The sequence below is a fragment of the Pseudomonas sp. I2 genome (assembly GCF_040984075.1).
GTDB lineage: Bacteria > Pseudomonadota > Gammaproteobacteria > Pseudomonadales > Pseudomonadaceae > Aquipseudomonas > Aquipseudomonas guariconensis_B.
This window is the reverse complement of record NZ_JBCGFQ010000001.1, coordinates 1-227545: the sequence shown is the minus strand read 5'-3', so window position 1 is coordinate 227545 and position 227545 is coordinate 1. Positions and strand designations below refer to the sequence as shown.

The 227545-nt window shown below is 64.6% G+C and carries 200 protein-coding genes, 2 tRNA genes and 6 pseudogenes (1 of these 208 cut by a window edge); 99 read left to right on the top strand and 109 right to left on the bottom strand.

The features are described from left to right. Nucleotides 1–783, top strand: the 3' portion of a protein-coding gene (locus tag WCE05_RS01040; RefSeq protein ID WP_225788477.1) for a FecR domain-containing protein. It extends 99 nt beyond the left edge of the window; the window shows 783 of its 882 coding nt (coding positions 100–882); its start codon lies beyond the left edge, outside the window; its stop codon occupies nt 781–783. 117 nt (nt 784–900) lie between these two features. After that, nucleotides 901–3336, top strand: a complete 2436-nt coding sequence (locus WCE05_RS01035; protein WP_253091172.1) for a TonB-dependent receptor — start codon at nt 901–903, stop codon at nt 3334–3336. A 105-nt stretch (nt 3337–3441) separates the two neighbouring features. On the opposite strand, the gene WCE05_RS01030 is transcribed toward WCE05_RS01035, so the two are convergent. Beyond that, on the bottom strand, nt 3442–4341 hold the full coding sequence (locus tag WCE05_RS01030) for a LysR family transcriptional regulator (RefSeq protein WP_253081354.1): 900 nt from the start codon (nt 4339–4341) through the stop codon (nt 3442–3444). A 101-nt stretch (nt 4342–4442) separates the two neighbouring features. Here WCE05_RS01030 and WCE05_RS01025 point away from each other — a divergent pair, with 101 nt between their 5' ends. From WCE05_RS01025 to WCE05_RS01000, 6 genes are all read left to right on the top strand, one after another. Continuing rightward, nucleotides 4443–5525: an extracellular solute-binding protein gene (locus tag WCE05_RS01025; RefSeq protein ID WP_368815316.1), complete on the top strand. Its 1083-nt coding sequence runs from the start codon at nt 4443–4445 to the stop codon at nt 5523–5525. 27 nt (nt 5526–5552) lie between these two features. Then, nucleotides 5553–6518, top strand: coding sequence for an agmatinase (gene speB / locus WCE05_RS01020; protein WP_253081356.1), 966 nt, complete (start codon nt 5553–5555; stop codon nt 6516–6518). A gap of 223 nt (nt 6519–6741) precedes the next feature. Further along, the gene (locus tag WCE05_RS01015) at nt 6742–7062 is read left to right on the top strand and encodes a hypothetical protein (RefSeq protein WP_225788472.1); all 321 of its coding nucleotides are present in this window, start codon (nt 6742–6744) and stop codon (nt 7060–7062) included. A 23-nt stretch (nt 7063–7085) separates the two neighbouring features. After that, nucleotides 7086–8234, top strand: coding sequence for a PQQ-dependent sugar dehydrogenase (locus tag WCE05_RS01010; protein WP_225788471.1), 1149 nt, complete (start codon nt 7086–7088; stop codon nt 8232–8234). A gap of 115 nt (nt 8235–8349) precedes the next feature. After that, nucleotides 8350–9456, top strand: a complete 1107-nt coding sequence (zapE, locus tag WCE05_RS01005) for a cell division protein ZapE (RefSeq protein WP_253081358.1) — start codon at nt 8350–8352, stop codon at nt 9454–9456. 11 nt (nt 9457–9467) lie between these two features. Then, entirely contained in the window at nt 9468–10046 is a 579-nt protein-coding gene (locus WCE05_RS01000; RefSeq protein ID WP_225788469.1) for a DinB family protein, read from the top strand. Nucleotides 10047–10128: 82 nt separating this feature from the next. On the opposite strand, the pseudogene WCE05_RS00995 reads toward WCE05_RS01000, so the two are convergent. From WCE05_RS00995 to yegQ, 4 genes and pseudogenes are all read right to left on the bottom strand, one after another. After that, nucleotides 10129–10911, bottom strand: a pseudogene (locus tag WCE05_RS00995) (alpha/beta fold hydrolase); the annotation flags it as partial. 291 nt (nt 10912–11202) lie between these two features. Continuing rightward, nucleotides 11203–11640, bottom strand: coding sequence for a YqaA family protein (locus tag WCE05_RS00990; RefSeq protein ID WP_225788467.1), 438 nt, complete (start codon nt 11638–11640; stop codon nt 11203–11205). Beyond that, nucleotides 11640–12068 (bottom strand): DUF411 domain-containing protein, encoded by a 429-nt coding sequence (locus WCE05_RS00985; RefSeq protein ID WP_225788466.1) that lies wholly within the window; start codon nt 12066–12068, stop codon nt 11640–11642. Before WCE05_RS00985 ends, WCE05_RS00990 begins: the two co-directional genes overlap by 1 nt. 103 nt (nt 12069–12171) lie before the next feature. Then, nucleotides 12172–13506 carry a tRNA 5-hydroxyuridine modification protein YegQ gene (gene yegQ / locus WCE05_RS00980; protein ID WP_368815315.1) on the bottom strand — a complete coding sequence of 445 codons (1335 nt, stop codon included), beginning with the start codon at nt 13504–13506 and terminating at the stop codon, nt 12172–12174. Between the two features lie 133 nt (nt 13507–13639). Here yegQ and WCE05_RS00975 point away from each other — a divergent pair, with 133 nt between their 5' ends. Further along, on the top strand, nt 13640–14704 hold the full coding sequence (locus WCE05_RS00975; protein ID WP_225788464.1) for an AI-2E family transporter: 1065 nt from the start codon (nt 13640–13642) through the stop codon (nt 14702–14704). A gap of 27 nt (nt 14705–14731) precedes the next feature. Here the strand turns inward: WCE05_RS00975 and WCE05_RS00970 are convergent, their stop codons facing one another. Beyond that, the gene (locus tag WCE05_RS00970; RefSeq protein ID WP_225788463.1) at nt 14732–16804 is read right to left on the bottom strand and encodes a TonB-dependent receptor; all 2073 of its coding nucleotides are present in this window, start codon (nt 16802–16804) and stop codon (nt 14732–14734) included. Between the two features lie 237 nt (nt 16805–17041). Between WCE05_RS00970 and WCE05_RS00965 the strand changes: the two genes are divergently transcribed. The 3 genes from WCE05_RS00965 to WCE05_RS00955 are packed head-to-tail and all read left to right on the top strand — an operon-like array spanning nt 17042 to nt 18067. Then, nucleotides 17042–17290: a helix-turn-helix domain-containing protein gene (locus tag WCE05_RS00965; protein ID WP_225788462.1), complete on the top strand. Its 249-nt coding sequence runs from the start codon at nt 17042–17044 to the stop codon at nt 17288–17290. Between the two features lie 38 nt (nt 17291–17328). Then, complete coding sequence (locus WCE05_RS00960) at nt 17329–17688, top strand: head completion/stabilization protein (protein ID WP_368815324.1); 360 nt, start codon at nt 17329–17331, stop codon at nt 17686–17688. Beyond that, complete coding sequence (locus WCE05_RS00955) at nt 17681–18067, top strand: hypothetical protein (RefSeq protein ID WP_225788461.1); 387 nt, start codon at nt 17681–17683, stop codon at nt 18065–18067. Before WCE05_RS00960 ends, WCE05_RS00955 begins: the two co-directional genes overlap by 8 nt. Nucleotides 18068–18069: 2 nt before the next feature. Here WCE05_RS00955 and WCE05_RS00950 read toward each other — a convergent pair whose 3' ends face one another. Continuing rightward, entirely contained in the window at nt 18070–18471 is a 402-nt protein-coding gene (locus tag WCE05_RS00950; RefSeq protein WP_225788460.1) for a helix-turn-helix domain-containing protein, read from the bottom strand. Nucleotides 18472–18731: 260 nt separating this feature from the next. On the opposite strand from WCE05_RS00950, the gene WCE05_RS00945 reads away from it, so the two are divergent. Beyond that, on the top strand, nt 18732–19022 hold the full coding sequence (locus WCE05_RS00945) for an ogr/Delta-like zinc finger family protein (protein WP_368815314.1): 291 nt from the start codon (nt 18732–18734) through the stop codon (nt 19020–19022). A 68-nt stretch (nt 19023–19090) separates the two neighbouring features. Here the strand turns inward: WCE05_RS00945 and nuoN are convergent, their stop codons facing one another. From nuoN to WCE05_RS00880, 13 genes are all read right to left on the bottom strand, one after another. After that, nucleotides 19091–20560, bottom strand: a complete 1470-nt coding sequence (gene nuoN / locus WCE05_RS00940) for an NADH-quinone oxidoreductase subunit NuoN (RefSeq protein WP_225788458.1) — start codon at nt 20558–20560, stop codon at nt 19091–19093. 7 nt (nt 20561–20567) lie between these two features. Continuing rightward, nucleotides 20568–22100, bottom strand: a complete 1533-nt coding sequence (gene nuoM, locus WCE05_RS00935) for an NADH-quinone oxidoreductase subunit M (RefSeq protein ID WP_225788457.1) — start codon at nt 22098–22100, stop codon at nt 20568–20570. 40 nt (nt 22101–22140) lie between these two features. After that, on the bottom strand, nt 22141–23994 hold the full coding sequence (gene nuoL, locus WCE05_RS00930) for an NADH-quinone oxidoreductase subunit L (RefSeq protein ID WP_368815313.1): 1854 nt from the start codon (nt 23992–23994) through the stop codon (nt 22141–22143). Next, on the bottom strand, nt 23991–24299 hold the full coding sequence (nuoK, locus tag WCE05_RS00925; protein ID WP_225788455.1) for an NADH-quinone oxidoreductase subunit NuoK: 309 nt from the start codon (nt 24297–24299) through the stop codon (nt 23991–23993). Before nuoK ends, nuoL begins: the two co-directional genes overlap by 4 nt. A 3-nt stretch (nt 24300–24302) precedes the next feature. Then, the gene (nuoJ, locus tag WCE05_RS00920) at nt 24303–24803 is read right to left on the bottom strand and encodes an NADH-quinone oxidoreductase subunit J (RefSeq protein WP_070571836.1); all 501 of its coding nucleotides are present in this window, start codon (nt 24801–24803) and stop codon (nt 24303–24305) included. 10 nt (nt 24804–24813) lie between these two features. Continuing rightward, on the bottom strand, nt 24814–25362 hold the full coding sequence (nuoI, locus tag WCE05_RS00915) for an NADH-quinone oxidoreductase subunit NuoI (protein ID WP_225788454.1): 549 nt from the start codon (nt 25360–25362) through the stop codon (nt 24814–24816). An 11-nt stretch (nt 25363–25373) separates the two neighbouring features. Continuing rightward, nucleotides 25374–26381: an NADH-quinone oxidoreductase subunit NuoH gene (gene nuoH / locus WCE05_RS00910; RefSeq protein ID WP_225788453.1), complete on the bottom strand. Its 1008-nt coding sequence runs from the start codon at nt 26379–26381 to the stop codon at nt 25374–25376. Continuing rightward, entirely contained in the window at nt 26378–29092 is a 2715-nt protein-coding gene (gene nuoG / locus WCE05_RS00905; protein ID WP_225788452.1) for an NADH-quinone oxidoreductase subunit NuoG, read from the bottom strand. The genes nuoH and nuoG overlap by 4 nt, the downstream gene beginning before the upstream one ends. 133 nt (nt 29093–29225) lie before the next feature. After that, the gene (gene nuoF / locus WCE05_RS00900; protein WP_253081362.1) at nt 29226–30590 is read right to left on the bottom strand and encodes an NADH-quinone oxidoreductase subunit NuoF; all 1365 of its coding nucleotides are present in this window, start codon (nt 30588–30590) and stop codon (nt 29226–29228) included. After that, nucleotides 30587–31084 (bottom strand): NADH-quinone oxidoreductase subunit NuoE, encoded by a 498-nt coding sequence (gene nuoE / locus WCE05_RS00895; RefSeq protein ID WP_225788450.1) that lies wholly within the window; start codon nt 31082–31084, stop codon nt 30587–30589. Before nuoE ends, nuoF begins: the two co-directional genes overlap by 4 nt. A 2-nt stretch (nt 31085–31086) precedes the next feature. Beyond that, nucleotides 31087–32868: an NADH-quinone oxidoreductase subunit C/D gene (nuoC, locus tag WCE05_RS00890; protein WP_225788449.1), complete on the bottom strand. Its 1782-nt coding sequence runs from the start codon at nt 32866–32868 to the stop codon at nt 31087–31089. Between the two features lie 79 nt (nt 32869–32947). After that, a complete protein-coding gene (locus WCE05_RS00885) occupies nt 32948–33625 on the bottom strand; it encodes an NADH-quinone oxidoreductase subunit B family protein (RefSeq protein ID WP_225788448.1) in 678 nt (225 codons plus the stop codon). 9 nt (nt 33626–33634) lie between these two features. After that, nucleotides 33635–34048: an NADH-quinone oxidoreductase subunit A gene (locus WCE05_RS00880; RefSeq protein WP_003251427.1), complete on the bottom strand. Its 414-nt coding sequence runs from the start codon at nt 34046–34048 to the stop codon at nt 33635–33637. A 628-nt stretch (nt 34049–34676) separates the two neighbouring features. Between WCE05_RS00880 and WCE05_RS00875 the strand changes: the two genes are divergently transcribed. Next, on the top strand, nt 34677–35024 hold the full coding sequence (locus WCE05_RS00875) for an SDR family oxidoreductase (RefSeq protein ID WP_225788447.1): 348 nt from the start codon (nt 34677–34679) through the stop codon (nt 35022–35024). 207 nt (nt 35025–35231) lie between these two features. On the opposite strand, the gene aceA is transcribed toward WCE05_RS00875, so the two are convergent. Both aceA and WCE05_RS00865 read right to left on the bottom strand, forming a co-directional pair. Further along, nucleotides 35232–36557, bottom strand: coding sequence for an isocitrate lyase (aceA, locus tag WCE05_RS00870; RefSeq protein WP_225788446.1), 1326 nt, complete (start codon nt 36555–36557; stop codon nt 35232–35234). A 489-nt stretch (nt 36558–37046) separates the two neighbouring features. Then, on the bottom strand, nt 37047–37811 hold the full coding sequence (locus WCE05_RS00865; protein WP_368815312.1) for a secretin N-terminal domain-containing protein: 765 nt from the start codon (nt 37809–37811) through the stop codon (nt 37047–37049). Nucleotides 37812–37951: 140 nt separating this feature from the next. Between WCE05_RS00865 and WCE05_RS00860 the strand changes: the two genes are divergently transcribed. Together WCE05_RS00860 and WCE05_RS00855 are read left to right on the top strand one after the other, a co-directional pair. Then, the gene (locus WCE05_RS00860; RefSeq protein WP_368815311.1) at nt 37952–39673 is read left to right on the top strand and encodes a S8/S53 family peptidase; all 1722 of its coding nucleotides are present in this window, start codon (nt 37952–37954) and stop codon (nt 39671–39673) included. 130 nt (nt 39674–39803) lie between these two features. Beyond that, nucleotides 39804–41246 (top strand): SulP family inorganic anion transporter, encoded by a 1443-nt coding sequence (locus tag WCE05_RS00855; RefSeq protein ID WP_225788443.1) that lies wholly within the window; start codon nt 39804–39806, stop codon nt 41244–41246. 49 nt (nt 41247–41295) lie between these two features. On the opposite strand, the gene fusA is transcribed toward WCE05_RS00855, so the two are convergent. Both fusA and WCE05_RS00845 read right to left on the bottom strand, forming a co-directional pair. After that, entirely contained in the window at nt 41296–43407 is a 2112-nt protein-coding gene (gene fusA / locus WCE05_RS00850; RefSeq protein ID WP_368815309.1) for an elongation factor G, read from the bottom strand. An 84-nt stretch (nt 43408–43491) separates the two neighbouring features. Beyond that, nucleotides 43492–43920, bottom strand: coding sequence for a hypothetical protein (locus WCE05_RS00845; RefSeq protein WP_225788441.1), 429 nt, complete (start codon nt 43918–43920; stop codon nt 43492–43494). A 281-nt stretch (nt 43921–44201) separates the two neighbouring features. Between WCE05_RS00845 and WCE05_RS00840 the strand changes: the two genes are divergently transcribed. Beyond that, the gene (locus WCE05_RS00840; protein WP_225788440.1) at nt 44202–44498 is read left to right on the top strand and encodes a hypothetical protein; all 297 of its coding nucleotides are present in this window, start codon (nt 44202–44204) and stop codon (nt 44496–44498) included. Between the two features lie 5 nt (nt 44499–44503). On the opposite strand, the gene WCE05_RS00835 is transcribed toward WCE05_RS00840, so the two are convergent. After that, the gene (locus tag WCE05_RS00835) at nt 44504–45754 is read right to left on the bottom strand and encodes an aspartate aminotransferase family protein (RefSeq protein ID WP_368815308.1); all 1251 of its coding nucleotides are present in this window, start codon (nt 45752–45754) and stop codon (nt 44504–44506) included. Between the two features lie 128 nt (nt 45755–45882). Continuing rightward, nucleotides 45883–46779: a transcriptional regulator GcvA gene (gcvA, locus tag WCE05_RS00830; RefSeq protein WP_225788438.1), complete on the bottom strand. Its 897-nt coding sequence runs from the start codon at nt 46777–46779 to the stop codon at nt 45883–45885. A 320-nt stretch (nt 46780–47099) separates the two neighbouring features. Here gcvA and WCE05_RS00825 point away from each other — a divergent pair, with 320 nt between their 5' ends. The 4 genes from WCE05_RS00825 (at nt 47100) to WCE05_RS00810 (ending at nt 50089) form a co-directional block, all read left to right on the top strand. Beyond that, on the top strand, nt 47100–48485 hold the full coding sequence (locus WCE05_RS00825; RefSeq protein ID WP_225788437.1) for an amino acid permease: 1386 nt from the start codon (nt 47100–47102) through the stop codon (nt 48483–48485). A 113-nt stretch (nt 48486–48598) separates the two neighbouring features. Then, the gene (locus WCE05_RS00820) at nt 48599–49096 is read left to right on the top strand and encodes a PaaI family thioesterase (protein ID WP_225788436.1); all 498 of its coding nucleotides are present in this window, start codon (nt 48599–48601) and stop codon (nt 49094–49096) included. Nucleotides 49097–49222: 126 nt separating this feature from the next. Continuing rightward, a complete protein-coding gene (locus WCE05_RS00815) occupies nt 49223–49609 on the top strand; it encodes a DUF488 domain-containing protein (RefSeq protein WP_225788435.1) in 387 nt (128 codons plus the stop codon). A gap of 48 nt (nt 49610–49657) precedes the next feature. Then, the gene (locus WCE05_RS00810; protein ID WP_368815307.1) at nt 49658–50089 is read left to right on the top strand and encodes a GNAT family N-acetyltransferase; all 432 of its coding nucleotides are present in this window, start codon (nt 49658–49660) and stop codon (nt 50087–50089) included. A 114-nt stretch (nt 50090–50203) separates the two neighbouring features. Here the strand turns inward: WCE05_RS00810 and WCE05_RS00805 are convergent, their stop codons facing one another. From WCE05_RS00805 to WCE05_RS00755, 11 genes are all read right to left on the bottom strand, one after another. Continuing rightward, nucleotides 50204–51658: a right-handed parallel beta-helix repeat-containing protein gene (locus tag WCE05_RS00805; RefSeq protein ID WP_253080458.1), complete on the bottom strand. Its 1455-nt coding sequence runs from the start codon at nt 51656–51658 to the stop codon at nt 50204–50206. A 14-nt stretch (nt 51659–51672) separates the two neighbouring features. Further along, nucleotides 51673–52785, bottom strand: coding sequence for a polysaccharide lyase (locus tag WCE05_RS00800; RefSeq protein WP_253091161.1), 1113 nt, complete (start codon nt 52783–52785; stop codon nt 51673–51675). Beyond that, entirely contained in the window at nt 52776–54200 is a 1425-nt protein-coding gene (locus WCE05_RS00795) for an alginate biosynthesis protein AlgX (RefSeq protein ID WP_368815306.1), read from the bottom strand. The genes WCE05_RS00800 and WCE05_RS00795 overlap by 10 nt, the downstream gene beginning before the upstream one ends. Nucleotides 54201–54226: 26 nt before the next feature. Continuing rightward, nucleotides 54227–54865 carry an alginate O-acetyltransferase AlgF gene (locus tag WCE05_RS00790; RefSeq protein WP_225788430.1) on the bottom strand — a complete coding sequence of 213 codons (639 nt, stop codon included), beginning with the start codon at nt 54863–54865 and terminating at the stop codon, nt 54227–54229. 18 nt (nt 54866–54883) lie between these two features. Next, complete coding sequence (locus WCE05_RS00785; RefSeq protein WP_253091159.1) at nt 54884–55978, bottom strand: alginate O-acetyltransferase; 1095 nt, start codon at nt 55976–55978, stop codon at nt 54884–54886. A 9-nt stretch (nt 55979–55987) separates the two neighbouring features. Beyond that, nucleotides 55988–57415, bottom strand: a complete 1428-nt coding sequence (locus WCE05_RS00780) for an MBOAT family protein (RefSeq protein ID WP_253080461.1) — start codon at nt 57413–57415, stop codon at nt 55988–55990. 15 nt (nt 57416–57430) lie between these two features. After that, on the bottom strand, nt 57431–58885 hold the full coding sequence (locus tag WCE05_RS00775) for an alginate export family protein (RefSeq protein ID WP_368815305.1): 1455 nt from the start codon (nt 58883–58885) through the stop codon (nt 57431–57433). Continuing rightward, nucleotides 58882–60333 (bottom strand): tetratricopeptide repeat protein, encoded by a 1452-nt coding sequence (locus WCE05_RS00770; RefSeq protein WP_368815304.1) that lies wholly within the window; start codon nt 60331–60333, stop codon nt 58882–58884. The genes WCE05_RS00775 and WCE05_RS00770 overlap by 4 nt, the downstream gene beginning before the upstream one ends. 22 nt (nt 60334–60355) lie before the next feature. Continuing rightward, nucleotides 60356–61519, bottom strand: a complete 1164-nt coding sequence (locus WCE05_RS00765) for a PilZ domain-containing protein (protein ID WP_225788425.1) — start codon at nt 61517–61519, stop codon at nt 60356–60358. Between the two features lie 16 nt (nt 61520–61535). Further along, nucleotides 61536–63068, bottom strand: a complete 1533-nt coding sequence (locus tag WCE05_RS00760; protein WP_225788424.1) for a glycosyltransferase — start codon at nt 63066–63068, stop codon at nt 61536–61538. A 93-nt stretch (nt 63069–63161) separates the two neighbouring features. Then, the gene (locus WCE05_RS00755; RefSeq protein ID WP_225788423.1) at nt 63162–64469 is read right to left on the bottom strand and encodes a nucleotide sugar dehydrogenase; all 1308 of its coding nucleotides are present in this window, start codon (nt 64467–64469) and stop codon (nt 63162–63164) included. A gap of 607 nt (nt 64470–65076) precedes the next feature. Here WCE05_RS00755 and WCE05_RS00750 point away from each other — a divergent pair. From WCE05_RS00750 to WCE05_RS00730, 5 genes are all read left to right on the top strand, one after another. Then, nucleotides 65077–65460 carry a helix-turn-helix domain-containing protein gene (locus WCE05_RS00750; protein ID WP_225788422.1) on the top strand — a complete coding sequence of 128 codons (384 nt, stop codon included), beginning with the start codon at nt 65077–65079 and terminating at the stop codon, nt 65458–65460. 136 nt (nt 65461–65596) lie between these two features. After that, nucleotides 65597–66235 carry a UvrY/SirA/GacA family response regulator transcription factor gene (uvrY, locus tag WCE05_RS00745; RefSeq protein ID WP_054892718.1) on the top strand — a complete coding sequence of 213 codons (639 nt, stop codon included), beginning with the start codon at nt 65597–65599 and terminating at the stop codon, nt 66233–66235. A gap of 6 nt (nt 66236–66241) precedes the next feature. Beyond that, on the top strand, nt 66242–68065 hold the full coding sequence (gene uvrC / locus WCE05_RS00740; protein ID WP_368815303.1) for an excinuclease ABC subunit UvrC: 1824 nt from the start codon (nt 66242–66244) through the stop codon (nt 68063–68065). 33 nt (nt 68066–68098) lie between these two features. Then, entirely contained in the window at nt 68099–68659 is a 561-nt protein-coding gene (gene pgsA / locus WCE05_RS00735) for a CDP-diacylglycerol--glycerol-3-phosphate 3-phosphatidyltransferase (RefSeq protein ID WP_225788420.1), read from the top strand. 64 nt (nt 68660–68723) lie between these two features. Next, nucleotides 68724–68799, top strand: a tRNA-Gly gene (locus WCE05_RS00730). A 207-nt stretch (nt 68800–69006) separates the two neighbouring features. Here the strand turns inward: WCE05_RS00730 and WCE05_RS00725 are convergent. Beyond that, entirely contained in the window at nt 69007–69681 is a 675-nt protein-coding gene (locus WCE05_RS00725) for an NADPH-dependent F420 reductase (protein WP_253080464.1), read from the bottom strand. Nucleotides 69682–69872: 191 nt separating this feature from the next. On the opposite strand from WCE05_RS00725, the gene nhaA reads away from it, so the two are divergent. After that, nucleotides 69873–71231: a Na+/H+ antiporter NhaA gene (gene nhaA, locus WCE05_RS00720; protein WP_225788414.1), complete on the top strand. Its 1359-nt coding sequence runs from the start codon at nt 69873–69875 to the stop codon at nt 71229–71231. A 116-nt stretch (nt 71232–71347) separates the two neighbouring features. Further along, nucleotides 71348–72127: pseudogene (bla, locus tag WCE05_RS00715) on the top strand (class A beta-lactamase); the annotation flags it as partial. Nucleotides 72128–72264: 137 nt separating this feature from the next. On the opposite strand, the gene WCE05_RS00710 reads toward bla, so the two are convergent. Further along, nucleotides 72265–73551: an OprD family porin gene (locus WCE05_RS00710; RefSeq protein ID WP_368815302.1), complete on the bottom strand. Its 1287-nt coding sequence runs from the start codon at nt 73549–73551 to the stop codon at nt 72265–72267. A gap of 144 nt (nt 73552–73695) precedes the next feature. Further along, nucleotides 73696–75297 (bottom strand): BCCT family transporter, encoded by a 1602-nt coding sequence (locus WCE05_RS00705; protein ID WP_253091155.1) that lies wholly within the window; start codon nt 75295–75297, stop codon nt 73696–73698. A 224-nt stretch (nt 75298–75521) separates the two neighbouring features. Between WCE05_RS00705 and WCE05_RS00700 the strand changes: the two genes are divergently transcribed. Beyond that, the gene (locus WCE05_RS00700) at nt 75522–76460 is read left to right on the top strand and encodes a LysR substrate-binding domain-containing protein (RefSeq protein WP_225788411.1); all 939 of its coding nucleotides are present in this window, start codon (nt 75522–75524) and stop codon (nt 76458–76460) included. Here the strand turns inward: WCE05_RS00700 and WCE05_RS00695 are convergent. Then, complete coding sequence (locus WCE05_RS00695) at nt 76457–77176, bottom strand: TorF family putative porin (protein ID WP_368815301.1); 720 nt, start codon at nt 77174–77176, stop codon at nt 76457–76459. The two genes, WCE05_RS00700 and WCE05_RS00695, sit on opposite strands and share 4 nt — an antisense overlap. 257 nt (nt 77177–77433) lie before the next feature. Between WCE05_RS00695 and WCE05_RS00690 the strand changes: the two genes are divergently transcribed. After that, nucleotides 77434–79182 (top strand): BCCT family transporter, encoded by a 1749-nt coding sequence (locus tag WCE05_RS00690; protein ID WP_225788409.1) that lies wholly within the window; start codon nt 77434–77436, stop codon nt 79180–79182. Between the two features lie 114 nt (nt 79183–79296). On the opposite strand, the gene WCE05_RS00685 is transcribed toward WCE05_RS00690, so the two are convergent. Then, complete coding sequence (locus WCE05_RS00685) at nt 79297–79740, bottom strand: hypothetical protein (RefSeq protein WP_368815299.1); 444 nt, start codon at nt 79738–79740, stop codon at nt 79297–79299. 462 nt (nt 79741–80202) lie between these two features. Between WCE05_RS00685 and WCE05_RS00680 the strand changes: the two genes are divergently transcribed. Next, nucleotides 80203–80952, top strand: coding sequence for a FadR/GntR family transcriptional regulator (locus WCE05_RS00680; protein WP_225788484.1), 750 nt, complete (start codon nt 80203–80205; stop codon nt 80950–80952). A gap of 66 nt (nt 80953–81018) precedes the next feature. Here WCE05_RS00680 and WCE05_RS00675 read toward each other — a convergent pair whose 3' ends face one another. The 5 genes and pseudogenes from WCE05_RS00675 to WCE05_RS00655 all read right to left on the bottom strand — a co-directional run. After that, nucleotides 81019–82602, bottom strand: a complete 1584-nt coding sequence (locus WCE05_RS00675; RefSeq protein ID WP_253167934.1) for an aldehyde dehydrogenase (NADP(+)) — start codon at nt 82600–82602, stop codon at nt 81019–81021. 45 nt (nt 82603–82647) lie between these two features. Continuing rightward, nucleotides 82648–84201 carry a galactarate dehydratase gene (garD, locus tag WCE05_RS00670; RefSeq protein ID WP_368815298.1) on the bottom strand — a complete coding sequence of 518 codons (1554 nt, stop codon included), beginning with the start codon at nt 84199–84201 and terminating at the stop codon, nt 82648–82650. A gap of 39 nt (nt 84202–84240) precedes the next feature. Then, nucleotides 84241–85608 carry an MFS transporter gene (locus WCE05_RS00665; protein ID WP_368815297.1) on the bottom strand — a complete coding sequence of 456 codons (1368 nt, stop codon included), beginning with the start codon at nt 85606–85608 and terminating at the stop codon, nt 84241–84243. Nucleotides 85609–85709: 101 nt separating this feature from the next. After that, nucleotides 85710–86621, bottom strand: coding sequence for a 5-dehydro-4-deoxyglucarate dehydratase (kdgD, locus tag WCE05_RS00660; RefSeq protein WP_225788403.1), 912 nt, complete (start codon nt 86619–86621; stop codon nt 85710–85712). Between the two features lie 261 nt (nt 86622–86882). Continuing rightward, a pseudogene (locus WCE05_RS00655) lies at nt 86883–87005 on the bottom strand (LysE family translocator); the annotation flags it as partial. A gap of 216 nt (nt 87006–87221) precedes the next feature. On the opposite strand from WCE05_RS00655, the gene WCE05_RS00650 reads away from it, so the two are divergent. Continuing rightward, nucleotides 87222–88463, top strand: coding sequence for a DUF1835 domain-containing protein (locus tag WCE05_RS00650; protein WP_368815296.1), 1242 nt, complete (start codon nt 87222–87224; stop codon nt 88461–88463). Between the two features lie 105 nt (nt 88464–88568). On the opposite strand, the pseudogene WCE05_RS00645 reads toward WCE05_RS00650, so the two are convergent. The 6 genes and pseudogenes from WCE05_RS00645 to WCE05_RS00620 form a co-directional block, all read right to left on the bottom strand. Continuing rightward, nucleotides 88569–88721 (bottom strand): annotated as a pseudogene (locus WCE05_RS00645) (arsenical resistance protein ArsH); the annotation flags it as partial. A 91-nt stretch (nt 88722–88812) separates the two neighbouring features. Continuing rightward, nucleotides 88813–89283 (bottom strand): arsenate reductase ArsC, encoded by a 471-nt coding sequence (locus tag WCE05_RS00640; protein WP_368815295.1) that lies wholly within the window; start codon nt 89281–89283, stop codon nt 88813–88815. A 28-nt stretch (nt 89284–89311) separates the two neighbouring features. Continuing rightward, entirely contained in the window at nt 89312–90595 is a 1284-nt protein-coding gene (locus WCE05_RS00635) for an arsenic transporter (RefSeq protein WP_368815294.1), read from the bottom strand. Nucleotides 90596–90617: 22 nt separating this feature from the next. After that, complete coding sequence (locus WCE05_RS00630) at nt 90618–90965, bottom strand: metalloregulator ArsR/SmtB family transcription factor (RefSeq protein WP_225788399.1); 348 nt, start codon at nt 90963–90965, stop codon at nt 90618–90620. A gap of 342 nt (nt 90966–91307) precedes the next feature. Beyond that, nucleotides 91308–91955: a hydrolase gene (locus WCE05_RS00625; protein WP_225788398.1), complete on the bottom strand. Its 648-nt coding sequence runs from the start codon at nt 91953–91955 to the stop codon at nt 91308–91310. A gap of 175 nt (nt 91956–92130) precedes the next feature. Beyond that, the gene (locus WCE05_RS00620; protein WP_368815293.1) at nt 92131–93060 is read right to left on the bottom strand and encodes a LysR family transcriptional regulator; all 930 of its coding nucleotides are present in this window, start codon (nt 93058–93060) and stop codon (nt 92131–92133) included. Nucleotides 93061–93356: 296 nt separating this feature from the next. Between WCE05_RS00620 and WCE05_RS00615 the strand changes: the two genes are divergently transcribed. Both WCE05_RS00615 and WCE05_RS00610 read left to right on the top strand, forming a co-directional pair. Then, entirely contained in the window at nt 93357–93998 is a 642-nt protein-coding gene (locus WCE05_RS00615; RefSeq protein WP_225788396.1) for an HD domain-containing protein, read from the top strand. 43 nt (nt 93999–94041) lie between these two features. After that, on the top strand, nt 94042–95514 hold the full coding sequence (locus WCE05_RS00610) for a catalase (RefSeq protein WP_368815292.1): 1473 nt from the start codon (nt 94042–94044) through the stop codon (nt 95512–95514). A gap of 47 nt (nt 95515–95561) precedes the next feature. Here WCE05_RS00610 and WCE05_RS00605 read toward each other — a convergent pair whose 3' ends face one another. Next, nucleotides 95562–96554 (bottom strand): GlxA family transcriptional regulator, encoded by a 993-nt coding sequence (locus WCE05_RS00605; RefSeq protein WP_368815291.1) that lies wholly within the window; start codon nt 96552–96554, stop codon nt 95562–95564. 172 nt (nt 96555–96726) lie between these two features. Continuing rightward, on the bottom strand, nt 96727–97257 hold the full coding sequence (locus WCE05_RS00600; protein ID WP_225788393.1) for a DUF4863 family protein: 531 nt from the start codon (nt 97255–97257) through the stop codon (nt 96727–96729). Nucleotides 97258–97433: 176 nt separating this feature from the next. Between WCE05_RS00600 and WCE05_RS00595 the strand changes: the two genes are divergently transcribed. Continuing rightward, nucleotides 97434–98417, top strand: coding sequence for a LysR substrate-binding domain-containing protein (locus WCE05_RS00595; protein ID WP_368815290.1), 984 nt, complete (start codon nt 97434–97436; stop codon nt 98415–98417). Between the two features lie 158 nt (nt 98418–98575). Here WCE05_RS00595 and WCE05_RS00590 read toward each other — a convergent pair whose 3' ends face one another. The 4 genes from WCE05_RS00590 to WCE05_RS00575 all read right to left on the bottom strand — a co-directional run bounded on the left by WCE05_RS00590 (nt 98576) and on the right by WCE05_RS00575 (nt 101923). Next, a complete protein-coding gene (locus WCE05_RS00590) occupies nt 98576–99217 on the bottom strand; it encodes a cupin domain-containing protein (RefSeq protein WP_225788391.1) in 642 nt (213 codons plus the stop codon). A 375-nt stretch (nt 99218–99592) separates the two neighbouring features. Continuing rightward, a complete protein-coding gene (locus tag WCE05_RS00585) occupies nt 99593–100129 on the bottom strand; it encodes an AAA family ATPase (protein WP_368815289.1) in 537 nt (178 codons plus the stop codon). A 234-nt stretch (nt 100130–100363) separates the two neighbouring features. Beyond that, nucleotides 100364–100918: an AAA family ATPase gene (locus WCE05_RS00580; RefSeq protein WP_368815288.1), complete on the bottom strand. Its 555-nt coding sequence runs from the start codon at nt 100916–100918 to the stop codon at nt 100364–100366. Nucleotides 100919–100957: 39 nt separating this feature from the next. After that, a complete protein-coding gene (locus WCE05_RS00575; protein ID WP_368815287.1) occupies nt 100958–101923 on the bottom strand; it encodes a ribonuclease Z in 966 nt (321 codons plus the stop codon). 193 nt (nt 101924–102116) lie between these two features. Here WCE05_RS00575 and WCE05_RS00570 point away from each other — a divergent pair, with 193 nt between their 5' ends. The 4 genes from WCE05_RS00570 (at nt 102117) to WCE05_RS00555 (ending at nt 106954) form a co-directional block, all read left to right on the top strand. Next, complete coding sequence (locus tag WCE05_RS00570; protein WP_368815286.1) at nt 102117–102626, top strand: sigma-70 family RNA polymerase sigma factor; 510 nt, start codon at nt 102117–102119, stop codon at nt 102624–102626. Continuing rightward, a complete protein-coding gene (locus WCE05_RS00565; protein ID WP_368815285.1) occupies nt 102626–103573 on the top strand; it encodes a FecR domain-containing protein in 948 nt (315 codons plus the stop codon). Before WCE05_RS00570 ends, WCE05_RS00565 begins: the two co-directional genes overlap by 1 nt. 68 nt (nt 103574–103641) lie before the next feature. After that, the gene (locus WCE05_RS00560; RefSeq protein WP_368815284.1) at nt 103642–106071 is read left to right on the top strand and encodes a TonB-dependent siderophore receptor; all 2430 of its coding nucleotides are present in this window, start codon (nt 103642–103644) and stop codon (nt 106069–106071) included. 211 nt (nt 106072–106282) lie between these two features. Beyond that, a complete protein-coding gene (locus WCE05_RS00555) occupies nt 106283–106954 on the top strand; it encodes a TetR/AcrR family transcriptional regulator (RefSeq protein ID WP_368815283.1) in 672 nt (223 codons plus the stop codon). 9 nt (nt 106955–106963) lie between these two features. Here the strand turns inward: WCE05_RS00555 and WCE05_RS00550 are convergent, their stop codons facing one another. After that, complete coding sequence (locus WCE05_RS00550; protein WP_368815282.1) at nt 106964–107971, bottom strand: GlxA family transcriptional regulator; 1008 nt, start codon at nt 107969–107971, stop codon at nt 106964–106966. Between the two features lie 195 nt (nt 107972–108166). Here WCE05_RS00550 and WCE05_RS00545 point away from each other — a divergent pair, with 195 nt between their 5' ends. Then, nucleotides 108167–108592: a GTP pyrophosphokinase gene (locus WCE05_RS00545; RefSeq protein WP_225788382.1), complete on the top strand. Its 426-nt coding sequence runs from the start codon at nt 108167–108169 to the stop codon at nt 108590–108592. A gap of 3 nt (nt 108593–108595) precedes the next feature. Here the strand turns inward: WCE05_RS00545 and WCE05_RS00540 are convergent, their stop codons facing one another. The 3 genes from WCE05_RS00540 to WCE05_RS00530 all read right to left on the bottom strand — a co-directional run bounded on the left by WCE05_RS00540 (nt 108596) and on the right by WCE05_RS00530 (nt 110877). Then, a complete protein-coding gene (locus tag WCE05_RS00540) occupies nt 108596–109288 on the bottom strand; it encodes an endonuclease (protein WP_225788381.1) in 693 nt (230 codons plus the stop codon). A gap of 6 nt (nt 109289–109294) precedes the next feature. Beyond that, complete coding sequence (locus tag WCE05_RS00535) at nt 109295–109537, bottom strand: DUF1654 domain-containing protein (protein ID WP_225788380.1); 243 nt, start codon at nt 109535–109537, stop codon at nt 109295–109297. 251 nt (nt 109538–109788) lie between these two features. Beyond that, nucleotides 109789–110877: an asparaginase gene (locus WCE05_RS00530; RefSeq protein ID WP_225788379.1), complete on the bottom strand. Its 1089-nt coding sequence runs from the start codon at nt 110875–110877 to the stop codon at nt 109789–109791. A 387-nt stretch (nt 110878–111264) separates the two neighbouring features. Here WCE05_RS00530 and WCE05_RS00525 point away from each other — a divergent pair, with 387 nt between their 5' ends. From WCE05_RS00525 to WCE05_RS00500, 6 genes are all read left to right on the top strand, one after another. Further along, a complete protein-coding gene (locus WCE05_RS00525; protein ID WP_225788378.1) occupies nt 111265–112218 on the top strand; it encodes a sugar ABC transporter substrate-binding protein in 954 nt (317 codons plus the stop codon). A 21-nt stretch (nt 112219–112239) separates the two neighbouring features. Further along, complete coding sequence (locus WCE05_RS00520; protein ID WP_368815281.1) at nt 112240–113793, top strand: sugar ABC transporter ATP-binding protein; 1554 nt, start codon at nt 112240–112242, stop codon at nt 113791–113793. Beyond that, nucleotides 113790–114785 carry an ABC transporter permease gene (locus WCE05_RS00515; protein WP_225788376.1) on the top strand — a complete coding sequence of 332 codons (996 nt, stop codon included), beginning with the start codon at nt 113790–113792 and terminating at the stop codon, nt 114783–114785. The genes WCE05_RS00520 and WCE05_RS00515 overlap by 4 nt, the downstream gene beginning before the upstream one ends. 4 nt (nt 114786–114789) lie before the next feature. Further along, nucleotides 114790–115812, top strand: coding sequence for a LacI family DNA-binding transcriptional regulator (locus WCE05_RS00510; RefSeq protein ID WP_225788375.1), 1023 nt, complete (start codon nt 114790–114792; stop codon nt 115810–115812). A 9-nt stretch (nt 115813–115821) separates the two neighbouring features. After that, the gene (gene rbsK / locus WCE05_RS00505) at nt 115822–116742 is read left to right on the top strand and encodes a ribokinase (RefSeq protein WP_225788374.1); all 921 of its coding nucleotides are present in this window, start codon (nt 115822–115824) and stop codon (nt 116740–116742) included. Nucleotides 116743–116806: 64 nt separating this feature from the next. After that, nucleotides 116807–117787, top strand: a complete 981-nt coding sequence (locus WCE05_RS00500; protein ID WP_225788373.1) for a nucleoside hydrolase — start codon at nt 116807–116809, stop codon at nt 117785–117787. Here WCE05_RS00500 and WCE05_RS00495 read toward each other — a convergent pair. Next, nucleotides 117759–117971, bottom strand: coding sequence for a hypothetical protein (locus WCE05_RS00495; protein WP_225788372.1), 213 nt, complete (start codon nt 117969–117971; stop codon nt 117759–117761). The two genes, WCE05_RS00500 and WCE05_RS00495, sit on opposite strands and share 29 nt — an antisense overlap. 273 nt (nt 117972–118244) lie before the next feature. Here WCE05_RS00495 and WCE05_RS00490 point away from each other — a divergent pair, with 273 nt between their 5' ends. Then, complete coding sequence (locus tag WCE05_RS00490) at nt 118245–118568, top strand: I78 family peptidase inhibitor (protein WP_225788371.1); 324 nt, start codon at nt 118245–118247, stop codon at nt 118566–118568. Nucleotides 118569–118656: 88 nt separating this feature from the next. Here the strand turns inward: WCE05_RS00490 and WCE05_RS00485 are convergent, their stop codons facing one another. Together WCE05_RS00485 and WCE05_RS00480 are read right to left on the bottom strand one after the other, a co-directional pair. Beyond that, a complete protein-coding gene (locus tag WCE05_RS00485) occupies nt 118657–118869 on the bottom strand; it encodes a cold-shock protein (protein ID WP_225788483.1) in 213 nt (70 codons plus the stop codon). 160 nt (nt 118870–119029) lie between these two features. After that, nucleotides 119030–119332, bottom strand: coding sequence for a hypothetical protein (locus tag WCE05_RS00480; protein WP_368815279.1), 303 nt, complete (start codon nt 119330–119332; stop codon nt 119030–119032). 330 nt (nt 119333–119662) lie between these two features. On the opposite strand from WCE05_RS00480, the gene thrS reads away from it, so the two are divergent. The 9 genes from thrS (at nt 119663) to WCE05_RS00435 (ending at nt 127136) form a co-directional block, all read left to right on the top strand. Beyond that, nucleotides 119663–121585, top strand: a complete 1923-nt coding sequence (gene thrS, locus WCE05_RS00475) for a threonine--tRNA ligase (RefSeq protein WP_368815277.1) — start codon at nt 119663–119665, stop codon at nt 121583–121585. Further along, complete coding sequence (gene infC / locus WCE05_RS00470) at nt 121585–122136, top strand: translation initiation factor IF-3 (RefSeq protein ID WP_225788368.1); 552 nt, start codon at nt 121585–121587, stop codon at nt 122134–122136. Before thrS ends, infC begins: the two co-directional genes overlap by 1 nt. A gap of 60 nt (nt 122137–122196) precedes the next feature. Further along, nucleotides 122197–122391, top strand: coding sequence for a 50S ribosomal protein L35 (gene rpmI / locus WCE05_RS00465; protein ID WP_003250667.1), 195 nt, complete (start codon nt 122197–122199; stop codon nt 122389–122391). 28 nt (nt 122392–122419) lie between these two features. Continuing rightward, entirely contained in the window at nt 122420–122776 is a 357-nt protein-coding gene (gene rplT, locus WCE05_RS00460; RefSeq protein ID WP_003250671.1) for a 50S ribosomal protein L20, read from the top strand. Between the two features lie 109 nt (nt 122777–122885). Beyond that, the gene (gene pheS, locus WCE05_RS00455) at nt 122886–123902 is read left to right on the top strand and encodes a phenylalanine--tRNA ligase subunit alpha (protein ID WP_225788367.1); all 1017 of its coding nucleotides are present in this window, start codon (nt 122886–122888) and stop codon (nt 123900–123902) included. Between the two features lie 33 nt (nt 123903–123935). After that, nucleotides 123936–126317 (top strand): phenylalanine--tRNA ligase subunit beta, encoded by a 2382-nt coding sequence (gene pheT, locus WCE05_RS00450; RefSeq protein ID WP_368815276.1) that lies wholly within the window; start codon nt 123936–123938, stop codon nt 126315–126317. A 3-nt stretch (nt 126318–126320) separates the two neighbouring features. Then, entirely contained in the window at nt 126321–126623 is a 303-nt protein-coding gene (gene ihfA / locus WCE05_RS00445; RefSeq protein ID WP_003250679.1) for an integration host factor subunit alpha, read from the top strand. Beyond that, nucleotides 126604–126960 carry a MerR family transcriptional regulator gene (locus tag WCE05_RS00440; protein WP_043213594.1) on the top strand — a complete coding sequence of 119 codons (357 nt, stop codon included), beginning with the start codon at nt 126604–126606 and terminating at the stop codon, nt 126958–126960. Before ihfA ends, WCE05_RS00440 begins: the two co-directional genes overlap by 20 nt. Before the next feature lie 99 nt (nt 126961–127059). Further along, nucleotides 127060–127136 (top strand) — tRNA-Pro (locus WCE05_RS00435). A 191-nt stretch (nt 127137–127327) separates the two neighbouring features. Here the strand turns inward: WCE05_RS00435 and WCE05_RS00430 are convergent. Next, nucleotides 127328–127711, bottom strand: coding sequence for a GNAT family N-acetyltransferase (locus WCE05_RS00430; protein WP_368815275.1), 384 nt, complete (start codon nt 127709–127711; stop codon nt 127328–127330). Between the two features lie 112 nt (nt 127712–127823). Continuing rightward, entirely contained in the window at nt 127824–128111 is a 288-nt protein-coding gene (locus WCE05_RS00425) for a DUF1778 domain-containing protein (RefSeq protein WP_368815274.1), read from the bottom strand. 745 nt (nt 128112–128856) lie between these two features. On the opposite strand from WCE05_RS00425, the gene WCE05_RS00420 reads away from it, so the two are divergent. Together WCE05_RS00420 and WCE05_RS00415 are read left to right on the top strand one after the other, a co-directional pair. After that, nucleotides 128857–130653, top strand: a complete 1797-nt coding sequence (locus tag WCE05_RS00420; RefSeq protein WP_368815273.1) for a reverse transcriptase domain-containing protein — start codon at nt 128857–128859, stop codon at nt 130651–130653. 494 nt (nt 130654–131147) lie between these two features. After that, nucleotides 131148–131768 carry a tyrosine-type recombinase/integrase gene (locus WCE05_RS00415; protein WP_368815272.1) on the top strand — a complete coding sequence of 207 codons (621 nt, stop codon included), beginning with the start codon at nt 131148–131150 and terminating at the stop codon, nt 131766–131768. A gap of 215 nt (nt 131769–131983) precedes the next feature. Here WCE05_RS00415 and WCE05_RS00410 read toward each other — a convergent pair whose 3' ends face one another. The 3 genes from WCE05_RS00410 to WCE05_RS00400 all read right to left on the bottom strand — a co-directional run bounded on the left by WCE05_RS00410 (nt 131984) and on the right by WCE05_RS00400 (nt 134853). Then, complete coding sequence (locus WCE05_RS00410; protein ID WP_368815271.1) at nt 131984–132907, bottom strand: MBL fold metallo-hydrolase; 924 nt, start codon at nt 132905–132907, stop codon at nt 131984–131986. A gap of 84 nt (nt 132908–132991) precedes the next feature. Continuing rightward, nucleotides 132992–134194 carry an NAD(P)/FAD-dependent oxidoreductase gene (locus WCE05_RS00405; protein WP_368815269.1) on the bottom strand — a complete coding sequence of 401 codons (1203 nt, stop codon included), beginning with the start codon at nt 134192–134194 and terminating at the stop codon, nt 132992–132994. Between the two features lie 284 nt (nt 134195–134478). Further along, complete coding sequence (locus WCE05_RS00400; protein WP_368815268.1) at nt 134479–134853, bottom strand: response regulator transcription factor; 375 nt, start codon at nt 134851–134853, stop codon at nt 134479–134481. A gap of 341 nt (nt 134854–135194) precedes the next feature. On the opposite strand from WCE05_RS00400, the gene WCE05_RS00395 reads away from it, so the two are divergent. Beyond that, on the top strand, nt 135195–136130 hold the full coding sequence (locus WCE05_RS00395) for a LysR family transcriptional regulator (protein WP_368815266.1): 936 nt from the start codon (nt 135195–135197) through the stop codon (nt 136128–136130). Between the two features lie 15 nt (nt 136131–136145). On the opposite strand, the gene WCE05_RS00390 is transcribed toward WCE05_RS00395, so the two are convergent. Beyond that, nucleotides 136146–137117, bottom strand: a complete 972-nt coding sequence (locus WCE05_RS00390; RefSeq protein WP_116802133.1) for a GlxA family transcriptional regulator — start codon at nt 137115–137117, stop codon at nt 136146–136148. 322 nt (nt 137118–137439) lie between these two features. Between WCE05_RS00390 and WCE05_RS00385 the strand changes: the two genes are divergently transcribed. From WCE05_RS00385 to WCE05_RS00370, 4 genes are all read left to right on the top strand, one after another. Next, nucleotides 137440–138102, top strand: a complete 663-nt coding sequence (locus tag WCE05_RS00385) for a response regulator transcription factor (protein ID WP_368815265.1) — start codon at nt 137440–137442, stop codon at nt 138100–138102. 68 nt (nt 138103–138170) lie between these two features. After that, the gene (locus WCE05_RS00380) at nt 138171–143666 is read left to right on the top strand and encodes an AAA family ATPase (protein WP_368815263.1); all 5496 of its coding nucleotides are present in this window, start codon (nt 138171–138173) and stop codon (nt 143664–143666) included. A 68-nt stretch (nt 143667–143734) separates the two neighbouring features. After that, nucleotides 143735–144157 carry a MerR family transcriptional regulator gene (locus WCE05_RS00375; protein ID WP_368815262.1) on the top strand — a complete coding sequence of 141 codons (423 nt, stop codon included), beginning with the start codon at nt 143735–143737 and terminating at the stop codon, nt 144155–144157. Continuing rightward, the gene (locus WCE05_RS00370) at nt 144157–144906 is read left to right on the top strand and encodes an SDR family NAD(P)-dependent oxidoreductase (protein WP_368815260.1); all 750 of its coding nucleotides are present in this window, start codon (nt 144157–144159) and stop codon (nt 144904–144906) included. Before WCE05_RS00375 ends, WCE05_RS00370 begins: the two co-directional genes overlap by 1 nt. A 51-nt stretch (nt 144907–144957) precedes the next feature. Here WCE05_RS00370 and WCE05_RS00365 read toward each other — a convergent pair whose 3' ends face one another. After that, nucleotides 144958–145935 carry an alpha/beta fold hydrolase gene (locus tag WCE05_RS00365; protein WP_368815259.1) on the bottom strand — a complete coding sequence of 326 codons (978 nt, stop codon included), beginning with the start codon at nt 145933–145935 and terminating at the stop codon, nt 144958–144960. Between the two features lie 443 nt (nt 145936–146378). Here WCE05_RS00365 and WCE05_RS00360 point away from each other — a divergent pair, with 443 nt between their 5' ends. The 3 genes from WCE05_RS00360 to WCE05_RS00350 all read left to right on the top strand — a co-directional run bounded on the left by WCE05_RS00360 (nt 146379) and on the right by WCE05_RS00350 (nt 150519). Next, nucleotides 146379–147767 (top strand): DUF4041 domain-containing protein, encoded by a 1389-nt coding sequence (locus WCE05_RS00360; protein WP_368815258.1) that lies wholly within the window; start codon nt 146379–146381, stop codon nt 147765–147767. A gap of 98 nt (nt 147768–147865) precedes the next feature. Next, on the top strand, nt 147866–149590 hold the full coding sequence (locus WCE05_RS00355; protein WP_368815257.1) for an ATP-dependent endonuclease: 1725 nt from the start codon (nt 147866–147868) through the stop codon (nt 149588–149590). 77 nt (nt 149591–149667) lie between these two features. Further along, nucleotides 149668–150519, top strand: coding sequence for a hypothetical protein (locus tag WCE05_RS00350; RefSeq protein ID WP_368815256.1), 852 nt, complete (start codon nt 149668–149670; stop codon nt 150517–150519). Nucleotides 150520–150851: 332 nt separating this feature from the next. On the opposite strand, the gene WCE05_RS00345 is transcribed toward WCE05_RS00350, so the two are convergent. Continuing rightward, nucleotides 150852–152222 (bottom strand): transposase, encoded by a 1371-nt coding sequence (locus tag WCE05_RS00345; protein WP_368815255.1) that lies wholly within the window; start codon nt 152220–152222, stop codon nt 150852–150854. A 230-nt stretch (nt 152223–152452) separates the two neighbouring features. On the opposite strand from WCE05_RS00345, the gene WCE05_RS00340 reads away from it, so the two are divergent. The 3 genes from WCE05_RS00340 (at nt 152453) to WCE05_RS00330 (ending at nt 154276) form a co-directional block, all read left to right on the top strand. Next, nucleotides 152453–152686, top strand: coding sequence for a type II toxin-antitoxin system ParD family antitoxin (locus WCE05_RS00340; protein ID WP_116802127.1), 234 nt, complete (start codon nt 152453–152455; stop codon nt 152684–152686). Nucleotides 152687–152802: 116 nt separating this feature from the next. Beyond that, nucleotides 152803–153048, top strand: coding sequence for a type II toxin-antitoxin system Phd/YefM family antitoxin (locus tag WCE05_RS00335; protein WP_368815323.1), 246 nt, complete (start codon nt 152803–152805; stop codon nt 153046–153048). Nucleotides 153049–153178: 130 nt separating this feature from the next. Beyond that, entirely contained in the window at nt 153179–154276 is a 1098-nt protein-coding gene (locus WCE05_RS00330; RefSeq protein ID WP_368815254.1) for an IS630 family transposase, read from the top strand. A gap of 418 nt (nt 154277–154694) precedes the next feature. Here WCE05_RS00330 and WCE05_RS00325 read toward each other — a convergent pair whose 3' ends face one another. Beyond that, nucleotides 154695–155288: a hypothetical protein gene (locus WCE05_RS00325; protein ID WP_368815253.1), complete on the bottom strand. Its 594-nt coding sequence runs from the start codon at nt 155286–155288 to the stop codon at nt 154695–154697. A gap of 337 nt (nt 155289–155625) precedes the next feature. On the opposite strand from WCE05_RS00325, the gene WCE05_RS00320 reads away from it, so the two are divergent. Next, complete coding sequence (locus tag WCE05_RS00320; RefSeq protein ID WP_368815252.1) at nt 155626–156369, top strand: hypothetical protein; 744 nt, start codon at nt 155626–155628, stop codon at nt 156367–156369. Nucleotides 156370–156726: 357 nt separating this feature from the next. After that, a pseudogene (locus WCE05_RS00315) lies at nt 156727–156843 on the top strand (AraC family transcriptional regulator); the annotation flags it as partial. Nucleotides 156844–157051: 208 nt separating this feature from the next. Here WCE05_RS00315 and WCE05_RS00310 read toward each other — a convergent pair. The 6 genes and pseudogenes from WCE05_RS00310 to metH all read right to left on the bottom strand — a co-directional run. Further along, nucleotides 157052–157488: pseudogene (locus tag WCE05_RS00310) on the bottom strand (tyrosine-protein phosphatase); the annotation flags it as partial. Nucleotides 157489–157630: 142 nt separating this feature from the next. Further along, complete coding sequence (dkgB, locus tag WCE05_RS00305) at nt 157631–158434, bottom strand: 2,5-didehydrogluconate reductase DkgB (protein ID WP_368815250.1); 804 nt, start codon at nt 158432–158434, stop codon at nt 157631–157633. 194 nt (nt 158435–158628) lie between these two features. Beyond that, the gene (locus WCE05_RS00300) at nt 158629–159123 is read right to left on the bottom strand and encodes a DUF934 domain-containing protein (RefSeq protein ID WP_225789728.1); all 495 of its coding nucleotides are present in this window, start codon (nt 159121–159123) and stop codon (nt 158629–158631) included. Further along, nucleotides 159107–160759 (bottom strand): nitrite/sulfite reductase, encoded by a 1653-nt coding sequence (locus tag WCE05_RS00295; protein ID WP_225789727.1) that lies wholly within the window; start codon nt 160757–160759, stop codon nt 159107–159109. The genes WCE05_RS00300 and WCE05_RS00295 overlap by 17 nt, the downstream gene beginning before the upstream one ends. A gap of 622 nt (nt 160760–161381) precedes the next feature. After that, nucleotides 161382–161600, bottom strand: coding sequence for a DUF2970 domain-containing protein (locus tag WCE05_RS00290; RefSeq protein WP_225789726.1), 219 nt, complete (start codon nt 161598–161600; stop codon nt 161382–161384). 127 nt (nt 161601–161727) lie between these two features. Then, on the bottom strand, nt 161728–165435 hold the full coding sequence (metH, locus tag WCE05_RS00285) for a methionine synthase (RefSeq protein ID WP_368815249.1): 3708 nt from the start codon (nt 165433–165435) through the stop codon (nt 161728–161730). A 161-nt stretch (nt 165436–165596) separates the two neighbouring features. On the opposite strand from metH, the gene WCE05_RS00280 reads away from it, so the two are divergent. The 5 genes from WCE05_RS00280 (at nt 165597) to WCE05_RS00260 (ending at nt 171145) form a co-directional block, all read left to right on the top strand. After that, the gene (locus WCE05_RS00280; protein WP_368815248.1) at nt 165597–167897 is read left to right on the top strand and encodes a fatty acid cis/trans isomerase; all 2301 of its coding nucleotides are present in this window, start codon (nt 165597–165599) and stop codon (nt 167895–167897) included. 207 nt (nt 167898–168104) lie between these two features. Beyond that, nucleotides 168105–169139, top strand: coding sequence for an acyltransferase family protein (locus WCE05_RS00275; protein WP_368815247.1), 1035 nt, complete (start codon nt 168105–168107; stop codon nt 169137–169139). 58 nt (nt 169140–169197) lie between these two features. Beyond that, nucleotides 169198–169782 carry a Fe-S biogenesis protein NfuA gene (nfuA, locus tag WCE05_RS00270; protein WP_253080340.1) on the top strand — a complete coding sequence of 195 codons (585 nt, stop codon included), beginning with the start codon at nt 169198–169200 and terminating at the stop codon, nt 169780–169782. A gap of 271 nt (nt 169783–170053) precedes the next feature. After that, entirely contained in the window at nt 170054–170659 is a 606-nt protein-coding gene (locus WCE05_RS00265; RefSeq protein WP_225789721.1) for an SCO family protein, read from the top strand. Nucleotides 170660–170665: 6 nt separating this feature from the next. After that, nucleotides 170666–171145, top strand: coding sequence for a copper chaperone PCu(A)C (locus tag WCE05_RS00260; protein ID WP_368815322.1), 480 nt, complete (start codon nt 170666–170668; stop codon nt 171143–171145). A 151-nt stretch (nt 171146–171296) separates the two neighbouring features. Here WCE05_RS00260 and WCE05_RS00255 read toward each other — a convergent pair whose 3' ends face one another. From WCE05_RS00255 to WCE05_RS00220, 8 genes are all read right to left on the bottom strand, one after another. After that, nucleotides 171297–171524 carry a hypothetical protein gene (locus WCE05_RS00255; RefSeq protein WP_225789719.1) on the bottom strand — a complete coding sequence of 76 codons (228 nt, stop codon included), beginning with the start codon at nt 171522–171524 and terminating at the stop codon, nt 171297–171299. Between the two features lie 97 nt (nt 171525–171621). Next, entirely contained in the window at nt 171622–172455 is an 834-nt protein-coding gene (locus tag WCE05_RS00250; protein ID WP_368815246.1) for an AraC family ligand binding domain-containing protein, read from the bottom strand. After that, complete coding sequence (locus WCE05_RS00245) at nt 172452–172766, bottom strand: AzlD domain-containing protein (RefSeq protein ID WP_225789717.1); 315 nt, start codon at nt 172764–172766, stop codon at nt 172452–172454. Before WCE05_RS00245 ends, WCE05_RS00250 begins: the two co-directional genes overlap by 4 nt. Continuing rightward, a complete protein-coding gene (locus tag WCE05_RS00240; RefSeq protein WP_225789716.1) occupies nt 172763–173464 on the bottom strand; it encodes an AzlC family ABC transporter permease in 702 nt (233 codons plus the stop codon). Before WCE05_RS00240 ends, WCE05_RS00245 begins: the two co-directional genes overlap by 4 nt. Before the next feature lie 179 nt (nt 173465–173643). Then, the gene (locus WCE05_RS00235; RefSeq protein ID WP_368815320.1) at nt 173644–174306 is read right to left on the bottom strand and encodes a sel1 repeat family protein; all 663 of its coding nucleotides are present in this window, start codon (nt 174304–174306) and stop codon (nt 173644–173646) included. A 146-nt stretch (nt 174307–174452) separates the two neighbouring features. Beyond that, entirely contained in the window at nt 174453–175577 is a 1125-nt protein-coding gene (locus WCE05_RS00230; protein ID WP_225789715.1) for a hypothetical protein, read from the bottom strand. 40 nt (nt 175578–175617) lie between these two features. Next, nucleotides 175618–176244 carry a LysE family translocator gene (locus WCE05_RS00225; protein WP_225789714.1) on the bottom strand — a complete coding sequence of 209 codons (627 nt, stop codon included), beginning with the start codon at nt 176242–176244 and terminating at the stop codon, nt 175618–175620. Between the two features lie 2 nt (nt 176245–176246). Beyond that, a complete protein-coding gene (locus WCE05_RS00220; RefSeq protein WP_225789713.1) occupies nt 176247–177023 on the bottom strand; it encodes a YqcI/YcgG family protein in 777 nt (258 codons plus the stop codon). A 157-nt stretch (nt 177024–177180) separates the two neighbouring features. On the opposite strand from WCE05_RS00220, the gene WCE05_RS00215 reads away from it, so the two are divergent. From WCE05_RS00215 to WCE05_RS00180, 8 genes are all read left to right on the top strand, one after another. Beyond that, nucleotides 177181–178101 carry a LysR substrate-binding domain-containing protein gene (locus WCE05_RS00215; RefSeq protein ID WP_225789712.1) on the top strand — a complete coding sequence of 307 codons (921 nt, stop codon included), beginning with the start codon at nt 177181–177183 and terminating at the stop codon, nt 178099–178101. Between the two features lie 89 nt (nt 178102–178190). After that, nucleotides 178191–180551 carry a DNA polymerase II gene (locus WCE05_RS00210; protein ID WP_368815243.1) on the top strand — a complete coding sequence of 787 codons (2361 nt, stop codon included), beginning with the start codon at nt 178191–178193 and terminating at the stop codon, nt 180549–180551. An 85-nt stretch (nt 180552–180636) separates the two neighbouring features. Then, nucleotides 180637–183342, top strand: a complete 2706-nt coding sequence (locus tag WCE05_RS00205) for a DUF6543 domain-containing protein (RefSeq protein ID WP_368815241.1) — start codon at nt 180637–180639, stop codon at nt 183340–183342. A 212-nt stretch (nt 183343–183554) separates the two neighbouring features. Further along, nucleotides 183555–185153, top strand: a complete 1599-nt coding sequence (locus WCE05_RS00200; RefSeq protein ID WP_368815319.1) for an NEL-type E3 ubiquitin ligase domain-containing protein — start codon at nt 183555–183557, stop codon at nt 185151–185153. 224 nt (nt 185154–185377) lie between these two features. After that, entirely contained in the window at nt 185378–185926 is a 549-nt protein-coding gene (locus tag WCE05_RS00195; protein ID WP_225789709.1) for a DUF4174 domain-containing protein, read from the top strand. A gap of 209 nt (nt 185927–186135) precedes the next feature. Beyond that, complete coding sequence (locus WCE05_RS00190) at nt 186136–186630, top strand: EF-hand domain-containing protein (RefSeq protein ID WP_368815240.1); 495 nt, start codon at nt 186136–186138, stop codon at nt 186628–186630. A 75-nt stretch (nt 186631–186705) separates the two neighbouring features. Continuing rightward, nucleotides 186706–187539 (top strand): DUF692 domain-containing protein, encoded by an 834-nt coding sequence (locus WCE05_RS00185; protein WP_225789707.1) that lies wholly within the window; start codon nt 186706–186708, stop codon nt 187537–187539. Continuing rightward, nucleotides 187532–188236: a DUF2063 domain-containing protein gene (locus WCE05_RS00180; RefSeq protein ID WP_225789706.1), complete on the top strand. Its 705-nt coding sequence runs from the start codon at nt 187532–187534 to the stop codon at nt 188234–188236. The genes WCE05_RS00185 and WCE05_RS00180 overlap by 8 nt, the downstream gene beginning before the upstream one ends. 28 nt (nt 188237–188264) lie before the next feature. On the opposite strand, the gene WCE05_RS00175 is transcribed toward WCE05_RS00180, so the two are convergent. Then, the gene (locus WCE05_RS00175; RefSeq protein ID WP_368815239.1) at nt 188265–189185 is read right to left on the bottom strand and encodes a DMT family transporter; all 921 of its coding nucleotides are present in this window, start codon (nt 189183–189185) and stop codon (nt 188265–188267) included. Nucleotides 189186–189288: 103 nt separating this feature from the next. Here WCE05_RS00175 and WCE05_RS00170 point away from each other — a divergent pair, with 103 nt between their 5' ends. Then, nucleotides 189289–190173 (top strand): LysR substrate-binding domain-containing protein, encoded by an 885-nt coding sequence (locus tag WCE05_RS00170; RefSeq protein WP_225789704.1) that lies wholly within the window; start codon nt 189289–189291, stop codon nt 190171–190173. Between the two features lie 56 nt (nt 190174–190229). Here WCE05_RS00170 and WCE05_RS00165 read toward each other — a convergent pair whose 3' ends face one another. Together WCE05_RS00165 and WCE05_RS00160 are read right to left on the bottom strand one after the other, a co-directional pair. Beyond that, a complete protein-coding gene (locus WCE05_RS00165) occupies nt 190230–191855 on the bottom strand; it encodes a methyl-accepting chemotaxis protein (RefSeq protein WP_253080331.1) in 1626 nt (541 codons plus the stop codon). A gap of 259 nt (nt 191856–192114) precedes the next feature. Then, nucleotides 192115–193317, bottom strand: a complete 1203-nt coding sequence (locus tag WCE05_RS00160) for an NAD(P)/FAD-dependent oxidoreductase (protein ID WP_368815237.1) — start codon at nt 193315–193317, stop codon at nt 192115–192117. Between the two features lie 281 nt (nt 193318–193598). Here WCE05_RS00160 and WCE05_RS00155 point away from each other — a divergent pair, with 281 nt between their 5' ends. Beyond that, complete coding sequence (locus tag WCE05_RS00155) at nt 193599–194141, top strand: Rrf2 family transcriptional regulator (protein WP_225789701.1); 543 nt, start codon at nt 193599–193601, stop codon at nt 194139–194141. A 63-nt stretch (nt 194142–194204) separates the two neighbouring features. Here WCE05_RS00155 and WCE05_RS00150 read toward each other — a convergent pair whose 3' ends face one another. Beyond that, on the bottom strand, nt 194205–195122 hold the full coding sequence (locus WCE05_RS00150) for an AraC family transcriptional regulator (RefSeq protein WP_225789700.1): 918 nt from the start codon (nt 195120–195122) through the stop codon (nt 194205–194207). A 103-nt stretch (nt 195123–195225) separates the two neighbouring features. Between WCE05_RS00150 and WCE05_RS00145 the strand changes: the two genes are divergently transcribed. The 9 genes from WCE05_RS00145 (at nt 195226) to katG (ending at nt 206167) form a co-directional block, all read left to right on the top strand. Next, nucleotides 195226–195786: a carboxymuconolactone decarboxylase family protein gene (locus tag WCE05_RS00145; protein ID WP_225789699.1), complete on the top strand. Its 561-nt coding sequence runs from the start codon at nt 195226–195228 to the stop codon at nt 195784–195786. 47 nt (nt 195787–195833) lie between these two features. Then, nucleotides 195834–196898 (top strand): acyl-CoA dehydrogenase, encoded by a 1065-nt coding sequence (locus tag WCE05_RS00140; RefSeq protein ID WP_368815236.1) that lies wholly within the window; start codon nt 195834–195836, stop codon nt 196896–196898. Further along, complete coding sequence (locus tag WCE05_RS00135) at nt 196895–197722, top strand: ABC transporter ATP-binding protein (protein ID WP_225789697.1); 828 nt, start codon at nt 196895–196897, stop codon at nt 197720–197722. The genes WCE05_RS00140 and WCE05_RS00135 overlap by 4 nt, the downstream gene beginning before the upstream one ends. Continuing rightward, nucleotides 197709–198914 (top strand): ABC transporter substrate-binding protein, encoded by a 1206-nt coding sequence (locus tag WCE05_RS00130; protein WP_368815235.1) that lies wholly within the window; start codon nt 197709–197711, stop codon nt 198912–198914. Before WCE05_RS00135 ends, WCE05_RS00130 begins: the two co-directional genes overlap by 14 nt. Then, on the top strand, nt 198914–199669 hold the full coding sequence (locus WCE05_RS00125) for an ABC transporter permease (RefSeq protein WP_253080329.1): 756 nt from the start codon (nt 198914–198916) through the stop codon (nt 199667–199669). The genes WCE05_RS00130 and WCE05_RS00125 overlap by 1 nt, the downstream gene beginning before the upstream one ends. Nucleotides 199670–199761: 92 nt before the next feature. Next, complete coding sequence (locus WCE05_RS00120; RefSeq protein ID WP_368815234.1) at nt 199762–200262, top strand: GNAT family N-acetyltransferase; 501 nt, start codon at nt 199762–199764, stop codon at nt 200260–200262. Between the two features lie 163 nt (nt 200263–200425). Beyond that, nucleotides 200426–202519: an EAL domain-containing protein gene (locus tag WCE05_RS00115; RefSeq protein ID WP_368815233.1), complete on the top strand. Its 2094-nt coding sequence runs from the start codon at nt 200426–200428 to the stop codon at nt 202517–202519. Between the two features lie 220 nt (nt 202520–202739). Next, complete coding sequence (locus WCE05_RS00110; RefSeq protein WP_225789692.1) at nt 202740–203615, top strand: DMT family transporter; 876 nt, start codon at nt 202740–202742, stop codon at nt 203613–203615. Nucleotides 203616–203923: 308 nt separating this feature from the next. Beyond that, on the top strand, nt 203924–206167 hold the full coding sequence (katG, locus tag WCE05_RS00105; RefSeq protein ID WP_368815232.1) for a catalase/peroxidase HPI: 2244 nt from the start codon (nt 203924–203926) through the stop codon (nt 206165–206167). A 57-nt stretch (nt 206168–206224) separates the two neighbouring features. Here katG and WCE05_RS00100 read toward each other — a convergent pair whose 3' ends face one another. Beyond that, complete coding sequence (locus WCE05_RS00100; protein WP_253080328.1) at nt 206225–207400, bottom strand: cupin-like domain-containing protein; 1176 nt, start codon at nt 207398–207400, stop codon at nt 206225–206227. A 192-nt stretch (nt 207401–207592) separates the two neighbouring features. Here WCE05_RS00100 and WCE05_RS00095 point away from each other — a divergent pair, with 192 nt between their 5' ends. Both WCE05_RS00095 and WCE05_RS00090 read left to right on the top strand, forming a co-directional pair. Continuing rightward, complete coding sequence (locus WCE05_RS00095) at nt 207593–208804, top strand: M24 family metallopeptidase (protein WP_368815231.1); 1212 nt, start codon at nt 207593–207595, stop codon at nt 208802–208804. Nucleotides 208805–209063: 259 nt separating this feature from the next. After that, the gene (locus WCE05_RS00090) at nt 209064–210383 is read left to right on the top strand and encodes an MFS transporter (protein ID WP_225789688.1); all 1320 of its coding nucleotides are present in this window, start codon (nt 209064–209066) and stop codon (nt 210381–210383) included. Between the two features lie 32 nt (nt 210384–210415). On the opposite strand, the gene WCE05_RS00085 is transcribed toward WCE05_RS00090, so the two are convergent. From WCE05_RS00085 to WCE05_RS00065, 5 genes are all read right to left on the bottom strand, one after another. Next, entirely contained in the window at nt 210416–211393 is a 978-nt protein-coding gene (locus tag WCE05_RS00085; protein ID WP_368815230.1) for a GlxA family transcriptional regulator, read from the bottom strand. A gap of 163 nt (nt 211394–211556) precedes the next feature. Beyond that, complete coding sequence (locus WCE05_RS00080; protein WP_225789686.1) at nt 211557–212054, bottom strand: DoxX family protein; 498 nt, start codon at nt 212052–212054, stop codon at nt 211557–211559. Nucleotides 212055–212070: 16 nt separating this feature from the next. Further along, nucleotides 212071–212694, bottom strand: coding sequence for a ferric reductase-like transmembrane domain-containing protein (locus tag WCE05_RS00075; protein ID WP_368815228.1), 624 nt, complete (start codon nt 212692–212694; stop codon nt 212071–212073). A 211-nt stretch (nt 212695–212905) separates the two neighbouring features. Beyond that, on the bottom strand, nt 212906–214192 hold the full coding sequence (locus WCE05_RS00070; protein ID WP_225789684.1) for a HAMP domain-containing sensor histidine kinase: 1287 nt from the start codon (nt 214190–214192) through the stop codon (nt 212906–212908). Beyond that, complete coding sequence (locus WCE05_RS00065; protein ID WP_225789683.1) at nt 214189–214929, bottom strand: response regulator; 741 nt, start codon at nt 214927–214929, stop codon at nt 214189–214191. Before WCE05_RS00065 ends, WCE05_RS00070 begins: the two co-directional genes overlap by 4 nt. Nucleotides 214930–215148: 219 nt before the next feature. Here WCE05_RS00065 and WCE05_RS00060 point away from each other — a divergent pair, with 219 nt between their 5' ends. Both WCE05_RS00060 and WCE05_RS00055 read left to right on the top strand, forming a co-directional pair. Further along, nucleotides 215149–215424 (top strand): DUF2790 domain-containing protein, encoded by a 276-nt coding sequence (locus tag WCE05_RS00060; RefSeq protein ID WP_368815227.1) that lies wholly within the window; start codon nt 215149–215151, stop codon nt 215422–215424. Next, the gene (locus WCE05_RS00055) at nt 215414–215980 is read left to right on the top strand and encodes a thioredoxin family protein (RefSeq protein WP_368815226.1); all 567 of its coding nucleotides are present in this window, start codon (nt 215414–215416) and stop codon (nt 215978–215980) included. Before WCE05_RS00060 ends, WCE05_RS00055 begins: the two co-directional genes overlap by 11 nt. Before the next feature lie 62 nt (nt 215981–216042). Here WCE05_RS00055 and WCE05_RS00050 read toward each other — a convergent pair whose 3' ends face one another. From WCE05_RS00050 to WCE05_RS00005, 10 genes are all read right to left on the bottom strand, one after another. Beyond that, nucleotides 216043–216891 (bottom strand): shikimate dehydrogenase, encoded by an 849-nt coding sequence (locus WCE05_RS00050; protein ID WP_253080326.1) that lies wholly within the window; start codon nt 216889–216891, stop codon nt 216043–216045. Next, nucleotides 216888–217337, bottom strand: coding sequence for a type II 3-dehydroquinate dehydratase (gene aroQ, locus WCE05_RS00045; protein WP_225789679.1), 450 nt, complete (start codon nt 217335–217337; stop codon nt 216888–216890). The genes WCE05_RS00050 and aroQ overlap by 4 nt, the downstream gene beginning before the upstream one ends. A 160-nt stretch (nt 217338–217497) precedes the next feature. Beyond that, nucleotides 217498–218844, bottom strand: a complete 1347-nt coding sequence (locus WCE05_RS00040; protein ID WP_253080325.1) for an MFS transporter — start codon at nt 218842–218844, stop codon at nt 217498–217500. A 210-nt stretch (nt 218845–219054) separates the two neighbouring features. Then, on the bottom strand, nt 219055–221205 hold the full coding sequence (locus WCE05_RS00035; RefSeq protein ID WP_368815223.1) for a TonB-dependent receptor: 2151 nt from the start codon (nt 221203–221205) through the stop codon (nt 219055–219057). A 66-nt stretch (nt 221206–221271) separates the two neighbouring features. Beyond that, the gene (locus WCE05_RS00030) at nt 221272–221679 is read right to left on the bottom strand and encodes a DUF2946 family protein (RefSeq protein ID WP_225789676.1); all 408 of its coding nucleotides are present in this window, start codon (nt 221677–221679) and stop codon (nt 221272–221274) included. Between the two features lie 200 nt (nt 221680–221879). Continuing rightward, nucleotides 221880–222653 carry a ParA family protein gene (locus tag WCE05_RS00025; protein ID WP_225789665.1) on the bottom strand — a complete coding sequence of 258 codons (774 nt, stop codon included), beginning with the start codon at nt 222651–222653 and terminating at the stop codon, nt 221880–221882. 109 nt (nt 222654–222762) lie between these two features. Beyond that, the gene (locus WCE05_RS00020; RefSeq protein WP_368815222.1) at nt 222763–224346 is read right to left on the bottom strand and encodes a diguanylate cyclase; all 1584 of its coding nucleotides are present in this window, start codon (nt 224344–224346) and stop codon (nt 222763–222765) included. A 92-nt stretch (nt 224347–224438) separates the two neighbouring features. After that, nucleotides 224439–224915, bottom strand: a complete 477-nt coding sequence (locus WCE05_RS00015; protein WP_368815221.1) for a hypothetical protein — start codon at nt 224913–224915, stop codon at nt 224439–224441. 93 nt (nt 224916–225008) lie between these two features. Further along, a complete protein-coding gene (locus WCE05_RS00010; RefSeq protein ID WP_368815318.1) occupies nt 225009–226352 on the bottom strand; it encodes an OprD family porin in 1344 nt (447 codons plus the stop codon). Nucleotides 226353–226391: 39 nt separating this feature from the next. Next, on the bottom strand, nt 226392–227545 hold a 1154-nt coding region (locus WCE05_RS00005), incomplete at its 5' end, for a DUF1624 domain-containing protein (protein WP_368815220.1).

Below are 227545 nucleotides of genomic sequence, written 5' to 3'. Positions count from 1 at the left end.
GCCGCCGACCGCTCGCGCTACCAGCGCTGGTGCCGACTGAGCCCGGCCCATGCCGAAGCGGCCAGGGAGGCCGAGGCGCTGTGGCTGGATATCGGCCACACGGTGAGTGCGCAGGTTTTCGAAGCCGCCCCGGCACCACGCAAGCGCCGCTGGCTTGCCGGTATCGCCGCTTCGGTGGTGCTGGCCTTGGCCGGCTACACCGGGTGGCAGCAGGCGCCGGTGTGGCTGGCCGACTACCATACCGGCATTGGCCAGCGGCAGAGCATCACCCTGGCCGATGGTTCGCGAGTGACCCTCAACAGCGCCAGCGCGCTGTCCGTGGCGTTCAACGAGCGTGAACGCCGGGTGCTGCTGGAAGCGGGCGAGGCGTTGTTCGAAACGGCGCCTGACCCTCGCCCGTTCGTGGTCGAGACGGCAGGTGCGCCCGTACAGGGTGGCGAAGCGGTGTTCAGCGTGCGGCGCGAGGCCAGCGGCAGCCGCGTGGTGCTCGCTCAGGGCGAGGCTACGGTAGGCGGCAGGACGCTGCCGGTGTCGCCGGATGCCCAGGCCCAGACCGCCTGGCAGCGTGGCAAGCTGATCTTCAATGGCAAGCCCTTGGGGCAGGTGCTTGCCGAACTGGAGCGCTACCAGCACGGGCGGATCCTGCTGCCCGACACCCAACTGGCAGCGCTCGAGGTCAGCGGCGTGTTCGACCTGGACGACCCGCAGGCCTTGCTGCGCACCCTGGAGCAGCGCTATGCGCTGAAGGTCACCTACCTGCCGTGGTTGGCAGTGGTTCACTGAGCGAAAAAAAGTTTGAGTTTTTTTGCCTTTCGGACTGCAAGTTCGTGAGCGCTGGAACGTCGTAGTGGGACTGATCAGCAACCCATTCTCATTTACGACTTGTCTGGAAGCTCATTCGTGAAGGCTACGCTCAAGCTCCTGCACCGCCGCGGCGGCCGCTTCAACCCTGTCCTGTTGTCCTGCAGCGCACTGGCCATCCTGGCTGGGCCCATGCAGGCGTTGGCCGCGACGGCGCCCGCCGATGCCCAGGTGCAGGCTCGCCAGGTCCAGTTGAACCTGCCAGCGCAATCCCTGGACCAGGCGCTCACCCGCTTCGCCGACCAGGCGGGCCTGCACCTGCTGTACACCACCAGCGACGTGGCCGGCCTGCGCAGCCCGGCGCTGCGGGGTAGCTACAGCATCGAGCAGGCGTTGCAGCAGTTGCTCGCCGGCAGTGGCATGAGCTGGCAGTTCAGCGACGCCCGTACGGTAACCCTGCGCAAGGCCGAGGCCGCTCCGCAGAGCGTCAGCCTCAAGCCCATCGAAGTCAGCGTGGCCTCGCGCACCAGCACGGCGATCAGCGAGATCCCCGGTACCGTCTGGGTGGTCGACCAGCAGCAGCTGCGCGAGCAGATCGACAGCGGCGTAAGCCTCAAGGAGGCCATCGGCAAGCTGGTGCCGGGCCTAGACCTGGCACCGGAAGGGCGCACCAACTATGGCCAGAACATGCGCGGACGCAACGTGCTGGTGATGATCGACGGGGTCAGCCAGAACAGCTCCCGTGGCCTGTCGCGCCAGTTCGACAGCATTTCGCCGTTCAACGTCGAGCGCGTCGAGGTGCTCTCCGGCGCCAGCGCCATTTATGGCGGCGGCGCCACCGGCGGCATCATCAACATCGTCACCAAGAAGGGCGAACCGGGTCCGCTGCGTTTCGAGACCCAGCTCGGTGCCAGCAGCGGTTTCAACAACAGTGACGACCTGGCCACCCGCGTCGCACAGTCCATCAGTGGTGGCAACGACCGAGTCAACGCCCGCCTGGGGATTTCCGGGGAGCAGAACGAGGCCTTCTACGATGGCGGCGGCGACCAGATCTTCATCGACAACACCCAGACCGACCTGCAGTACAACCGCACCATCGACGTGCTCGGCACCCTGGGCCTGACCTTCACCGAGGAACAGAGCCTGGACCTGTTGGCCCAGTACTACGATTCCGGCAACCACGGCAGCACGGGCATCTATTTCCCGCACCTGAACCACAACGCGCCGTCGGACCTGGAGGATGCCGAACTGCGCAGCGGCTATTCCTCGGACCTCGAGCCGCGCACCCGGCGCCTGCTGCTCAACGCCAACTACCACCACACCGATGTGCTGGGCCAGGACTTCTACCTGCAGGCCTCGTATCGCAAGGAAGACGACAACTTCTACCCGTTCCCTTACTACAACCCCGGCACGCCGGCAGGATCGCGTGGCGTGTACTTCGCCGCCTCGCAGCAGAACTTCGAGGTCAGCAGCCTGAAGGCATTGTTCGCCAAGCAGTGGGACACGCTCAAGCTGACCTATGGCGTCGACCTGGACCGCGAGCGCTTCAACGCCGAGCAGACCACGTTCGATGCGCAAACGTCGTCCGAGAGCGGTGGCCTCGACCTGGACAAGGCCAGCAAGGCGCCGCGCTATCCCAGCTACCGGGTGGACGGCGTCTCGCTCTACGCCCAGCTGGACTGGCATGCCACCGACAACCTGACCCTTTCCGGCGGTGCGCGCCGCCAACAGATGGATGTGGATGTCAGCGACTTCAAGAACGTGCCTGGTGGCAGCAACGACTACCAGGTCAACCTGTACAACCTCGGTGCCATCTATGACTTCAAGAACGGCCACCAGGTGTGGGCCAACTATGGCGAGGGCTTTGACCTGCCTGACCCAGCCAAGTACTACGGCAAGCCGGGCTTGAGCGTGGCCGACAACCCGCTGGCGGGCATCAAGAGCCGCCAGGTCGAGCTGGGTTGGCGCTATGGGGACCTGGACTGGGATGCCCAGGCGGCGCTGTACTACATCTGGTCGGACAAGGTCATCAACTTCGATGCCCAGACCCTGGCCATCGATGTGGATGACAAGAAGAGCCGCGACTTCGGTTTCGAAGGCGCCTTGACCCGCCACTTCCAGAGCGGCTGGGAGGCCGGTGGCACGCTGCACCTGGTGCGGTCGGAGGAAGAGGATGCCGATGGCGACTGGATCAAGCGCGATGCCCGCTATGCGTCGCTGTCCAAGTCCACCGCCTTCGTCGGCTGGAAGGGCGAGGGGCGTAGCGCGCGCCTGCAGGCCAACCATGCCTTCACCCTCGAGGACGATGCCGACCACGAGATCGACGGCTACACGACCTTCGACCTGCTGGCCAGCCAGGACACTGGCTTCGGCACGTTCAGCGCGGGCATCCAGAACCTGCTGGACAAGCAGTACAGCACCGTCTGGGGGCAGCGTGCGACCCTGTTCTATTCGCCGACCTATGGGCCGGCCTACCTCTATGACTACCAGGGGCGCGGGCGCACCTACACCCTGACCTGGAGCCTGGCCTACTGAGTGCAGGTACTTAGGGCCAGCTCGCTCCTACAGGTTCGGCGCTGACCTCAAGTGCAGCGCGGTCTCTGTGGGGCTTGCCGGCGATGGGCTGCAAAGCCGCCCCAACTACGCTGCACAGGCGAACGCTGCCAGCAAATCCTCGGCAAACGCCTGTTGCGCTTCACCCGGCACCCGGCCACGGTGACGGGCGAGGGTAAAAGGCACGACGAAATCCAGGGACGGATCCAGCACCCGCAACGCCCCCTGCGCCTCCCAAGGCCCGGCGCAGTGGCAGGGCAGGTAGCCGATGTGCCGGCCAGACAGGATGAAGGTCAGCACGCTGTCGATTTGCTCGGCCTGCGCCGAACTGCGCTGGCTCATGAAGGGTTCGCCACCCTTGAGAAGGCGGTAGGAGTGGCGCACCTGGTCGGCCTCGAGCAGGGCCTGGCGGTCCACCTGCCCCTGGGTGAACAGCGGATGCTGCCTGCCGCAGTACAGGCGCTGGGTTTCCTCGAACAGCGGCTGGTAGTCGAAGGCCGCCTGGTTGCCGGAAAAGTAGCTGATGGCGTAATCCAGGCGCTGCTCCAGCAGCAGGCGCTCAAGCTCCGCCGGCGGCGCGCTGATCAGCTCCAACTGCACCGACTCCTCGCGCTGACGAAAACGCCCGATGGCCTCGGCCAGGCGCAGGGTGATGACCTTGTCCTGGTTCTCCGCCATGCCGATACGCAGCGTGCCCAGCAGCCGCCCGGCCACGCCATTGGCCTGCTGGCGGAACTGCTCGATCTGTACCAGCAGCCCACGGGTCGCCTCGAGCAAACGCTCGCCCTTCTCGGTCAGGCGAAAGCCACTCTTGCCACGGCTGCACAAGCGATAGCCCAGGCGCGTCTCCAGGCGCGCCATCTGCTGGCTGATGCTCGGCTGGCTCAAGCCCAGCACACCTTGGGCGGCACTGAAGCCACCGGCCTCGACTACAGTGACGAACAGCCGCAGCAGGTGCAGGTCCGGGTCTTGCAATTGTCCGAGCATCACATTGCTCCTGATGAATGTCAGCTTTGCAAACTTGCGATTCTTGCAATGTAGCGCGACTGGCATGCTGTCGGCATCCACCCATTGCCGAGGTGTCCACCATGCGCCGTTCGTTATGCCTGTTGTCCCTGGTTCTGGCCCTGCCGCTGCAGGCCGAAGAGAAGGTCGTCAACCTGTACAGCTGGGCTGACTACGTGGCCCCGCAGACCCTCCAGCGCTTCGAGCAGGAGAGTGGCTACAAGGTGCGCTACGACACCTTCGACACCACCGAGGTGCTGGAAACCAAGCTGCTGACCGGCGGCAGCGGCTATGACGTGGTGGTACCGTCGTCCACCGTGCTGGCCCGGGCGCTCCAGGCCAACGCCTTGCAGCCGCTGCAGGCACAGGCCATGCCGGGCTACGCCAACCTCGACCCGGACCTGCTGGCCAAGCTGGCCGAGGTCGACCCCGGCAACCTCTATGCGCTGCCCTACACCTGGGGCACCCTCGGCCTGGGGGTGAATGTCGAGGCCGTGCGCCAGCGCCTGGGCGACGAGGTGCCGCTGGACAGCCTCGACCTGCTGTTCAAGCCCGAAAACGCCAGCCGGCTCAAGGACTGTGGCATCGCCATGCCCGATTCGCCCCAGGAGGTGATCGGCCTGGCCCTCCATTACTTGGGCAAGGACCCCTATAGCCAGGAAAAGGCGGACCTCGACGCGGCCCAGGCGCTGCTTCGCCAGTTGCAACCCTCGGTCAGCTACGTGGCCAACGGCCGGCAGATCAATGACCTGGCCAACGGCAGCGTATGCCTGGCGCTCACCTACAATGGCGATGCCGCCATGGCGGCCGACCAGGCGCGTCGTGCCGGCAAGGGGTTCGAGCTGATCTACCGGATCCCCCGGGAGGGCACCCTGGTCTGGCAGGACAACCTGGCCATTCCCAAGGATGCCCCGCACCCGGAGGCTGCCCGCGCGCTCATCGCCTTCATGCTGCGCCCCGAATCGGTGGCCGAGCTGACCAACACGCTGTTCTTCGCCAACGCCAACCAGGCCGCCACGCCCCTGGTGGACGATGCCGTACGCAACGACCCGGATATCTATCCGCCCAGCGAGGTACGCCAGCGCCTGTATGGCGATCGCAGCATGGCGCTGTCCGACCTGCGCCAGCGCAATCGCCTGTGGACGGCGTTTCGCAGCCGCCAGTGAACAATGACGACAACCAGGAGCCCAACCGTGGAACACGCCCAGAACAACGACCAGGCCATGACCCGTGACAGCCTCTACGGCACCGTCGCGGAAAGCACCTACGCCGGTATCACCAGTTTTTCCCGGCGCCGCTATAGCCGCGACCTGCGCGGGGTCGATGTGGTGGTGAGCGGTGTCCCCTTCGACACCGCCACCAGCAACCGCCCCGGGGCGCGTTTCGGGCCGCGGGCGATCCGTGCCGCCTCGGTACAGCAGGCCTGGGAGCGGCACTGGCCCTGGGCGTTCGACCCGTTCGACCACCTGGCGGTGATCGACTATGGCGACTGCGCCTTCGACAGTGGCAGGCCCGAGTCGGTACCCGACAGCATCGAGGCGCATGCCTCGCGTATCCTGGAGGCCGGTTGCGCCATGCTCACCTTCGGTGGCGACCACTTCATCAGCTACCCGCTGCTCAAGGCCCATGCCAGGCGCCACGGGCCGCTGGCACTGATCCACTTCGATGCGCACAGTGACACCTGGCCGGACGAGGAGGACAAGCGCATCGACCACGGCACCATGTTCTGGCACGCCGCCCGCGAGGGGCTGGTGGACCCGGCCAGTTCGGTGCAGATCGGCCTGCGTACCACCAACGACGACAGCCAGGGTTTCGCCATCCTCGACGCTCGCCAGGTCCATCGTCAGGGTACCGAGGCGGTGGTCGCGGCGATTCGCCAGCGGGTTGGCGAGCGGCCGGTGTACCTGACCTTCGATATCGACTGCCTGGACCCAGCCTATGCGCCAGGCACCGGCACGCCGGTCTGCGGTGGCCTGAGCACCGTGCAGGCGCTGGAGATCCTGGGGGGCCTGCGGGGCATCAACCTGGTGGGCATGGACCTGGTGGAAGTGGCGCCGGCCTACGACCACGCCGACATCACCGCCCTGGCCGGGGCGACGCTGGCCATGGAGATGCTGTGCCTGTATGCGGCTCGGCACAAGGTAGATAGCGACGAGTGAGCCCCCAGGGCCTAATCGCAGGCAAGCCCGTTCCCACAGCCTCAAGTTCGGCGCTATTTCTGTGGGGGCGGCCTTGTGTCGCGAATGGAGCGTGAAGCGACCTCTCGGGCCCATACTGAAACATCACGAATCATCTCTATCCGCATTCGCACTTTTGCCGCGAACCTGTAGCGCCTTAGGCTATCCAACGCTTGAGCGCGCTTTTTCGTACAGGGGGTGAAGCATGAATCCCACATTACCGTGCCTGGCCATCGGCCTGTTGCTGAGCCTGCCGCTGCCGGCTGCGCCACTCCCGCAACCGCTGTTCCTCGCCGCTGACAGGAACAACCCGTACAACAGCCCGATCCAGCGCGCCAACCCCAACAGCCGCCAGGGCAGCGTACCGGCTACGCCACCGGTGCGTGGGCCATCGACCCAGCCCAACCCCCGCCCGCCGACCCTGGACAACCGCGGCATCGGCAATGGCGAGAACCTGCGCCGCGAACAGCAGACCCCCAACCTGGAACCCACCCGGCCACCGCGCGACAGCCAACGCGCGCCGTAAGCCCCACCGGAAGGAGCCCCCGCATGACGCCACGCACCTGGTTGACCACCCTGGCCGTCGCCGCCCTGATGCCCCTGCTGGCCCAGGCCGCTGCCGAACAGCAGTTTCCCAGCGAGGAGGGGCAGTTGACCGTCAGCACCGTCGCCGACGGCCTGCGCAACCCCTGGGCACTGGCCTTTCTCCCCGATGGCCAGCACATGCTGGTCACCGAACGCCAGGGCAACCTGCGGGTCGTCAGCCGCGAGGGCAAGGTCGGCCCGCCCCTCGCGGGTGTGCCCAAGGTCTGGGCCGTAGGGCAGGGTGGCTTGCTCGACGTGGTGCTGTCGCCGGAATTCGCCCAGGACCGCACCGTCTACCTGTCCTACGCCGAGGAAGGCGCCGATGGCAAGGCTGGCACCGCAGTTGGCCGCGGCCAGTTGTCCCAGGACCTGGCGCGTCTGGAGAACTTCACGGTGATCTTCCGCCAGCAGCCCAAGCTGTCCGACGGCAATCATTTCGGTTCGCGCCTGGTGTTCGACCGCGACGGCTACCTGTTCATCGCCCTGGGCGAAAACAACCAGCGCCCGACCGCCCAGGACCTGGACAAGCTGCAGGGCAAGGTCGTACGCATCCTGCCCGACGGCGAAGTACCCAAGGACAATCCCTTCGCCGGCCAGGCCAACGTACGCTCCGAGATCTGGTCGTACGGCCACCGCAACCAGCAGGGCGCAGCGCTCAACCCCTGGACGGGCGAGCTCTGGACCCATGAGCATGGCCCGCGGGGCGGCGACGAGATCAACATTCCGCACGCGGGCAAGAACTATGGCTGGCCGATCGCCACCCACGGCATCAACTATTCGCTGCTGCCGATCCCCGAGGCCAAGGGCAAGCACGTGGAGGGCATGACGGACCCGCACCATGTCTGGGAGAAGTCGCCGGGCATCAGTGGCATGGCGTTCTACGACCGCCCGACCTTCAGGGCCTGGGACCACAACCTGTTCATTGGCGCGCTGGTGAGCCAGGAACTGATCCGGTTGCAGCTCGATGGCGACAAGATCGTTCATGAAGAACGCTTGCTGGGCGAGCTCAAGGCGCGTATCCGCGACGTGCGGGTGGGGCCGGATGGTTACTTGTACGTGCTGACCGATGCCACGGATGGGGCGCTGCTCAAGGTAGGGTTGAGGGAGGGCTGATTCGTCATTGCTGGGCCCCCGGCGATCATCCTGGCCAACGCAATGGCCGGGGCACCTGTCAGCCAGAACCCGGCGGGATGTCGTACCATGGCGCTTTTGCCCAGGGTGCAACGGCATGCCACTCGACCCCCGAACCCTCTACCAGCAGGCTCTCGATGCGCAGGGTTTCGTCCCCGATGCCGCCCAGGCCTTGGCAGTGGACGCGCTCCAGGCCTGCTTCGAGGCGTTGACCCGGGGTGAATCCACCCAGGGAGTCTACCTCTGGGGCCCGGTCGGGCGTGGCAAGACCTGGCTCATGGACCAGTTTCACCGCTGCCTGCAAGTCGCGGCGCGGCGCCAGCACTTCCACCATTTCATGGCCTGGGTCCACCAGCGGCTGTTCCAGCTCAACGGCACCGCCGACCCGTTGCAGGCGCTGGCCCGGGAACTGGCCGGGCAGATCCGCGTGCTGTGCTTCGACGAGCTGTTCGTCAGCGATATCGGCGATGCGATCATCCTGGGGCGTCTGTTCCAGGTGCTGTTCGACCAGGGCGTGGTGATCGTCGCCACCTCCAACCAACCCCCACACCAGCTGTACCGCGACGGCTTCAACCGCGAGCGCTTTCTCCCGGCGATCGCCGCCATCGAGCGGCACATGCGCGTGCTGGCCGTGGCCGGCGAGCAGGACCACCGTTTGCACCCCGGTGCGCTCCGCCAGCGCTACTGGGTCGCCGAACCCGGCCAGCCCGGTGCCCTGCAGGCGGTGTTCCAGCAACTCAGTCCGACCGATGCGGGGACCGACCAGCCCTTGCAGGTCGGCTCCCGGCAAGTCCGTGTGGTGCGACGCAGCGCGCAGGCGATCTGGTGCCGCTTCGCCGACTTGTGCGAACAACCTCTGGCGGCCATGGAGTTCATGGCCTTGTGCGACCGCTTCGCGGCGATCCTGGTGGACGGTATCCCGGCCCTGGGCGGCACGCAGCGGGCCGGGCGCATCGCCCGGGGCACCGAGGATGGTGCCCGGCGAGTCGAGGCGGGCGACCGCGAGCTGCCGACGCTGGCGCCCAAGGATGACAGCGTGCGGCGCTTCATCGCCCTGGTCGACGAATGCTACGACCGTCGGGTCGCCCTGTACCTGGAGGCCGAAGTCCCGCTCGAAGCGCTCTACACTCAAGGGTATCTGGCGTTCCCGTACCAACGGACCCTGAGCCGACTACGGGAGATGCAACTGCAACGCTTCGCCTGAAGGAGCCGACCATGGAGCCGCTGTCGCATCATCTGCTGACCCAGGCCTACAACAACGGCTGGGCCAACCACCGCCTGTACAAGGCTTGCCTGCAACTGACCCAGGACGAGTTCGTCGCCCCGCGTTGCAGCTTCTTTCCCTCGATCAAGGCCACCCTCAACCACCTGCTGACGGTAGACTGGTTCTACCTGCACGCGCTGGAGTGCGAGCAGCGCGGCGAGGCGCCGGACCCGGATGGTGAGCGCTTCTTCGAGCCCGAGCAGCCGTTCGCCACCTGCGCCGACCTGTATGCCGAGCAGGCCCAGGCCGACCATCGGCTGATCGCCTATTGCCAGCAATTGCGCGATGACCAGTTGCACCGCTACGTGAGCATCGTGCGCCCGGACCGTCTGCAGCGTGAGCCGCGCCTGCGTGTGCTGGCGCACGTGTTCGAGCACCAGATCCACCACCGTGGGCAGGTGCATGCGATGCTCAGCGACACGTCGGTCCGCCCGCCGCAGCTGGATGAGTTCTTCCTGGAAGAGGAAGCCGACCTGCGGGCGGATGATTTCGCCGAACTGGGCTGGAGCGAGGCGCTGGTCTGGAAGTGATGGCGAGGGGCCAATGCCCCTCAGTCATGCGACATTGGGGCTGCGTTGCAGCCCATCGCCTGTATGTTCCCGCACCACACGCCTACCGCTGCAACCAGCCGATCAGCGCCTGGTGGAAACGCTCGGGTTCCTCGATCTGCGGTGCATGCCCCAGGCCTTCGAAGGTCACCAGCTGGCCTTGGGGAATCAGCCCGGCGACCCGCGGCCCCAGTTCCTTGTACCTGCCCAGGCGCGCCTTGACCTCGGGCGGGGCGATGTCGCTGCCGATGGCCGTGGTGTCCTGGTCGCCGATCAGCAGCAGGGTCGGCATCTGCAGGTCCTTGAACTCGTGGTACACCGGCTGGGTGAAGATCATGTCGTAGATCAGTGCCGAGTTCCACGCCACGGCTTCATGCCCCGGGCCCTTGTTCAGGCCCACCAGCATCTGCACCCAGCGCTCGTACTCTGGCTTCCAGCGCCCGGCGTAGTAGGTGTTGCGCTCGTAGTTGCGGACACCTTCGGCATTGAGCTGCAACTCGCGTTCGTACCACTGATCGACAGTGCGGTAGGGCACGCCCAGGGCCTTCCAGTCCTCCAGGCCGATGGGGTTGACCAGGGCCAGGCGCTCGACCTGTTGCGGGTACATCAGGGCGTAGCGGGTGGCGAGCATGCCGCCGGTGGAATGCCCGAGGACGATGGCCTGCTTCACCCCCAGGTGTTCGAGCAGTGCATGGGTATTGTGCGCGCCAACTGCTGGAAGCTGTACTGGTAGTGCGCAGGCTTGCTGGCGCTGCAGAAGCCCACCTGGTCCGCGGCGATGACCCGGTAGCCGGCCTGGCTCAGGGCATCGATGGTGGTTTCCCAGGTGGCGGCGCAGAAGTTCTTGCCGTGCATCAGCACCACGCTGCGGCCATTGGCCTTGCCCTTGGCCGGCACGTCCATGTAGCCCATCTGCAGGGGCTGGCCCTGGGACCTGAAGTCGAAATGCTCGAGCGGGTGAGGGTAGGCGAAGCCTTCGAGCTGCTTACCATAGGTGGGCGATTCGGCGGCGATGGCCGTGCTGCCAACGAGGCAGGCCAAGGCCAGGGCGGTTGCGCGCAGCATGGGGGCACTCCGTGTAGGGCCATGTAGGAATAGGCGACTGTAGCAGTCTTGACCATCAGAAACAGCCAAGGTGTCACTGGCCTTGCAGCCAGCCCAGGGTGACCATGGCCAGTACCAGGTAACGCCCACCCTTGGCCAGGGTGACCAGCAGCACGAAGCGCCAGAAGGGTTCGCGCATGATCCCGGCGATCAGGGTCAGCGGATCGCCGATCACCGGCATCCAGCTCAACAGCAGCGACCACTGGCCCCAGCGCTGGTAACGCTGCTGCGCACGCTCCAGCTGAGTGGCGCTGAAGGGGAACCAACGACGGTCACGCAGGTGCTCGATGGCCCTGCCCAGCATCCAGTTGACGATCGAGCCCAGCACGTTGCCCAAGGTGGCGACCAGCAGCAGGGTGGCCAGGGCCTCGGGCTGGCGCAGCAACAGCCCCACCAGCACCGCCTCGGATTGCAGTGGCAGCAGGGTGGCGGCGCCGAAGGCGCTGAGAAACAGCGCCCAGAGGCTGAGCATCAATAGGTGGCCACCACTTCGTCCTTGCCGTCGTGGGTCAGGCCGATGACCTGGTAGGGATCCTTGTGGTCACCCATCTCCATGCCCGGCGAGCCCATGGGCATGCCCGGCACGGCGAGGCCCTTGAGGTCGTCGCGGCGGGCCAGCAAGCGCACCTGTTCGGCCGGCACGTGGCCCTCGATGAACTTGCCGTCGATCACGCCGGTGTGGCAGGAGGCCAGGCGTGGCGCGACGCCCAGGCGCTGCTTGACCGCGCTCATGTTCGGCTCGACATGGTCGTTGACGGTGAAGCCGTTGTCGCGCAGGTGGCTGATCCACAGCTTGCAGCAACCGCAGTTGGGGTCGCGGTAGACGTCGATGGTCTCGGCGGCCTGGGCCAGGCCGGTAAAGGCCAGCAGGCCGAGGGTGACCAGGTGTTTGCGCAGCATGATGGTGAAACTCCTTTGGAAAAGCGGGCGCTCAGGCGGATCAGGCCACTGTATCCTCGCTGTCAGCGCCTGTCAGCCAGGTGACGTGGACATGACAAGTCTGTCAGGCAGCCGTGTCGTCGCCTTCCAGGTCGCGTATCAGCAGGCCGTAGTCCAGCGGCACCTGCTCGGGGATCGGCAGGTAGACCACATGACCATCGCCAGGTGCCACCTGGATCGCCTGCTGCTGGCGACCGTGCAGGCGATGCAGGTCGAAGTGGTAGTTGCCCCGCGGGGTCATCAGCTCCAGGTGGTCGCCCACGGCGAAGCGGTTCTTCACCTGGACTTCCGCCAGGCCTTCCACCCGCCGGCCGGTCAGTTCGCCGACGAACTGCTGGCGCTCGGACACCGAGTTGCCGCGCTGGTAGTTCTGGTACTCGTCGTGCACGTGGCGCCGCAGGAAGCCTTCGGTGTAGCCGCGCTGGGCCAGGGACTCGAGGTTGTCCATCAGGCTACGGTCGAACGGGCGCCCCGCCACGGCGTCGTCGATCGCCTGGCGGTAGGCCTGCACGGCACGGGCGCAATAGAAGTGCGACTTGGTCCGGCCTTCGATCTTCAACGAGTGCACGCCCATGTGGGTCAGGCGCTCCACATGCTGGATGGCGCGCAGGTCCTTGGCGTTCATGATGTAGGTGCCGTGCTCGTCCTCGAAGGCAGGCATCGCCTCGCCAGGACGGTTGCCCTCCTGGAGCAGGAACACCTGGTCGGTCGGGGCACCGATACCCAGGGTCGGTTCGACCTCGCGGACGATGTCCCCGGTGATGTCCTGCGTGGCCTCGGTGGCCTGGTATTTCCAGCGGCAGGCATTGGTGCAGGTGCCCTGGTTGGCGTCGCGGCGGTTCAGGTAGCCAGACAGCAGACAGCGCCCGGAATAGGCCATGCACAGGGCGCCATGGACGAACACTTCCAGTTCCATGTCCGGAACCTGCTGGCGGATCTCTTCGATTTCCTCCAGCGACAGCTCGCGCGACAGGATCACCCGGCCCAGGCCCAGGCGCTTCCAGAACTCGACACTGGCCCAGTTCACCGTGTTGGCCTGCACCGACAGGTGGATGGGCATCTGCGGGAAGTGCTCGCGCACCAGCATGATCAGCCCGGGGTCGGACATGATCAGCGCGTCCGGCTCCATCTCGACCACCGGTGTCAAGTCCTTGAGGAAGGTCTTGAGCTTGGCGTTGTGCGGGGCGATGTTCACCACCACGTAGAAGCGCTTGCCCAGGGTATGGGCCTCCTGGATGCCCAGGGCCAGGTTGGCGTGGTCGAACTCATTGTTGCGCACCCGCAGGCTGTAGCGCGGCTGGCCGGCGTAGACCGCGTCGGCCCCATAGGCGAAGGCGTAGCGCAGGGTCTTGAGGGTGCCGGCGGGAGCCAGCAGTTCGGGCTTGGCGAGTGAGGTCATGTGCGCACCGGGGCAAAAGGCGCGGATGCTAAGGCCAGCGCCGCGTTGCGGCATTGACCTGGATCAAGCGGCCGGCGATGGCACTTTTGCCGATGCCCTGCGCACTAATGTCCAGGACAGTCGAGGAACCTCCATGAACCCTACCGCTTTGCAGAACAAGGCCCTGGCCGTGCTCCTGACGCTGGTGAGCGTCGCTTTCGCGTGGATCCTGCTGCCGTACTACGGGGCGATCTTCTGGGCGGTGATCCTCGGCATCCTGTTCGCGCCGTTGCAACGTAGCCTGCTGGTGCGTGTCGGCCGGCGACGCAACCTGGCCGCCGCCATCAGCCTGCTGATCTGCCTGCTGATCGCCATCCTGCCGGTGATCGTCATCAGCACCTTGCTGGTGCAGGAAGGCGCCGCGCTCTACCAACGCATCGAAAGCGGGCAACTGGACATCGCCGGCTACCTCGAACGGGGCAAGGACATGCTCCCGGCCTTCGCCCAGAACGGCCTGGACCACATGGGCCTGGGCAACCTGGACGGCCTGCGCGACAAGATCAGCAAGTGGGCGACCCAGGGCAGCCAGTTCCTCGCCAGCCAGGCCTTCAGCTTCGGCCAGGGGACCTTCGACTTCCTGGTGAGCTTCGGCATCATGCTCTACCTGCTGTTCTTCTTCCTGCGCGAAGGCGCGGACCTGGCGCGCAGGGTCCGTCTGGCCGTCCCCCTGCCGGAGCAGCAGAAGCGCCGCCTGCAACTGAAATTCAACCGGGTGGTGCGCGCCACGGTGAAGGGCAACCTGCTGGTGGCCATCACCCAGGGCGCCTTGGGCGGCTTCATCTTCTGGGTGCTGGGCATCCCCAGCGCGCTGGTCTGGGCCGTGCTGATGGCGTTCCTGTCATTGCTGCCGGCGGTGGGGGCGGGGATCGTCTGGGCGCCGGTGGCGCTGTACTTCCTGCTCACCGGAGCGATCTGGCAGGGCGTGGTGCTGACCGCCTTCGGCGTGCTGGTGATCGGCCTGGTGGACAATCTGCTGCGGCCGATCCTGGTGGGCAAGGACACCCGGATGCCCGACTACCTGATCCTGGTCTCCACCCTCGGCGGCCTGGCGGTGTTCGGGCTCAACGGCTTCGTCATCGGTCCGCTGATCGCCGCGTTGTTCATCTCCAGCTGGGCGATCTTCGCCGATACGAAGCCGCAGGTGCAGTTGCCTTCTTGAGCGCTGCGAAGCGACCCCAGGATCGGCCTAGCGGAAGCTGTACGAGACCCCTGCATACACCCCGAACCCTTCCCCCGGCGTCGAGCGAGCAATGTCCCGTCCGCCATCGTCGTACCCCGGCGTCACCGTCGCTGCATACCGCTTGTTGGTCAGGTTGCGCAGGTCCAGCCAGGTCTGCCAGTCCTGCTTCGGCGAGTTCCAGCCCAGGCGCGCACCGAGCAGGGCATAGGCGTCGGCAGGGTAGCTGTTGGCATAGTCGACCTGGACCTTCGAGGCCATCTGGGTATTGAGCCCGGCGTAGAAACCACTCGGCCAGTCGTAGCGCAGCTCGGCCTGGTAGTAGTGCATGGGAATGCCGGGCAGGCGGTTGTCGCCGAACGTGTCGTCGTCGCGGTAGTGGAAATCGCTGAAGGTGTAGGCCTGGCGCAAGGCCAGCCTTCCCGTGCCGGGGCGTTCCCAGAGCGTGCTGTCCAGGCTGGCCTCGACACCCTGGTGCACGGTGGCGCTGGCGTTGAACTCGGCCGCTGGGGTGCCGGGCACGATCTCCACCGCCAGCAGTTCATGGCGCACTTGCGAGTAGTACCAGGCCAGCTCCCAGCGGCCGAAGGCGGCATCGCCCCGGCCGCCCAGCTCCAGCGTGGTGGCGGTCTGGTTCTGCATTTCGATGGGCTGGATCTGCCCACCGCTCACGGCGGGCGCACTCCAGATCAGCGACCACGGATGTGGCGGCTCCACCGAACGGCTCAGGTTGCCATAGACCTGCACGTTCGGGGTGACGTCGTAGCGTAGCCCCAGGCGCGGTGCGTAGTCCCAGTCATGCTGGCTGACCTTGCCGCCTGCGGTAGGGTAGGTGACATCGCTTTCACGGCGGGTATAGATCATCGCCAGGCCTGTGGTCAGCCACAGGTTGGGAACCAGCTCCAGGTCATTGCCCACGTGCAGCACCGTGTCCGAGCCTTGGTAGCTGAAGTCGCGGGTGCGCTCACCGATGACGTCACGATTGCGCGCGAACTGCGAGGCACCGCTGTTGGGCAGGTGCTTGGTGGTGCGCCAACCGACGGTGGTCTTGCTCTCGTGGCCCCACAAGGTGTCGCGGCGCAAATAGTTCAGTGTCCCACTGACATCGGTATAGGCGACCTTCAGCCGCATCGGGCCTTCGCGCAGGTCCATCGGGTAGTCGTGATAGACCAGCCCGGTTTCCAGGCGAGCATCGTCGTCCAGGTAGAAGGTGGTCTTGTTGCCCACCCAGGTGCTGCCCGGTTGCGGGCGGCTGTCGTCGCGGGCCAGGTAGGCTGGGTTGGCATCGCGGGGGTGATGTTTGATCTGCTGCTTGGTCAGGCGCCCGGCCAGTTCGTTCTCGGTTTCCCGGTAGCGCAGGTAGAAGCGCGTCTCGAGGTTCGGATTGAACCGGTAGCCGACGTTGGCGGCGATGCCTTTGGCGCTGCCGCTGCTGTGCTCTTGGTAGCCGTCGTATTCCGCGTCGGTCAGGGCCACGTAGTAGTCGAGGTCGCCCAGCACCTGGCCGGAGCTGATGTGCCGGTGCTGGTAGCCCCGGCTGCCGACTTCATAGCGCAGTTGCAGCGGCGCGGCATCGTAGCCGGTATGGGTCACGTAGTTGATCGCGCCACCCAGGGCCAGGGCGCCCTGGTCGAAACCATTGGCGCCGCGCAGCACTTCGGCACGGCTGAGCCACAGCGGCTCGAACAGCTCGTAGGGCGTGCCACCAGGACCGGTCAGGGGCAGGCCGTCGAACATCGTGTAGACCCCGGAGCCGTGGGCGCCGGGAGCGCGATTGATGCCCGAGCCGCGGATCGACAGCTTGATGCCGTCGTTGCCTGCCGACTGGGCGAACACCCCGGGCTGGTAGGCCAGCACGTCCTGGTTGCTGGCGACGCGGCCCTGGCCTACCTGCTGCATGTCGACCAGATTGCTCGCCCCCGGCACCTCGTGCAGGCGTTGCGCCGCGGCCTCCAGCTCGCCCTGTCGCTGGTCTTCGATCAGTACCTGGCCGAGTTCCACCGGCGCCGCAGCCATTGTCGGTGTGGCGGCGCTGCTGACCAACAGGCCGAAAGCACAAGTGACAGGTGAAACGGGGCGCATCGTACGACTCCAGGTAGAAGGGGCGGCAGGCAATGGAGGTCAGACGCGCGAAAGGCCGCTCAGAGCACGTCCGGCAGCCGGGTGAAGATCCGGGGGCCGCAGGTATGACGTTTTTGTAGCGCGCCGCTTTACAAGGTGCGCTGCTGGAGCGGGGCCGCAGCGGCTTCGTAAGGTGCATGCACATCAACTGTGAACGGCCCTGCGGGCCCGTTTCGACTGTGCAAAGAGAGCGTTCCCATGCATTCCACAATCCCCTGCAAACCTGACCCCGATCACGAGCCACCCGTCCCGCTTACCCGCCGGGAAAGCCAGGTACTGCTCTGGTGTGCCTATGGCAAGACATCCTGGGAAATCGGCCAGATCCTCGGCTGCAAGGAGTCGACCGTGAACTTCCATATCGGCAACGTGCTGCGCAAGTTCGCGGTGAATACGCGCATCGCCGCGGTGATCAAGGCGATCCGCTACGGCATGTTGCAGGACCAGTGATGGGGGCCATCCTGATGAACTGTGTTTCACACTCCCCGATGCACGATGAGCCGACGCTGCCCGGGCGGCGCTACCTGGCGTGCCACGACCCTTTCTGGCCACGTATCGAGTTGCAGGCGCTGCGCCAACGGCTGCAACTGCCAGGGCATGTCAGCGATACGCAACTGGAGCTCGCCGCGTGGGAGGGGGTCGATATCGCTGCCCGGGAGTTCGCCACCTGGCGGCGCTGCTTGCGCGAGCGCGGCTACCGGCGCCTTGCCGACGTCTCGGGGCATGCCCATGGCCGGGCACTGTCGATCTGCTACCTGCGCCTGGTGGAAGCCGCTACCCGACGTGCACTGGTCCGCCATGCCAGGCCGGCGATCAACAGCAGGCAGTGTGAGGTGCCGTATGCATGAGGTCGTGGAGGCTGCCGCGTTGGCTTGGCGGCAGAGCCAGGTCAGTGGCGAGGCACTGGGGTTCGACAGCCAGGCCGTGTTCGGCGCACTGCTTGGCGCCTGGCTGGTCAGCAGCTCACGGCGCAGGCTCAAGGCCTGGGTCGTGATCGGCTCGCGCAGGCCATTGAAGGTATGGCAGCGGATGGTGACGCTGCTCTTGTCTGCGGGCGTGGGCTATCTCTTCACGCCGCTGATGCTGTCGCTGGTGCCTTTTTTATCCAGCGGCGTCGCGGCCTTCGTCGCGGCGGTGGTGGTGATCCCGATCAGCATCAAGGTCATGTTCTGGCTGGATGCGGCCGATCTCAAGGACATCGTCCAGCGCTGGCGACGGGGAGGGTAGCCCTATCGTCCGGCCAGGCGGTTGCTCAGCTCGTCCACACGTTGCTCCAATTGGTAGAGGCGCAACTTGTCCTCGACGTTGGCGCGGATGGCCTGCAGGTCGCCGGGCGACAGGCCCTGCAACTGCCTCATCAGGTCCGGCTCCCAGCCTGGCGCTGTGGTGGCATCCGAGGGGGCGGCTGGCGTGCGGGCCTGGGCACCTTCGCCCAGCAACAGCCAGTCGAGGGAAAGCCCGTGTGCCAGCGCCAGGTCTATGCATAACGCATAGGGAATGCGCTCGCGTACTTTCCAACTGCTCAATGTCTGCGGGCTCACGTCGAGGGCCTTGGCAAGCTCTGCGTCGGTGCTGGACCCCGTCATGAGCTTCAAGCGGCCCAGGATTGCAGGAAGGCATTTATTACTCATTATGAATATCCGTAGCGAGCCCTGATAAGATGCGTAGGAAATGAATACTCGATTTGAATATATTGGCAGGATCCCACTCAGCTTCGAATGGTACGCAATATGATAGCGACGAAAAATCCCACATTTGCATGGGCGCATGCCTACGAGAATTGCAGAATTGGCCTACAAGAGTCGGCCTGGGTAATGGACGTACGGGAGCGGGACTGCTCGACATCACCAGGCAGCCTCATGGCGTCCCGGATGTCCGGCAGGAGGTCGATGTGAGTAGCTACAAGCTGGTCTGCCCTCATTGCAACAGCCGAATGCACATTCGAACCAGCGAAGGGCGGCACGTCTTTCTCAGGGTCGCCTACCTGCAATGCATCAACGAAGCCTGTGGCTGGTCGGTACGTGCCCAGTTCGAGATGACCCATGAGCTATCCCCCAGCGGCATGCCGAACCCCGATGTGCACCTGCCCAGCGCCTATGGCGAACTGCGACGTGCCGCCCGTAATCCAGGCAGGGCAGGCAAGCCGAGCCGTGAGAGTGCCGAGACACCTGGCACGGTATGACATGCCTTTGTGGCCAGCCCATAAAAAAACACCCCGCATGAGCGGGGTGTCTTGTTTCTGCCAGGCGATCAGCCGACCAGTTGCAAGCCGGCTTGTTGCACCAGTTCCAGCAGTGGCTGCGGATACACGCCGAGGACGAAGGCGAGGATGGCGATGGCCAGCAGCATGACGCCGCCGGTGCGCTGTTCCCACTTCAGCGGGGCGTCGTGGCGACGCAGGTTCGGCTCGACCAGGTACAGGGTGACCATGACGCGCAGGTAGTAGTACACGCCGATGGCGCTACCGATCACCAGGGCGCCGACCAGCCACCACAGGTGCGACTCGACGCCGGTAGCGATGATGTAGAACTTGCCGATGAAGCCCGCGGTCAGCGGGATACCGGCCAGCGACAGCATCATCACGGTGAGCACCGCGGTCAGGTACGGACGGCGCCAGAACAGGCCACGGTACTCGTACAGGGCGTCGGCGTCACGGCCGCCGTAAGGCGAGGACATCAGGGTGATCACGCCGAAGGCGCCCAGGCTGGTGATCACGTAGGTGACCAGGTACACGCCGATGGCTTCGGTGGCCAGGCCCTTGCTCGCCACCAGGGCGATCACCAGGTAGCCGAAGTGGGCGATGGACGAGTAACCGAGCAGACGCTTGAGGTTGCTCTGGGTCAGCGCCAGCAGGTTGCCGATCAGGATCGAGGCGACCGCGATCACTGCCAGGACGGTGCTCAGCACGCCGCTGCTGGCAGCAGGGGAGAGCATGAACAGGCGTACCACCACGGCGAACACCGCGACCTTGCTGGCCGTGGCCAGGAACGCGGCGACCGGTGCCGGGGCGCCTTCGTAGACGTCCGGGGTCCACAGGTGGAAGGGCACCAGCGACAGCTTGAATGCCAGGCCGACCAGCATCATGCCCAGGCCCAGTTGGGCCAGCAGGCTCGGCATGCCGGTGCTGGCCAGGGCCTTGCCGATGCCGTCGAAGGTCAGGCTGCCGGCGTCGGCGTACAGCAGGGCCATGCCGAACAGCAGGAAGGCCGAACCCGCCGCCGAGAGCACCATGTACTTGATGCCGGCTTCCAGCGAGCGCTTGTTGAAGAAGGCATACGCCACCAGGCCGTAGACTGGGACTGACAGCAGCTCGAGGCCGATGAACAGGCCAGCCAGGTGGTTGGCGCTGACCAGCACCAGGCCACCCAGGGCAGACATCAGCAGCAGCAGGTACAGCTCTTCGCGGTTGCCTGGGTAGCCCTTTGAGCCCTCGCCCAGGTAGGCGTGGGCGAGGGTGACGCAGGCCAGCGTGGCCACCAGGACCAGCGCCATGTACAGGCAGGCGAACTTGTCGAAGGTGACCAGCGAGGTGACCGCCAGCGGCGCGACCTTCAACGCCGGGAGGATCGACAGCAGGGCCAGGTTCAGGCCCACGGTGGACAGCAGGAAGGTCTGCGAGTGGTTACGGCGCCAGGCGATGGCCAGCATCACCACCACCGTGGTGATGGTGGTGATCAGTATCGGCGCCAATGCGATGAAGTGTTGAGTGGTGAATTCCATAGCGCTCTTACCGGGCCGAAGCGAGTTGAGTGAAAGCGGAACCGAGCCACTGCTGCACACCGCTCATGGTGGCGGCAGAGGTATCCAGGAACGGCTGCGGGTACACGCCCAGCAGGACCAGCAGCACCGCCAGGCCCAGGACCATGACCAGTTCGCGGCCATCCATGCCGGCCAGCACGGCGTCGGTCTTGGCCGGGCCGAAGTAGGCTCGGTGGATCATGATCAGCGAGTACACGGAGCCGAAGACCAAGCCAGTGGTGGCGATCACGGCAATCCATGGCACGCTGGCGAAGCTGCCGATCAGGATCAGGAATTCGCCGACGAAGTTACCGGTGCCCGGCAGGCCCAGCGAGGCGGCGGCGAAGAACAGGCTGATCGCCGGCAGGTAGGCGATGCGGTGCCACAGGCCACCCATCTGGCGCATGTCGCGGGTGTGCAGGCGTTCGTACAGCTGGCCGGCGAGGATGAACAGCGCGGCGGCCGACAGGCCGTGGGCCAGCATCTGGATCACCGCGCCCTGCAGGGCCTGCTGGCTGCCGGAGTAGATGCCGATCAGCACGAAGCCCATGTGCGAGACGCTGGAGAAGGCGACCAGGCGCTTGATGTCGGTTTGCGCGAAGGCCAGGAAGGCACCGTAGAAGATACCGATCAGGCCCAGGGCCATGGCCACCGGCGCGAACTCGGCCGAGGCATTCGGGAACAGCGGCAGGGCGAAGCGCAGCAGGCCATAGGCCGCGGTCTTCAGCAGGATGCCCGCCAGGTCCACGGAGCCTGCGGTCGGCGCCTGGGCGTGGGCGTCAGGCAGCCAGGAGTGGAACGGCACCACCGGCAGCTTCACCGCGAAGGCGATGAAGAAGCCCAGCATCAGCAGGAACTCGGTGCCGGCCGGCATCTGCGCCTTGAGCAGGTCGCTGTAGTTGAAGGTGATGACGCCGGTGGCGTTGTAGTTGACCAGCACCAGGCCGAGGATCGCCACCAGCATGATCAGGCCGCTGGCCTGGGTGAAGATGAAGAACTTGGTCGCGGCGTAGATCCGGGTCTTCTTGCCGTCCGCGGAGCTGTGACCCCAGAGCGCGATGAGGAAGTACATCGGCACCAGCATCATTTCCCAGAAGAAGAAGAACAGGAACAGGTCCAGGGCCAGGAACACACCGACCACGCCACCGAGGATCCACATCAGGTTGAGGTGGAAGAAGCCGACATGGCGCTGGATCTCTTTCCAGGAGCACAGCACCGACAGTACGCCGAGCAGGCCGGTCAGCAGGATCATCAGCAGCGACAGGCCATCGAGGGCCAGGTGGATGCTGATGCCGAAGCGCTGGATCCACTGCAGCTTGTATTCCAGGGTCCAGGCCGGTTCCGCGCCCGGAGCCGGGGCCAGGGTGTAGTCGCCGTTGCCCCACAGCCACAGGCCGATACCGAGCAACAGGGACATGGTCAGCAGCGCGATCCAGCGAGGCAGGGTGGTGCCGAAGCGCTCACCCAGCCAGCACAGGAGGCCGCCGATGAAGGGGATCAGGATCAGCCAAGGCAGAATCATGACGGGTTCGTTTCCTTTCGCAAAGTCGCAAGGTTCATAGTCATACCGCAGCCATCAGCACGGCACCGAGCACGAGCACGGCACCCACGGCGATCGAGGCGGTGTACCAGCGCAGCTGGCCGGTCTCGGTCTTGCTCATGGCGATGTGACCGCCGCGTGCCATCCGAGGAATCAGGCCGATGCTGCGGTCAACCGGATCCTTGCGCAGGATGTGGCTGATCAGCAGGTAGGGTTTGACGAACAGCTTGTCGTAGATCCAGTCGAAGCCCCAGGCAGCGAACCACCAGGCCGACAGGACACGACCGATGCCGCTGCTGGCGATGGCGGTGACCAGGCGACGCTTGCCCAGGAACAGCACCGCCGCCAGCAGGATACCGGCGATGGCGATGGCGCCCGAGGCGATCTCCAGGCTGTGCTTGGCTTCGCCGCCGGCATGGCCGACGCTCTCAGGCAGCACGCCGGCCAGCGGCGGATGGATCCAGGCACCGATGAAGGTCGACAGCACGATCAGCACGCCCAGCGGCAGCCAGTGGGCGATGCCGTGGCCAGCGTGGGCTTCGGTCTTGGCTTCGCCGTGGAAGGCGATGAAGATCAGCCGGAAGGTGTACAGCGAGGTCATGAACGCACCGACCAAGCCGGCGTACAACAGGCCGGTGTGGCCGCTGGCGAAGGCTTCCCAGAGGATCTCGTCCTTGGAGTAGAAGCCGACGGTCAGGATCGGCAGGGCCGCCAGGGCGGCGCCACCGACCACGAAGCTGGCGTAGGCCAGCGGCAGTTTCTTCCACAGGCCGCCCATCTTGAAGATGTTCTGCTCGTGGTGGCAGGCATTGATCACCGCACCGGAGGCAAGGAACAGCAGGGCCTTGAAGAATGCGTGGGTCATCAGGTGGAAGATCGCCGCGTCCCAGGCACCCACGCCGAGCGCCAGGAACATGTAGCCGATCTGGCTCATGGTCGAGTAGGCGAGGATACGCTTGATGTCGGTTTGTACCAGGGCGGCGAAGCCGGCCAGGACCAGGGTCACGCCACCGACGATGCCGACCAGGTGCAGGATGTCCGGCGCCAGGGCGAACAGGCCGTGGGTACGGGCGATCAGGTAGACGCCCGCGGTCACCATGGTCGCGGCGTGGATCAGCGCCGAGACCGGGGTCGGGCCGGCCATCGCGTCGGCGAGCCAGGTCTGCAGCGGCAGCTGGGCCGACTTGCCGACCGCACCGCCGAGCAGCATCAGGGTCGCCAGGACCATCCAGGTGTCGCCAGCCTGGAACTTCTGCGGTGCCAGCACCAGCAGCTCCTGGACGTTCAGCGTACCCAGCTGGACGAACAGGATGAACAGGCCGATGGCCATGAACACGTCGCCGACACGGGTGACGATGAAGGCCTTCAGGGCTGCGTTGCCGTTGTTGCGGTTGCTGTAGTAGAAACCGATCAACAGGTACGAGCACAGGCCCACGCCTTCCCAACCGAAGTAGATGAACAGCAGGTTGTCGCCCAGCACCAGGAACAGCATGCTGGCGATGAACAGGTTGGTGTAGGCGAAGAACCGCGAATAGCCGGCTTCACCGCGCATGTACCAAGAGGCGAACAGGTGGATCAGGAAGCCGACGCCGGTGACCACGCCGAGCATGGTGACCGACAGGCCGTCCAGGTACAGGGTGAAGTTCGGCGCGAAGCCGTCCACCGACATCCACTGCCACAGCAGCTGGCTGTACGCGCCACCTTCAGGCGGTGCGACGTTGAACTGCCAGATCACGTAGGCGGCCACCGCGGCCGAGAGGCCGACGGAGCCGACGCCGATCAGCGCGGACAGGTTCTCCGAGAACCGACCGCGGGAGAACGACAGCAGCAGGAAGCCGATCAGGGGAAAGACGAAAGTCAGGAAGAGAAGGTTCATCCGCGCATCTCACTGGCAGCATCGATGTCGAGAGTGTGGAAGCGGCGATACAGCTGCAGCAGGATCGCCAGGCCAATGCTGGCCTCGGCCGCCGCCAGGCTGATCACCAGGATGAACATCACCTGTCCATCCGGTTGCACCCAGCGGCTGCCGGCGACGATGAACGCCAGGGCAGAGGCGTTCATCATGACTTCCAGGCTCATGAGTACGAAGAGAATGTTGCGCCGGACCATCAGGCCGACCAGACCGAGGCAGAACAGGATGCCGGCGACTGCCAGACCGTGCTCGAGAGGGATAGCAGGCATGATTTACTCCTTCGCCTCGTTGCGGCCCAGGTGGAAGGCCGTGACGGCTGCGGCGAGCAGCAGCATCGAGGCCAGTTCGACCACCAGCAGGTAAGGACCGAACAGGCTGATGCCGACGGTCTTGGCGTCCACGGTGGTACCGCTGATGGCCGCGCCGCTCGGCTCGGCGAACAGCACGTAGAGCAGCTCCAGCAGCAGCAGGGCGGCCAGGAATACCGGCCCGGCCCAGATGCCTGGCTTGAGCCAGCCGCGTTCCTGGGCGACCGAGGCCGGCCCGAGGTTGAGCATCATCACCACGAAGACGAACAGCACCATGATGGCGCCAGCGTAGGCGATCACTTCCAGGGCGCCGGCGAACGGTGCACCCAGGGAGAAGAAGATCATCGCCACGGAGATCAGGGAAATGATCAGGTAGAGCAGGGCGTGCACGGGGTTGGTGCCGGTCACCACCCGAAGGGTGGAGACCACGGCGATCCCGGATGCGAAGTAGAAAGCGAATTCCATCTTTCTGTCCTTATGGGAGCAAGCTCTTCACGTTGATCGGCTCGGCTTCGTTCTGCGCGGCGCCTTTCGGCTTGCCGGCGATGGCCATGCCCGCAACACGGTAGAAGTTGTAGTCAGGGTTCTTGCCGGGGCCGGAGATCAGGAGGTCTTCCTTCTCGTACACCAGGTCCTGACGCTTGAACTCGGCCATTTCGAAATCCGGGGTCAGCTGGATCGCGGTGGTCGGGCACGCTTCCTCGCACAGGCCGCAGAAGATGCAGCGCGAGAAGTTGATGCGGAAGAACTCCGGATACCAGCGGCCGTCCTCGGTCTCGGCCTTCTGCAGCGAGATGCAGCCGACCGGGCAGGCCACCGCGCAGAGGTTGCACGCCACGCAGCGCTCCTCGCCGTCGGGGTCGCGGGTCAGGACGATGCGGCCACGGTAGCGCGGCGGCAGGTACACAGGTTCTTCGGGGTACTGCAGGGTGTCGCGCTTGCGGAACCCGTGGGAAAATATCATCGCCAGGCTGCGCAGCTGGGTGCCGGTGCCCTTAACGATATCGCCGATATATTTGAACATGGGTCAAATCCTCACTGGGCCGCGACGGCTGGCGTGTTGTAGAGCACGATCGCAGCGGTCACCAGCAAATTGATCAGGGTCAGCGGCAGGCAGAACTTCCAGCTGAAGTCCATCACCTGGTCATAGCGTGGGCGCGGGATCGAGGCGCGCAGCAGGATGAACAGCATGATGAAGAACGCGGTCTTGAGCGCGAACCACAGGAACGGTACCTGTGGCAGCAGGCCGAACGGGCCGTGCCAGCCGCCGAAGAACAGGGTCACCAGCAGCGCCGAGATCAGGATGATGCCGATGTACTCGCCGACGAAGAACATGCCCCACTTCATGCCGGCATACTCGATGTGGTAGCCGTCGGCCAGTTCCTGTTCCGCTTCCGGCTGGTCGAACGGGTGACGGTGGGTCACGGCGACGCCAGCGATGAAGAAGGTGCAGAAGCCGAAGAACTGCGGAATGATGAACCACAGGTTCTGCGCCTGGTAGTCGACGATGTCGCGCATGTTGAACGAACCGGCCTGAACCACCACGCCCATCAGCGCCAGGCCCAGGAACACTTCGTACGATACGGTCTGCGCCGAGGCCCGCAGGCTGCCGAGCAGGGCGTACTTGTTGTTCGACGACCAGCCGGCGAACAGCACCGCGTAGACCGAAAGGCCGGCCATGGCGAAGAAGAACAGCAAGCCGATGTTCAGGTCGGCAACGCCCCAGGTGGGGGTGATCGGGATGATCACGAAGGCGATCAGCAGGGCGCTCATGGCCACCACGGGCGCCAGGGTGAAGATCATGCGATCGACGAAGGGCGGGTTCCAGTCTTCCTTGAAGAACATCTTCAGCATGTCGGCGGCGATCTGGAACATGCCGAACGGGCCGACGCGGTTCGGACCGTAGCGGTCCTGCCACCAGCCCAGCAGGCGGCGCTCGACGAAGCTGAGCAGCGCGCCGCAGACCACCACCGCCAGCAGGACCACGATGGCCCTGACGACGGAGAGGATCACTTCGATCACTTCGGGGGTGAACCAGCTCATTGTGCTGCCTCCTGCAGGCCTTCGACGGTTGCGCCGAAGATCGCTGGCGGAATACCGGCCAGGCCTTTCGGCAGGGCGACCAGGCCTGCGCCCAGCTGTTCATTGACACGCAGCGGCAGGCGCAGCGACTGGCCCGCCACGTTCAGGCTGAGCAGGGCGCCGTCGTTGACGCCCAGGCGGTCGGCCTCGGACTTGGCCAGGGCCACGTAGGCGGCCGGAATGCGCTCCTGCACCGGGGCGGCACGCGACGAGTTCTCCTCGCTGCCGAACAGGTGGTAGAAGGGCACGGCCTGCCAGGTGCCACGGGCCGGGTTGAAGGCGCCCGGGATGGCGGTGAACCAGTTCAGGCGATCGCCTTGAGACTCGATCAGGCGGATACCTGGGTCGCCCGCGCGCAGGTGACCACCGACCTCGTCCTGGAACTTGTTCCAGGCCTGCGGCGAGTTCCAGCCCGGCGACCAGGCGAACGGCACCTGCTGGCGCGGCTCGGCGCTGCCCGAGTAGCCTTCCATGGAGAAGGCGAAGGCGCTGTCCTTGTCTTGCGGGGTGCGTGGCTCATGCACGCTGATGTTGGCGCGCATCGCGGTACGGCCGGAGTAGCGCAACGGCTCGCGCGCCAGCTTCAGGCCCTTGATGCGGAACGCGGCGCTCGGCGCGGCATTGACGATGCCGGCCAGTTGCGGTGCGGCTTCGGCGCAGGCGCTGGTGACGTGGTCCAGCTGGGTCCAGTCGACCGGCTTGTTCAGCAGGGTGGCACGCAGGGCGTGCATCCAGCGCCAGCCTTCGTGGATCAGGATGCTGCTGTCCAGGTACTGCGGGTCGAATACCTGGAAGAAGCGCTGGGCACGGCCTTCCTGGCTGACCAGGGTGCCGTCGCCTTCGGCGAAGGAGGCAGCTGGCAGCACCAGGTGGGCGCGAGCGGTGGTGGCAGTCTTGGAGTGGTCGGCGACGATCACCACCTTGGCCGCGGCCAGGGCCGCATCGACCTTGGCGGCCGGCACCCGGGCGTACAGGTCGTTCTCCAGTACCACGATGGCGTCGGCCTTGCCGCTGATCACCGCGTCCAGCGCGGCGTCCACGGACTCGCCGCCCATCATGGCCATGCCCAGGCTGTTGGCTTCGGGCACCACCAGGCTCAGCGAACCGTTCTTCTCGCGCAGCTTCAGGGCCTTGGCGATGTTGGCGGCGGCCTCGATCAGCGCCGGGTCGGCCAGCGACGTACCGGCCACGACCAGCGGACGCTGGGCGGCGACCAGGGCATCGGCGATACGCTGGGCCAGGGCCTTGGCTTCGCTGTCCAGGCCCTCGACGGCCGGAGCGCTCGGGTCGATGGCGTGGGCCACGGCGAAGCCCAGGCGGGCGAGGTCGGCCGGGGCTGCGTGGACGCATTCCTCGGCGACGTCGTCGAGCTTGGTCTCGGCCAGGCTGGCGATGAACAGCGGGTACAGGGCGTGCTGGCCGATGTTCTTCACCGCGGCGTCGAGCCACGGCTGGACCTTCATGGCGTCGGCCATGGCCTCGGCCTTGCCCTTGGTGGCCTGGCGCACGGCCAGGGCGACACGGGCGGCGGTCTGGGTCAGGTCCTCGCCGAGGACGAACACGGCATCGTGGTCCTCGATCTCGCGCAGGGTCGGCACGGGCAGCGGGCTGTCGTTCAGCACGTTCAGGGCCAGGCGCACGCGGGCCAGCTCACCGGCCTCCATGCCCGAGTAGAAGTACTCGGCACCGACCAGCTCGCGCAGGCCGTAGTTGCTCTCCAGGCTCGCGCGCGGCGAGCCGATGCCGACGATGGTGCGGCCGCGCAGCAGGTCGGCAGCCTTGTCCAGGGCGGCGTCCAGGCCCAGCTTGGTACCGTCGGCGAGCATCGGCTGGCGCGGACGGTCCTTGCGGTTGACGTAGCCATAGCCGAAGCGGCCACGGTCGCACAGGAAGTACTGGTTGACCGAGCCGTTGAAGCGGTTCTCGATACGGCGCAGTTCGCCGTAGCGCTCGCCGGGGCTGATGTTGCAGCCGCTGGAGCAGCCGTGGCAGATGCTCGGGGCGAACTGCATGTCCCACTTGCGGTTGTAGCGCTCGGAGTGGGTCTTGTCGGTGAACACACCGGTCGGGCAGACCTCGGTCAGGTTGCCGGAGAACTCGCTCTCCAGCACGCCGTCCTCGACGCGACCGAAGTACACGTTGTCGTGGGCGCCGTAGACACCCAGGTCGGTGCCGCCGGCATAGTCCTTGTAGTAGCGCACGCAGCGGTAGCAGGCAATGCAGCGGTTCATCTCATGGGCGATGAACGGGCCGAGGTCCTGGTTCTGGTGAGTACGCTTGGTGAAACGGTAGCGGCGCTCGTTGTGGCCGGTCATTACCGTCATGTCCTGCAGGTGGCAGTGACCGCCTTCCTCGCACACCGGGCAGTCGTGCGGGTGGTTGGTCATCAGCCATTCGACGACGCTGGCGCGAAACGCCTTGGACTCTTCATCGTCGATGGAGATCCAGGTGCCGTCGGAGGCAGGGGTCATGCAGGACATGACGATACGACCACGGGTGTCGTTCTCGTCGGTGTACTGCTTGACCGCGCACTGCCGGCAGGCACCGACGCTACCGAGCGCCGGGTGCCAGCAGAAATAGGGGATGTCGAGGCCGAGTGACAGACAGGCCTGTAACAGGTTGTCCGCACCGTTGACTTCGAGCGCTTTGCCGTCTACGTGGATAGTGGCCATGGTTCAAAGTTCTTCGTTGGCCCGCGTGAGCAGGCGTGGCTAATGGAAATCGGTGTGCCTGCGGCTCGCGCGGTGAGGGCCGGGCGAGCCTGCGAGGCCGGCGGGTGGCACGGACCACCCGCGCTTCATCTTGTTATGCGCCGACCACGATCGGCTTGGCCAGGTTCGGGCGCAGGGCCTCGCTGCCCGTGTGGGCGGCGACGCCGGCCTCGAACTCCGACCGGAAATACTTGATGGCACTGCCCAGCGGCTCGACGGCGCCCGGGGCGTGGGCGCAGAAGGTGCGGCCGGGGCCGAGGAAGTTGACCAGGCCCAGCAGGGTCTCGATGTCTTCCGGTTTGCCTTGGCCCTTCTCCAGGGCGCGGAGCATCTTCACGCTCCAGGGCAGGCCGTCGCGGCACGGGGTGCACCAGCCGCAGGACTCGCGGGCGAAGAACTCCTCCATGTTGCGCAGCAGCGACACCATGTTGATGCTGTCGTCCACCGCCATGGCCAGGCCTGTGCCCATGCGCGTACCGACCTTGGCGATGCCGCCGGCGTACATTTGCGCATCCAGGTGTTCGGGCAGCAGGAAGCCGGTACCGGCGCCGCCTGGCTGCCAGCACTTGAGCTTGTAGCCGTCGCGCATGCCACCGGCATAGTCCTCGAACAGCTCGCGGGCGGTGACGCCGAACGGCAGCTCCCACAGGCCCGGGTTCTTCACCTTGCCGGAGAAGCCCATCAGCTTGGTGCCGTGGTCCTCGCTGCCTTCGCGGGCCAGCGACTTGTACCAGTCGACGCCGTTGCCAACGATGGCTGGCACGTTGCACAGGGTCTCGACGTTGTTGACGCAGGTCGGCTTGCCCCACACGCCGACGGCGGCAGGGAAGGGCGGCTTGGAGCGCGGGTTGGCGCGGCGGCCTTCCAGGGAGTTGATCAGTGCGGTCTCTTCACCGCAGATGTAGCGCCCGGCACCGGTGTGCACGAACAGCTCGAAGTCGAAGCCCGAACCGAGGATGTTCTTGCCCAAGAGGCCCGCGGCCTTGGCTTCGTCGATGGCGCGGTTGAGGTGCTTCGCCGCGGTGGTGTACTCGCCGCGCAGGAAGATGTAGCCGCGGTAGGCCTTCAGGGCGCGGGCGCTGATCAGCATGCCTTCGACCAGCAGATGGGGCTGTTGCTCCATCAGCATGCGGTCCTTCCAGGTGTTGGGCTCCATCTCGTCCGCGTTGCACAGCAGGTAGCGGATGTTCAAGGACTCGTCCTTGGGCATCAGGCCCCACTTCACGCCGGTGGGGAAGCCCGCGCCGCCACGGCCCTTGAGGCCGGAATCCTTGACGGTCTGGACGATGTCGTCCTGGGACATTTCGGCCAACGCCTTGCGGGCGGCGGCATAGCCGTTCTTGGCCTGGTACTCGTCGAGCCACACCGGCTCGCCGTCGTCGCGCAGGCGCCAGGTCAGCGGATGGGTTTCGGCCGAACGCGCGATGCGGTTGGCCGGGCCGAAGGAAGTGATGGTCATGCGTAGCCCTCCAGCAGCTTGGCAACGCCGGCAGGTTGCACGTCGCCAAAGGTGTCGTCGTCGATCATCAGGGCCGGGGCCTTGTCGCAGTTGCCCAGGCAGCAGACCGGCAGCAGGGTGAAGCGGCCGTCCGGGGTGGTCTGGCCGAGGCCGATGCCCAGTTCGCTCTGGATCTGGCTGACCACCGACTCATGGCCGCCGATGTAGCAGACCATGCTGTCGCAGACGCGGATGATGTGACGGCCGACCGGCTGGCGGAAGATCTGGCTGTAGAAGGTGGCCACGCCCTCGACGTCGCTGGCGGGGATGCCGAGGACTTCGCCGATGGCGTAGATGGCGCCGTCCGGCACCCAGCCGCGTTCCTTCTGGACGATCTTCAGGGCTTCGATGGACGCCGCGCGCGGGTCCTCGTAGTGGTGCATCTCGTGCTCGATGGCCGAGCGCTCGGTTTCGCTCAGGACGAAACGGTCGGTTTGGATAAGCGTGCTGTTCATGCTTAGCGGTCCACGTCAGCCATAACGAAGTCGATACTGCCCAGGTACGCGATGAGGTCGGCGACCATGCTGCCGCGGATCACCGAAGGGATCTGCTGCAGGTGCGCGTAGCTCGGGGTGCGGATCCGGGTGCGGTAGCTCATGGTGCCGCCATCGCTCGTCAGGTAGTAACTGTTGATGCCCTTGGTCGCCTCGATCATCTGGAACGACTCGTTGGCCGGCATGACCGGGCCCCACGAGACTTGCAGGAAGTGCGTGATCAGGGTCTCGATGTGCTGCAGGGTGCGCTCTTTCGGTGGCGGCGTGGTCAGCGGGTGATCCGCCTTGTACGGGCCTTCCGGCATGTTGCGCAGGCACTGGTCGATGATGCGGATGCTCTGGCGCATCTCCTCGACGCGGACCATGCAGCGATCGTAGGCATCGCCGTTGTGGGCCAGCGGGACTTCGAACTCGAAATTCTCGTAGCCGGAGTAGGGGCGCGCCTTGCGCAGGTCGAAGTCGCAACCGGTGGACCGCAGGCCGGCGCCGGTGGTGCCCCACTCCAGGGCTTCCTTGGTGTTGTAGGCGGCAACGCCGATGGTCCGGCCGCGCAGGATGCTGTTCTGCAGGGCGGCCTTTTCGTATTCGTCCAGGCGCTTGGGCAGCCAGTCGACGAAGTCCTTGACCAGCTTGTCCCAGCCGCGTGGCAGGTCGTGGGCGACACCGCCGATGCGGTACCAGGCCGGGTGCAGGCGGAAACCGGTGATCGCCTCGATCACGGTGTAGGCGCGCTGGCGGTCGGTGAAGGTGAAGAACACCGGGGTCATGGCGCCGACGTCCTGGATGTAGGTACCCAGGAACAGCAGGTGGCTGGTGATCCGGAAGAACTCGGCCAGCATCACGCGGATGGTGTCGACCTTCTCCGGCACCTTGATGCCGGCCAGCTTCTCGACGGCCAGTACGTACGGCAGGTTGTTCATCACCCCGCCGAGGTAGTCGATACGGTCGGTGTAGGGGATGAAGCTGTGCCAGGACTGGCGTTCGGCCATCTTCTCGGCGCCACGGTGGTGGTAGCCGATGTCCGGGACGCAGTCGACGATCTCTTCGCCGTCCAGCTGCAGGACGATACGGAAGGCACCGTGGGCGGATGGGTGGTTGGGGCCGAGGTTGAGGAACATGTAGTCCTCGTGGGTACCGTGGCGTTTCATGCCCCAGGCTTCGGGGTTGAAGCGTGCCGATTCCTCTTCGAGCTGCTGCTTGGCCAGGTTCAGGCTGTACGGGTCGAACTCGGTGGCGCGCGCCGGGAAGTCCTTGCGCAGCGGGTGGCCTTCCCAGGTCGGCGGCATGAGGATGCGCGACAGGTGCGGGTGGCCGGCGAAGTCGATGCCGAACATGTCCCAGACTTCGCGCTCGTACCAGTTGGCGTTGGGCCAGATGCTGGTGACCGACGGCAGGTTCAGGTCGCCCTCGCTGAGCGAAACCTTGATCATCACGTCGCTGTTACGCTCGACCGACAGCAGGTGGTAGAACACGCTGAAGTCGGCGGCCGGCAGGCCACGGCGCTGGGTGCGCAGGCGTTCGTCGACGCCATGCAGGTCGTACAGCATGCTGTACGGCTTGGCGACGTTGCGCAGGAAGCTGAGGACGTCTTTGAGCTGGGCGCGGTTCACCCACAGGACCGGCATGCCGGTGCGGGTTTCCTGGGCGACGAATGCCTCGGCGCCAAAACGATTGTGCAGTTCGACGACCACATCCTGGTCGTCAGCCTTGTAAGGCGGAATATAAATAGCGGTGTCCGCTGTCATGGTCTCGGTCGCTTTGAGTCAACGTAGAGAATGAAGCCAGGCCGCCGGCTCCTTCGGGAGCGGGCGGCATGTCGCTGGATCAGACTTCGTCGGGGCTGCGCAGGTTGGTGACCTGGATGCGCTGTTCACGACGCAGGTCTTTCTGGGCGGGCATCTCGGCACGATAAATGCCTTGATCGCCGACGACCCAGGAAAGCGGGCGTCGCTCCTGGCCGATCGACTCCTGCAGCAGCATCAGGCCTTGCAGGAAAGCTTCGGGGCGAGGCGGGCAGCCAGGCACGTAGACATCCACGGGGAGGAACTTATCGACCCCCTGAACGACCGAGTAAATGTCGTACATGCCACCGGAGTTGGCACACGAGCCCATGGAAATCACCCACTTCGGCTCGAGCATCTGCTCGTACAGGCGCTGGATGATCGGCGCCATCTTGATGAAGCAGGTACCGGCGATGACCATGAAGTCGGCCTGGCGCGGCGAGGCCCGGATGACTTCGGCGCCGAAGCGGGCGATGTCGTGGGGCGCCGTGAAGGCCGTGGTCATTTCCACGTAGCAGCAGGACAGGCCGAAGTTGTACGGCCAGAGGGAGTTCTTGCGACCCCAGTTGACCGCGCCACGCAGCACATCTTCGAGCTTGCCCATGAAGATGTTCTTGTGGACCTGGTCCTCTAGCAGCTGATCGGTGACGGTTTCCCGATCACCGACAGGATACTGCTCGTTGGGCGCATCCGGATCGATTCTGGTGAGATTGTATTGCATGCCAAAGCCTCATTGTTTCAGCTTCGCTTGCCGCTTGCGGCGACCCTCGGGCGCCCAATCGAGCGCCCCGACCCGCCAAAGGTAGACAAGACCTGCCAACAGAATTGCTATGAAAACGAGTGCTTCGACGAATCCGGTCCAGCCGCTTTCGCGCACCGACACGGACCATGCAAAGAGAAAGAGGGCTTCGATATCGAAGATCACGAACAGCATCGCGACCAGATAGAATTTGGCGGACAGGCGCAGGCGGGCGCTGCCGACGGGCAGCATGCCCGATTCGAAGGGTTCGTTCTTGGCGCGACCCCAAGCCTTGCTGCCGAGCAGGCTGGAGAGGCCGAGCATGAAGGCGCACAGGCCGACGACACCCAGGAGGAAGATGGCAAAGCCCCAGTTGTGGGCGATGAGTCCTGCCGAATCGGACATGTTGGAAATCCTTATACAGAGACCCAGCTCTGCAGTCTGAAATAAGTAGAGCGGCGACTCGGTGTCGCGGATGCAGTGACCAAATGTCGCAGCTGAATCAATCGCGCTGATTTTATGGGTAAACCCACAGCAAGTAAAATTTCTGTGGCAAATTTATTCGTAGGATTAAGAACAAAAATCTTTCGTAAATGGCTGAAAGCCTTGAGTTTCGGGCATTGCGCATGCTTTTGTTAATTATGTTTCTTGCGTGGCGTAATGACTGGGCATCATCGTAATGATAATTAATTTCATTTAACTTGGCGTTCGACATTCTAAGAGGGCCGAATCTTGCAAAGTTCACTGCGCGTCCTCGCTGCATTGCAAATGCGAAAGGCTCTCGTTCTAGCAGTTGCGCGCGTCACCTGCACCGCTCTGGATCAATGCTTTATCGATTGAGCTCCCGTTGGCCAGCAGAGAGCATATATAGAAGAGGTAGTGGCCAGGGCCAGAACGGCCTGTCGGTTTGGGAGGCAGCCCAAGTGACAGTGCTGCTTCAAGCATAGACATAGATGTCGATCCGTGCGCTGCACTTGTAGCAGGTGTTCTCCAATGCGGGTCAGGCAAGGCCGCTCAACTGCTGTTCGGGGCTGTGCAGCAGCCCCACGATGTCGCCTCGCTAGCGGGGTTGAATGCCAGTGTGACAGGTGGTTCTGTATACACCGCCAGCAAGCACGCGTTAGTTGGTATGACTAGAGCGGTCGCGAAGGAGTATGCCCCTTATGGCGTGCGGGCCAATGCTGTCTGTCCGGGCTTTGTGTCAACACCATTGGCAGAACAGGTGTTGGGGAACAAGTTTGATGCGGTACGCGCCTCGCAGCCTATGGCGAGAGTTTGTGAGGCCCATGAAGTCGCTGAGCTTGTGTACTGGCTTAGCTCCGAAGCAGCTTCTTTCGTGACTGGCGTGGCGGTGCCAATAGACGGTGGATTCCGGGCTTAGAGTTTCCTCGGCGTTTTCATGGAGCGTCTGCATTTAAGACCTACGTCATCGCTGTTGGGTGGCCTCAAGTAGGTCTGACCCTGGTTTTTGCACTGGCCTGTCCCGGCCTCTTCGCGGGTAAGCTACCCGCGAAAGGGCCGGTGCAGACAAAATGAAAGGCCCAAGGCTTTCACAAGCCCCGGGCCTTTGTTCAACAGCAACCCACTATCAGTGGAACTGCTCTTCCTCGGTCGAGCCGGTCAGTGCCGTCACCGACGAAGCACCACCCTGGATCACGGTGGTCATGTCGTCGAAGTAGCCGGTGCCGACTTCCTGTTGGTGCGCCACGAAGGTGTAACCCTTGCTGGCGTCGGCGAATTCCTGCTCCTGCAGCTTCACGTAGGCGGTCATGTCGTTGCGGGCGTAGTCGTGCGCCAGGTTGAACATGCCGTGCCACATGTTGTGGATGCCCGCCAGGGTGATGAACTGGTGCTTGTAGCCCATGGCCGACAGCTCGCGCTGGAACTTGGCGATGGTGGCGTCGTCCAGGTTCTTCTTCCAGTTGAAGGACGGCGAGCAGTTGTACGACAGGATCTGGTCCGGGTACTCCTTCTTGATCGCCTCGGCGAAGCGGCGAGCTTCCTCCAGATCCGGCTTGGCGGTTTCGCACCAGATCAGGTCGGCGTACGGGGCGTAGGCCAGGCCGCGGGAAATGGCCTGGTCGAGGCCGGCGCGTACCTTGTAGAAGCCTTCACGGGTGCGCTCGCCAACCACGAACGGCTGGTCGTACGGGTCGCAGTCGCTGGTCAGCAGGTCGGCGGCGTTGGCGTCGGTGCGGGCCAGGATGATGGTCGGCACGCCGGCGACGTCTGCAGCCAGGCGAGCGGCGACCAGTTTCTGCACGGCTTCCTGGGTCGGCACCAGGACCTTGCCGCCCATGTGACCGCATTTTTTCACCGAGGCCAGCTGGTCTTCGAAGTGCACGCCGGCGGCGCCTGCTTCGATCATGTTCTTCATCAGCTCGTAGGCGTTCAGCACGCCGCCGAAACCGGCCTCGGCGTCAGCCACGATCGGTGCGAAGTAGTCGACGTAGCCATCGTCGCCCGGGTTCTTGCCGGCTTTCCACTGGATCTGGTCGGCGCGTCGGAAGGCGTTGTTGATACGCTTGACCACGGTGGGGACCGAGTCGACCGGATACAGCGACTGGTCAGGGTACATGGACTCGGCCGAGTTGTTGTCGGCGGCCACCTGCCAACCGGACAGGTAGATGGCCTGGATGCCGGCCTTCACCTGCTGGACTGCCTGGCCGCCGGTCAGGGCGCCCATGCAGTTGACGAAATCTTTCTCGGGGCGGAAGGACGGGTGGGCACCTTCGGTGACCAGCTTCCACAGTTTTTCTGCACCCAGGCGGGCCAGGGTGTGCTCCGGCTGCAGGGAACCACGCAGACGCACGACATCGGCGGCGGTGTAGGTACGGGTCACGCCTTTCCAGCGCGGGTTCTCGGCCCAGTCTTTCTCAAGGGCTGCAATTTGCTGTTCGCGTGTCAGTGCCATGGAAATAAAACCTCGTCGCATCAGTCTTGGTGAAGTAAGTGCTTGTGCTCGGCGCGGATCGGAGGCTTGGCGGCCTTGCTCGGCGGAAGGGCGACTGCGAACGGGGAGGCTCGAAGGGGAAGGGGTGTGCAGGCCGGGCGAGGTGTGGCGACAGGTCGGCTCGTGGTTGCCTCGCTGTATGGCGACAGGACTGCCGGGTACTGCGGTGATGCGCTTCCGTCCCTCGGGACAACTTCTTCGTTGCAGTCGCAATCCCGTCGAACCGCCTTGTGGGCCGTATGGACACGAGACGCCCCCAGGGGTGGGAGGAGCGCATCTCGAAGGCCCTTGCCAGGGCCTCTGATTAGCGGGAGCGAGGCCATCATGCCCTTGGGAAAAAGTGCCTGTCAAATGTTTTGTAGTGGTTTTTTTCTATTACTACATCCTTGGTCTAATACGACTCTCTGGTCAGTTTCAAGGCCTTGGGTCGAGGCCTTGAATTGCCTGGGATCACTCCAGAAGGTCGACTTTGACGCGCAGTGCCATGTTTTCACCGCGCTGCGTGCTGTAGCTGAGGCTCGAGGCGTTACGTTCGGCCTGGCTCTGCTGGTTGTACCCCGCCAGGGGGATCCACTCGCCGAGCTTGCCGGTGACCGTCGTGTCGGTGCTCTGGACTTTTACTACATCCTGACGTTCGCTGCTGATCCTGTCGTTATTGCTGCTTATTTGCAGACGAACCGTATCTCCGCTCAGGTTCGGGGTGACGTAGAAACCCTGGGTGACATTCCGGTATTCGGTATCGCTCTGGATGCGTCCGTAACCATCGGTATGGGTGCTGGTGATGGGGATGCTCTGGCCCACCTGGATCAACGCGGGCACACCCTCGCTGGCCTGGATCTGCTGTAGGCCGCCGTCGCGATTGGCGGTGCCGTAGCGGATGATCCGCGCGTTGCCGCGGTTGTCCTGGAAATTGCTGTCGTTGTTGTCGACGCTGATCAACAGGCGCTTGGGGGCGGTGTCGAGTTGTTGCAGCAGGGCGCGCAGGTCGTCGATGCGCTCGGGGCTGGCATTGACGATCAGCTTGTTCTCGAAGGCGCTGACGCTGCCGTCCTTGCCCAGGAAGGACTGGACGGTGGGCAACAGTTCGGCGCTGGTGCGGTGCTGCAGCGCCAGCACCTCGGTGGCGGCCTGGGCGGCGAGGCTGGCGGCCAGCAGCAGGGAAGCGATGAGGGGGCGTAGCGGCATGTCCATGATCTCCGCAGGTGGAATGATCATGATGGCAAATTTGTCGAGGGTGTGCCGGGTGTGGATCACAGGGCAGGGTGGTTTTGTTTGATTTTGGTTACCTGCGAGGCGCTATGAACCTTTGCGCTCACCTGGCAGTCGCAGCAAAAGAAGACCACGGGACCGCCTGCATGAAGTGCGCTTTCGCCTTGCTGCCCTGCCTGTTCATGGCCGCCGCCCTGGCGGCGCAGGACACGTTGCGCATCAAGCACCTGCAACGCTGTGACGATTTGCTGGGCACAGGCCCGCAACTGTGGTGCCTGCGCACCCAAGGCCTGGGGTCGGGCACGCCGGCGGTCTGGTTCGGCGATACGCAACTGCCTGGTGCGAGCATCGAGCGCCAGGGTGACATGCTGAAACTGAAACTCGACGCCTCCCGGCAGCGCAGTGCTCCGCTCTGGATCGAATCCGCCGGCCAGAAAAGCAACCCCGTCTGGCTCACTCGCCAGCGCAGCCATGTGGTCGCTGCCGGCCCGCACGAAGTGGCGAAGAACATGGACGGCCTGACCACCTACCTCGACCTGGTCAGCCTGCTGATCGAGGAAAAGCACGATGGCGAGCGGCAGGCCCGGCGTATCGCCGACAAGTACGGTGCCCAGGTGGTGGGTGCCATTCCCCCGCTGAACGTCTACCAGCTGCGTTTGCCGGTGCGCGACCTGGTGCAGCGCGATGCCATGATCCTGCGCATGGGCAGCGAAACCAGTGTCGATGCCGTGATCATCGAGGAGTCCGCCCCTGAGCGGGGCGAGGAGGGTGGCGGGCGCAGCGCCGGGGCGCTCAGCCAGGCGGACGAGTGGGCAGCCAACCGATTCATGGATGCACTCTATTACTACCAGCGGCGAGTTCCCGCGGCGTCGCTGCCGGTCAAGCCCGTACGCATTGGCGTGATCGAGCGCGAGGTGGATTTCGACGCGCCGGCCTTCGCCGGCTACCGCGGCCCCTGCGCGCCAGGGCGGACCTGCCTCTACGCGCGCGATGGCGAGCGCGCCGAAAGCCATGGCAGCCATGTCGCCGGCATCCTCGCCGCCCAGGGCGAAGGCGTGCAGGGTGGCTTCCTGCCCGGCCTCGGCAAGCCTAGCCCAGGGTTCGAGGTAATCGTCGAGCGCAACGCGGACGCAGGCGTCACGGCCAACATCGCCGCCTCGGTCAACCTGGTGGAGGATGGTGCCCGGGTGCTGAACTGGAGTTGGGGCATCCACCGGGTCGGCACGAAGGATGTCGCGGGCGACGAGGTGGATTCGCTGGTGCGCTCAGGGCTGGCCATGAGTGGCTACGAGGAGCTGCTGGAAGAGTTCTTTCTCTGGCTGCGCGCCCGCCACCCGGACGTGGTGGTGGTCAACTCGGCGGGCAACGGCGCCTCGTGGTCCGGTACCGACGAGTACCGCCTGCCGTCGTCGTTCATCACCGAGCAGTTGCTGGTGGTCGGCGGTCACCAGCGCAGCGACCAGGACGTCCCGGTCGAGGATCCCGCCCATGTGCGCAAGCGCCGCAGCTCCAATATCGACATGCGCGTGGATGTCAGCGCCGCTGCCTGCCTGCGTGCGGCGCAGGCGCGCAAGGCCCATTGCGGCACCTCCTACGCCACGCCGCTGGTGACGGCCACGGTGGCGGCGATGCTGTCGATCAACCCGGACCTGACGCCGGAGCAACTACGCATGTTGCTGCGACGCAGTGCCCTGACCCTGGGAACGGATCAGGATTTCGAAGCCATGGACGCCGAAGACCTGACCGCGCCGATCTTGCCTTCGGAGCGCAACGGCCGGCTCAACCACCCCGACCTGGGTCGTTCGGCGCGGCTGGACATGCAGCGCGCCCTGGATCTGGCGGTGCAGAGCCGCGAACGGGTGCGTTGAGTGGCGTTGCGGTGGCCGCTGTCGGACAAATTCCGTAACATCCCGACCCGCGATTTTCTCGCTTGGGCAGCGGGCCCGACTCCTGGACTGGAATGGGCCGCGTTTGCGTTCGCCATACCACAGGATACCCATGAAACCCGCCAGACTCCGTGCCGACGTGCTCGCCGGCCTCACCACCTCCTTCGCCCTGGTGCCCGAGTGCATCGCCTTTGCCCTGGTGGCGCACCTGAACCCGCTCATGGGCCTGTACGGTGCCTTCATCATCTGCACCCTGACCGCCCTGTTCGGCGGCCGCCCCGGCATGATCTCCGGCGCTGCTGGCTCCATGGCGGTGGTGATCGTCGCCCTGGTAGTGCAGCACGGCGCCCAGTACCTGCTGGCCACGGTGCTGTTGGGCGGGGGGCTGATGATCCTGTTCGGTGCGCTGCGCCTGGGCAAGTTGGTGCGTCTGGTGCCGTACCCGGTGATGCTCGGCTTCGTCAACGGCCTGGCCATCGTCATCGCCCTGGCCCAGTTGGAGCACTTCAAGCAGGGCGAGCAATGGCTCAGTGGCACGCCTTTGTACCTGATGATCGGCCTGGTGGCCTTGACCATGCTGGTGGTCTACGTCCTGCCGAAGCTGACTCGCGCCGTCCCGCCGGCGCTGATCGCCATCCTCGGCGTGGGCCTGCTGGTCTATCTGCTCGGCCTGCCGACCCGCACCCTCGGCGACATGGCGCATATCGCCGGTGGCCTGCCGCAGTTGGCATTGCCGGACGTGCCGTGGAACCTGGAGACCCTCAGGATCATCGCTCCCTACGCCCTGCTGATGGCCATGGTTGGTCTGCTGGAAACCCTGCTGACCCTCAACCTCACCGACGAGGTCACCGAGAGCCGTGGCTACCCCGACCGCGAGTGCGTGGCGTTGGGTGCGGCGAACATGGTCTCGGGCCTGTGCGGCGGCATGGGCGGCTGCGCGATGATCGGGCAGACCATGATCAACCTGAGTTCCAATGGCCGTGGCCGGCTGTCGGGCGTGGTGGCCGGGGTGATGATCCTGCTGTTCGTGTTGTTCCTGTCGCCGCTGATCGAGCGTATTCCGCTGGCGGCGCTGGTGGGCGTGATGTTCGTGGTGGCCCAGCAGACCTTCGCCTGGGCCTCGCTGCGGGTGCTGCACAAGGTGCCGGCGAGCGACGTGCTGGCGATCGTCGCGGTGACCGTGGTCACGGTGTTCACCGACCTGGCCACCGCCGTGCTGTTCGGTATCGTCATCGCCGCGGTCAACTTCGCCTGGCAACATGCCCGCGAGCTGTATGCCGAAAGCCACGAGGACGGTGAGGGCGGCAAGGTCTACCAGGTGCACGGCACGCTGTTCTTCGCCTCGACCACGCCGTTTCTCAACCAGTTCGATCCGGCGGGGGACCCGGCCAGCGTGACCCTGGATTGCAAGCACCTGAGTGTCGTCGACTACTCGGCGATCGCTGCACTGAAGACCCTGCGCGAGCGCTATGCCAAGGCGGGCAAGCACCTGCGGGTAGTGCACCTGTCGGAGCGCTGCCGGACGTTGCTCAGGCGGGCAGGGGAGCAGCACTGACGTTTCAGGGGCTGCAAAGCAGCCCCAAGGGCGCAACTGCCCTACAGGCTCACTCTCCGCGGCTCTTCTTGACGATCGCCTCGGCGATGCTCGCCGGCGCCTCGGCATATTTGGTGAACTCCATCGAGTAGCTGGCCCGCCCCTGGGTCATCGAGCGCATGTCGGTGGAGTAGCCGAACATCTCGCCCAACGGCACCTCGGCGCGGATCACCTTGCCGGCAGGGCTGTCTTCCGAGCCCTGGATCATGCCGCGCCGGCGGCTCAGGTCGCCCATGATGTCGCCCAGGTACTCTTCGGGGGTGACCACCTCGACCTTCATCACCGGCTCCAGCAGCACCGCACCGCCTTTCTGCGCCAGCTGCTTGGTGGCCATGGACGCCGCGATCTTGTAGGCCATCTCGTTGGAGTCGACGTCGTGGTAGGAGCCGTCGTACACCGCCGCCTTCAGGCCGATCAGCGGGTAGCCGGCCAGCACGCCGTTCTGCATCTGTTCCTCGATGCCCTTCTGGATCGCCGGGATGTACTCGCGCGGTACCACGCCGCCGACGATCTCGTTGACGAACTCCAGGCCCTCCTTGCCTTCCTCGCCAGGGGCGAAACGGATCCAGCAATGGCCATACTGGCCACGCCCGCCGGACTGGCGGACGAAGCGGCCCTCGATCTCGCAGGTGTTGCGGATCTTCTCGCGGTAGGCCACCTGGGGCTTGCCGATATTGGCCTCGACATTGAACTCGCGGCGCATGCGGTCGACGATGATGTCCAGGTGCAGCTCGCCCATGCCGGAAATGATCGTCTGGCCGGTCTCCTCGTCGGTCTTGACGCGGAACGACGGGTCTTCCTGGGCGAGCTTGCCCAGGGCGATGCCCATCTTCTCCTGGTCGGCCTTGGTCTTGGGCTCCACCGCCACGGAAATCACCGGGTCGGGGAAGTCCATGCGTTCGAGGATGATCGGCTTGTTCATGTCGCACAGGGTATCGCCGGTGGTGACATCCTTCATGCCGATCAGGGCCGCGATGTCGCCGGCGCAGACGTTCTTGATCTCGGCGCGCTGGTTGGCGTGCATCTGCACCATGCGCCCGACCCGTTCCTTCTTGCCCTTGACCGAGTTGAGCACCGCATCGCCGGAGCTGAGCACGCCGGAGTAGACCCGGGCGAAGGTCAGGGTGCCGACGAAGGGGTCGGTGGCGATCTTGAAGGCCAGCGCCGAGAACGGCTCGTTGTCGTCGGCATGACGCTCCAGGTGCTTGTTCTCGTCGTCCGGGTCGACCCCTTTGATCGCCGGGATCTCGGTGGGGGCGGGCAGGTAGTCGATCACCGCGTCGAGCATCAGCGGCACGCCCTTGTTCTTGAACGACGAACCGAGGATGGTCGGTACGATCTCGTTGGCCAGGGTGCGCTGGCGCAGGCCGGCCTTGATCTCCTCGATGCTCAGCTCCTCGCCTTCGAGGAACTTCATCGTCAGCTCGTCGTTGGCCTCGGCAGCGGCCTCGACCATGTGCGCGCGCCACTCCTCGGCCAGGGCGCGCAGCTCGTCAGGGATCTCTTCCTCGCGGTAGCTGGTGCCCTGGTCGGCGTCGTTCCAGTAGATGGCCTTCATCTTCACCAGGTCGATCTGCCCGGCGAAGTGCTCCTCGCTGCCGATGGCCAGCTGGATCGGCACCGGATGGTGGCCCAGGCGCTGGTCGATCTGGCGGACCACGCGCAGGAAGTCGGCGCCCTGGCGGTCCATCTTGTTGATGTAGGCCAGGCGCGGCACGTGGTACTTGTTGGCCTGGCGCCAGACCGTCTCGGATTGCGGCTCGACCCCGTCGGCGCCGCTGAACACCACCACCGCGCCGTCGAGCACGCGTAGCGAGCGCTCCACCTCGATGGTGAAATCGACGTGGCCGGGGGTGTCGATGATATTGAAGCGGTACCTGTCGGCGAACTGCTTGGCCGAGCCCTGCCAGAACGCCGTGGTGGCCGCCGAGGTGATGGTGATGCCGCGCTCCTGCTCCTGGGCCATCCAGTCCATGGTGGCGGCGCCATCATGCACCTCGCCCATCTTGTGGTTGACCCCGGTGTAGAACAGGATGCGTTCGGTGGTGGTGGTCTTGCCGGCATCGACGTGGGCGACGATGCCGATGTTGCGGTACAGCTCGATGGGGGTTGTGCGGGCCATGGTCAGTCACCTGCGGGTGAGCGGATTCTCCCAAGGTAGCAGACCGGGAGAATCCTGCCGTTCCGCCGGGCGGGCGCGCTTGACTCAGTCGGCCAGGGCCTGCAGTTGCCAGTGGCCGTCGGCCTCGCGGGCCAGGCCGCTGGCCGGCAGCAGGGCCAGCAGGCGTTCATGCAGGGCCGCCTCGGTGAAGGACTTGACGGTGGCCAGGTCCAGTTCGCCGGCCAGGGGCAACTCGCGCTTGGTGTACGACAGCCAGGCCTTCTTCAGGGCCAGCAGTACGTCGCTGGCGGCGGTGTTGGCGAAGCGGCGGTGCAGCGGGCGGCCGTCCAGTTCGAAGGTATGGCGGTGGCTGTAGCCGCTTTCGTCGCCCCCAGTCTCGCCACAGCGGTGACAGCGGCAGGGGCCGTCGCCGAAGGCGTTGCGCAGGTAGGCGTTGAAGTCCACGACGGGCTTGAGGGACAGGCGTTTGTCGACCTCGAACAGGTCGGCGATCAGGGGTTCTTCGGCGCTCACTCGGGATCCTCGTGTGGTGTGGCGTGCATCGGCAGGCACCCTAACAGATCGGGGCGCGGGAGACCATGTGACGGGCAGGCGCGATGATCGTCGGTAGTACCGGCTTCTTCGCGGGCAAGCCCGCTCCCACAAGGTGCGGTGGCCACCACGAATGATGCGGCTTGCAGGGCCGTGTGGGAGCGGGCTTGCCCGCGAAGAAGCCGGTAGAGACAACGGCTGGCCGCTGCCGTACCCTACGCATCCCGGTGCCCAGGCGCCCCCTTTTCGATGAGGCAACCCGATTGAGCAAGTACCCCTATATCGCCACCGTGACCGTCAGCAGCGAAACCCGCGGAGGCGAGGCCGAGGCGGTCGAGAACCCGGCCGTGCGCGTGGGCCTGGAAGCGGTGAGCGAAACGCTCAAGAAGGTGCACTTCGTCGGCACCCTGGCGGCGCCCGACAATGCCACTCACATCTGTGTGACCCTGGAGAACGGCCTGACCTACTACGGCCCGATCGTCAACGGCCACGCCGAACTCGAAGGCGGCTGGATCGCCTTCGAGTCCGACATGCTCACCCCGCAGGAATTGGGTCTCTAACGGCTTCAGCCCAACTCCGCCAGGCACTGCCCGAGGATATCCAGGCCTTCCTCGAGCACCTCGGGCTCGATGGTCAGCGGCGCCAGCAGGCGGATGATGTGCCGCGCCTTGCCGCTGGGCATCAGCAGCAGGCCCTTGCCGCGTGCCGCTTCCAGTACCTTGGCCAGCAGTGCCGGCGCCGGGCTGCCATCGGCATTGACCAGCTCGATGCCGCGCATGGCCCCGGTGCCGGTCAGGCGACCCAGCGCGGCAATCGATCCGCACGCCTTCCAGCGTGCGTAGTGCGCGACGATCGCCTGCTCCTGGCGTTCGCCCCAGGTGGCGATGTTCGCGTCGCTCATCTGCGCCAGGCTGGCCAGCGCCGCCGCGCAGGCGATCGGGTTGCCCGAATAGGTACCGCCCAGGCCGCCCTTGGGCAGTGCGTCCATCAGGTGCTTGCGACCGACCACCGCGCCCAGCGGCATGCCGCCGGCGATGCTCTTGGCCAGCAACAGCAGGTCTGGCTCGATCCCCAGGCGGGGGAAGGCGAAGCGCTGGCCGGTGCGGCCGAAGCCGGATTGGATCTCGTCGATGATGACCAGGATCCCATGCGCGTCGCAGAAGCGCCGCAGTGCCTGGGCGAAGGCCGGGTCCAGGGCGAGGAAGCCGCCTTCGCCCTGCACCGGTTCGAAGATGAAGGCGGCCACGTCCTCGACCGCCAGCTCGACGCTGAACAGCCGCTCCATGGCCTTGAGGGCCTGCTCGCAGGTCACCCCGGTGTCGGCGCTGGGGTAGGGCAGGTGGTAGACCGGGCCGGGCAAATCGCCGACCCGCTGCTTGTACGGCGCGACCTTGCCGTTGAGGTTCAGGGTGGCCAGGGTGCGGCCATGGAAGCCGCCGTCGAAGGCGACGATGGCGCGCTTGCCGGTGGCGCCACGGGCCACCTTCAGTGCGTTCTCTGCCGCCTCCGCGCCGCTGTTGGTGAGCATGCCCGCCAGTGGGTAGCCGACCGGCACGAACTGGCGCAGACGTTCCATCAGTTCCAGGTACGGGCCATGGGGGGCGGCGTTGAAGGCGTAGTGGGTCAGGCGCGCGGCCTGGGCCTGGATCGCCTCGACCACGGCGGGGTTGCAATGGCCCAGGTTGAGTACGCCGATGCCGCCGACGAAGTCGATGTAGCGCTTGCCGTCGGTATCCCAGACTTCGGCATTGCGGCCATGGGAAAGTGTAATGGGATGAACGATGGCGATAGACTGACTGATACTTTCCGGGTTCATGTGCACGCGGCTCTTTGTTCAAGTTTCTTATTATCGAAGCGTGCCGCGACAGTATTGCGCAAACGAATTATTCGATTACGGTCATTCCACTGATTCTTGATGTGGTGAGGTTCATCGCTGGCCCCAGCTCAATCCCCCTCGGCCACCCGCTCCAGGATCCACTGCACGAACGCCCGGACTTTCGGCACCTCGGCCGCATGCTCGGCATGGGCGACGAAGTGCTTGCCATTGCTCGGCACCGGATGGTCCCAGGCCACCACCAACTTGCCTTCGGCCAGCTCCTCGGCCACCAGGTAGCGGGGGATCAGGGCGATGCCGCAACCGGCGATGGCCGCGCGGATGCACAGGTAGAAGGTGTCGAAGCGGGGCCCGTGGTAGCTGTTCTGGCTGTGCAGGCCCAGGCCCAGGAACCATTCGTGCCAGGCCTCTGGCCGCGAGGCGCACTGCAACAGGCGATGCTCGGTGAGGGCTTCGGCACTGTCGAAGCGGTATTGCTGGCGCAGCTGTGGCGCGCACACCGGTACCACCTCCTCGCTGAACAGCTCGATGCAGGTCGCCCCGGGCCAGGTGCCCTGGCCGAAGAAGAAGGCGATGTCGGCCTTGGCCTGCACCAGGTCGAAAGGCTCCAGCTCGTTGCGGATATCCAGGTGGATGCGCGGATGACGCTCGCCGAACCCCTTGAGCCTGGGCACCAGCCAGCGGGCGCCGAAGGTCGGCTGGGTGGCGATGCGCAGCACCTCGGTCTCGTCGCCGTAGCTGAGGATGTAGCGGCTGGAGATGTCGATCTGGGTGAGGATCTTGTTCACCTCGGTCAGGTACAGGGCCCCAGCCGGGGTCAGGTGCAGGCGCCGCCGGATGCGCTGGAACAACGGGTGCGAAAGCATGTCCTCGAGCTGCGCCACCTGCTTGCTGACCGCGCTCTGGGTCAGGTGCAGTTCCTGCGCCGCACGGGTGAAGCTCAGGTGGCGGGCAGCGGCTTCGAAGCACTGCAGGGCGGTGGTCGAGGGCATCAGGCGTTTGGACATGAAGGGCGCTACCGAGCAAAAAAGGAAGAAGTTCATTCCGATATGGAATCATGTGTTTCGAAAAGGTCGTTTGTTGACCCCGTCCTAAAAGATTAATACTGACCTGCATCAATGATGACAACCGTTGTTCGATGCAGGAGAAAACAACATGACCGTCGAACTTTCCAGATATACCGCTCCCTTGTAGGCACGCGGCACACCCGCATCTACAGGGCAGCGTGAAGCCCCAGAACAACAAGAAACAGCAGCAAAAACCTACAAGAATCTGCTCCGACCTTTCAGCCGCCCCTTGCGGCGGCCGACCCATTCGAGGGTTCCCCATGGCTTCGCTACAACACAAGAAACAGCGTTCGCTGCAACACGGCCTGACGTCGCGCCAGGTTTCCATGATTTCCATCGCCGGCATCATCGGCGCCGGCCTGTTCATCGGCTCCTCCAACGCCATTGCCACCGCCGGCCCGGCCATCCTCATTTCCTATGCCATGACCGGCCTGCTGGTGCTGCTGGTGATGCGCATGCTCGGCGAAATGGCCATCGCCAACCCCAACAGCGGCTCGTTCTCCACCTACGCCGCCGAGGCCATCGGCCCCTGGGCGGGCTTTACCATCGGCTGGTTGTACTGGTGGTTCTGGGTGCTGATCATCCCGGTCGAGGCCATCGCCGGTGCCGACATCCTCCACGCCTACTTCCCGGCTGTGCCGTCCTGGCTGTTCGCCTTTCTGATCATGGTCGTGCTGTCGGGTACCAACCTGATCAGCGTGAAGAACTTCGGGGCCTTCGAGTATTGGTTCGCCCTGGTCAAGGTGGTCGCCATCCTGGCCTTCATCGGCATCTGCAGCATGGCCGTGTTCGGTGTCTGGCCGTTGGCCGAGAGGTCCGGGGTCAGCCAGCTGTGGGCCAACGGCGGCTTCATGCCCAACGGTTTCGGCACGGTCCTGGGCGGCGTATTGATCACCATCTTCTCGTTCTTCGGCGCCGAGATCGTCACCATCGCCGCCGACGAGACGGCCAACCCCAAGGAGAAGATCCGCCGCGCCACCAACCTGGTGGTGTACCGCATCGCCATCTTCTACTTGGCGTCGATCTTCCTGGTGGTCTCGCTGGTGGCTTGGAACGACCCCGGCCTGAAGGCGGTCGGTTCCTTCCAGCGGGTGCTGGAGGTGCTCAACGTGCCGGGGGCCAAGCTGCTGGTCGACCTGGTGGTGCTGGTGGCGGTCACCAGCTGCATGAACTCCGGGCTCTATACCGCCTCACGCATGCTTTACTCCCTGGGCGCCCGCGGTGAAGCGCCGGCCATGATCCGGCGTATCTCCGGCAACGGCGTGCCGACCATCGCCGTGGCCCTGTCGACCCTGGCGGGCTTCGCTGGCTGTTTCGTCAACTATGTGTTCCCCGGCAAGGTCTTCGGCTTCTTGCTGTCCACCACCGGTGCCATCGCCTTGCTGGTGTACCTGGTGATCGCCGTGTCGCAACTGCGCATGCGTGCCCGCGCCGATCGCGATGGCACCCAACTGGCGCTGAAGATGTGGTTGTTTCCCTGGCTCACCTGGTTGGTGATCGGCACCATCGTCATGGTCCTGGGCTACATGCTGTTCAGCGATGCGTACCGCTACGAGACCTTGATGACCGCCGGGGTGACCTTGTTCATCCTGCTGATCTCGCTGACCCGGCGCCGCACGGGGGCGGCGGCCACCCAGGCGGTCTGAGCCTGACGCGGGGCTGCTGTGCAGCCCACAGGGCTTTTCCGTTGGCGCCAGCGGGGCAGGGCGCTACCATCGGCGACGGCATTTCTTCCCATTCCAACAAGCACAGGAAGCTTATGAACGCACACGCCCTTTCCATCCAGGAGCTGGCCGCCCCCGAAGGCACCTGCTATGGCTGCGGCTGCTCCCACCCCAGCGGCCTGCACGTCAAGAGCCATTGGGACGCCGACGGTATCCACCTGGTGTGCCGTCACGCTCCCGACGGCAGCTTCGTCGGCTGGCCTGGGCTGGTCTATGGCGGCCTGCTGGCCATGCTGGTCGACTGCCATTCCAACTGGACCGCCATGGCCTACCACTACCGTGCCGAAGGCCGCGAGCCGGGCAGCCTGCCGCGCATCGATTGCGTCACCGGCACGCTCAGCCTGACCTACCTCAAGCCCACCCCCATGGGCGTCGAGTTGCTGCTCAAGGCACGGGTGGAAGGCGAAGTAGGGCGCAAGAGCCGGGTGATCTGCGAGGTGTGGGCCGGCGATGTGCTGACCGTCAGCGCCGATTCGGTGTTCGTCCGCGTCGATACCGAGAAGCTCAAGCTCAAGGCCCACGGGCAGGCTTGAATGGCCCCGTTGGCCTCGGGCCAGGGCACGCAAGCCTGGCAGCAGGGGAGCCATTCGTTACCCGGGCGTGATTTCGGCCGGTGAACGCCCTAGGCTGGTAAGGACAGGATGCTGCAGGAGAAGACGATGATTCGTTGCAAGCGTGTCTATGAGCCAGCCGAAGCGAGCGATGGCCAGCGGGTATTGGTCGACCGCCTGTGGCCACGCAACAAGCGCAAGGACGACCTGCACGGGGAGTGGCTGCGCGAGGTGGCGCCGTCCAACGAACTGCGCAAGGCGTTCCACCACGGCGAGGTGGATTTCGCCGGGTTCACCCAGCGCTACCAGCAGGAGCTGGCCGCCCATCCCGAGCATTGGTATCCGTTGCTGGACCTGGCGGGCAAGGGCGACCTGACCCTGCTGTATGCCGGCAAGGACACCGAGCACAACAATGCCCGTGTGCTGGCCGACTGGCTGGAGGACGAGCTGGACCGGCGCGGGCCGGGCAGTTCGCCGGTGTGCTATGCCCCTTAGGGCCGTTGCCGGCCTTGGCGCCGCGTGGCATGCCGAGGGAGACATGCCATGCCCCTTCGCTTGAGCCCTGCCAGCGACACCCACCTGACCTTCGCCCGCGACCTTACCCGCCGGGCCATGCTGCCTTATTACCGGGAATTCGACCTGCTGTGGATCGAGGAAGCCTTCGATGAGGCCTGGACCTGGCGCGAACAGTGGCTGGTCATGGACGGCGACGAGCTCTTGGGGTTCTGCAGCCTCAGCCAGGATCGCCAGGCGCTGTTCATCCGCGAATTGCACCTGCTGCCCACGCACCGTGGGCGCGGGGTCGGCAGTTGGGTGTTGGAGACACTGGCCGGCTGGGCAGCGCAGCGGCAGTTGCCGTTATTGCGCCTGATGGTGTTCAAAACCAACCCGGCACGGCAGTTGTACCGGCGCCGGGGCTTCATCGAGATGGGCGAGGACGAGTGCTTCGTGCGCATGCAGCGTGCGATCGACTGAGGGAATGCCGACAGGCCTGTGGAAGCGGGCAAGCCCGCTCCCGAACCCCGTCAGCCAACCGTTCTCTGCGCAGTCACGTTCTACTCAATGAGTCACGTGGTGTTCTATCGCCCCTCACGGCCAGCGCACCCGCGCGGTGCCGCCCTGACGTACCGTGGCCTCCAGGAGCCTGGCCTGCAACGGCAGCAGGTCGCCGATCAACAGGTTCTGCAGCAGCGGCTTGCCATCGAAACTGTTGCCGCCCAGCGCCACCTCGCGCACCCCTTCGACCCGCACCACCGCCTTGCCGACCTGGCCCAGGCGATTGCCGCTGAGCAGCAGCGGGCCGGGCAGGGGAGTGGCGTTGCGCAGGCTGACGGCATACTCCGGGGTATTGCCGATACGGTTGCCCACCAACGCCAGGGCGCCGACGTCGCTGGCATCCACGGCGGTGCCTTGGCTGCTGGCCAGCAGGTTGTCGTCGATCAGCAAGGGGGCTGCCGAGGTCGGCGCGAGGTTGCGCAACTGGATGCCATTGCCGCGGCTGTCGCCGATACGGTTGCTCGCCAGCAGCACCGCGCCCTGTTGTTCGCTGATCTCGATGGCGGCCTTGCCGGCGCCGAGGATCAGGTTGTCTTCCAGCAGGGCGCGGGTCTGCCCGCGCAGGCGTACGCCACTGTTGTTGTCGATGCCGCGCAACTGGTTGCCGCGAAGGCTCAGCTGGCTGTCGCGAACGTCGATGGCGTATTGCTGGGACTGTTCGAACTGGCTGGTGCTGATGGTCGCCTGGCTGTGTTGCAGCTCCACGGCGGTGGACAGCTCGCTGAACCGGCTGTCGCGGATCAGCACGGTCGCCAGGCGGCTGCCAGCAGGCTGCTGGGGGCTCAGCGCGGTGGTCAGTCCACGGGACAGGTTGGCGTTGTAGCCCAGGCGCCTGAGCGTCGAGCCGATCACCTGGGTGTGGCTGCCGGCCCAGGCTACCACGAACGGTCGCCAGGCACGGTCGGTATTGCCTGGCTTGTCGCCCGCCACGCTTTCCAGGCTCGACTGGTTCAGCCCCAGCCAGCCCTGGTTGATCAGCGCCGTGCCAGAAAAACTGTAGAGGTACAGGCTGGTTCCTTCGAGCACCAGGCCTGCGTCGGGACCGATCAGCAGCGGGTAGCTGAGCAGGTAGCCGTCCTTGTAGCGGCGCAGGATGCGCGGGTTGGCGAGGGCGTCGTTCAACTGCGCCAGGGTGATGCTGCCACCGCGCAGCATCACCACCTGCGGGTGGTGCGCCTGGTAGCCCGCGATGGCACGGAACAAGCCATTGTTGACGAACGGCTCGAAGGGCCAACTGCCGGCCTGGGACGAGAACATCGGTTGCAGGCTGACGCTGGCACGGCCAGCCGGGCGCGGCCGCTCGGCCTGGGCGAAGGTCACCGCCTGGCGCGCTTGCTGGCGCAGGGTCAGCACCTGCCGTTGGTGTTCCTCCGGCGTCAGGGCATCCACCGTCTGGTTGACCGGCAACGCCTGGCTACCGGCCTGGGCGGTGCCGGCCAGCAGCAGGGCAGCCAGGCAGGTGAGGGAAAAGCGGGCGAGGAGGGCCATGGTTACGTCCTTGATCAGGGCTGTTGTAGGTAGAGCGGCTTGAGCGGGCCACCGAGTTGGCTGTAGTTGTCCACCTCGCCGTCCTCGCTGTCGTACAGTTCGCGGGCCAGGCGATGGCCCGGGTTGCGCTGCAGGAACGGGATCAGCCAGGCCAGCTTGTAGGGGGCGACGTCGACCTGGGCGCGGCCCTCGAGTTCGGGCAAGGCCTGCGGCTCGAGGATGCTGCGTGCGGCGAAGTTGGCCAGCAGGTCGAGGGTGCGCTGGTCCTCGTCGCGCCAAGGCAGACCGTTGGCCCGCGCCGATTCCGCCAACAGCACCAGGGGCACCAGGGCGTACTGGCTGTAGTTGGCGGCAAGCTTGCCGCGTGCCACTTCCAGCGGCAGGTAGGCGTAGCTGCCATCCTGGCTGCGCACGGCCTGGGCCAAGCCACGGCGCAGGTTGCCGTCGGCCCACTGGATGAAGTCGTCGCGGCCCACCAGCATGCCGCTGGCGGCCACTGCCCAGGCGGCCCAGTAGTCGTGGTTGTTGAAGTACACGGTGCGTGAGGTACGGCGCGGGTCGTATTCGCGTATCACCAACTCGGCCAACTGGGTGATCCAGGCGGTCTGCGTGGCCGTCAGTCGCACCTTGCCGTCGCTGGCCGACTGGGTCAGCAGCAGCGCGCCGGCCATGGCCGCCAGCGCCCACTTGCGCGCGGCCATGCCGGTGCCGCTGGCGTCGGGGCTGAGCAGCGCGCCTGCCGAGGCCCAACGTTCCAGCCACTGGTCCTGGCAGGCCAGGGCCATGTTGGCGTCCTGGGGTTTTTTCGCCCGTACGAAGCGCTTGCCGGCGTAGATCAAGCCACCGACGAACTGCTTCACTTGCTTGCCGACCCGTTCGCTGTCGGCATCCGGGCGGGCACGCAGGGTCGACTTGCTGGCGTCGCGCTGGTCGTACTTGCTTTCTAGGCGCAGGCTGCCGGTATAGGGGGCGGGCGGTGCCTTGCTGCAGGCCAGGGTACGGTAGTCGGCCACCATCGCCGCCTGCGCCGTGGCTCGCGGCGGCCATAGCGACTGGGCCGCGGGTGCCGCCAATGGCGACAGGGCCAGGGCGATGACCAGGGCCAGGCTTGTGCGCTTCACAGGCATAGGCGGGTTTCCACGTCGGTGGCGGCGGTGCCGGGCTTGGTCGGCTCGAGGAACACTGAGAGCAGGTTGGCGCCAGCGAAGGCCGGGTCCTTGCTCAACTCCAGGTAGTACTGGCCACCGCTGACCACCGCTTCGCGGCGGAACCACACCTTGTCGCGGGCGCCGTTGTCGTAGTAGACGATGATGTAGAAGTCCTTGACGTTCCTGTCGCTCAGGCGGATGTCGAGAAACCCTCTTGCCCCTCCCAGCGCCTGGCGCGCACTGCCGGCATTGCTCAGCAGCTCGATGCGCTCGCCGACCTTCAGCGCCGGGCGCCGCAGCTTCGAGGCCAGCACCTCTTTCGAGGCCTTGCAGCCACCCTGGATGGCGGGCACCAACTGGCGGTACATCAACGGCGAGTCGAGCCGGTAGTTGGCCGGCAGTTCCCAGACGATCAGCTTGGGCGGTGCCTCGGGCTTGTAGTCGGCCGACAGCAGGTATTCCAGCAGCGAGCCGTCCTCGCCGACGCCCGGCAGGGCATAGTTGAGCACGTCCACGTCCAGGTACTGCTTGAGGTAGCCGTCGAAGTTGAATTGCTTGCTTTCGTCCTCGCGGGCAGCGGCGTTACTGTCGCCGACCAGGATCACCTCCGGGTCTGGCGCTTCGTCGAACAGGGCGTCGGCGCTGTCGGCCACCGGGATGGTCTGGTAGCCGCGCACGTACTGGAAACCATAGTTGTTGCCGCAGATATAGCTCAGCGCCAGGTTCAGGGTGCCGTCCTTGGGCACCATGACCCCGGGTTCGGTGCGGTAGTGCTTTTTGGTCAGCCCCGCGTAGAAGGGCTGGCGGCGGATCTCCTCGGCCATCAGGCGCGCGGTGGCTTCGGCACCGGCCGGGGTCCAATGGTGGTCGCGGCGGAAGAAGAACTCGGCCTTGGGTGGTTGCTGCACCAGTTGCATCATCGGCGCCACCACCGCGCCGCCCTGGCGCAACTGGCCCAGGTAGGTGGCGAGGTTGTGGCTGGCGCGGGGGTAGTCGAAGCCGTGCAGCCGATCGCCGTACAACTTGTCACGGTGCATCAGGCCTCGGGTCGGCTGGATGGCCATGGCCACCTGGATGCCCTGGCGATGGAAGGTGTCCATCAAGCGGGCGAATTCCGGGCGCATGGGCGCCGGGATGCCGAAGTCGTTGGTCAGGTCCACCGCTGAGCGGAACAGCCAGCGGTCCTTGCCGGGGACGATCTCGCGCATCAGCTTCATGCGCCCCTCGGCGTAGTGGCGCGGGTCGCTCAGGGCTGGGCAGACCAGGCATTGCAGGTCGCTACAGGCGGCCTTGTCGGCATTGGTACCGCTGGCCTTGGCAGGCTCGGCCGCCTGGGCGGCCAACGCGCCCAGCGCAAGGCCCGTGGCCAGGCCCAGGGAAAGAAGGGTGTTCATGTGCCGGTCATCCTTGCAGCGGGGCATCACTCGGTCGGGTCGATGCTGTTGGCCTGGCCCATGCTGCGATAGCCGGTGCCCTGGGGCAGCAGCACGTAGCTGTAGGAGCGGCCTTTCTTGAGGAACAGTTCGTCGAAGCTGGCGACCCGCTGGTCGGCGACGTAGGCGGCGAAGCCGATCTTGATTTCGTTGACCATGCGGCTGCCGGTCTGGCCGTTGCCCAGCGGCTCGACCACCACGTGCTTGCCGTCCACGGTCTTGAGCGCGGCCTTGGCCGGGGTCAGGTTGTAGAAGGCGATCTGTGCCTTCTTCGGTTCGTTGATGTACTTGTCGGCGATCAGCGACAGCTGCTTGCCGTCGTAGACCACGGTGCTGGCGGCGTTGGCCTTGAGCTGTGGCTCGATGGCCTGGGCGCCGACGGCGATCTTGTGTGGGCCGGCCGGGACGAAGCGGTAGCCGCTGAGCTGGCCCGGGGCGACCTTCTGTGGGTTGATCTTGCCGCTCAGGCTCACGTCGATGCTGTTGTCGGACAGGTTGAGCACACGCACGAACGCCGAGTCGGCCGGTGCCACGGCATCGTACAAGTCGGCATTGCCTTCGGCGGCGAGGGCCGCATGGCCGTTGGCTGCCAGGGTGATGGCGGTGAACAGGTGGGTAAGTTTCATCGGGCTCTCCTTGAATCGTCAGAAATGCTGGGGTTGGGTGCTGCGGCTGAGCGAGCCAGGGCGGTGGGCCAGCAGGGTGCGCAGGGGGAATTCCCAGACCACGGTGTCGATCTGCGGGTTGGCCAACTGATCGCTGGCCAGGAACTGGTTCATCGCCTCGAACGGCCCGCGGGCTTCCACGGCGATGCTCAGCAAGTCGCGGTTGAGGGCTTCCTTGAGAAAACCGACGAAGTTCCAGTCGTCGATCTTGCTGTAGCTGGTACCGACCAGCAGCAGGCTCTGGTCTTGCTCGGCGAACAGGTCGTCGGCGTCCTGGTCGGCCTTGAGGGTTTCGTAGAGATCGATGCGGCTCGGACCGAATTGTGGCGCGAGGCGAGCGTGGTCGAACTGCAGGTAGTTCATCAGGTCGCCCTTGACGTTCTTCTCGCCGGCCTTGTGCGAGCGATAGAGCTGGTCACCGAGCAGTTGCGGACGCTGGCGGGCCAGTTCGTAGGCCGACAGGCGTGCGCCTTGCGGGCTCCAATGGGTGTCGGACTTGAGGAACAAGCCTGGCCCTGCCAGGTTGCCGAGGAAGGCGCCGCGCAGCGGTACCACGTCCAGCTGGCGTGCCTGCAGCTCACCGACGAAGCGGTCGTACAGGCTCGTCACCCGTGGGTCGAAGGCGTGCTCGGCGTGCTCGGCATAGATGTCGAGCTTCATCGGCAGTGGCAGCAGCACCAGGTGCTTGCCATGCTCGGCCAACTGTTTCTCGACCTTGGCGATCTGCTCGAGCTGGGTCGCCACGTTGGCCTCCAGGTCATTGGGCACGCGGTATTCCTGGTTGGTGTAGAGCCAGCCGTCCTTGCCCAGTACCACGCCCTTGGTGCCTTCGCCGAACAGGTGGAACTGGGCGTCGGCCCACAGTTGCACCGACGGGTCGCGCAGGAAGAAGCGCTTGTCGTAGACCTGCTCGAACTTGCGCAGCAGCTTGCCGTCGACGAACAGGTTCCAGGCGTCGCCCTGGGTTCGGGCGAAGCTGAACACCGGTGGCAGCGAGTACACGAACATCGCCGCCAGCACCAGGGCGAAGAGAATGCCGTTGGCCTTGCTGGCCGAATTCATCACCGGATACATGGCCGTCTCCTAGAACTGGAAATACAGGAAGGGCGAGAAGGAATTGGCCGCCAGGCTGCTCAGCGCCAGCAAAAAGCCCCCCCACAGCAGCACGCTGTGCAGCACGCCGACATGGCGCATGAAATAGCCTTCCTTGTTGCCGGCGTAGAAGCGCACGTTGTTGATCCCGGCCAGGACCAGCCAGGCCAGCGCCACCAGGGCGAAGGCCATGGCCATCTTCGAGGCGCCGAGCACGTACAGCTCCAGCGAGCCGAAGCCGTTGAAGCCGAGCAGCGCCTGGTAGATGTCCAGGCTGTGGCGCAGGTCCATGGTGAAGAACAGCGGCATGCTCAGCACGATCAGCACCCCGGTGCGCAGGTTGCGGCCCAGGTGGTAGGGCGTGGTGACCTTGGTGGCGAGGTTGAACTTGCGCTCGATGACCATGCCGATACCGAAGAACAGGCCCCAGCAGATGAAGGCGAAGCTCGCCCCGTGCCACAGGCCCGACAGCAGCATGGTCCAGACCAGTGCCGGCAGGGCCCCGGCGACGCGCTTGCGCACCAGCGGCATGTACACGTAGTCGCGCAGGAAATGCGCCAGGGTCATGTGCCAGCGTGCCCAGAACTCGGTGATGCTCTGCGACACATAGGGCTGGTTGAAGTTTTCCGGGAAGCGAAAGCCCATCATCAGCGCCAGGCCCAGGGCCATGTGGCTGTAGCCGGCGAAGTCGAAGTACAGCTGCAGGGTCGACACCGCCAGGCCGAACCAGGCGTCGCTGAACTGCAGGGTGCCCTCGCTGACGAACAAGACGTTGATCGGCGCCAGGCGGTCGGCGATCAGCACCTTCATGATGAAACCGAGCATGAAGCGGCACACGCCCAGGGAGAACAGCTCCAGCGAATGGGTGCGCTCGCGCAGCTGCGGCGCCAGTTGGCTGTAGCGCAGGATCGGCCCGGCCACCAGGTGCGGGAACAGCGCGACGAAGGCGGCGAAGTCGATGAAGTTGCGCGTGGGTGTGGCGTCCTTGCGGTAGATGTCGACGATGTAGCTCAGGGCATGGAACACGTAGAAGGAGATGCCCAGGGGCAGGAAGATGTTCTCCAGGGTCCAGGTATTGATGCCCAGCGGCGCCAGCAGCATCGCCAGTACTTCGGCGCCGAAGTTGGCGTACTTGAAGTAGCCCAGGGTCGACAGGTTGCCGATCACCCCGAGCCACAGCAGGCGCAGGGCCCAGCGCTTGTCGCCGGCGTCCAGGCGCGCCTTGATGCGCAGGCCGAACCAGTAGTTCCAGTAGGTGATCGCCACGAACAGCAGCAGGAAGTCCGGGCGCCACCAGGCATAGAAGATGTAGCTGGCGGCAACGATCACCACCGAGCGCCACTGGGGCCTGGCCAGGAAATAGACGGCCAGGAACAGCGGCAGGTAGAGGAACAGGAAGACGTTGGAGGCGAAGATCATTGGCAGGGTCCGTCCTTAGTAGCTGATCACCACGCCGACGCTCAGCTGGTAGTCATCGCCGGTCTTCAGCGCGCTGCCGGCATTGAGGTAGCTGGCGCTGACCAGGGTGTTGACGTCCAGGTGCTTGCCATCGATGGCCACCGGAAACATCTTCCAGTAGTAGTTGAGGTCGACCATCTGCCCGATGTTGTCACCCTTGCCGTACAGGCCCCGGTCGAGCTGGTTCTGGCGCCTGGAGCGGGAGTCGGCGGCCATGCGGATCGGCAGTACGCCATCCTCGTCACGCAGGTTCAGTTGGGTGATACGCAGGTCCAGGGCACTGCGCGGTGTCGGCCGGGTTTCCAGGGCGATGCCGTAGTAGCTCAGGTTGCGCAGGTCGAGGCTGACGAACGAGCTGGTCAGGCGCGTGCTGTAGGAGCCCTGGCGAGTGATGCGGTCGGACTGGATCGGGTTGAGGCGAAAGCCGTCGTTCTCGTCACCGGGCTTGTCGGTCAGGCCGCCGCGCAGGGCGATGCGTGGGGTCCAGGGCAAGGCGTCGAAGCGCTTGCCGACCTCGCCGAGCACGGCCCAGCCCTTGCTGTCGTGGCCGGTGGTGGTGACGCCACTCTGGGTGGTGTTGTCCATCTTGCCGTCCAGTGCGGCCAGCTCCAGGTGGTAGTCGCTGAACACCGGCAGGGCGAGGTTGTCACCCTTGAAGAACAGGCCGTAGCGCAGGCCCTTGAAGTCGTAGCGGTCGTCGATGTCGTGGTCGCTGTGGTCGTTCTCGTGCATCAGGCGCACACCGATCTTGTTGTTCTGGCTCCAACGGTAGGCATACTCGCCCATCACGTAGAGCGTGCGCTCTTCGCTGGCGGCCAGGCTGTTCACGTCGGTGTTGTAGTTGTGGAACTTCTGGCCGACGGCGAGGAAGGCCTCGGAGAAGGTGTCCTGGTAGTTCAGGCGCAGCGATTCGAGGCTGTCGTCCCACCAGATGCCGTAGTCGTCCCAGAAACGCTGGCGGCCGATGGACAGGGAGAAGCGTGGATCGTCGCCGATCAGGTTGCGCTTGACGTACAGCTCGCGCAGCTCGGCATACCAGCCTTCAGGCTGCTCGCGTTCGTTGTCGTTGGTCGACTCGCTGGTGAGGTTGCTCGACTGGCTGGTGTCATAGTTCAGCCACAGGCGACCGTAGACCATCCACTTGGCCCAGCGTTTCTCCGGCGCGTACCAGGCGAACGAGGGCTCGTAGCGCAGGCTGTAGAACATTTCGCGGTTGCGATCGACCTGGGAGTCCTCCGGCCCGTAGCCGGTCTGCACGGTGAGCTTGTTGAAGAACTCCGAGGTGATCACCGGTTCGCTGCCGTCGGCGAGGACCACGCGCACCGGTTCGGTGCTGTCGGCCTCGGGGCCGGTGATCTCCTCGGCCGCCAGCGCCGCGGGCAGCGGGGCCAGGGCGAGCAGGGCGCCGAACAAGGGGTGATGGGCTTTCACAGGTTGGCCTCCTTCAACAGATCGTTGCGTGCGGCCAGGGCACGCTCGATGTCATCCTTGGGCAGGGTCTTTTCCAGGCGCTTGATCAGGCTGCGGGCGCCACGTTCGCCCAGGTTCAGGGCGATTTGGGCATAGGTGTAGGCCTTGACCGGGTCATGGCAGATGGCACGGCCGTAGGCGTGCAGGGTGGCCATGCGGTACCAGGCGGCGGTGGAGCCCTTGGCGGCTTCTTCGCGGAACAGGGCCAGGGCCTTGTCCTGGTCGGGCTGGTCCGCCACGCCCTTGCTGTAGTACTCGGCCAGCAGCAGGCCGGCGTCGGGATAGCCGCTCTCTTGCAGTTCGTCGATCAGCGCGCGGGCTTTGTCCGGGTCGAGGGTCAGCCAGTTGTTGACCATGTAGAACGACGCCTGCAGGGCCTTGGCCCGGGTCGGTTCGCGCTGGCGGACCTGGTCGATCAACGCCTGGGTTTGCTCGGCGTTGTGCTCGGTCGGGTTGGAGATCATGTAGTTGGCCTTGGACACCATGGCCGGCACGAAGCCACGGGCCACGGCGGCGTCGCGCCAGCGCTGGACCTGGGCGGTGGCTTGGGCCAGGGCATCGGCCTGGGCCTGCTCCAGGGCCAGTTGCCTGGGCGTTGGCGCAGGCTGCCCGGCCGCTGGCGGGTTGGCCTGGCGGGCGTAGCGGTCGGCTTCCTGCTCGGCACGTTGCACGCTGGCAATGCTGTCGAGCAGCGAGGCGATGCGGTGCACGATCTCCACCGGCAGTTGCGCGCGCTCCGCCTCCAGGGCCGTGGCGAAGGCCGGGAAGGCCCGGTCTTGGTCATCGCCCAGGAACCGGTAGTAGCGATCGACGGCACGCGCATCGACCCGCACGGCTTCGCGGTACCAGCGCTCGGCACCGGGGCGATCGCCCTGGCGCTCGGCCAGCACGGCGCGGTACAGCTGCGGGCGGCAGTTGAGCAGGCAGGACTGTTCGTACAGGCCCAGCAGCTGCGAGGCCTGCTCCACATCGACCAGCTCCGGATAGGTCAGGAACACTTCCAGGGTGGTGCTGGCGTTGCGTGGGTCGAGGCGGCTGGGGTACCGCGTCAACGCCTGTTCCATCCACGGGCGCTGCGCCTCGCGCAGGCTCGGCGTGCGGTCGATCAGGCGTGCCAGCGAAGCCAGCGCCGGGACCAGGCCGCGGCCGTCGGCGAAGGCCGCGTGGTACAGCGCGACCACCTCCTGGCGGCTGGCGCCGTCGCGCCCGGCCAGCACATCGCCCAGCAACAGCGTGCTGGCCAGGTCGCCCCGGGCCGCCAGCGCACGCAGGTCGGTGGTGACGTCGGCGCTGGGGTTCTTGTACAGCGCATAGCGGATCTGCTCCAGGCTCTGCCCGGCACAGGCCGCGCCGGCACAGGCCAGGGCGAGGCTGGCCAGCAGCAGGCGGGAGGGCGTCATCACGGTCATGGCGTCATGGTCCTCGCCCGTTTCAGCGTGCGCCGCCGAACGGCAGGCCCAGGTACAGGTCGACCGCCACCGCCTTCTGGTAGGCCGCGGCCGGCAGCGGGCTGTCCGGCTGGATGGTCAGGGCCAGGTTGCGGTTGATCTCGTCGACCCGGGCATCGACCACCTTGCCGCCGTAGTGTTCGTCGAGGCCGAACACTTGCATGTCCACCGAGCGCACACGGTCGACGTCGGCCAGTTTGTCGAACGGCACGTTGGCGCGCACGAACAGACCCTGATCCTTGGGCAGCAGGTGCATCAGCGGTGCTTGCTTGTAGCCGTAGCCGTCCAGGCGTTGGGCCGGGTAGTAGACCTGGCAGTCGCAGGGGCTGTTGATCACCGTCTCGATGGTGGCACGGCCGAGCAGGGCCTGCAGGTCGCCAGGGGCCAGGTCGGCCAGGGCCTGCATGTCCGCCGGGCTGGTGAAGCTGGTGGCCAGTTGGGTGGAGATGCTGGCCAGCGGTTGGCCGGCGTGGACCTCGGTGGCCCCGGCGGGCAGCAGGTACTTGACGTAGCCGTTGTCCGGCATGCTGATGACCTGGGCGTTGGTCGCCACTTGGGCCTGCACCGCCGGAATGCGGAAGAACAGCAAGTAGCCCTTGTACGCCACGAAGCCCAGGGCGGCCACGCCCGCGGCGGTGTACAGCAGGGTGCCGGCCATGGCCTTGAGGCGGTCGCCTGGGGTGCGCGCGGTGGCGTACTTCTGCTTGCGCTCCTTGATGTAGTTCTCGCGCTGCATCACGTTGAACAGGCCATTGATGTCGGCGATCTCGCCAGACATGTAGGCGTTGATGAGGTAGCGCAGGATGTCGCGCTTCTGTGCGTCGAGGTCGACGAACTGGGCGCCAACCTCGCTGCCGCGCTGGGAGACGATGCGGATCTTGCCGTCGATCGACAGGTCGACCTGGTTCAGGCGTAGCAGGATCGAGGCATCGTACAGGCTGCCGATCTTCAACGGTGCCTCGTGGAGCAGGCCCATGCCGCCCAGGGAGATGTCCTGCAGGGCGGCCTCGAAGGGCGCCTGGCCGCTGCCGGACAGGCGTACGCGGGCGTTCATTCGGGTGCGTACGTACTGGCGTTCGTCGATCGCCTCGTGGACGATGTTGGCCGCGGTCTTGCCGGGGGCCACGGGAGTGTTCGAGCTACTCATGTGCAGGCGCCTTTCCTTAACGTTGCGTGAGTTCGAGAAGTACGGTGATGACCCCGAAGAAGATGGCGATGGAGGAGCACAGCATCGCCTTCGAGGACCAGCGGTTGAGGGTGGCGTCGAAGTCGACGCTGCCGGTGGCCAGGGTGGTTTTCTGCCGCGTCCAGCTCTGCTGGTCCATGTGGAACATCGCGTAGACCTTCATCAGCGAACCGACGATCTGGTTGTAATAGAGAACGAAGGGGTACATCGGGCTGACCGGGTGCCCGGCGAACACGAACAGCACGGTCACCAGGCTGCGCGACAGCAGCACCCAGAACAGGTACACCAGCAGGTACTGGATACCGAACACCAGGCCTGCCACCACCGAGGCGGTCAGGCCCATCAGGCAGGTCCACATCGATACCCGCTGGTCGAGCAGCACGTACAGGGTGAACAGGCCCAGGCGCGCACGGCCGAGCAGGGCGGTGGCGCGGAAGTTCTGCCGCAGCGAGTTGCCGTACCAGCGGAACATCAACTGGCGAGTGGCGACCCAGAAGCTGTCGCTGGGCGGATGCTCGACGGTCAGGGTATGGCTGTCGGGCACATAGAAGGTGTCCCAGCCGGCACGCATCAGCGACAGCCAGCTGGACTTGTCGTCGCCGGTGAGAAACTGGAAGCGGCCCAGGCGCCAGTGCTCGAGGAAGTCGGCCTCGACGTCGCGGATGAACTCAGGGTCGGTCATCACGCTGGCGCGGAAGAACGACAGCCGTCCGGTCAGGGTCAGTACCCGCTGCGACAGGGCCATGGAGCACATGTTGATGTGCCGCTGGACGAAGCGCATCGAGTGCCACTGGCGCATCCAGCGGCTGCCCTCGACCTCGCAGAATTCGTTGGTGGTCAGGCCACCGACGTTTGGCAGCAGGGCGAACAGCTTGACCGCGCGCTCGACGCAGCCAGGCAGCATCATGGTGTCGCCGTCGACCACGCCGACCACCGCATCGTCCAGCGGCATCTGCCGGGACAGGGCGCGGAAAGCATGGGCCAGGCCGTCGCGCTTGCCGGTGCCTCGGGCCCGGACGATCACCAGCTTGATGTCGTCGCGGCCTTTGACCTCGTTGCGCATGATGTCCTTGATGAAGGTCTCGTCGCCTTTCTCGACGATCGAGGCGATCACCGTGCACGGTACTTTCAGCCGCTGCACTTCCTGGAACACCGACTGGTAGACCTTGAAGGTGGTCAGGGTCGGGATGCGGAAGCTGGTGACCACCATGAACATGTGCGAAGGCAGCGCCGCATCGCCCATGCGTTCGACCTGCCGGCGCAGGCGTGGGAACCGCCAGTGCAGGAAGTACATGCCGCGCAGGTAGTGGACGATGGCATTGCCGTAGCGCCACATCCCCAGGGTACCGATGATGAAAATGAACAGATGATGGTTCGGGTCCAGGTACTGTGGCGCGACCATCTCCGACGCCAGCGCGATCAGGCCGGCCAGGCAGGCCCAGGCGCAGAAGCTGACGCCCGCGCGCAGGTAGCCTGGTGCCTCGAAGGGCCGCTGTTGCTGTCGTTCCATGTAGCCTTTGCTCCTGTCTCGGGTGCCCGAGCCCCGCGCCGGACAGGCCGGGGCCTGTAGCGTGCGGGGCAGGGGGGGCGATGTGCGCGTCGATTACCAGCAGATACCCTGGCGCTGTGTATCGCTGACACCGGGCATGAAACCGACCAGGTCGATGACCTGCTTGCCGGTGCCGGCTTCCAGGGCACGGCTGAAGCGCTCGTCGTTGTTGCCCAGGACGATCACCTCGGCCTCGTCGATCACCCGCTCCAGGTCGCTGTGCAGCAGCGAGGAGACATGCGGGATCTTCGACTCGATGTAGTCGCGGTTGGCGCCGAAGACACGGGCGTACTCGACGTTGGCGTCATAGATACGCAGGTCGTAGCCCTTGCCGATGAGCTTCTCGGCCAGGGTGACCAGCGGGCTTTCGCGCAAGTCGTCGCTGCCGGCCTTGAAGGCCAGGCCCAGCAGGGCGACCTTGCGCTTGTCCTGGCGCTCGATCATGTCGAAGGCATGCTCCACCTGGCTGCGATTGCTGGCCATGATCGAGGCCAGCAACGGGTGCTCGACGTCCAGCTGGCTGGCACGGTAGGTGAGGGCGCGCACGTCCTTGGGCAGGCACGAGCCGCCGAAGGCGAAGCCCGGGCGCAGGTAGTAGCGCGACAGGTTGAGCTTGTGGTCCTGGCAGACCACGTCCATCACTTCGCGGCCATCGACGCCCGAGGCCTTGGCGATGTTGCCGATTTCGTTGGCGAAGCTGACCTTGGTGGCATGCCAGACGTTGCAGGTGTACTTGATCATCTCGGCGACTTCGACCGACTTGCGGATCACCGGTGCGTCGAGGCCCTGGTAGAGCGACTCGAGCAAGTCGCCCGAGTGGCTGTCCAGCTCGCCGATCACGGTCATCGCCGGGAAGTCGTAGTCCTGGATGGCCGTGCTCTCGCGCAGGAACTCCGGGTTGACCGCCACGCCGAAATCGACGCCGGCCTGCTTGCCCGAGTGTTGTTCGAGGATCGGGATCACCACGTTCTTCACCGTGCCCGGCAGCACGGTGCTGCGGACCACGACGGTGTGGCGGCTGTCCTTGTCGCGCAGCGCGGTGCCGATCTCGCGGCACACCGCTTCCATGTACACCAGGTCCAGGTCGCCGTTCTTCTTGCTCGGGGTGCCGACGCACAGCAACGACAGGTCGGTGGTCAGGATCGCGGCCTGGACGTCGGTGGTACCGCGCAGGCGGCCCTGGCGCACGCCATCGAGCAGCAACTGCTCCAGGCCGGGCTCGACGATGGGGGACTTGCCCTGGTTGATCAGGTCGATCTTCGCCTGGGAGATGTCCACACCCAGCACATGGTGCCCACGGGCCGACAGGCAACCGGCGCACACCGCGCCCACATAACCAAGTCCAAAGATACTGATGTTCATAGATCCCTCTTCCCAGGCACGGTGCAAGGCCGGCCGAGATACACAGTTCAAGAAGTTGTCGAATGGGCAGACGCGCAGAAGTAAGCCGCACTTGTACGTGGCGTTTGGGCTATTTCTTGGTGGTCTTTTTATATCCTAATGTTGTTTTTGTTAGTGCCGCAAGTGTTGCTATCTGCGTGCTCTGAAATACTCTAATTTAGTCTTGTTAAAGTTTAAAAACTGTTAAAAATCAATATGTTAAAGTTTGTTATTAGTTTGTCGTCAAAAAAATGATATCGGCGCGAATGTCGATAAAATGGCGTCAATCTGACGATTTTCAGGGTGTTTTCGGGGCTGTCCAACCCCGTGGTTTTTCATATTCATGTGTTCCCGTTAACTTTCGTGACTGCGTTTAGTTAGTTTCGAGAGACCTTGATGCACCTGTTGGGCGCGGGTTTTCACGTTTTCATGGGGCCATGCGGTATTGGGGGCGCCTTGCGCGATTGCACTGGCAATGATGGCTTGCAAACATTGGATCCAATGCTCATAGTGCCAACTGGATTTGCGGCTATTCACTCGGATGCCTCATGCATCCATAGGCATGTAAGGGAAAGGGGAAGTGATTCAGATGAAAGGATTCGGTCCGCGTTTGAGGGAAGAACGCGAGCGGTTGGGGCTGACCCAGCGGGGGTTCGGTGTGATCGGTGGTGTCGAACCCAATGCTCAGGGCAAGTACGAAAGCGGCGAGCGCACGCCACGGGTCGATTACCTCGCGGCGGTGGCCGCCAAGGGTGTGGATGCGCTCTATGTGCTCAGTGGCGTGCATACCCCCGCACCGCTGGAGAGCCTGAGCACGGAGGAAGACCGTCTGCTCGGTGCCTTTCGCCGACTGCCCCGGGACGACCAGGAAGCCGTCTGGCATCTGCTGAGCCGCCTAGCGGGAGAGGCCGACCCGGACCCGAGGGTACGCAAGCTCGACCGGCGCAGGCTGTTCAATGACGCGTTGCGCTAGTGGCCTGTACGAGCGCGTGCAGCTTGGCCTCTGCGTCCATACCGGGGACACGATTAACCGTACGGGCCACTAGGTCCGTGATGAAAAATTTTGTTAAGGTGGCGGGATCCAATCGCCCCACTGACGAGGTGTCTGCTTGATTAGGGTCCTGGTGGTCGACGATCACGATCTGGTGCGTACCGGCATTACGCGCATGCTGGCCGATATCGATGGCTTGCAGGTGGTGGGTGAGGCGGATTCCGGCGAGGCGGCGCTCAAGCTGGCTCGCGAGTTGAAGCCGGACGTGGTGCTGATGGACGTGAAGATGCCAGGGATCGGCGGCCTGGAGGCGACACGCAAGCTGTTGCGCAGCCATCCGGACACCAAGGTGGTGGCGGTTACCGTCTGCGAGGAAGACCCGTTTCCCACCCGCCTGCTGCAGGCCGGCGCTGCCGGCTACCTGACCAAGGGCGCGGGCCTCGACGAAATGGTCCAGGCCATCCGCCTGGCCTTCGCCGGGCAGCGCTATATCAGCCCGCAGATCGCCCAGCAACTGGCGCTCAAGTCGTTCCAGCCCCAGGGGTCGCCGTTCGATGCGCTGTCGGAGCGGGAGATCCAGATCGCCTTGATGATCGTCGGCTGCCAGAAGGTGCAGATCATCTCCGACAAGTTGTGTCTGTCGCCCAAGACCGTCAATACTTACCGTTATCGGATCTTCGAAAAACTCTCGGTCACCAGCGACGTCGAACTGACCTTGCTGGCCGTTCGCCACGGTATGGTCGACGCAAGTCTATAGCTCTTCATGTCGCAAAATTTTGATGCAAGCGCGTTCCTGGCGACCTGCAGTGGTCGCCCGGGCGTCTACCGGATGTTCGACGCCGAGGCGCGGCTGCTCTACGTGGGCAAGGCCAAGAACCTCAAGAAGCGCCTGGCCAGCTATTTCCGCAAGACAGGGCTGGCCCCCAAGACCGCTGCGTTGGTAGGGCGTATCGCCCAGGTCGAGACCACCATCACCGCCAACGAGACCGAGGCGCTGCTGCTGGAGCAGACCCTGATCAAGGAGTGGCGGCCGCCCTACAACATCCTGTTGCGCGACGACAAATCCTACCCCTATGTATTTCTGTCTGACGGCGCTTTCCCACGCCTGGGTATCCACCGTGGCGCCAAAAAGGCCAAGGGGCGTTACTTCGGTCCGTATCCCAGTGCCGGTGCCATCCGCGAGAGCCTGAGCCTGCTGCAGAAGGCCTTCTCGGTGCGCCAGTGCGAGGACAGCTATTACGCCAACCGTACCCGGCCATGCCTGCAATACCAGATCAAGCGCTGCAAGGGCCCTTGCGTGGGCCTGGTCGAGGCCGAGGAGTACGCCGAGGATGTGCGCCACTCGGTGATGTTCCTCGAGGGCCGCAGCCAGCAACTGGGCAACGAGCTCAATGCCGAGATGGAAAAGGCCGCTATGGCCTTGAACTTCGAGCGGGCGGCCGAGCTGCGCGACCAGATCGCCCTGCTGCGTCGGGTCCAGGACCAGCAGTACATGGAGGGCGGCTCGGGCGATGTCGATGTGGTGGCGGCCTTCGTCAACCCGGGCGGTGCCTGCGTGCACCTGATCAGCGTGCGCGGCGGCCGGGTGTTGGGCAGCAAGAACTTCTTTCCCCAGGTCGGTATCGAGGAGGAGGTGGCCGAGGTCATGGCCGCGTTCCTCTCCCAGTACTACCTGGGCAACGCCGAGCGCGAGCTGCCCGGTGAGCTGATCGTCAACGTGACGCACGAGGACTTCGCCGCCATCAGCGAGGCCGTGCAGACCCTGCGCGGTCGCGAGCTGGCCATCAGCCACCGGGTGCGCGGCACTCGCGCGCGTTGGCAGCAACTGGCCGTGACCAACGCCGAACAGGCCCTCAACGCCCGTCTGGCCAACCGCCAGCACATGGCTGCACGCTTCGAAGCCCTGGCCCAGGTGCTTGGCCTCGACGAAGTGCCGCAGCGCCTGGAGTGCTACGACATCAGCCACTCCAGCGGCGAAGCCACCGTGGCCAGTTGCGTGGTGTTCGGCCCGGAGGGCCCGCTCAAGTCCGACTACCGGCGCTTCAACATCGAGGGTGTCACCGCCGGCGACGACTACGCTGCCATGCATCAAGCCTTGATGCGCCGCTACGGGCGCATCAAGGAGGGCGAGGGCAAGCTGCCCGACGTATTGCTGGTGGACGGCGGCAAGGGGCAGTTGAACATGGCCCGCGACGTCATGCAGGCGCTCGGCTTGACCGAGCTGACCCTGCTCGGCGTGGCCAAGGGCGTGACCCGCAAGGCAGGCTTCGAGACCCTGTACCTCAATGACGTGGCCCACGAGTTCACCCTCAAGGGCGACTCCCCGGCGTTGCACCTGATCCAGCAGATCCGCGACGAAGCCCATCGTTTCGCCATCACCGGCCACCGCGCCCGCCGTGGCAAGGCCCGGCGCACCTCGAGCCTGGAAGACGTGGCCGGGGTAGGGCCCAAGCGTCGCCGCGACCTGCTGAAACATTTCGGTGGCCTGCAGGAACTCAATCGTGCCAGCATCGATGAGATCGCCAAGGCGCCGGGGATCAGTAAAAAGCTTGCCGAGTCGATTTATGCCAGCCTGCATAGCGAGTAGAATGCCTGGCTCAACCCGCAGCCAGTCGTACCGATGAATATTCCAAACCTGCTCACCGTTCTACGCGTTCTGCTCATCCCGATCTTCATCCTGCTGTTCTATGTGCCCTATCATTGGAGCTACATTGCCGCCAGCAGCGTGTTCGCCATCGCGGCCGCCACCGACTGGCTCGACGGCTACCTGGCGCGCCGCCTGCAGCAGAGCACGCCGTTCGGTGCCTTCCTCGACCCGGTGGCCGACAAGCTGATGGTCGCGGTGGCCCTGGTGCTGCTGGTGCAGGTCCATGCCAACTTCTGGCTGACCTTGCCGGCCGCGGTGATCATCGGCCGCGAGATCGTCGTCTCGGCTTTGCGCGAGTGGATGGCCGAGCTGGGGGCGAGGGCACACGTGGCGGTGTCGAGCCTCGGCAAGTGGAAGACTGCCGCACAGATGCTGGCGCTGGTGATCCTGCTGGCCAACCCGCCGGTGCTGAGCTTCTGGGTGGTGCTCGGCTACGGCTTGTTGCTGGTCGCGGCCGGCCTGACCCTGGTGTCGATGGTCCACTACCTGCTGGCTGCCTGGCCGCACCTGCGGGAAGGCTCGGAGCAGAAATAAAAGTTTTTTGAATCAAGGGGTTGACGTTATTTGGCAGATCGCTAGAATGGCAACCCATCACGACGCGGGAATAGCTCAGTTGGTAGAGCACGACCTTGCCAAGGTCGGGGTCGCGAGTTCGAGTCTCGTTTCCCGCTCCAAGATTCGATCCCTAGGTGTTCTGCCGGGATCAAAAGAAAGAGGCCTTATGGCCTCTTTTTTTCGTTTCTGCGCTAGGCATTACAGCCTGCCGGCATTGGAGCCGCTTCACGCCCCATCGCCGGCAAGCCGGCCCACAAGGGCCGGCGGTGTTCACGACACATGTGCCGTGCAGAGGGCCAGGGGCGCCGGCTTGCTGGCATGGGCTGCTAGCGATCCAGTTGGCGCTTGAGCTCAGCCTCGTTCCAAGCGCCACTGAGCGGCCCGCCCGGCAACCCTTGATCGGCTCGCGCCAGCGGCAACAGCACTGGTATGAAACCGGCATCGTGCACCAACCGGGCGCCCAGCGCCCGGGCTTGGGCGTCGTCCGCGAAGACAGGGATTGCCTTGCCCTGGCCGGATTGGTCCTTCATCGCTGCGTAACCTATGGCATTGAACGCCCGCACCAGGTGCACCCCGGGCAGGTAGTGCCGGTCCGCCAAGGCGACGCCCTGGGCCAGCGCCTTGCGCCCGGTTTCGCCGTCACGGCCGCTGAACGGGTTACTGGTGCTGAGGACCACCTTGCCGTCCAGCTTGCCCTTGAGCTGTTCGGCGAGTGCGGGCATGGCGCCGTACGGGACGCTCAACACGATCACCTCGCCCCATGCCGCGGCCTCGTCGACCGAGCCTGCCCGGGCATTGGGGCCGGCAGCCTTGGCCAGATCCCCCAACTGCTCGGGGTGGCGTGACGAAAACATCACCGAGTGCCCGGCCTTGGCCCATAGCGTGCCAAGCGTACCGCCGACGTTACCGGCGCCGATCACACCGATCCTGAGGGTGTCGGCCATCGCCTGGCCTGCACACAGGGCCAAGCCTGCGAATATCAGCAAGAAGATCCTCGACATGCGCTGCGCTCCTGGGTGGGAAACGGTCTTGTGAACACCGTAGTAGGGCCAGGGCATAAATGAAAGGCGCGCAGTCGTTCACCTCGATCCGGTTGTCCGGTAGACTGTGCCGCGGGTGCTAGCTGCATGAAGCAGTGAGGCAGGTTAAAGAGCAACGCAGGTCGGGCCGCCATGCGGGAGTTCTTGCGCCTATGCAAAAAACACAGGTACCTCGCGCCCAGCAACTGGCTGAGCGTGCTTTCGCCAACTTCGAGCGTTTTCTCCATATCGAAGCCGTCAGCGGCATCGTCCTCCTGATCGCCGCGATCGTTGCGCTGATCTGGGCGAATTCGCCCGCGGCCGACAGTTACGAGGCCCTCTGGCATACCCCGCTGACTATTGGCATCGGTTCGCTGGTGTACTCGCAGTCGCTGCATTTCTGGATCAACGATGGCCTGATGACCATATTCTTCCTGGTCGTGGGCATGGAGATCCGTCGCGAGATCCATGAAGGCGCGCTTTCCAGCTTGCGCCAGGCCACGCTGCCCATGGCGGCGGCAATCGGTGGGGTGGCCGTGCCCGCATTGATCTACCTGGCGTTCGGCCATGCGCCGGCGGAGCAGCAGGGCTGGGCCGTGCCCACCGCCACCGACATCGCCTTCGCGGTTGGCGTCCTTGCCTTGCTCGGCAAGTCGATCCCTTCGAATGTCCGCGTTTTCCTGCTGGCCCTGGCGATCATCGATGACATCATCGCCGTGCTGATCATCGCCTTCTTCTACTCGGGAGGCCTCGACTACAGTGGCTTCGGCGTTGCCGCGATTGGCCTGCTGATGGTGATCGGGCTGCAGAAGATCGGCATCGGTTCGGCGTACGCGTATGTCATTCCCGGCGCCATCACCTGGCTGGGCATCCTGATGACCGGCGCTCACCCGACGTTGGCAGGCGTAGTGCTCGGTCTCATGACACCGGTCGTCGCGATGCCCATGCGTGAGCGTCCGCTCGATGCCATCACGCGTTTCACCGATGAACTGCTCGGCCGCGCGAAGGCCCCTGAAAAGGGCGCCAGCGACCTGATGGACCCGCTGAAGCGCCTGCGGTTGGCCCAGCGCGAACTGCTGCCACCGGTCGTGCGCGTACAAGGTGCCCTGCACCCTTGGGTGGCCTACGTCATCATGCCGATCTTCGCCCTGGCCAATGCCGGTGTCGGCTTGTCAGGTGTCGACCTGTCTGCCGCAGCACCGCACTGGGTGATGATCGCCGTCGCCGCCGCGCTGGTGCTTGGCAAGCCCTTGGGGATCTTCAGCGTGAGCTGGCTGATGGTCCGGCTGGGCTGGTGCACCCTGCCTTCGGGCGTGACCTGGGGTGGCATCACCCTGATCGGCCTGTTGGGCGGCATAGGCTTTACCATGTCGATCTTCATCGCCAACCTCGCTTTCGTCGACCCAGGCTCCCTGGGCGCTGCGAAACTCGGCGTGTTGTCTGGCTCGGTAACGGCTGCCGTGCTCGGCCTGGCATGGGGTGTCTGGGGCATGCGGCGTGCTGCTGCACGCCGCAAGGTCGAAGCGAATTGATCTTCTCCAGGGAATACACTATGAAGCCGACATTCAGTCGCCGCCAACTGATCCAGGGCGCCATGGGGGGCTCGGTCATGCTGGCAACGCCCGCCTGGGCGTCCGACCCGGTTCACCAGCGCTTGCAGCACCTGGAGCAGGCGTTGGGCGGTACCCTGGGGCTTTGGGCGCTCGACACGGGAAGCGGCCGGCGGTTGTCTTATCGCAGCGAAGCGCGTGCCGCACTGTGCAGTACCTTCAAGGTCGTGCTGGCCGCTGCCATCCTCCAGCAGGACCAGGCCGAGCCCGGCCTGCTGGAGCGCCGCATCGCCTACACCGCCGAGCAGTTGGTGGTCTATTCGCCTGTCACCGAAAAGCATGTCGCAACGGGCATGAGTGTCGCTGAGCTCTGTGCAGCGGCACTGCAATACAGCGACAACACGGCGGCGAATCTCTTGCTGGGAGTGGTCGGTGGGCCGTCGAAGCTCACCGCCTATGCCCGCAGCATCGGCGACCCGGCCTTTCGCCTCGATCGATATGAACCGGCGTTGAACAGCGCGCTGCCCAATGACCCAAGGGATACCTCCACACCCTTGGCCATGGGCGTCACCCTGCAGCGCCTGTTGTTGACGGATGGCCTGCCGGCGGCGGCCCGACTGCGCCTGCAGGACTGGCTCAAGGGCAATACCACAGGCGATACCCGTATCCGCGCCGGCTTGCCTGAGGGCTGGGTGGTTGGCGACAAGACCGGTTCGGGTGACTACGGCGTTGCCAATGATGTCGGGATCATCTGGCCGCCAGGGCAGGCGCCCTGGATTCTGGCGATCTATACGCGAGGCCGGGACAAGACTTCACCTTGGCGTAGCGACGTCATTGCCGAGGCGACCCGTGTGGTCGTGGAGGCCTGGAAGGTGTGAGGGGTTGGCTGGGGTCCTGACATCACTGGTGTATGGCAAGGGTTCTTCACAAAGCTGGGCTGTGCTGTTGCTATGAGAGCATTTGGGGCTGGAAATCCTGGGGCCGCTTCGCGGCCCCTAATGATCACTGAATGCCTTCAGAAGAAATCATAGGGATACTGCACGATCAGCCGCAGCTGGTCGGACGAGCTGTCCGATGCCTGGTTGCCGATGCGATGGCTGGCATGGCGCAGGCGCAGCGACAGCCCTGCCAGCGAGCCACCCTGCACCACGTACTTGACGTCTACATCCCGCTCCCAGTGCTCCTCGCTGCTTTCACTGCCGTAATAGGCGTAGGGGCTGCCTGCCGGCATGTCGCTGGCGTCCACGCCCGTTCCCTTGATGTAGCGCATGCCGAAGCTCAGGCCCGGGACGCCGAGGCCGGCCATGTCCAGGTTGTAGAACGCTCCCCAGGAGCGTTCCTTCGGGCCATTGAAGTCCACCAGTTGCGACGAGTTGGCCAGGTAGATCGAGTCATGGTAGGTGCCCGGCCCCATGCCCAGGTAGTCGAAGGGCACGTCGCCATGGTTCTTCTGGTAGCTGAGCTTGAATGCATGGGCGCCCAGGGTGTAGGTGAGCGCCATCGACCACGCCGTGGTGTCGATTGGCCCGGCCAATGCCGAGCCGGTGTCGTCGGTCTTGTACAGGTTCAGGTCGACGCCCAGGCTCTGGCCTTCAGCCAATGGCTGGATGTAGGTCAGGCCACCATAGTACTGGCGCCAGATGTCCCGGTAGTCGGCTGCATAGAGGCTTAGGCTCAGTGCATCGCTGGCAGCGTAGCTGCCACCGGCGAAATCCACGGTATCGGTCGCCACGCCGGCATACGCGGCGTAGAAGTCATCGGAGGCGTTGGTACTGTTGAAATCCTTGGCGGCGGTCAGGTGGCCCGCCTCGAGCATCAATCCGGCCAGTTCCTGGCTGGTCAGCCACAAGCCCGTGGCCGTAGCCGGCAGCACGCGCGTATCGGCGGGGGCGAACACCGGATTGTACGGGCGCAGGTTGTTGCCGAACTTCAGCTCGGTGGCCGACACCCTGGCCTTCAACGCTCCGCCCGCCGAGCCGGAAGCATCGGCCGTGCCGTCGCCGTCGGGCACCAGCACCCCCGCTGTGCCCGAATAACGGTCGTTGCCGTACAGCTTGAAGACCTGGTAGCCGCTCAGGTTGACGCCAAAGCCGAACAGGCCCTGGGTGTAGCCCGAGGTGTAGTCCAGTTGCAAGCCCTGGCCCCATTCCCGGCGATCGGCACTGCCGCCATGGCCGTCATGGTTCCAATAGAGGTTTCGCGCCAGCAGCTTCAGGTGTCCCCTTTCGACGAAGCCCTCTTCGGCGGCCTTGGCCCCGACGGCGACCAGGCCCGACAGTGTCGCGCAGGCCAGCATACCCATACCACGTCCACTTCTTCTCATTATTGTCTCCCGCAGGATCATCTTGATGGCAGCAGCACCCGGGCACCTAGGTGCTGAGCAAGCGCTGGCGACCGCGAACATGCGCAGGCGATCGCACAGCGTGTCTGGAAACGGAGGAGGGGATCAGTCGGCAAGCCCGGCCCTGGATACCGGGCGGCCGCTCAATGGCATGGATACGTCGTCATCGCCGATGCCCACGAGCCCCTCGTTGGATAGCGCCTCGATGCGGTGGGCGGGCAGGTGCCCGTAGTCTTCGCGCATCCACTTGAGCAGCCCATGCATCTTCACCAGCAACACCAGGATGAAGGGAACGGCTGCCAGCGAGACCACGGTCTTGAGGGTGTGCAGTGGCGCGTCGATGTACAGCATGGCCAGGGGGATGGCCGCGAGCATCACGCACCAGAACAAGCGCAAGCCGGGCGAGGGATCCTCTCCCTCCTGGAGGTTGCGCATGCTGGTCGCGGCGATGGAAAACGCCACGGCGTCCAGGTGCGAGGCCAGGAACACTAGCATCAGAAAGAAGTACACCAGGGCTAGCACCTTGCCCATCGGCAGGCTGAGCAGCAGCATCGATACCACTGCCTCGCCGCCTGAGTCGTCGAGCAGTGCTGGCGAATCGATCACTCCGCCGAGGAACTGGGCGATGGCAAAGCTCTGCAGGCTGCCGAAGAACACCCAGCAACCGGCGCAGCCGCCCAGTACCATGGCGCAGATCACTTCCTTGATCGTGCGCCCTCGTGATACGCGGGTGACGAACAGCGCGACCCCCGGCGTGTAGGTGACCCAGAACAACCAGTAGAACACCGTCCAGCCCCGGGCGAATTCACCGGAGCCTACCGGGTCGGTGGCCAGGCTCATATGCACGAAGTTCTGCATCATCAGGCCGACGGCGTTGGCAACGTTGTTGAGAATGAAGCCGGTCGGGCCGAGCGCCAGGACGATGATCGCGAACACCAGGGTCAGGCCGCAGGCCGCATGGGCCAGTCGCTGCATGCCGCTGCCGATACCGATCCACGAACTGACCGAGAACACCAGCGTCACCGCGATGACCAGCGCGGCTTCCAGGCCGAAGCCCTCGTCCAGGCCGAACAACATCGATAGCCCTTTGGAAATGGTCGATGAAGACACCGTGATGGTGAGGATCAACCCACCGAAGGTCGCTAGCAGGAAGATCACATCGATCAGCCGGCCTGCCAAGCCCGCTGAGCGAATGCCGGTGATGGCCTCCACGGCGGCAGACAGGCTCAGCCCCGGGTTCTTGCGCACATGGAAGTGGTAGGCCATCGCCAGCGAGGCGATACCATAGATGGCCCAGGGCGTGATGCCCCAGTGGAAGAACGAATAGGCGATGCTGAACTCCAGCGCTTCCTTGCTGCGCGCGACGATGCCCAGCCCGGGGCTGACGTAGTAGAAGGTCCATTCCATGAACGCCCAGTACATGGTGGCCGACCCCAGCCCGGCGCAGATGAACATGAACACCCAGCTGACGTTGCCATATTGCGGCTTGCCCTCGCCGAGACGGATGTTGCCGTACTTGCTGAAGGCGATCCAGCCAATCAGTACCACGCACAGGAAGCCGATCATCTGGATCACCGCGCCAAACACCCGCGTCGTCGCTTCGAATGCCTGGTGGGAAAGCGCCATGGATTGCTGGGGGAAGAGCATCAGGCCGGCGACCGTGAGGCCGATCACCAGGATGCTGGACAGGATGAGGGGGATGTCCACGCGGTGGACGGCGGGCACGCGGCGTTTTGAATCGGCTCCAAGCATCACGACCTCTCGGTTCTTGTTATGGCGGCCAAAGGTGATAGGGGCTTGCGGCGGTGCGCTCTCCACCAGCCAGCTGACCTATTCATGGTTTTTATGGGATAGTGACGCAGCCCAGTCTCGCCATTGCTGCCCGATTGGGTAAACCCCACGACCAGAGATGATTAGGATAAGTCCAGCTTATGGATCGTCTGCCCCTGGAGTTGTTGCGCGCCTTCGAGTCGGCGGCCCGTCATCAGAGTTTCACCGCGGCGGCGGTGGAGCTGGGCACCACCCAGCCGGCGGTCAGCCAGCAGATCAAGCGCCTCGAAGCCCTGCTGGAGGTGCGCCTGTTCGACCGTGTCTACCGGGGTATCAACCTCACCGAGGGCGGTGCCGTGCTGCTGCAGCACGTCCAGGCTGGCCTGGGCGAATTCAAGGCCGGTATCGACGCGGTCAAGGCCCGCCAGCCCCAGGAGGTGGTGCAGGTAGCGACCGACTATGCGTTCGCGGCCTTGTGGCTCATGCCGCGCCTGCCGCGTCTTCGCCAGCGCCACCCGCACCTGGAGGTCAGCATCCAGACCAGCGAACGCAGCCCCCTGGGCCTACGCGGCGACATCGACCTGGCCATCGTCTTCGGCGATGGCCGTTTCAAGCACGGCGAGGCCCTGCGCCTGTTCGGCGAAGAAGTCTTCCCTGTGTGCAGCCCGATGCTGCTCAACGCGCGTACCTTGCCCCTGGCACCCAGTGCGTTGGCCGAGCTGCCGCTGCTGCACCTGCGAGCCGACTCGCACAGCCGTTGGTACGACTGGCCTCGGCTGTTCCGCGCCCTGGGCATCGGCGCCGCGCCCCCTACCGGGCTGAGCCTGGACAACTACAGCCTGCTGATCCAGGCGGCCATCGCCGGGCAGGGCGTAGCCATCGGTTGGCGGCACCTGGTGGACGACTTGATCCGCCAGAACCTGCTGTGCCGCCCGCTGAGCCAGAGCGTCGAGTCGCCGTTCGGCTATTACGCCATCCTGCCCGAGCGCAAGCGCCGGGCGCGCATGCTCGAGTCGGTCACGTCGTGGCTGATGGAAGAGCTGGGCAGCGAGTGCGATGCCTGGGCAAGTTCTAGACAGCCGGATGCCACCAACGCCTAGAAAAAGCTGCGCTGGGCCTTGAGCGTCACCATGCTTTCGCAATAGCGGTTGATGCCGGCATAGGCATCGCAACCCACGCCGCGCAGGTCCGAGTTGCTGTAGATCAGGTTGAGGTCGATGCCCAGCCACGGGCGTGACAGCTCCAGCGACCAGTCACTGAAGGCATCCACCTGGCTGCCGTCGCCAATGGTGAAGGGCGTGCCCAGGCGATGGTGGGCGACCTTGACCGTGAGGTCGACATCGAACAAGGGCAGGTGGCCGAGGTCGGCGAACAGCGTACCGGTGCGATTGTTCGGGTTGTCGCGCAGTGCGCCGCCGAAATGGCTGCCCAGCACCGAGATGCCGCCATACAGGGCATAGCTGTCGCTGCCGGCGAGGTAGGGCTGGCTGTAGTGGATCAGCCCCGCCTCGAAGCCCAGGCTGTCGTCGAAACGCCGTTTGTAACCCAGGTAGCTGTCCAGGCGCAGGGTAGAGGTGGGCGTCAGGCCCATGCTCGGGGCGTATTGGCCGAAGTACCAGCCGCTGGGGTGGCTGAGGTCGAGGCCGCCGTGGAAGGCGCCGACGGCACTGGGCGACACCAGCCCATGGGCCATGGTGCGGGAGGCGTCGGTGCCCAGCTTGAAATCGAAGTCGCCCAACTGGCGCTGGATCTGCTGGGCCTGTAGCGCTGGGCTGAACACCAAGGCTGCAGCCAGCAACAGAAGGGGCCGGGTCATGCTCGCCGTCCTGGAAAGCCTGTTTTGGAGGGGCAGAGGATAACGGTGTTGGGCAGCGGGGGAAACCGCACGATCCGTCACGACCAAGCCAGAGGCGCGCTGACTGGTTGGTCGCTCAGAGGATGAGCCGCGACGGTATCGGATAGCAGTGCTTTGTTGGCGGGCAAGATAATCGGGCCGCGCATCGCGTTCGCCTGTGGGTGCACAGGGTGTATGGCAATTACAAATCCAAGAAACCCAGAAAGGGGCTTTAAGTGATGGCAGCGCAAGACAACGATGAAACGCTGGCTCTCGGTGTGACCGATCCTTCGAAAACCCAAGAGGCAGAGCAGGATCGCGACCGTGAGGGCAAGATCGACTGGGTCGTCTTCGGTATCACCAGTATCGTCGCTGTCGCCTTCGTCATCTGGGGCTTTCTCAATCAAGCGAGCCTTGCCGCCAGCGCCTCCACGGCGCAATCCTGGGTCATCGTCAACTTTGGCTGGTTCTTCGTACTGACCTCTACCGTATTCGTGGTCTTCGTGCTTTGGCTGGCCGCCAGCCGGTACGGCAAGGTCCCGTTAGGGCGTGACGGCGAGCCCCCGGAGTTTCGCACGGTTTCCTGGGTTGCCATGATGTTCAGCGCCGGCATGGGCATCGGCCTGATGTTCTTTGGCGTCGCCGAGCCGCTTTCCCACTACGTGACACCGCCCCCCGGCACGGCGAGCGGGCAAACCAGCGAGGCGATGCAAGTGGCCATGGCGACCACGCTGTTCCACTGGACCCTCCATCCGTGGGCCATGTACGCCATCGTCGGGTTGGTGATCGCCTACGGCACCTTCCGCCGTGGCCGTTCGCAGCTCATCTCCGCAGCGTTCCGGCCATTGATCGGCAAGCACGCCAATGGCCCGGTAGGCCGTGTCATCGACATGATGGCCATCTTCGCCACCCTGTTCGGCTCGGCGGCCTCGCTCGGCCTCGGTGCCCTGCAGATCGCTGGCGGTCTCGAACACAATGGCTGGATTGAAAACCCCGGCAAGCTTTTCTACCTGTCGATCATCGTCGTGTTGACCGTCGCCTTCGTCGCCTCGGCGGTTTCAGGGATCGGCAAGGGCATACAGTGGCTCTCCAACACCAACATGGTGCTGGCCCTGGTGCTGGCGGTGTTCGTGTTCATGGTGGGCCCTACGCTGCTGATGTTGAACCTGCTGCCGACGTCGATCGGTGTATACATCAAGCTGCTACCCGAAATGATGGCCCGCACCAGTGCCAGTGGCGGTGAGCAGATGGACACCTGGCTGGCCAGCTGGACGGTGTTCTACTGGGCCTGGTGGATCTCCTGGACCCCCTTCGTCGGCATGTTCATCGCGCGCATCAGCCGCGGGCGCACCATTCGCCAGTTCGTCACCGGTGTGCTGCTGGTGCCGAGCCTGGTCAGCCTCGTCTGGTTCACCGTGTTCGGCGGGGCCGGCATCGACGCCGTGCGCGAGGGGAGCCTGTTGCTGGTCGATGGCGTCGTGAACAGCAACTACGCCCTTTACGAGCTGCTGGAAAGCTACCCGCTGGCGTCTGCAACGTCGGTACTGGTCATGCTCCTGGTGGCCATCTTCTTCGTGTCCGGCGCCGATGCCGCCTCGCTGGTCATGGGGACGCTGTCGGAGCACGGCACCACGGAGCCTTCGCGCGCCACGGTGATCTTCTGGGGCGCGCTCACCGGGACGGTCGCTGCGATCATGCTGGCGATAGGCGACCCGCGAAACCCCGGCGCGGCGCTCACGGGCCTGCAGAACCTGACCATCATCGTCGCGTTACCCTTCGTCATCGTGATGGTGCTGCTGTGCCTGGCGCTGTACCGCGACCTGCGCAAGGATCCGATGATGTTGCGCCATGTGCGCGGCACCGAGCTGATCGAGAAGGCCGTGCTGTATGGTGCGGTCAAGCATGGGGAAGAGTTCTATATCGTGGTCCGGGAGAAGAAATCCGCCGTCGAGCGCTCCCGGGGCGAAGCGAAGGTGCTCGAGACCTGACACTGCCCGAGTGTTTGCAGGGCAGCGCAGGCGCTAATTGCGCAAGCCGATGTCATGGCCATGTTCTGCGCTGTCTGCAGGTGTAGTTTGGAGCCGGCCGTGGGGCGCTTGCATTCACATGTCGATCAGGAAGGTGTTTGCCTTGATTGAGTCACCATTTTCGGCCTCAAACGTCACGGATAGGGCGTAGGTGGCTACCATCCGGTCGGTTGCCTCGATTCGAAGCTCAACACGGGCGAGGCCATCCGGGCCGACTTCGATAGGCGGATTGAGTGGCATGCGCACTACACGAGCATCCACGACTCGACCCGTTGTCCAAGGGGTGTTCAACGCTGTGGGCCTATCCCGGCATGAGTGATCATCAGCGCCGATAATGGCGATGATCATGCTTGTAGCGATGATCATGCCCATGTCGGTGCTGCATCGCTCGGTAATGATGGCGTTCCCAGTCGCGACGGCGCTCGGCTTCGCGGCGGGCCTGCTCCCTGCGCCATCTGTCCCGGCGCCAATCGCTTCGATGATCGTGCCAGCGGCCGTCATGCCAGTGTCGGTCGTCATGGGCCAGCAATGGCCCGGGCTGCTGGCCGGTCAGGCTGGCCAAGGTTGGCCACGGGTTTTCGGAAGGCTGTACCGGCGCCTGGGCGGTCGTGACTTTGGTCGCCAAAGCTGGGGGCGGGGTCTTTATCTGCGTTGCCGATGCCGAGCCCATTGCCGCGAACGCGAACAGGCCAAGGAGCACCATCCGGGGGACATGGAGTTTCATGAACGAAGACCACCTCTGATTGACAATGGGACACGCGGCCATCCGGCGGCGGGAAAGCATCGAAGTCGTGCTCGCCGACCTCTGGGCTTATCCCATAGACCGGTAAATAGGAAAAAGTTCTAAGGACAGTACGTTGGCGTAGGGAAGGCTTCCATCTCGCTCGGGATGATGATTGCGCTCGAAGCGCTACGGATGAGTGTGATCGTACAACTGCTTGCGCTATCATGACGGCTGTCTTTCAACGTGAACGCAAGGGCATGACAGAGCAGCAGGTACAGACCCGGACTCGGCGCAAACCGCGCAGTCTGGCCCAGGAACTGGTCACGGTGCTGACTGAGCGCATCCGCAGCGGTCAGCTCAAGCGCGGCGACAAGTTGCCGACCGAATCGCAGATCATGGCCGAGGAGGGCGTCAGCCGCACCGTGGTCCGTGAGGCGATCTCCAGGCTGCAGGCGTCGGGCCAGGTCGAGACGCGCCACGGCATCGGCACCTTCGTTCTGGACGCGCCGGCCAGCAGTGGCTTGCGCATCGATCCGGCGACCATCGTCACCTTGCGCGAGGTGTTGGCCGTGCTGGAGCTGCGCATTGCCCTGGAGGTCGAATCGGCAGGCCTGGCGGCCCAGCGGCGCAGCGACGAGGCGCTGGCGGCCATGCGTGAAGCGCTGGACGAGCTCAACGAAGGCGTGTCCCATGCCTCGGACGCCGTCTCGGCGGATTTCCAGTTCCACCTGCTCATCGCGCAGGCCAGCGGTAATCACTACTTCGCCGACATCATCGATCACCTGGGCACCAGCATCATTCCGCGCACGCGCCTCAACTCCGCACGCCTGGCCCATGACGACCAGGCCCACTACATGAGCAGGCTGCGCCACGAGCATGATGCGATCTACGAGGCGATCGCCCGGCGAGACAGCGAAGGGGCGAAGATGGCGATGCGGATGCACCTGTCCAATAGCCGGGAGCGGTTGCGCCAGGCGCATGAGGAAGCCGAGGCGCAGGGCGCCTGAGGCCGATGGCTTGCTGTTCACTCAAGATCCTGGGGGCGCGAAGCGGCCCCCTGGGATCTGACGAACTCAACCAATGGCGCCTGTGCTCCACTGCCCATTGACCAACCGGCGCAGCGCCAGCGGGTTGCTGTCGCGCAACGCTTCAGGCAGCAGCGCCTGCGGGTAGTTCTGGTAGCACACCGGGCGCAGGAAGCGATCGATGGCCAGGGTGCCGACCGACGTACCCCGTGCGTCGGAGGTCGCCGGATAAGGGCCGCCATGGACCATGGCATCACACACCTCGACGCCGGTCGGGTAGCCATTGACCAGGATGCGGCCGACCTTTTCCTCCAGCAGCGGCACCAGCCAGGCGAAGGCTTGCAGGTCTTCCGGCTCACCGATCAGAGTCGCTGTCAGCTGGCCGCGCAGGCCTTGCAGCGCAGCCCGCAACTGCTCGTTGTCCTGGGCTTCCACAGCGACGGTCGTGGGGCCGAACACTTCCTCTTGCAACAGCGGGTCGGCGTCTATCAACAGCTGGGCGTCGGCCTTGAACAGTTGGGCCTGGGCCTGGTTGCCGCCCTGGGCGCGCCCGGCCAGGTGACGGATACCCGCGTGGGCATGCAGGTGTCCAAGGCCTGCGGTATAGCTGTTCAACCCGCCGGCGTTGAGCATGGTCTGGCCCGCCTGCTGCTCCAGATGCTGGCCGAGATCGGCGAGCAGTTGGCTGTACTGCGGCGATCGCAGGCCGATGACCAGGCCCGGGTTGGTGCAGAACTGGCCGGCGCCGAGGCAGACCGAGCCTGCCAGTTCACGGGCGATGGCTTCGCCGCGCTTGGCCAACGCGCCCGGCAGGATGATCACCGGGTTGATGCTGGACATCTCGGCGAACACCGGGATGGGCTGTGGGCGCTCGGCCGCCATGCGGCACAGGGCGTCACCCCCTCTGAGCGAGCCGGTGAAACCCACCGCCTGGATCGCGGGATGCTTGACCAGCCATTCGCCGACACCGCCGCCGAAGACCATGTTGAACACGCCCCTGGGCATGCCAGTACGCTCGGCGGCGCGCTGGATCGCGCAGCCGACCAGGTCGGCGGTGGCCATGTGGCCGCTGTGCGCCTTGAAGACCACCGGGCAGCCAGCGGCCAGGGCGGCCGCGGTATCGCCGCCGGCGGTAGAGAAGGCCAGCGGGAAGTTGCTGGCGCCGAACACCGCGACCGGGCCTACACCGATGCGCATCTGGCGGATGTCCACCCGTGGGAGCGGTTGGCGTTCGGGCAATGGGAGGTCGATACGTGCACCGAGGAAGTCGCCGCGGCGCAAGACCTCGGCGAACAGGCGCATCTGGCCGCTGGTACGCCCTCGCTCGCCCTGGATGCGTGCCGCAGGCAGCGCGGTTTCACGGCAGACGATGTCGACGAAGGCGTCGTCCAGTTCGTCGAGCTCGGCGGCGATGGCGTCGAGGAACTCGGCGCGGCGAGCCGGGGCCAGGTGGCGGAACTCGGCGAAGGCGTTGGCGGCGGCGCGGGCGGCCTGGTCCACCTCGGCCTCGGTGGCCTGGAAGAACACGTAGGGCAGGGGCTCGCCGGTGGTGGCGTCCAGGCTCTGGAGGCGTTGCGTGCCAGTGGCGCTGCGTTGCCCGGCGATGAAGTTGTGGCCGAGGATCTCAGGCATGGAGTACTCCTGTATGAATGTGATTGAGCGGGCGCCGCAGGCCGTTCAGGTAATCGGCGCCGGATTGAACAGGGTGATGTCGTTGTGCAGCTTGTGCCGCTCGGCCCAGGTCTGCTTGCGACCGCTGGCCACATCCAGGTAGTAATGGAACAGTTCCCAACCCAGCTCCTCGATGGTCGCGCGGCCGCTGGCGATGCGCCCGGCGTCGATGTCGATCAGGTCGGGCCAGCGCTGGGCGAGTTCGGTGCGTGTGCACACCTTGACCACCGGCGCCATGGCCAGGCCGTAGGGCGTGCCGCGCCCGGTGGTGAACACGTGCAGGTTCATCCCCGCCGCCAGTTGCAGCGTGCCGCAGACGAAATCGCTGGCTGGCGTTGCGCAGAAGATCAGGCCTTTGCGCGTGACGCGCTCGCCAGGGCCGAGCACGCCCTGGATGGCGCCGCTGCCGGACTTGACGATCGAGCCAAGGGATTTCTCGACGATGTTCGACAGCCCACCCTTCTTGTTGCCCGGCGTGGTGTTGGCGCTGCGGTCTGCCGCGCCTTGCTGCAGATAGCGGTCGTACCAGTCCATTTCGCGCACCAGGGCGTCGGCCACCGCCTGGCTCTCGGCGCGCGAGGTCAGCATGTAGATGGCGTCGCGCACCTCGGTGACTTCCGAGAACAGGACCGTGGCGCCTGCGCGCACCAGCAGGTCGGCGGCAAAGCCTAGCGCCGGGTTGGCGGTGATACCGGAGAACGCATCGCTGCCGCCGCATTGCATGCCGAGGATCAGCTCACTGGCCGGGACGGTCTCGCGGCGGCGCTTGTCGAGCTTGGCCAAGCGTGTCTCGGCAAGGGCCATGATTTGCTCGACCATCTCGACGAAGCCCAGGTTGGCATCCTGTAGGCGGTACAGCCAAGGCTCGTTGAGGTCGACTGAAGGATCGTCGACGTGCATCACCTGGTCGGCCTGCAGCTTTTCGCAGCCCAGGCTGATGACCAGCGCCTCGCCGCCGAGGTTGGGGTTGCGCGCGAGGTTGCGCACGGTGCGGATGGGGATGTAGGCATCCCGGGCGTTGATCGCGACGCCACAGCCATAGCTGTGGGTGAGGGCGACGACATCGTCGACGTGGGGGTATCTGGGCAGCAACTCTTCGCGAATGCGTTTGACCGCATGGTCCAGCACGCCGGTCACGCATTGCACCGTGGTGGTGATGCCGAGGATGTTGCGCGTGCCCACAGTCCCATCGGCGTTGCGAAACCCCTCGAAGGTGTAGCCTTGCAGTGGCGGCAAGGCCTCGGGGACGGCATCGCAGCGCGGCAGGCTGGCCAGTTCCGGAGCGGCAGGCATGGCCAGTTGGCTTTCCTTGACCCAACTCCCCCGGCGCAGGTCTTCCAGGGCATGGCCGATGATCTGTCCGTAGCGCCGTACGGGTTCTCCCTTGGCGATATCCACGGTGGCGACCTTGTGGCTTTGCGGTACGTCTTCGACCAGGGTCAGGCCGTCGGCGAAGCTGGCGCCTTCCCCCAGGCCGCCGTCGTTGACCACCACCACGACGTTGTCATCGTCGTGCAGGCGGACGTAGCGGGGCGAGTCGGAGTGTTCGATCAACTGCATGATGGAGCCCTTCTTGTGGTGTTCACAGGCGTGTTTCACTCAATGGCGCGAGCCGGCCAGTTCGCTGCTGGCGGCCATGCCTGGCGTGGCGTCATCCTTTGGGACGTCACGCAGCTCGATGCGCTTGATCGGGCCCACGATCACCAGGTAGCTGAACACGGCGACCAGGGCATTGGCGCCCACGTACACCAGCGCCCATTTGAACGAACCCGTGGCGCTGATGATGTAGCCGATGACGATCGGCGTGGTGATCGAGGCGATGTTGCCGAAGGTGTTGAACATGCCGCCGGACAACCCGGCGATCTGCTTGGGCGAGGTGTCCGAGACCACCGCCCAGCCCAGGGCGCCGATGCCTTTGCCGAAGAACGCCAGCGTCATGAAACCCACCACCATCCATTCGGCCTCGACGTAGTTGCAGAAGATCATCGTGGTCGACAGCAGCAGGCCGCAGACGATTGGCAGTTTGCGCGAGAAGGTCAGCGAGTGGCCACGGCGCAGCAGCCAGTCCGAGATCACGCCGCCAAGCACACCGCCGACGAAACCGCAGATGGCCGGCAGCGAAGCGATGATGCCGGCCTTGAGGATGGTCATGCCGCGCTCTTGCACCAAGTACACCGGGAACCAGGTCAGGAAGAAATAGGTGATGGCGTTGATGCAGTACTGGCCAAGGTAGACGCCCAGTAGCATGCGGCTGGTCAGCAGCTGCTTGATGTAGCCCCACTTGGGGCCGTCGTTGGCACGTTTCTGGCCCATGTCCACCAGGCCGCCGTTCTGCTCGATGTGTGCGAGTTCGCTGCGGCTGATGCGCGGATGCTCCTTGGGGTTGTAGATGGTCTTGAGCCAGACACCGGAAAACACGATGCCCAATGCGCCCATCACCACGAACACGTGCTCCCAGCCGAAGCGGAAGACGATCCAGCCCATGATCGGGGCGAACAGCGCCGTGGCGAAGTACTGCGCCGAGTTGAACACCGCCGATGCGGTACCGCGCTCGGCGGTGGGAAACCAGGCGGCAACGATGCGGGCATTGCCAGGGAACGACGGCGCTTCGGCAAAGCCGACCAGAAAGCGCAGGGTGAACAGGGTCACCACCGCCCAGGCCACCGGCAAGCCGCCGACGAAGCCTTGCAGCAGAGTGAACAGCGACCAGGTGAAGATGCTGAAGGCGTAGACCTTCTTCGAGCCGAAGCGGTCGAGCAGCCAGCCGCCGGGGATCTGGCCGGCCACGTAGGCCCAGCCGAAGGCCGAGAAGATGTAGCCGAGCGTCACCGCATCGATGCCCAGGTCCTTTTGCAGGCTGGAGCCAGCGATGGCGATGGTGGCACGGTCGGCATAGTTGATCGTGGTCACCAGGAACAGCATGAGCAGGATCAGGTAGCGTACATGCGTCTTTTTAGTCGCTTGCATTGATGGAGCTCCCACTAGTTATTGTTGTGCGGGGATCGGGTATGGGCCGAAGCGGGATGGCTCCGCTTCGGCCATGGCAGGGCAGGTCGCCAGGGCGCCGCTTATTGCGGGCCCATCTTGTCCATCAGGGCTGCGAGCATCCCGTACTCTTCGGCGGTCAGGTCGGTCAGTGGCGTGCGCACCGGGCCCGCATCGTAACCGGCGATTTTCGCTCCGGCCTTGACGATGCTGACGGCGTAACCGGCCTTGCGATTGCGGATATCCAGGTACGGCAGGAAGAAGTCGTCGATCAGCTTGGCGACGGTGGCGTGATCATCGCGGGCGATGGCGTGGTAGAAGTCCATCGCGGTCCTGGGCACGAAGTTGAACACCGCCGACGAATACACCGGGACGCCCAAGGCTTTGTAGGCTGCAGCATACACCTCGGCGGTCGGCAGGCCACCCAGGTAGCTCAAGCGCTCGCCCAGGCGGCGACGAATCGACACCATCAGCTCGATGTCGCCCAGACCGTCCTTGTAGCCGATCAGGTTCGGGCAGCGCTCGGCCAGTTGTTCGAGCTGCGTGGCATTGAGGCGGCAGACGTTGCGGTTGTACACCACCACGCCGATTTTCACCGACTTGCATACGGCCTCGACGTGGGCTGCAACGCCGTCCTGGCTGGCCTCGGTGAGGTAGTGGGGCAACAGCAGCAGGCCCTTGGCGCCCAGGCGTTCAGCTTGCTGGGCATATTCGATGGCCTGGCGGGTGGAGCCGCCCACGCCGGCGAGTATCGGCACCGAGCCTGCGCAGGTATCCACGGCGGTCTTGATGACTTGGCTGTATTCGCTGGCCGCCAGGGAGAAGAACTCACCGGTGCCGCCAGCGGCGAACAGTGCGCTGGCGCCGTAGGGGGCCAGCCATTCCAGGCGTTTGACGTACCCGGCCGGATTGAAGTCGCCCTGGGCGTCGAAGTCGGTGACGGGGAACGACAGCAGGCCATGGGAGAGGATGGATTGCAGCTCTTGTGGGGTCATTGTTGTAGGCATCCTGTGGCGCTTGGGGTGGGGTTTTAAAGTTGAGGTAGGTTATCGTACAACTTGGCGGGTGCCTAGCCCTCACGTGAAGATTGTTTGACGTGGAGATCTAGCAGATGGCGACTACGGCGGGGTTTGATCGCAAGAGGTAGGGCGGGGAAAACAACTGTTGTCGTATCAGTTTGAGGAGTATGCAGTGACCAGCGACACCAAGCGCCTTGGCATCGCGCTGGTTCGGCCAGCGCGGTGCTTAACGTCTGGCATCGCCTGGCGCTTGCTCTCCACGGTGGCTGTTCTCAATACTCGCGCAGTGTCGAGCCTGGGCGTCAGGGTCAGCAGGGTGGCGGCAAGGGGGACGGCAAGAAGGCTGCCAGCGACGGACATGGCGGGGCCTGGGCTGGTGGGTTACGCGCACGTTAACGTGCAGGGCATTGGTTTGCCACTCGACGCATTGCTTCCCGTGGAGCTTGCCGCTAGAGTCTGGGCCAGGGCGTACGCTGCGCCTGCGGTCCGCGCGAAGGGGTTTCCCAGGCACGCTTGCTATTTTCCTTCACTCCAGCTCCCGGCTTGTCGGCGGACCGAGCCCCAAAAGGAGTTGGCATGCCTGCCATCCATGCATCCCGCCATCATGGCCTGCTCGACGTACCCGCCTTGCGCAAGCGCGCCAAGCGCCTGCTGGCGGCGCTGAACGACGGCGAGGCCGACGATGCCCGCGCACAACTGCGCACGCTCGGCCTGCCAGGCCCCGATTACCGTCTCGCCGACATCCAGTGGCTGGTGGCCCGCGAGGCCGGCTTCGCCAGCTGGCCCAGGCTCAAGGCCCATGCCGACGCCGTCGCCTTCGCCGCACGCCACCCAGGCTTTGCCAGCGACGGCGAGGCGAGCGTACAGCACTGGCGTTGCGGAAACGATATCGAGCACAGCTTGCGCATCGCGGGATTCGCCGGTGCGTTCCATATGTTCGCCGACCCCATGGTGATGGGGCCGGTGCCGGCGCTGCCCGAGGAGGAGTACTGGGCGGTACGCGCCGCTTACATACAGCAGGCGTTCGGCCTTGCCGCCGTGGATATCGAACAGCGCCAAACCCAGCAGCGTTCGGCACTGGCGCAGTTGGGCGCCGACAGCGAAGTGGTGCTCTGGTGCGAAGCGGACGCCTACGACCAACTGTTCCTGGTGCGCCTGCTGGCAAGCCTGCCCAGCCTGCCGCGCCGGCTCGAACTGATCGAAATCAACCAGGTTCCAGGTGTCGAACGCTTCATCGGGATCGGCCAACTGGCCCCGGACCTGCTCGCCTGGCTCTGGCCGCAACGCCGCGCGCTGGGCGAGGATGCCTTGGCCTTGGCGCGCCAGGCATGGGCGGCCTATACCGCAGCAGATCCGCGTACTTGGGCAGGCCTGGCCACCCGGCAGCATCCCGCCTTGCCGCTGCTGGGGCCGGCGCTGGCGCGCCAGTTGCAGGAGCTTCCGGGGGCGGCTGACGGTTTGAGCCTCACCGAGCGGCTGGTGTTGCGCATCCTGGCGGTACATGGCGAACGTCCCGCTGGCTGGGTATTCGCCCAGCTGATGCAGCACGACGAGCCGCTGCCATACCTGGGCGACCTGATGTTCCACACCTTGCTGCGGCCACTGGTCGATGCACCCCGCCCGCTGTTGCATGAAGGAGAGGGCGATAGCTGGTCGCAACGCCCCCTGCGGTTGACGGCGCTTGGCGAGCAGGTGTTGGTCGGGCAGGCCCATTGGCTCGACCAGGCACCTGCGCCGCGTTGGGTTGGCGGGGTGCGTATCGCTGGCGACCAGGCGCCTTGGGTGGTGAGTGGGGAAGGGCAGGTCTGGCGGCGCTGATGGGCCTGACTCCAACATCGATGCCGGTCAGTCAAGACTTTCAGTTGCCATTTGGGGCGCGAAGCGGCCCCAAGTGGCAGTTATATACAGATGGCCACGGCCACCTCAGATGGAGCGCTGATTGACACGTGCGCTGAGCTGTTCGGCATTTTCCTTACGCTCCGAGTAGCGATCCATCAGGAACGCTTGGCGGTCACGCAGCAGCAGGGTGAACTTCACCAGTTCTTCCAGTACATCGACCACACGATCGTAAGCAGGATACGCGGCTTGTGGTCGCTGGTACGGGTGCCGGTACGTCGAACAGCGAAAGGTCGAGGTTGGGCAGTTGCTCTGACATGGGGCCTGCTGCTCAGAGAGCGCCGATGCGGTCCAGCTCGCGTTTGAGCTCGTCGCGATCGAGCGTGCCGAAAGGCAGTTCGAAGAAGGTTTCGCATCGCTTGCGGATATGCGCCAGGGTGACGCGGAAGGCGGTATCGACCGACGCTTCGTCGCCAATGCTATCGGACGGGTCCTCCAACCCCCAGTGAGACTTCAAGGCAGGGCCGAAATACACCGGGCAGGCTTCCCCGGCGGCCTTGTCGCAGACGGTGATGACGATGTCCGGCGGATTGCCCTCGAACGCGTCATTGCCCTTGCTGCGCAGGCCTTCGGTGGAAATGCCGGCTTGTCGCAAGGTGGCGAGACTGCGCGGCAATACCTGCCCCTTGGGGAAGCTGCCGGAACTGATCGCCTCGAATCCCGACGGGGCCAGGTGGTTGAACAGCGCTTCGCAAAGGATGCTGCGGCAGCTGTTGGCTGTGCACATGAAAAGGACTCGCATGGAGGGCTCCTGCGCTGGGTGGCGAGCGTCAGAGGCCCAGGCGTAACGCCAGGGCCGAAAGGGTAATCAGCAGAACCGGCAGGGTCAGGAGGATGCCGACCTTGAAGTAGTAGCCCCACGTGATGCGCATGCCCTTGCGTTCCAGCACATGCAGCCAGAGCAGCGTGGCGAGGCTGCCGATGGGGGTGATCTTCGGGCCGAGATCGCAGCCGATGACGTTGGCGTAGATCATTGCCTCGCGTACCAGCCCATCTGCCCCGCTGGCCTGGATCGACAAGGCGCCGAGCAGCACGCTGGGCATGTTGTTCATCACCGACGACAGCAGGGCCGAGAGCAGGCCGGTGCCGATGGCGGCACCCCACACGCCATGCGCGGCCAGCCGGTCGAGCAACTGGGCGAGGAAATCCGTGAGGCCGGCATTCTTCAGGCCGTACACCACCAGGTACATGCCGAGGGAAAAGACCACCACCTGCCAGGGGGCCTCGCGCAGCACGCGACGGGTAGAGATCCTGTGGCCGCGAGCCGCAACCGCAAAGAGGGTCGCTGCACACACGGCAGCGACCGCACTGATCGGGATACCCAAGGGATCCAGGGCGAACAGGCCGATCAGCAACACCAGCAGCGTCCACCCGCCAACGACAAAGGTGGCGCGGTCATGGATTGCCGCTTTCGGCTCCCGCAGCGCGTCGAGGGCGTACTGCTTGGGAAGGTCGCGCCGGAAGAACAAGAAAAGCACCATCAAGGTGGCGGCGACGCTGGCCAGGTTCACCGGCATCATCACCGAGGCGTACTCTGCGAAGCCCAGCGCGAAGTAGTCGGCCGAGACGATGTTCACCAGGTTGGAAACTACCAGCGGCAGGCTCGCCGTGTCGGCGATGAAGCCTGCGGCCATGACGAATGCCAGCGTGGCAGCGGGCGGGAAGCGCAACGCGACCAGCATCGACATGACGATAGGCGTAAGAATCAGCGCCGCGCCATCGTTGGCGAACAGCGCTGACACAGCGGCGCCGAGCAGCATGCAGAAGGCGAATAGGCGATAGCCGCTGCCATTCGCCCAGCGCGCCACGTACAGGGCGGCCCATTCGAAAAAACCGGCCTCGTCCAGCAGCAGGCTGATGATGATGACGGCGATGAACGTGGCAGTGGCATTCCAGACGATGCTCCACACGGTCGGAATGTCGTGCAGGGAAACCGCGCCCACCCCCAGCGCGATGATTGCGCCCAGTGCAGCGCTCCAGCCCACGCCGAGGCCTTTGGGTTGCCAGATGACCAGCACCAGGGTGAACACGAAGACAGCGAGTGCAACTAGCATGGGAGGTTTGCTCGTCGAGAGGTCAGCAGCAGGCGGTAGCGCGGACGGGGCGGTCGTCCATGTTCTGCAAGCGAGAGGCGTTGTCCTGCAGCCACTGGGCATTGGCACGCAAGGTCACCTGCAGCATCTCGTGCACCCAGGCGGGTAGCTGCGGATTGAGGCGGTAATACACCCATTGGCCCTGGCGGCGATCGAGCAACAGGCCGCTGCTTCGCAGTTGTGCCAGGTGACGGCTGATCTTCGGTTGGCTGTGGTCCAGGGCACACATCAGCTCGCAGACACACAACTCGCCCAAACGGGCGATGAGCAAGGTGGCACGAGCCCGGGTCTCGTCGGACAGGCTCTTGAAGACCTCGGGAGGCGTAATCATGGGCAGGGCTCTTCATATGGAGATTCGAATATACGGATTTCCATATGTTTCGCGCAACCCCAGCCACTGCTGTCTATAGGGAATGATTCATGTGGATGTGGGCGAGCTGCCACGATCCGTTACTCGGTCGTTTCAAACGCCTCGTGGGACGCCACGACCCCAGCGGGTAGTTCAGTGCTCGGAAGTACCCAGGCGAAAAAAGCCCCGCAATCGAAACGAGCTACGGGGCAACGATGCGCCTGTCGTGGGAGCGGCCTTGCCGGGGCGCCAGACCGGTCGTCAAGGGCTTCACGGCTTCAAGCACCTTGAACGGGTCGGCTCTTCAGCAAAACGGCGATCGCCTCAATGGTCGCTCATCATCGCGTTGACGTACTGGATACCGACCCCGAAGGCTCCACCGAATCTTCTGGAGATACCGGTGGTGAGGTCGTAGGTTTCCACCCGGGCCCAGTCGCGTTGCAGTTCGAGCAGGTAGGTGAGGGCGGTGATCGGGCGCGCGCCGGCCTGGATCATGCGTTGTACCGCGCGCTCATGGGCCTCGGCGGTGCAGTCGCCGCAGGCATCGGTCACCACATAGACCTCGTAGCCTTGCTCGAGTGCCGACAACACGGGGCCATTGCAGCACACCGACGTCCACAGGCCGCAGATGACCAGGCGCCCCTTGTCCGTGGCGTTGATCCCGGCGATGAAGTGTTCGTCTTCCCAGGCATTGGACGTGGTGCGGTCGATGACGTCGGCGTTGGGGAAAGCCTCGGTGATCTCTTCGAACAGCGGGCCGGCGAAGGTGTCCTTGGAGATCGTGGAGATCACCGTCGGGACGCCGAAGCCCTTGGCCGCATGGGCCAGGATGGCGGTGTTGGCACGCAGGTTGGTGACGTCGATGGACTTGGTATTGAAAGCCATCTGCGATTGGTGGTCGATCAGCACCAGGGCGTGGTCGTGTGGGCTCAGCAGGCTGCGGGCGGGTTTGGCGCAGGCTTTGATGCTCATGGCGGTGAGTCCTCTTGTAGGTTTCGGTGTGCCCACGTGCGGCGGGCTGCATGCAGTCACGGATGACGGGCCGGCCCACGATCATCGTGCCTGGAAAGTCTACGTTCAGCCCCGGCGCCATGAGCGTGCGTTTAGGCGAAACCGATTGCGCAAAAATGCCGATGGCGTGTGCGGCCTACTGCTCGCTCGTGCCCGGGGCGCCATGGCCTTCGATGAAGGCACGCTGGCGGACGATGGCGTCGGCGCAATGCGTCATGAAGGCATAGATGCGTTCTGATTTGCGGATGTCGGGGTGGGTCAGCAGCCACAACTCGTCATACACCTCGGGCTCGACAGGGCCGATGCGCACAAGGTCTGGCACCAGGTCGCCATGCATGCAGGGCAGCAAGCCGATGCCGATGCCCGCGCGGATGGCTGCCGCTACGCCGTAGACCGAGTCGCTGCGGTAGATGATGTTTTCGCGGGGTACGTGCTCATCGATGAATTGGTATGCCTTCAGGCTGGACAGGCCTTTGCCGTAGGAAACCCAGGTGCTCTGGTGTAGCGTGTCGAGCGCGCACGTACCGTCTGCGTATTTATCCAGGCGCCCGTAGGTGGCCCAGGCGACGAGGGCCACCTTGCGTCCGAACAGGTTTTCCGGGACGGCCAAGGTTGCACGCAAGGCAATGTCGGAGTCGCCGCGGGCGAGGTTCAATGGCTGGTTGCTGACGATGACCTCGATGCGTATGCCTGGGTGGCAAGCCTGGAACTCGGCGATGATGGGGGTGAGGAAATCCACCAACAGCGCATCGCTGGTGGTGATGAGCAGGTCGCCCTTGTAGCGTTGGGCCTGCTCCGACACCCGCCGCGCCACGCCGAGAACGTCTTTCTCGACGCGGTTGGCCAGGGCGATCATGTCGGCGCCCGCGGCGGTCGCCACATAGCCATTGCGCCGACGGTCGAACAGTACCACGCCGAGGGTGCTTTCCATCGCCGAGAGCCTGCGCGAGACGGTCGAGTGATTGATGCCGAGCGCGTCGGCGGCCCCCATCTGGCTGTTGCATTCGCCGATGGCCTTGATGATGCGCAGATCATCCCATGAGAGTTTGTCCAGGGCCTCGCTCATGGTGGTGCTCCTCCGGTTCTGCCGGTACTGGTCGCTGTGATGGACAGGGTGTGCCGTCAGGGTACCCGGCTGGAGGCCGGCCCTGCCTGGGGGCGATGGGCGTTTGGCGTGAAACGATGTCTGTCTGTCCTGATCCGAGGTCGCTCGTTTCTTGTTCCGTTGCAGGCCCGGTGCTGGAATTTCTCCAGGCGCCGCGAGGGCTCCATCGTCCACCCGGGCAGTGGTGATCGCGGCAGTACAACCTTGGCATTCGCGCACCTTGCTTCACCGCGCCGCCTGACCTGGAGTGTATGTCGATGACCGAAATCGTTGCTGGTATCAGAATCCCCGATAGCGCGATCGCCCGCGCTGCCACTGAGCTCGTTCGCGATACCGAGGACGACCTGCTGTTCAACCATAGCCGCCGGGTGTTCTGCTGGGGGGCATTGACGGGCGAACGCCGCGGCCTGGACTACGACCCCGAGCTGCTGTACCTGGGCGCCATGTTCCACGACATGGGGCTGACAGCGCGCTACTCGAGCCCTGAGCTGCGCTTCGAGGTCGATGGCGCCAACGCGGCCCGGGATTTCATGAAGAGCTACGGGGTCGCGGAGCGTGACATCGAGGATGTCTGGACGGCAATCGCCTTGCACACCACGCCCGGGATCCCCGAGCACATGCGGCCCACCATCGCCCTGGTGACGGCCGGGGTGGAGATGGATGTGCTGGGCATTGCCTACCATGACTTCAGCCACGAGCAGCGTTGCCAGGTCTGCGAGCATCATCCCCGTGAGGCGAATTTCAAGGAAGGCATCATCGAACACTTCGCCGACGGTATAAAACACAAGCCGTTGACCACCTTCGGCAACGTCAAGGCCGATGTGCTGGCGCTGAAGGTCCCTGGCTACACGCGCATGAACTTCTGCTCACTCATCCTCGGTTCGGCGTGGCCGAACTGAGGCAAGTGCCCGTGACCACCACCTGACGCCAGGAGCCATCGACATGACCGACACACGTTCCCGCGACAACGGCGCGCTGCCGACCCTGACCCATGCCACAGGGGCCCCGGTAGCGGACAACCTCAATACCATGACCGCCGGCCCTCGCGGCCCGGCGTTACTGCAGGATATCTGGCTGATCGAAAAGCTGGCGCACTTCGACCGTGAAGTGATCCCGGAGCGGCGCATGCATGCCAAGGGCTGGGGCGCCCATGGCACCTTTACGGTCACCCAGGACATTACCCGCTACACCAAGGCGAAGCTGTTCGACGCGGTCGGTAAGCAGACCCCGCTGTTCGCGCGTTTTTCCACCGTGGCCGGCGAGCGTGGCGCCGCCGACGCCGAGCGCGATATTCGGGGCTTCGCGGTGAAGTTCTACACCGAGGAGGGCAATTGGGACGTGGTGGGCAACAACACGCCGGTGTTCTTCTTCCGCGACCCGATGCGTTTTCCCGACCTGAATCACGCCATCAAGCGCGACCCGCGCACCGGGCTGCGTTCGGCCGACAGCAACTGGGATTTCTGGACGCTGCTGCCCGAGGCCCTGCACCAAGTGACCATCGTCATGTCGGACCGTGGCATCCCCCGCAGCCTGCGGCACATGCACGGTTTTGGCAGCCATACCTTTTCGCTGATCAACGAGGCGAACGAGCGGGTGTGGGTCAAGTTCCATTTCCGTAGCCAGCAGGGTATCGAGAACCTGACCGACGAGCAGGCCGCGGCCTTGATCGCCACGGATCGCGAAAGCCATGGCCGTGATCTGCTCGAAGCCATCGAGCGGGGGGATTTCCCGCGCTGGACACTGTTCATCCAGGTCATGACGCAAACGCAGGCCCGGGCGCACCAGCACAATCCGTTCGACCTGACCAAGGTGTGGCCGAAGGCCGAGTACCCGTTGATCGAGGTGGGGGTGATGGAGCTCAACCGCTACCCGGACAATTATTTCGCCGAGGTGGAGCAGGTAGCATTCTCGCCAGCCAACGTGGTGCCCGGTATCGGTTTTTCACCGGATCGCATGCTGCAGGGACGGCTGTTCTCCTATGGCGATGCGCAGCGCTACCGGCTGGGGGTGAATTTCAACCACATCCCGGTCAATGCGCCACGTTGCCCCTTCCATAGCTATCACCGCGACGGCGCCATGCGCACCGACGGCAACCTGGGGCCCACGGCGAGCTACTGGCCCAACAGCAAAGGCACCTGGATTGGCGACGACCCATCGCTGAAGGAGCCACCGCTGGAGCTCGATGGTGCGGCCGACCATTGGGACCATCGCCGCGATGACGACCACTACGAGCAGCCCGGCAACCTGTTCCGCCTGATGACGCCTGCGCAGCGGCAGGTGCTGTTCGACAACACCGCGCGAGCCTTGGGGGATGCGCGCCTGGAAGTGAAACAGCGGCATGTCGCCAACTGCGCCAAGGCCGACCCCGCCTACGGTGCAGGTGTTGCCCAGGCCTTGGGCCTGTCGCCTGCCTGACAGACCGGCCGCCTGCCCATGCCGGCGTGCCGTCATGGGCAGGTGCGCTATGCCTGCGCTGTGCTGGAGGCCGGTGCCTGGCGGCGGAAGCTGGCCCGGTACTGGGCCGGGGTGATGCCAAGCCGTTCGCCGAAGGTGATGCGCATGCGGTCGACCGTGCCGAAGCCACAGTCGTAGGCGATGGTTTTCAGGGGGCGGTCGCTGGCTTCCAGCATCATGCGCGCGGCATCGATGCGCGCGCGCTGCACGAACTCGTGTGGGGTGATCCCGGTTTCCTGCACGAAATAGCGCGCCAGGTTGCGTGCGCTCATGCCAACTTCGGCGGCGAGCGATTCCAGGCTGTGCCGCTCGCCGATGTGGGTCATGACGTGCGTCTGGATGCGTGCTACCGGTGAGGCGGGGTTGGCCGGGGCGGTGAGGTACGGGCTGAACTGCGACTGGCCACCCTGACGCTGGGCTACCACCACCAGCCGCTTCGCTACGGTCAGGGCGATGTCCTGTCCATGGCATTGGCCGACCAGGGCCAGGGCCAGGTCGATGCCGGCGGTGACGCCTGCGGAGGTCACCAACCTGTCGTCGCGCACATAGATCGCGTCGGGCTCGACGCAGGCGTTCGGAAATCGCGCGGCCAGCTTGGGGACATTTTGCCAATGCGTTGTCACGCGGCGCTGGTCGATGAGGCCGGCGTACCCCAGCGCAAATACACCTGTACAAATGGAGCCGTATGTATGCGCGTGATTCGGGGCTTTGCTGGCCCATTCGATGAGTCTCGGATCCGGTGGTGCGTCGGGCAAGGCAGGGCCGCCGGCGATCAGCAGGATATCGAACGTCCCGGTTGCTTCAGCGAAGGTGAGGTCCGCCCGCAACTGCATGCTGTTCGATGCCCGCAGCGGGCTGTCGTCGGCGGCGACCAGCACTGTTTCGTACCGGTCTCCAGTTGCCAGGTAGGCGTTGGCTTCATGGAACACATCCATTGGGCCGACGACATCCAATGCCTGAACGCCATCGTGGATGGCAATCGCCACTGTTCGTACCGTCATCAGGTATTCCCTTGTACTGGCTCGGCGCCAACGCCGTGCGAGTGTTCGGTGACAGGATCGGTGAAGCGGCGGCCAGGAACCGTGCCTGGCCGCCGTCTGGATCATGATGCGCGGGCCGCGTCCCGGAAGTCAGCCAATTTTGGCAGGTGGGCGACATGCCGCAGCGATTAGTCTAAGGGGTATTCCGCACGTCATAGGCGATACGTCCTGCGGGTAGAAAGAAAAAGGCGATGAGCGCGCCGCCTTTGACCTCGGGAAAGTGCTGGCTGCCCGGTGCCGGAGCGGTCCAGCCAGCGCCTTGCCAGCCCTGCGGGCCTGCCAGCATGGCATCCTTGTCCAGCGGGATGACCATGTTCAGTTCGCCATAGGGATGGCGGTGATAGTCGCCACGGAAACTATGATCGACGTTGTTCATCTCATGGCTGCGGCTGTTCATGTAGACGGCGGTCATGCTGAAGTAGAAAGTGTCTGCGCTCGGCTCGCATAAACGGCTGCGGCGATAATGTTCACCGCTGATTTCGACATTGGCGAGCCAGCCCTCGGCCACGCCTTCGATCACGCGCTCGGCGATGTATCGATACGTTTCGCTGTCCGGGCCGTAATGTGCGTTCAACCAGTTTTCGGTTTCCGTGCCGGCTGTTTTATCTTTGACCAAGGCAAGGAAGTTGATACAGGCATTGATTAACTCATCTCTCTTTTTCAAGGGGGTGCCTCCTCGTGTTGTTGCCAGAAATTCTCCCATTGTTGTTTTTCGATAAGAAACGAATTATCTGCAGTGTGAGAATGCAGCCTGTTCATGGCGCAGTAGCGTACCTGTACTTTCGCTTCGATGAAGTTATGCATCATGGATAATCGACAGGTTGGGCGGGGAATGACCCAATGATTGCTTTCGACAAACTGGACCTGAACCTGATCCGGGTTTTCGATGCGGTCATGGAGGAGCGCAGTGTCCTGCGCGCCAGCCAGCGCCTGCATTTGAGCCCGTCTGCGGTGAGCCACGCGCTGGGGCGTTTGCGCGAAGGGTTGGGCGAGGAAATCTTCGTCCGTACCGGCCAAGGCATGACGCCTACCCACTACGCCTACCAGATCAGCGAACCACTGCGTTCGGCCTTGCGGAGCATCGGCGAGACGCTGGCCGGCGCAGCCGGCCCGTTCAACCCCGGGAGCATCGACCGATCGTTCGTGATTGCCGCCAACGACTATTTGTCGGCTACCTTGCTGCCGCAGTTGAACCGCCAGTTGCGCAGCGCTGCACCGGGTATCGACCTTGTGATTACGCCAGTGACACGCCTGGACTTGGCCGAGCAGATCGACCTGGGCCGCATCGATGTTGCGCTTGGTATGTTTCGCAGCGTGCCGGAGCGTCTGCGCAGTCGACCGATCCTCCTGCAGGAAGAAGTGCTGGTCTGTCGCGGCGACCATCCGCTGGGCAGTGCCCAGGCGACTCTTGCCGACCTCGCACGCTACCCGTTGGCCGTGGTTTCGCTAGGTGGCACGGATGCGAACAGTGACTACATTCTCGAACGGGGGTTGGCGCGCCAGACGGACATGTACGACCGTGGCGCGCTGGAGAACGCATTGGCCCAGGCAGGCCTGACGCTGCGCCGGCAAGTCGTGCTGCCGCATTTCCTGGCACTTCCCCTGTTGCTCGAAGACAGCGAGTTGCTGGCCATCATGCCGCGCCCTTTGGCCCGGACATTTGCCCGCACAATGGGCTTGATGATCAAGGAACTGCCTTATCCCGTAGCCCACCAGCAACTGGAGATGGTCTGGCATGGCAATAACGAAAACGACCCATCACAACGTTGGTTGCAAGAACAAGTTGCCTGTGCCGCGAAAGCATTGGACGTTCACGATGTGTGAAGAGGGGGCGTGCCGCGGTGATGGGGTAAGGGGGGGCGTTCTCATGTAATGTTCGGGGCATTTTTAAAGTTCACATAGGGACGTATGACTCGACGTTATGCCAAGGTCATTGATGAAGTCTCAGCGCTCTGTCGATTCACTGTATTTACCAGGTCGCCTCAGAAACCTAGATCTGGCGCGGCATCCTTGAGCCACAGGCGGGCGCCCCGGGCGCCGGCCACGGCCTCGAATGGCATGCCGGGCGGCAGGCGCATCCAACTCAGTGGCTGTAGCGTGAAGTCTTCCCCGGCTATTTCGCCGTCGAGCAGCAGCAACTCCAGCCCCCGCGGATTGGCCAGTTGCACGGGCGATCCGGGCCTGGGCTGCTGGACCCAGACCCGTTCACATGCGTTCTCGAACAGCACCTGGTCGCCATGGACGGCCAGCGACGTGACGACCTGCTCGCGATCGTCAGCATCGAACTGGCGAAGCCGCACGAAGATCATGCAGCCTTCGCTCGCCCCTGGAGAATGTAAGCTGCCGGGCGGATTGCGCACGTAGGTGCCCGCTGGGTAGCGACCATGCTCGTCCTCGAACACGCCATCGAGCACGAGAAACTCCTCACCACCCGAATGGACATGTGCGCTGAACTGGCTGCCGGGGGCGTAGCGCACCAGGCTGGTGGCCCGTGCCTGCTCGCCACCCAGGCGATACAGTGGGCGCCGCTCCACACCGGGCAGCGGGCTGGCGACCCAGGGCAGGCTCGCGCCATGCATGATCGCGCGCAGCGAGAGGTCGGCGTTCAGGCGATCGGGGATCATGGTTCGATCCTGCCGCTGTTCACCACCATGTTCTTGTCGTCGAGCATGAGCGTCTCCCGAAACTGTAGCGCTGCGTACTTGGATGCTGCGTCGGATATGCAATTACAACCGGACACTAAGGTGCATATTCAAAGTGAGCGCCGCAAAGGTAGCCCTCACTGCCCATGAAAAGCCTTCCGCATGATCCGATCAAGTCGATGCCAATTGAGCTGGTCGGAATGCATATCCATCCGCCTGAACGAGCTGTCGCGTCTCGTTGCCGGTTCCGCAACCCAATTTCAATGGCCTGGCCAACATCTATCTGGTTCGACAAGACTCATCGTGTGGGAGATGGCCCGCGTTTCTCGCTCTGTTGGTAAAAAGCAGTCCAACGGGTCATGGGCAGGTACTTTCGTTCAGCGCGGGCAGGCCATCGAGAAATGCAGACACCTGCCGAGTGTTGCGCAAGTGAACCGTAGGCACCTGGGGCCCCATGGCCAGGCGCATGGCCTCGATACCCGGGCGGTAGTCACGATCGAATTGCCATACGAATTTGAGAAAGGTCAGGAACGCCCTGTCCAGGTGCTCTCTACACCCTGCTGCAATGTCAGGCCGAGGGCGGTTCATGACGCTACGCATGATCACCCGCAGGAAACAGGTCAGCCGCGGCGTATCGAGCCAGATGACCAGGTCGGCGCGGGGCAGGCGAAGGTCGAAGGTCCGGCGGGCATAGTTGCCTTCGCAGATCCAGGCATCCGTGGCGACCGCCTCGCGGACTCGCGCGCGGAACTGCTCGGCATCGGGTTCGATCCAGCCAGGTTCCCAGAACAGTGTGTCGAGGTGTACCACCGGCAGGCCAAGGCGCTTGCCTAGGGCGCGGGCGAGAGTGGACTTGCCACTGCCGGCATTGCCCAGAATCACAATCCGTTGCATGAGGACTTCCTGTCGCGAAAAAGGCCGGCGATTTTGCAGGTTTTCTCTGGCCTGTCAACGTTGGGTGGAGCCATTGATCGTTTCTCGGAAAGGGGCGTGCGGTGAGAGGCGCGGGGTAGGTCTTTAAACTGCTCCCAATCAGTATGCCGATGTCATGACCTCGGACGAGGTGGTCGCGCAGTTGGGCCTGGGGTAAAGCGGGTTCATGGAGGGCTGCAAAGCGAGCCCGGCGGCTCAGTACGCTGCCAAGGTATCGAGCACGAAATCCGCCCGCGCCGCCACGCCGATCTTGGGCAACAGCGATACCTCGTACCCCAACGATGGATAGGCCTGCAGGAGCCGCTCGAACTCAGCCCGTGCAGCCTCCATGTCGTGCCGGCGCTCCGCGTCCTGCACATAGATTTCCGGCCAGGGCGGGGTGAGAAACACGTGCGGGTGATAACGACAGGATTGGCCTAGCGTGGCGAGCAGGGGCTCTCCTGTCAGCGCCTGGATTGCCGCCGCCGCATCGACCAGCCCACGATCGAAGAAGACCCACTGGCGGTCGTTGCGCGGAGCCTGGGCATGGTCATCCAATGCCAGGTCGATGACCCGGCGTAAAAAACCGACGGTGTCGACCCAGGGCAGTGCCTGGCCTCCCGTGCGTATTTCTTCTTGTACGATGCGCCGGCCGGGTTCTTCGACCACGGCATGGCCACGCCGCCCAAGCTCCTCGAGCAGGGTGGACTTGCCGCCGCCCGAGCAGCCGGAAATGATGACGAAGCGGTTCATGGGGATTTCCTTGTTCATGATGATCATCGATCGACAACCCACGCGTCATGCGTGTGCCTATTGAGCGTCCACCGGCACAAGGCAGCCATCGCGCCCCATGCGGTAGCGCTGCAGGTCCTGCGCCAGCACCAGGTGACCGCTGTAGTGCGCCCGAGCCTCTTGGCGAACGTCTTCGATCGAGGGGCTGCGCTGGGCATTGGGCTGGTAGCGGGCGCTGAAGTGGGTCAGCACCAGGTTCGCAACGCCCGCCGACTCGGCGAAGCGGGCCACGGCCGCGGCGGTGCTGTGGCCGAAGGTCGCCTGGGTGCGTTCGACGACCGGTTCGGTGAAGGTCGCCTCGTGCACCAGCACATCCACGCCTTGCGCCACGTCGGCCAGCAGCCCGGGGGTGTCGTTGTCGCCGCAGACGATCACCCGCCGAGGCGGGCGTGACGGGCGCAGGTAATCCTGGGCGTGCAGCAACCGCCCGGCATGTTCCACCGAGTGGCCGTGGGCAAGCTCGCCCCATAGGGGGCCGCGGGGGACACCGTCGGCCTCCAGGCGTTGTATATCCAGGCGAGGGTCGGGGTTGACCTCGGTGAACACATAACCATAGCTGGGCACCCGGTGCGATAGCTGCACGGGGGTGGCCTGGATGTTGCCACTGCACCAGCCCTCCAGGCTTTCGACCGCCTGCAGGCGCAATTCGAAGGGCAGGTAGGTCTCGCTGACGGCCAACCCCAGGCGCAGCCATTCGTGCAGCGCGGCCGGCAGTATCAGGTCGAGCGGTTCGCTACGCCCGGACATGCCGGCACTGGCCAACAGGCCCGGCAGGCCGAAGCAGTGGTCGCCATGGACATGGGTGATGAAGATCGCGCGCAGGTCGCAGACCGACAGCGGGGTTCGCAGGAGCTGGTGCTGGGTTGCCTCGCCGCAATCGACCAGGTACCAGGCGCTGCCGCTGGCCTCGATGAGGGCGGTACCGCTGACGTTCCGGGCCTTGGTGGGGATCCCGGCGCTGGTGCCTAGAAACTGCAGGTCCATGGGTGCCGGCTCCTTTGTTCGTGGCGTTCAAGGTTGCGTGTAGTGTACGACCATTGTCGGGCGGATGGATTCAGGGGGCTGCATAGCCGCTTTTTCAACCCTCGGCTTGGCCGATGTACAAAGCACTTGGAACCAAAGCGATATGTAAAATAGAATTACTATCATTTGCGACCATCGCCCAGAGCCTCCCGACATGATTGATGCAGCGCCGCCCGCGGAGCACAGCCTGCCCGCCCTGTACCGTGACCATCGAGGCTGGCTGGAAAACTGGCTGCGGCGGCGCATGGGCAATGCCTGGGATGCGGCGGACCTGAGCCAGGACACCTTCCTGCGGGTGCTCGCCAACTCCCACCAGCTCGCCGAGATCCGCGAACCCCGGGCCTACCTGCTGACCGTGGGCAAGCGCCTGCTGAGCACCTTCTACTCCAGGCGCAGCCTCGAGCAGGCCTACCTGCAGGCCCTGGCGCAGTTGCCGGAGCAAAGCGTGCCGTCGCCGGAGCAGCGCTGGGTGCTGCTGGAAACCCTGCAGGCCCTGGACGAGCTGCTCGCCGGCCTGCACGCCCCGGTGCGCAGGGCATTTCTCTGGAGCCAGCTGGAAGGGCTGGGCTACCGTGCAATCGCCGAGCGCCTCGGTGTTTCCGAGCGCACCGTCAAACGCTACATGGCGCAGGCCTACGAGCACTGCCTGTTGGCGGAACTGTGATGCCCGCCACGCCCACCAACGAGGCGCGCGAGGTCGCTCGTGCCGCAGCCCGCTGGCTGGCGCTGCTGGAGTCGGGCAAGGCTCGCGAGAGCGATCTGCTGCAGTTGGAAGCGTGGCGCAATGCAAGCGGCAGCCACGAGCGTGCCTGGCAAAAGGCACAATTGCTGCGCCAGCGCTTTTCCGAGCTGCCTGGCGCCCTGGCGATGGCCACCCTGGATCGCCCGGATGCGGGCCGGCGTCGGGTGCTCAAGCAGGCCCTCGGGGTTGCCGCGCTGGTACCGGCGGCCTGGATGCTGGGGCGGCAAATGCCTTTGGAGGCCTGGGTCGCCGACGTGCACACGGGCATCGGCGAGCAGAAGCGCCTGACCCTGGCCGATGGCAGTTCGTTGCAGTTGAACACCGACAGCGCGGTCAACATCGACCTGACTGCCCATCAGGTGACGCTGCTGCATGGCGAAATCGCCCTGGACGTCCACCGGCATGCGCACTTGACCGTACAGGTGCCATTCGGCCGCGTCATGGTTGGCGATGGCGAAGTCTGCATGCGCCTGCTCGAGCGCGATTGCCGGGTGGCCGTGGTCAAGGGCGCCGTGCAGCTGCAGCCACTGCACGGCGGCACCTTGTCTCTCCACGAGGGGCAGCAGGCGAGCCTGCACGCGACCGGCACGGGCCCTGTTGGTACGACGGATAACCTGCTGCTGGGCTGGCGTGACGGGGTACTCATGGTCGAGGACCAGCCCTTGGGGGATTTCTTGCGTGAGTTGCGCCGCTACCGCCCCGGACTGCTGCGTTGGGAGCCCGAGCTGGAAACCTTGCGGGTGACCGGCACCTTCCGGCTCGACGACACCGACCGGGTGCTTGCGCTGCTGACTGCCAGCCTGCCGCTGGAGGTGCATGCCCGTACGCGGTACTGGATTACCTTGTCTTCTCGGAAAAATCTTGCCTGAGCCTGTCCCTTTTTTTCGCGTCGCTGGTCATTGCCGGTAGGAGAAAAGAAAAAGGGGAGCATTCTTCAATGCCAGCAGTATTGCCTTGCCGTTCACGTCCGGCTGCGCCTGGTGCGCGTCCATTGCTGCACCTGGGGTTCGCGATGGGCCTGAGTGCCAACCTGTTGTTGATTTCGCCCAGCTGGGCCGAGGACCTCGGTCGCCGCAGCTACGAGGTGCCAGCGGGTACCCTGGGCACCGCCTTGACCCGTTTCGCCGGCCTCGCCGGGGTCAGCCTGTCGGTCGACCCGGCTCTGGTGAGCGGGCGGCGCAGTGCCGGGTTGTCTGGTACCTACAGTATCGATGAAGGCTTCGCACGGCTGCTCCAGGGCAGTGGCCTGCAGTTGCAGCCAGTGGGGGACGGCGCCTATACCCTGTTGCCGGTACCGCAGGGTGCCGATGCCCTGGAGATCGCCCCCACCACCGTCACCGGTACCCGTGCCTTGGGCAGCGATGCCGAGCCTTATGCCGGTGGTCAGGTCGCGCGCCGTGGTTCGCAAGGCCTGCTCGGCTCACGCGACTTCATGGAAACACCGTTCAGCATGACCACCTACACCCGCGAGGCGGTGCAGAACCAGCAGGCGCGGACCCTGGGCGACCTGATCGCCAGCGATCCCTCGGTGCGTTCGACCAACCCGGCTGGCGGGCGCTTCGAGCAATTCACCATCCGCGGGTTCAGCCTGTTCAACAGCGACGTGTCCTACAACGGTCTTTACGGCATCCTGCCGACCTATTCGATCGACATGGAAATGGCCGATCGTGTGGACATCATCAAGGGCCCGAGCCAGTTGATCAACGGTATCTCGCCACGCGGCAGCGTGGGGGGTGGGATCAACGTGGTGCCCAAGCGCGCGGGCGATACCCCGGTCACGGCATTCACCGGCAGCTACGCCTCCGACAGTCAGGTGGGTGGCGCAGTGGATATCGGCCGGCGTTTCGGTGAGGACGGGCAGTTCGGCCTGCGCTTCAATGGCGTGAAACAGTCCGGTGACACCGAGTGGGAGCAGCAGAGTGTCGACCGCGAGATGGCCGTGCTGGGGCTGGATTTTCGCGGTGAGCGTGTGCGCCTTTCGGCGGACCTGGGCCATACCGAGCGCGATACCGACGCGCCCCAGGAGCGGGTCCTGGTCGGCGCCAATGCCCAGGTTCCGCATGCTGGCGACGTGCGCCACAACTATGCCCAGGCCTGGAGCAAGGCGCGCACCAACGATACCTTCGGCGCCGTGCATGGCGAGTTCGATATCAGCGACGCGCTGATGGCCTATGGCGCGGTCGGTGCGCGCAAGAGCAACCATGACTTTCTCCGGCACAATGTGTCGATCGTCAACGATGCCGGTGACTTCAGCGTCCAGCCCCGCGACTTCACTCGCGACGAAACGGTCAGGACGGCCATGGCCGGGTTGCGCAACTGGTTCGACACCGGGCCGGTGAGCCACGAGCTCAACCTGGCCGCGACCTACTTCTACATGGACTTCGAGAACGGCGGCGCCCGTTATGCCGCAGCGCCCAGCAACCTCTACGACCCGGTACCGACACCGACGCCCGGCACGCCGACCCGCTACGATGCCAAGGTCTACACCGAGAACCGCTTCACGGGCCTGGCCTTGTCCGACACCCTCGGTTTCCTCGACGACCGCCTGCTGCTGACCCTTGGCGCCCGCTGGCAGCGGATCAAGGTCGATGACTGGACCGGTGACGTCAAGGGCGACACTGCCTACGACGAGGAGAAGGTCTCGCCGTCGGCCGGCATCCTGTTCAAAGTCAGCGATCGGCTGTCGCTCTACGCCAACTACATGGAAGGCCTGAGCCAAGGCAAGATCGCGCCGTCGACCTCGCTCAACGAAGACCAGATCTTCCCACCGTTCACCAGCCGCCAGGTGGAGGTGGGCGCCAAGTACGACCTGGGCCGGGTCGCCTTTACCGCCAGTGCCTTTCGCATCCGCCAGCCCGCCTATGAAACCAACGCCACCTCGCGGGTCTTCGGACCCAACGGCAAGCGCGACAACAGGGGCATCGAGCTCAGTGTGTTCGGCGAGCCGCTCGAGGGCTTCCGCCTGCTGGGTGGGGTGATGTACATCGACAGCGAATTGACCGATACCGTGGGTGGCGCGTTCGATGGCAACCGTGCACCGGCAACGCCTGAGTGCAACGTCAACCTCGGTGCCGAGTGGGACGTCCCGGCGTTGCCCGGGGTGACGTTGACCGCACGCGGCATCCACTCGAGTTCGCAGTACCTGGACCAGGCCAACAGCAAGCAGATCGACGGTTGGGAGCGGCTGGATATCGGTGCCCGGTATGCGTTCAAGGTCGACGACAAGCACGTCACCCTGCGTGCCAGTGTCGAGAACGTATTGGATGACCGCTACTGGGCGTCGGCCGGGGCTTCGGATGACAGCGAACCGGGCCTGACCTTGTCCACGCCCAGGACCTACCTGCTTTCGGCAACGCTGGGGTTCTGAAGGCGTCATTTGGGGCCGCTTCGCGCCCCTTTCGCGACACAAGGCCGCTCCCACAGAATGCTCCGCATGGCACATGATTCGTGTGCACCGTTGGCTTTTTGTGGAAGCCGGCTTGCCCGCCAATGGGCCACCCCGTCAGCAGCAATGCTTCCCTGTACCGCCCCGCTCACGGATAATCCCTACCCATTCCAACAACAGCCTGTGAGTGGGTATGAGTGATTCCTTAGTCGGCCTCGGCCAGCCTGAAATCGAAGGGGGGCGCAAGACGCGCAAGAACAACCCCGAGAAAACGCGCGAGGACATCCTCCAGGCCGCCATCAACGAGTTCGTCCAGCAAGGCCTGGCCGGCGCCCGGGTCGACGCCATCGCCGAGCGCACCGCCACCTCCAAGCGCATGATCTACTACTACTTCGGCAGCAAGGAGCAGCTCTACGTCGAGTGCCTGGTCAAGCTCTACGGCGATATCCGCAAGACCGAGCACAGCCTTGACCTCGAATCGTTGCCGGCCGTGCAGGCGATCCAGCGCCTGGTGGAGTTCACCTTCGACCACCACGACCTCAATGTCGACTTCGTGCGCATCGTCTGTACCGAGAACATCCACTACGGCGAATACGTCAAGCAGTCGCCGGTGATCCGCGAGATGAGCAGCCTGGTCCTCGAGGCTCTGGGCCGGATCCTGAACCGGGGCGTGGAGGAGGGCGTGTTCCGCCCGGGCATCGAGGTCATCGACCTGCACATGCTGATGAGTTCGTTCTGTTTCTACCGGGTGTCCAACCGCCACACCTTCAGCGAGATCTTCCAGATCGACCTGTCCGATGACCAGGTCAAGCAGCGCCATAAGCAGATGATCTGCGAAGCGGTGCTGCGCTACATCCGCGCCTGACGCCGCGCCTCACTCGCCCAGCCGCTGCTCGCGCGACGGCGGGTAGCCGAAGTACGCCGCGTAGCACTTGCTGAAGTGCGATACCGAGACGAAGCCGCAGGCCACTGCCACTTCCATCACCGAGAGGTCGGAATACTGCAGCAGGCGGCGGCTCTTGGTGATGCGCAGCTCCATGTAGTAGCGCCGTGGCGAGGTGCCGAGCTGGGCCTGGAACAGGCGGTCGATCTGGCGCCGCGAGCGGCCGCTGTAGGCCGCCAGTTGGTCGAGGCTCAGGGTTTCCTCGAGGTTGTTTTCCATCAGCTCGACGATGGTGCGCAGGTGCAGGCTCATGGACTTCTTCGCCCCCGGCCCGACCTGGCGGTAGCGGGCGCCGGAGAACGAGAGGATCTCCTCCACGCCCTCGGCCAGGGCATCGCCGTACAGGCGGCGGACCAGGCCGAGCATCAGCTCCATGGCGCCGTTCGGGCTGGCGGCGGTGAGGCGGTCACGGTCGAGGGTGAAGCTGGCCGGGGTGATGCGCGTCTGTGGGCTGCGCTCGGCGAGGCTGGCGCGCTGCTCGGGGTGGATGCTGCAGCCATAATCGGCCAGTACCCCGGCCCGGCCGAGGAACCAGGCGCCGCTCCACAGCCCGCCCAGGGCCATGCCATGGGCGGCGCAATCGGCCAGCAGGCGATCCAGCTCGGGGTACTTGAGCGGCGTGCGCAGGCCACCGCAGATCACCAGCAGGTCGAGCGCCTTCAGGGTACCCGTCGCCAGTTCGCTGGCGATCAGCTCCAGGCCCAGGTCGCTCAGCACCCGATCGCCAGCCAGCGACAGCGGGGTGAAGCCGAAACTGTCGGCGCGCAGCAGGTTGGCGGTCACCAGCACGTCCATGGCCACGGTGAAGCTGGCCATGGAAAAGTGCTCGAGCAAAACGAAGCCCACCCGGTAGGGCGCCTGGGCGCTGCCGTGGGTGGACTTGAGCCGCAGCATGTTGCTGGTGCTGGTCTTCTGGCTGAACTGGCGTGGTGTGGGCACTCTGGACTCCGCTTCCTGGCTGGCGCCGATGAGTGTGCTTGCAGGACGAGGGAAAGACAATGCATGCAGGGGCGCTGGTCGTATTCGAGGTCGTGTGCAGACAACGAACCCCGCATGGCCGGGGCAGGCGCGCCTGTCATCCCGTCGTCGTCCCGGCTATGCTTGCAGGGGCAGATGCTGAACGGGGAGGGCCTCATGTCTACGCTGGAACGGGCTATCGCCGTGGCCGCCAGGGCCCATGAAGGGCAATGCGACAAGGGCGGGGCGGCCTATATCCTCCACCCGTTGCGGGTGATGATGCGGGTGGCCACGCCTGAGCAACGGATCGTGGCGGTACTGCACGATGTGCTGGAAGACACGCCGCTGACCCTGTCGGACCTGGCCCGCGAAGGCTTCACCCTGAAGATTCTCGCCGCACTGCTGGCGCTGAGCAGGCGCGAGGACGAAAGCTACGAGGCATTCGTCGTGCGCCTGGGCCATGACCCGTTGGCGCGCCAGGTCAAGCTGGCGGACTTGGCCGACAACAGCGACCTGTCACGCATTCCTTGCCCGGGCCCGGCGGACCTGGCCCGGCTCAGCCGCTACCAGCAGGCCAGCGCCTACCTGCAGGCATTGGCCTGAGCCTCAGCCGCAGGCCTTGAGGTTCACCGGCCCCACGAAGTCGTTGCCGTGGCCCATCACGCACGCCACTTGCTGGTTGCGTTGCAGCTCCCAGACCTGCGGCGGGTAGGTCTTGTTCCAGGCGTCGAACAGCTGGCGGTCCTGGCGGGACAGGCGCAGGTCGTACCGCTTGCTCATGTAGAAGTAGGTGCGGGCGATCATCCCTCGAATGGAAGGGCGCGGCATGACCTTCCGTGCCTTGAAGTCGACTTGGGTCAGGCAGCGGCCGTACTGGCCTTGCTGCGTGGGCAGCCAGCCGAAGCTGTAGTTGCTGCGGTCGCCGTTGACCTCGCCGATGCTCGGCACCAGGTTGTGCAGGTCGGCCTCTGCGCGCTTGAACACATCGTCGTGGCGTGCACAGTTCTTGCGCCCGCCCTGTTGCCAGCATTGGCGCTGATGGCCGATCTGCCAGGCCGGGACGATGTGTTCCCACTCGATGCGCGAGGCGCGTTGGGCGTTCTTGCGTGGGGTATAGCCACAGGAAGCCAGGTCGACCTTGTTGCCCTTGTACTTGCAGCCGCAATAGAACTCCGTGGATTGCGGGGCATACAACCGCCACGCCACCTTCTTGGCTTCCTGGAAGGTGCGCGGGGCATCGGCATGGGCGAGGGGAATGCTCAACAGCAGGCAGGCGGTGGCAAAAAGCGTAACTCTCATGCGCGGTCAGTCTTCCTTCGGCACGGTCCAGAAGATCTGCACGCCGCCGTCGTCGCGGTGGGCGAGGGTGACGTTGTCGTTCTCGGCGATCTCCTCGAGCAGGGTCTCCCAGTCATCGGGCGACTCGTGTTCCAGGCGGAAGATCAGGGCGGCGCGGCTGCGCTGGGCGATGGGGCTGTTGATGATCTTCTGGATGCGCAGACCCAGTTGCTCATAACTGCCAGGCGTTGCGGAGGAGGTGCTGGCCACGGGGCTTTTCCTTGTTTTGCTGTATGTGCATACAGTATTTGACTGTAGGCAATTTCGCAACAGCGTGTAAGGTGAAAAGCGTATATGACCGTGCTAGAGGGATTAGTTCGGGATTGGCTATGTGACGTGAGGGGCGACCTGTCCGGCGCCCCCGGTACTTTGGAGCGGCCTCGTGTCGCGAGAGGGGCGCAAAGCGCCCCCTGGATCCTGAGCATCACAAAACGGGTGCAGGCAGCACACCCGTCCAGCGATCAATACTCCCAGAAGATCCGCTGCAGCTCCTTGCTGTCCTGGGTCTTGGTCATCGCCACCATGGCCAGGATCCGTGCCTTCTGCGGATTCAGGTCATGGGCCACGACCCAGTCGTTCTTGTCGTCAGGCTGCTCGGCATTGCGCAGCACGAAGCCGCCGGCATTCACATGCGAGGAACGAATGATCTGCACGCCGTCCTTGCGCAGCGCCTGCAGCGCCGGCACTACCCGCGACGATACCGAGCCATTGCCGGTGCCAGCGTGGATGAGCGCCTTGGCGCCATTCTGCGCCAGCGCCTTGTAGGCGGTGTCGGTCACGTTGCCATAGCCGTAGGCGATGTCCACCGCTGGCAGGCTGCTGATCTGCTTGATGTCGAATTCCGAGTTGACGGTGTGGCGCTTGGCCGGCAGGCGGAACCAGTACGACTTGCCTTCCACCACCATGCCCAACGGGCCCCATGCGCTCTTGAACGCCTCGGTCTTGATGTTGATCGCCTTGCTCACGTCGCGGCCCGACTGGATCTCATCGTTCATGGTCACCAGCACGCCCTTGCCGCGGGACTCCTTGCTGCTGGCCACGGCGACGGCGTTGTACAGGTTGAGCATGCCGTCGGCGGACATGGCGGTGCCCGGGCGCATGGAACCGACCACCACGATCGGCTTGTCGGTCTTCTCCACCAGGTTGAGGAAGTAGGCGGTCTCTTCCAGGGTGTCGGTGCCGTGGGTGATGACGATGCCGTCGACGTCCTTGCTGTCGGCCAGTTCGGCGACGCGTTTGCCCAGCTTCAGCAAGTCTTCGTTGCTGATGCTTTCGGAGGCGATCTGCATCACCTGCTCGCCGCGCACGTTGGCCAGGTCGGCCAGCTCCGGCACACCGGCGATGAGCTTGTCGACGCCGAGCTTGGCGGCCTGGTAGGTGGCGCTGTTGGCGGCGCTGGCGCCTGCGCCGGCGATGGTGCCGCCGGTGGCGAGGATCACCACGTTGGCCAGTTTCTGCTGTTGCTCGGCTTCCTTGGCGGACGCGGCTGTCGGCAGGATCAGCAGCAGGGCGAGGGCGCCGGGAGCGAAGGTCTTCAGTGCAGCTTGCATGTTTTTGTTCTCTCTCTTCCTGATGAGGTGTTGGCTGTGTCGCACAGCTGCCCAGGCAGGTTTCGTACCAGGCGCCGGCGGTAAGGTGAACAGCGAGGGGCCGTCGCTACGTTCAGGGCGCGACGAGCCCGTGCCAACGGGAAATGCGCCATGCTTTGCAGACGCAGGCAGGTGGTTCGGTGGCCTGCTGTGGCGACCCTTTGTGTTCGGTGTTCCGAACAAGCGTAGGAAAAGATGTTCGGTTTTTCGGATAAATTCCGGATAATCCGGACACGTGTCACAGGGGAGGGTGGCGCGCGGGATTTGACAAAGCCAGGTCCTGTTTTCATAGTAGGGCAACGCAAACGTTTGCATCCGATAAAAACCACAAGATTCGGAGTCAATTCAATGAACTTGCCGTTCCCGGGGCGCCTGCTGGCCCTCGCCGTCTTCTCCACGTTGTCCCTGGCCTTGCCACTCTCCGCCGCCCACGCCGAAGACAAACCCAAGGTCGCCCTGGTGATGAAGTCCCTGGCCAACGAGTTCTTCCTGACCATGGAGGATGGCGCCAAGGCCTACCAGAAAGACCACGCCAACGACTTCGACCTGGTGGCCAACGGCATCAAGGACGAATCCGACACCAGCAACCAGATCCGCATCGTCGAGCAGATGATCGTCTCCGGCGTCAATGCCCTGGTCATCGCCCCGGCTGACTCCAAGGCCCTGGTGCCGGTGGTGAAGAAGGCCATGGACGCCGGTATCACCGTGGTCAACATCGACAACCGCCTCGACCCCGAGGTGCTGCAGAGCAAGGGCATCAGCGTCCCCTTCGTCGGCCCCGACAACCGCAAGGGCGCCCGCCTGGTCGGCGACTACCTGGCCAGCAAGCTCAAGGCTGGCGACCAGGTCGGCATCATCGAAGGCGTGCCGACCACCACCAATGCCCAGCAGCGTACCGCCGGCTTCAAGGACGCCATGGAGGCCGCGCAGATGCAGGTGGTCGCGGTGCAGTCGGGCAACTGGGAGATCGACAAGGGCAACGCCGTGGCCGCCGCCATGCTCAACGAATACCCCGAACTCAAGGCGCTGCTGGCCGGCAACGACAGCATGGCCCTGGGCGCCGTGTCGGCAGTGCGCGCCGCCGGCAGGACCGGCCAGGTGCGGGTGGTCGGCTACGACAACATCCGCGCCATCAAGCCCATGCTCAAGGACGGCCGCGTGCTCGCCACCCTCGAGCAGCACGGCGCCGACCAGGCGGTGTTCGGCATCCAGGCGGCGCTGAAGATGCTCAAGGGCGAGAAGCCCGATGTGGATGCCGACAACGTCATCCAGACCCCGGTCGAGCTGGTCACCCAGCCTTGAGGCATGGCAGGAGGGATGCGCATGTCTGCCTCGGCCAATGAAGTCGTGCTCGGCGTGGACGGCCTGGGCAAGACCTACGCCCAGCCGGTGCTGGGCGATGTCACGCTGCAACTGCGCGCGGGCGAGGTGCTGGCCCTGACCGGCGAGAATGGCGCCGGCAAGAGCACGTTGTCGAAGCTCATCGGCGGCCTCGAGCCGCCCAGCGCCGGGCAGATGACCTACCTGGGCCAGCCCTACGCACCCGGCAGCCGCCGCGCGGCCGAACGCCTCGGCGTGCGTATGGTCATGCAGGAGCTCAACCTGCTGGCGACCCTGACCGTTGCCGAGAACCTGTTTCTCCACAAGCTGCCCAGCCGTGCCGGCTGGATCAGCCGCAAGCGCTTGCGCCAGCAGGCCAGTGCGGCCATGGCCCAGGTCGGGCTGGACGCCATCGACCCGGAGACCCCGGTCGGCGCGTTGGGTATCGGCCACCAACAGATGGTGGAGATCGCCCGCAACCTGATCGGCGACTGCCGCGTGCTGATCCTCGACGAACCCACGGCCATGCTCACCGCCCGCGAGGTGGAGCTGCTGTTCACCCAGATCGAGCGCCTGCGCCAGCGCGGGGTGGCCATCGTCTACATCTCCCATCGCCTGGAGGAACTGCAGCAGGTGGCCCAGCGCGTCGCGGTGCTGCGCGACGGCAAGCTGGTGTGCCTCGAGCCGATCCAGCGCTACAGCAGCGCCGAGCTGGTCAACCTGATGGTCGGGCGCGAACTGGGCGAGCACATCGACCTCGGTCGCCGCCAGATCGGCCCACCTTTGCTCAGGGTCGACAGGCTCAGCCGTGGCGACAAGGTGCGCGAGGTGTCGTTCGAGGTGCGGGCAGGGGAGATCTTCGGGGTCTCAGGGCTGATCGGCGCTGGCCGGACCGAGCTGCTGCGCCTGATCTACGGCGCCGACCGCGCCGACAGCGGCAGCATCGCCCTCGGCCAGCCGCTCCGGCCGTTGGCCATCGATTCGCCCAAGGCCGCCGTGGCGGCCGGCATCGCCCTGGTCACCGAGGATCGCAAGGGCGAAGGCCTGCTGCTGTCCCAGTCGGTCAGCGCCAACCTCGCCCTGGGCAACCTGGGCGCAGTGTCCCGTGGCGGTATCCTCGATGCCGGCGCCGAGCGCGCCCTGGCCGATCGGCAGATCGCCGCCATGCGCATCCGCAGCGCAGGCCCGGCCCAGGCCGTGGGCGAGCTGTCCGGGGGCAACCAGCAGAAGGTGGTGATCGGCCGCTGGCTGGAGCGCGACTGCCAGGTGCTGCTGTTCGACGAGCCGACCCGAGGCATCGATGTCGGCGCCAAGTTCGACATCTATGGCCTGCTGGCCGGGCTGGCGCGCCAGGGCAAGGCGCTGGTGGTGGTGTCCAGCGATTTGCGCGAGCTGATGCTGATCTGCGACCGCATTGCCGTGCTCAGCGCCGGTCGCCTCATCGATACCTTCGCGCGTGACGACTGGAGCCAGGACCAGCTCCTCGCCGCCGCCTTCGCCGGCTACCAGAAACGTGATGCGCTGCTGCACGATGCAGCGCCCAGGATGGACGCATGAAGACCACACCTCTCGAGACCTCGGTCAGCGCATCGGTGCGCCGCGCCGGCAGCTACTTCGGGCTGGGCACCTACCTGGGCCTGGCCGGGGCTTTGCTGGCGATGATCGTGCTGTTCGCGTTCCTGAGCAGCCATTTCCTGTCGTACGCCACCTTCAGCACCCTGGCCAATCAGATTCCCGACCTGATGGTGCTGGCGGTGGGCATGACCTTTGTGCTGATCATCGGCGGCATCGACCTGTCGGTGGGCTCGGTGCTGGCGCTGGCCGCCTCGACGGTCAGCCTGGCGATCCTCGGCTGGGGGTGGAACGTGTTGCCCGCGGCGCTGCTGGGCATGGCCGTGGCGGCCCTGGCCGGCAGCATCACCGGTGGCATCACCGTAGCCTGGCGCATCCCCTCGTTCATTGTCTCCCTCGGCGTGCTGGAGATGGCCCGGGGCCTGGCCTACCAGTTCACCGACTCGCGCACCGCCTACATCGGCGATGCCTTCGCCTGGTTCTCCAACCCCATCGCCTTTGGCATTTCGCCGGCCTTCATCATCGCCTTGCTGGTGATCGTCCTGGCCCAGCTGGTGCTGACCCGTACCGTGTTCGGTCGCTACCTGATCGGCATCGGCACCAACGAGGAGGCCGTGCGCCTGGCTGGCATCGATCCGCGCCCCTACAAGGTCCTGGTGTTCGCCCTGATGGGGCTGCTCGCCGGGCTGGCCGCGCTGTTCCAGATCTCCCGCCTGGAAGCGGCCGACCCCAATGCCGGCGCGGGCCTGGAGCTGCAGGTGATCGCCGCCGTGGTGATCGGTGGCACCAGCCTGATGGGTGGGCGCGGCTCGGTCATCAGTACCTTCTTCGGCGTGCTGATCATCTCGGTGCTGGCCGCCGGGCTTGCGCAGATCGGCGCCTCGGAACCGACCAAACGCATCATCACCGGGGCGGTCATCGTCATCGCTGTGGTGCTCGACACCTACCGTACCCGGCGCGCAGGCCGGCGGAACTGAAACCATGGCAACCATCAAAGACGTCGCGGCACTGGCCGGTATTTCCTACACCACCGTGTCCCATGTACTGAACAAGACCCGCCCGGTCAGCGAGCAGGTGCGCCTGAAGGTCGAGGCGGCCATCGCCGAACTCGACTACGTGCCCAGCGCCGTGGCCCGTTCGCTCAAGGCGCGCAGCACCGCGACCATCGGCTTGCTGGTGCCCAACAGCGTCAACCCGTATTTCGCCGAGCTGGCCCGTGGCATCGAGGACGGCTGCGAGCGCAATGGCTATTGCGTGATCCTCTGCAACTCCGATGACAACCCGCAGAAGCAGCGCAGCTACCTGCGCGTGCTCCTGGAAAAGCGCATCGACGGCCTGATCGTCGCCTCGGCGGGCCAGGCCCCCGACCTGCTGGAGAGCCTGGCCAGCGTGCGTACGCCGATGGTCATCGTCGACCGCGCCCTGGAAGGCGTCGATGCCGACCTGGTGCGCATCGACCATGAGCAGGGCGGCTACCTGGCCACGCGCCACCTGCTGGAGCTGGGCCACCGCGACATCGCCTGCATCGGCGGCCCGGTCGATACCGGCGCCAGCCAACTGCGCCTGGCCGGCTTTCGTCGTGCCATGGCCGAGGCGGGGCTGGCGGTGGCCGAGGGCCGCGAGCTGCATTGCGACTTCACCAGCCCGGGCGGCCATGCCGCCGCGGCCCGCTTGCTGGATGGCGCGCGGCCCACGGCGATCTTCGCGGGCAACGACATGATCGGTTTCGGCGTGCTGCGCGCCGCCGCCGAGCGCAATATCAGCGTGCCAGGCGAGCTGTCGGTGATCGGCTTCGACGACATCGAGCTCAGCCGCTATGTCTACCCGCCGCTGACCACCGTCGGTCAGTCGATCCGCGAACTGGGCGAGAGCGCTGCGCAATTGCTGCTGGCACGCATCGCCACACCCCGGCACGGTGCGGCGCAGCAGCGGATCGTCGCGCCTCGTATCGTGCTGCGTGAATCCACCGGGCGGCGCCCGGACCTGTTCAATGACTATCGCTGAGGAGCGCCCATGCATGCCAAGGTAGTGGTGGTCGGCAGCCTCAACATGGACCTGGTGGCGCGTACCCAGCGCCTGCCTCGGGCCGGCGAGACCCTGGCCGGCGACAGCTTTTTCACCGTACCCGGCGGCAAAGGCGCCAACCAGGCGGTGGCGGCGGCGCGCCTGGGCGCCAGCGTGGCGATGGTCGGCAACGTCGGCGACGACGCCTATGGCCAGCAGTTGCGCCAGGCCCTGGAGCGCGAGGGCATCGATTGCCAGGCGGTCGGCGTGTGCGCCGGCGTTTCCAGCGGTGTGGCGCTGATCATGGTGGATGCCGCGAGCCAGAACTCCATCGTCATCATCCCCGGCGGCAACGGTTTGCTGACGCCTGCGACGGTGCAGCGCTTCGACCGGTTGCTACAGCAGGCCGAGGTGATCATCTGCCAGTTGGAGGTGCCAGCCGCCACGGTGGCCTGGACGCTTGCCCGCGGGCGCGAACTGGGCAAGACGGTGATCCTCAACCCCGCGCCGGCCAGCGGCCCCTTGCCGGCGGACTGGTTCGCCCACATCGACTACCTCACCCCCAACGAAAGCGAAGCCGAGGCCCTGGCCGGCGTGCCCGTCACCGACATCGACAGCGCCCGGCGTGCCGGCGAGCGGCTGCTGCAGCTGGGAGCGCGCAAGGTGATCGTGACGCTGGGGCCCCTGGGGGCGATGTTCGTCGATGGGGCAGGCAGCCGGCACTACCCGGCGACGGTGGTCAAGGCGCTGGATACCACGGCGGCCGGCGACACCTTCATCGGTGGCTTTGCCGCGGGCTTGGTGCGGGGGATGGAGGAGGGCGAAGCGATCGCCTTCGGTCAGCGCGCCGCCGCGCTGTCGGTGACCCGCGCCGGTGCCCAGCCTTCGATCCCCTACCTGGCGGAAGTGGCGCCATGCGGAAGACAATAGCGTCCTGTCCCGGACCCTTGCCGCGCTCGGGCATGGCGAGGGGGTCTGCTAACTAACTGGAGTCATGCTCATGTCCACCTCGACCCTCTCGGCTCCCCAGTCTGCCCCGTGCGACCTGATCATCGATACCGACCCCGGCGCCGACGACCTGGTGGCGTTGCTGCTGGCCATGGCCTGCCCGGCAGAGCTGAACATCCGCGCGATCACCACCGTGGCCGGCAACGTGAGCCTCGGCAAGACCTCGCGCAACGCCTGCCTGGCTCGGGAGTGGGCTGGCCGCGAAGACATCCCGGTCTACGCCGGGGCAGGGCGCCCGCTGGTGCGCAAGCCGGTGCATGCCGCCGAGGTGCATGGCGAAGAGGGGCTGGAGGGTGTGGCTGTCCATGCGCCCAGGCAAGGCCTGGCTTCGGGCAGCGCCGTGCAGTACCTGGTCGACACCCTGGCTGACGCCGAGCCGCACAGCATCACCCTCGCCATGCTCGGCCCGCAGACCAACCTGGCCCTGGCGCTGGTCCAGCAGCCGGGCATTGCCAGGGGCATCAAGGAAGTGGTGGTCATGGGCGGCGCCCACTTCAATGGCGGCAATATCACCCCGGTGGCCGAGTTCAACCTGTATGCCGACCCTCACGCCGCCGAAGTGGTGCTGGCCAGCGGCGTCAGGCTCGCCTACGTGCCTCTGGACCTGACCCACAAGATCATCACCAGCGACGAGCGCTTCAGGCAGTTGGCCGCGATCGGCAACCAGGCCAGCAAGCGTGTGGTGGGTATCCTCGATGCCTACGTCAAGCACGACATGGACTTGTACGGCATGCCCGGCGGCCCGGTGCACGACGCCTGCGTCATCGCCTACCTGCTCGCGCCCGGTTTGTTCAGCGGTCGGCGGGCCCACATGACGGTCGACAGCCGTGAAGGCCCGACCTTCGGTCAGACCATCGTCGACTGGTATGGCGTGCTCAAGCGTCCGGCCAATGTGCTGTGGCTGAACGACGGCGATGCCCAGGGCTTCTTCGACCTGCTCAGTGCGCGTCTGGCCCGATTGCAATAGCCGCCTGCGACGTGTAGCGCTCGAGCACCTGCTCGATGAAGCTGCGTGCCGCCTCGCTGCCGCGTTCGCGTACCAGCAGGTCGACGGCGATCAGCAGCAGTTCCTCCGGCGTGCCAGGGCTGTAGGCGCTCTGGCCCTCGGCCCATTTGACCTTGATGTCGGCATCGATGCTGTGGCTACTCATGGGAGGCTCTCGTACTGGCCCGGGCTGTGGGTCGAACACCTGACCCTGGCGTTCGAAAGGAGGCGTGATGCGCTCCGCTTCTTGCAGTAAATCATGCCTTTGCGCGGATGGCACGGCGACGTGAGCATAAGCGGTGTGGCGTGCGGTGCAAAATCCGGTCACGATTACCCTTCGTCATGAGCGGCAGGTTCAGGCAGACTTGTCCGGTTTTGCAACAAACTGTGAGTGACGCTGTCGCATCAGGCAGTGTCCCGTGATCGATTAGGAGGATTCATGTTCCGTACCCGTGCTTACCTGGCGACCTTGCTGGCGGCTGCAGTCCTGGCAGGTTGCAGCACTGGCGGTTCTTCGGGCGCTGGCGGCAGCGCCCCGGCCCCTTCGGCCGGCAACGATGGTCGCTGCGAGGCCAGCGGCGCCGATTTCGCCATCGGCAAGCAGGGCACCGCGGAGTTGCTCGAGCAGGCGCGCAAGGCCAGTGGCTCGCAGTTGGCGCGGATCCTCAAGCCCCATGACGTGATCACCCTGGAGTATCGCTCCGAGCGCTTGAACCTGAATGTCGACGACCGCGGTGTGGTCACGCGCGTCAACTGCGGCTGAGTGTCGGTTGGGGTAGGGCGGCAAGCAGCCCCAATGCCACCCACAAAAAACCCGCCATGAAGGCGGGTTCTTTGTATCGGTCGCCGAATTACTCCGGACGAACCTGCGCAGCCTGCATGCCCTTCTGACCGCGCTCGGCAACGAAGGAAACGGACTGGCCTTCTTTCAGGCTCTTGAAGCCGTCGGTTTCGATGGCCTTGAAGTGTACGAACAGGTCGTCGCCGCCGCCTTGTGGGGTGATGAAGCCGTAGCCTTTTTCATCATTGAACCATTTGACGGTGCCGGTTTGGCGATTGGACATGGGGTGAATCTCCAGAAACATGGTTTTTTTTCGAGGTGCAATGTTGCCGAGGCTACGGAGCACCGGCACATCATAGTCTAATTCTGCGTATCTAGCGCCTGTTACCTTCGCCGGATACTGATCCAGGGCAAACAAAATGTGAATCGCCCGGTAAAAACCGTCAGCTTTTCGGCGCGCAGGCCTGTCGCACGACCGTCTGTGCCCGCTGCATCAGCTTGGCGTCAACGCCGTCCTTGCTGTCCAGTTCCTCGATCTCGGCTTTGGTGAAGTTCTTTTCGATGGCGTCGGCGCCACATTTGCAATGCTTGTCCGCCGTCTTGGCGTCGACGCCCTGTCCGGTGGCCACCTGGACGCATTGGTCCATGTAGGCGCCTTTCTTGCCGGCAGGCCACTCCGCATGCGCCGCCAGGGGCAGCAGCAGGGCACCAGCGGCGGTCAGGGCCAGAAGAGACTGAAGTCGCATAACCAGACACTCCTTGGGTTGGGTCTCATCAAGAGTAGGATGCTTCAGAGACTCTGATGGGAAATTTTCCGTACAAGTTCACCCGAACGGCTCAATTTCCAAATATTTCTGCCTGGCGTACAGCCCGCGTGCTAGGATGCCCGGCTTGCAGCTCATCACTAACAGCTCGCAGCTTATTTTCCAGTCACTCTGGTTCGTCCCTGGCAGGCCGAAAAGGTCTCTGCCACTGTGAGGCAGGCTTTCCCGCGGGAAAGGCAGGGCGGATCTTGTACTGGCTCATCCCAACCCATGTGACCTTTGGTAGGGGTCACCACTAGGAGAGGAGGCGCCATGCCCGTAATTACTCTTCCCGATGGCAGTCAACGTACGTTCGACAAGGCCGTCACCGTTGCCGAAGTCGCCGCATCCATCGGCGCGGGCCTCGCCAAGGCCACTCTGGCCGGCAAGGTCAACGGCAAACTGGTCGACGCCTGCGACCTGATCGAGAATGACGCCACCCTGCAGATCATCACGCCCAAGGATGAAGAGGGACTGGAGATCATCCGCCACTCGTGCGCCCACCTGATCGGTCACGCGGTGAAGCAACTGTACCCGACCGCCAGGATGGTGATCGGCCCGGTGATCGACGAAGGCTTCTACTACGACATCGCCTACGAGCGTCCTTTCACCCCCGACGACCTGGCCGCCATCGAGCAGCGCATGCAGCAGCTGATCGACAAGGACTACGACGTCATCAAGAAGATGACCCCGCGCGGCGAAGTCATCGACGTGTTCAAGAGCCGTGGCGAGGACTACAAGCTGCGCCTGGTCGAGGACATGCCCGACGAGCAGGCCATGGGCCTGTACTACCACGAAGAATACGTCGACATGTGCCGTGGCCCGCATGTGCCGAATACCCGCTTCTTGAAGGCCTTCAAGCTGACCAAGCTGTCCGGCGCCTACTGGCGTGGCGACGCCAAGAACGAGCAGCTGCAGCGCGTGTACGGCACCGCCTGGGCCGACAAGAAGCAACTGGCGGCGTACATCCAGCGCATCGAAGAGGCCGAGAAGCGCGACCATCGCAAGATCGGCAAGCGCCTGGGCCTGTTCCACCTGCAGGAAGAAGCGCCGGGCATGGTGTTCTGGCACCCGGCCGGCTGGACGGTCTACCAGGTCCTCGAGCAGTACATGCGCAAGGTCCAGCGTGACAACGGCTACCTGGAAATCAAGACGCCGCAGGTGGTCGATCGCTCCCTGTGGGAAAAGTCCGGGCACTGGGCGAACTATGCCGAAAACATGTTCACCACCGAGTCGGAAAACCGCGACTACGCCATCAAGCCGATGAACTGCCCCTGCCACGTGCAGGTGTTCAACCAGGGCCTGAAGAGCTACCGCGAACTGCCGCTGCGCCTGGCCGAGTTCGGTGCCTGCCACCGCAACGAGCCGTCCGGCGCGCTGCACGGCATCATGCGTGTGCGCGGCTTCACCCAGGACGATGCGCACATCTTCTGCACCGAAGAGCAGATGCAGTCCGAGTCGGCCGCGTTCATCAAGCTGACCCTGGACGTCTACCGTGACTTCGGCTTCCAGGACATCCAGCTCAAGCTGTCCACCCGTCCGGAAAAGCGCGTCGGCTCCGACGAGCTGTGGGACCGCGCCGAAGGCGCGCTGGCCGCGGCCCTGGACGCCGCCGGCCTGCCGTACGACCTGCAGCCGGGCGAGGGCGCCTTCTATGGCCCGAAGATCGAGTTCTCGCTCAAGGACTGCCTGGGCCGCGTGTGGCAATGCGGAACCCTGCAGCTGGACTTCAACCTGCCGATCCGCCTTGGCGCCGAGTACGTCTCCGAAGACAACGGCCGCAAGCACCCGGTGATGCTGCACCGTGCCATCCTCGGTTCGTTCGAGCGTTTCGTCGGGATCCTGATCGAGCACTACGAAGGGGCGTTCCCGGCCTGGCTGGCGCCGACCCAGGCGGTGATCATGAACATCACCGACAAGCAGGCCGATTTCGCCCTCGAGGTGGAAAAATCCCTGAACGGTAGCGGTTTCCGTGCCAAGTCCGACTTGAGAAATGAGAAGATCGGCTTTAAAATCCGCGAGCATACTTTGCTCAAGGTCCCGTACCTTTTGGTTATAGGGGATCGCGAAGTCGAAACGCAGACCGTCGCCGTACGCACCCGTGAAGGCCAGGACCTCGGCTCCATGCCGGTATCCCAATTCACCCAACTGCTCGCTGACGCAGTTGCCCAGCGCGGTCGCCTAGAATCGGAGTAATGACTATTAAGCGTGAAATGAGAAACGATAAACGAACTGCACCGAAGGCCCCGATCAACGAGAATATCTCGGCACGCGAGGTTCGGTTAATTGGAGCCAACGGCGATCAGGTTGGCATCGTCTCGATTGATGAAGCGCTGCGTATCGCTGAAGAAGCGAGACTGGATCTGGTGGAGATCTCTGCCGACGCGCAACCGCCTGTCTGCAAGGTCATGGACTACGGCAAGCACCTCTTCGAGAAGAAGAAGCAGGCCAACGAAGCCAAGAAGAACCAGAAGCAGATCCAGATCAAGGAAATCAAGTTTCGTCCAGGGACGGAAGAAGGGGATTACCAGGTAAAACTACGCAACCTGGTACGTTTCCTTAGCGATGGGGACAAGGCCAAGATCTCTCTGAGATTCCGCGGCCGTGAGATGGCCCACCAGGAGCTGGGGATGGAACTGCTGAAGCGGGTCGAAGCCGACCTCGCCGAATACGGTACCGTCGAACAGCATCCGAAGATGGAAGGACGCCAGCTTATGATGGTCATCGCCCCCAAAAAGAAGAAATAACCTCCTGGGCACGGCAGGCCTAATGGTTATGTGTAATTTATCGAATGCGGAGTTCCAAACATGCCAAAGATGAAAACCAAGAGCGGTGCTGCGAAGCGTTTCCTGAAAACCGCTTCCGGCTTCAAGCACAAGCACGCTTTCAAGAGCCACATCCTGACCAAAATGTCGACCAAGCGTAAGCGTCAACTGCGCGGTGCCAGCCTGCTGCACCCGTCCGACGTGGCAAAAGTCGAGCGCATGCTGCGCGTACGTTAATTCTGGTCAACGATAGAGGAAGTTACTCATGGCTCGTGTAAAGCGCGGCGTCATCGCTCGTAAGCGTCACAAGAAAATTCTGAAACTGGCTAAAGGCTACTACGGTGCGCGTTCGCGCGTATTCCGCGTCGCCAAGCAGGCGGTCATCAAGGCTGGTCAATATGCCTACCGTGACCGTCGCCAGAAGAAGCGTCAGTTCCGCGCCCTGTGGATCGCTCGTATCAACGCCGGTGCCCGCACCAACGGCCTGTCCTACAGCCGTCTGATCGCTGGCCTGAAAAAAGCGTCGATCGAAATCGACCGCAAGGTTCTGGCCGACCTGGCAGTGAACGAAAAAGCGGCGTTTGCTGCGATTGTCGAGAAAGCTAAAGCCGTCCTGGCTTAAGTACCCACGACAATCACCTGGCGGCGCTTGCGGCGCCAGGTGTTGAACGTCATCGATAGGGGAAGAGCCTGCAAGGTTCTTCCCCTATTTTCGTATCTGGAGTCTGTACATGGAAAACCTGGATGCGCTGGTCTCCCAAGCCCTGGAGGCCGTGGAGCGCGCTGAAGACATCAATGCCCTGGAACAGATCCGGGTTCAATTCCTCGGCAAGAAAGGCGAGCTGACCCAGGTGATGAAGACCCTGGGCAACCTGCCAGCCGAAGAGCGCCCCAAGGTCGGTGCGCTGATCAACGACGCCAAGGAGCGCGTCACCGAAGTGCTCAACGCACGCAAGGCCGCTTTCGAAGAGGCCGAGCTCAGCGCTCGCCTGGCGGCAGAATGCATTGATGTGACCCTGCCAGGCCGTGGCCAGACCTCCGGTGGCCTGCACCCGATCACCCGTACTCTCGAGCGCATCGAACAGTTCTTCACCCATATCGGCTACGGCATTGCCGAAGGCCCCGAGGTCGAAGACGACTACCACAACTTCGAAGCCCTCAACATCCCCGGCCACCACCCGGCCCGGGCGATGCACGACACCTTCTACTTCAATGCCAACATGCTGCTGCGTACCCACACCTCGCCGGTGCAGGTGCGGACCATGGAGTCGACCCAGCCGCCGATCCGCATTGTCTGCCCAGGCCGCGTGTATCGCTGCGACTCGGATATCACCCACTCGCCGATGTTCCACCAGGTCGAAGGCCTGCTGGTCGACCGTGGCATCAACTTCGCCGACCTCAAGGGCACCATCGAGGAGTTCCTCCGGGTGTTCTTCGAGAAGGAGCTGGCGGTGCGCTTCCGTCCGTCGTTCTTCCCCTTCACCGAGCCGTCCGCCGAGGTCGACATCCAGTGCGTGATGTGCTCTGGCAACGGCTGCCGGGTGTGCAAGCAGACCGGCTGGCTCGAGGTGATGGGCTGCGGCATGGTCCACCCGAACGTGCTGCGCATGTCTGGCATCGACCCGGAAGAGTACCAGGGCTTCGCCTTCGGCATGGGCGCCGAGCGCCTGGCCATGCTGCGCTATGGCGTCAACGATTTGCGTCTGTTCTTCGACAACGACCTGCGGTTCCTCGCGCAATTCCGCTAGGTCCGTACTTGACGCAATTTTCAGGAGAACAGCATGAAATTCAGTGAACAGTGGCTGCGCGGTTGGGTAAACCCGCAAGTCTCCCGTGACGAACTGGTCGCTCGCCTGTCCATGGCCGGCCTCGAAGTCGACAGCGTCACCCCCGCTGCCGGCCAGTTCAGCGGCATCGTGGTGGGCGAAGTACTCGCCACCGAACAGCACCCGGACGCCGACAAGCTGCGCGTGTGCCAGGTCAGCAACGGCCAGGAGACCTTCCAGGTCGTCTGCGGCGCCCCCAACGTGCGCCCGGGCCTGAAGATCCCCTTCGCCATGATCGGCGCCGAGCTGCCGGGCGACTTCAAGATCAAGAAGGCCAAGCTGCGTGGCGTCGAGTCCTTCGGCATGCTCTGCTCGGCTGCCGAGCTGCAGATCAGCGAAGAGAACGACGGCCTGCTGGAGCTGGCCGCCGACGCCCCGGTAGGTGAAGACATCCGTACCTACCTGAGCCTGGACGACGCCAGCATCGAGGTCGACCTGACCCCGAACCGCGGCGACTGCCTGTCGCTGGCGGGCCTGGCCCGTGAAGTCGGCGCCCTGTACGCCGCCCCGGTCACCCGCCCGCAGGTGCCGGCCGTTGCCCCGGCCCACGACGAAGTGCGCCCGGTCGACGTCCTGGCCCCGGCGGCCTGCCCACGCTACCTGGGCCGCGTGATCCGCAACGTCGATCTGTCCAGGCCGACCCCGCTGTGGATGGTCGAGCGCCTGCGCCGCGCCGATGTACGCAGCATCGACGCCGCCGTCGACATCACCAACTACGTGATGCTCGAACTCGGCCAGCCGATGCACGCCTTCGATCTCGCCGAAATCAACGGCGGCATCCGCGTGCGCATGGCCGAGGAGGGCGAGAAGCTCGTCCTGCTGGACGGCCAGGAAGTCGCCCTGCGTAGCGACACCCTGGTCATCGCCGACCACACCCGCGCCCTGGCCATCGCCGGCGTCATGGGCGGCGAGCACAGCGGTGTGTCCACCGAGAAGACCCGCGACCTGTTCCTCGAGAGCGCCTTCTTCGAGCCGATCTCCGTCGCCGGCAAGGCCCGCTCCTACGGCCTGCACACCGATGCCTCGCACCGCTACGAGCGTGGCGTCGATTCGCAACTGGCCCGCGAAGCCATGGAACGCGCTACTGCGCTGGTCCTGGAGATCGTCGGCGGCGAAGCCGGCCCGATCGTCGAGGCCGTCAGCGAGCAGCACCTGCCCAAGGTCGCGCCGATCACCCTGCGCGCCGAACGTATCACCCAGATGCTCGGCATGGAGATGGACGCCGCGCAAGTCGAGCAACTGCTCAACGCCCTGGGCCTGAAGACCAGCGCCAGCGGGGCAGGGCAGTGGACCGTCGAGGTTCCGAGCCATCGCTTCGATATCAGCCTGGAAGTCGACCTGATCGAGGAGCTGGCCCGCCTGTACGGCTACAACCACTTGCCAGTGCGCTACCCGCAGGCACGCCTCGCGCCCCAGTCCCGCCCGGAAGCCCGCGGCGAACTGCCGACCCTGCGCCGCCTGCTGGTCGCCCGTGGCTACCAGGAAGCCATCACCTACAGCTTCATCGACCCGAAGCTGTTCGAACTGTTCAGCCCCGGCATCGAGCCGCTGCTGCTGGCCAACCCCATTTCCAGCGACATGGCCGCCATGCGTGCGTCCCTGTGGCCGGGCCTGGTCAAGGCGCTGCAGCACAACCTCAACCGCCAGCAGGACCGTGTCCGCCTGTTCGAAAGCGGCCAGCGCTTCGTCGGCCAACTGGGCGACCTCAAGCAGCAGCCGATGATCGCCGGCGTCGCCACCGGCAGCCGCCTGCCCGAAGGCTGGGCCAACGGCCGTGACGGCATCGACTTCTTCGACGTCAAGGCCGATGTGGAAGCCCTGCTGGGCTATTCCGGCGCCCTGGACGCGTTCACCTTCGTCGCCGGCAAGCACCCGGCCCTGCATCCAGGCCAGACCGCCCGCATCGAGCGCGACGGCAAGGAAGTCGGTTACCTCGGCGCGATCCATCCGGAACTGGCCAAGACCCTCGGCCTGGACCGCCCGGTGTTCGTCTTCGAGCTGGTGCTGGGCGATGTGGTCGAAGGCCGCCTGCCAAGGTTCAGCGAGCTGTCCAAGTTCCCGGAAGTGAGGCGTGACCTGGCGTTGATCGCAGGTCGTGATGTAGCTTCTAGCTCGGTGCTTGACGTAATTCGTGACAATGCAGGCGAATGGCTGACAGACCTCAGGCTGTTTGATGTCTACCAGGGTAAAGGTATTGATCCTGATAGAAAAAGCCTCGCCGTTGGCTTGACCTGGCAGCATCCATCGCGCACTCTTAACGACGATGAGGTGAACGCGACCCTGCAAGATATCCTCACCTCGCTCGAACAAAGGTTGAACACCACGTTAAGGAAATAGCGTATGGGTGCTCTGACGAAAGCTGAGATGGCCGAAAGGCTGTACGAGGAGCTGGGGCTCAACAAGCGAGAGGCCAAGGAGCTGGTCGAGCTGTTTTTCGAAGAAATTCGGCACGCACTTGAAGAGAACGAGCAGGTCAAGTTGTCCGGTTTCGGCAACTTCGACCTTCGCGACAAACGCCAGCGGCCGGGCCGCAACCCCAAGACAGGGGAAGAGATCCCGATCACCGCACGCCGCGTCGTCACCTTTCGTCCAGGGCAGAAACTGAAAGCCCGGGTTGAGGCCTATGCTGGAACCAAGCCATAACGACGAGCTGCCCCCCATTCCGGGCAAGCGCTACTTCACCATCGGTGAGGTCAGTGAGCTCTGTGCGGTAAAACCGCACGTGCTGCGTTATTGGGAGCAGGAGTTCCCGCAGCTCAACCCGGTCAAGCGCCGCGGCAACCGGCGGTATTACCAGCGCCAGGATGTGTTGATGATCCGCCAGATCCGCGCGTTGCTGTATGACCAGGGCTTCACCATCGGCGGGGCGCGCTTGCGGCTCTCCAGTGATGAGGCCAAGGATGACACTACCCAGTACAAACAGCTGATTCGGCAGATGATTGCCGAGTTGGAAGATGTACTGGTGGTGCTCAAGAAGTGACCTGACGCTGGCGAGTGGAAAGTTTTTTGAAAAAAAGCTTCCATTTATCAGAAGGTTAGGGTACATTTCTCAACGTTCTCAGCGGTATCGAGAACAGTTCGGGGCGTAGCGCAGCCCGGTAGCGCACTTGCATGGGGTGCAAGGGGTCGAGTGTTCGAATCACTCCGTCCCGACCAAAAAACCTCAAGAAATCCAGTCACTTAGCGGTGGCTGGATTTTTTATGCCTGTGGTTTTTGAGGGCTTCCGATTTTTGCCCCACTTTTTGCCCCACCGGGGATTTTTGCGCTGGTCACTACCCGTGAGGAGGGATCGGTGGAGGGCTTTGTGTGAGCTGAGCCGGCAGGGGTGTTCCTGTCTGGCGAGTGATTAAAAGGATTGCAGTGGCAGGAATAAGCGACGGCTATCCGAATCAAGCGGCAAGAACCCGTATTGCTCGTAGAATCCCCGAACCTGGTCGTCGATGACGTCGACGACCAAGGCGTAGATTGCGATCTGATTGCTGACGGCCAGCGTACGCTTGATGGCATCGGCTAGCAGCAATCCGCCTATGCCACGACCCTGAGCATCCTGGCTGATGGCGAGGCGGCCGAGCAAGGCGGCGGGGAGTGGGTGGCGGGGCAGTCTGCGAGCAAGCTTTTCGGGAAGCTGGTCGAACTCGATCGACAGGCTGGAAAGGGTGTAGTAACCCGTGATGGCATCTGGCTGCTCCAACGTTGTGGCGACGAATACCCGGCTAACGCGACGCTTCACGTCGTGGCCGGCTTGCTTGTGTAGGTAGTCGTCCAGTGCGTTTACGCCGCATTGGAAACCGGCTCGGTGATGGTTGGTGGCTAAGGCGTGATGAGCAGATCGACTCGCTCGCTCATCGGCCGGTGACACGCTGTTCGTGACTCTCAAGGACGTCGGCCAACTTCTTGTTGAACGTGACCGGCTTGCTCAGCGCATCGAAGAACGCTTCTGCATCGCTCGCCTTCGGACTCATGACCTCATGCTCACGGATGGTCTTCTCGGCATGTGCCAGTGCGCTGTTCAGGATGAACTGGCTGACGGTCTTCCTCTCGAAGCTTGCGGCGCGTTCCAGGGGTTTCTTAGCGCTCTTCTGCAGGCGGAGGTTGATCCGTTTCTGCTTGGTGTCTGAGGCTGTGTTCATGTCGAAAGTGGCCACTCCAAGGTTGATGTGAAGTATCGTACGTCAAAGTGGTGCCTTATCAATGTCATTCCCGTACTGATAGCCTCCAGGAGCTTCGTGGAAATGCTTTCCTGTACCGGTTGGGCCAGTGATTCAGGGTGTGCTTTTTTAGCCAGATGACGGCTGCTTTCGACTGATTCTGTTGAAAAAGTCCCTCCGCGATTTTGCTCACGAAAGGGGGGGCGACGTTGAAATCTGGCTTGCTCAGAAGGCAGAAGACGGAGCTGTCTTGGTTTTTACACAGCAACGCCAGAATTGGAGCGTTTTTTGAGCTGCTAAAAAGCAGCTCTCCCAGAGGCCGACTTTTTCAACAGAATCGGCCAGAAGCGGCCTGTCAGAATCATCAAAAGACCCAGATCGGCGTATTGCAACTGTCGTGACTCTCTCGCCAGCCCCTACGGCGAAGCCTCCAGTCGCCGTGTTCGGCCACTGCGCAGTTTACCGGCTATCGAACCCCTTACCAGCGCTTGGCGATGTCGCCTAAGCGATATCCTCATCGCACGTTGGCCGGAGAATACGCTGGAGACGTTGACCGGAACTCAGCACCGTGATATCAAATTACCATCGGGCTCGGGGCACAATTTAACTTTCCACTGACTATATGCGGTGGCCAATGCAAGGGTAGCTTTGCCTGATCGCGCTATACGGTGACTATACTGGTGGCGACGGTAAAAGAGAAAATAGCCCCGAAGTCCGGTACTAATGAATGGATATCGACGAGCTTTTAAAGGATTTACTTGGCCCGGGCTTCAAGAGCCTTGATGGGTTCTGCCAGTTATTAAAAGTTGATCGAGACAAGCTACTCAAATTCCTTTACAAGAGGAAAGGCAGCCATTACGTTAGCTTTTCCATCTTAAAGAAAAACAAAACCCACCGCTCCATTAAAGCGCCTAAGCGGGTGATGAAGAAAATTCAGCATGCGCTTTTGCCGCATCTCGAAAAATTCTATTCCCCCAAGCCTTCCAGCCATGGATTCGTCAAGGGTAGGAGCGTCAAGACAAACGCTCAAATCCACTCCAGAAAGAGATATGTTTTCAACATTGATCTGAAGGATTTTTTTGAAAGCATCCATTTTGGGCGAGTCAGAAATTTATTCATGGCCCCCCCATTTGATGCAGCCTACAATGTTGCGACAGTTATGGCGCATATCTGCTGCAGCGACGGAAAATTAGCTCAGGGCGCCCCAACTTCACCATTAATATCGAATATGATTTGTCGAAAGCTTGACTCACAACTTCAGGCCTTAGCAAAATCATGTAAATGTCATTTTACACGGTACGCTGACGACATTACGTTTTCCTTTACCACTACTGCAAAATACTTGCCGAAGGATATCGTTGAAGTTTCCGAGGACGGCAGGGCGATACCTGGGCGCGAACTGGAAGAAATTATCAAATCCAATGGATTCATCATAAACTCTGAAAAAACACGTCTTCAGCATCGGACGCAGCGCCAGATGGTAACGGGCCTGGTTGTCAATGAGATGCCAAACGTAACCAGAGAATTCATCCGTTTAACGAGCTCGATGATCAACGCTCTTAACCGCTACGGGCCTGAAATGGCAGAAGCCAAGTATTTGGAGATTCTGAAGGGTGAGAATCAGCCGCTTCAACCTCGTAAAATTCTGCGAACAAAGGAGAATGCTGGCGATTTTTTTATTAAAGTGGTCAAAGGACGGCTGAATTATATTCAAATGATTCGCGGGCGAGGCGACAAAATCTATCGTCGGTTGGCGTATGAATTCACAGTAGCTATAGGCAAAGAGAATCCGGAGTTCAAAAAATCACCTGAAGAGATCTTAGGGAACTCGATTTTTGTCGTTAACAACATCATTGATGAATCTCAGGGGACGGCCTTCCTTCTGGATGGGGTCGGCATCGTTACCAATGAACACGTGGTCACGGGAGTATCAAAAACGATCGCTCGTCACTCCATTTCATTCAAGCGTGCCGGCGACACAAGAGAATATTCGGCAGATCTTATCCTTTCGGACAAAAAGGCAGACTTGGCTATTTTTCATCCCAATGAAGAATTTCGAAACATCCCCGCTCTGCGCAAGTCTGACAAGACGATTGTTCGCCCCACGGATCCAGTTCTATCGATCGGTTTCCCTAGACATCGAGATGGTGCCGCACACTACATTGCAAAAGGCCATACTACTCAACGACGCCGTCAGGTCGACCTAGATTTGTGGTTGGTTGATTTTACGTTGATGGAGGGAAATAGCGGTGGCCCTATGTTTAACGACTCCATGGAAGTGATCGGCGTCACAGCTAGAGGAGCAAAAAATAATATCGATGCAGCACTTTACGGATTTATACCACTAGAGAGCTTGAATAGTTTTATAAATAGAGCGGACTTCCTACTTCTGAAAAGGTTGTACGATTATCTGGGCAACGGATCACTAAACCTCCTTCCTAGAGTTCCCGGCAAGGGGGTTTTTAGCAGCACTTACCAAACAAAGCTCCACAAGGAACACCTTCAGAAAGCTAAGGCAGTTTAGTGAGTGATCAAGGTTCAGTGGCTAGTTTACCGCGCTTCAAGCGATTGAACATCCATTCTTCCGCTTACTCATAATCACGCAGAAGACACCATATGCTGCCCGGCTACGCCATGGGAATCATAGGCTAGATGAGTCGAGTCGGGATGCATCAGCGCAACCTTGCTCCTCTTTGAGAGCCATCGACTACAAGGTGTGTGCCCCTCATTCGTTGATACCTGCAAACGCTATAGTCGTCTTTATAGACGCTGCAGAAGAGTCCGCTTTTGGCCCAGGCTGTGTGAAAACGTCTTAGAGCATGCTCTGCACGCAGAATCGGAACGAAAATCGCGTTCCTACGTAAATTTTTGACCTGCTGACTGACCAATCACCGTCAGATTTTACGTAGCAACGCAGACCATAAAACGGTGCATGCATTTTCACACAGCCTGGACCGAAAGCAGTCCTGAGGTCGCGAGCGATGCACCCTAGCCCTTCACTTATGTGGAGGACTAATCATGGCCACACCCACAACAAAAGCTCGCGAAGCTTGGAACAAGGGCAAACTGGTCGGCCAAAAAGCACCGCTGCGACTTAGGGACATTTGGGCTATCAGAGTGCGGCTTGAGATCGCGAACAAGGATCGCGATCTGGCGCTGTTCAACCTCGCCATCGACAGCAAGCTGCGAGCCTGCGATTTAACGAAGCTGCGCGTCAGAGACATAGCTCACGGTGATCATGTGTCGACACGCGCGATCGTGATGCGGCAGAAGACCCAGCGGCCGGTGCAGTTCGAAATCACCGCTCAGACGAGAGCATCAGTTGAAGCTTGGATCCGTGCTGCTCGCTGTCGCAGCGACGATTTCCTTTTTCTCAGTCGTGCTCGACGTTCAGCTCACATTTCCACGAGGCAGTACGCCCGCATAGTGAAAGCCTGGGTAACCACAATCGGTCTCGACCCAACGCTCTACGGAACCCATACGCTTCGTCGAACCAAAGCATCGTTGATCTATCGCAGAACGAAAAACCTGAGGGCGGTGCAGTTGCTGCTCGGCCATACGAAGCTGGAAAGCACTGTGAGGTATTTGGGTATCGAGGTCGATGACGCTCTGGAGATGGCGGAGCAGACTGAGGTTTGACGATGTTCCCCCTTTTAGCACCGGGATACAGGCCGGAGCCTTTTGGGGGGAGTTACCAGCGAAATCCAAAACTCTTCCATCTGAAGACTTGCTTGCACCTGAAGATGCGCCTCTGCTACTAACCAGTTACTGACATTGAAAATCAAAACCCTTGTCCCGCTGGGTGTTTGAAAGGCACCCAGCGGGACAAGGGTAGCAACACTTTACATTTGGTATCAGTAGTCCCAGAAGCCTGCAATCCACCGGAAGGCATCACCATCAATGGCTACGCGGCCAACCGAAGGGAAGGGCAGGTGGGTGGCGACGAACAGCTCGCCACTGGCCGCCGCTTCGCGAAGCAGGCGCACGCGCACGTGGACCGATTCTTCCGGGTCGTGCTCGAAGCCGTTGTGCCATTCCGGATGGTCGAAAGCCACCGGGAACAGCGCGTCGCCGGCGAAGGTCAGGCGCTCGCCGGCGGAATCGACGTAGACGATGCAATGGCCGGGGGTGTGACCGCCGGTAAGCTTCGCCACCACGCCCGGCGCAACCTGGTGTTCGTCCTCGAAGATGTGCAGCCGGCTTTCGTAATGCGCCATGAATTCGTTGGCAGTGCGACGCAGGACATCCGGGACTGGCTGCGGCATTTCGGTCAGGCTGAAGTCCGGGATCTTCCAGAAGTCGACTTCGGTGGCCGTGACGTGGATGCGCACCTCAGGGCTCAGACCGTTCTTCACGGGGTCGGTCAGCAGCCCGCCGATGTGGTCCATGTGCATGTGGGTGATCACGATATCGGTGATCGATGACAGCTCGATGCCGGCATCCTTCAGGCGCTTGGGGAACTGCCCGGCGCGGGGGAAGCCGGGGAACTGGTTGCCCAGGCCGGCGTCGACCAGGATGGTCTGCTCGCCGCTGCGCACCACCAGTACGTTCAGCGCCCAGTCGAACATGTCCGGGCCCAGGTACATCTCCTTGAACCAGGCTGCGCGTTCTTCCGGGGTGGCGTTGGTCGACATGGTTTCGGTCGGCAGCGGCAGCACACCGTCGCTGACCACCAGCACATCAATCTCGCCAACACGCAGGGCATAGCGCGAAGGCACCAGTTCCTGGGCCGGGGTGGATGCATCGGGCTGGGCGAAGGTGTTCAGGTGCATGGTCATGGTGGTTCTCCTGTTGCTTGTAGGTCGAGTCCATCAGGCGAATGGCGCTCCCTCGGGGGCGAGGGAGTGCGGGCAGAGCAGCGATCAGGCCACCGGGATCAGTGGGTCGGCGGCCGCCAGGGCGGCGCGGCGGTCGGCGGCCGGCGGGTAGATCCACACGGTGTTGATCTGCGTCTTGAGTTCCTTGGCCTCGGCCTTGACCAGCTTCAGCTGGCGGTCCCAGCCTTCGGTGTACACGGCGCCCCAGGCGCCCAGGTCGAGGCAGGTGACGTACTTGGGCTGGCGGTACTGGGTCGGAGCGACGCCGAGCAGGTCGGCGGCGGCGTTATTGCCGGCGTGTCGGCCGAGGCTGATGGCGTGCTGGCAGGACATCGCGGCGAAGTTGCCGATGTCATCGGTGGCGGCGTAGGCGACATCGCCGGCGGCGAAGACATTCTGCAGTCCGCGCACCTTGAGGTTGCCGTCCACGTGCAGGCGGCCCTGGCCATCACGCTGGGCAGTCAGCTGTTCGGTCAGCGCGCTGGCGCGGAAGCCCACGGTCCAGATCACCGTGTGGCTCTCGATGTGGCGGCCGTCGGCGAGGGTGACGCCGTTGGCGTCCACGGCGGAGACCGTGGCGCCGGTGATCCATTCGATGCCCAGGCTGTTGGAGGCCTCGATGATCGACGGGCGGATGCCTTCGCCCATCACCGCGCCGATGCGCTCGCCGCGATCGACGATGACCACGCGGACGTCCTGGCCCTCACCCAGTACCGCACGCAGGCGGGCCGGCATTTCGGTGGCGGTCTCGATGCCGGTGAAACCGCCGCCAGCGATCACCACGGTGTTACGTGCGCGGCTGGTCGGCTGGTTGCGCAGCGACATCAGGTGGCTTTCCAGGTGCGCCGCCGATTCGATCTGGTCAACGTCGAAGGCATATTCCTTCAGGCCTGGCACCGGCGGGCGGGACAGCTGGCTGCCGCTGGCCAGTACCAGGCGGTCGTAGCTCAGCTCGCCGGCGCGGCCGGTTTCGTCACGGTAGCCGACCTTGCGGGACTGCTCGTCGATGCTCTCGGCGGTGCCCTTGACGAAGCGCACGCCCACGGCCTCGAACAGCTCGGTCAGTGGAGCGAACATGCTGTGTACGTCAGGTTCATAGAAGCGCGGGCGGATGCGCAGTTCGGCCTGCGGCGCCAGCAGGGTTATTTCCACATCGTTGCGGCTGTGCATGTCCAGCAGGCGGGCGGCGCTCAGTGCGCTCCATAGTCCACCGAAGCCCGCGCCAATAACCAGAAGTTGCTGTTTCATCATGTGCTCCTGACTCGAATGGATGATTTTCCTTGAAGTAACTGCTTCAAGTTCGGCGTGACGCTGACGGGGTTTAGCAAACTGTGGTTCGCGTTGTTCTGTCTGCAGTCGTCCGCTGTGAGTCCATGCTAGGGAGGAGAACTTCCGGGCGCACTTCTACATCGGTGTGCGGGAATTACGCATGTGTGGAAGGGAACTATACGAACGTATCGAAAGAGGCTGCGTGCAGTACTCTTTCGGGCGGTAATGCGTGGACGCAGTAACTTGGCGGGGAATTCTGAAATTCAGGGCTTTGGCAGCAGGGCGGTCTCGATGCAGTCCAGCAACTGGTCGGCTTCGAACGGCTTGGGCAGGCAGGCAATGACGCCGGGCATTGCGGTGTTGATGCGCGGCTTTTCGCCGGGGTAGGCGGTCATGAAGATCACTGGGAGTTCCAGGCCACGGCTGCGCAGCGCCTCGTAGAGTTCGACGCCGCACATGCCTGGCATCTGGATATCGGAGATCAGGCAGCCGGCCAGTTCCGGGCCGTCGGAGTCGAGGAACTCGCGGGCACCGCCATAGGTGCGCGCCAGGTAGCCGGTAGCGCGCAGCAGGCCTTCCAGCGCGGTGCGCAGGGATTCGTCGTCGTCGACTACTGCAATGACAGCCTTATTGCGCATTTGCGTCTTTTGCATCCTCTGGGGCGCTCGTGGCGGCGCCTGCCGTACTTGCAAGATACGCCGTCGAACAAGTCGGAGAAGTATACCTAGGTATAGTGGAGCAACACCTGGGTATGGATATTTCGGCTTGCAGTCTAGTTTCGATGATATTTACGTCGGCAAGTTTTCCGGAACAATACCCAGGTATCGGTTCGGATAACCAATGGGTGGCGATATAGCACCCATGTACGACTAACTCGAAGGTTTCGCCTGGATAATCTGCAATCACATCGCAAGCCTGGAGAAGTGGGCGGGCCCAGCGAAAGGCTGTTCGGATGCAACTTCACCAGGCGGGCGAAACCATGAACAGAAATGACCTGCGACATGCTGATATCAACTTGCTGGTGGTCTTCGAAACCATGATGCGTGAGCGCAACGTGACCCGGGCGGGCGAACGCCTGTTCCTCTGTCAGACCGCCGTGAGCAGTGCGCTGAACCGCCTGCGGACGATGTTCGACGACCCGCTGTTCATCCGCAGCGGGAGAGCGATGGAGCCCACCGCACGGGCCGAGGAAATCCACGTGCGCTTGGGGCCAGCCCTGGAAGGCATCGCCCTGGCCTTGAGCTGCGCGCGGGAGCTCGACCCGCGCACCAGCGAAGAAACCTTCCACGTCGGGCTTTGCGACGAAGTCGAATACGCGCTGCTGCCACGGCTGATGCAGCAACTGCGTGCCGAAGCGCCGAACATCACCCTGGTGGTGCGCCGGGTCGATGCCTGGCAAATGCCGCAACGGCTGGTCGCCGGGGACATTTCCCTGGGCATCGGCCAGGCGCAGGAGCTGCCGGCCCGCGCCCATTGCCGCAGCCTGCGCCCGGTGCAGCCGATGCTGCTGCGCGCGGATTCGGCGGCGGGGCCAGTGAGCCTCGATGAGTTCTGCCGGCGGCCCCATGTGGCGGTGTCCGCGCTGGGCAAGGTGACCGACGATGTCGACCGCGCGCTGGCCCGTCATGACCGGCAGCGCCGGGTGGTGCTGGCGGTGCCGCAGTTCAGCGCCTTGCCGGCACTGCTGGCCGGCAGCGACATGCTCGCCATCGTGCCCGACTATGTGGCGCAGGCGATGGCGCGGGTGGAAGGCCTGCGCGCCGAATACGCACCGCTGCCGCTGTCGAGCCCGGACCTGTCCATGGCCTGGCGCGGCACCAGCCATGCCGACCCGCGCGAGCGCTGGCTGCGCGGCTGTTTCGCCCGTCACCTGGAGCTGCAGCTGGAGCGTTCGCTGGCGCTGGCTGTGGCCTGAGCGCGGCTGAAACGCTCAGCGGGTGAAGCGGCTGCGGTAGTCGCGCGGCGAGATCGACAGGTGGCGCTGGAAGGTGCTGCGCAGCCGTTCCTCGTCGGCAAAACCGCAGGCGCGGGCAATCTGCTCGATGTTGCGTGAGGAGTTTTCCAGCAGGCGTTTGGCCGCTTCCAGCCGGAACAGTTCGATGGCCTTGGCCGGCGTGCGCCCGGTCCGTTCCTTGTACACGCGGGAGAAGTTGCGCAGGCTCATCTTCGCCTGCTCGGCCAGGCGTTCCACGGTGAGCTCCGCATCGCCCAGATTCTCCGCCAGCCACAGGTGCAGCTCGTCGAAGGCTGGGCTGTCCTGGGTCTGCAATTGCAGCAGGGTGCTGTACTGCGCCTGCCCGCCAGGGCGCTTGAGGTAGACCACCAGTTCCCGCGCCGCCTGCATGCTGACTTCACGGCCGCAGTCGGCTTCCACCAGCGCCAGTGCCAGGTCGATGCCGGCGGTGACACCCGCCGAGGTCCAGACTGCGCCCTGCTGGATGAAGATCGCGTCGGCATCCACCTCCAGGGCCGGGAAGCGCTGTTGCAGGGTGTCGCACATGGCCCAGTGGGTCGCGGCGCGGCAGCCGTCGAGCAGGCCAGCCTTGGCCAGCAGGAAGGCGCCACTGCACACCGATGCAACCCGGCGCACCCTGGGCGCCGCGTGGTTCAGCCATGCCGCCAGTTCACCGTGACTGTCGAGGGTTTCGCAGATATCCGGGGCGCCGGGGACAACCAGTGTATCGACTTCGGCGAGGTCGAGCTCATCCAGGGTGCAGGTGTTCACCGACAGTCCTTCGACGGTGCTCACCAGCCCGCCGCCCAGGCTTGCCGTCAGCAGTCGGTAGCCTGGCAGGCCACGTTGTGCCAGGGCCTTGCTGGCGGCCCAGAACACAGTCTGGGCACCGCTCAGGTCGAGCAGGCCCATCTGCGGGTAAGCGACAAAGGCGACGGTGATCGGCATCGTCGCCGGGAGCGGGAAAGGAGGAGTAAAGGCGCTTGCCATCGATGTTCTGCCTGTTCGGGGGCCGGATGGAAGAGTGACAGTGGCCGGGCGCTACAAGGGCCATAGGTGTGGCCGATATTCAGGGATTTCTGGCCTGGCGGCGCTTCGCTTCGCCAGGCTAGCCTTGCTCGCAGCGGCGGCGTGGCGCGCGCCATGGCCGAATCAGCAAACACCACCCCGGCCCCATGACCATTGGGCTGGCATTTTGCCGCGGGCCCCATCATGGACTAGATTTTTTGATCTGCACACCGCGAGTGTCGCGGTCCCAAAAGGAGGCAAGATGAGCTCGTCGTCGCATTCCAATCCGCCGCAAGGCCCGAAGGAGCCGGTGGTCTATGTGGTCGATGACGACGAGTCCATGCGCCTCGCCCTCGATGGCCTGTTGCGCTCCATCGGCCTGCAGGTGCAGACCTTCGATTCCACCCAGGCCTTTCTGTCCTTTGCCCGGCGAGATGCTCCCAGTTGCCTGATTCTCGACGTGCGCCTGCGCGGTGAGAGCGGCCTGGCGTTCCAGGAGCAGATGGAGAAGAGCGGGGTGCGCATGCCCATCGTGTTCATGACTGGCCACGGCGATATCGCTATGACGGTCAAGGCCATGAAGGCTGGCGCCGTGGACTTCCTGGCCAAGCCGTTCCGCGACCAGGACATGCTCGACGCGGTGGCCAGCGCCCTGGCCCGCGATGGCGAACGGCTGCAGGCCGAGCAGTCCGGCGCGGCGCTGCGCCAGGCGTTCGAGGCGCTGACCCTGCGCGAGCGCGAAGTGCTGCGCTTCGTCGTGGCCGGGTTGATGAACAAGCAGATCGCTGCCGAGCTCAACCTCAGCGAAGTGACCGTGAAGGTTCACCGCGGCCAGGTGATGAAGAAGCTGGCTGCGCGCTCGGTCGCCGACCTGGTGCGTATGGCCGAGGCCCTGGGCGTCGAGCCGTTGCAGCGGACGACCTGAACCGATTGCAAGACAGTCGCTGACCGCCACTCGAGGGCAGCAGAAACCCCTGAGAGGTTGCCGAGCCGATGGCCAGCAAACAGAAGATCCTGTGGGACGACGGCGAGCGGGTGTTCTGCCGCGCCCGCCCATCCGGTGATGGCGGCGCCAGCGTGTTGCTGGTGCGCCCGGCCGCCGAACATCCATTGCCTGCCACGCTGGAACGGCTGGCCCACGAGTACAGCCTGCGTGACGAACTGCACAGCTCCTGGGCGTTGCGCCCGCAGGCGCTGCATCGCGAAGGCGGCAAGACCCGCCTGCTGCTCGACGACCCCGGCGGCGAGCCGCTGTCACGCTTGCTGCGCCAGGCCCTGGACACTCGAACCTGTCTGCGCCTGGCCGTGGACATCGCCGTGGCGCTGCGCCACCTGCACCAGCGTGGCCTGGTGCACAAGGACCTCAAGCCCAACCACATCCAGGTCAACTGCACCGATGGCCAGGCACGCCTGACCGGCTTCGGTCTGGCCTCGCGATTGCCGCGCGAGCGACAGGCGCCCGAACCGCCGGAGACCATTGCCGGCACGCTGGCCTACATGGCTCCGGAACAGACCGGGCGGATGAACCGCTCCATCGACTCGCGCAGCGACCTCTATGCCTTTGGCGTGGTCCTCTACCAGATGCTTACGGGCACGCTGCCGTTTACAGCCAGCGACCCGATGGAATGGGTGCACTGCCACATCGCACGCAAGCCGCTGCCGCCCGGCGAACGGGTTGTCGGCGTACCGCTGATGCTCTCGCAGATCGTTCTCAAGCTGCTCGCCAAGACCGCCGAGGAGCGTTACCAGAGTGCGGCCGGCGTCGAGCACGACCTGCGTCGCTGCCTGGATGACTGGCAACGGGAAGGGCGCATCGAGTCCTTCAGCCTAGACGAGCAGGGCACGCCGGATCGCCTGCTGGTCCCTGAGAAACTCTACGGCCGCGAACGTGAGGTCGAGGTGCTGGTCGAGGCCTTCGCGCGTATCGTCGCCAGCAGCACGCCGGAGCTGGTGCTGGTGTCGGGCTATTCCGGAATCGGCAAGTCGTCGGTGGTCAACGAGCTGCACAAGGTGCTGGTGCCGCCGCGCGGGTTGTTCGCTTCCGGCAAGTTCGACCAGTACAAGCGCGACATTCCCTACTCGACGCTGGTGCAGGCCTTCCAGGGGCTGGTGCGCACGCTGCTGGGCAAGAGCGGCGACGTGCTGGAGGGCTGGCGCAGAGCGCTGCTGGAGGCGTTGGAGCCTAACGCCCGGTTGATTACCGATCTGATTCCCGAGCTGCGGCTGATTATCGGCGATCAGCCACCGGTGCCGGAGCTTGAGCCGCAGCAGGCTCAGCGTCGCTTCCTGCTGGTGTTCCGCCGCTTCATTGGGGTGTTCGCCCGCGCTGATCACCCGCTGGCGCTGTTCCTCGACGACCTGCAATGGCTGGATGCGGCGACCCTCGACCTGCTGGAAGATCTACTCACCCATTCGGAGCTGCGCCACCTGATGCTGGTGGGCGCCTACCGCGACAACGAGGTGGACGCCAGTCATCCGCTGACGCGCAAGCTGCAAACCATCCGCCAGGCCGGCGTGCGCATCGAGGAGATCCGCCTGGCACCGCTGGCCCGTGCGCACATCGAACAGTTGATCGCCGAGGCCCTGCGCTGTCCGCCGCCGAGCATCGTGGCGCTGGCCCGGCTGGTGCAGGACAAGACCGCCGGCAACCCGTTCTTCGTCATCCAGTTCCTCCAGGCGCTAGCCGAGGAAGAATTGCTGTCCTACGACCACGAGGCCCGGCGCTGGCGCTGGGAGCCCGAGCGCATCCACGCCAAGGGCTTCACCGACAATGTTGTCGACCTCATGGTCGGCAAGCTTGCGCGCCTGCCGCTGGAAACCCGCGAGGCCCTGCAGCAGTTGGCCTGCCTGGGCAACATGGCGCAGATCGATACCCTGGCGACTGTGCTCGACCTGCCGTCGGCCAAGGTCCACTCGATACTCTGGCCGGCGGTGCGCCAGGAACTGGTGGAGCGCGTGGAGGGCGCCTGCGCGTTTGCCCACGACCGAATTCACGAGGCAGCGTATTCACTGATCGCCGAAACGTCCCGTGCCGAGGCGCACCTGCGCATCGGTCGTCTGCTGGCCGAGCAGACGCCGGCGGAGCGGCGCGAAGAGGCCATCTTCGAGATCGTCGGCCAGCTCAATCGCGGCGCTGGGCTGATCGAAGCCCGCGCCGAGCGTGAACAACTGGCCGAGTACAACCTGCTGGCCGGGCAGCGCGCCAAGGCCTCCAGCGCCTACAGCTCGGCGCTGGCCTACCTGGGCGCCGGTGCGGAACTGCTCGATGGCGATTGCTGGGACCGCCGCCACGACCTGTGCTTTGCCCTGGAACTCAATCGCGCCGAGTGTGAATTCCTTACTGGCCAGCTGGCGCTGGCTGACGAGCGCCTGACCGCGCTGACGCCACGCGCCGCCACCACGGTGGAGCAGGCGGCGGTGGCCTGCTTGCAGATGGACGTGTGCCTGTTGCAGGACCACAGTGACAGGGCCGTCGCCGTGTGCCTGGCGTACCTGCAGGCGGTCGGCATCCACTGGTCGGCACACCCGGACGACGATCAGGTGCGCGAGGAATACCAGCAGATCTGGACGCAACTGGGCGAGCGCAGCATCGAGCAGCTGATCGATCTGCCGCTGATGGAGGATGCCGCCTCCCTGGCGACCCTCGATGCCCTCGGAAAACTGTTCGCTCCAGCCCTGCAGAGCGACGCCAACCTAGCCAGCCTGACCATCTGCAAGGCCGTCAGCCTGAGCCTGGAACGGGGCAACTGCGACGCCTCCTGCATGCTCTATGCGAATGTCGGGCGCGTCGCTGGCCGCCGCTTCGGTGACTTCGAGGCCGGCTACCGTTTTGGTCGCCTGGGCTGCGAGCTGGTCGATCGGCGCGGCCTGAATCGCCATGAAGCGCGAACCTACCTGTGCTTCTCGATGTTCGTGGCGCGCTGGATGCGCCCGGTACGCGAGTGCCGGGAACTGCTGCGCCGGGCTTTCGTCGCGGCCAACCGCGTCGGCGACCTGGCTTATGCCGCCTATGCCGGCAACGGTCACAACTCCGATGTGCTGTTCCTCGGCGAGCCGCTGGCGCAGGTGCACGAAGAGGCCGAGCAGGGCCTGGCCTATGCGCAGAAGGTGCGCTTCGGCCTGGTGGTGGATTTCATCAGCACGCAGCTGGCGCTAATCCGTACGCTTCGCGGGCAGACCTCGACCTTCGGCTGTTTCGACGATCCGCAGTTCGACGAGGCGCGTTTCGAAGCGCACCTGGAGAGCACGCCGGGCCTTGCGCTGGCAGCGGCCAAGTACTGGACGCGCAAGCTGCAGGCGCGCTGCATGGCGGGAGACTACGCCGCGGCCATGGACTGTGTGAGGCGGGCGAAGGCGCTGTTGTGGATGGTGGAGTCCTTCACCGAGGAGGCCGAGTATCACTTCCACGCGGCGCTGACCCTGGCCGCCAGCTTCGATGCCATCGAGGCCGGCGAGCGGCCCGGCCTTTTGCAGGAGCTGACCGGCCATCACATGCAGTTGCAGGTGTGGGCGCAGCAGTGCGCTGAATCCTTCGCCTGCCGCGTGGCACTGGTGGGCGCGGAAATCGCCCGCGTCGAAGGGCGGCTGGTTGACGCCGAGCTGCTCTACGAAGAGGCCATCCGCCAAGCGCAGGACAACGGTTTCGTGCAGATCGAGGCGCTGGCCAACGAGCTGGCGGGGCGTTTCTACGGCGCGCGCGGACTGGCCAAGATCGCCCGCGTCTACCTGCAGGATGCGCGTTACGGCTACCTGCGCTGGGGCGCCGACGGCAAGGTACGTCAACTTGAGGGACGCTATCGCTATCTGCGCAACGAGGAGCCCGCGCCTGGCCCGACCGCGACCATTGCCACCCCGGTGGAACACCTGGATCTGGTCACCGTGCTCAAGGTGTCTCAGGCCGCCTCCGGGGAAATCGTTCTGGAGAAGCTGATCGACATGGTGATGCGCACCGCCATCGAGCAGGCCGGCGCCGAACGCGGCGTGCTGGTCCTCGCCGAAACGGGGGAGCCGCGCATCGCGGCGCTGGCGACTGTCGGTGATAAGGCGATGCTGTTGTGCAACGAACCGATCAGCGCGGCCGCGCTGGCTGAAACGGTGCTCTACCAGGTGCTACGCACCGGCGAGAGTCTATGCCTGGAAGACGCCATGGTCGATCCGGGATTCACCACTGACCCCTATGTCCGCCAGCACGGCGCGCGTTCGATCCTCTGCATGCCACTGATGAACCAAGCCAAGCTCACCGGTGCGCTTTACCTGGAGAACAACCTCTCGGCCGGCGTGTTCAGCGCGGCGCGGATCGCCGTGCTGCGATTGCTGGCCTCACAGGCGGCAATCTCCCTGGAGAACGCGCGTCTGTACCGCGATGCGGCGGAGCGCGAGGCGAAGATTCGTCGACTGGTGGACGCCAACATCATCGGCATCATCGTCTGGAGTGCAGGCGGCGAGATAGCCGAAGCCAACGACGCCTTCCTGCGCATGGTCGGCTACGAGCGCGACGACCTGCTGTCCGGCCGCGTGCGCTGGCACGACATGACCCCGCCCGAATCCCTGGCACTGAGTCAGGCGCATCTTGCTACGGCTATTCGGACCGGGCATGCGCAGCCCTTCGAGAACGAATACATCCGCAAGGATGGCAGCCGCGTGCCGGTGATCGTCGGCCTGGCAGCCTTCGAGGCCAGCCTGCAGGAGGGGGTGGCCTTCGTGCTCGATCTCACTGAGCGCAAGCGGGCCGAGGAGCGCGTGCGCGAGGGCGAGCGCCGCTATCGCGAGGTGCAGACGGAACTGGCCCACGCCAACCGCGTGGCGACCATGGGGCAACTGGCGGCGTCCATCGCCCACGAGGTGAACCAGCCGATTGCCGCCACCGTGACCAATGCCAATGCCGCCTTGCGCTGGCTGGGTGCGCAGCCGCCGGAGCTGGGCGAAGTCAGCCAGGTGCTAGGGCGCATCATCAAGGACGCCAATCGAGCGGCCGAGGTGCTGGGGCGCATCCGCCAGTTGATCCGCAAGACCCCGCCGCAGAGACAGCCCGTGGACGTCAGCGCGGCGCTGCGCGAGATGGTCGAGTTCACCCGCGGCGAGGCGGCCAAATGCGGCGCCGTGGTGCGCGTCGAACTTGCCGACGGCCTGCCGGAAGTGGAGGGCGATCGGGTCGAGTTACAGCAGGTGATGCTCAATCTGATCGTCAATGCTCTGGAAGCCATGGGCGGTGTGCCTGCCAGCGAGCGCCACCTGCTGGTCAGCTCCGAGTACGACGAAGATGGCGTGCGGGTGAGGGTGTGCGACAGCGGGCCAGGCTTCGCCGAGAGCAATGCGGACCTGCTCTTCGCCCCGTTCTACACCACCAAGGCCACCGGCATGGGCATGGGTCTGTCGATCTGCCGCTCGATCATCGACAGTCATGGCGGCCGTCTCTGGGCCAGCGCCAACCAGCCACGCGGAGCGGTGGTGCAGTTCACCCTGCCGGCGCATCCCGCGAAGGACACCTGAAAAAGCCAAAGGGGGCTTGACCTTGACACTAGCGTCAAGCCCCCAGAGTTCTCCCATCGGAGGTCAACATGCAAATCGGAGAGCTGGCCTTGCGCGCCGGCGTCAGTACACGGGCGCTTCGCCATTACGAGTCGCGGCAACTGATCGAGTCGTCGCGGCTGGACAATGGTTATCGCGACTATGCCTCGTCCATGGTGCAGCGCGTGCTCTGGGTTCGCGAGCTGCTCGAATGCGGCTTCAGCACCCGGCAGATCCACGGCCTGCTGCAGTATCTGGAGGAGGAGGAAGATAGCGAGGGCTTCCTCGCCTGCCTGCAGCAGCACCTGGAAAAGCTGGTAGCGCTGGATGCACTCCAGGCGCAACTGGCCGAGCGCCGCGAGCGCCTGGCGGAAAAGATCGAGCGTTATCTGCCCCTGCACGAGAGCCTGGTGCGCGCCCCCGATCTGCGACCTCCCGAACGAGCTCATGCACAAGCCACGTTGGAGAGATGATGGGAAAGCTAAGCAACAAGGTCGCCCTGGTCACGGGCGGCAACAGCGGTATCGGACTGGCCACCGCACAACGATTCGCCCTGGAAGGCGCCGAAGTGGTCATCACTGGGCGCCGCCGGGATGCGCTGGAGGAGGCGGTCGGCCTCATCGGTGAAAGTGCCGTTGGTATCTGCGCGGACGCCAGCCGGCTGGCGGATCTGGACGCGCTATATCAGGAGGTGGGCGAGCGCTTCGGTCGCCTCGACGTGTTGGTCGCCAATGCCGGCATCATTCGCCCGGCTCCGGGTGATCAGGTTGACGAACAGCAGTTCGACGAGCAGTTCGACATCAACGTCAAGGGCGTCTTCTACACCATCCAGAAAGCGCTGCCGCTGCTGCGCGATGGCGGCTCCATCGTGCTGGTGTCGTCCATCGCCCACCTGAAGGCACTGGATGCCCACGTGGTTTATGCGGCGACCAAGGCGGCGGTGCGCTCCTTCGCCCGCAGCTGGGCGGCGGAACTCAAGGGTCGCAACATCCGCGTCAACTGCCTGAGCCCCGGTCCGGTGCTGACCCCAATCATCGGCAAGATGGGGATCGGCGAGGCGCAGTTCAGCGCTTTCGAAAAGCAGCTAGCGGGGCTGATACCGCTGGGCCGTCTCGGCCGTCCCGAAGAGTTGGCGAACGCGGCGCTGTTCCTCGCATCCGACGACAGCAGTTTCGTCACTGGCGTCGACCTGTGTGTCGATGGCGGTTTGTCGCAGCTCTGAACCGAAAAAGGCCCGGTGCGAACGCGCCGGGCCTTTTGCGTTATGCCGCCGTCAGCTTTTGATGAAGGCCAGCAGGTCTGCGTTGATGGTGTCGGCGTGGGTGGTGCACATGCCGTGGGGCAGGCCGGGGTAGGTCTTCAGGGTGCCGTGCCGCAGCAGCTTGATCGAGAGCCGCGCGGAGTCGTCGATGGGGACGATCTGGTCGTCTTCCCCGTGCAGCACCAGGGTCGGCACCGCGATCTTCTTCAGATCCTCCGTGAAGTCGGTTTCCGAGAAGGCTGCAATGCAGTCGTAATGAGCCTTGGCGCCGCCGTTCATGCCCTGGCGCCACCAATTGTCGATCACCGCTTCGGAGACCTTCGCACCTGGCCGATTGAAGCCGTAGAAGGGGCCTGCTGCCACGTCGCGGTAGAAGTTCGAACGGCTGGCGGCGAGTGCCTCGCGGAAGCCGTCGAAGACCTTCAGCGGCAGCCCGCCGGGGTTCTTCTCGGATTGCAGCATGATCGGCGGTACAGCGCCGATCAGCACTGCCTTGGCAACGCGGCCGGCACCATGGCGCGCGACGTAGCGGGCGACCTCGCCACCGCCGGTGGAGTGGCCGATGTGCACGGTATTCTTCAAGTCCAGGTGCGCCGCCAGTTCCGCCAGGTCGGCGGCGTAGGTATCCATGTCATTACCGTGCGCCGTCTGTGTGGAGCGGCCATGGCCACGGCGGTCATGGGCGATCACGCGGTACCCCTTGGCGAGGAAGAACAGCATCTGATTGTCCCAGTCGTCCCCCGAGAGCGGCCAGCCGTGGTGGAACACGATGGGCTGCCCGCTGCCCCAATCCTTGTAGAACAGTTGGGTGCCGTCACGCAGTGTGAGGTATCCCGACCCTTGCTCCTTGCGGCGTGCGCCCGTGGCGGCCGGTGCCTGGGCAGCGCTCGCCTGGCTCGCCAGCATGGGGACGGCAACCGCCAGGGTCGCGGCGGCTACGCTCGCGCTCATCAGGGCGCGGCGGGTGGTTCCTTTGGTCTCGTCGGTCATGGTGAAAGCTCTCGTCAGGGTACCGCTCGCGCGGCGAATGGGGACCGGTCTAATCCTGGAATCGATTCGACTTTGCGCTCGTTCCGAATGCCGGATTGCCGGTAGACAAACCCTATTCGCTGGCTTGGGGCCTACACCATCGTCCATGGGTATCGCACATCCATACCTAGGTTTCACGGATGAACACTATATGGCTAGAGCTCGTCGGTTTACCGAACGGAGATCCTTGGGGGCTGGAAGCGATGCAGCACAGATGTGCTCAGTTTTCGAAGAGTTAAGCGGGAGTATTGGTCTGCTACCGACCAGAAGCGGCCCTTCATGGCCGACAGCAATCGACCGTAGACGGTTGCGGTACAGCTACTGCGGCGCGGTTGCGCTATAAAGGCTTCCGGGTTGGCGTTCAGAACTGAGCAACCTTCGATTCAGCAACGAGGAAGGAACCTATGCCCCTTAGTGACTATTGGAACGGTCCAGCACACCGGCAGCGCGCGGATGATCTAGACGTCCAACTTACGGATCTTCAGGCGCGCTATGCGCAGCTGCAAGCACTCAATAGGAAGATCGGCGCCATGGACGCCCTGGAAGTCCAGAAGCTGATTGAGCAAGAGAAAGCGAAGCTTGCTGCAGTGCACCAGGAAATCCAGTACGCCGAGCAAAACGTAGCGGCGCTTGCACAACGTTCCTCTGATTTGCAAGGGCAAATCCTCGTATGGGAGGAGACGCTGCTTCTGGAAAGCTTTGCGCTCTATGAGCCCAAGTTCAAGCTGAATGCCAGTCATGAATACAAGTCCAGACTGGACGGTGTCCGTGAACACCAGAAGGCGATGGTGAAGGCAGGAACGGCTGCTACCGGGAACATGGCTTGGACGGTTAATGGCAGCCAGGCTCAAGGACGCAAGCTCGTAACGGACATGATCAAACTGGTAATCCGGTCGTTCAACAACGAAGCAGACTATTGCGTGGACAACGTCAAGTTCGACAATGTCGAGCTGGGCGAGAAACGAATTCTCAAGTCGTTCGAAGCCTGCAACCGGCTAGGCAAGATTATGGACGTAGAAATCTCGCGCAAATACCTGAGCCTCAAGATCGATGAACTGCATCTTGCCCACGAGTTTCAGATCAAGAAGCGGGAGGAAAAGGAAGAGGCGAAGCGAGTTCGAGAGGAACTGAGAGAACAGCAGAAACTTGAGCAAGAGATTCGTGCGGCCCGGGAGAAAATCGCCAAGGAGCGCAAGCATTTCGCGGCCGCCATACGCGACCTTCAGGCTCGTCTAGAAAAAGTAGAGTCCGAAGAAGAGCGTGCTCCCCTCTTGGCGAAGCTGGCTGAAATTGAAGCAGGACGAGCAGAGTTGGAGAACGAAGAGAAGCTTATTGACTATCGCGAGCTGAATGCGAAGGCGGGCTATGTGTACGTGATATCCAACGTAGGGGCATTCGGGGAAGGGGTATACAAGATCGGCATGACCCGCCGCCTGGAGCCTATGGACCGCGTCGATGAACTGGGTGACGCATCAGTGCCATTCTGGTTTGACGTGCATGCGATGGTCTTCTCTGATAACGCTCCTGCATTGGAAGCGAAGCTGCACGAACGCTTTGCAGCAGGTCGACTGAACAAGGTAAATGGGCGCAAGGAGTTCTTCCGTGCGGACATTGCTGAGATCGAGTCTGTTATCCGAGAAAACTACGACGCCGCCGTCGAGGTCACACACGAAGCTCCAGCGGAGCAGTATCGCGAAAGTCTGCGCATGGCAATGCCCAGTGCTGCGATTCAGAAATCAGAGCGAGCTTCGGCTCAGAGCATAGGCTGGGGATGTCTACCGGAGCGGGGGTAGTCCAGCTTTCTGTAATGGCTGTCCATGCAAACGGGGTAGAACACTATTAAGTATCTACGAAACTAAAGGCGATTCAGTTACTACAAGGAAGCAATGGCATGAAACTGCGTCACCTACGCATTCATAACTTTCGGTCGATCATTGATGCAGAGATTGAGGTTCACGACTACACGATGGTGGTTGGGGCTAACAATGCCGGGAAAAGTAACCTCTTCGGGGCGCTCAGAGCCTTCTATGAGGATATCAAATGGTCAATTGATGACTTCCCCAAAATCGGAGCGGCAGATGATGAGTCTTGGATTGAGCTCACCTTTCTACTGGACGAACAGGAGTGGGCCGGACTCGCAGAGAAGTACAAGGAGGGTGTGGACAATCAGAGACTTTCCGTCCGTCGGTACTTTGCTTCCGGTTCTAGGGAGGTCAAGAGTAACCAGAGCAACATCCACGCAATCGTAGGTGGCGTCCCTGAGAAGGAACTCTTTTACGGGGCTAAGAACGTCGGCACCGCCAAGGTTGGTCGGCTGATTTACATTCCAGCTCTAACAACGCCCAACGAGCAGATGAAGACCTCTGGGCCATCCCCCCTCCGGGACATGCTCAATTTCATGTTCAAGCAGCTTGTGGCGAACAGTGATGCCTACAAAGCTCTGGAGAACGCTTTCGGAGCCTTGAACGACGAAGCTCGGGGAGACGAGGGGTTTCTCTCAAAAATCTCAGACCCTATAAACGAAGCGATTTCTCACTGGGGGGTGAGATTCGATATGGGGGTAAACCCCATTTCTCCTGAAGAAATCACCAAGAACCTTGTAAAGCACGGATTCGTTGATGCAATGCTCGGCGATACGGTCTTTGCGCTTGAACGATACGGACACGGCTTTCAGCGCTCATTCCTGTATGAGCTGATCAAGCTTGCACCGAACTTTATCGAGACTAAGTCAGGGGGCAAAAAAGAATTCGACCCTGATTTCACACTGATCCTATTCGAGGAGCCGGAAGCGTTTCTCCATCCCTGTCAGCAGGAAAGCATGGGGTACAACCTGCGCCGCCTCAGTGAAGGGGCCGGGCAGCAAGTCTTGATAACCACCCACTCATCGACATTTGTTGGCAAGGCGGCAGATGACCTTTGCCAGATCGTTCGTGTACAGCGTAGGGATGGAGTTTCAGCAGTTGCTCAAATACCGCGAGATCAGTTGGCCAACGTCTTGGGTGAAGGGGCGAGCTTAGTCAATGCGCTTGATGCATTTGTAGCAGATGCCAACATTGGCGAAGGGCAGAAGGCGGAGGCAAAAAGGCTACTTCAAAGTGCCCCCGACGACCAAGAGATAGCGGCTCAGGAAGAGCGCTTCCGGTATCAGCTATGGCTGGACTCTGAGCGAGCGTCAATGTTTTTCGCCGAGCGCATCCTGCTCGTGGAGGGGGCAACTGAAAAGGCGCTATTCACCTATTTGTTGGCAAGGGATTGGAGCCACCTTGCCCACCATCGCATCGCAATCGTCGACGTGTTGGGCAAATACAATTTCCATCGCTACATGGCACTTCTGGACGGCTTTTCGGTGCCCTACGGCCTGATGCTCGATGACGACGACGACAAGAACCACCACAAAGCCATCAACGAAATGTTGATCAGCCGAGCGGTCGGGAACTGCTTGGCTGACCCAGTGCTCCTCCCCGGCTGCATGGAGAATTTCCTTGGCACGGATCTTCCAGGACGGGACGACAAGAAGCCGGTTGAGATACTCAAGGCGTTAGAGAGCAAGCAGCTCCCAGAGCATAAATTAGAGGAGCTTCAACGCATCTTTTTGAAAGCCCTTGCATTGAGCTGAGGTAGGCATCTGCATGTGTGAACAGTTAGTGATCCGGGGATTGGCGTTGGGAATAGAGTGCTTCTGAGGGGGAGACTATGGGCTATTTGCTCGACGAGCGCGTCGCACTGTTGCGCGATATGGAGAACGGTGCGGGAACACCTGACGACTTCGGGTTGCTTAACGCCTGCATACACTGCTTGCAGCCTAGCGAAGCAACTTCCTTGCTGAGTCAGGAGGCCGAGAAATCCTCCAGGCTTCGTAATGGACTCCTCAGAAAGGTTGCCCAAGATCTTCGAGCGTCGCCGTCTCTAGAGCACTCCGAGCTGGCAGAGCGCCTGATTATGCGGCTGGGACAAGCAGACGCCCGTGGTCGACAGGGGGTCGGCTACTGTCTGTCCACGTTGCTACCGGATTTACCGACGGAAGTTCAACGTAGAGCACAGCTTGCATTCCTTCGCTCTCGCTTTGTTGGGCTACGTAGACGGGGCTACAAGGCTATCGCTGCCGACCCAACACCACAAATGGATTTTTTAATGGAGGCGTGGGCCGCATTTCAGGATGCTGAGTGTGCATGGTTGCTGGTTAAGCTTCTATCCCCTCAAGATCTGGCAGTCATGAAAGAGGGAATCCTGCCGCGTCTTTCGGAAGGTTGGCAGATTTCACGCTTGTACCTCCGTATGTCTGAGGTTGATCTATCGGCAGTGGAAGAGCTCAACAAAATAGATGGAATCGCTTACAGCTACGTTCTTGCCAAGCTTGGGCGTTCTGTTTCGATCGAGCAGGCGAAAGCTCTCATCGCAAGATACGAAACGGACGAACGCTTGGGGCTATTGGTCTGGTCAATCGGGCAGATGCAGCTCTGGGATGCATTGGTCTGGTTCAGAGGTCGTTTAGCTGAGGTGCAGCAGAAGAGACATGGTGATCTCATGGCTAAGTTGGGTGCTTGATTAACCTAAAAGCTTGCTCGGCACGGACGTCTTGATCTTCTCCAAAGCTTTGGAGGCAAAGGCATATCAGTGACGTGGCAACGCGACCTACATTGCCAGCGTCCGCGAGAAGAACCTCCGTAAGAACGAGTTGTCCGCCTGTTTCCCCAGACTTGAAGGTCTGCTTCTGGCCGATTCTGTTGAAAAAGTAGGTTCAGCGGCAGCCAGACGGTCGGGTGTGCCTGCAGTTGAAGTGGCTGCAAGCCACTTCAAGTTGCCTTTCGGCGTTTCACTGAGCGTCCGTGCTCAGGTTTGAGGGTTAATTCGAGGGTTTCTGCTCGCCGCAGGCGTGCCTACCCCGTGAGCGGTGGCCCTTGAGGCAAAATCTTGGCCATGCGGCGCAGGTTCTGCACCGTCGCCGCCAAGGTGAACTCATCAGTGGCACCCGTCAGGCCACGCAGTCGTAAACGGTCGAGTTTCATGATCCGTTTGAGGTGGGCGAACAGCATCTCCACCTTCTTTCGCTCGCAGCGAGAGACGAGGTATTCCGGTGTCTTGGCGATACGTCGAGCCACGTCGCGGGCAGCCTCATGGATGCTGCGAACGATCTTGCGGTTCGGCGTGTTGGGGCAGCACTTGGCTTTCAGCGGACAGGTGGTGCAGTCGGTTTGGCTGGAGCGGTAGATGATGGTGTTGGCCTTGGTCACCCGCGATCTTTTCTGGGTGAAGGCGCGCCATTCACTGCGTAGCGGTTTGCCGGCTGGGCAGCGGTATTCATTGGCGTCCTGATTCCAGTGGAAGTCGTTACTGGAGAGGCTGTCGTCCTTGCGCTCGGTCTTGTCCCACACCGGCACATGCGGCTCGATGTCCTTTTCTTCGACCATCCAGGCCAGCATTGGAGCTGTGCCATAGGCGGTATCGCCGATGAGGCGCTCTGGGGTGAGGTCGAACTGCGCTTCGACGCGCTCGACCATCGTTTTGGTCGACTCGACTTCGGCGGTCCGATGCGCCGGCGTGGCTTCCACATCCAGGATCACGCCGTGCGCGGTGTCGATCAGGTAGTTGGTGGCGTAGGCAAAGTAAGCCGGGCCGCCTGGCGCTGCTGTCCAACGGGACTGCGGATCGGTGAGCGAAATCTTCTTGGGCAGGGCTTCGGCCAGCGCCTCCTCATCGAGGGCTTCGAGGTACTCGCGCACGGCGCGGGTGCTGAGCGCCGGATCGCGCCAGTCGACTTCATCGCCCGCCACCCCACGTTGCCGGCTGGCATCCGCCTTGATGATGCTGGCGTCGACAGCGAAGCCTTCGCCTTTGACCAGGCCGGCCACCATGCAGCGGCGTAGCACCTCATTGAACAACCAGCGGAAAAGGCCGCTGTCACGGAAGCGGCCGTGGCGATTCTTCGAGAAGGTCGAGTGATTAGGGACTTCGTCCTCCAGGCCCAGCCGGCAGAACCAGCGATAGGCCAGGTTCAGGTGCACCTCTTCGCACAACCGCCGCTCGGAACGGATGCCGTAGCAGTAGCCGACGACCAGCATGCGCACCATCAATTCCGGGTCAATCGAGGGGCGCCCTATGGGGCTGTAGAAATCCACTAGGTGGGCGCGCAGGTCACTGAGATCCAGGCACTGGTCGATGCTGCGCAGGAGGTGTTGCGGCGGGATGTGCTCTTCTAGATTGAACGAGTAGAACAGGCGCGCCTGTCCTCCCGGTAACTGCCCCATCATGCTGCCTACCCCCACGCTCGCTGAGCGCGTGATTTTGCCGGCGGCATGGGGCAGCAGCTACTTTTTCAACAGAATCGGCCGGTTGCTGCCGGTAGCGAGCTGCAGCTTTGGGGCGATCTCTGCTTATTACGGCTGTTTCTTATTGTCGCAATTCGACACTGTGTTGTGACCTGACGAGGCAGAGCTAGAGGTGTATACTTTGGCAAGTTTTGTCAAAGGCGGACGAAACCATGAGTACCATGAACATCTCCCTGCCGGACGCCCTCAAGACCTTTGTTGATGACCAAGTCAGCCAGCGAGGCTACAGCACCAGCAGCGAATATGTGCGGGAGCTGATTCGCAAGGATCAGGATCGGCAGCACCTGCGTGGTCTGCCGCTGGCTGGGGCTGAATCGGCCCCCACTGCTCCTGTGGATGGCGACTACTTCGAATCCTTGCGCGTCAGGGTTCGAAAGTCTCTATGATGATGGTCAAGCTTGTCACTCCATTGGTACTTGTCAGCCGGGGGGGAGGCGCTGTCAACTCTCCACGCAGCCTTGATATGAAGGGATCAGCGTTCGGCTATAAAAAGAGCTTTATTGTGCAAAATGTCTTAGCCAACGTTATGGTCAGCATTTCTGAGTTGAAGAAGGATCCGTCAGCAGTCATCGCTGAAGCAGATGGTATGCTGGTGGCCGTTCTCAACCATAACCGTGTGATGGGCTACTTAGTGCCTGCCAAGCTATACGAGCAGGTGACGGAGCGCCTGGAAGACTTGGAGTTGATCGAAGTGATCAAGGCACGCTCTGGCGAGCAGGGCATTCCAGTGAGTCTGGATGACTTATAAAGCTTGAACTCCTGTCCTGCCGGATCACCGACTTCCTTTTTGGAAGAATCATCCCCTAGTGTTCTGTCTCAAAAATAAATATCCCATTTGAGCTACGCTTCCTTAGTCAGACGGGACGCGGGGTGGAGCTATGAGTTCTCAAGACATCGTGCTAAGTGACGACGAGCAAGTTGAGCTGAACCGACGAGTTCGATCTGCCACCATCAGCCAACGCGATGGTCGTCGAGCACGTGTAATCTTGCTGGCCGCTCAAGGGCATTCACGTAATGAAATCGCTGAGCTGACTGGCCTCTCCGTGGTTTCCGTCACCCGCTGGTGCAAGCGGTTTCAAGCACTGCGTCTTCAGGGTTTGGTAGATTTGCCGGGGCGGGGCCGCAAGCCTTCATTGCCTGCCGAGGCCTTGAAGCGAACACTTGAGCAGGTCACTCAACCGCGCATCGGTCAGCCACGCTGGAGCTGCCGTAGCATGGCGCGTGTCGCGGGTATTTCTCCCGCCAGCGTTCAGCGGATCTGGGCTGCCAACGGCATCAAGCCGCACCTCACCCGCACCTTCAAGCTGTCCAACGATCCTCAGTTCGAAGAAAAATTCTGGGACGTTATCGGCCTGTACCTGGCGCCACCGGATAAGGCGTTGGTGCTCTGCTGCGATGAAAAGAGCCAGGTTCAAGCCCTGCAACGCACGCAACCAGGCTTGCCATTGGGCATCGGCCACATTCGCACGCAAACCCATGACTATGTCCGCCACGGCACGCTAACGTTGTTCGCCGCCATGGACTATCTGCAAGGTCGGCTGATCAGCAGCATCGAAACCCAGCATCGGCATCAGGAGTGGCTGGCCTTCCTGAAAAAGATCAACCGAGAAACACCCAAAGGTCTGCAATTGCATTTGATCGTGGATAACTACGCCACTCACAAGCATCCCGTGGTCAAGGAATGGCTCAAGCGGCATCCACGATTCCACCTGCATTTCACTCCGACCTCAAGCTCCTGGATGAACATGGTTGAGCGCTTCTTCCGGGATATCACCGTTTACCTGCGCGACGGCAGCTTCAGTTCCACACGTGAACTGGCCAGCTCCATTACCACGTTTTTAGCGCTGCACAACGCTCAACCCTGCCGGTACGTCTGGAGCGCGAAAGGTGAAGACATCTTGCGCAAGATCCAGGGTGCCCGAGAGGCCATGGCACGCGAGAACAAAGAGAACGTTTTATCTGAGACAGAGCACTAGTATGGCCGTTGTAGTGCTCTGGAAGGCGTTCTAGTCTCGCCTGGTTCGCCGTTCTTCACCGATGAGGGCAGGCCAGACTACGGGTAGAAACCTGCGTAGGGTTCGCGCAGGTTGGTTTGGGGCTCTGGTTGGCGTTGAGCGGCGAACCCTTCTGCTGTAGAAGTGGGCTTGTCGGGGTGCCAAACCGCCGTGAATAGGCAGTTCACCTGGCTCCCCAGTACACCAAGGGCTGCGCCTTTGTTCGCAGGCAAGCCCTCAACAGCTCCTGTGCCGCCTATGCTTGAGCGTAGGTGGGGCAAGATCGTCCAGGGGCGATGACCAAGCATCTGGTGGCTCTTCGATTCGAGAACACGTTTTGCGATTCAACACTGCTGATCCTGGGGCCGCAGACGCCCCAGGTGTCGAACGATGGGAGGTATCACTTGCCCGATGGATACCAGGTGGCGTAGTTGTGGCTGTAGTCTTCCTCCAGGTCGAGGTCTTTGTTGCGAGCCCCTGGTACCACATCTCTCTGTCGGTCGAAGGCCTCACACAGTTCACGTTCGGCCTCATGACTCACGATGTAGGCCATGCCATGCCATTTGTGGCGCCAGGCGATCAGTTGTGTGCGGGTCTCGATGACATAGACTGGGGCTGCCAGCCGTTCGCGAAGATGCGGGACACGATAGGGAGCATTCATCAAGCTGGGCATGCGTACTTCCTGGCCACGCATGTCCCAGCCGATCCAGTGGCTGTAGAAACGCATACGGCGATCTTTGTGGGCGATGAACTCGTAATAATGTTTGCTTGGCTTGGGCTGCGCCCGGGCACAAGCAAGGCGCATCAGTTTGGTACTGATCTTACCGATACGGTCGTCGCTGAACTTTGCAATCGAGGCAAGGAAGTGGTGATAGTTGTTGAAGCCTATTGCCCTGGCATGGAAATCAAGGCGTTCGGAGTAGCTCAGGCCTTGGTCGGATGAGCGGCGAACGAGGTACTTGAAATGTTCGATGCAATCGGCGGATGCAGACATGACTTTCTCCACAGGCCAATATCGGGAATAACCGATACCCGCATTGCTGCTTGCTTGGCCCTTTCTGGCGAAAATCAAGTTAGGAGATAAATAGGGTGTTCCCCAATGCAGCAGGGTGCCTCCCAAGGCATTGCGGAATGCTAAGTGGCCAATGGCTAGCCTGTCAACCGCAGGTTCAACCCAGTGCCGCTGCTGCGCCCGGTACCGCGATATTCAGGACGCTAATTCTGCGCCATGTCGTTCATCTGGACACCAGCCCTTGCCCCCACCCCAGGAACTTGGCACGCTTTGCCAGCCATTTCGTGCTACCCACATAGCGAAAGAAGGAACCGCCAAGGTGAGTTGGGAAAAAGTCGGGAAATCCCTCGTGGGCCTGCTGGTCGTCGCCGCTTCCGCCGCCGCGCTCTATGCGATGTTCAAGGACGACGACGGCCTGCAGGCGCGCCTGACCTATTCCTACCTGACCTACCCGAGCCAGTTCAGCGAGCGCATCAGCAAGACCAACGAGCTGCTCAAGTACGAGAGACTGCACGCCCAGATCAGGGAGGTCGGCAAGGGCGTGCTCAATCGTCAGCAGCTCGACAAGCTGGTCGACCTGGCCCAGGCGCCTTACCTGCAACTGTTCGCCAAGCCCTTCGAGGCGGGCCTGGTGGATCACCGTACCGGGCTGCTCATCGAGTTGCGCAACAAGGGCGATGCGCCCGTGCGCGACGTGCGGATCCGCTTGCCGGCCAAGGGGCTGGTGCAGATCCGCGACGAAAACGGCAACGACAACATCCTTCAGGAGCCGACCGGCCTTATCGATATCGCCTCGATCGGCCGGGAAGGTCACTGCAAGGTCTGGGTCTATTTCGATTCGGACTACTCGCAGATCCGCCAAGGTGGCATCAGCATCCGGCATGCCGATGGGCTGGCGGATGTGCAGGTCTACCGGGAGTTCGTTGGCTTCCCGGCCTGGGTAGGCAGGTATAGCAGGGAACTGATGCTGTTGCTGGCGTGCCTGTTCATCGGTGTGTTGGGGTTGGGCTACGTCTGCCTGGCGCAGCGTCGGGCGCTTGGCCGTTCCGGTACGCCGTTGTAGGAAACCGTGCCGCGACCGGCTCGAGAGGTTGCCTGGCAGCCTTGCCTTGCGCCCCGTTCCTCGAACCGCCACTGTGCTGACGATGATCATCGGCGGTAGCGCCTGTTGAGTGCTGCGCTGAGGATTATTGGGCAAGGGGCTGCCCGTCACGTGTCTGTCATCCGTGGTTGCTAAGGTGTTGGCGATTTTTCCGTCCAGTCCTGGCCTCAAGGTGACACGCACGGTGTACCCCAGCATGCCCCGCAAGCGGATCATCCTCCGCTGCGCCGATATGTCCAGCGACGCCTTCGGTGCGCTAGCGGTGCCCTGATGCCGCTGCGCCTGCAGGAGATGCTGGTGGATGCCGTGCTGGAGGTGTCGGTGGCGGAGGTGGCGCTGCGACATGGGGTCAGCAATGCCGGCCGGCTTTCACTGTATTTCCAGCAGGCCTACGGGGTGTGCCCGGCCGATGTGAAGCGCGGAGGGCGAGGGTAGTGGAGCGCCAGGCCGCCCCTGCGGGAGCGGCCGGCGCTCCCCGTCAGAATGCATAGCCAGCCGGCGCTGGTGTTGGCGTCGATGAACATGCCACGCTCCAGGCCGTCCGGGGTGAAGCGGGCACCCGCCTTGAGGAACGTCAGGTCGGTGTTCGCTTCGACGCCGGCCCTGCCGATATTGCCCGGCTGTAGCCGAAACCGGCATGGGCGCTGGCCAGTTCGTTGAACAGCACCGCGAACTGGCTGTGCATGCCGGCGTCGCTGACGAAGGCGCGATTGGTCTCCTGCATCATGGTGGTGGCTTCGGCGGCGCTGGAGAACGCGATATGGGTGATGTCCGCGCCCGAGGTGGTGCTGCCGATGATGTCGATGTTCTGGTAGCGCGGGCCGGCCGGCAGGGTGTCGGGCGTGGCTGCGATCTCGCTGGGTGTGCGCAGGTCGTAGACGTCGCTGATGTTCAGGCCGTTCAGCGTGACCAGGTCCGAAGCGGTCGGGTCAGGGCGTTGGAGCGGTAGAACACCCCGGCGCGCATCGTGCCGTCGTGGGCGGTGCTATAGGCGGTGGTGGTGCCGGCGATGTCACGGACATTGTCCATGCCGCTCAGGCGTGGCGTGGTCAGCGGCTCGGCGGCGGCGTGAGGATGAATGCGGGATTCGTCCGTGGCGTTCGTTTTCTGTCCATTGGCGAGGGGCGAGCAGGGGCGTGGGCTGCGTTGCAGCCCCACAAAGTCCTAACTGCCCAGCGAGCTTCAGGCTCCATTACTCAAGGCAGCTAGGGTAGGGAATGCCTCAGTCCCAGGCCGGCGCCAGGCCGTCAGGGCTGACTTCGCGACCGTTGCGTTCGAGCGTGGCGATGCGTGCCATGTCCTCGTCGTCCAGGCGCAGGTCACGGGCGAGCAGGTTGCTGGCAAGGTTCTCGTGCTTGGTGGAGGAGGGGATCACCGCGTAGCCCAGTTGCATCGCCCAGGCCAGCGCGACCTGCGCCACGGTGGCCTTGTGCTTGGCGGCGATGCTGGCCAGCACCGGGTCCTTGAGCACCTTGCCGTAGACCAGGGTCATGTACGAGGTGACGGTGATGCCCTGTTCCTTGAGGAAGGCCACGAGCTTGGCGTTCTGCAGGTAGGGGCTGAGCTCGATCTGGTTGGTGGCGATCTCGCCCTTGCCCACCACGTCGATGGCCTGGCGGGTCAGCTCGATGTTGAAGTTGGAGATACCGATCTGGCGGGTCAGGCCCTGCTTCCTGGCTTCGGCCAGGGCGGTCATGAACTCGCCCAGCTCGACGCCGTTGCCAGGCGCCGGCCAGTGGATCAGGGTCAGGTCGACATGGTCGGTGCGCAGTTTCGCCAGGCTTTCGCGCAGGCTGGGGATCAGTTTGTCGGCAGCATAGTTGTCGACCCAGATCTTGGTGGTGATGAACAATTCGCTACGATCGATGCCGCTCTCGGCGATGGCCTGGCCGATATCGGCCTCGTTGCCGTAGACCTGTGCGGTGTCGATGGCGCGGTAGCCCAGCGCCAGTGCGGCCTTCACCGAATCGATGACAGCCTGGCCAGTCAGGCGGAAGGTGCCGAGGCCGAAGGACGGGATGCTCATGGGATGTGCTCCTGGATGGGGGAGTTGCAGCTTGCAGCTCGCGGCTTGCAGCTATCTCCAGTGTGGACGTTTGGCGGGATGGGATTAAGGCTTGCGGGGAGCAAGGTCTTTTGACTTGGAGTCAGGAATGGCGGGGTTTGCAGGTTGGAAACGAACCGGCCCGCCAAAGGGCGGGCCGGTGGGGGAGGCATCGATCAGCGGCGGCGGAACAGCGGCAGCGGTTCGTCGGTGGCGGCCTGGTAGGTGACCGAGAAGTCCTTCAGTCCCTGCAGGGCATCTTCCGGGTCTTTGTCGGCACGAATGGCGAAGGCATCGAAGCCGCAGCGGGCCATGTAGAACAACTGGTCGCGCAGCACGTCGCCGATGGCGCGCAGCTCGCCCTTGAACTTGTAGCGGTCACGCAGCAGGCGCGCGTTGGAGTAGTTGCGCCCGTCGGTGAAGGCCGGGAAGTTCAGGGCGATGACCTGGAAGTGCTCGACGTCGTCGCCGATCTCCTCGGCCTCTTCATCGCTGTCCAACCACACGCCCAGGCCGCCGTCGCGGGCCTTGAGGGCGTGGGCATGCTCGCGCCACAGTTGCAGCGGGACGATGTAGTCGTCGCAGTTGGTCAGCTCGTCGAGGGGCGTGTCCTTGGGCAGCAGGTGCCAGGTCTCGTCGACGATCTCGTTGTTCTTAATGATTCGCTGCATAGACGCGTTCCTTGAAAGGGTCGATGCCGATACGCTGGTAGGTGTCGATGAAGCGCTCGTCCTCGGTACGTCGTTCCACGTACACCGAGATCAGCTTCTCGATCACATCGGCCATTTCATCCTGGGCGAAGGACGGGCCGAGGATCTTGCCCAGGCTCGCATCGCGTGCGGCGTTGCCGCCCAGGGAAACCTGGTAGAACTCCTCGCCCTTCTTGTCGACGCCAAGGATACCGATGTGGCCGACGTGGTGGTGGCCGCAGGCATTCATGCAGCCGGAGATGTTCAGGTCGATCTCGCCGATGTCGAACAGGTAGTCCAAGTCGTCGAAGCGACGCTGGATGGATTCGGCGATCGGGATCGACTTGGCGTTGGCCAGGGAGCAGTAGTCGCCACCCGGGCAGCAGATGATGTCGGTCAGCAGGCCGATGTTCGGCGTGGCGAAGCCCAGCTCGCGCAGTTCCAGCCACAGGGCATGCAGTTGGCGCTGCTCGACGTCGGCGAGGATGATGTTCTGCTCATGGGAGGTACGCAGGAAGCCGAAGCTGTAGCGGTCGGCCAGGTCGGCGACGGCGTCGAGCTGCTTGTCGGTCAGGTCGCCCGGGGCAACGCCAGTGGGCTTGAGCGACAGGGTCACGGCAACGTAGCCCGGGCGCTTGTGGGCGCGGGTATTGCGCGAGCGCCAGCGGGCGAAGCCTGGGAATTCCTGGTCGAGGGCGCTGTAGTCGACGTTGTCCAGGGTCAGGTAGGCCGGGTCGACGAAGTGGCGCGAGACGCGCTCGACTTCCGCTTCGGTCAGGGTCGTGCTGCCGCCACGCAAGTGGGCCATCTCGGCCTCGACCTTCTCGGCGAAGACTTCCGGGGTCAGGGCCTTGACCAGGATCTTGATCCGCGCCTTGTACTTGTTGTCACGGCGACCGTAACGGTTGTACACGCGCAGGATGGCGTCCAGGTAGCTGATCAGGTCCTGCCAGGGCAGGAACTCGTTGATGAACGCACCGACCACGGGGGTACGGCCCAAGCCACCACCGACCAGCACGCGGAAGCCCAGCTCGCCGGCCTCGTTGTACACCGGCTCCAGGCCGATGTCGTGCACCTCGATGGCCGCGCGGTCTTCCTTCGAGCCGTTGATGGCGATCTTGAACTTGCGCGGCAGGTAGGCGAATTCCGGGTGGAAGGTGGTCCACTGGCGGACGATCTCGCACCAGGGGCGCGGGTCGATCACTTCATCGGCGGCAACACCGGCGAACTGGTCGGTGGTGGTGTTGCGCAGGCAGTTGCCGCTGGTCTGGATCGCGTGCATCTGCACGGTGGCCAGTTCGGCGAGGATCTCTGGGACGTCTTCCAGCGCCGGCCAGTTGTACTGCACGTTCTGCCGGGTACTGATGTGTGCGTAGCCCTTGTCGTAGTCGCGAGCGATCTTCGCCAGCATGCGCACCTGGGTCGAGTTCAGCTGGCCGTAAGGCACGGCGACGCGCAGCATCGGGGCAAAACGTTGGATATAGAGGCCATTCTGCAGGCGCAGAGGGCGGAATTCTTCTTCGCTCAGCTCACCGGCCAGGTAGCGGCGGGTCTGATCACGGAACTGCTTGACGCGGTCCTCGATGATCCGCTGATCGTACTCGTCGTATACGTACATATAAGTCCTGTCTCAGGCTGCATGCAGCTAATCGCGCGCACGGCCGCGCACTCCGCTTCGGAGCGGGGGAACGATAGCAGTTTGTGTTTATGCGCTAAAGTGATGTTTTTGCATATGAAAAGAACCAATTGGACTAAGTGAGATTGACTGGCATTTGCTGGCGATGATGGCGCGAATGCGGTGCGGGGATGTGGCGGTATCTTTACCGACTGTGGGGCGATTTTCAGCATTACAGCGCCGAAGGTTGGGGGCGCGGGTTTTCCGTGCCCTGGTTGGTCGTCGGTCGTCGATTACCGAAAGCCCCTGCTTGAGAGAAGGGCATTGCTAGGCTTAACTGCTGGAGGTGAAGTGCATTCCCATAACCACTACAAGAGGCAATGCAATGGGAAACTCGACCAAGCTGCGCAAGACTGACAGCACTGTGGATGCCTGGGCGATCCTTTGCCTGATCGTCCTAGTAGTCGTGGCCGCTGTGTATTGGGTCAGCCATCAGTAGCTTTCATTCGCAACGACCTTGATCCAAGCCTGAGCCGCCTGCGGAAGGGATATCCGCAGGCGGGTTGCTCTGGTTCCAGCATTCACGCAAATCTCTGACTGACCGGCAGTGGGACAAGCCGCAGGCCTAGCGCGCAGTCAGGTGCAGCGCCAGTTGCACCAGGCCGATCAGCACGAGGATGAACACCAGGGTGAACAGCGTGCCCAGCACGATGAAGTGGCTGGCCTTGCCATGGGTGAAGTCGCGCGCACGGTTCTTGCCGCTTTGCACGCCGAAGGCCGCGGCGAGGACGCTGTGCAGCATCTGCCAGAAGGTGGGTGGTTTGTCCTGGTCGCGGTCGTCCATGAGTGGCTCCTGATGTCAGAGGCAATCAGGGATAGTGTAGGCAACCCGGGGATTTGGGTGGGCTGTACCGGCCTCTTCGCGGGGCAAGCCCGCGAAGAGGCCAGAATGGCTTGTAAAGAAGCTGGACCTAGCCCTCGTAGCCCAGGTTCGGCGCCAGCCAGCGTTCGCTGACGCTGATGTCCTGGCCCTTGCGCGCGCTGTAGCGCTCGATCTGGTCCTTGTCGACCTTGCCCACGGCAAAGTACTGGGCCTGCGGATGGGCGAAGTACCAGCCGCTGACCGCCGCCGCCGGGAACATGGCGAAGTGCTCGGTGAGGAATACACCACTCGGCCCTTTCTCGCCGATGGCGGTGCCATCGAGCAGGCGGAACAGGGTGGCCTTCTCGGTGTGGTCCGGGCAGGCCGGGTAGCCGGGGGCCGGGCGGATGCCGCTGTATTGCTCCTTGATCAGCGCCTCGTTGTCCAGCTGTTCGTCCTTGGCATAGCCCCAGTATTCCTTGCGCACCCGCTCGTGCAGCCATTCGGCGCAGGCCTCGGCCAGACGGTCGGCGAGGGCCTTGACCATGATCGAGCTGTAGTCGTCGCCCTTGTCCTGGTAGGCCTTGGCCACTTCCTCGGCACCGATGCCGGCGGTGGTGATGAAGCCGCCGATGTAGTCGGTGACACCGCTGTCCTTCGGCGCGACGAAGTCGGCCAGCGACAGGTTGGGCTTGCCGTCGGGCTTGATGGTCTGCTGGCGCAGATGGTGCAGGGTGGCCAGTTTCTCGCCGCCGTCGCCATAGACCTCGATGTCGTCGTGCTCCACCTGGTTGGCCGGCCAGAAGCCGAGCACCGCGCGGGCGCTGATCAGCTTCTCGTCGATCAGCTTGTCGAGCATCTCGCGGGCATCCTTGTACAGCGACGTGGCCGCCTCGCCGACCACTTCGTCGGTGAGGATGCGCGGGAACTTGCCGGCCAGGTCCCAGGAGATGAAGAACGGCGTCCAGTCGATGTACTCGGCCAGCATCCGCAGGTCGATGTCCTCCAGCACCTTGACGCCGGTGAAGGAGGGCACCGCCGGGGTGTAGCCGGCCCAGTCGTACTGGGGCTTGGCGGCGATGGCCTGGTCGTAGCCCAGGCGCTCGGTGCGGGCGCTGCGGTTGGCGGTGCGCTCGCGCACCTGCTGGTATTCCTCGCGGGTCTTCTCGACGAAGCCGGCCTTGAGCTCCTTGGACAGCAACTGGGTGGCCACGCCCACGGCGCGGGAGGCGTCGGTGACGTAGACCACGGCGTCGTTGGAGTACTTGGGCTCGATCTTCACCGCGGTGTGTGCCTTGGAGGTGGTGGCGCCACCGATCATCAGCGGCAGTTCGAAGCCCTGGCGCTGCATCTCGCGGGCGACGTGGACCATCTCGTCCAGCGACGGGGTGATCAGGCCGGACAGGCCGATGATGTCGCACTTCTGCTCGCGGGCGGTCTGCAGGATCTTCTCCGCCGGCACCATCACGCCCAGGTCGACGATGTCGTAGCCGTTGCAACCGAGCACCACGCCGACGATGTTCTTGCCGATGTCGTGCACGTCACCCTTGACCGTGGCCATGAGAATCTTGCCCTTGGCCTCCGGGGTGTCGCCTTTCTCCGCTTCGATGAAGGGGATCAGGTGCGCCACGGCCTGCTTCATCACCCGGGCGGACTTGACCACCTGGGGCAGGAACATCTTGCCGGCGCCGAACAGGTCGCCGACCACATTCATGCCGCTCATCAGCGGCCCTTCGATGACCTCGATGGGGCGCGCGCACTGCTGGCGGCACTCCTCGGTGTCCTCGACGATGTGCGCGGTGATGCCCTTGACCAGGGCGTGCTCCAGGCGCTTGTCGACCGGCATGGCGCGCCAGGCCTCGTCCTCGACTTCCTTGCTGGCGCCGCCGCCCTTGTATTCGTCGGCGATGGCCAGCAGGGCATCGGTGCCTTCCGGGGTACGGTTGAGCACCACGTCCTCGACCCTGTCGCGCAGGGTCGCGGGGATCTCGTCGTAGATCTCCAGCTGGCCGGCGTTGACGATACCCATGGTCAGGCCGTTGCCGATGGCATGGAACAGGAACACCGAGTGGATCGCCTCGCGCACCGGGTTGTTGCCACGGAACGAGAACGACACGTTGGACACGCCACCCGACGACAGCGCGTAGGGCAGGTGGTCGCGGATGTAGGCGCAGGCTTCGATGAAGTCCACGGCGTAGTTGTTGTGCTCTTCGATGCCGGTGGCCACGGCGAAGATGTTCGGGTCGAAGATGATGTCTTCCGGCGGGAAGCCCACTTCATTGACCAGGATGTCGTAGCTGCGCTGACAGATTTCCTTCTTGCGCGCGGCGGTGTCGGCCTGGCCGACCTCGTCGAAGGCCATCACCACCACTGCGGCGCCGTAGCGCTTGCACAGGCGGGCATGGTGCTTGAACTGCTCGACGCCTTCCTTCATGGAGATCGAGTTGACGATGCCCTTGCCCTGGATGCACTTGAGGCCCGCCTCGATCACGTCCCACTTGGAGGAGTCGATCATGATCGGCACGCGGGAGATGTCCGGCTCGCCGGCGATCAGGTTGAGGAAGCGGACCATGGCAGCCTTGGAGTCGAGCATGCCTTCGTCCATGTTGATGTCGATCACCTGGGCGCCGGCCTCGACCTGCTGCAGGGCGACCTCCAGGGCCTCGGTGTAGTTCTCCTCGCGGATCAGCCGGGCGAACTTGGCCGAACCGGTGATGTTGGTGCGCTCGCCGACGTTGACGAACAGCGACTGGCGATCGATGGTGAACGGCTCCAGGCCCGAGAGGCGGCAAGCCCTGGGGATTTCCGGGATCTCACGCGGCTTGTACTTGGCCACGGCCTCGGCGATGGCCTGGATGTGCGGCGGGGTGGTGCCGCAGCAACCGCCGATGATGTTGAGAAAGCCGCTGGCAGCGAACTCCTCGACCACCGCGGCCATTTCCGCCGGGGTTTCGTCGTATTCGCCGAAGGCGTTGGGCAGGCCGGCATTGGGGTGGGCCGAGACATGGGTATCGGCCTTGGTCGCCAGCTCTTCCAGGTAGGGGCGCAGGTCCTTGGCGCCGAGGGCGCAGTTCAGGCCCACGGAGATCGGCTTGGCGTGGCGCACCGAGTTCCAGAACGCCTCGGTGGTTTGTCCGGACAGGGTGCGGCCGGAGGCATCGGTGATGGTGCCGGAAATCATGATCGGCAGCTCGACGCCGTCTTCCTCGAACACCTGCTGCACGGCGAAGATCGCCGCCTTGGCGTTGAGGGTGTCGAAGATGGTCTCGATCAGGATCAGGTCGGCGCCGCCCTCGATCAGGCCACGGGTGGCCTCGGTGTAGTTTTCCACCAGTTCGTCGAAGGTGACGTTGCGGTAGCCCGGGTCGTTGACGTCCGGGGAGATCGAGCAGGTGCGGCTGGTCGGGCCGAGCACGCCGGCGACGAAACGCGGTTTGTCCGGGGTCTCGAGGGTCTTGGCGTCGGCCACCTGGCGGGCGATGCGTGCGCCCTCGACGTTCAGTTCGTAGACCAGCGTCTCCATGCCGTAGTCGGCCTGGGAAATCTGCGTGGCGTTGAAGGTGTTGGTCTCGAGGATATCGGCGCCGGCGTCCAGGTAGGCCTTCTCGATGGCGGCGATGACATCGGGCTGGGTCAGCAGCAGCAGGTCGTTGTTGCCTTTCACGTCGCTTGGCCAATCGGCGAAGCGCGTGCCACGATAGTCGTGTTCCTCGAGGCGGTAACTCTGGATCATAGTACCCATGCCGCCGTCGAGGATCAGTATGCGCTCCTTGAGTGCTTGCTGAAGTGCTTGGAAACGAGCGCTGCGGTCGGACATAGGAACTACCTGGTCGGGCAAATGACAGAGGGTGCGCCATGATAACAAAGGTGCGCGGTTTTTAGACGCATCGCCCGTTTGCATGAATTTCCTTCATGTTCGCGCACCCACTACCCGCCAGGCACATCGTGATGGCTTACAGGAACCAGGACATTCGGCACATGGTGCATCGCTTACTTGCCGGCGCCTTCGCGCTGCTCATCAGCGGCGTGGCGGCGGGGCAAGCCCCGCAATCGAGCCCGGCAATCTCCTACACCCGGGATATCCAACCGATCTTCACCGAGAAATGCGTGGCCTGCCACGCCTGCAACGACGCCGCCTGCCAGCTCAAGCTGGAAAGCCCCGAAGGGGCGGTGCGCGGGGCATCCAAGGTCCCGGTGTACCAGGGCGACCGCAGCAAGGCGGTGCCCACCACGCGCCTGTTCTACGATGCCCACAGCGAGGAGCAGTGGCGCAAGAAGGGCTTCTACTCGGTGCTCGACGGCCAGGGCAGCCAGGCCGCGCTGATGGCGCGCATGCTCGAACTCGGCCACAAGACCCCGCTCACACCCAACGCCAAGTTGCCCGAGGAGATCGTCCTGGGGCTCAACCGTAACAACATGTGCCCATTGCCCCATGAGTTCGACGCCTATGCCGGCGCCCATCCCAAGGAGGGCATGCCCCTGGCGGTCACCGGCCTGACCGACGCCGAGTACCAGACCCTGCAGCGCTGGCTGGCGGCCGGTGCTCCGGTCGAATACCAGCCGATCCAGCCCAGCGCGGCCGAGGCCAGGCAGATCGCCGAGTGGGAGGAGTTGCTCAACCGCCCGGGCTCTACCGAGGCCCTGGTCGGCCGCTGGCTGTACGAGCACCTGTTCCTTGCCCACATCTATTTTGTCGGTGGCGAGCCGGGCCACTTCTTCCAGTGGGTGCGCTCGCGCACGCCGAGCGGCCAGCCGGTCGACGTGATCGCCACCCGCCGGCCCAATGACCCGCCGGGGACAGACTTCTACTACCGCCTGGTCCCGGTGCAGGGCGTGATCGTGCACAAGACCCACATCACCTACCCGATGGGGCCGCAGAAGCTCAAGCGGGTCAAGCAGCTGTTCTACAGCGGCGACTGGCACGCCACTTCGTTGCCCGGCTATGGCCCGCGTCACCGCGCCAACCCGTTCGAAACCTTCGAGGCGATCCCGGCGGTGGCGCGCTACCAGTTCATGCTGGACAACGCCGAGTACTTCGTGCGCACCTTCATCCGTGGCCCGGTGTGCCGCGGCCAGATCGCCACCGACGTGATCCGCGACCACTTCTGGGCACTGTTCCAGGAGCCGGCCTACGATCGCTATGTCACCGATGCCCGCTACCGTGGCGAGGCCACGCCACTGCTGGCCATGCCGGGGCAGATCGACGACGTCGGCAGCGTGCTGACGCTCTGGCACGCCTACCGCGACAAGCGCAACGCCTATGAGACTCTGCGCCGCGAGGCCTACGCGCAGATGCCGGCGCCGAGCTGGTCGACCCTGTGGGCGGGCAACGACAATGCGCTGCTGACCATCTTCCGCCACTTCGACAGTGCCTCGGTGAGCAAGGGCCTGATCGGTGACGTACCCTTGACCGTCTGGCTATTCGACTACCCGTTGTTCGAGCGCACCTACTACCAGTTGGCGGTCAATTTCGACGTGTTCGGCAACGTCTCGCACCAGCTGCAGACGCGTCTGTACTTCGACCTGATCCGCAATGGCGCCGAGGTCAACTTCCTGCGCCTGATGCCCGCCGACCAGCGCGGCGCGATCCTCGGCGACTGGTACCAGAACAGCGGCAAGGTGAAGATGTGGCTCGACTACGAGGACATCGATACCAGCACCCCGAGCGCGCTCAAGTTGGACGAGCACGACCCCAAGCGCGACTTCGGCCTGAAACTGTTGCAGCGTACCGGCAGCCTCAATGCCGCGCCCGACCCGATCAACCGCTGCCAGGGCGCCTATTGCTCGCGGCCGGGGTTGGCGTCGGAGTTCCGTGACGCCGAGCAGAGCCTCAGCCGCCTGGTGTCGCGCCCGGCCGCAGGCTTGAAGGTGATCGGCCAACTGCCCGAGGCGACCCTGCTGCGCATCGAAGGGCAGGGCGGCCAGCGCCAGGTCTACAGCCTGCTGCGCAACCGCGCGCACAGCAACGTCGCCTTCCTGCTCGGCGAGGCCTACCGCTACCAGCCGGGCCTGGACACCCTGACGCTGTACCCGGGCGTGCTCAGCAGCTACCCCAATTTCATCTTCAACATCCCCACCCGCGATGTGCCGGAGTTCGTCGAAGACATAGAGGCGGCCCGTGACGACCAGGGCAAGTTCGAGACCCTCGTCGAGCGCTGGGGCGTGCGCCGTAGCCATCCGCAGTTCTGGCGTTACTTCCATGACCTGAACCGCTACATCCAGGAGACCGACCCGGTGGAGGCAGGCGTGCTGGACATGAACCGCTACGAGAACCTTTGATCGGTCGCCGGGAAGGGCGCCTGACCTTTCCCGGCATCCTGCGGTCCCACGCACGGGCGGTCCCGCTTGGAGCTGCCTGGCCTGTGGGAGCGCCCGCTGAGGAACGGCGCTCCCCCCTGTGAGGCGAGCTTGCCCGCGAGCGCGTGCGAGGCACGTGCCAGGCGATGAAAGCGGGGCCTGAATGCACCAGAAAACGCAGGGCAATCCATGCTGTATTCGCTTCAGGCACTACGGGCGTTCGCCGCCTGGGTGGTGGTCTGCCACCATTTCATGCAGATCTTCTTCGACTTCCATGCCACCGGCCCCATCGGCCGACTGTTCAGCCACCGCGGCGCGGTAGGCGTCGATATCTTCTTCGTCATCAGCGGGATGGTGATCTACCTCTCGACCCGCGACAAAGCGGTCGCCCCTGGGCAGTTCCTGCTCAACCGGGTGTTGCGTATCGTCCCGGCCTACTGGTTCTACACCTTGCTCATGGCCTTGCTGTTGCTCGCCGCCAGCCGTTGGATGCCGCACCAGGTGTTCGAATGGCAGCACCTGCTGCTGTCGCTGCTGTTCATCCCCGCCGAGAACCCAGGAGGCTACGGGCTGTACCCGACCCTCAATGTGGGCTGGACGCTCAACTTCGAGATGTTCTTCTACCTGCTGTTCGGCCTGGCCTTCCTGGTGCGCCAGCGCCATCACCTGGTGCTGGTCAGCGCCGCGTTGCTGCTGGTCAGCGAGGTGCTGGGGCGCCTGGGCGTGCTCAGCCGCTTCTACAACAACGACATCATCTACGAGTTCCTGCTCGGCATCGGCCTGGGCGTGCTGTACCGTCGCGGCATGATCCCCGAAGGGCTGTGGCTGCCCCTGGCGGTGCTGGCGGCGGCAGGCTTTGCGCTCTATCACCTGGACGCCTCGATGCGGCTGCTGCATTGGGGCCTGCCCAGCGCCCTGGTGGTGTTCGCGTTCGTGGCCCTGGAGCCCTGGTTCCGGGGCAACCGGGTGCTCAAGGCACTGGGCGACTGTTCCTACTCGGTGTACCTGATCCATGTGCTGGTGCTCTATGGCGGGTGGTTCGCCAGCCGACGCCTGGGGCTGGACCCCTACCTGGCGTTCGCCTTCTGCGTGCCGCTCATTGGCCTGATGTCGTGGCTCAGCTACCACTGGCTCGAGCGCGGCCTGTACCGGCGACTGCAGGCCTGGTTCGCGGCGCGGCCTGGGCAACGCCAGGCGCTGGCGCTTTCCCGAGTCAAATACTAGGACTTTGTTCAGGCGCCAGCTTGGCGTACACTTGCCGGCAAGTCTGTGAGGAACTTCCATGAGCGCTATAACCATTACCGACGCCGCCCATGATTACCTGGCCGATCTGCTGTCCAAGCAGAACACCCCGGGTATCGGCATCCGTATCTTCATCACCCAGCCGGGCACCCAGTACGCCGAAACCTGCATCGCCTACTGCAAGCCGGGCGAGGAAAAACCCGATGACACCGCCGTGGGCCTGAAGAGCTTCACCGCCTACATCGATGCGGTCAGCGAGCCCTTCCTCGAGGACGCGCTGGTCGACTACGCCACCGACCGCATGGGCGGCCAGCTGACCATCAAGGCGCCGAACGCCAAGGTGCCGATGGTCAACGAGGACAGCCCGCTCAACGAGCGGATCAACTATTACCTGCAGACCGAGATCAACCCGGGCCTGGCCAGCCACGGCGGCGCCGTGAGCCTGGTCGACGTGGTCGAAGACGGCATCGCCGTGCTGCAGTTCGGTGGCGGTTGCCAGGGCTGCGGCCAGGCCGACGTCACCCTCAAGGACGGCATCGAGCGCACCCTGCTCGAGCGTATTCCCGAGCTCAAGGGCGTGCGTGACGTGACCGACCACAGCAACAAGGAAAACGCCTACTACTGATCGGCAGGCGACAGGCGTTTGTCATGTGGGGCGCTTCGTGCCCCAAGATGGCAAGCGCCGCTTGACCGACTGGCACCTGACCGCGTCTTCATCTAGCAACAAACTGTTACCGATTCAACCCCTGCGACAACAGGCCGCAGCCCGTATTCAAAGGCCTGCAGGCCGATGCCCCATTCGTCGGGTAGAAGACCCGCGGGTGTCATGCCAGAATGCCCCGGTTTTTCGCTGGCCTGTCCCAAGGGCCGGCACCTTCCCTGTAAAGGATGGTTCCATGACTGATCTACTGACCCGGCGTGCTGTCGTCGCCGGGATGGGCGTTCTGGGGCTTGGCCTGCTGGCGGGCTGCAGCCCGGCCCGGGGGCTCGAGTTCAAGTATGGCAAGAACATGAGCAACGAGATCCTCGGGCGCAAGTTCCGCCTGAAGGACACCCAAGGCAACGAGCGCACCCTGTCGAGCTTCTACGGCACGATGCCGATGATCTTCTTCGGTTTCACCCAGTGCCCGGCGGTGTGCCCGACCGCCCTGGCGCGCGCGGTGCAGATCAAGAAGCTGATGGGGCGCGATGCCGGCTTCCTGCAGGTGGTGTTCATCACCCTGGACCCGGAGCGTGACACCCCCGAGGTGCTCGATGCCTACGTCAAGGCCTTCGACCCGTCGTTCACCGCCCTGACGGGCACCCCGGAGGAAATCGCCGAGGTGGCCAAGGAGTTCAAGGTGTTCTACGAGAAGGTGCCGGCCGGCGACACCTACACCATCTCCCATTCGTCCACCAGCTACGTCTACGATTCCCGTGGCACCCTGCGCCTGAGCCTGGGTCATTCCCTGAACGCCAAGGAATGCAGCGAAGACCTGCTCACCCTGATGGAGATCTGCTAAATGGCAATTTCGATGCAACCGATCAAGCGCGGCCTGGCCGCCCTGGCCTTGATGGGCCTGGCCCTGCCGGCCCTGGCCGAAACCACCGTGAGCGACGCCTGGGTCCGCGCCAGCGTGCCGCACCAGCAGTCCACCGGTGCGTTCATGACCCTGACCGCGAGCAGCGACAGCAAGCTGGTGGGCGTGGCCTCGACGGTCGCCAAGACCGTGCAGATCCACGAAATGACCATGGATGGCGACGTGATGGGCATGCGGGAAGTCAAGGCCATCGAGCTGCCTGCCGGCAAGGCCGTGAGCCTGGATCCGAGTGGGTACCACGTGATGCTGATGGGCTTGAACAAGCAGGTCAAGGAAGGCGAGCAGGTGCCGCTGACCCTGACCATCGAGGACGCCAAGGGCGCCAAGCAAACCTTGCAAGTGCAGGCCCCGGTACGCCCGCTGACCGAAGGCGCCGGCCACGGTCACGACCACGCGCACATGCACTGACCTCCCACCTCGCCCGGGGCTGCTGCGCAGCCCATTCGCGGCGGCCCGGCAAGCCCACTCCTCAAAGCCCACGTCGACCACGCACGATACGGCCTGCAGGTTCGTGTGGGAGCGGCCTTGCGTTGCGAAAGGGCCGCAAAGCGGCCCCCATTCAGCTACGAAACCGCGGCAACGGTCGTTCGATCGACAGCGATGTCAGGGTCTTGCGCAGCTGGGCTTCGTCGGCTTCCAGGGCCTTGAGGCTTGCGCGGATCTTGCCAGCGGCGGGCACGTCGCCCTGCCGGTCGATCCAGTCGGCGATCTCCTTGCAGGCGCTGCTCAGGCAGGCTTGGCGCTGGTTCATCAGCGTCAGGAGGGTGGTGAGCTCTCTTTCGGACATGGCAGGATCCTCCATTCAGCCTTGTCAGTGTAGCAGCGGCCGGGCAGCTTGCCTGGGGCCAACTGCCGCACGGTGCCAGCGCCGCTGGCGACTGCCGTCACGGCTGCAGGCAGGCTTGCCGATAGGCCCCCGGCGTCACCCCATAGGCTTGCTTGAACTGCCGGTTCAGGTGGCTCTGGTCGGCGAATCCCAGGGCGAAGGCCACGTCCGAGGCGGGCAGGCCGCTCTTGAGGAACTCCCGGGCGCGGGCCAGGCGTCGCTGCTTGAGCCAGGCATGCGGCGGCAGGCCGGTGGCCTGGCGGAATACCCGGGCGAAATGGAAGGGCGAGAGGTTCACGGCACTGGCCAGGGCTTCCAGCGAGGGCGGGTCGGCCAGTTGGCTTTCCAGCAATTCCCGAGCGCGGGCCACGGCCAAGGGCTCGTTGCCCGGCGCGGGCGCCTCGGCGCAATGGCCGTGGCGCTGCACCAACGCCAGTACGGCATGGCGCCAGGCCGTCTGCTGCTCCAGGGCGCTGGCGCCAGACTCGGAGAGCTGGTGCAAGTGGCTGAAGGCCGCGGCCAGGGCCGGGTCCTGGATCACGCTCTGCTTGAAGTGGGGCATGCCGCGGCGGCCCAGCTCCAGCTCCTTCAACACGCCAGTGACCCGCTCATGCTCCGGATAGAAGCCGCGATAACGCCAGCCTGCTTCATGGGCGGTGGCCCCGGTGTGCAGTTCATCGGGGTTGATCAGCACCATGCTGCCGACCGGTGCCAGGTGCTCGCTGCCACGGTGCCAGAAGCGCTGGGCGCCGGACTCGATCACGGTGAACACATAGCCTTCATGCACGTGCGGGGCGAAACGCTGCTGGAAATACCGCGCATGCAGCATTTCCACGTCGCCCAGGGCCGGTGCCTGCCAGAGATGGGTCTGTTCGCGCAGGGATGTGCTCATGCCAGCCAACTGCGCAGGAGAAAGAAAATCAGCATGCTCGCCAGCATGCTCAGCAATACGCTGCGGGTCAACAGCACCAGGCCGATAGCGACCAGCGCGCCGAGCAGGTAGGGGTTGCCCGGGCTCAGGTCGAGCTGGTGGCCGGGCAGGAAGATGATCGGCCCGCAGATCGCGGTGAGCATGCCAGGCACGGCAAAGCCAAGGAACTGCCGGGCATTGGAGCTCAGGCGCAGCGGCAGGCGCGGCTCGAGGAAGGCGTAGCGATTGAGGAACACCACAGCGCCCATGGCGAAGATCAGCAACCAGGTCATGGGCGGGCTCCCGAGAGTTTCTGGCAGACGAAGCCGGCCGCCATGCCCAGCAGGCCGGCGGCGACCAGGGCGGTTTCCCAGTGCCAGTAGCTGAACAGCACCGAACAGAACAGCGACACTGCCACGCAGACCAGCGTCGGCAGGTTGCGCACCAGCGGGGCGATCAGCGCGACGAAGGTGGCGACGATGGAAAAATCCAGGCCCAACCGATCCAGGTGCGGGATGTTCTGGCCGAGGACGATGCCGGCCAGGGTGAACAGGTTCCAGGCGACGTAGAACGTCAGGCCGACCCCCAGGGCGTACCAGCGGTTGAATTGCTGCTGGTCGTACTGGCTGGTCAGGGCGAAGAATTCGTCGGTGAGCAGGAAGCCCAGCCCCAGCCGCCAGCGCAGCGGCTGGCCGGACAGCACCGGGCGCATGGACAGGCCGTAGAGCAGGTGCTGGGAGGTCAGCAGCAAGGTAGTCAGCAGGATCGACAGCAGGTTGGCGCCGCCCTTGAGCATACCGATCGCCACCAGTTGTGCGGCGCCGGCGAAGACGATGGCGGACAGCCCTTGGCCTTCCCAGGGGCTGAGTTTGGCTTCGATGGCCATGGAGCCGGCGAGCAGGCCCCAGGGCGCGACGGCCAGGGACAGGGGCAGGATGGCGACGGCGCCGTGGAGGAAGGCTTGGCGAGCGATGGGCGGACTGCTGGGCATGGTGGCGGCGATGAGTCGACAGGGAAGGGCAGCATGCCAGAGGCGCAAGGGGCGTGGCTTGAATGATCTTGCTCTGCTTGCGAGGGCTGTTCGCTGCGATGCTGTTCAACGCTATTGGGGGGCTGCAAAACAGCCCCAAATGCAGCACAACCGACTGACCTTGGGGGCTAGCGAAGCCCCTAGTGGCTGCTGGTCAGCCGCTGCTGGGCTGCGGCGCAGCCGTTGATCTCCACGGCTTTTTGCAGCAGTACCTGGCGATGCTGCGGATCGAGGTCGCCGAGCAGGCGGTAGACTTCGGCCTGGTAGTCGCGCTGGCGCCCCCATTGCATCTCCAGCCCCTGCGGTTGGCTGCGGTTACAGGCCAGGCGCACCGCCGGTTGCGGGTAGTAGGGCGCATACAGGGTGGCCATGCCGGGGATCGCCTCCAAGGCATCGCGATAGGCGGGGCTGGCGTTGTAGGGCGGGCACCAGGTGGCGATCGCCGGCGCCGGCGGCGCGAAGCCCTGCTTGAGACTGGCCTGCAGCAATGGGCAGGCTGCATCGGGAATCTGTGCGGCCGGCAGGTAGGTCATGTAGTACAGGGCCAAGCGGTACTGAGCCACCGGGTGGCCAAGCGCTACTGATTTCTTGAGCAGCGCCACGGCCGTAGGCAGGGTCCTGGCCATGGCCTGGCCTTGGCGGCTGAGCTCCGGATCGCTGTCGACGGCGGTACGCAGGGTGCTGGCGCTGTCGTCCTGGGCGTCGGCCTGTTCGAGCAGGGGCAAGGCCTGGCGATAGAGCAGGTCGGCATGTGGATCGATCTGCACCTCCAGCGCGTGGGCGCCGAGCGGTGCGAGGGCCATGAGCAAGGGCGGCAGGAGCGCGGCACGACTCACGGGCAGACCTCGGTGGCGGACCGTTTACGGCGTGCGGCCAGATGTGGCAGGGCGGCTTCGATGTTCACGGTTACACATGTGCCTCAGGCAAATCAGAACGACAAGCCCGTATTCTAGCCACCGACCGGTACATGCCGGAAGCCCATTTCCCGACCTGTCGGACGAGCCAGACGGGAGGCAGCTTGTAATTCGTACTTTTCCTGGGCCAGCCCCAGCTTGGCGGTGATCACCTTGGCCAGGGCATTGTTGCCCAGGTCGTTGAAGTGCAGGCGATCGACGAACAGGGGCTCGCCGAACACCGGCGAGCTGCTGAGCATGCTGTTCATGTCGTAGCACGGGACTGGCCCGGCCTGGTCCTTGATGCGCCGGAAAAATGCCGTGTGCAACTGGCTGTCGAAAACGTCGGCCAGGAGCCGGTCGAAATTCGTCGGTTGCTGTTGCAGCGCCGTGAGCATGGCCTGTTCGCCGGCCGGCAGGCTCTCCCGGCACCAGGGCAGCAGGGGCTGGAGAATGAAGGTGAGGGTGGCATGGCCGTTGGCCAGGAGCCGGTCCCACTGTTGCAGGGTGCGGCCGATGCAGTCTGCCGCCTGGTTCAGGCGTTTGCCCGGGGCCGGCAGCGTCCAGGCGACCGCTGCGGGCTGGTGGCGGGGCGCGAAGGCCTTGCCCAGGCGCTGCCAGAACGATTCGCGGCGCGGTGCGTCGCAGGCCTGTACCCCTTCGTTGAAACTGTTGAGCACATCCTGGTAGGCGGTGGCCTGCTCGCTCGCCAGGACCTCGCCCAGTGCCTCTTGCGCCAGGGTGTTCAGGCCGCTCAGCACCACGACGTGGCCGATCTGCGCGAAACGGTGCTGATGACTGAGGAAGGTCAGCAGTTCCTGGGTGGCGTTGAGCCCACAGCCGGCCAGGTTCAGCCAGACCTCGCCGGTGAGCCGCGACAGGTAGGACGCCACCGTGTGTTCATCGGAACTGGCGCCAATCCCCAGGGCGGTCGAGCCGCCCACCAGCAGATTGACCCGCTTCGCGCCCTTGTGTTCGGCCACCGAGTAGCGCTTGTCTCCCGCGTGGCTGTAGCGCATCCCGAGGGCGTCGGTATTGATGGTGCCGGATCGATAGCCACGCTCGTGCATGTACAGGGTATGCGGCGCCCGGCGGCTACCCAGCAGCAGGAAGCGCTGGTAGTCCTGGGGCAGAGGAAGGAGGCTGTCCTGGGCGTGCGTGGCGTGATCGATCGGCCTCATGGGCGCTCCTTGTCGAATCGACGGTCTGGGGCGTGCCGGCTTAGCCGGCCAGCGCCTTGATGTTGTAGGCAAGCCCGCCGACGGCGATCAGCAGCAGGGCGACGCCCGATGCCAGGGTGATCAGGCGATTGCTGCGCTGCGAGGTGATCCTGCCGATGGCGAAGATGTACAGGCTGAGCACGGCGAAATCGATGGCGATCCACAGCAGCGACAGCACCACCATGCTTTTTTCGAAGGATTCGGTGATCTGGATGAACTGCGGGAAGAAGGAAATGAAGAAGATGATGTCCTTGGGGTTGGAGATGCCCACCATGAACCCCTGCAGCAGCCCACCGCGCCCGGGCCCGGCGGTGTCGGGCCCGGCCTCGGCGATGGGGGCCTGCAGCGCTTCCCTGAGGGTGCCGATGGCGATGTAGCCGATGAACAGGCAACCCAGCAGGCTCATGCCGCTGAGCCAGGCCTTGTCGACGGCCGCGCTGGTCATGATGATCCAGGCCGCGGCGCCGATCAGTACCAGCGAGGCCCAGTTGGTGCCGACGGCGGTGAACAGGGCCTTGCGCGTGCCGGAGGCCGCGGCGGTGTTGACGATCAGTGCCACCACCGGGCCGGGCGTGGCGATCAGCAGCAGGACGGTGAGGGCGTAGGTGGCGGTCAGTGCGGTATTCACGTTCAGTTCTCGATCAGTGTGTCGGGTGTCGCAAGGGCCTGGAACGGGCAGCGCGGAGGATTCAGCGAGCCCGGTTCCTGGAGTTGGTACTGGCGCCATTCGAAGTTGTCGGCCTGGCCGAAGAAGCCCAGGGTATCGGGCATCACCCCGTCGTTGTAATGGCGCACCCGTTCGCGGATGCGTGCCCGGATGCGTTGGCCGCTTTCGCTGGTGGCGCTGGCCACTTCGTCGAAGCTTTCCCGGGGGTTGATGACGAAGACGATATGCTCGCCCAGGTTGCGGCTCTTCATCTGCTGGTGGGCCGGGAAGTTCATGTTGATGAACAGGGGCATGCCGGCGAAGCAGAACGACCAGCCGCTGTCGTGGGGATCCTTGGGGATGTCCTCCGGCCAGGGCAGCGGGTCGTGCTCATGCAGCTCTTGCAGCACCGACCAGGCCAGCGCCTGCTGCTGCGCCAGGCTGCTGCCGGCATGGGTCTCGAGGAACACCAGCAGTGGGTTGCCGATGCGCTGCTTGAGCGGCACGGGCTCGAGGGCGCGTACGTATTCGGCCAGGCCCCGGGCAATGTCCGCGGCCAGTTGCCCGGCACGGGCGAAGACGATGGAGCAGGTGCCGGCGGCCACCGCCTTGCGGCCGAACAGGCACGGAAAGTCGGGGTTGGCGAGGATGGCGCGAAAGCGTTCGATGGTTTCGTACGCCCAGTGTCGTTGGTTCTGGATATGTTCAGAGGCTAGCTCTAGCGCATCCAGGCGATAGCAGTTCCCATAACCCGTAAACATGATTACCCCAGCAGTTCTTTTGAACTTCCCGCCAGATACAAGCGGTTTCGCTATATATGTTTATTGTTTACCTGCATTTTCTGAGAACACCCCCAGGTTGTAAAACGCCTGGAACTATGACCTACTATTAGCTTCACTCATGCTTCGGACGCTGCGAATGTCGGAACGGATCCAGGCGCTGCATGCCCTGCGTGCCTTTGAAGTGGCATCACGCTACGGCTCTTTCACCCGGGCGGCGCAGGAGCTGGCCCTGACCCAGGGGGCGGTCAGCCACCACATCAAGACCCTCGAGACCCTGTTCGGCTGCGACCTGTTCGAGCGGCGCGGCCCCAAGTTGCGCCTGACCGAGCACGGCCGGCTGCTGGCGCAGGAGCTCAAGGTCGGCTTCAAGATCATCGAGAACGCCTGCGCGCTGTTGCGCCAGGACCGCTACGGCCTGCGCCTGAAGGCCCCCTCGACCCTCACCGTGCGCTGGCTGCTCAAGGCGCTGGATGCCTTCAAGAAGGTCGACAACAGCTGCAGCGTGCAACTCTCGAGCGTGTGGATGGACATCGACACGGTGGATTTCTATTCCGAACCCTACGACTGCGCCATCCTGCTGGGCAGCGGGCGTTTCCCGGCCGACGTCGAGAGCCTCAAGCTGTTCGACGAGTGGCTGATCCCGGTGTGCCATCCCGAGTACCTGGACCAGCCGAAGCCGGACCTGGCGGTGCTGGAGCGCTGCGAGCTTTTGCACCCCTCCGCGGACCGGCGCGACTGGCGGCGCTGGCTGGCGCGCATGGATGCGCTGGACATCAGCATCGACAGGGGGCAGGTGTTCGATACGCTCGACCAGGGCATCTCGGCAGCCCAGCAGGGCCTGGGCATTTCGGTGGTCGACCTGGTGCTGGCCAGCGCCGACCTGGCTGCAGGGCGGCTGGTCATGCCGTTCAAGCATGCGGTGGCCACCGGCGACGGCTACTACATGACCTGGCTCAAGGCCAGCCCCAAGGCGCGGCAGATGCACCGGCTGCGCGACTTCCTGCTCAGCCAGGTGCCGCCATTGGCGCACAAGGACATCGACTACCTGTACGGCTGAGGTTCCTGCTGGCTGCTGCGCAGCCCATCTCTGGCATTCAGCGGTAGAATGCTTCCTTCGCTTGAGCAAAACGATTCGAGGTCGACGCGGTGGAGTTGCAGCAGGGCTTTGTCCTCACCCGGCATTGGCATGACACGCCCGAGGGGACCTGCGTGGAGTTCTGGCTCGCCACCGACCAAGGCCCACGGCAACTGCGCCTGGCACCGCAGGAGTCGGCGGCGTTCGTGCCACTGGCGCATGCCGTGCGCGCCCGTGCCTTGCTGGCCAACGAGCGGGGCGTCGAGCTGCGGCCCCTGCGCCTGCGCGATTTCGAGCAGCGGCCGGTACTGGGCCTGTACTGCCGCCAGCACCGTCAGTTGATCCAGCTCGAACAGCGCCTGCGCAGTGCCGGCATCGACGTCTACGAAGCCGATATCCGTCCCCCGGAGCGCTACCTGATGGAGCGCTTCATCACCGCCCCGGTGCTGTTCAGCGGTCGCCCGGATGCCCAGGGCGTGCTCTGCGATGCCCAGCTCAAGCCCTTGCCGGATTACCGCCCGGCGTTGCGCCTGGTATCGCTGGACATCGAGACCAGCGAGCGCGGCGAGCTCTACAGCATCGCTCTGGAGGGCTGCGGCCAGCGCCAGGTCTACATGCTCGGGCCGGCCAACGGCCAGGCCGATGACCTGGATTTCGACCTGCAGTATTGCGACGACCGTGCCCAGTTGCTCGGCTGCCTGAACCAGTGGCTGGCCCGCCATGACCCGGATGCGATCATCGGCTGGAACCTGGTGCAGTTCGACCTGCGCCTGCTGCACGAGCACGCCACGCGCCTGCAGGTACCGCTGGCCCTCGGCCGCAACGGCGCGCCCCTGGGCCTGCGTTCCCACAGCGGGCGCAACCATGTGTTCGCCGATGCGCCGGGGCGCCTGCTGATCGATGGCATCGAGGCACTGCGCGCGGCGACCTGGAGCTTTCCTTCGTTCAGCCTGGAAAGCGTCGCCCAGGCCCTGCTCGGCGAAGGCAAGGCCATCGACACCCCGTACCAGCGCATGGACGAGATCAACCGCATGTTCGCCGAGGACAAGCCGGCCCTGGCCCGCTACAACCTCAAGGACTGCGAGCTGGTCACGCGGATCTTCGCCCATACCCGGCTGCTCGAGTTCCTGCTCGAGCGTTCCACCGTCACCGGCTTGCCGGTGGACCGCAGTGGCGGCTCGGTGGCCGCGTTCTGCCACCTGTACATCCCGTCCATGCACCGCCTGGGCTTCGTCGCCCCCAACCTGGGCAGCCGCCCGGACGAAGCCAGCCCCGGCGGTTTCGTCATGGACTCGCGGCCTGGCCTGTACGACTCGGTGTTGGTGCTCGACTACAAGAGCCTGTACCCCTCGATCATCCGTACCTTCCTGATCGACCCGGTGGGCCTGGTCGAGGGCCTGCGCCAGCCGGATGACGCCGATTCCGTGGAGGGCTTTCGTGGGGCGCGTTTCGCCCGCCGCCAACATTGCCTGCCAGCCATCGTCGAGCGGGTCTGGCAGGGGCGCGAGGCGGCCAAGCGGGCCGGTAACGCGCCGCTGTCCCAGGCGCTGAAAATCATCATGAACGCCTTCTACGGCGTGCTCGGCTCCAGCGGTTGCCGCTTCTTCGACCCGCGCCTGGCCTCGTCCATCACCCTGCGCGGGCACCAGATCATGCGCCAGACCCGCGCCCTGATCGAAGCCCGTGGCTTCGACGTGATCTACGGCGACACCGACTCGACCTTCGTCTGGCTCAAAGAGGCCCATGACGAAGCGGCCGCCGCGCGCATCGGCCAGGCCCTGGTCGCCGAGGTCAACCAGTGGTGGCGGCAACACCTGCGCGAGACGATGGACCTGGACAGCGCCCTGGAGCTGCAGTTCGAGACCCACTACCGGCGCTTTCTCATGCCGACCATCCGTGGTGCCGACGAGGGCAGCAAGAAGCGCTACGCCGGCCTGGTACAGCGCGGCGAGGGGCGCGAGGAACTGGTGTTCAAGGGCTTGGAGTCGGTGCGCACCGACTGGTCGCCCCTGGCCCGGCAGTTCCAGCAGGAGCTCTACGGGCGGATCTTCCGTGGCCAGCCTTACCGCGACTATGTCCGTGACTATGTGCGCCGCACCCTGGCCGGTGAGCAGGACGAGTTGCTGGTGTACCGCAAGCGCCTGCGCAGGCCGCTGGCCGACTACCAGCGCAACGTGCCGCCCCACGTGCGCGCCGCACGGCTGGCCGATGCGTTCAACAGCCGCCTGGGCCGGCCCCGGCAGTACCAGAACGGTGGCTGGATCAGCTACGTCATCACCACCTCGGGCCCCGAACCCCTCGAGAACCTGCAGTCGCCGATCGACCACGAGCATTACCTGAGTCGCCAGTTGCAACCGGTGGCGGACGCCATACTGCCGTTCGTGGGCGATGATTTCGCGGCCCTGACCGATCGCCAGCTACTGCTCTTCTGACCCGCGGGTATTACCCCTCTAACGCCGTCCGCCGCCTCGCACGGCCTAGGGTGCTGCCTTTTCCGCCACCCAGGAGAGGCAATCGATGGTCACCCACACCCCACCTTCGGCATACGCGGCCGCCCAGGACGCGCTCATCGGTGCGCGTCTGCCGTACTGGCTGCGCTCGGCGAGCGTCGAGCAACTGGCACCGTTGCAGGATGCCATGGGCCTGAGCCTGTACTTTCGCCAGCGGGTTCGGCAGTTACTTGCAGGCGTGCAGGGCATCGACTGCTTCGCCGAGCCCTTGCTGGTCCAGGCGTTGCGGGCGCGCTTCGGCGCAGCGCTGGACATTCATCGCCTGCGTTTTCGCCTGGGGCACCGGGAACCGGTGATCACCTCGCAGCCGATCGGCTATCCGGTGACGGTGCCGGTCTATACCGAGATCAGCCTGTTCGAGGCCGCGCTGCGCAATTTCACCGCGGCAGAAGCCGAGGCAGGGGGGCAGTTGCCCGGCAACGGCCTGGTGGACCCGCTGGATGCCCAGGCCAAGCTGCCGTGCGCGCAGCAGTTCGCCAGCCTGTGCCGTGAACTCGACCTGGGTGGGCGCTACCAGCGCCATTTGCAGGGTATCCTCGAACCGGCCGACGGCGAGGCGCGCCGCCAGGTGCTGTCGTTGCTGGCGCGGGCACGGCGCTACGGCATGCTGGCCGATGCCCATGTGGCCAGGATCAAGGGTGCGTTGAACGAGGCCGAGCTGCAGCTGTTGGTGCGGCTGTGTGGCCTGCATCGCGCGCCCACGCTCGAGGGCAGCCCGGTCATCGCCAAGCGCTTGAGCCTGCTCGGTTGCACGCTGGAGCAGATCGTCGTGCTCGATGTCCGCGATGAAAGCCTCAGCCCGCTGTACAGCACCAGCCGCCGGGTACTGGTGCATATCCCGGACGATCCGCAGGCACCCTGGCAGGCGTTTCCGGACTTGCGTCATTTCGCCAATGCCTTGGGCAAGCGCCTGCGCACCTCGCAGTACCAACGCTTCTTCAGCCGCTTCGTGCGGCGGCGCGACAGCCAGCGCTTCTTTGCCAGCGTGGTCCAGGGCTACCAGGGGGTGTCCGAGCTGGCCAACATCGACCTGGAGGCGCGCATGCATGCCTACCCGGAGCCGCTGTTCGATAGCCTGGCTCGGGCGCGCATCGGCCAGATCAAGGACGATGCCGCCATGATCGCGGTGCCGAAGGCCGAGGTCGATCGCCAGGTCCAGCGCGAGCACGCCCAGCGCCTGGCAGCCGAAGGCTGGACCCTGCTCAACCTCGCCGGGTTGTTCGTCCCGGTGATCGGCGCGGCGCTGCTGGCGGTGAGCGCCTGGGCGCTGCTTGGCGAGGTCTACCACGGTATCGAGGCCTGGCACGAGGGGGAAACCAGCGAAGCGCTCGAGCACCTGTTCAATGTCGCCATCGACCTTGCCGTAGTCGCCGCTACCGCTGCGGGCATCACCCTGGTGTGCAACGCCTGGTCCCGCTCCAGCCTGGTCGACAGCCTGTTGCCGGCGCAGTTGGAGGACGGCAGCACACGCTTGTACAAGCTTGACCTGGCGGCCTTTCGCAGCGAGGCGCCACCGCCGCAAGCCGTGCCCGATGCGCAGGGTATCCACCGCCTGGGGGCACAGGCCTGGATCGAGATGGACGGGCATCATTACCCTATCGTCCAGCGCGCCGGTGATGGCCGCTGGCAATTGCGCCCACAGGGCGGCCATGGGCCGCTGCTATGCCACAACGGTGCCGGTGCCTGGCGCCTGTGGTCGGAGCAGCCGGCCCGCTGGGACGATCCTCATCGCCTGTTCCGCCGCCTGGGTGGCCCGTTCGCGCGCCTCGACGACGAACAGATCGACCAGCTCATGACGGCGCATGGCCTGGAGGCCAGTCACCTGCGTGCGCTGCATGTCCAGGGGCAGGCGCCCGAGGCGCAGTTGGTCGACAGCGTCGAGCGGGTATTGCTCGAGCAGCGTATCCGTGAGTTGGTCGGCCGCCTGCGCGGCGGCGAGCCGGTCAGCGACCGCTTCGTGCTGCAGCATGCCCAGGCCTTGCCCGGGGCGGCTGGGCTGCCAGACCAGGGGTTGGCAGAGCTGGCCTGGAACCTGCGCAGGCCATTGTTCCAGCGCCTGTACGAGAGCGCCCAGGGCCGCGACAAGCCCGGTGTCGCGACCCTGCGCCGAGCATTCCCCGGCCTGCATGGCCGGGCTGCCGAAGCGTTGTTGGAGGCGGCCCGGGTCGCGGACCGGCGCCGCTTGCTCGACACTGGTCGGGTTGCGCTGCGCCTGGCCGAGTCGGCGAGGACGAGCGTGGGACAGATACGTGTGGCCAGGGTATTCGAGGCGCTGTACCTGGACACCTTGCGGGCGACCTGGCGCGTGTGGCCCTGGCCATGGCCAGGCAACTGCCGGGCGCGCCGGCGGGGCGCTGGCGCTTGTTCGAGGGTAGCGTGCAGGGGCCATTGCTGCTGGCCCTGGAGCAGGGCGAGGAGGGCGGCGGCTTCGACCTGCTCCACCGCGATGGCCGCTTCCAGTTGCTCGACGAGCAGGGCCAGGTGCTGGCCGGCTGGGGGGAGCTGTTCGAGGTCATCGCCGCCGCCTACGGCGACCGCCAGCGGGATGCCATGGGCATCGGCGAGCCCTTCGCCCATAACCTGCGGGTGCTGGTGGGGCGGCTGGCGGCGCGCCAGCGTGACGCGGTCGCACGGCTACTGGGGCAGGGCGAGCCCATCGGCTGGTTCCGGCCTCCACGGCGCCTGGACGATGGCCGAGTCGGTTATCCGCTGAGTGGCCGGGGCGCATCGCGGGGTAGGCCGCAGGCGCTGTTCGCCCGGGTGCGGGCGGTGTATCCGACGTTCGACGATGCGCAGATCGATGCCTGGTTGCAGGAGGTGAGGCGCTCGGGCCGGCAGGTGGAGAGCGAACTTGCCCGGCTGGGGCATGAGTTCGAGGCACTGGATGACCACCTGCGGGCCTGGAGCGAGCAGCCCGCCAGCGGCATGCAGCGCCGCGAGCGGCGGCATTTCGCCCAGGTCCTGCTCAGTTGCTGGCAGCGCCGGGGGCCGCAGTTGTTCGACCAGCGTGGGCAAGCGACGGGGTATCGCCTGAGTATCTGGGCGCTCAGCCTGGAGCGCTTGCCCGAGCTGCCCGAGGCTGTGAGTTTCCCCCACATCCATGAGTTGTCGCTGATGGGCTTGGGGCTGCGGGAAATGCCACAGCGTTTCCTGGGCGCTTTCCCGAACCTGCAGGTTCTGGAGCTGGCCAGCAACCGCTTGACCCGCCTGCCGCCGGGCCTGGAGGCGCTGACATCGCTGCGTGAGCTGGACCTGTACGACAACCGTGTCGTGCTCGACACCGAGCAGGCTATGACCCTGGCCAACGGCGAAATGCTGGAGTTCATCAACCTGTCGCGCAACCCGCTGGGGCGAACCTTCCCGCTGTACCGGCTGGACCGCTTGCGGCGTCTGTACCTTCGCGCCACCGGGATCAACGAACTCCCGCCCGCCCTGATGGACCGCCTGGAACTGACCATCGCCGACCTGCGCGACAACCAGATCACGACGCTGCCGGAGCGTTTCTATCGTGCGCCGATCTGGGTGGGGCGTACCGTGATGCTGACGGGTAACCCGTTGGACGAACAGGCCGCGCAACGCCTGGAGGCCTTTTCCCAGGCCCATGGCATGCCGGCGCCGCAGGTGGCGGGTCCTTCCTCGATGTCGTTGCGCCGACGCTGGCTCGACGCCGCCGACAGTGTCCAACGGGCCGTGCAGTCCTCGACGTGGGACGAGCTGGAAGCCGAGGACGGTGCGGACGATTTCTTCGCCATGCTCGCGCGGCTGCTGGAAACCGTGGATTTTCGCGATCATCGCCAGGACCTGGCCAACCGGGTGTTCACCCTGCTGCAGAGCATGTGCCGCTACGAAGGGCTGCGCAGCGAGCTGTTCAACCAAGCGCGCATGCCCCTGACCTGCCAGGACAGCGTGATCCTGAGCTTCAGCGCCCTGGAACTGCGCATGCTGGTCTGGCAGGCGCGGGTCGACGCGGCCGCCGGTGGCCAGGAGCAGGCCCTGGTACGGTTGGGGCGCCAGCTGTGGCGGCTGGACGAGGTCGAACGTATCGCCCTGGAGGACATCCAGGCGCGCCGGGCCGCAGGCAGCGATCCGGACGAGATCGAGGTAAGCCTGGCCTACCGCCTGGCATTGCGTGATGCGCTCGACCTGCCGGGGCAACCTGCCGACATGGCCTACGCCGACGTTGCCGGGCTGGACCGGTCGCGCATCGACCAGGCCCGGGAGCGCGTGCTGGCACTGCAGACGCCGGAACGCCTGGCGCAGTCGCTGGTAGAGCGGGACTTCTGGCAGGAACACCTGCTACGCGCCCACGCCGAGGTCTTCGAGGCCCTCGATGCGCCGTTCCATCGCCGCGTCGAGGCATTGATGGAGAGATCGTCGGCGTTGCCGGAGGGCCAATACCTGGCGCGGATGAATAGCATCGGCAGCGAGCGCCAGGCGGCTCGGCGCGAGCGGATGCTGGCCCTGACCCGCATCGCCCTGGCCGAGGCGCCGCCTGCCAGTGACGACACCCCGGGGGCCTCCTGAGGCGAGGGGTAGGGCGAGCACCTGCCGCGACCCCGGTGGCTTTCGGCTATGCTCAGGTTCGGGTGTCGGCATTTTCCGGAGATGCCGTAGGCCTGATCTGGAAACCGGAAGTTACCTTTGACCTGACCACCTGCCCAGGCAGGTGGTTTAGGCTCGCAGGCCGGATCTTTCTCCCCGATCTGTAGTCATTTGGTTCATCGAGACAATAAGGAAAGGAGATGCGCATGCTCGTCCGGTCACTGACCCTCGCCACCTTGCTCGCCGTCGCCGGCCCCTTGCTCGCTGCGGACAGCGATGCACCGTTGGCCAAGGAGCTGGGCAAGGCCAGGCCGCTGATCATCATCGCCCCCAGCACCGCCGACCCCACCTTGCGCGGCCTGAACGAGGCCCTCAAGGACCCGGCCACCCAGGCCGCGTTCAAGGAGCGCAGCCTGGTGCTCTACAGCGTCGCCAACATGATGGGCAAGCGCGAGGACAAGAACCTCGAGCAGCAGACCACCATGGCCTTGATCCGCGAGCTCAAGCTTGGTGCCAGCAAGGGCACCAAGGTGATCCTGGTGGGCAAGGATGGTGAGCGGCACATGCTCAAGGATGACGACAGCGGCGAGCAGCTCGACCCGCAGGTGATCTTCAAGGCGGTGGACGAGCTTCCCGCCAGCGAGAAGGCGGTGACCGCGCCCGAGCCGGTGGCCAGCAGCACCGAGAAGGCCAAGGACAGCAAGCCCGGCAAGCCGACCAAGCCCCTGGCGCCGCCCAAGCCGCTGGAAGACTGAGGATGTGCCGCGCGGGGTGGGGCGCCGGCGACGCCTCGTCCCCGACCCTTCGCTGATAGCCGCGAGGCGATGTTCCAGTGCTCTGTATCTGACTGTATCCAGCCACCTGGTCGACCCACTCCCATACAGAAAGCCCACCTGCCTGATACACCTGCGATACACCACTGCGGCGAAATGGCTCCACCTCTCAACCACAGTGGAGCACCAGCATGAAACATTCGAAGAACACCCTTGGCCTGCTCAGCGTCGCACTGCTCGGCGGCATGGCCCTGGGCAACAGCGCGTTCGCTGTCGAGCCCCTGGCCCAGGGCTACCAACTGGCCGCAGCCAAGACCCCAGGCGAAGGCAAATGCGGCGAAGGCAAGTGTGGGGGCAGCGGCAAGGCCACCCAGGGCGAAGGCAAGTGTGGCGAAGGCAAGTGTGGCGGTAGCGCCAAGGCCGGCCAGGCCGAGGGCAAGTGCGGGGAGGGCAAGTGTGGCGATGCCTCCTTCGCCCGTACCGACAGCAACCATGACGGCAAGGTCTCGCGCGAGGAGTTCCTCGCCGTGGCCAAGGACCGCGCCGCCGACTTCGACAAGATCGACAGCAACCACGACGGCATGATCTCCGAGCAGGAGGCTTACGACCACCTCAAGGCCCTCTACCAGGCCAGCGGCAAGCCGATGCCCGAGGGGCTGTTCAGCCACCTGGCTGGCGAGTCCTGATCGAGCGGGCTCCCACGGACTGCCTGCGGGCGGTGATGTGGGGGCCTTGTCGCAGCGCCTTGTGGAGAACCGAACATGAACGACCACCCCTTGCGCACCGGCCTCGGCTTGCGCCGTGGCCTGCTGCCCGAGCTGCTGACGATGGCGGACGGCGCGGTGGATTTTCTCGAATGCGCGCCGGAAAACTGGATCGGTGTCGGCGGAGCCTATGGCCAGGGCCTGGAGCGCCTGGCCGAACGCTTCGCCATCGCCTGCCACGGCCTGTCACTGTCACTGGGCGGCAGTGCACCGCTGGACCAGGCCTTTCTCGCGCGTACCCGGCAGTTTCTCGAGCGCTACCAGGTACGCCTGTACAGCGAGCACTTGAGCTACTGCAGCGACGATGGTCACCTCTACGACCTGATGCCGATCCCGTTCACCGACGAGGCCGTGGTGCATGTCGCGGCGCGCATCCGCCAGGCCCAGGACCAGCTTGGCCGCCGCATCGCCGTGGAGAACATCAGCTACTACGCCGCGCCCTACCAAGCCATGAGCGAGCTGGCGTTCATTCGCGCCGTGCTCGAGGAGGCCGACTGCGACCTGCTGCTGGACGTCAACAACATCGTCGTCAACGCCTGCAACCACCGTTATGACGCGCTGGCGTTCCTCCAGGGCCTGCCGGTCGAGCGTGTGGTCGGCATGCACGTGGCCGGGCATTACGACGAAGCACCGGACCTGAAGGTCGACACCCATGGGGCGCCGGTGAAAGAAGATGTCTGGTCATTGTTCGCCAGTGCCTGCCAGCGCTTCGGCGTGCAACCGACGGTGCTGGAGCGCGACTTCAATTACCCGCCCCTGGACGCGCTGCTCGACGAGACGGCACGCATCCGCCAGTTGCAGCAGGCGGCAGGGAGTGTGCGCGATGAATGAAACCTTGCGTCAGCAGCAGTTTACCCTGGCCCGCCATCTGCGCGATCCCGCAGCCAATCCACCACCGCCGGGCATCGAGGCGCGGCGCCTGAAGGTCTATCGGGAGCTGTTCTACAACGCCATCGAGGGTTTGCTGGCCGGCAGCTTCCCAGTCATGCGCCAGACCCTCGGCGAGGCCCGCTGGCATGCCCGGGTGCGTGACTTCCATGCCCACTATCGCAGCCAGACGCCGCTGTTCACCGAGGTCGCCGAGGTGTTCATCGACTACCTGCACGGCATCGAGGCGGATGCACCCTGGCAGTTGGAACTGGCCCACTATGAATGGTTGGAGGCGCAGTTGTACCTGAGCGATGCCGAGGACCCAGAGCACCGGCCCGAGGGGGATCTGCTCGAAGGCGAGCCGTTGCTCTCCTGCGTGGCCCGGGTGCTCGCCTACCGCTGGCCGGTGGAGCGCATCGGCCCCGGCTACCAGCCTGCCGAGCCCCCCGATACACCCACCTTGCTGCTGGTGTATCGCGACGCCGACCTGCAGGTGCGCTTCGCCCGCCTGACGCCGCTGGCCTACCAGTTGCTGGCAGGGCTCCAGGGTAGCGGGCGCGAGCGGTTGCAGGCCTTGGGAGGCGAAGAGATCCAGCGTCAGGGGCTGGCTTTGCTTGAGGCTCTGCGCGGGCAGGGGATCATCGTCGGTACGCGATAGGTTGTCCCAAAGCGGCTGTGCGCGAGGCTCAACGCTTGGCCGGCTTCAACCGCGACACCCCGAACAGTACCAGCGCCAGCCCCGCGATCTGGTAGGCCGAGATCGACTCGCCGAGGATCGCCCACGACGCCAGCACCGTCAGCATCGGCCCCAGGTTGCCGACCGCCGCGGTCTGGGTCACGCCCATGCGCTGGATCGCCAGGGCTACCCAGTAGATCGGCAGCACGGTGGAGAACACCGCCATCATCGCCGCATGGGTCCATACCGCCGGCGGCAGTTGCCACAACTGGGCCGTGTCCGCCACCAGCAGGTAGTGCGCCAGCACCATCAGCGACGAGGCCGTGCCACACAGCCCGGCCAGGCGCATGGAGCCCATGCGCTTGAGCATCATGCCGGTGCCGGCGTAGTACAGGGCATAGGTCACCGCGCTGGCGAACACCCACAGCGCGCCGACGAGCACCTGCTGGCCGCCCCCCGACATGCCGAGGTCGTGGACGAAGGCGATGCCCAGGCCGAGGTAGCACAAGCCCATGGCCGACAGGGTGCGCAGGCTGGGCCGTTCACGCAGGGCGACGGCCTGGAACACCAGCACCAGGGTCGGGTAGGTGAACAGGATCAGCCGCTCCAGCCCGGCACTGATGTACTGCAGGCCATAGAAGTCGAACAGGCTGGCCAGGTAATAGCCGAACAGGCCGAGCAGCGCTACGCGCAGGCTATCCCCCAGCCCAATGGCAGCGCTGGACGAGCCACGGCTGAACCACACCAGCCAGACGAACAAGGGCAGCGCGATGCCCATGCGCATGGCCAGCAGGCTGATAGCGTCCACGGGGCCTGCCGCGTAGGCGAGTTTGACGAAGATGGCCTTGAAGCTGAAACCCAAGGCCGCGAGCACGGCATACAAGGCACCGTTGTGCAGTTGGCGTTGCAAGTGGGCGCGGATGGCGAGCATGGCGTGTCCGGGAAAGGGGAGTGGCGAGGCTTATTCTGGGCAGAAGGCGCTGGCGCTAGAATCGCTTTTTATCGAACATGGCGTTCTGATTTGGAGAAGCCCCATGCATTTCGACCTGCCTGACCTGCGCCTGCTCGCCGCCATCGCCGCCACCGGTAGCCTGAGCAAGGCGGCGGCGACCTTCCCGGTGGCGGTGTCGGCCGCCAGTACCCGCTTGCGGCTGTTCGAGGAACGTTGCGGCCTTGCCCTGTTCGTACGTCGGGTCGACGGCATGCAACTGACCCCGGCCGGCCGCCTGGTGCTCGAAGCCGCCCGCAGTGTGCTGGGCGAGGCGCAGAGGCTGCAGGACACCTTGCAGGAGCTGGCCGGCCAGCGGCGCATCACCTTGCACCTGGCCGCGTCCACCGTGACCAACAGCACCCTGCTGCCGGCGGTGCTTGGGCCGTTTCTGGCCGACTATCCGGAGGTGGACCTGCAACTGGTCGAGCACAAGAGCCTGGACGTGCTGCGCGTGGTGCTGGCCGGTGAGTGCGAGATCGGCGTGTACGACGGTAACCTGGCCAACGAGGGGCTGGTGTCGCTGCCGTTTCGTACCGAGCGCCTGGTCCTGCTGACGCCCGCCGACCACCCGTTGGCGTCCCGCGGGCAACTGCGGCTGGTCGATGCCCTAGGGTTTCCCTTCGTCTGCCTGCCGGCCGAGCGTGCCATGCAACGTTTCGTCGAGGAGCTGGCGATGAACCTGGCCATGCCCCTGAAGGTCCGGGTGCGTGCGCCGAGCTTCGAGGCCATCGCCCAACTGGTGGCCCAGCGCGCCGGCATCGCCATGTTGCCCGAGACGGCAGCCCTGCGTGCCGAGCAGGAGCTGCCGGTGCGCCGGCTGGCGCTGGAGGAGCGCTGGGCGACGCTGGAGTTGCGGGTGTGTTTTCGTGGTTGGGAGAGCCTCAGCTCCCATGGGCGTCAGTTGGTGGGGTTCCTGTCCGGGCAGTGAGCTGTCAGTGACTCCGCATCCGGGGCTGCAAAGCAGCCCCGCCTGCCTCAGGCGGCTCAGACCTTGAACTGCGCCACCATGCCATTCAACTCCACCGCCAGTCGCGACAGGTCCTGGGCCGCCGCGCTGGTCTGGTTGGCCCCGGCCGAGGTCTGCATGGCCAGGTCGCGGATGTTGACCAGGTTGCGGTCCACCTCGCGGGCCACCTGCGCCTGCTGCTCCGATGCGCTGGCGATCACCAGGTTGCGTTGATTGATCGAGGCGATGGCCTCGGCGATCACCTCCAGAGCCTGGCCGGCCGACTGGGCCACTTCCAGGGTGCCGGTGGCACGCCCCTGGCTGGTGTGCATGGCCGTGACCGCGCGCTCGGTGCCGGACTGGATCCCGACGATCATCTGCTCGATCTCGGCGGTGGACTGCTGGGTACGGTGGGCCAGGGCGCGTACTTCGTCGGCGACCACGGCGAAACCGCGTCCGGCCTCGCCGGCACGGGCCGCTTCGATGGCGGCATTGAGCGCCAGCAGGTTGGTCTGCCCGGCGATCGCGCCGATCACGTCGAGCACGCGGCTGATTTCGTTGGCGTTATTGGCCAGTTGCTCGATTTCCTCGGATGTGCCGGTGACATCGTTGACCAGGTGCTGGATCGAAGCCAGGGCCTGGTTGACCTGGTCGCGACCATCACGGGTGGTCTGATCGGCCCCTTTGGAGGCATCGGCGGTGTTCACCGCGTTGTTGGCCACTTCCTCGACGGCGGCGGTCATCTGGTTGACCGCCGTGGCCGCCTGGTCGATCTCCGCGCTTTGCTGGTGCAGACCGCGGCTGGTGTCTTCGGTGACTGTGTGCAGTTCTTCCGAGGCCGAGGCCAACTGGTCGGAGGAGGCGGCGATCTTGCGGATGGTCTCGCGCAGGCTCTGCTGCATGCGGGCCAGGGCACGCAGCAGCAGGGCCGGCTCGTCGCGGCCGTGGACCTGGATGTCGCGGGTCAGGTCGCCGGTGGCCACGCGCTCGGCCACGGCCACGGCGTCGGCCAGGGGGATGACGATGCTGCGGGTGAGCAGGGTGGCGAAGGCCGCCAAGGCCAGGATGATCACCACCAGGGAGGTGATGATCAGCGAGAAGGCCTGCTCGAACACACTGCTGCTGCGCCGGGAGGCCGTTTCAGCGCCGTCGGCGTTGTACTGGATCAGCGCATTGAGGGCCTGGAGCATGGTGTCGGCGTATTCGGCCAGGGGGCCGTTGATCAGGCGCCGGGCCTCGTCGAGACGGTCGGTGGCGACCGCGTCGCGGATCGACTTCTGCAACCGGTGGTAACGCTCGCTCAGCTTCATGAAGGTGTCGAACAGGGCGCGATCGTCATCGGCGATGATGGTGCGTTCGTAGGCGTTCAGGTCGCTTTCCAACTGCTGGTTGACCTGGACGATCGAGGCCAGTGTCGCCTGCCTGGCGCTGGGCTGTTCCTCCAGCACGCTGCGCAGGGTCAGCGCCCGCGCCCGGCCGAGGTTGTTGCTGACATCGCCCAGCGCGATGACCGCCGGCATCCAGGTCACGCGGATCTCGTCGGTGGCACGGTCCATCTGGCGGGTTTCGTAGAGTGCGAACAACCCCATGGCCAGGACCAACAGGCCCAGTAGGGTGAATACGGCGGCGGCCCGTATGCCGATCTTCATGTTCCGGAGTTGCATTGAATGCTCCTTGGCGTTGGCAGCCCCAAGAGCGCTAGACGGCACAGGAGGGTGATCAGGCTCTCGACGGGCTGCAAATGTGGGTTAAGTCCCTAGAGTTGATGGTGTTTTTGCTGAATGATGCCATATAGCCACTATTGATTGAACAGGTATCCAATAAAATTGTATACAGACAATAGACAGAAGGCCGCCTCCCGCCCCCTCGCGGCATCGAGCCGCAGGGGAGACGCGAAGCGGCCCCGGTGACGATCGGGTCTGTCTACACGATCGGAATCAGTGGATCGGCTGCCGCCAGGGCCTGGGCGCGATCGGCGGCCGGCGGGTAGATCCACACCGAGTTGATCTGGCGCTTGAGGGCCTTGCCCTCCTGGCCCTGCAGCTTGAGCTCACGCTCCCAGCCCTCGCTGAACGCCGCGCCCCAGTCGCCCAGGTCGAGGCAGGTCACGTACTTGGGCTGGCGATACACCACCGGTGCCACGCCCAGCAGGTCGGCCGCCACGTTGTTGCCGCTGTGACGGCCCATGGGAATGGCGTGCTGGCAGGTCATCAGGGCATGGTTGCCTCGCTCGTCCACCGCGGCCCAGGCCACGTCGCCGGTGGCATAGATGTGCGGCTGGCCGATCACTTTGAGGTGCTCGTCGACGCGCAGGCGGCCCAGGGCATCGCGTTCGCCCGGCACTTGGGCGGTCAGCGGGCTGGCCTTGACGCCCACGGTCCAGATCACGGTCTTGCTGGCGATGTAGTCGCCGTTGTCCAGCGTCACGCCGCCGGCGTCGATGCCCATCACCGAGGTACCTGCCAGCCACTCCACGCCGGCCTGCTCGCAGGCTGCGACGATCGCCGGGGTGATGCCCGCGCCCAGCGCTGCGCCGATGCTGGCGCCCCGGTCGACGACGATCACCCGTGGTGCTGCGTCGTTACCGAGGATGGCGCGCAGGCGGGCGGGCAGCTCGGTGGCGGTCTCGATGCCAGTGAAGCCGCCGCCGCAGACCACCACGGTATTGCGGGCAGGGGAGGCGGGCAGCGCGGCCAGGTCGACCAGATGCCGTTCCAGGCGCATGGCCGACTCCATCTGGTCGACGTCGAAGGCATGCTCGGCCAGGCCCGGCACGGCCGGGCGTGCCACCTGGCTGCCGGCGGCCAGGACCAGGCGGTCGTAGCCGATCCGCTGACGCTGGCCGTGACTGTCGGTGTAGCCGACGCTGCGGCCGTCCACGTCGATGGTGTCGGCATGGCCCTGGATGAAGGTCACGCCCACCGCCTCGAACAGGGCGCCCAACGGTGCCTTCATGCCGTGTACGTCGCTTTCGTAGAAGCGCGGGCGGATGCGCAGCTCAGGCTGGGGCGCGAGCACGCTGACCGTGACGTCGCCGCGCTGGGCCTGGTCGAGCAGGCGTGCGGCGCTCAGGGCGCTCCAGACACCGGCGAAGCCGGCACCGATGATCAGGATGTGTGGGTTCATGAGGGTGCTCCGCTGGATTGCATGGGGGGTGAAAGGTGTACGGCGTGGATTCGTGTACCTGCCGAATAACTACGACTGTATTGATCGTAGTTTGTGACGGCAAGTCTTTTTTTTTCGCCGAAGGTCTTCCTGCATGCCCCGCTGGCCCCTTCGATAATGCTGTATTTCCTGGCTTACAGGGCTGTATCGTGAGCCGAGAAAGACGACGGATGGCGCCAAGGCACTTTGCTCGCCGGCAGGAGAAGGCGTAGTATTTACGACAAAATTAGTCGGAGATTGACATGTCGCTATACAGTGCCGGCGTCGAATACGGCCTCCATTGCCTGCTGTTCCTGGTGGACGAGCGTGGCGATACCCGCGAGTCCAGCGTGCGCGACCTGGCCGAGTTGCAGGGGGTGCCCCAGGAGTACCTGGCCAAGGTCTTCACCAAGCTGGCGCGCGCGGGGTTGGTGGCCGCCACCGAAGGCGTGCGCGGGGGCTTTCGTCTGGCGCGGCCGTCCGACGAGATCACCGTGCTCGACATCGTCACCGCCATCGATGGGCCGAAGAAGATCTTCGACTGCCGCGAAATCCGCGAGCGCTGCACGCTGTTCGAAGGCGCGGCGCCAGGTTGGGCGACCGAGGGTACCTGCGCCATCCATGCCGTGATGCTGGGGGCGCAGAAGCGGATGGAAGAGGCGCTCGCGCAGCAGACCATCCTCGACCTGGCCCGGCGTTTCGGGCGCAAGGCCCCGACGGAGTTCGGAGTGAAGGTCAATGAGTGGATGAGTGAGCGGCGGGAAGGCAAGGGGAGCGGGGGGGAGATCGCGGTTACCCAGGTGTAAGGGTAATGGCAGTACCGGCCCTGTGGGGTTGCCTCGAGGTCAGTCAAGCGGCCCCAGATGTCTTCAGCCCGCCCGGGCCTCATGCCGCTTGCGGTACGCTCCCGGCTGCACCCCCACCGCCTTGGCGAACGCCCGGGTAAACGCCGCCACCGACTGATACCCCACCTGCGCCCCCACCTGCTCCACGGTATTCCCCGCCTTGAGCAACTGGCAGGCATGGCGCATGCGCAAGGCCAGCAGCACCCGGCCGGGCGACTGCCCCGCCAGCTCGTTGAAGCGCTTGAAGAACGCTGAACGCGACAACCCCGTGCAGGCCGCCATGCTTTCCAGGTGCCAGGCCTGACCGGGCTGCGCGATCAACTGCTCCAGCAACGCCGCGAAGGCCGGTTGGCGGGCGAGGGCGACCAACCCACCCAAGGATCGCCCGGCGTGTACCTGCTGGCGCAATACATACAGGAACAACAGGTGGGTCAAGCGCTCCAGCAGCGCCTGCGACGGCGTGGGCGTGCGCCGGCACTCCTCGAGGATCAGCTCGAACAGCGAGCGTGCGGCATGCCCCGCAGGCTCTGCGGCGCGCAACAGGATCCAGTCGGCCAAGCCTTCGACGATCAGCGACGACAACCCCGAGCGAAAATGAAAAAAGCCGCAGACCAGGCCAACGCCGTCGCCGGCTTCGCTGTCCAGTGGCTGCATCGTCTGGCGTGGTTGGGCACAGGCGCTGGCCGGGTCTTCGTCGCCAGACAGCCGATAGGCCAGGTCGCGCAGCAGGAACACCGCATCGCCGCTTTCCAGCCGTATGGGCCCGGGTTGCCCGTCGATGTGCAGCCAGCAGTGCCCCTGCACCACCAGGTGGAAGCTCGCCCGACCCATGCCTTGGGTGCTGGCGTGCCAGCCGCCGCAGTAGCGGCCGACATGGAACAGGCTGGCATCGAGCTCCAGGCTCTCTAATAACCAATCGACAGGATGGCAGGATGAAATCATCTAATGCAAAGACTCAGGAGCAAGGAAAGGCGACTGATGAATATGGAGGGTAATTCTTATAACCAACAGACTGTACGCACCCCCCACCAAAGGAGACCACGCCATGTCCTCGCGCATTACTCTACACACTCTGCAGAGCGCCCCGGAAGCTGCGCGTCCGTTCCTCGAGAACGCCCTGAAGAACTCCGGCTTCATCCCCAACCTGTTGGGTATCCTGGCCAACGCCCCTGCGGCGCTGGAAACCTACGTCACCGTCTCGGCGCTCAACGGCAAGTCGCAGCTGTCCTTGGCCGAGCGCGAGGTGGTACAGCTGATCGCCGCCACCCACCACGGGTGCGACTTCTGCGTGGCCGGCCACACCGCCGTGGCCCTGAACAAGGCCAAGCTGCCTCAGGACGTGGTCGACGCCCTGCGTGCCCGTGGCGAGCTGCCCGATGCCAGGTACGAGGCCCTGGCCGAATTCGCCCGCGAAGTGATCGCCACCCGTGGCAATGTCGGCGAGGCCACCTACGCGGCGTTTCGCGGGGCCGGCTACAGCGAGGGCAACGCCCTGGAAGTGATTCTCGGGGTGAGCCTCGCAACCCTGTGCAACTTTGCTAATGTGTTCGCGCAGACGCCGCTCAACGACGAACTCGGCAAATACCGCTGGCAGCCGTCGGCGTGAGCCGCGCGCGGTGCCGTTCGGGCCGCGTTTCGTAAAGGAGAAGGGACATGCTTGATTCCGCATTTCGACAATGGCTGGACGCCAATGCCGAGGCTATCGACCTGGGCCAGTGCGACCCGCACCTGGTCCTGGGGCATATCGCCGAGTCGCAGCTGCTGCGCGTGGGCATCGACCCCGCCTTGGGCGGTTCGGGCGGCCAGATCACCGACGCGGTGGAAGCCATCGCCGCCATCGCCAGCCGTTCGCTGGCGGCGGCCTTCGTCTGCTGGGGCCAGCGCGCGTTCATCGAATACCTGCTGCAAAGCCCTAACCTGGCCCTGCGCGAACGCCTGCTGGCGGACCTGCTCAAGGGCGAGCTGGCTGGCGCTACCGGGTTGTCCAATGCCATGAAGTACCTGTCTGGCATCGAGGCCCTGCAGGTGCGAGCCCGCCCCCAAGCCGCCGGCTGGACGCTGGAAGGCCGCCTGCACTGGGTGACCAACCTGCGCAAGAGCGGTTTCGTGGTTGCCGCGGCGGTCGAAGAGGATGCCGGTGCTGCGCCGTTCGTCCTGGCGATCCCGTCCACTCAGGTGGGCGTGGAGCGCTCCGAGGACCTGCGATTGATGGGGCTGCAATCGAGCAACACCGCCGCGCTGGCCTTCCACCAGGTCGAGCTGGGCCGTGACTGGCTGCTGCACGAGAACGCCCGCGAGTTCCTGCCCAAGGTGCGGCCGGCCTTCCTGGCGTTGCAGTGCGGCATGGCCATCGGCCTGGCCCGACGTGCCCTGGAAGAGGTGAGTGGGCATCTGCAAGGGCGCGGTTCGTTCCTCGAAGAAGCCCGCCAGGTGCTGGCCAAGCGCCTGGAGAATACCGTGGATGCACTCAAGCAGGGCCTGTTCGATGGCCGCTTCGTCAGCCAGCCGGCGGCGCTGTTCAAGTTGCGCATCATCCTGGCCGAAAGCGCTGCCGATGCCGTGCAGCTGGAGCTGCAGGCCAGCGGCGGCAAGGCCTACCTGGACGCCTATGGCGCCGGCTTCGCCCGCCGCTGGCGCGAGTCGGCGTTCGTGCCGATCGTCACCCCGAGCCTGGTGCAACTGCGTGCCGAACTGCAACGCCAGGCGGCCGCGGCATGAGCCAGGCAGTGCTCGAAGCCCGTGACATCTGCCTGGGCTACCCGCGTGAAGGTGGCTGGCAAGCGGTGCTGGAACAGTTCGACCTGAGCCTGGCGCCGGGCGAGGTGGTGAGCATCCTCGGCCCTAGCGGGGTCGGCAAGTCCAGCCTGTTGCGCGTACTGGCAGGCCTGCAGCAGCCCCAGGGTGGCCGCGTGGCCCTGCACGGCGAGCCCTTGCTGGGCCCGCACCCGCGCCTGGCGGTGGCCTTCCAGGACCCGAGCCTGCTGCCCTGGTTGAGCCTGGAGAAGAACGTCGCCTTCGGCCTGGACTTCGCGCGCCAGCCAAAGCTGGCGGCGGCCGAGCAGCGCGCGCGCATCGACCATGCCATCGAGGCGGTAGGCCTGGCCCATGCGCGCAACCAGTACCCGGCGCAACTGTCTGGCGGCATGGCCCAGCGCACCGCCCTGGCACGCTGCCTGGCGCGCCAGCCGCAGGTGCTGCTGCTCGACGAACCCTTCGGTGCCCTCGACGAGGTGACCCGCGCCGACATGCAGCAATTGCTCCTGCAACTGATCGCCACCCACGGGACGGCGGCGGTGCTGATCACCCACGATATCGACGAAGCCCTACTGTTGTCCGACCGGGTCCTGCTACTGGGCAACCACCCGGCGCACACCCTTGGCCAATGGCACATCGACCTGCCGCAACCGCGTGGGCAGTGGGTCGAGGAACTGGGCGCGCTGCGTATCGAGATCCTCAAGACCCTTCGGCGGGCAAGCCGCATCAGCGAACCTTCTTCTTCCCCCTTGCCATTGCCGTCGGAGGCTGCCCATGTGCATGGATGACTGCTGTTCCTCTACTTCCCGCCGCGATTTCATCAAGCTCGGCGCCATGCTCAGTGCCGCCGGGGCGCTGCCATTGCTGACGAGCCTGCAGGCGCGCGCCGCCGCCGAGCCGGACGCGCCGGTGCGCATCGGCTACCTGCCGATCACCGACGCCACGCCGTTGCTGGTGGCGCACAACAATGGCCTGTTCGAGGCCGAGGGCATCAAGGCCGAGCGCCCGGTGCTGCTGCGTAGCTGGGCGCAGGTGATCGAGGCGTTCATCTCCGGCCAGGTCAACGTCATCCACCTGCTGTCGCCGATGACGGTCTGGGCGCGCTATGGCAGCAAGGTGCCGGCCAAGGTGGTGGCCTGGAACCACGTCGGTGGTTCGGGGTTGACCGTGGCGCCGGACATTACCGACGTGAAACAGTTGGGCGGCAAGACCGTGGCCATTCCGTTCTGGTACTCGATCCACAACGTGGTGCTGCAGCAGATGTTGCGCGACCACGGCCTCACGCCGGTGTCGAAGCCGGCCAGCGCGCAGTTGGCGGGCAGTGAAGTCAACCTGCTGGTGCTGCCGCCGTCGGACATGCCGCCGGCCCTGGCCAGCAAGCGCATCGCTGGCTATATCGTCGCCGAGCCGTTCAATGCCCTGGCCGAGGACCTCAAGGTCGGCCGTGTGCAGCGCTTCACCGGCGACGTCTGGCGCAACCATGCCTGCTGCGTGGTGTTCATGCACGAGCACGACCTGACCAATCGCTCCGAGTGGTCGCAGAAGGTGGTCAATGCCATCGTCAAGGCCCAGCTGTGGACCCGCGACCACCGCGCCGAGGCGGCCGCGTTGCTGTCCAAGGCCGGCCCCAACAAGTACACCCCGCACACCCCGCAGGTGCTCGGCAAGGTGCTGGCGCCTGCCGCCGAGGACCGTGCCGGCTATATCGCCAGCGGTGCGATCCGCCACCAGCAGTGGGATGAGAGGCGCATCGATTTCCAGCCCTATCCGTTCCCCAGCTACACCGAGGAACTGGTCAAGCGCCTGAAGCACACGCTGATCGAGGGCGACAGCAGCTTCCTGGCCGGCCTGGACCCGACCCTGACCGCCCGCGACCTGGTGGACGACCGCTTCGTGCGCAACGCCATCGCCGCGGCGGGCGGCCTGTCGGCCTTCGGCCAGCCCGAGGGGTTCGAGCGTAGCGAGGAGTTTTCGGTCTGATGCGCAAGCACGTCGTACAAGGTGCCCTGGGCCTGGCTGGCCTGGCGGCCCTGCTGTTGCTGTGGTGGGCGGGGGTCGGCGTGTTCGGCGAGGCCGATGGCCTGTCGGCGCGCTTCTCGCCCGAGGCGACCCTGGCCAGCCTGGTCGAGCTGCTCGGTCAGGGTGAGGTCTACGGGCATGTCTGGGTGAGCCTCAAGCGCATCCTGGTCGGCTTGCTGCTGGCGCTGCTGATCGGCGTGCCCCTGGGGCTGCTGGTGGGCAGCTACCGGCACCTGGAGGCGGCGACCACGCCAGCGTTCCAGTTCCTGCGGATGATCTCGCCGCTGTCGTGGATGCCTGTGGTGGTCATGCTGATGGGCGTGGGCGACCAGCCGATCTACTTCCTCCTGGCCTTCGCCGCGCTGTGGCCGATCCTGCTCAACACCGCCGCTGGCGTACGCCAGCTCGACCCGCGTTGGTTGCAGCTCTCGCGCAGCCTCAGCGCCACGCGCTGGGAAACCCTGTGCAAGGTGATAATCCCGGGGGTGATCGGTCATGTGCTGACCGGCGTGCGCCTGGCCATCGGCATTCTGTGGATCGTGCTGGTGCCGTGCGAGATGCTCGGGGTCAGTGCGGGGCTGGGCTACTTCATCCTCGATACTCGTGACCGGCTGGCCTATTCGGAGCTGATGGCCATGGTGCTGTTGATCGGTGTGTTGGGGTTCATGCTCGATGCCTTGGCCCGGGGCCTGCATCGTCGCTGGGTGCATGCCTGAATCTGGGCTGCAAAGCAGCCCCAGGATGAGAATCCTGGGCACCCGCAGGGCATGCGGGCGTAAAATACCCCTTTGCCCACCCCGAGCCCTTCATGCCTGCCTCCATCGAACTGCTCCAGACCCACCCCGACCAGGCCGAGCTGATCCGCAACCTCTACCAGTTCTATGCCTACGAGTCCTCCGACTGGGAACAGGAGGACGTCGAGGCCGATGGCCGCTTCTACATCCACGACGAACACCTGCAGCGCTACTGGCAGTCGCCCGGCTGGAGCGCCAGCCTGGTGCTGGTGGACGGCTTCATCGCTGGCTTCGTGCTGATCGAGCGCAGTGAGCTGCCAGGCCTGGAGGCCAGCGAACTGGCCGACCTGTTCATCCTGAAAAAATATCGCCGCCAGGGCATCGGCCAGACTGTGGCGCAGTCGCTGCTGGGCAGCGGGGAGGGCGACTGGTTGCTGCGCTGCTATCGCCAGGACCCGGTGGCCGTGGCGTTCTGCAAGGCCGTGCTGGCCGGCTTGCCACGCGCATCGAGGGCGATCGCGCTGGAAGACGAGCCCGATCTGTTGAATTTCCTGGTGAGCGCCTCGCGTCATTGACGGCGCCGGTCAGGGTTCGGGTGGTGCCGCAGCGACGGATTTATGTGAACTGCTTCACAAAAAAATCCGACAAGCGGCATAATGCCAGCACGTCATCATCCAGGCCCGGCCCTGTCGGGCTGGCGATCCGTTTCCGTGCGTGCCGCAGGTTCAGGTAAAGCCTATGTCGCTAGTCGCAAGTCCCGACATCATGTACCGGTTGTTGATCCAGAGCGTAGCGGACTACGCCATCTGCCTGTTGACCCCCGAGGGGGTGGTGGCCAACTGGAACCCGGGGGCGCAGCGGGCCAAGGGCTACGAGGCGCAGGAAATCATCGGGCGGCACTATTCGCTGTTCTACCCGCAGGCCGAGCGCGACGCCGGGGTGCCCGAGCAGAACCTCGACCAGGCGCGCCGTACCGGTCGCTTCGAGGCCACTGGCTGGCGCCTGCGCAAGGATGGTTCGGCCTTCCAGGCCCATGTGGTGATCGACGCGGTGCACGACGACGATGGGCGCCTGGTGGGGTTCGCCAAGACCACCCGTGACATCTCCGAGCGCCGCCGCTACGAGGAGGCGTTGGTCCAGGCCAAGGAACTGGCCGAGCGATGCAGCCAGGAGACCGGCACCCTGTCGCGCTTCCTCGATTCGGTGATCGCCAACATTCCCGCCAGCGTCATCGCCCAGGACCTCGACAGCCAGCGCATCCTGCTGGCCAACCAGCAGGCCGAGCGCCTGTTCGGCGGACAGCAGACGAGCATGGTCGGCCTTCGCCCCGACGAATGCCTGACACCGGCCATCGCTCAGTACCTGGAGCAGCAACTGGCCCGCGGTGCGCGCAGCACCAAGGGGTACGCCGCCGAGACCCGCGTCGACACCGCTTGCGGCCTGCGGATCCTGCGTAGCCGCGCGCTGCTCAGCCAGAACCGCGAAGGCCAGGCCGACTATGTGCTGTTCATCGCCGAGGACGCCACCGAAGAGCTGGCCGCCCATGCCCAGATCCACCACATGGCCCATCATGATGCCCTGACCGGGCTGCCCAACCGTGTCCTCTTCCACGAGCGGCTCAAGCAAGCCTTGGTGCGTGGCGACGACAGCGGCAAGCTGACCGCAGCGCTGTGCCTGGACCTGGACAACTTCAAGAACATCAACGACTCCCTCGGCCATGCCTTCGGCGACAAGCTGCTGCGTGCCCTGGGCAAGCGCCTGCGCCGTGAGCTGCGTGAGCACGACACCCTGGCACGGCTGGGGGGCGACGAATTCGCCGTGGTCCTGGTCGGGCTGGAGAGCCGCGAGTCCGCCTGCAGCACTGCCCAGCGCCTGATCGATGCGGTCTGCCCACCGTTCCACATCGAGGGCCACCAGTTCTCGGTCGGCGTGAGCATCGGCATCGCCATCGCCCCGGACGATCACGAACAGGCCGAACAGTTGCTCGGCTATGCCGACATGGCCTTGTACGAGGCCAAGCGCAATGGCCGCAACCGCTACGAATGCTTCCAGGTCGAGCTGGATGTCGCCGCGCGTCAGCGTCGCCTGGTGGAAACCGACCTGCGCACCGCCCTGCACATGGGGCAGTTGCAGCTGCACTACCAACCCGTGGTGGACCAGCAGAGCCGTAGCGTCACCGGCTACGAGGCGCTGCTGCGCTGGGAGCACCCGACCCGGGGCATGGTCATGCCCATGGACTTCATCCCCATCGCCGAGGAAACCGGGCTGATCCACGAGATCGGTGCCCGCGCCCTGAACCTGGCGTGCCAGGAGGCGGCCACCTGGGACAGCGAGCAGACCGTGTCGGTGAACCTGTCGCCGGTGCAGTTCAAGAGCGCCAACCTGGTGCACAGCGTGGCCCTGGCCTTGGCTGACTCGGGCCTGGCGCCCCATCGGCTGGAGCTGGAGATCACCGAGTCGGTGCTGCTGGGCAACAGCGAGGAGAACGTGCGTACCTTGCGTGCGCTCAAGGACCTGGGGGTGTCGATTTCCTTGGACGATTTCGGCACGGGCTATTCGTCGCTCGGCTACCTGCGTTCGTTCCCCTTCGACCGGATCAAGATCGACAAGTCGTTCGTCCATGACATGTGCGAGAGCCGCGAGGCCATGTCGATCATCCGCGCCATCACCGAGCTGTCCAACAGCCTGATGATCAAGACCACCGCCGAGGGCGTGGAGTCGCGGGAACAGATGGCGCGCCTGGCCGCCGAAGGCTGCTCGCATTTCCAAGGCTACCTGTATGGTCGACCGGCACCGGCGAGCCAGCGGTTGAAGAGTGTCGTGGCTATGTAGTCAGCCGCCGCCATTGGGGGCGCGAAGCGGCCCCAACATTTGCCAAACCCCCAGAATCTGGTCGATCAGCGAACGGAAACCGCTCCCGGACCAGGCCCCACGGCCTGGCGGGTTTCTCATCCCGCTCCATCTCTTCTAGAATCCGTCCCATGCCCCAGGCCCGCACAGGCCAGGGCGCCTCCCAGGCGCAGCATCGGGCCGCGCCGTCGTCGAGAACACCATGAGTTCCAGCACACCGTTGTCCGGGGTCAACCATCCGCTACGTGGCATCGCCCTGGTGGTGATGGCGACCTTCCTGTTCGCCAGCCATGATGCCCTGTCCAAGTTCCTGGGGGGCCTGTACCCGATCATCATGGTGGTCTGGGCGCGCTACCTGGTGCATACCTTGCTGATGGCCGGCATCTTCCTGCCCAAGGCCGGCCTGCGCGTGCTGCGTACCCGTCGGCCAATGCTGCAGACCCTGCGTGCCCTGAGCCTGCTGAGCACCAGCCTGCTGTTCACCGCTGGCCTGCAGTACCTGCCGCTGGCCGAGGCGACGGCGGTCAACTTCCTCGCCCCGGTGCTGGTCACGGCCCTGTCAGCGCCGCTGCTCAAGGAGCGGGTCAGCCTGGGGCAGTGGGTGGCGGTGGTGATGGGCTTCATCGGTGTGCTGGTGGTGGTGCACCCGGGCGGGGCGATGTTCACCCCGGCGATCCTGTTCCCCTTCGGCTCGGCCCTGGGTTTTTGCTTCTACCAGTTGCTCACGCGCAAGCTGGCCGCCCATGACAGCCCGACCACCAGCAACTTCTACGCCGGCCTGTGCAACACCCTGGTGATGACGGCGCTGGTGCCGTTCTTCTGGCAACTGCCGCAGTGGGAGCATGCGCTGCTGATGCTGGCCCTGGGCGGATGCGGCATGACCGCGCACTTGCTGCTCACCCAGGCCTTCCGTCATGCCGCGCCGGCGCTGCTGGCGCCGTTCAGCTATTGCCAGATCGTCTTCGCCGGGCTGCTGGGCCTGCTGATCTTCAGCCAGATGCCGGACAACACCAGCCTGGTGGGCATCGCCATCATCTGCCTCAGCGGCCTGGGCGCCGCCTGGATGCACCGCAAGTAGCGTCGCTCACGCCCTGGGGGGGCTGCGCAGTGCCGCTTCGGGGCGCTGACAGAGTGACGCTATCGCCACTGAATACTGGCTCTATTAGACCTCTGCGCAAGCTCGACTAGTCTTTCCCCTGGCCCCGCGAAAAACGCGCAGGCGGCGTGCCCGTACCTGCCGTCCAACGCCCGCCAGCGCTTCGCAAGCCCGTGTCGGCGCGAGACCGACCAGACCTGATGAGGGGTAGGCATGAGCCACCGTGCTCGGCTGATCGAATACCTGGCATAGACCGGAAATCTGGATAACCGACCCAAAGGTAAACGCAGATGGCGAACGAATCGAAATGCCCGTTCCATCAAACCGCAGGTGACGGCCCCACCCTCCAAGACTGGTGGCCTGACTACCTGAATCTCAGGATCCTTCACCAGCATTCGTCCAAGTCCGACCCGATGGAGCCGGATTTCGACTATGCCAAGGCGTTCAAGAGCCTCGACTTCCAGGCTCTCAAGCAAGACCTGCACGCCTTGATGACCGACTCCCAGGACTGGTGGCCGGCCGACTTCGGCCACTATGGCCCACTGTTCATCCGTATGGCCTGGCACAGCGCCGGTACCTATCGCATCGGTGACGGCCGTGGCGGTGCGGGTTCTGGCCAGCAGCGCTTCGCCCCGCTCAACAGCTGGCCGGACAACGTCAGCCTCGACAAGGCTCGGCGTTTGCTCTGGCCGATCAAGCAAAAGTACGGCCGCAATATCTCTTGGGCCGACCTGATCGTCCTCACCGGCAACGTCGCCCTCGAGTCCATGGGCTTCAAGACCTTTGGCTTCTCCGGCGGGCGTGTCGATGCCTGGGAGCCGGACGAAGATGTCTACTGGGGCTCGGAAACGACCTGGCTCGGCGGTGACGTGCGCTACGCCAGCAGCGGCGAAGGCCCACTGGTAGCCCAGCCACAACTGCACGGCAGCGAGGAGAGCCGCAACGAGGCACCTGGGCGCAACCTGGAAAACCCCCTGGCCGCCGTGCAGATGGGCCTGATCTACGTCAACCCGGAAGGCCCGGACGGCACCCCCGACCCGGTGGCCTCGGGCAAGGACATCCGCGAGACCTTCGGCCGCATGGCCATGAACGACGAGGAAACCGTGGCGCTGATCGCCGGTGGGCACGCCTTCGGCAAGACCCATGGCGCCGCCTCGGCCGAGAACGTCGGCCCTGAGCCTGAGGCTGCGGGCCTGGAGATGCAGGGCCTGGGCTGGCACAACAAGTACGGTACCGGCAAAGGCGCCGATACCATCACCAGCGGCCTGGAGGTGATCTGGACGTCCACCCCGACCCGCTGGAGCAACGAGTACCTGGAGAACCTGTTCAAGTTCGACTGGGAACTGACCAAGAGCCCGGCCGGTGCCCACCAGTGGCGGCCGAAGAATGGCGAAGGGGCCGGGCAGATCCCCGATGCCCACGACCCGAGCAAGCGCCATGCCCCGGCCATGCTGACCTCCGACCTGGCCCTGCGTTTCGACCCGATCTACGAGCCGATCGCCCGCCGCTTCAAGGACAACCCGGACCAGCTGGCCGACGCCTTCGCCCGCGCCTGGTACAAGTTGATCCACCGTGACATGGGCCCGTTGTCGCGCTACCTGGGCCCGGAAATGCCCCAGGAAGAGCTGCTCTGGCAGGACCCGATCCCGCCGGTCGACCACCCGCTGGTGGGCGAGCAGGACATCGCCGAGCTCAAGACCAAGGTGCTGGCCTCGGGCCTGAGCGTGTCGGAACTGGTGGCCACGGCCTGGGCCGCGGCGTCCACCTTCCGCGGTTCGGACAAGCGCGGTGGCGTCAATGGCGCGCGCCTGCGCCTGGCGCCGCAACGCTTCTGGGCGGCCAACCAGCCCGAACAGTTGGACAAGGTGCTCAAAGTGCTGGAGAAGATCCAGGCTGACTTCAATGCCACGGGCAAGAAGGTCTCCCTGGCCGACCTGATCGTCCTGGCCGGCAACGCAGCGGTGGAAAAGGCCGCCAAGGATGCCGGGCACGATGTCCGCGTCCCGTTCAGGCCAGGGCGCATGGACGCCTCCCAGGAGCAGACCGACGTCGAGTCGTTCAGCGTGCTGGAGCCGTTGGCCGATGGGTTCCGCAACTTCTCCAAGGCCCGCTACAGCGTCAAGGCCGAGCGGCTGCTGGTGGACAAGGCCCAACTGCTGACCCTCACCGCGCCGCAGATGACCGTGCTGGTCGGTGGCCTGCGGGTGCTGGGGGCCAATACCGGCGGCAGCAAGCATGGCGTGTTCACCGACCGGCCGGGCGTGCTCAGCAACGACTTCTTCACCAACCTGCTGGACATGGGCGTGGAGTGGAAACCGACCTCCGAGGACAACGAGACCTTCGAAGGCCGCGACCGCAAGACCGGCCAGGTGAAGTGGACCGGTACCCGCGTCGACTTGGTGTTCGGCTCCCATGCCCAGCTGCGGGCCCTGTGCGAGGTGTATGGCAGCGGTGACGGCAAGGACAAGTTCGTCAAAGACTTCGTCGCGGCCTGGAACAAGGTCATGGAGCTGGATCGGTTCGACCTGGCGTAATCGTTGTCATGGGGGCGCTTCGCGCCCCCAAGCCGTTAGTCGCTGCCGACAGGCACATCAAGCCGGCAGATGGCCGGCCTGCACCTCGGGCAGGGGCGAGCGCTGCCAGCCGCGCCCGGAATCCACCCAGAAATTCACCGACAACGAGGTGGAGCGCGACTCCACCTGGTGGAACCACCCTTCCGGCAGGAACAGCAGGTCGCCAGCCTGCAGGATCACCTCGATGAAATGCACTGCTCTGCACCCTGGGAAGCGCGCGAAGTCCGGCGCTCTGGGGTCGACGTCGCAGCCTTCCAGGCCGCCGTTGGGCGAGGTCGCCCAGCAGCCCAGGGCATCGCGGTGATGGGGCGCGGCGAGGATGAAGGACTTCTCCCCCCACACCTGGGCGAACAGGTTGTCGCTGTCGTCCCGGTGCAGCGGGGTCAGGGTGCCTTTCGGACCGATCCAGATGCGCGGCGGGATGAACTGGTCGGGCTCGAAGTAGGCGGGGTAGCGGATATGTTCGAGCAACTGCGTGGGCAAGATGTTGTTGCCCATGTAGGCCGGCGGTTGGCCGTCGCGGGTCGCGGGTGCCGGCGCGTCCAGGCTGGCGATGAACTCGGCCATGGAGGTGGAGCGGAAGTCGCGCTCGGTGGAGAAGGTCTTCTTCACGTAGTCGCCATGGCGCGTGATGCCCTGCAGGTTGGCGAACAGCTCCAGCGAGGCCTGGCGGCCGATGCTGAACAACGGCCAGTCGTGCAGGGCGTCGCTGATCACCACAGGGATGCCATGGCGCATGTAGCGTTCGCGGAACTCCTCCACCGACAGGCCGCTGCGTGGCCGGCGTTGTATGGCGAGCAGGGGCGCCTGGCTTGCCGAGAGCCGGTCGCTGGCGCGTGGCCGCGCCGGGTAGCGTCGATTGGCCTCGACCGCAGGAGCACGGGTACCGCGTAGCGCCGTGTGAATCGCCTGGGGCAGCAGCGTGGCCAGCCCCAGGTTGCCCCCGATCTTCAGCCGGCCGTTGGCGAACAGCTCCTCGACATTGGCCTTGCCGGCCATGATGTTCATGAAGTCGCCGCTGGCCACCTCGATGGTCACATCCGCCGCCGGGTGTCGGCCCTGGCCGCTGCCCCCTTGGCCGCCGGCCTTGAACCAGAGCGCGGTATGGCCGTCGAAGACGAACTGGAAGAGGCCCTTGAGGCCGACGCTGTCGGCGCTGGCAAACAGTTTGCCCAGAATGGTCTGCAGGTCCACGGCACGCTCTCTCGTTGGTTGTTCTGAACAGAAGACGAGGCGTGCGTAGGGAAATTTATCCGTCAGCGCCGCTGGCCATTTCGCCAATTCCAGGTCGGATAGGTACAAAAGCTCCCTTGGGCGTTCTGCTGCAATGCATCTCAGGCGACCGGCCTGAAACAGCGTGCTCACAACGACAAGGAATACCCGACCATGCAAATGCCCAAGACCCTGAACATCCGCAATGGCCAGAAGGTCCAGCCGACCTTTTCCGAGCAGGAATATGCCGCCCGCCAGGCCAGGCTGCGTGCCTACATGGCCGAGCAGGACATCGAGGCGGCGATCTTCACCTCGTACCACAACGTCAACTACTACAGCGACTTCCTCTACTGTTCCTTCGGTCGGCCCTACGCGCTGGTGGTGACCCAGGACAAGGTGGTGTCGATCAGTGCCAACATCGACGGCGGCCAGCCCTGGCGGCGCACGGTCGGCACCGACAACATCGTCTACACCGACTGGCAGCGCGACAACTTCTTCGTCGCCATCCAGCAGGCCCTGCCGCTGGCCTCGCGCATCGGCGTGGAGTTCGACCATCTCAACCTGCAGAACCACGGCAAGCTCGCCGCCTGCTATCCCAAGGCCGAACTGGTGGACATCGCTGCACCCTGCATGCGCATGCGCATGATCAAGTCGCGCGAGGAGCAGGCGCTGATCCGTCATGGCGCACGCATCGCCGACATCGGTGGTGCGGCGGTGGTGGAGGCGCTGCGCGACCAGGTGCCCGAGTACGAAGTGGCGCTGCACGCCACCCAGGCGATGGTCCGCGAGATCGCCCGCAGCTTCCCCGAGGCCGAACTGATGGATACCTGGACCTGGTTCCAGTCCGGGATCAACACCGATGGCGCGCACAACCCGGTCACCAGCCGCCGGGTGAACAAGGGCGATATCCTCAGCCTCAACTGTTTCCCGATGATCGCTGGCTACTACACCGCCCTGGAGCGCACGCTGTTCCTCGACTACTGCCCGGATGAGCACCTGCGCCTGTGGCAGGCCAATGTCGAGGTTCACGAGGCGGGCCTGAAACTGGTCAAGCCCGGCATGCGTTGCTGCGACATCGCCCGTGAGCTGAACGAGATCTTCCTGCGCCACGACCTGCTGCAGTACCGCACCTTCGGCTACGGCCACTCCTTCGGCACCCTTAGCCACTACTACGGCCGCGAGGCAGGCCTGGAGCTGCGCGAGGACATCGATACGGTGCTGGAACCGGGCATGGTGGTGTCGATCGAGCCGATGATCATGCTGCCAGAGGGGCGGCCGGGCGCGGGTGGCTATCGTGAGCACGACATCCTGATCGTCAACGAGAGCGGCGCCGAGAACATCACCCAGTTCCCCTACGGCCCGGAGCACAACATCATCCGCAAGTGATCGCGTTGCCCCTTGGCGGGCCGGTCGGTTGCCGACCGGCCCGCCAAGGGCGCGGTACTGGCGCCAGCGGCGCTTGCGGCCAGGAGGTGGGCCGCGTTCTTCCAAGAAAAAACACCTCCAGTGTGACCGTTAGACCCTGCCACCAACTACAAGAACAGAGGGTACCCGTCATGTCCCAGCGTCACGATTGCTGTGTCTCGAGCCGTATTTCGCACGCCGTCCGCGGAGGTGCGCGATGAGTCTCCCTGGCACTACCACCATGAGCACACCAGATCTCGGCGTCCAGGCCCGTGATGCCGAACGCCAGGCCTTGCGCAAGGCCGCGCGGGCCAGCTTCATGGGTAACTTCGTCGAGTGGTTCGACTACGCCGCCTACGGTTACCTGGCCACCATCATCGCCGTCACCTTCTTCCCCGAGGCGGACAAGACCACCGGCCTGCTGGCCACCTTCGCGGTATTCGCCCTGTCGTTCATCGTGCGCCCCCTGGGCGGTGTCGTATGGGGGCATTTCGGCGACCGGCATGGTCGGCGCAACGCATTGTCCTGGTCGATCCTGATCATGTCGGTGTCGACCTTCTGTATCGGTATCCTGCCGGGGCATGCGCAGATCGGCTTGTGGGCACCGTGCCTGCTGTTGCTGATCCGCCTGGTGCAGGGCTTCTCCGCCTCGGGCGAGTACGCCGGTGCCGCGGCCTTCCTCGCCGAGTACGCACCGCCCGGCCGGCGAGGTTTCTATACCAGCATCGTGCCCGCCAGCACGGCGGCCGGCCTGCTGTTCGGCGCGGCCTTCGTTGCCACCCTGCACGCGCTGCTCAGCACCGAGGACCTGCACAGCTGGGGCTGGCGCCTGCCATTCCTGCTGGCCGCGCCATTCGGCCTGGTGGGCCGCTACATCCGCATGAGCCTGCAGGACACGCCGAAGTTCCTGGAGATGGAGCAGCGTCTGGAAAGCAAGGCCTGCGCGACGCCATCACCGATCCGCGAACTGCTGACCCAGCACTGGCGTGCCGTGCTCATCGGCATCGGCGTGACCTGCCTGAACGCGGTGGCCTTCTACCTGCTGCTGAGCTACATGCCCACCTACCTGTCCAACGAGATGGGCATGAGCGAGCGGGATTCGTTCATCGCCTCGACGGTGTCGCTGGCCACCTACATCGGCCTGATCTTCCTCATGGGCCGGCTGTCCGACCACTTTGGCCGCAAGGCCATGCTGGTGGTCGCCTCGCTGCTGTTCCTGGGCCTGACCGTGCCGCTGTTCAGCCTGCTCGACCACCAGCCGCTGTTGGTGATCCTGGCGATCCAGATCCTCTTCGGCGCGATGCTGGCGATGAACGACGGCACCTTGCCGTGCCTGCTGGCCGAGATCTTCCCGACCCGGGTGCGCTTCAGTGGCTTCGCCCTGAGCTTCAACATCGCCAATGCGTTGTTCGGGGGGACCGCGCCGTTCATCGCTACCTGGCTGATCCAGCTCACGGGCAACAAGCTGGCGCCGGCCGGGTACCTGCTGGCGGCGGCCGCGGTGGCCCTGGTGGCGATGCTGGCCTGTCGGGAGACGGCGCACCGGGCGTTGAAGGACTGAAACCTGGGGATGAAGGGCAAGCCTCATACCCTTCAATGCAACGAAGCCTGCCGCCGCTCACCCAGCGGCGACAGGCCGAAGAAGCGGCTGTAGCTCTTGGAGAAATGCGCAGGCGAGGTGAAGCCGCAGGCCAGGGCGATCTCGCGAACCTGCGCATCGCTGCGCAGCAGCAGCTCCCGGGCCCGTGACAGGCGCAGCTCCAGGTAGTACTGGCTGGGCGTGCGCTGCAGGTACTTGTGGAACAGCCGCTCCAACTGGCGCACGGTCACGTCGTTGAGGCTGGCCAGCTCCTCCAGGCCCAGCGGCTCCTCCAGGTTGGCCTCCATGATCGCCACCACCTGGCTGAGCTTGGGCTGGGCCGTACCCAGGAGGGTACGCAGGGGTACCCGCTGGCGCTCGCGCTCGCCACGTACACGATCGCACAGCAGCAGTTCGGCGGCCTTGGCGGCGATGGCCAGGCCGTCATCTTGGCGCGCCACCAACTGCAGCATCATGTCCATGGCGGCCACGCCACCGGAGCAGGTGTAGCGGTCGCGGTCCAGCTCGAACAGCTGGTTGGAGATGATGATGCCGGGAAAGCGCTCCTTCAGCGCCTCGATGTCTTCCCAATGGATGGTGCAACGGTAGCCCTTGAGCAGGTCGGCCCGCGCCAGCAGATGGCTGCCGGTGCAGATGCCGCCCAGCGGCACGCGCTGGCGCGCCAGTTGGCGCAGCCAGTCGATCAGTGGCCGGGTGCTGCGGTCGTAGCTGATCGGGTTGGCGCCCACCACGAACAGGGCGTCGAGCGCCGGGGCATCGGCGATGCCGTGGTCGGGCAGGATGCGCATGCCGTTGCTGGCGGTGACCGGGTCGGGGGTGGCGGCGATGAGCACACTGCGAAACAGGGTGCGCCGGGCGGCCAGGTTGGCCATGCGCAGGGTCTCCACCGCCGAGGCCAGGCCGATGGTAGTGAAGTTGGGCAGCACCAGGAAACCGTAGGTCCTGGGGGCGGTTGGGGAGGGCTGGAGCATGTCCGATCTTCCTGTGCAGGCTGAGGTATCGTTCGTCAGGGCAGAGAAAATCGAGCCTCGAGGTGTTTGTTGTCGTGGGCCGTGGCGGCCTGATAGTACACCTGTATGGCAGGCGCCGGAATGCACCGCTGAGCGGGTGCAGCCATGCCCGGGAAGAGCAGCGCTACAGCGCTGCGCCCCGGCGCCTGGCCCACAGCCAGTGGTCCAGGCTCAGGCGACCGGCACCCTTGAGCAGCAGCGGCAGCAAGGCCACCAGGTAGATCAGCGGCAGCTTGAAGTTGCCGTGGCCCTGGTCGGTGATCGCATAGCCTTGCGCCAGCTCTGCCAGGCTCGACCAGTGTGCCGGCCAGTGCACGGCGGCGATCGCCACCAGGGTCACCACCATCAGTACCGCCGAGGCCAGGCGGGTGCCCAGGCCGAGCAACAGCAGCAGCGGGCAGAGCAGCTCGGCCCACAACGACAGTTGCCAGTTCAGGTCTGGCGGCAACAGGTCGAAGGGGAAGGGAAAGCTCGCTTGCAGGTCGGCGAACCAGTTGCTGCCGTTGAATTTTTCCCAGCCGGATTCGAAGAACTCCCAGGCCAGGAACAGCCGTAGCGGCAGGTCGGCGCTCCATTGGCCGAAACGCTCGAGGGTGGCGAAGGTGCGGGTCAGGGTGGTCATGGTGGGCATCTCGCAATCAGCAGGAAGGGACGGCTACAGCGCGACGCTTGCGCTGGGCCAGCTTGGCGGTGAACTTGAGGGCGATGGCGGCGAACATCAGGGCGAAGGCCAGCGGGTACCCGCCGCCCATGGGGATGCGCTTGTAGAACGACAGGCAGAACACTGCCGCCAGGGCCCAGCTGCCGGTGCTGTGCAGGGCCTTCCACGGGCCGGCGCCGAGCAGGCGTATGGGGGCCCTGAACGAGGTCAGGGTCAGCAGCAGGAGGAACAGGTAGCCGACCGTGCCCGGCAGGCTGGAGGTGACCGTGCGACCTGCCCAGAACAGTTCGGGGTACTGCCGGGCATAGAGGTAGATGAGTACGGCGTGCACGCTGTGCGAGAAGGCGAAGGCCAGCCCCAGGTAGCGCCGCTCACGCAGCAGGCGTCGGCTGCTGGTCCCGGGCAGCAGGGTGACCAGCGACGAGGCGAGGAAGGCCAGCAGGAACAGCGCGAAGGAGCTGCGCGCCGTGGCGCGGATGGCGCTGCGCAGGCCGTCCGAGCCCAGTGGGTGGGCGGCCAGTACCACGGCGGTCATCAGCAGGGTTAGGCCGGCCAGGGCGGCGAACAGCCTCCAACCGGAGGGTAGGGCGGAAGGTTTCATGCGTGAGGCTCCCAGGGTGTCCGGCGACGGCGGGGGCTGTCGCCTTGATGTGTCCGGGAGTGTGCGGGGGCGGGGTATCCGCAGTGTGTCGGTGGGCTGGGGGTTGTGTATCGTTGTGTAGAGGTTGGTGCCTAGGTGGCCGTGCATTGGGGCTGCAAAGCAGCCCCAGGTGCTGTAGCGGTGGCTTTGCTCGCGAAGGGGAAGGTCGCTTTCACCTCAACTCGACCTGGGCACAGAGCCCGCCACCTGCCCGGTTGCTCAGGGTCAGTTGCCCGCCCATGGCCTGGGTCAGTTGCTGGGCGATGGCCAGCCCCAGGCCGGTACCGCCGGTACTGCGGTTGCGCGAACCCTCGACCCGGTAGAACGGCTTGAGCACCTCGTCCAGCTCGTCGGCGGGAATACCGGGTCCGTCGTCGAGTACGCATATCCGCGTGACACCATCTCGATGGCTGACCTCCAGCTGCGCCGCCCCGGCGAACTTCAGGGCATTGTCCACCAGGTTCACCAGCACCCTGCGCAAGGCATGGGGGCGGGTATGCAGGGTGACATCGGTACTGCCGAGGCGCTCGACCTGCGCGCCGCTGTCCTGGTAGTCGAACACCAGGCTGTCGAGCAAGGCATCGAGGTTGACCCGGCAGGGCGCCTCGGTACTGCTGTCCATGCTGCGGGCATAGGCCACGCCTTCGCGCACCAGATGCTCCATGGCCGTCAGGTCGCTCCACAGCTTGTCCTTCTCCAGGCCGTCGTCCATCACCTCGACCCGCAGCTTCATCCGCGTGATCGGCGTCTGCAGGTCGTGGGAGATGGCCGCCAGCAGTTGCATGCGCTCCTTGAGGTAGGCGCTGATACGCGCCTGCAGGGCATTGAAGGCCACGGCGGCGTAGCGCACCTCGCGAGGGCCGCTTTCGTCCAGCTGTGGGCCTGGCCGGTCCGGGTCGAGGTCGTCCACCGCCCTGGCCAGGCGGGTCAGCGGGCGGATCGCCAGGCGTACCGCTAGCCAGGTGCAGAGCAACAGCAGCACCAGTTGAACCAGCAGCACCACCGGCAACCACGACGCCAATGGCACGCCCGCCGGGGTGACGTCGATGGTCAGCGGCGCGCCGTCGGCCAGGCGCAGGTGTACCTGGAAATGCGCATGCGGGCCGGGAATCTCCTGGAAGGTCAGGGCATAGTCCTGGCCGATCGCCTTGACGATCGACTCGGCAGCCATGGGGGGCGCCTCGCTGGGCATGGCTTGGCCGGCTTCGCCCTGGTCCAGCCGGTAGCGGTAGCTGTGGCGCGCCAGGCGCGGCAGCCAGGTGGCGCGCTCGGCAGCCGGCAAGCGGTCGAGGATGGCCACCGAGGTGGCCACGTCCAGTTCCAGGTTGCTCAGCATCATCGAGCGGCTGCTGATGTAGCGCTCGTAGAACTGCAGGCTGAACGACAGCCCGTAGGCCAGTACCAGCCCGGTGAGGAAGATCAGGGCCAGGCGCGAGGCCAGGGTACGTGGCCACCTCATGACGGCGACTCGAGCAACTGCACCGGTAGGGAGAACACGTAGCCCTCGCTGCGCACGGTCTTGATGCAGGTCGGCTCGCGGGCATCGTCGCCCAGGCGCTGGCGCAGGCGGCTGACCAGCAGGTCGATGGAGCGGTCGAAGATGTCCGCCTCGCGGCCCTGGGTCAGGTTGAGCAGTTGCTCGCGGCTGAGTACCCGCTGCGGATGGTCGAGAAACACCCGCAACAGGCGGTATTCGGCGCCGCTCAGGGCTACCAGCGTGCCTTGGGTGTCGAGCAGGTGGCGGGCGGTGGTGTCCAGGCGCCAGTGGCCGAAGCCGATCAGTCGGCTGCTTTCGCTGATGGTCAGGTTGGGCGGCAGCATCCGCGTGCGGCGCAGCACGGCGTTGATCCGCGCCAGCAGCTCGCGGGCGGAGAACGGCTTGGTCAGGTAGTCGTCGGCGCCCATCTCCAGGCCGATGATGCGGTCGGTTTCGTCGTTGCGGGCGGTGAGCATCAGCACCGGCGTATTGCGATGCTTGCCGGCGCGCAGTTCGCGGCACAGCAGCAGGCCGTCGTCGCCGGGCATCATGATGTCGAGGACGATCAGGTCGACGCTGTTGGCCTCGAGGAACGTACGCATCTGCCGGCCATCGGCGACGATGCTGGTGCGCAGGCCGTTCTTCTTCAGGTAGTTGCCGACCAACTCGCGGATTTCCCGGTCGTCGTCGACGATCAGGATGTGATCGACGTGTTCCATCGGAGGGTTCCTGTCTGGGTGGGATGGGCGCAGTGTACCGGGGGCGGGGGCGCTTGCCTGCGGGGTTTTGTATTGCAGTGTATCCCGCGCCGCCAGGGATACAGGAAGAAGCACGTCGCCCGCTGCTTGGACACATCCGCGATACCTGGCGAGCGTGAAATGGCTCTCGACCGGGGAGATTCCACTCCCCACCTGCAAACCTTGCACAGGAGAGATGCCATGAACTTCAAGACCTTCGCCAGCGCCAGCCTGTTCGCCGTGCTCGGCCTCGGTGTCATCGCCGCCCAGGCTGCGACCAGCCCGACGGAAGACAGCCGGGTGATGCAGTACCGCTATGGCGACCGGCTGGACGTACAAAAAGTCCTGTCGGTGATGGACGACCCGAGCAATGCCTGCGGGGTGGTCAACACCCGCATGGACTACCTGGACTCCCAGGGCCGGCACCAGAGCGTGGAGTACCGCACCTACGCCACTGGCGGTTGCCATGAAAGCTGATCGACGCTTGTTGCTGAAGGCCGGTGGCGTGCTGCTGGCGCTGACGGGGCTGGGCCTGGCCGGCCAGTTGTTGGCCCGCGACAGCTACGGCGCCATGCCGTCGCTGTCTGGCGCCAGCGCCTGGCTCAACTCGCCGCCGCTGGACACCGAGGCGCTCAAGGGCAAGGTGGTGCTGGTGGACTTCTGGACCTGGGACTGCATCAACTGCCAGCGCAGCCTGCCGCATGTCGACGACTGGGCACGGCGCTATGCCGACCAGGGGCTGGTGGTGGTCGGTGTGCACACGCCGGAGTACGACTACGAGCACGACATCGGCCAGTTGCGCCGACAGGTGGCCAGGCTCGGCATCGGCTATCCGGTGGCGGTGGACAACGACTACCGGGTCTGGAACGCCTGGGGTAACCAGGCCTGGCCGGCCCATTACTTCGTCGATCGCCAGGGGCAGGTGCGCCATGTGCATTTCGGGGAGGGTGACTATGGCGGGCAGGAGAAGGTGATCCAGGTGTTGTTGGATGAGCGATTACCCAGCCCTTCGGACCGAGTCGGCCACGAATGATGCCCCTTGCAGGGGCCGGGTTGAGGCTTGTTCTGATGCTGGGGCGCGAAGCGCCCCCGCTTTCACAGGAAACTGGCGAAGTGCGCCTGCATCCGACCGGCATCCGCCACCCGCCCGCTGAACAGCTCGAACGCCTTCACCGCCTGGAACACCGCCATGCTCCCGCCGTCCAGCGTGCGGCAGCCCAGGGCCCGGGCATGGCGCAGCAGTTCGGTCTCCAGGGGGAAGTAGATGATTTCCGCCACCCATAGCCGGGCGTGCAGCAGCTCTACTGGCACCGGTGTGCCAGGCAGCTTGGCCATGCCCACCGGCGTGGTGTTGACCAGGCCGTCGGCGGTCGCCAGTGCATCGGCCAGGTCCGTGCCCAGCACGGCGCGATCGTTGCCGAAGCGGGCTTGGAGATTGTCCACCAGCGCCTGGGCACGGGCGCTGTCCACATCGAACAGCACCAGCCGCCGAACCCCTTCGCCGAGCAAGGCATGGGCCACCGCCGAGCCCGCGCCACCGGCGCCCATCTGTACCACCTGGTGTCGCGCCACGTCCGCCAGGCCACGCCGGAAGCCTTCGGCGAAGCCCAGGCAATCGGTATTGTGGCCGACCCGCTTGCCATCCTTGAGCACCACGGTATTCACCGCACCGATGCCGCGGGCCTCCTCCGACAGTTCGTCGAGCAGCGGCAGGATCGCCTGCTTGAAGGGGTAGGTGATGTTCAGCCCGGTGAAGCCGGTGTGCTGGGCGGCCTCGAGCAGGCCGGGCAGGGCGCTGTCGTCCAGGCCCAGTTGGTCGGCATCGATCAGCCGGTAGAGGTAGCGCAGGGCCTGGGCATCGCCTTCGCGTTCGTGCAGCGCCGGGGTGCGTGAGGCCTGGATGCCGCGGCCGATCAGCCCGGCGAGGATGCTCGGGCGGTTCATGCGGCCTGCTCCCCGAGCAACCGGGCGAAGTGTGCCAGAGCCAGGCGGTAGCCGTGGCTACCCAGGCCGCAGATGACCCCGATGGCGATCGACGACACGAACGAGATGTGCCGGAACGGCTCGCGTTTGTGCACATTGGACAGATGCACCTCGATCACCGGCAGTTCGCTGGCCACCAGGGCGTCACGGATCGCCACCGAGGTGTGGGTCCAGGCACCGGGGTTGATCAGGATTCCGGCACAACGGCCGCGGGCAGCGTGGATCCAGTCGATCAGCTCGCCTTCGTGGTTGGTCTGGCGGAACTCGATCTGCAGGCCCAGCGCGTGCGCGCTGTCGGCGCAGCCGTGGGCCAGGTCGGCAAGGGTTTCATGGCCGTAGTTGGCCGGCTCGCGGGTGCCGAGCAGGTTCAGGTTGGGGCCGTTGAGCACGAGGATCAAGGGTGTCATGGCGGGCATCGCTTTGTTGTTGTTGGATGCCTGATAATTGTACTACCTGGTTAGTTTCGTCAATTGAAGGGCACCGTTGGCGAATGAAAGTGGGCGATTATCGAACGCAGCGGGGTTGCCTGAACCAACCCCGCCGCGAAGAGCACGCCGGGTACAGCGCCTAACCGAGCTCCTTGACCGCCTGGGGCTGCTGGCTGCCGCAGCTTTCGTCATGCAGCGAGATCCGCGAGGTTTCCGGCAGGGCCAGCCCTCCCACCAGCGCTACCAGGGCGATGACCACCAGGTAGAACGCCGGCGCCAGGCTGCTGCCGGTCTGGCTGATCAGCCAGGTGGCCACCAGCGGTGCGGTGCCGCCGAACAGGGTGTAGGCCACGTTGTAGGTGATTGCCGAGGCGGTGTAGCGGGTGCGGGTCGGGAAGCTCTCCGAGAGCAGCGCGGCGGTGACCACACCGCTGAGCAGGGCGCCGATCGCCAGCAGGATCACCCCCAGCAGCGCCCCGGACAGCGACCCGGAACTGGCCAGCCAGTAGGCCGGGAACACCGCCACCATCACCCACAGGCAGGTGAAGCCGATGGTCCGGCGCCGGCCGACCCGGTCGGAAAAGGCCCCGGCCAGCGGGCAGCCGACGGCAGCGAACAGCAGGGCCACGGTGGACACCAGCAGCGACTGGGCGCGGGTCAGGTTGCCGACCATCTGCAGGTAGGTGGAGAAGTAGGTGGTGAACATGTAGAACGACAGCGCCGTCAGCGAGATGAACGCTCCGAGGTTGCGGATCGCCCGGCCATGGTGGCGCAGGGTTTCCTTGAGCGGCGAATGGGCGTGCTCTTTACCCTGCTTGCCCTGCGCCATGGCTTCGCGGAACGCCGGCGTTTCCTCCATGCGCCAACGCAGGTAGAGGCCGACCAGCCCCAGGGGCGCGGCCACCAGGAAGGGAATGCGCCAACCCCAGGCGTTCATCGCCTCGGGCGACAGGCTGGCTTCCAGGGCGTAGGCGATCACGGCCGCGCAGGCGAAGGCGGAGAAGGTCGAGACAGGGACGAAGCTGCCATAGAAGGCGCGCTTGTCGTTGGGGGCATGTTCCATCAGGTAGGCACAGGCGCCGGCGTATTCGCCGCCGGCGGAAAAGCCTTGCAGGCAGCGGGCCAGGGTCAGCAGCGCCGGGGCGGCCAGGCCGATGCTGGCGTAGGTCGGCAGCAGGCCGATCAGGGTGGTGGAGCCAGCCATCAGCAGGATCGTCAGCGACAGGATGCGCTTGCGCCCCAGGCGGTCGCCCAGCGCGCCGAAGACGATGCCACCCAGCGGACGCAGGGCGAAGGCCACGGCGAACACGGCGAAGGTCTTGAGCAGGGCGACACTGGCATCGCCGCTGGCGAAGAATTGGCTGGCGATCAGGGTGGCGAGGAAACCATAGACGGCGAAGTCGAACCATTCGACGAAGTTGCCGATGGCCGAGGCGGCGATCACCCGGCGCAGGGTGGCGGGGGATACCTCATGGGGTGCGGGCATGCGGATGCTCTCCGGTCTGGGTAGGCAGCCTGGACGGAAGTGGCGCGGTCAGGCCGCGCCATCGTTGTTGTCTGGCCCAGTAGACCGGCAGCGGGGGGCGGGTGCTTCTTCATGGGCGACATCGGGATGCCTGTTTCGACCGCCGTACCGGTCTTCCGTGGCGCGAAGCGGCCCCAAGGCAGGGGCCTCAGCCAGCCCTCGCCTGGCCCCTCAGAAGCGCAGGTCCATGGCCACCTCGAACGTCCGCGGCGCGCCCATGTAGTACTGCCCGCCATAGGCCTGCTTGGCATACAGCTCATCGGTCAGGTTGCGCACCCGTGCGGTGAGCGCGGTGTGTTCGTCCAACCGGTAGCGGGCGAAGGCGCCCAGCAGGGTGTAGGCCGGTGCCTTGAGGGTGTTGGCATTATCGGCGTACACCGAGTCGACATAGCGCGCATCCATCCCCACCGCCCAGGCCGGGCCGAAGCTGTAGGTCAGCCACAGGTTGCCGACGTTGGCCGGCACGTTCACCGGGGCATTGCCCTTGCGCGACACCGACACGCCATTGACTGCCTCGTTGAATTCGTCGTACTGCGCGTCGACATAGGCATAGTTGGCCTCGGCCAGCAGTTGCGGCGTGACCTGCAGGCGCGCGGACAGCTCGATGCCGCGAGAGGTCTGCTGGCCGGCCTGGACGGTCAGGTTGGGATCGCGGGAATCGCGCACGGCGAAATCCTTGCGCACGATCTGGTACACCGCCACGGTCGCCGCGCCACGCCCGTCGAGGAAGTCGAACTTGCTGCCGGCCTCCCACTGCTCGCCCTTGGACAGGTCGAACAGGCCCACGTTGGAGTAGGTCGCCGAGGCCAGCGAGCCGGCAGGCAGGTCGGCGGAGGTGCTGTACTGCAGGTAGACGCTGGCCGAAGGTGTCAGCTCGTAGGTCAGCCCCACACGGCCGCTCAGCGGCTCCCAGCGCCGTTCGAAGAGCGCCGGGCTGGTGGGCGTGACCGTGCCATAGTTGGTCACCTCCATGTCCAGGTAGTCGTAGCGCAGGCCGGTGAGCAGGGCCAGGCGTTCGGTCAGCTGCAAGCGGTTCTCGGCGAACAGGGCACGGTTGGTCACCTCGTGGCGGCGTTGCTTGGTGAGGCCCGCGTTCACCCCGGGGATGTCATCGAAGCTGCCCGGGTCGAAATGCTCCGGGTCGACCACGTCGCTCCAGCTGCCGGAGGTCGGGTACAGGGTCTGGCGCATGCGCGAGTAATCCAGGCCCAGCGACCACTGGCTGGCCAGGCCCAGCACCTGGTTGTCGTGGCGCAGCTCTACCCGGTCGCCCAGCACGTTCTGCTGGTGGCGCTGCAGGTAGGGGCTGGCGCGCACGACCTTGCCGTCGTTGTCGTAGCGGTAGCTTTCGAGGTTGCGATAGTCGCGCTCGGCGTTGTAGTGGTACAGGGTGTTCTGCACGCTGGTGCTGTCGCCGAGCTGGTAATCGAGGATCGAGCGCAACCAGCGCACCCGCTGTTCGTAGCGGCCGTCGCCGACGTTGTAGTTCTCGAAGCGGCGGCTCTTGTCGATCTTCATGGTGCTACGGCCCGGCAGGATCGGCGAGCCCCAGTAGGGGCTGTCTTCCTTGTCCTCCTGGTACTCCAGCGCCAGGGTATGGGTGAGGTTGGGCGACAGGTCGCTGAGCACGGAGAAGGCCAGGCTGTCGGTCCAGCGTTCGTTGCGGTCGACATAGCCGTTGCCATGCCCGTGGCTGAAGTCCAGGCGGGCGAAATGCCGGGCATCGGCGGGGTTGTCGGCCAGGGCCTGGTTGATGCCGAAGGCGATCTCGGAATCATCGTAGCTGCCGTAGCGCAGCCGGCCGTCGAAGGTCTGTGCGTCGCGGCTGGCCAGCTTGCTGATGTAGTTGATCGAGCCGCCCACGGCGCCGGCGCCATGCAGGAACGACGACGGCCCGCCGATCAGCTCGACGCGGTCGATCACCCAGGCGTCCAGCGGGCGGGTGGCGCTGCTGTAGCCAAGGTTGATGCCGTTGAACAGCTGGGTGACCTGGTTCTGGGTGAAGCCCCGGTAGGACACGAAGCCGCCATAGCCTGGGTTGGCCGAGGCGTTCACTCCGGTCATGGCATTGATCACGTCCTGGGTGTCCTTGGCGCCGCGCGCCTCGATCACGTTGCGGTCCGAGACGCTCACCGAGGCGGGTGTCTGCCGTGCCGTCAGGCCAAGCCGCGAGCCGGTGCGGATCGGTTCGTCCAGTTGCACGCCCGAGGGGGCTTCGCGTTCGCCATCGACGGTGGTGACGGTCAGTTCGATGGGCGCAGGGGCCGCCCAGGCAGAGGTGCAGGTGCCCAACAGGAGCACCAGGGAGGTGTTGCGAATCATGTTGTTGTGTCTTCCACGCAAAGGTGATGGCTGACCGGCCGCGCACGCCAGTGCGCCCGGCCAAGGTCAGGCGTAGGTTGCTGCTGCGGGAAGGACGGCGGGGGAGGCGCGAGGATTGAGGGCCGGGCGCAGGTCGCGCGGCGGCGGCTGCGCCCAACTGCGTACGACGATGGGTGAGGGGGCGTTGCCCTGGCGCGCGGCGAAGGACCAGCCGGCAGTGGACAGCGGGACAGCCAGGGCGAAGGACGAGCACACCGGGCAGTCGAGCTGGGCCATGTGCGCATCGCCGCCAGCACCGGCCAGGTCGATGGCCGGGCCATGGTCGCTGGACACCGAGCAGAAACCACCTTCCAGCCCGGCCAGGCGCAGGCCGTTCATCTGGCCGTGGTGCAGGCCGCACAGCAATAGGCTGAACAGGACGCTGGCGTAGAGCGTCCAGGCGGTCAGCGAGCGTGTCCGGCGGGAGGTTTTCATGGCGGCGAATCTATCATTCGGATGGATCGCCGGGATAGAGGGCCGGTGTGGTGGATTGTCGCAATGCCGGTTGGGGGCGGCCGTAAAGCCGGCCCTGCTTCAGGCCGAACGCCGCGCCGGCTCGGTTTGGGCCTCCGCGATGACCTGTTCGCGTCGCACGCCATCGTCTGCAAAGCCTTGACTGATGCTCCGCTGACGTATCAGGCCGCCCGCTCCAGCACATCCAGCAAGTCGGCGAACGCCAGCGACAGCATGTGCCGCGGTGCCAGGTGCACCAACGGTATCGCGGCCTCGTGGGACTCTCGCATCTTGATCGAGCTGCCCAGGTACACCGGCAGCACCGGCAAGCCTTCGGCGCGCAACTGATCGACCAGGGTCTGGTGCAGGGCGGTGCGTCCGGCGAACTGGTTGACCACCACGCCCTCGACCTGGAGCGCCGTATTGTGGTCCTGGCGCAGCTCCTCCACCTCAGCCATGACGCTGCGCAGCGCCTGGTACGAAAAACGGTCGCAATCGAACGGGATCAACAGGCGTTCGGCCGCCACCAGGGCGCTGAAGGTGTAGAAATTCAACGCCGGCGGGGTATCGATGTAGATCCGCTCGTAGTCCTCGGCGAGCGCCACCAGCAGCTTGCGCAGCTTGTTGATCTTGAACTTGCTCTGCAGGCGTGTCTGCAGGTCGGTCAGGTCCGGGCTGGCGGTGATCAGGTGCAGGTTGTCGTAGCGGGTCTCGGTGATCGCCACGCGGTTCTTCTTGCCGGCCGCCGTGGCGCAGAGGGTCTGGCGGAAGAAGTCGGCGATGCCCGAGGGGATCGCGTCGCCGGCAAGCCCCGTGAGGTAGTAGGTGGCGTTGGCCTGGGGATCGAGGTCGACCAGCAGTGTCCGGTAACCTTCGGCGGCGCTGGCGGCGGCGAGGTTGCAGGCGATGCTGGACTTGCCGACGCCACCTTTCTGATTGAATACGACACGACGCATGGACAGTTCATCCCTGAATGGAAAATGTCAGAACAGGGACAATTCTATGAAGCAAAGATGACAGTATTAAGACAAGACTTGTTACATCTACCGCGCGTCACACCGGCCTCTACGCCTCGCCAGGCGCGACCTTCACTCGGTTGCGTCCATCCTGCTTGGCCGCATACAGCGCCCGGTCCGCCCGGCTGAGCGTATCGGCCGGCGTATCCGTGCCCGTCGCTTGCCAATGGGCGATGCCCAGGGAAACGGTCACCGCACCCACCGGCTCGATGGGCGTGTCCTGCACGCACAGGCGCAGGCGCTGCGCCACGCTGGTGGCGACCTCCAGGCTGGCCCCCGGCAGCAGCATGAGGAACTCCTCGCCACCGGTGCGGCACAGGACGTCGCCCTCCCGGCAACAGCCGCGCATCAGCTCCGCCAAGCGGCGCAATACCTGGTCGCCGATATCGTGGCCGTGGCCATCGTTGATGCGCTTGAAATGATCGACATCCAGCACCACTGCGCAGAAGTCGCGCCCTTCGGCCTCCAACTGTGCCAGGCTGAGCTCCAGGCTGCGGCGGTTGCCCAGCCCTGTGAGCGGGTCGGTCTGGGCGTCCTGGCGCAGCCTGCCTATGCGCTCTTGCAGCAGGTTCAGGCCGAACAGCAAGGCGCGCTTGAGTTCGGCGGCCTCGAAATACCAGGCCCTGACCTGGTGCAGGTGCGCCGCGGTTCCGACCCTGTCCAGTGCCCGTGCGCCGGCGGCCAGTTGCCAGAGCGGGCGGGTGATGGCCAGGGCCAGCCACCACAGGGCCAGGCTGCCGGCCAGGGCGAGCGGCACGGAAATGTCGATGACATCGAGGATCAGCTGGCGCAGCGGGACCACGGTCTGTGCCAGGGGCTGTTGGGCCACCACGCCCCAACCGGTGCTTGGCACCGTGGCGAAGCCTGCGAGCATTTCCACGCCATCGCTGTTGACCACCTGCTGGGTGCCACTGTTTAGGGTGGCGAGCTGGTCGACCAGGATGTTGCCCTTGACCAGCGTACCGACGCGCTGGGCGTTTGGGTGATAGAGCAGGCGCCGGTTGCGATCGACCACATAGAGGTAGGAGCCGTCCTTGTAGAAGTGTTCGCCGAGCAGGCTGTTGAAGATGTTCTGTTCACGCAGGTACAGGCTGCCGCCCACATAGCCCAGGTACTTGCCGTGGCTGTCGAAGATCGGCTGCGACAAGGCCACCACCAGGTTGTCGGCCACCGAGAGGAAGGGCATGGACACCAGCGTCTGTCGCTCCCGCAGCGCCTCCAGTGCGCCAGGCGTCTGCAGGCGGGTGCCGAGCATCTTGCGCAGCGGTGCTGGCGAGATCGCCCGCAGCACACCCTGGGCATCGACCACGAATACCGAGTTGAAGACATTGCCCTGCTGCATCAGGCGTTCGGTTTCTGCCTGCAGCGCCATGGGTTCATCCAGTCGCTGCCCTTGCAGCTGGGCGCTGACGGCCAACTGCTGCAGCGTGCTGCCGAGGAAGGTCTCGGTGATCGACGCCAGTTTCGCCGCATAGACACGGTTGGCCTCCAGGGCGTGGTCGATCAGTAACTGGCGTTGTACCCGGTAGCTGGCGAAGTAGCTGGTCAGCAGCATCACCACGGCGGTGAGTGCGCAGAGAACGAGGATCAGCGTGCGCAGATCCAGGCGCAGGCCTTTCTTGGCGTGTGGCAATCCTGACCTCATCGATGGGGGAAGGGGATAACCTTACCTGTTATGAGGGATGGCGGCTATCGGTACAGCGCAGGGCTGCGCGCAGTGTCGTATCAGTCGTCGGTTGTCTCCAGCCCGGCCAGGTCTTCCTCTATCTGCTGCATGCGTTCCTGGGCCCGTGCCTGGGCCTTTTCATCGTTGGCGCTTTCACGCATCAGGCGGGTCAGTTTCTCGCTGAGCCGCTGGCCTTCCTCGGTTTCGTTCAGCGCCCTGGCCTTCACGGGGTCGTGGGTCGCTGCGACGATGGTGTCGAACTCGGCATCGTCGAAGTGCTTCTCGCTGTAGAGCTTGAACAGGTCCTGGCGCTGGTCCTGCACCGTCAGGTGCTTGCGCAGCACGCCCTCGATGGCCTCCTTGGAGAGTTGCGGGTGGGTCTTGGTCAGCAACGTGGCCATCCTGTCGATATTGTGATCGTAGGCCTCCTGCAAGGGCAGGTTGGCCAGGATCTGCTCTTCACGGGTGGGCTTCTGGTCGCAGGCGGCGAGAACGCCGAGCAAGAGCAAGGGCAGCAGTGTGCGAAGGCGTGGCATCGGGTGGCCTTGGGCGCGTGGTGGGAGGGGACCGCCTGGCACCATACCATCAATCGGGCGGCTCGTTCAGGCGATGGGCCTTGCGGCCTGCTGTCAGAATCCACCTGTCAGTGGATACTCGACGGCCAGGCGAATCTGGTCGGCATCCAACTCCGCCTGCGCGGTGTTGCCCCGGTGCACGTTGTGCCGCAACGAGAACGCCGTGCCCTTGGCCTTGCCGCCCTGTACCACGTATCGCGCCTCCAGGTCGCGCTCCCAGTGCTTGCCGCCCTTGCCGTAGCCCAGGTAGGCGTAGCCTCCGTTGGGGTCGGCATGGCTGCCGTCGATGTCGAAGCCACGCACGTACAGGGCGCTCAGGTTCAGCCCTGGTATTCCGTAGGCGCCCATGTCCAGGTCGTACCGCGCCTGCCAGGACTTTTCATTGGGGGCGTTGAAATCGGACAGCTGCACGGCGTTGCCGATGAAGATCGCACCACGGGTTACGTAGTCGAACGGGGTATCGCCATCCACCTGCTGCCAACCGAGGCTGAAGGTATGCGGCCCTTGGCGGTAGCGCGAGACCAGGCTCCAGGTGGTGTTGTCGATGCGCCCGGAGAGGGCCTTGCCGGTGTCGGTGGTGCGGTACAGGTTCAGGTCCAGGCTCAGGCTGCGTCGGTCATCCAGGGCATGGCTGAGGGTGCTGCCGAGGTAGTGCTGGTTCCAGGTGTCTGCGTAGCGCGAGGTGTAGAGGCTGGCACTGAATGCGGCGTCAGGGTTCCACACCGCGCCTGCGAGGTCGACGCTGTCGCCCTGGCGGGCATTGGAGTAGTTCACCACGAAGCCTTGGTCGTGGCTCGACGCATGGCGGTCGGTGCTTTCGTTGAAGTGTCCGGCCACCAGCTTGAGCGTGTCGATGTCGTTGCTGCTGAGGAAGAAACCGGTGGCGGTCTCGGGCAGCAGGCGGCTGTCGGAGGAACTGAACACCGGGGTCTTCACCCGTTGCTCGCCATAGGCCAGCACGGTGTTGGCTACGCGCAGCTTCACCGCTGCGCCACCGCGGCTGTATTCGTTCTTGGGGTGACCTTGGTTGTCCACGCCCAGCAGCCGGGCCTTGCCGGCGCGGCCGCCACCGCTGTCGAGTTGCACGCCGAAGTAGGCGTGGGCATCGACGCCGACTCCGACCAAGCCTTGGGTGAAGCCAGATTGAAAGGTGCCCATCAGGCCGTAGGCCCATTCCTCGGCCTTGCCGTTGCGTTCGGCGCGAGGCTTGTAGGCGTTGCGTGCGCTGCTGTTGCGTGCGCCATGGCGATAGTCGCGCTGGTCGAACACGCTGCGGTTGAGCAGGTGCCAGCTGCTGTCTTCGACAAAGCCTTTGGATTGGTATTGGGCGGAGTCGGCCAAGGCCAGCGGCGCACACAGGGCGCTGGCCAGAAGCGCAGGGACGGTGCGTCGCGGCATGGAGCGCTGCGAAAACAGGTGGATCGAGGCGTCGGGCATTCAGAAGTACTTGAGCCAGGCGATGTCGCGGCGACGGGATTTCAGGCGCGCGAACCCGCGCACTGGCAGGTACAGTGCCACGGCCAGCAGGATCGCGGTAAGCCATACCGCACCGATGCCGTCGAAGCCGAAGTAGTCGCCCTGGTTCAGGCCGAACAGGGCGACGCAGGCCAGGTACAGGAGCTTCAGCACATACAGGTGCAGCAGGTAGAAGAACATCGGCGCAGCACCGAACACCGCCAGCACACCGATCCAGCGCGCCTGGCCTGCGCGCTCGAAACCGCGCAGCAGGAGCAGCCCGAAGCCCAGGGTCAGGGCCAGGAACAGCAGCGACGGTGGGTACTTGGTGATGTTGAAGAAGCTCATCAGGGTCTGCACCAGGGTCGGGTAGCCGCTCCAGGGCGCTTCGCCGTAGCCGTTGAGCAGGCGCAGCGCGATGAAACCGAGCAGGGCGAGGGCGCCGGCCAGCAGCAGGCGGTGCTGGCGCGTGCCGGCATCGCTGCCGCGTGCGAACCACGGGCCCAGGCCATAGCCCAGGGCGATCACGCCGATCCACGGCAGCACCGGGTAGGAAGTGCGCAGGCGAAGGGTTTCGGAGAACGCCAGCCAGCCACGGTCATGCAGGATGGCCCAGGGCACGTGCATCATCGACCCTTCGGCGAAGTGCAGCCCATCGAGCAGGTTGTGCCCGGCGACGATGAGCGCGCCGATGGCGATCAACGCCGCGCGCGGCAGCCAGACCAGCAGCGACAGGGCGATCATGCTCAGGCCGATGGCCCAGATCACCTGCAGGTAGATCACGCTTGGCGGCAGTTGGAAGGTCCAGGCGAAGTTGACCAAGGTGAATTCCAGCGCCACGAGGAACAGGCCACGCTTGAACAGGAACGCCGAGACGTCGCCACGGCCCTGGTGCTTCTCGCCGTAGAGCCAGGCACTGAGGCCGGTCAACAGCACGAACACCGGCGCACACAGGTGGGCCAGGGTACGGCTGGCGAACAGGGCCGGCTCGGTGGCGTCGATGGCCATCGGATCGCTGACTTGGCGATGCAGGAAGAAGGTTTCGCGCACGTGGTCCAGCAGCATGAACAGGATGACCAGGCCGCGCAGGGCGTCGATGCTTTGCAGGCGCTGGGTGAGCAGGGTTGGGGTGGGGG

Excerpts from the sequence above, each read along its gene's own strand:
- WCE05_RS00390 (WP_116802133.1), bottom strand. The coding sequence starts at position 137,117 with ATGCCGATCACCGTCGCCTTTGTCGCTTACCCGCAGATGGGCCTGCTC.
- WCE05_RS00515 (WP_225788376.1), top strand. The coding sequence starts at position 113,790 with ATGAAGACCACACCTCTCGAGACCTCGGTCAGCGCATCGGTGCGCCGC.
- WCE05_RS00695 (WP_368815301.1), bottom strand. The coding sequence starts at position 77,176 with ATGACCCGGCCCCTTCTGTTGCTGGCTGCAGCCTTGGTGTTCAGCCCA.
- fusA (WP_368815309.1), bottom strand. The coding sequence starts at position 43,407 with ATGGCCCGCACAACCCCCATCGAGCTGTACCGCAACATCGGCATCGTC.
- WCE05_RS00150 (WP_225789700.1), bottom strand. The coding sequence starts at position 195,122 with ATGATTTCATCCTGCCATCCTGTCGATTGGTTATTAGAGAGCCTGGAG.
- WCE05_RS01025 (WP_368815316.1), top strand. The coding sequence starts at position 4,443 with ATGCGCCGTTCGTTATGCCTGTTGTCCCTGGTTCTGGCCCTGCCGCTG.
- WCE05_RS00115 (WP_368815233.1), top strand. The coding sequence starts at position 200,426 with ATGTCGCTAGTCGCAAGTCCCGACATCATGTACCGGTTGTTGATCCAG.
- nuoH (WP_225788453.1), bottom strand. The coding sequence starts at position 26,381 with ATGAGCTGGTTCACCCCCGAAGTGATCGAAGTGATCCTCTCCGTCGTC.
- WCE05_RS00060 (WP_368815227.1), top strand. The coding sequence starts at position 215,149 with ATGAACTTCAAGACCTTCGCCAGCGCCAGCCTGTTCGCCGTGCTCGGC.
- WCE05_RS00765 (WP_225788425.1), bottom strand. The coding sequence starts at position 61,519 with ATGAGTAGCTCGAACACTCCCGTGGCCCCCGGCAAGACCGCGGCCAAC.
- WCE05_RS00560 (WP_368815284.1), top strand. The coding sequence starts at position 103,642 with ATGCCAGCAGTATTGCCTTGCCGTTCACGTCCGGCTGCGCCTGGTGCG.
- WCE05_RS00385 (WP_368815265.1), top strand. The coding sequence starts at position 137,440 with ATGAGCTCGTCGTCGCATTCCAATCCGCCGCAAGGCCCGAAGGAGCCG.
- WCE05_RS00650 (WP_368815296.1), top strand. The coding sequence starts at position 87,222 with ATGCCTGCCATCCATGCATCCCGCCATCATGGCCTGCTCGACGTACCC.
- WCE05_RS00490 (WP_225788371.1), top strand. The coding sequence starts at position 118,245 with ATGTTCCGTACCCGTGCTTACCTGGCGACCTTGCTGGCGGCTGCAGTC.
- WCE05_RS00110 (WP_225789692.1), top strand. The coding sequence starts at position 202,740 with ATGAGTTCCAGCACACCGTTGTCCGGGGTCAACCATCCGCTACGTGGC.
- WCE05_RS00040 (WP_253080325.1), bottom strand. The coding sequence starts at position 218,844 with ATGCCCGCACCCCATGAGGTATCCCCCGCCACCCTGCGCCGGGTGATC.
- WCE05_RS00375 (WP_368815262.1), top strand. The coding sequence starts at position 143,735 with ATGCAAATCGGAGAGCTGGCCTTGCGCGCCGGCGTCAGTACACGGGCG.
- WCE05_RS00080 (WP_225789686.1), bottom strand. The coding sequence starts at position 212,054 with ATGACCACCCTGACCCGCACCTTCGCCACCCTCGAGCGTTTCGGCCAA.
- WCE05_RS00300 (WP_225789728.1), bottom strand. The coding sequence starts at position 159,123 with ATGCAGCGAATCATTAAGAACAACGAGATCGTCGACGAGACCTGGCAC.
- WCE05_RS00135 (WP_225789697.1), top strand. The coding sequence starts at position 196,895 with ATGAGCCAGGCAGTGCTCGAAGCCCGTGACATCTGCCTGGGCTACCCG.
- WCE05_RS00165 (WP_253080331.1), bottom strand. The coding sequence starts at position 191,855 with ATGCAACTCCGGAACATGAAGATCGGCATACGGGCCGCCGCCGTATTC.
- WCE05_RS00245 (WP_225789717.1), bottom strand. The coding sequence starts at position 172,766 with ATGACCTGGTTGCTGATCTTCGCCATGGGCGCTGTGGTGTTCCTCAAT.
- pgsA (WP_225788420.1), top strand. The coding sequence starts at position 68,099 with ATGAATATTCCAAACCTGCTCACCGTTCTACGCGTTCTGCTCATCCCG.
- WCE05_RS00820 (WP_225788436.1), top strand. The coding sequence starts at position 48,599 with ATGAACGCACACGCCCTTTCCATCCAGGAGCTGGCCGCCCCCGAAGGC.
- WCE05_RS00770 (WP_368815304.1), bottom strand. The coding sequence starts at position 60,333 with ATGACCGTGATGACGCCCTCCCGCCTGCTGCTGGCCAGCCTCGCCCTG.
- nuoG (WP_225788452.1), bottom strand. The coding sequence starts at position 29,092 with ATGGCCACTATCCACGTAGACGGCAAAGCGCTCGAAGTCAACGGTGCG.
- nuoK (WP_225788455.1), bottom strand. The coding sequence starts at position 24,299 with ATGCCTGCTATCCCTCTCGAGCACGGTCTGGCAGTCGCCGGCATCCTG.
- WCE05_RS00965 (WP_225788462.1), top strand. The coding sequence starts at position 17,042 with ATGCATTCCACAATCCCCTGCAAACCTGACCCCGATCACGAGCCACCC.
- WCE05_RS00090 (WP_225789688.1), top strand. The coding sequence starts at position 209,064 with ATGAGCACACCAGATCTCGGCGTCCAGGCCCGTGATGCCGAACGCCAG.
- WCE05_RS00360 (WP_368815258.1), top strand. The coding sequence starts at position 146,379 with ATGCCCCTTAGTGACTATTGGAACGGTCCAGCACACCGGCAGCGCGCG.
- nfuA (WP_253080340.1), top strand. The coding sequence starts at position 169,198 with ATGAGCGCTATAACCATTACCGACGCCGCCCATGATTACCTGGCCGAT.
- WCE05_RS00200 (WP_368815319.1), top strand. The coding sequence starts at position 183,555 with ATGCAGCGCCGCGAGCGGCGGCATTTCGCCCAGGTCCTGCTCAGTTGC.
- WCE05_RS00370 (WP_368815260.1), top strand. The coding sequence starts at position 144,157 with ATGGGAAAGCTAAGCAACAAGGTCGCCCTGGTCACGGGCGGCAACAGC.
- WCE05_RS00635 (WP_368815294.1), bottom strand. The coding sequence starts at position 90,595 with ATGCTAGTTGCACTCGCTGTCTTCGTGTTCACCCTGGTGCTGGTCATC.
- WCE05_RS00665 (WP_368815297.1), bottom strand. The coding sequence starts at position 85,608 with ATGCAAGCGACTAAAAAGACGCATGTACGCTACCTGATCCTGCTCATG.
- WCE05_RS00800 (WP_253091161.1), bottom strand. The coding sequence starts at position 52,785 with ATGCCTGTGAAGCGCACAAGCCTGGCCCTGGTCATCGCCCTGGCCCTG.
- WCE05_RS00205 (WP_368815241.1), top strand. The coding sequence starts at position 180,637 with ATGGTCACCCACACCCCACCTTCGGCATACGCGGCCGCCCAGGACGCG.
- gcvA (WP_225788438.1), bottom strand. The coding sequence starts at position 46,779 with ATGTCCAAACGCCTGATGCCCTCGACCACCGCCCTGCAGTGCTTCGAA.
- WCE05_RS00160 (WP_368815237.1), bottom strand. The coding sequence starts at position 193,317 with ATGAACCCACACATCCTGATCATCGGTGCCGGCTTCGCCGGTGTCTGG.
- WCE05_RS00680 (WP_225788484.1), top strand. The coding sequence starts at position 80,203 with ATGACAGAGCAGCAGGTACAGACCCGGACTCGGCGCAAACCGCGCAGT.
- WCE05_RS00290 (WP_225789726.1), bottom strand. The coding sequence starts at position 161,600 with ATGGACGACCGCGACCAGGACAAACCACCCACCTTCTGGCAGATGCTG.
- WCE05_RS00795 (WP_368815306.1), bottom strand. The coding sequence starts at position 54,200 with ATGAACACCCTTCTTTCCCTGGGCCTGGCCACGGGCCTTGCGCTGGGC.
- WCE05_RS00710 (WP_368815302.1), bottom strand. The coding sequence starts at position 73,551 with ATGGGTATGCTGGCCTGCGCGACACTGTCGGGCCTGGTCGCCGTCGGG.
- WCE05_RS00410 (WP_368815271.1), bottom strand. The coding sequence starts at position 132,907 with ATGACCATGCACCTGAACACCTTCGCCCAGCCCGATGCATCCACCCCG.
- rbsK (WP_225788374.1), top strand. The coding sequence starts at position 115,822 with ATGCATGCCAAGGTAGTGGTGGTCGGCAGCCTCAACATGGACCTGGTG.
- WCE05_RS00055 (WP_368815226.1), top strand. The coding sequence starts at position 215,414 with ATGAAAGCTGATCGACGCTTGTTGCTGAAGGCCGGTGGCGTGCTGCTG.
- WCE05_RS00405 (WP_368815269.1), bottom strand. The coding sequence starts at position 134,194 with ATGAAACAGCAACTTCTGGTTATTGGCGCGGGCTTCGGTGGACTATGG.
- WCE05_RS00240 (WP_225789716.1), bottom strand. The coding sequence starts at position 173,464 with ATGCCCAGCAGTCCGCCCATCGCTCGCCAAGCCTTCCTCCACGGCGCC.
- WCE05_RS00330 (WP_368815254.1), top strand. The coding sequence starts at position 153,179 with ATGAGTTCTCAAGACATCGTGCTAAGTGACGACGAGCAAGTTGAGCTG.
- WCE05_RS00215 (WP_225789712.1), top strand. The coding sequence starts at position 177,181 with ATGTCGGAACGGATCCAGGCGCTGCATGCCCTGCGTGCCTTTGAAGTG.
- rpmI (WP_003250667.1), top strand. The coding sequence starts at position 122,197 with ATGCCAAAGATGAAAACCAAGAGCGGTGCTGCGAAGCGTTTCCTGAAA.
- zapE (WP_253081358.1), top strand. The coding sequence starts at position 8,350 with ATGCCACTCGACCCCCGAACCCTCTACCAGCAGGCTCTCGATGCGCAG.
- WCE05_RS00145 (WP_225789699.1), top strand. The coding sequence starts at position 195,226 with ATGTCCTCGCGCATTACTCTACACACTCTGCAGAGCGCCCCGGAAGCT.
- WCE05_RS00120 (WP_368815234.1), top strand. The coding sequence starts at position 199,762 with ATGCCTGCCTCCATCGAACTGCTCCAGACCCACCCCGACCAGGCCGAG.
- WCE05_RS00485 (WP_225788483.1), bottom strand. The coding sequence starts at position 118,869 with ATGTCCAATCGCCAAACCGGCACCGTCAAATGGTTCAATGATGAAAAA.
- WCE05_RS00230 (WP_225789715.1), bottom strand. The coding sequence starts at position 175,577 with ATGAGGCCGATCGATCACGCCACGCACGCCCAGGACAGCCTCCTTCCT.
- WCE05_RS00780 (WP_253080461.1), bottom strand. The coding sequence starts at position 57,415 with ATGATCTTCGCCTCCAACGTCTTCCTGTTCCTCTACCTGCCGCTGTTC.
- WCE05_RS00190 (WP_368815240.1), top strand. The coding sequence starts at position 186,136 with ATGAAACATTCGAAGAACACCCTTGGCCTGCTCAGCGTCGCACTGCTC.
- WCE05_RS00495 (WP_225788372.1), bottom strand. The coding sequence starts at position 117,971 with ATGAGTAGCCACAGCATCGATGCCGACATCAAGGTCAAATGGGCCGAG.
- WCE05_RS00615 (WP_225788396.1), top strand. The coding sequence starts at position 93,357 with ATGACCGAAATCGTTGCTGGTATCAGAATCCCCGATAGCGCGATCGCC.
- WCE05_RS00750 (WP_225788422.1), top strand. The coding sequence starts at position 65,077 with ATGAAAGGATTCGGTCCGCGTTTGAGGGAAGAACGCGAGCGGTTGGGG.
- WCE05_RS00595 (WP_368815290.1), top strand. The coding sequence starts at position 97,434 with ATGATTGCTTTCGACAAACTGGACCTGAACCTGATCCGGGTTTTCGAT.
- WCE05_RS00025 (WP_225789665.1), bottom strand. The coding sequence starts at position 222,653 with ATGCGTCGTGTCGTATTCAATCAGAAAGGTGGCGTCGGCAAGTCCAGC.
- WCE05_RS00170 (WP_225789704.1), top strand. The coding sequence starts at position 189,289 with ATGCATTTCGACCTGCCTGACCTGCGCCTGCTCGCCGCCATCGCCGCC.
- WCE05_RS00395 (WP_368815266.1), top strand. The coding sequence starts at position 135,195 with ATGAACAGAAATGACCTGCGACATGCTGATATCAACTTGCTGGTGGTC.
- WCE05_RS00810 (WP_368815307.1), top strand. The coding sequence starts at position 49,658 with ATGCCCCTTCGCTTGAGCCCTGCCAGCGACACCCACCTGACCTTCGCC.
- nuoJ (WP_070571836.1), bottom strand. The coding sequence starts at position 24,803 with ATGGAATTCGCTTTCTACTTCGCATCCGGGATCGCCGTGGTCTCCACC.
- WCE05_RS00255 (WP_225789719.1), bottom strand. The coding sequence starts at position 171,524 with ATGTCCGAAAGAGAGCTCACCACCCTCCTGACGCTGATGAACCAGCGC.
- WCE05_RS00035 (WP_368815223.1), bottom strand. The coding sequence starts at position 221,205 with ATGATTCGCAACACCTCCCTGGTGCTCCTGTTGGGCACCTGCACCTCT.
- katG (WP_368815232.1), top strand. The coding sequence starts at position 203,924 with ATGGCGAACGAATCGAAATGCCCGTTCCATCAAACCGCAGGTGACGGC.
- aceA (WP_225788446.1), bottom strand. The coding sequence starts at position 36,557 with ATGGCACTGACACGCGAACAGCAAATTGCAGCCCTTGAGAAAGACTGG.
- WCE05_RS00065 (WP_225789683.1), bottom strand. The coding sequence starts at position 214,929 with ATGGAACACGTCGATCACATCCTGATCGTCGACGACGACCGGGAAATC.
- WCE05_RS00140 (WP_368815236.1), top strand. The coding sequence starts at position 195,834 with ATGCTTGATTCCGCATTTCGACAATGGCTGGACGCCAATGCCGAGGCT.
- WCE05_RS00155 (WP_225789701.1), top strand. The coding sequence starts at position 193,599 with ATGTCGCTATACAGTGCCGGCGTCGAATACGGCCTCCATTGCCTGCTG.
- WCE05_RS00195 (WP_225789709.1), top strand. The coding sequence starts at position 185,378 with ATGCTCGTCCGGTCACTGACCCTCGCCACCTTGCTCGCCGTCGCCGGC.
- WCE05_RS00480 (WP_368815279.1), bottom strand. The coding sequence starts at position 119,332 with ATGCGACTTCAGTCTCTTCTGGCCCTGACCGCCGCTGGTGCCCTGCTG.
- WCE05_RS00095 (WP_368815231.1), top strand. The coding sequence starts at position 207,593 with ATGCAAATGCCCAAGACCCTGAACATCCGCAATGGCCAGAAGGTCCAG.
- nuoN (WP_225788458.1), bottom strand. The coding sequence starts at position 20,560 with ATGGAATTCACCACTCAACACTTCATCGCATTGGCGCCGATACTGATC.
- WCE05_RS00365 (WP_368815259.1), bottom strand. The coding sequence starts at position 145,935 with ATGACCGACGAGACCAAAGGAACCACCCGCCGCGCCCTGATGAGCGCG.
- WCE05_RS00345 (WP_368815255.1), bottom strand. The coding sequence starts at position 152,222 with ATGATGGGGCAGTTACCGGGAGGACAGGCGCGCCTGTTCTACTCGTTC.
- WCE05_RS00050 (WP_253080326.1), bottom strand. The coding sequence starts at position 216,891 with ATGAACCGCCCGAGCATCCTCGCCGGGCTGATCGGCCGCGGCATCCAG.
- WCE05_RS00960 (WP_368815324.1), top strand. The coding sequence starts at position 17,329 with ATGCACGATGAGCCGACGCTGCCCGGGCGGCGCTACCTGGCGTGCCAC.
- yegQ (WP_368815315.1), bottom strand. The coding sequence starts at position 13,506 with ATGACCTCACTCGCCAAGCCCGAACTGCTGGCTCCCGCCGGCACCCTC.
- WCE05_RS00835 (WP_368815308.1), bottom strand. The coding sequence starts at position 45,754 with ATGAACCCGGAAAGTATCAGTCAGTCTATCGCCATCGTTCATCCCATT.
- WCE05_RS00570 (WP_368815286.1), top strand. The coding sequence starts at position 102,117 with ATGATTGATGCAGCGCCGCCCGCGGAGCACAGCCTGCCCGCCCTGTAC.
- WCE05_RS00640 (WP_368815295.1), bottom strand. The coding sequence starts at position 89,283 with ATGCGAGTCCTTTTCATGTGCACAGCCAACAGCTGCCGCAGCATCCTT.
- WCE05_RS00865 (WP_368815312.1), bottom strand. The coding sequence starts at position 37,811 with ATGATCATTCCACCTGCGGAGATCATGGACATGCCGCTACGCCCCCTC.
- WCE05_RS00530 (WP_225788379.1), bottom strand. The coding sequence starts at position 110,877 with ATGCAAGCTGCACTGAAGACCTTCGCTCCCGGCGCCCTCGCCCTGCTG.
- WCE05_RS00500 (WP_225788373.1), top strand. The coding sequence starts at position 116,807 with ATGCTCATGTCCACCTCGACCCTCTCGGCTCCCCAGTCTGCCCCGTGC.
- pheS (WP_225788367.1), top strand. The coding sequence starts at position 122,886 with ATGGAAAACCTGGATGCGCTGGTCTCCCAAGCCCTGGAGGCCGTGGAG.
- WCE05_RS00275 (WP_368815247.1), top strand. The coding sequence starts at position 168,105 with ATGCTGTATTCGCTTCAGGCACTACGGGCGTTCGCCGCCTGGGTGGTG.
- WCE05_RS00175 (WP_368815239.1), bottom strand. The coding sequence starts at position 189,185 with ATGCTCGCCATCCGCGCCCACTTGCAACGCCAACTGCACAACGGTGCC.
- WCE05_RS00985 (WP_225788466.1), bottom strand. The coding sequence starts at position 12,068 with ATGCTGCGCAAACACCTGGTCACCCTCGGCCTGCTGGCCTTTACCGGC.
- rplT (WP_003250671.1), top strand. The coding sequence starts at position 122,420 with ATGGCTCGTGTAAAGCGCGGCGTCATCGCTCGTAAGCGTCACAAGAAA.
- WCE05_RS00590 (WP_225788391.1), bottom strand. The coding sequence starts at position 99,217 with ATGATCCCCGATCGCCTGAACGCCGACCTCTCGCTGCGCGCGATCATG.
- WCE05_RS00350 (WP_368815256.1), top strand. The coding sequence starts at position 149,668 with ATGGGCTATTTGCTCGACGAGCGCGTCGCACTGTTGCGCGATATGGAG.
- WCE05_RS00700 (WP_225788411.1), top strand. The coding sequence starts at position 75,522 with ATGGATCGTCTGCCCCTGGAGTTGTTGCGCGCCTTCGAGTCGGCGGCC.
- WCE05_RS00580 (WP_368815288.1), bottom strand. The coding sequence starts at position 100,918 with ATGAACAAGGAAATCCCCATGAACCGCTTCGTCATCATTTCCGGCTGC.
- WCE05_RS01000 (WP_225788469.1), top strand. The coding sequence starts at position 9,468 with ATGGAGCCGCTGTCGCATCATCTGCTGACCCAGGCCTACAACAACGGC.
- WCE05_RS00130 (WP_368815235.1), top strand. The coding sequence starts at position 197,709 with ATGTGCATGGATGACTGCTGTTCCTCTACTTCCCGCCGCGATTTCATC.
- WCE05_RS00400 (WP_368815268.1), bottom strand. The coding sequence starts at position 134,853 with ATGCGCAATAAGGCTGTCATTGCAGTAGTCGACGACGACGAATCCCTG.
- WCE05_RS00420 (WP_368815273.1), top strand. The coding sequence starts at position 128,857 with ATGGATATCGACGAGCTTTTAAAGGATTTACTTGGCCCGGGCTTCAAG.
- WCE05_RS00380 (WP_368815263.1), top strand. The coding sequence starts at position 138,171 with ATGGCCAGCAAACAGAAGATCCTGTGGGACGACGGCGAGCGGGTGTTC.
- nhaA (WP_225788414.1), top strand. The coding sequence starts at position 69,873 with ATGCAAAAAACACAGGTACCTCGCGCCCAGCAACTGGCTGAGCGTGCT.
- WCE05_RS00585 (WP_368815289.1), bottom strand. The coding sequence starts at position 100,129 with ATGCAACGGATTGTGATTCTGGGCAATGCCGGCAGTGGCAAGTCCACT.
- WCE05_RS00625 (WP_225788398.1), bottom strand. The coding sequence starts at position 91,955 with ATGAGCATCAAAGCCTGCGCCAAACCCGCCCGCAGCCTGCTGAGCCCA.
- WCE05_RS00970 (WP_225788463.1), bottom strand. The coding sequence starts at position 16,804 with ATGCGCCCCGTTTCACCTGTCACTTGTGCTTTCGGCCTGTTGGTCAGC.
- WCE05_RS00180 (WP_225789706.1), top strand. The coding sequence starts at position 187,532 with ATGAATGAAACCTTGCGTCAGCAGCAGTTTACCCTGGCCCGCCATCTG.
- WCE05_RS00510 (WP_225788375.1), top strand. The coding sequence starts at position 114,790 with ATGGCAACCATCAAAGACGTCGCGGCACTGGCCGGTATTTCCTACACC.
- WCE05_RS00690 (WP_225788409.1), top strand. The coding sequence starts at position 77,434 with ATGGCAGCGCAAGACAACGATGAAACGCTGGCTCTCGGTGTGACCGAT.
- WCE05_RS00610 (WP_368815292.1), top strand. The coding sequence starts at position 94,042 with ATGACCGACACACGTTCCCGCGACAACGGCGCGCTGCCGACCCTGACC.
- nuoE (WP_225788450.1), bottom strand. The coding sequence starts at position 31,084 with ATGAACAGCACGCTTATCCAAACCGACCGTTTCGTCCTGAGCGAAACC.
- WCE05_RS01010 (WP_225788471.1), top strand. The coding sequence starts at position 7,086 with ATGACGCCACGCACCTGGTTGACCACCCTGGCCGTCGCCGCCCTGATG.
- nuoL (WP_368815313.1), bottom strand. The coding sequence starts at position 23,994 with ATGAACCTTCTCTTCCTGACTTTCGTCTTTCCCCTGATCGGCTTCCTG.
- WCE05_RS00565 (WP_368815285.1), top strand. The coding sequence starts at position 102,626 with ATGCCCGCCACGCCCACCAACGAGGCGCGCGAGGTCGCTCGTGCCGCA.
- WCE05_RS01030 (WP_253081354.1), bottom strand. The coding sequence starts at position 4,341 with ATGCTCGGACAATTGCAAGACCCGGACCTGCACCTGCTGCGGCTGTTC.
- WCE05_RS00950 (WP_225788460.1), bottom strand. The coding sequence starts at position 18,471 with ATGAGTAATAAATGCCTTCCTGCAATCCTGGGCCGCTTGAAGCTCATG.
- WCE05_RS00555 (WP_368815283.1), top strand. The coding sequence starts at position 106,283 with ATGAGTGATTCCTTAGTCGGCCTCGGCCAGCCTGAAATCGAAGGGGGG.
- WCE05_RS00760 (WP_225788424.1), bottom strand. The coding sequence starts at position 63,068 with ATGGAACGACAGCAACAGCGGCCCTTCGAGGCACCAGGCTACCTGCGC.
- WCE05_RS00630 (WP_225788399.1), bottom strand. The coding sequence starts at position 90,965 with ATGATTACGCCTCCCGAGGTCTTCAAGAGCCTGTCCGACGAGACCCGG.
- WCE05_RS00545 (WP_225788382.1), top strand. The coding sequence starts at position 108,167 with ATGTCTACGCTGGAACGGGCTATCGCCGTGGCCGCCAGGGCCCATGAA.
- metH (WP_368815249.1), bottom strand. The coding sequence starts at position 165,435 with ATGTCCGACCGCAGCGCTCGTTTCCAAGCACTTCAGCAAGCACTCAAG.
- WCE05_RS00540 (WP_225788381.1), bottom strand. The coding sequence starts at position 109,288 with ATGAGAGTTACGCTTTTTGCCACCGCCTGCCTGCTGTTGAGCATTCCC.
- WCE05_RS00070 (WP_225789684.1), bottom strand. The coding sequence starts at position 214,192 with ATGAGGTGGCCACGTACCCTGGCCTCGCGCCTGGCCCTGATCTTCCTC.
- WCE05_RS00525 (WP_225788378.1), top strand. The coding sequence starts at position 111,265 with ATGAACTTGCCGTTCCCGGGGCGCCTGCTGGCCCTCGCCGTCTTCTCC.
- WCE05_RS00955 (WP_225788461.1), top strand. The coding sequence starts at position 17,681 with ATGCATGAGGTCGTGGAGGCTGCCGCGTTGGCTTGGCGGCAGAGCCAG.
- WCE05_RS00265 (WP_225789721.1), top strand. The coding sequence starts at position 170,054 with ATGACTGATCTACTGACCCGGCGTGCTGTCGTCGCCGGGATGGGCGTT.
- nuoI (WP_225788454.1), bottom strand. The coding sequence starts at position 25,362 with ATGTTCAAATATATCGGCGATATCGTTAAGGGCACCGGCACCCAGCTG.
- WCE05_RS00220 (WP_225789713.1), bottom strand. The coding sequence starts at position 177,023 with ATGTTTACGGGTTATGGGAACTGCTATCGCCTGGATGCGCTAGAGCTA.
- uvrC (WP_368815303.1), top strand. The coding sequence starts at position 66,242 with ATGTCGCAAAATTTTGATGCAAGCGCGTTCCTGGCGACCTGCAGTGGT.
- WCE05_RS00885 (WP_225788448.1), bottom strand. The coding sequence starts at position 33,625 with ATGCAATACAATCTCACCAGAATCGATCCGGATGCGCCCAACGAGCAG.
- WCE05_RS00755 (WP_225788423.1), bottom strand. The coding sequence starts at position 64,469 with ATGAACATCAGTATCTTTGGACTTGGTTATGTGGGCGCGGTGTGCGCC.
- WCE05_RS00605 (WP_368815291.1), bottom strand. The coding sequence starts at position 96,554 with ATGACGGTACGAACAGTGGCGATTGCCATCCACGATGGCGTTCAGGCA.
- dkgB (WP_368815250.1), bottom strand. The coding sequence starts at position 158,434 with ATGAGCATCCCGTCCTTCGGCCTCGGCACCTTCCGCCTGACTGGCCAG.
- nuoC (WP_225788449.1), bottom strand. The coding sequence starts at position 32,868 with ATGACAGCGGACACCGCTATTTATATTCCGCCTTACAAGGCTGACGAC.
- WCE05_RS00280 (WP_368815248.1), top strand. The coding sequence starts at position 165,597 with ATGGTGCATCGCTTACTTGCCGGCGCCTTCGCGCTGCTCATCAGCGGC.
- WCE05_RS00340 (WP_116802127.1), top strand. The coding sequence starts at position 152,453 with ATGAGTACCATGAACATCTCCCTGCCGGACGCCCTCAAGACCTTTGTT.
- WCE05_RS00185 (WP_225789707.1), top strand. The coding sequence starts at position 186,706 with ATGAACGACCACCCCTTGCGCACCGGCCTCGGCTTGCGCCGTGGCCTG.
- WCE05_RS00085 (WP_368815230.1), bottom strand. The coding sequence starts at position 211,393 with ATGCTCCAGCCCTCCCCAACCGCCCCCAGGACCTACGGTTTCCTGGTG.
- WCE05_RS00825 (WP_225788437.1), top strand. The coding sequence starts at position 47,100 with ATGGCTTCGCTACAACACAAGAAACAGCGTTCGCTGCAACACGGCCTG.
- WCE05_RS00325 (WP_368815253.1), bottom strand. The coding sequence starts at position 155,288 with ATGTCTGCATCCGCCGATTGCATCGAACATTTCAAGTACCTCGTTCGC.
- thrS (WP_368815277.1), top strand. The coding sequence starts at position 119,663 with ATGCCCGTAATTACTCTTCCCGATGGCAGTCAACGTACGTTCGACAAG.
- WCE05_RS00010 (WP_368815318.1), bottom strand. The coding sequence starts at position 226,352 with ATGCCGCGACGCACCGTCCCTGCGCTTCTGGCCAGCGCCCTGTGTGCG.
- WCE05_RS00520 (WP_368815281.1), top strand. The coding sequence starts at position 112,240 with ATGTCTGCCTCGGCCAATGAAGTCGTGCTCGGCGTGGACGGCCTGGGC.
- WCE05_RS00880 (WP_003251427.1), bottom strand. The coding sequence starts at position 34,048 with ATGTCCGATTCGGCAGGACTCATCGCCCACAACTGGGGCTTTGCCATC.
- infC (WP_225788368.1), top strand. The coding sequence starts at position 121,585 with ATGACTATTAAGCGTGAAATGAGAAACGATAAACGAACTGCACCGAAG.
- WCE05_RS00975 (WP_225788464.1), top strand. The coding sequence starts at position 13,640 with ATGAACCCTACCGCTTTGCAGAACAAGGCCCTGGCCGTGCTCCTGACG.
- WCE05_RS00440 (WP_043213594.1), top strand. The coding sequence starts at position 126,604 with ATGCTGGAACCAAGCCATAACGACGAGCTGCCCCCCATTCCGGGCAAG.
- WCE05_RS00355 (WP_368815257.1), top strand. The coding sequence starts at position 147,866 with ATGAAACTGCGTCACCTACGCATTCATAACTTTCGGTCGATCATTGAT.
- WCE05_RS00785 (WP_253091159.1), bottom strand. The coding sequence starts at position 55,978 with ATGTATCCGGTGATGAATTCGGCCAGCAAGGCCAACGGCATTCTCTTC.
- WCE05_RS00790 (WP_225788430.1), bottom strand. The coding sequence starts at position 54,865 with ATGAAACTTACCCACCTGTTCACCGCCATCACCCTGGCAGCCAACGGC.
- WCE05_RS00235 (WP_368815320.1), bottom strand. The coding sequence starts at position 174,306 with ATGGCCCTCGCACCGCTCGGCGCCCACGCGCTGGAGGTGCAGATCGAT.
- WCE05_RS00030 (WP_225789676.1), bottom strand. The coding sequence starts at position 221,679 with ATGAAAACCTCCCGCCGGACACGCTCGCTGACCGCCTGGACGCTCTAC.
- WCE05_RS00295 (WP_225789727.1), bottom strand. The coding sequence starts at position 160,759 with ATGTACGTATACGACGAGTACGATCAGCGGATCATCGAGGACCGCGTC.
- kdgD (WP_225788403.1), bottom strand. The coding sequence starts at position 86,621 with ATGACCCCACAAGAGCTGCAATCCATCCTCTCCCATGGCCTGCTGTCG.
- WCE05_RS00990 (WP_225788467.1), bottom strand. The coding sequence starts at position 11,640 with ATGCTCAGCCTCTGGGCGCTGTTTCTCAGCGCCTTCGGCGCCGCCACC.
- WCE05_RS00415 (WP_368815272.1), top strand. The coding sequence starts at position 131,148 with ATGGCCACACCCACAACAAAAGCTCGCGAAGCTTGGAACAAGGGCAAA.
- WCE05_RS00250 (WP_368815246.1), bottom strand. The coding sequence starts at position 172,455 with ATGAGCACATCCCTGCGCGAACAGACCCATCTCTGGCAGGCACCGGCC.
- garD (WP_368815298.1), bottom strand. The coding sequence starts at position 84,201 with ATGCAGTTGATCGAACACTCCGACTCGCCCCGCTACGTCCGCCTGCAC.
- WCE05_RS01015 (WP_225788472.1), top strand. The coding sequence starts at position 6,742 with ATGAATCCCACATTACCGTGCCTGGCCATCGGCCTGTTGCTGAGCCTG.
- WCE05_RS00125 (WP_253080329.1), top strand. The coding sequence starts at position 198,914 with ATGCGCAAGCACGTCGTACAAGGTGCCCTGGGCCTGGCTGGCCTGGCG.
- WCE05_RS00855 (WP_225788443.1), top strand. The coding sequence starts at position 39,804 with ATGAAACCCGCCAGACTCCGTGCCGACGTGCTCGCCGGCCTCACCACC.
- nuoM (WP_225788457.1), bottom strand. The coding sequence starts at position 22,100 with ATGATTCTGCCTTGGCTGATCCTGATCCCCTTCATCGGCGGCCTCCTG.
- WCE05_RS00860 (WP_368815311.1), top strand. The coding sequence starts at position 37,952 with ATGAAGTGCGCTTTCGCCTTGCTGCCCTGCCTGTTCATGGCCGCCGCC.
- pheT (WP_368815276.1), top strand. The coding sequence starts at position 123,936 with ATGAAATTCAGTGAACAGTGGCTGCGCGGTTGGGTAAACCCGCAAGTC.
- WCE05_RS00725 (WP_253080464.1), bottom strand. The coding sequence starts at position 69,681 with ATGTCGAGGATCTTCTTGCTGATATTCGCAGGCTTGGCCCTGTGTGCA.
- nuoF (WP_253081362.1), bottom strand. The coding sequence starts at position 30,590 with ATGACCATCACTTCCTTCGGCCCGGCCAACCGCATCGCGCGTTCGGCC.
- WCE05_RS00075 (WP_368815228.1), bottom strand. The coding sequence starts at position 212,694 with ATGAAACCTTCCGCCCTACCCTCCGGTTGGAGGCTGTTCGCCGCCCTG.
- WCE05_RS00805 (WP_253080458.1), bottom strand. The coding sequence starts at position 51,658 with ATGGCCCTCCTCGCCCGCTTTTCCCTCACCTGCCTGGCTGCCCTGCTG.
- WCE05_RS00815 (WP_225788435.1), top strand. The coding sequence starts at position 49,223 with ATGATTCGTTGCAAGCGTGTCTATGAGCCAGCCGAAGCGAGCGATGGC.
- WCE05_RS00675 (WP_253167934.1), bottom strand. The coding sequence starts at position 82,602 with ATGCCTGAGATCCTCGGCCACAACTTCATCGCCGGGCAACGCAGCGCC.
- WCE05_RS00620 (WP_368815293.1), bottom strand. The coding sequence starts at position 93,060 with ATGAGCGAGGCCCTGGACAAACTCTCATGGGATGATCTGCGCATCATC.
- WCE05_RS00015 (WP_368815221.1), bottom strand. The coding sequence starts at position 224,915 with ATGCCACGCCTTCGCACACTGCTGCCCTTGCTCTTGCTCGGCGTTCTC.
- aroQ (WP_225789679.1), bottom strand. The coding sequence starts at position 217,337 with ATGACACCCTTGATCCTCGTGCTCAACGGCCCCAACCTGAACCTGCTC.
- WCE05_RS00575 (WP_368815287.1), bottom strand. The coding sequence starts at position 101,923 with ATGGACCTGCAGTTTCTAGGCACCAGCGCCGGGATCCCCACCAAGGCC.
- WCE05_RS00425 (WP_368815274.1), bottom strand. The coding sequence starts at position 128,111 with ATGAACACAGCCTCAGACACCAAGCAGAAACGGATCAACCTCCGCCTG.
- WCE05_RS00685 (WP_368815299.1), bottom strand. The coding sequence starts at position 79,740 with ATGACGACCGACACTGGCATGACGGCCGCTGGCACGATCATCGAAGCG.
- ihfA (WP_003250679.1), top strand. The coding sequence starts at position 126,321 with ATGGGTGCTCTGACGAAAGCTGAGATGGCCGAAAGGCTGTACGAGGAG.